This is a genomic window from Shewanella sp. Iso12, assembly GCF_012030025.1.
In the GTDB taxonomy this organism is placed as follows: Bacteria; Pseudomonadota; Gammaproteobacteria; order Enterobacterales; family Shewanellaceae; genus Shewanella; species Shewanella algae.
Genome location: NZ_JAAUHW010000003.1, coordinates 1 through 230,686, shown reverse-complemented (window position 1 = coordinate 230,686; position 230,686 = coordinate 1). Strand labels below are relative to the sequence as shown.

The window sequence follows — 230,686 nt, the reverse complement described above, 5'->3', positions numbered from 1 at the left end:
GGCCTGACCAGGAGTAACGCCACCAATGTATTGGTGGGGACGATGCCAATTGTAATAACACATCAGGTATTCACTGATGCTGGCCTCAACCATCGATGGATAACCTGTTTGCGGGTACCTATTCTGATTTCAGACTCCGGAAGAGTCTTTCCATTGGTGCTTTATCCCAGCAATTTCCCCGACGACTCATACTTTGAGTAATGCGATAGCGCCATAGGAGTTGCCGGAAGGCCCGACTGCTTCATCAACCCAAACCGCGACTGTGTAAACTCTGATTGTACTCGGGCCGGTTGGTAATCTTGTGCTTGGCTTTACCCATAATGTCGAACAGTCTGAATTGAAAAGTCTTATCATCGTCGGCTGAAATGGTTCAAAACAATTTAGGCAACAACGCCTAGAAAGAGTGCAGCAGTACTGACGCCTGCCAACGTCTATATTGGGGCGTTGATATCGGGTTGGGTAATACCCAACGAGCTTCGTTGTCGCTCTTGTAGAGAGCGATTTCCTGTTTTTCAAGAAATCTTTCCAGGCGAGAAGGGAGAATACGACAACAGATAATGTCGCACCCGGCCAAGCGTTCGATGCGCAGTTCTCTTAGTGGAACAGGAAAACCGGCATCCATCAGCCAGTAAAGAGTCTGATGGTAAATTTCATACTTATTTTGTTTCAAAAACGCGATGCCCCAGCCTGGCTCGGCTGTCAGTGCTAACTCTCTGTATGTTCTGAAATCCATAAGCAGTCCCCCAAGAGATCTTGGTTGCACTGTATAGGGACATGAAAACAAGGTCGTTAAGAAACATCCTTGTTGTCATCGGAATTTTCTGATCAGGCTTACCTAAACATAAAAAAGGCCGCAGATGCGGCCTTAAACATAGATTTATGGCGGCGGAATACCGCCTGACCAATGAGCGGATTCACTCTTTAAACAATAAAATATCCATTAACAACCAAACAGCAGCGATGAGGTAGAGTTATCGCAGTCGCCCTCTCCCTTCGACGACTCATCGTCATCGACATCACGACTCCCCAAGAACTCGCCGTGTTTGAACATCTGGATATAGTAGGGTTTACCCATGATGTAAGACACGGTATCACCATGTTCTTTCCCGTCCTGATAACGGGCGACCTTTTTCAATAAGCCGTCTTCGGTGAAATAGTAAAAGCTGCCTTGTTCCTGCCCCTTGGCGTCATACTGCTCCCGCCCCAGTTCATAACCCGCGGCAGAGTGGGCCAGCCAAGTGCCGACTTTTTTGCCGTGATGGTACTCTCCTTGCCAGAGGGACACTTGGGTTTCATAGGGCTCCTGGTACTGCCACTGGCCATGCCGTTTGTCCTGACTATAATTTCCTTTGGCTTGCAACTCGCCTTTTTCATTATAGGTCTGGTATTCGCCTTCAAGCTGCCCGTGCCGGTAATGTGCCAGTTGCAACAATTGACCATCATGCACCTGGATTTTTTTCACCTCACCATGCAGACGCCCTTGGCTGTCATACGCTTCAGTGCTGCGATTACCGGCATCCAGGTAGGTCCAGGTACCCACCTTTTTGTCATTGGCGTATTCGCCTTGCTCCAACAGCTTGCCGCTAACCAGTTTCTTCTCATAGGCACCATGGAGCTTACCTTCCTTGTAGTAACTGGTTTCTATATAGGGCTCATCGTCCCAAATCCCTTGATAACTTTGTAGAGTCAGCCCCTCGCGCTTACCTTTCAGTTTCTCCTCGCGTTCAATGACAACCCCACTGGCATCAAACTTCTGAAACAGAGTCCACACCCGGGTCATATCCTGCTGCATTCTTGAGCTAAGCTTGCCCTCTTTAAAGTATTGCCTGTCAAGGATCTGCTTGTCTTTGACAAAACGGGCGCTGAATTCCATGGTCTTGCTGCCGTCAACGGCAAATTTTTGCTCAAAGACCAAGCGGCCTTGATTGTCAAAGCGCTCTAAATGCTGCAGCTGCGAGCTATTGGCATAAAAGGTTTGCTGCTCGCCCACCTTCTTGCCCTGCTGATAGTGTTCAACTCGAGTCAGTTGCCCCTGTGCATCATAGTGACGGCTTTCCCCATGTTCTCGATTCTGCTGGTAACTGCCTTCCCAACTGAGTTGCCCATTCTTGTGCCAACGTTTGGCCGGCCCCTGCCGCTGACCATCCACATAGACAGATTCGGCCTCTTTGGCGCCTGTATCCCAGTATTCATAGGCTTTACCCTGCTGGCCTTTAGGGCCAAAGGTATCAATGTAAGACAGCTCGCCATTGCGGTGATAACGTTTGCGCTCACCGGTCAGTTTACCCGCCAGATACAGGCTGCGCTCACGCAATTGCCCCCCGGGGTAGTACTCCAGTTGCTCCCCTTCCGGCAACCCATTGACCAGCGAGTGTTGCGCCTGCAGACTGCCATCCTGGTAATAGTGGCTGTCTTTACCAACGCGTTTGTCGCCCAATTGCTCATAGACTTCCTCTAACTGACCGTTACTGTAGAAGTTTTTCTGAGTGCCCCGCTGCTTACCATCAACAAAACTGGCCTCCATGGTCAGGATGCCGTCTTCATCATAGAAGCGGATTGGGCCTTCCATCTCGCTGTTACTGTTATAGTTGCCGTCGGAAGACAGCTTGCCGTTATTGTGAAAGAACCGGTAACTACCTAGGGCATTTTGGAAAATACCCGGCTTGGCAAAGCTGCCCTTGAATCTGGGGGTATCCGAGCCGACATAATAGATGGTGGTTTGCCAACCGTGTTGATCCTGAGTTTGAGGATCTTTGACATAAAAACTGGCCTGTTGCTCACTGTCGACCACTTGCCAATCATCATTCAGCCACACTGTCTCGGCGCTTGCCATCCAGCTCATCAGGCAACAAAGTAATATCAATACACGCATTTTCTTGTCCTTAAGGCAGTGGCGGAAAACTGTTGACCCAACGAATATCCAGGGGTTCGCCCTGATATTCGAGTTTGCTGATACGCTCCACTCTATCGGCAACCCTTAGGTATTTGTCTTCCATAACGGCTTCGCTCAGGGACGCATGGTCTGTATTGAGATAGTGAGCGTGTATATCCAGCAAAGGCAGTTGTACTCCGTCGGCACTATAGAGATGGTACTGCTGAAGGAACTGCCGCGTGGATTGCTGCAGATCCAGCTCACCGAATACTTCGAGAGGCACCAGCCAGGCACGCTCACTCGGGGTATAATCAATTGGCTGCCATACCGGGCGTCCATCACAATGCAGATGACTGGGTATTTCCAGGCCATAGAAATAACGGCGAAGACCATCTTCTGTACTCAGTTGGTACTGGAGTTGCGCAGGCTTCCATTTGTCATACTTCGCTTTCCACACCAAGGATGACGGCCCTTGTTTAAAATCGCCTTCTATCTGCAGTTGGCAGACACTGGCCCAGTCCTGTGGCAGGGTCAACTTGGCACCTTGCGGCGTATCGGCCTGGGTCGAGAAACTCATAGGGTCAAAATCGGCAGAGTCTTCGCCGGTGTCATTGTAAAGGTAATTCTTATCCATTGGAGGCAGGGTGTAATCGGCAGCAAAGGCCTCGCGGCTTACCCAGCTAACCTCACGGCTGAAGCTCGATTGTTGCTGCTTCTTCACAGCAAAGAAGGTCACCTCTGATGGCTGGTTGGTCAACTTCACCCTAAACCCATTCTCGCCGCTAAATAGTATGCTGCGATCCAAACTATTGAGCCATTTGGGGCCGATTTCTGGCGTCTGGTAACGGTATTCACCTTCAAGCCCATCAAAAAATGGCAACAAATAGCCATCTGTGCCGCTGAAATGCAGCTGATATTCATCTGGCTGCTGCGCTATCGGTGTAATGGTGACAATACCGCCGTCAAACGCCAGTTGCTGCTCTTGTCCCGACTGCCATTGGCCGGAAATCGATACCAGTTCGAGTGGCATGAAATCTGCCATGGCGCTGAAGGAGGATATTTTTTCAAACTGGTTTCGCTGGTTCCAGCCCAGAGGTGCAATGGCGGTACTGGTGACTAGCTTGTCATTTTGCTGATAGGGGCCAAATTGGCCTAAAACGGCAAACTCCATTTCAATAGGTTTATCTTCGACATCCAATGCCTTGAAGTCTCGATAGGTGATCTCTCCCAGAACTTCTTTTTCATGCTCGGCGAGCAATAACTCCAATTGGAGATGTTTAGATTCGACGCGATATGCTCCTTTGCCGTATTGGAATAAGGCTTCGGCGCTGATCTCCTGCCCGTCAACAGGTTTTGGCGGCGCGGTCACTATCGGAATCCAGTTATCCAGAGAATCGGGGGCAATTCGATTGCTCAGATCACCTACTTGATCGAGCAGATCTTTACGCTCCATGACAAGCAACATATGGTTGCTGCCTTGTCGGCCCCTGAGCTCGACTTTAGTTTCAAGCACCAACACCATTTTCTGCAACCAGCCGCTATCGCGGGCCAGGCGCATATGCCCATACAGGCGGCTCTCATCGCTTTCGGCCGTCAACTCAGTGTCTACGGTTTCGGGAGTCACTTTGGTGACCAGTAATTCGGCTTGCTGGCCGTTGAACCCCTCAAGTGTCAGCTTACTACCCTCTTTGGCAGGGAGCTCCCGCAACACGCCGGGAGCATCCATTCCCGGGGCCAAAAGTTTGATTAGCTCAGGACCAGAGCGTGCCAATATTTTTTGCCAGGTTTCATCGTCCTTGGCCTTAAACGCCAGCAGTTTTCCTGAGTCTTTATCCAGAGTGACTTCAAAGCCTTTGGAAAACATCTTCTGCAGCTCGGGGTTGTCATCGGTAGCGCCAAAGCTACTGAAAGGCCGGCCGCCGCCTGACATAGCCATATATTTGGGTACCAGCTCCATCTTTAGCGCCGGCGAGGTCTCAATTACCTCATAACGCATCAGGGAGTTGCTGTCCTGAGTAAATTGACGTCCACCTATATCTATAGTGGCTTTGGCCTGTACCCAGTAATCAACTTGATTGCCTTTTTTGGGGTCAAATTCAACATGGGAATTGGGGGTGCATGCGGACAAAAGCCATAACAGACCGAAGAGGGAAAGATACTGCTTCATTTCATTCCTTGAAGAAGAACACTTGAAAATTAGCGCCACATTATGCCAGAACCTGAGTCACAATTCTGCTGCCATCCACGCAGGCTTTAACCATTTCGCCAGGAAGGTTCACAAAAAATAAGGAACCTACCTACAGCCAAGTACTAAGAAAAAATGCACAATCCCAATGTTTCTTTTAATGCTATTCAGGAAACCAATTTCAAACCAGAGTTACTGTACTCGCGGTTAGCTGCAACCAGCAGTTCCTGCATCAGGTTGCAGCCTTTTTTCAAGATCATATCCCCACCCAAAAACAAGTTGAAAGTCACGTATAACACCGAAATATCAGACAGAGATAACAGAACAACCAGACAGAGACTACAGCTCGATCAGACTTGAATTACATGGCGCCAAAAAACAAATTTGATACATTTCAACAACTTTAAAATTACCTGATGTAGATTATTTTTGGAGAACTAAGTGTCTAATTTGAATCTGCGAAATAAATTGCTGCTGCTTACCTTATTGCCATTATTGATAGGTTCCATCGTCTTGATGTATGCATCCTGGAAGGCGGAATCGAATGCACTGGAAAGCGAAATCACCCATTTCAGAAAAAAATTACTTGAGGAACGTCATCAAGAGTTAGTGCATGTGACCGAAATAGCCAAAGAGATTGTCAGCTTTCAGCGCAGTCAGGGCGGAGACTATAAGGCGGCCTTGCGGGATGTTCGCTTTGGCAGCGCAGGTTATTTCTTTGTCTACGATAGCAAAGGGATAAACCTATTCCATGCTCAACAGCCATTCCAAGAAGGTACAGATCAGATAGGGATGACAGATCCCAAAGGCACTAAGATAATAGCAGGTTTACTTAATGCAGCCCAGAATAGTGACGGTACCCTCATTTATTACTATCAGAAGCCCGGTACCAATGAGCTGGTGGAAAAGATAGGTTATGCCGCCATGATTCCTGGTACCGACTGGATCATAGGCACCGGCGCCTATGTGGATGATATCGAAGCCTCAGTGGCCGAATATCAGCAGACGGCGTTGCAAGATATGGAAGAACGGCTTTGGTTGACCCTGATGATGGTCATAGCCATCACCTTAGTCACTTCTATACTCATCCTATTTGCGGCCCAACGTACTATTGCTCCTATCCGCAACATGTTGGATAACCTCAACGATATCGCTCAGGGGGAAGGGGATTTAACCAAGCGTTTGCAGGTGCACGGTGAAGATGAGATTGCTCAGCTGGGGCAGGCATTCAACCGATTTGTCGACAAGTTGCAACACATCATCCGTGATGTGACTGCCGCCACCCACGAGGTGCAGGATGCCTCTGGTTCTATTCATGCCCAGACTCAGGCGATAGCGGCGCAGTTGGCCAACCACAACAATGAGACAGATCAGGTGGTGACCGCCATTACCGAGATGTCTTCCACCGCCCAGGAAGTGGCGATGAACACTACCCAGGTGGCGGAGGCGACTCATGTGGCTACCGACGAAGTGGCCAAGGCCCAGGAGTGCGTCGATACCTCGCTGACTGAGATCTCGACCCTGATGGCGGAAATCAACAGCGCCGCCAACCATATTCAGTCGCTCAGTGAGCAATCACAGCGGATCAACAGCGTGCTGTCTGTCATCGGCGGCATTGCCGAGCAGACCAACCTGTTGGCACTCAACGCGGCCATTGAAGCGGCCCGCGCCGGTGAGCAGGGAAGAGGTTTTGCCGTAGTGGCCGATGAAGTGCGCAGTCTGGCGAGTCGTACCCAGGCCAGCACTTTGGAGATCAACGAGATGCTCAGCGAGCTGCATCGTCTAGTGAGTCAGGCGGTGAGTGCCATGGAAGAGAGTCAGCAGAGTTGCCACCGCAGTGTCGAGTCGTCCAAGCTTATCTCCGAAAGCCTGGGAGCCGTCACCAGCTCTGTCACCTCCATCAATGATATGAGTACCCAAATCGCCACCGCCGCCACAGAGCAGAGTTCGGTGACTGAGGAGATTAACCGGAATATCTACGCCATTCAGGAGATAGTCGCCGAGCTGCTGCATTCCAGCGAAGATGCGGCCAGGGTCAGTCAGACTGTGTCCCACAGTGGTGATAACCTCGGCAAGTTGGTCAACCAGTTCCGGGTTTAATCATTCAATATGAAGAAGACAGAAACAGCGTCATTTGGCGCTGTTTCTGTCTCAACTTTTATATCTACGAGCTTATAGCAATCTTTAGCTCAAAATAGCCTTCTGAGTGCAAGTTTAATTGTCAAAGACGTAATCAAGCAATCAATAACCAATTTAAATATTTTGATTTATTCACAGTTAAAAGCGATCGGCATTCATCACCTTGACCCAGGCCTTGACGAAGTCCCGAACAAACTTTTCGCCGTTGTCATCCTGGGCATAGACTTCCGCATAAGAACGTAGAATCGAGTTGGAGCCAAGCACCAAGTCCACCCGGGTTGCGGTCCACTTAACCGCGCCGCTGTGACGCTCAACAATCTCGTAGAGGTTTTCGGCAACCGGTCGCCACTGATAGCGCATGTCGGTGAGATTGACAAAGAAGTCATTGGATAAAACACCGACCCTATCGGTAAACACGCCCTGTAATGCCCCCTCGAAGTTGGCACCCAGCACCCGCATACCACCTATGAGCACTGTCATTTCAGGGGCCGTGAGCCCCATAAGTTGGCTGCGATCCAGCAAGAGTTGCTCGGGAGTCACCCGATAATCGGCCTGCAGATAATTTCTGAAGCCATCATGCAAAGGCTCAAGCACGGCGAACGATTCCACATCCGTCATATCTTGGGTTGCATCCCCGCGCCCCGGCAGGAATGGCACCTCGATATTGACCCCGGCATCCCTCGCGGCCTTCTCAACTGCGGCGCTGCCCGCAAGCACTATCAGATCAGCCAGGCTAATTGCTTTGCCGCAACCTGACTGGATAGCCTCCAACACCTTGAGTACTTTTTGCAGCCGCTGCGGCTCATTGCCATGCCAGTCGCAGCATGGCTGCAGACGGATACGCGCGCCGTTGGCGCCACCACGGTAGTCAGAGCCGCGGAAGGTACGGGCGCTGTCCCAGGCGGTAGCCACCAACTCGGCCACACTCAGCCCGGAGGCCAGGATCTCTGTCTTGAGGTCGGCGACATCCTTGGCTGTCAGGCTGTAGTCGACTTTAGGGATGGGGTCTTGCCAGATAAGCTCTTCTGTCGGCACATCCGGCCCAAGATAGCGGCTTCTTGGCCCCAGGTCTCTGTGGGTCAGCTTGAACCAAGCCCTGGCAAACACCTCGCTGAAATACTGCTGGTCCTGGGCAAAACGCTCGGCAATCTTACGATATTCGGGGTCGACCTTCAGCGCCATATCGGCATCTGTCATTATGGGATTGTGGCGTATGGATGGGTCTTCCACATCCACAGGCTTGTCTTGCTCTTTGATGTCCACAGGTTCCCACTGCCAGGCACCGGCAGGACTCTTTTTCAGCTCCCACTCGTGCTGCAACAGCATCTTGAAGAAACCGTTATCCCACTGGGTAGGATGGGTTGTCCAAGCGCCTTCAATACCGCTGACCACAGTATCGCGGCCAATGCCCCGGCTCTTGTGGTTTAGCCAACCCAGTCCCTGCTCTTCCAAGCCGGCCGCTTCCGGCTCCGGGCTGAGATTTTCGGCGCGGCCATTGCCGTGACACTTACCCACAGTGTGGCCACCTGCGGTCAGCGCCACGGTTTCTTCATCATTCATTGCCATGCGTTTGAAAGTTTCCCGCATGTCCTTGGCCGTCTTCAGCGGATCCGGATTGCCATCAACCCCTTCAGGGTTGACGTAAATAAGCCCCATCATCACGGCTGCCAATGGGTTTTCCAACTCGCGCTCCCCGGAATAGCGGCTGTTGGGGCTATCACTGGTGGCCAGCCACTCCTCCTCCGAGCCCCAATAGGTATCCTTTTCCGGATGCCAGATATCTTCCCGTCCAGCGGCAAAGCCGAAAGTTTTCAGCCCCATGGTTTCATAAGCGACTGTACCGGCGAGAATGATCAGGTCTGCCCAGGAAATCTTGTTACCGTACTTCTTCTTGATAGGCCATAGCAGACGCCGAGCCTTGTCTGTGTTGACGTTATCCGGCCAACTATTGAGAGGGGCGAAACGCTGATTGCCGGTACCTGCACCGCCGCGGCCATCTTCAATGCGGTAAGAACCGGCCGCATGCCAGGCCATGCGCACCATCATGGCGCCATAGTGGCCCCAATCTGCCGGCCACCAGTCCTGGCTTGTGGTCATCAGTGCCCTAAGATCGGCTTTCAGGCCGGCATAGTCCAATTTGGCAAACGCTTCGGCATAGTTGAAATCGGGATCCATGGGATTGGTCTTGCTGTCGTGCTGGCTGAGGATGTCGAGCTTGAGCGACTTGGGCCACCACTTCATGATGTCTTGCTCTATGGATGTGTTGGCGCCGTGCATTACTGGACATTTGCCCAAGGGCTTACTTCCGGTCATAGGTGTTATCTCCATATTGGTACAAGCATTACAGTAGACTTACTCTCACATCATACGCTGACTAATTTTTATACTCGAACAAGGAGTATATATCTAATCCGTTAAGCATTTCTTAACCATATAATTTGTATGGTTTACCCGGCACATCCTCGGCCGAAAACAAAAAAACCCGCCAGAAGGCGGGTTTTGCAAAATAGTTCGCTGACTGCGTTATACGTCCATACAAGCCTTGAGCTTGTTCATGGCGTTTTTCTCCAACTGACGGATCCGCTCGGCAGACACCTGATAGGTATCGGCCAGCTCCTGCAGTGTGGTCTTTTCATCGTCCAACCAACGGGCCCGCAGAATGTGCTGACTGCGTTCATCCAAGGTCTTGATCGCCGACAACAGCTTGTTCTGGGCATTGGATTCCCAGTTGTCATTTTCTACCTGGGCCGCCAAGTCGGAAGAGTGGTCTTCCAGATAAAGCGCCGGGGCAAAGTCATGATCATCATCGTGATCATTGGTCAGGTCGAAGGCCGGATCCTGCGCCGCCATTCGCGACTCCATCTCGGTCACATCCTGTTTGGATACGCCAAGATTTTCGGCCACCATGGTGACCTCTTCATCGCTGAACCAACCCAGACGTTTCTTGGCCTTACGCAAGTTGAAGAACAACTTACGCTGCGCCTTGGTGGTGGCGACTTTGACTATGCGCCAGTTCTTCAGCACATATTCATGAATTTCTGCCTTGATCCAGTGCACGGCGAAAGACACCAAACGTACACCCACATCAGGGTCGAAACGCTTGACTGCCTTCATCAGGCCTATGTTGCCTTCCTGGATCAGGTCTGCCTGTGGCAGACCATAACCCGCATAGCCGCGGGCAATGTGCACCACAAAACGTAAGTGCGACATAATCAGTTGCTTAGCCGCCTGCAGATCACCGGTTTCCTGCAAACGCTTCGCCAGCTCATACTCCTGCTCGGCGTCCAGCATGGTCATGCTGTTTACCGAATGGATATAGGCCTCGAGACTGCTGCTCCCCTGGGGAACCATCAGTGCCATTGATTGCGTTTGATCAGTCATTCACGCTCCTGTTTCTTACTGCTTTGATGCTCATTTCGGGTCGAAAAAAACGCTGATGAGCCGATGCACTATCGGTCAATTGACATATATTGTCAACGCCGTATCCAACACCCGGGGTTATTTTTACCCCGAAGATAAGACAATGCAAGTGAAGGTAAGTTCATTTTTACATCAGTGAGGCTCTATGGCTCGCAGGTGTTGGCGCACCGACAGGAAAGACCCCAACCAACCCAAAAATGACGCCAGTGCCATCATCTGCAGCAGCTCGACAAAGGTCAGAGACTGCATCTCGAGTTGGCTGCCATACAGGCCCAAAAGCGAGGCCAACGCCCCATCCAGGTACCAGACCAAGAGGTTGATTATCACCCAGGCGAGTATACCGCCGATAACACCATACCAGATGCCGGTATAGAGAAATGGCCGCTGAATAAAGGCTTCCGTGGCCCCGACCAGCTTCATGACCTCAATTTCACTGCGCCGATTCATGATAGCCAGGCGAATCGTGTTACCTATGACCAGCACCACAGCCAGGATCAGCAGTGCCGCCAACGCCAGCACGGTACGTTCCAACAAGCGCACCAGAGCCTGTAAGCGCTCCAGCCACTCGATATCCAGACGGCCAAAGCTCACCTCAGGCTCACGCTCCAGCTTGGTCAAAAGCTCTCTGGCGCCTGTTGGGCTGGAATACTTTTCGGTGGGGATCACGCTGATCACCGCCGGCAAAGGGTTGCTTTCCAGATAGGAGAGCGCCTCGCCGAAACCTGACAGCTGTTGGAACTCCGCCAGTGCCTCGTCACGATTGATATAGTCGACCTCGTCTATTTCCGGGTAGACCTTTATCCGCGCCAGCAGGCTCTGAATACTCTGCTCTGAGCGGTTCCCCTCAATAAACAAGGAGATCTGTGCCGCGCTGCTCCAGGATTGGGTAATGGTCTCGGCATTTTTTACCAGCACCTGCAAGGCGGCCGGCAAACTCAGGCTGACACCCAGCACAGCCATGGTCATCAACGATGAGATAGGGTTGCGCCACAACTCACCCATGCTGGCCATGGCATGCTGTATATGGCGGATAAAGAACATCACTATCCGGCCGGAAAGTGGGAGTTTACTGCGGGTCAATGAAGGCTGGGCAGACATAGCTTATTCCTTAGCGCTCATGGGGCTGGTCCCCAGTTCTTCACCACCTATCATCCGCCCCTGCTTCAGGGTCAGGGTGCGGTATTTCATTCTGGCGATAAGACCGAGATCATGGGTGGCAATCAGCACACTGGTGCCCGCATCGTTGAAGGTTTCAAACAGCCTGAGAATATCCATGGATAGCTTGGGGTCCAGGTTACCGGTCGGTTCATCGGCCAGCAATAGAGGGGGTTTGTTGACTATCGCCCTGGCAATGCCTACCCGCTGCTGCTCACCGCCCGAAAGCATGATGGGATTATGGCGCTCTTTACCATAGAGCCCCACCATATCCAGAGCACCGGCTACCCGCTTGCGGATCTCCCCCAAGGTAAAGCCTTCGATAACCAAGGGCAGCGCCACATTGTCAAACACGCTTCGGTCCATCAACAGATGGTGGCTTTGGAAAATCATCCCGATATCGCGGCGCAGGTAAGGCACATGGCCGCGCTTGATACCGGCGATATCATGGCCGTTGATCCATACCCGGCCGGCGCTGGCGCGCTCAATAACTGTGATCAATTTGAGCAAGGTACTCTTACCGGCCCCGGAATGCCCGGTAAGAAAGGCCATTTCGCCCCGCTGAAGATGAAAACTCACATCAGACAGTGCCTTTTGGCCCCCGGCGTAAATTTTGCTGACCTGCTCAAATCGAATCATATATCAGTTATCCGCCTTCTCCTGACTGAACAGGGCTTCGATAAAGTCTTTGGCATTGAAGGTACGCAGATCGTCTATCTGCTCTCCCACGCCTATGTAACGAATAGGAATACCAAATTTATCGGCAATGGCAAAGATAACTCCGCCTTTGGCGGTACCATCCAGCTTGCTGATACTGATGCCGGTAACTCCGACGGCTTCCTGGAACAACTGCGCCTGACTGATGGCATTCTGGCCCGTGCTGGCATCCAGGGTCAGCATCACTTCATGGGGAGCGTCCGGATCCAGTTTCTTCATCACCCGAACCACTTTCTTCAGCTCTTCCATCAGATGGCTCTTGTTCTGCAAACGACCTGCGGTATCGGCAATCAACACATCGACATTTCTGGCCTTGGCGGCCTGCAGGGCATCAAACAGCACAGAGGCGCTATCGGCACCTGTATGCTGGGCAATCACAGGAATATCGTTGCGCTGGCCCCAAACCTGCAGCTGCTCAACCGCAGCGGCGCGGAAGGTATCACCGGCTGCCAGCATGACAGACTTGCCTTCGCGCTGATACTGTTTGGCCAACTTGCCTATGGTAGTGGTCTTGCCAACGCCGTTGACACCCACCATTAATATAACGAAAGGCCCGGCGGCATTGTCCGGAACCAGAGGCACACTCACAGGCTCCAGTGTCGCCAGCATCTCCTGCTGCAGCAATTCATATAAGGCTTCGGCGTCCTTGAGCTGCTTGCGTGAAGCATGATCTGTCAGGCTGGAGATCAACCGACTGGTGGTTTCCACCCCAACGTCGGCAATAAGCAGTTGCTCTTCCAGCTCTTCAAACAGGTCATCATCAATCTTTTTACCGCGAAACAGCCCGATAAAACCGCTACCGATATTTTCGCTGGTGCGCATCAGCCCCCGCTTGAGGCGGGCAAAGAAGCCCTCTTTAGCAGGTTTTGCCTGTGGCTCAGGTTGAGCTTCTTCGGCAGCCTGTTCGGCCTGGTTTTTTTCAGCGGCCAGACGCTCGGCTTCGGCCTGTTCTGCCTGCGCTTTTTCGGCCGCCAGACGTTCGGCTTCGGCCTGTTCTGCCTGCGCCTTTTCGGCCGCCAGACGCTCGGCTTCTGCCTGTTCTGCCTGCGCCTTTTCAGCAGCAATGCGCTCGGCTTCGGCCTGTTCTGCCTGCGCTTTTTCAGCAGCCAGACGTTCGGCTTCGGCCTGTTCAGCCTGCGCCTTTTCAGCAGCAATACGCTCGGCTTCGGCCTGTTCAGCCTGTGCCTTTTCAGCAGCCAGACGCTCAGCTTCGGCCTGCTCCGCCTGCGCCTTTTCAGCAGCAATACGCTCGGCTTCTGCCTGTTCTGCCTGCGCTTTTTCAGCAGCAATACGCTCAGCTTCGGCCTGCTCTACCTGTGCCTTTTCAGCAGCAATACGCTCAGCTTCTGCCTGTTCTGCCTGCGCTTTTTCAGCAGCAATACGCTCGGCTTCGGCCTGTTCAGCCTGTGCCTTTTCAGTCGCCAGACGATCAGCTTCGGCTTGTTCGGCCTGCGCCTTTTCAGCAGCTAAACGTTCAGTCTCGGCCGCGGCTTCTGCGGCTTGTTGTTCGGCGAGTTTGGCCGCCTGCTCGGCTTCGTCATTACTTTTGTCTTTACGAAACCAGGAAAAAAAACCTTTCTTTGCCATCAGTGCTACCAGTGCTCAACATCGTGGGGGATCTTCAGGAGCCGGGCTCCCGCTTGAGGTCGCAACTATTTCCCTGGAGCAGCGGGGCCTGTTATGGGCATTCCCGAGCGATAAAGGGCTTTAGCTTCATCTCACCTTTTCGGCTGAGTTTGTTATAAAATAGCGACGCTTTTAAGGTGGCATAGTCTACCACTTTCTTTCTTCAGGCAAAATCACGGGGGCAAGATGGCCAAAAATAGACCGGGCAGCGGTCAGGTTCGTATTATCGCAGGCCAATGGCGCTCGAGAAAATTACCCATCCAGGATCTGGAAGGCCTGAGGCCAACCACAGACAGAGTGCGGGAAACTCTTTTTAACTGGCTGGCAGGTGAACTCAGTGGCAGCTCGGTGTTGGACTGTTTCGGTGGCAGTGGCGCACTTGCCTTGGAAGCCCTGTCCCGCTATGCCGCTTTTGCCAGAGTCTATGAGCTGCAAAAAACCGCCGCTCAGCAACTGCAGCAGAATCTGCAAACCCTAAAATGCGACAGTGCCGAGGTCATCAACGGCGATGTATTGGCCGGTTTGGCGCGCCCTGCCGATCGCCGTTTCGATATCGTGTTTATCGATCCCCCTTTTCGCAAGGGACTGGCCGAGCAAACCCTAACCCTGCTGGCCCGGCATCAATGGCTCAACCCAGGCGCCCTTATCTATCTCGAAGTGGAATCAGAATTGCAGCAGTTGCCGATACCGGCTGACTGGGAGGCATTGAAAGAGAAGCAGGCCGGCCAGGTCAGCTACCGCCTGTATCGCTTCCCGGGAGGAATAGAGTCATGAAAGCCGTATTAGTGTTGGGAAAACTGGCGACCCTATTGGCTTGGGTGTTGATGTTTTTCAACCTGTTCAGCCCGTTTGAAGGCAATATCGGCGTGATACTCACCATACTTCTCGGGGTAACCGCCATGATGCATGGGCTGCAGGTGCTGATATTTCACACGATATTTTGTCAGTTGTTGCCGCTCAAGGCTAAAGACTATCTCAACGCCTTTCTATTCGGGGTGTTTGCCTTGCTGGATTACCGCCAACGAGCGCTGAGTCAACTGGCTGCAGAAACCTCGGCAAACACTCAGGATTGAGGCGGCAAAGGCGCCTCTTTACCCTTGGCCAATATTTCCAGAATTTGCTGCAAATGCTGGCTCAGGGCTTCAGCCTCGGCTGTCGCAAACCTTTGCTTAAGGGAAGCATCGAGTTGAGTCGCCAGCTCAGCCTTCACAGCAGAGAGAGCCGGTTGGTTCTCTTCAACCTGTAACTTGGCAACACTGAGAGCCAACAACTTGAGCTCAGGCAACAACTCTATTTGCTTAAATGGTGCCAATAAACCTGGGTCGTCATCACTGAGTCGTTGATCCAGAGTCACCAGCAGTTGGTCGACCCGCGCTAAAGTCTGCTCTCCACGCTGATACAGAGGGGTTATGGCAACATCATTGGCAAAGTCAGTGAGTTGATAGAGGGTCACGCTCAGCGTCAGCACAACTAACAACAGCGGCAGTGACAACCCGAACACCAGACCGACCCAAAAGTTATTGATACCGGATAAAAAGGCTCGCATTGCTCCTCCGCTGTCAGCAACAAGGCCATCTATGGATGGCCCGGGATCACAGGAATTTGATTGCCAAGGGGTACTTGTATTCCACCCCCTCACTGGCCTTGACCGCTGCGACTATGGTCACCACCACATCGAAAATCGCCAGTACAGCCACCAGCACCAAACCTATGCCAACAAAGATCAGGATCAGGCTGATGATGGTGTAAATGATCATACTGATTTTGAAGTTCAGGCAATTACGGCCGCAAACATCGACAAATTCAAACTCTTCCCGTTTCATCAACCAAACGATCAACGGCCCCAAGATAGTGCCGAAAGGGATCAGGTAACCGGCAAAACTCGCCAGGTGCACCAACATTCCCATGTCTCTTTCCTGTTTTTCCATGTTGTTTCCTAACTTTTTCAGTTCAAAGCCAAACTATCCGGGCCATAGAGGCGCATCTGCCAGTCTTCTATGCTGCCCCGCTCCAGTCGGCGCTGCAAGCTGCCAACCCAGCTGGCCGCCAAACCTTCACAACTGAGCAGCCTGTCATAGGCGGCCGCATCAAATTCGGGGCGAAAATACAGCTTCATCGCCTCGGCAACACTGATATCGGTACGCCTTTGTTTCAGTATCAGGGCATCCTGACAGCTTATGATGCCAGGCTTCAGCACCCGATAGAACCAACCTGACATACCCGTTTGCTGCATGGCAAGGGCAAAGTCCCGCTGGCCATATTGGTGATTGAGCTTAAAACAGGGGGAACGTGGTTGGGTGACCTGCAGCTCGACTTCGCCAAAGCTGAGGATATCGCCGATATGAATATCCGCCTCGGTCAGGCCAACACTGCTGATGTTTTCTCCCATGGCAGGTGCATCCTGCCCCGAAGTTATCAGTCCCATGCGCCGGTAGTGGCCATAGTGCTCGCGAGGGAAATGATGCAGTACCCTATCCGGGCCGCCATGATGTTTTGGATCCGCCTGGGCATCACCCGCAACCCTGTCGCCGAAAACCTCCAGCGTCTCCATCCGAGACTTGTTATCTATCCCGCTTGCCAGCTTGTCCCTGAATGTCAGCTCATCACCGGCATACAGCCCAGAAATCTTGTCAATCAAACACTTGGTCACGTTACGTCTCCCTTCGGGTGCCAAAGCCCGATCATACTCCAAGCTTACGGGACAGATCACGGACATTTCCATACAAAGCGGCGCTATTGTATGGCCGTGACGCCGAGGACAATACCAGGGATTTCTTATGTATTCAGGAGAAGTAATATGAAAGCATTCAGATTCAGCGCCCTGGCCCTTGTTGGGGCTGCAGTAAGCAGTGCCGCCTTGGCGGACAACACTGACGTTTATATCCGTAATGGCCAGATTTACAGCCATGAAAACAGTTTCTTTGTCTCTGCCGGTGCCTATCAGGGCAGCGAACTCTATCAAGGCGTCGATTCCAAGCTGCGTCCCTTCGGTAACCTGGGTTATAACGGCAAGGACTTCAACGCCTCACTGGCCAATATCAACTACCGTTTCTTCGGCAATGATAAAGATCTGTTCAACCTGAGTGTGTACCTGGGTAGTCCGGGTATTGCCTTGAAAGACTCAGACGCGGCAGCGCTTGGCGGCATCCATGAACGTAAACTGAGTGGCGATCTGGGTATCAACCTGGATACCCAACTGGGATTCGGTACTCTGTCCACCTCGGTACAACATGACCTAACCAACAGATACAACGGCTTTATCGGCCAGGTCCGTTACGCCGTACCACTGAACCTGGGCTGGGGCAGTGTCGTTCCCTACGCCGGCGTCAGCTACCTGAGCAGTGACTTTACCCAGTACTACTTCGGAGTCAGCAAGGCTGAAGCCAATAAGCAGCATAAGGCCTACCAACCGGGCAAAGCCTTCACCTACAACGCAGGTTACAAGCTGATTGTGCCTCTGGGGGAACATCTCGAACTCAGCCAAAGCAGCAACTACAGCTACCTGGATTCCGCCATTGCCGACTCGCCGATTGTTGATGGCAAACAGCAGTGGAACGCCAACCTGGCACTGACTTATTACTTCTGAATCTGAGGTCCTTGGATGAAATCGCTTAAAAACCTCTTGCTTGCCGCAGGCTTAGCCATAGTGGTCAGTGGCTGTGCTACCCCTTATGACACCCAGAAATCCTTCTGGACCTTTGGCAAAGGCTTTGAGACAACCCAAATTGCCTCAAATGCCTGGCAAATAAGTTTTGTCGGCAATAACAACACTGACAGGGCCCTGGCCCGCAAATACATTCTGCGCAAAGCGGCAGAGTTGAGCCAGCAAGGGGGATTTGCCTTCTTCACCCTGGACAGCGAACAAACCAACAGGGATGCGGTGAATACTTTTGGTGTGGGTCGCAATGACAATAGCTGGCTCTGGGGCTCCAACTCGATTGAGAGGGAAACCTCAGTGATAGTGGAAGTCACCGGCCTGAACCAGAAGTCGGAAAATCCAGGCACCCGGGTTTATGAAGTCAGCTATATTCTCAGTAATGTCAGCGTTAAAGACTGAATGGTCACTGGTAAAGGGGTGACTGAGTCCCCCTTTATGCCAATCAAATTGTCACTTATGTAATCGGGGTGCTAATTTTGCTTTATCTTGATCCACAAGCTTATCGGCAGGAAATGGCAAACACTCGCATAACACTCGTAGAAGACGACAATAAGATCAGTGACCTTCTGACCAATTACCTCAGGAACCAACATTTCGATGTAGAGCGGATAGACGATGGCAACTGTGCCTGCCAGCAAATACTCGAGCGTCAACCTGAGCTGGTGATCCTGGATCTTATGTTGCCGGGAAACGATGGCTTGAGTATCTGCCGTGAAATCCGGGCCCAATACCAAGGCAAGATACTGATCCTCACCGCCAGTGAAGATGACATGGATCAAGTGGCAGCTCTGGAGATGGGCGCCGATGACTTTGTCAATAAACCTATTCAGCCCAGGGTACTGCTGGCCAGGATCCGCATGTTACTGAGACGGCAGGAAAGCGCGGTCACAGAGAGCAACCGTGAACGTCAGTTTGGTGAACTCTATCTGGACAATGCCCGCAAGTTCTGCGCCGTCAGTCAGGCAGAGGTCAACCTCACCGCTGCCGAATTCGACCTGTTGTGGCTGCTGAGCTCACACCCGGATGAAATACTGTCGCGGGAGTTTCTGGTCAAAGAAACCCGCGGCATAGAGTACGACGGAATAGACCGCAGCATAGATAACAAGGTAGTGATTTTGCGTAAAAAATTAGGCGACAACCCCAGCTTGCCACGCAAGATAATCACAGTAAGGGGCAAGGGTTATCTATTTGTGCCGGATAGGTGGTAATGAAGCGCCTGTTTATCTTCTCCTATCTGGTGCTGGTGTTTCTGTTTTTCACCTCCATCATTTTTGTCTTTCAGTTGGACTTCTTTTCCTCCGATGAGTGGGAAAGCGACTATCTGGACCGCACCAATATGTCACTGAGCCAGCTGTTGTCTGAAATCTCGGCCGCCAAGGGTGTTGCCAGTGCCGAGGCCTCACTTGAGCAGGTGCTAGGCAACGTGCACAAACAGCTGAGGGTCATCTCTTTGGACTCGGCCGAGCTGTCGGCTGAAGAAAAACAGATCCTGAGAGACAACCGGCATTACGTCAAAGACATGGAAGAGGATATCTCCTATATCATGTTCCAGGGTTCAGATAAGGTGTATGCCATCAGCCGTGATGAGTCCGCTCCTTTCTGGCAGGAATACTATTTCAAAGAATCCGTTGCCCTCTGGGTGCTGTTTCCCGTGTTGGCTTTTATCAACTTTGTACTGCTCTACCTGTTGGCCCGGCGTCTGCGCCGCTTGGAAAGGGTTCACAGTGCCTTTGCCAATGGAGATTTCAAAGTACGGGCCAAGACAGGTGTTTGGCACAAGGTGGGACACCTGAACCAGTCATTCAATCAAATGGCTGACAAGATAGCCAAACTCATCGACAGCAACAAACAACTCACCAATGCCGTTGCCCATGAAGTGCGTACACCTATATTCAGGATCCGTTGCAATCTGGACATGCTGGACGATTCCGGCGTGCGCCCGGAGCAAATGCCTTATCTGGAAGGCATACATCAGGACCTGGATGAACTCGGCACCATGGTGGACGAGTTGCTGCAATACGCCAGAATGGAGCGACGTCAGGCGCCATTACAATTGAGCTGCCAATCATTGGATACCGCGCTGCAGGAGTTGATTGCCCACCTGCAGTTTGAAACCGATATCGCCCTTGAACTCACCAAGGTAGAACCACTGGAGGCCATGGTAGATCTGCGCCTCTGGCATAGAGCTGTCAGCAATATCATCCGCAACGGCTACCGCTATGCCAGCCAAAGCGTCAGCATAAGGCTCAGCGGCGACACTGACAGGATCTGGCTGCATATTTCCAACGATGGCCCAGGGATCCAGGATGAAGATAAACAGCGCATTTTTGATCCCTTCGTTCGCATAGACAAATCACGGGATCGCGGCAGCGGCGGTCACGGCCTGGGATTGGCCATCAGTGCCCAGATCATTCGCCAGCACTGTGGGGACATTAGCGTCAGCGACACAGCAAGCGGTGGCCCGAGTTTCGATATCTGGTTACCCAGACCGGCAACAAGCTGCCAAAGCAGCTAAAAAAAGCCCCGTTAAGAAACGGGGCACCAGCAAACCAGTTGGGAATCAGCGGGCGAATCACAGCGCCATAAAGAAGACTCGCTGCACATATTGGGGCTTAGGAAGGTGTGAACAAGTTCCATGTGTGCTCTGCGTCGGCTTACGGGCCTGGATGCAAGGCGTGGTTCGCAGCAAATGGCCAAGTCCTTTGCAAGAAGCACAACATAGCAGATAGGTCTGTAAGCCACGCCCTTCGGGGCTTACACAGCCACCGGCTTTCTGCGTTATCCGACTTTGACAGGCCCCGGCATGTCTTCAGTCAGATGCCTTGAACGCCAATTGCTGTGTAAGCCAGAGTGCCAAGAGGACTTATTCGCACCTTCCTGATGTGACGCATTCATGACACAGAGGCGACAGCGGGATGACAATCGCCTCGAACCTTGGGCAACAGGATTAAAAAAGCCCTGCTTCAAGAGCAGGGCAAGCCAGTTAGCACATAAATAAACAAGAAGGGAGAAACCCGAAGAGCCCTTGAGCTCTAACCAAAGATCGCCAGCAAGATTAAGCCCACTTGATGACGGCGGCATGACACTGATGCGGGATTTTTATGACAAGCTCAATCCTGCTGTGCTTGCAGGTACTGACGCAAGGCGTCTCCCGGAATCGAGGTTTCCGAGGCAACCGCGAAAGCCGCCCACTGAGCGGCTTCCTTCATGGCCTGTTCCACTGCCATTCCCGATACCAAACCATGGATAAGCCCGGCGGCAAAGGCATCACCGGCCCCCGTGGTATCCACCACTTTCGCCGGAACCGCCGCTATCAGCGTCTCACCACTCTCCTGGTATAACACCGCGCCCTGCTCGCCTTGAGTCACAATAAAGTATTTAAGTGCATCACCGGCTATCTGACGCCCAAACTGCCAGGGGCTGAGCTCGCTGCGCCCTTGCATATCGGTTATCGAAGACAGCAATACATGGCAGGGTCTTGGCCTGTCATCTTTGGCCAATTGTGCCACCACCAGAGTGTGTTCCAGCGCGGTTCGCGCCCAACTGACCGCCCCTTCGGCAGAGGAGTTGATATAGAGCGCATCCCACTGCGACCACTTGGGCGGCGCCGGCAATTCAAATATCGGCCGCTGCGGCCGGATAATGGTGCGCTCGCCATCCGGGGTCATCACCAACAACATTTCACAGGTATTGCCTGCTCGCCGCTGCACCCTGCGACAATCCAGCCCTTGGGTACTGGCTTCGGCCAGCAGCCAATCGCCCATCTCGTCTCGCCCAACCTGACTGACCAGAGCCACATTATGGCCGGCCCATTCCAGCCCTATGCCAGTGTTGGCGCCACCACCACCCAAGCGTTGGCCACCATCCTGATAATGGAATCTGCCTCCGGTACGCAAGGGTTTATCCAGCAATAAGATTCGGTCACAGTTAAGGTTGGCAACGAGCAAAATCTTGGCCATAGAAATAGTCCACAGAAACGAATGACCCCATCTTACCCCAGGGCAAACACTAAATGCAGCGCAGCCAACAACAAAGGCCACAAGAGGTGATATTGCCAAACGGCTAAAAACACCGTTTTAACTCAGCAAAAATTGCCGTTTAAGCGAGTTTTTATTTACATTTATTCAAAGTTAAAACAGACTATTAAACATCCAGACTTTGGTGAAATTTTCTTTCCAAGACAACAAAATAAACTCACTTTACCCGAGCGCTACAGACTCCTATATTCGCGGAAAATTTCACCATTCAGACTTTTTAAACTGATCTCCGTTTAAAAGGTCGTTTTTCTATTTGGAGTCTGAGTTGTCCCAACCTCACGCCACCGCTCACAACAACAGTGCCTGGGTACCTGTTGCGGGTTTGACCCTGTTTGCTCTGGCTTCCGGCTATCACATGAGTCTGCTGCCGCTGGCATTGGACGGTTTTGGCTTAGCGACAGATCTGGCGGCTTGGCTGGCGAGTATTTTCTATTTCGGCCTGTTGCTCGGGGCAACTTGTATTTCACCTGTCGTGGCACGCCTGGGACACAGAGGTGCCTTCATCCTGTTTCTATTGCTACTGGCAGCGACAGTGGCTGGCATGCCCCTGGTGGTTAATGGTCAGTTTTGGCTGGCGGCGCGCTTTATTGCCGGGATTGCCGTGGCCGGCATCTTCGTAGTGGTGGAGTCCTGGTTGTTGATAGCCGACACCGCCAAGCAGAGAGCCAAGCGTTTGGGCTTCTATACAGGCTCACTCTATGGCGGTAACGCCCTGGGACAACTAGGTGTGGGACAGTTGGGTGTCGATGGTGCCATGCCGCATATTTTGGTGGCTATAGTACTGGTGTTGGCTGTATTGCCGCCACTGCTGGCAAAGCGCTGCCAGCCACAAAAAATACAGCATCAGAAGATTAGCTTCAAAGAAGTCAGGCATGTCAGTCGCCCTGCCATCATGGGCTGTCTGGTTGCAGGTTTGGTATTGGGCCCCATCTATGGCCTGATGCCTGTGTTTCTCAGCGAGCAGACAGGTGACCACCAGCTGACGGGCAAACTGATGGCCATAGTGATCCTCGGAGCCATGTTGGTGCAACCCCTGGTCAGTTGGTTGTCTCCCAGATTCAGCAAGACTCTCTTGATGGCGTTTTTCTGTTTGTTGGGCGCCGCCGGGGTTGTGGGTATTTTGCTGAGTCACAGCACTTTGGTGATGGGCTTCAACCTGTTGCTGCTGGGGGCTGCCGCCTTCGCCCTCTACCCTATCGCTATTACGCTGGCCTGTGACAGCCTCGACAGCAGCAAGATAGTGGCGGCAACCGAACTTATGCTGCTCAGCTACTCTGTGGGTTCAGTTATCGGGCCTCTGGTGGCCAACGGCTTCCAGCAACAGCAGGGTCTGCCCATGTATCTGGGCTTGTGTCTGACCACAACTTGTATCTATATGCTGTTGTCCAGTGTGCGACCAACCCGTGGCCGGATGCCGGCACTGCGTCCCTGAGCCGCTGCTGAGGCTCAGGAGCTTTGGCCGGACTCAGGCACTCAACTCGGCCTTGGGCGGCCAGACAAGATACATGCCCTCACTGGCCGGTGAACTGAAACTGAAACCAAATTTGAGGTACAGTTGCGGCACATCGGCCATCAAGGTGATATAGGCCCCCTCGAAGGCGTGAGCTTTCAGATAGTCCATCACCTTTTGCATCAACAAACGCCCCAAACCTTGTCCCTGCCAGCGGGGATCGACAGCCACATCCACCACTTCAAAATTAATTGCGCCGTCCCCCACCACTCTGGCCATGGCGATACACTCACCCTCGAAAACAAGTTGCACACCATAGAGGCTGTTGGGCAGCGCCTTTTCGACACCGGCTCTCGGCCTAGGGCTCAGTCCGGTAATCTGCCGCAAACGGATAAAGTCCTCCACAGCGGCGGTTTGCTCCAGAACTTCAACTTGCTGTTTCATTTGGATAACCACTCCTTTGCCAACAGGGCATATTGATACTCACAGCCCCAGCGTCCCTTAAAGAAAATATTGTCGATAAAATGCCCTTCGCGGCGAAAGCCCACGGCCTCAAGCAAGCGCCAGGCAGGGCGATTCTCCGTGTCGGTAATTGCAATCACCCTGTGCCTGCCAAGCTCACGAAACAGGTAATCCAGCACGGCGGATACCGCTTCCCTGGCGATACCCTGCCCCTGGCAGAGTGGATCCAGGCTGAATCCCAACTCCACTTGCTGCTCATCAATGAAGTGCAAGGCCAGATCGCCGGCCAGAGTGCCGTCGGTAAGCTCAATAGCCAGTTGATACCAATGACCGCTCAGCGCCCAAGCTTTTGGAATGGCTTCATACAAGGTCTTGGCTTGTTCGAGACTGAAGGTGTCCCAGCTTTGATAACGAGCCACCTGCGGCTCCTGCCGATAACGGCTGAAGGCGGCAAGATCTGACGCTCTTAAGCGGCGCAGTGTCAGGTTGGTGCTTGTAATTGGCTCCATTCGCTATCCAGCCCTTTGCTTTTCACCAAAACAACAGAACTCCTGTACAGCCGGTAGCGCTTCACGACCATCGGCCAGCCCTAAATGATACACAGCCTCTACCTTGTTGATGTCGCGCTCCAGCCTCGACAAGTCCAGCGCCATCTTGGGCTGGATCACCATGGCACTCCCTTCAGCAACCGCCTGTTGTAATTGCTGTTGTGCCTGGTTATACACCTGATGGCGCCTCAGCAAAGCCTCGGCAACCCTGGGGTAACGCCGATAGGCCTTTTGTGCCAACCATTTAAACTTAAAGGCTGACTTACTGTAATCCGCGGCCTGGGTCAGGATAACCAGCTGTTTTTGATAGCCGTCGGCTCTGGCTTGCTGCAGCGGGATAGGAGCCGCAATGCCACCATCAAGATAAGGCACCCCATTGATGGCGACGGGTTTGGAGATAAAAGGCAGGCTGCTTGAGGCAATCAGTATCTGCAACAGCTCGTCGTGGCCACCAAAATCACTCATGCCAAAGAAGTCGGTTTCACCGGAAAGGCAGTTGAAAGCACCTATTTTGAATTCGGCTCCCGAGGACAGGAAGGTCTCAAAATCGAACGGCAGCAACTCGTGAGCCATACGTCTATAGGTGAAGTCAGTATTGACATAATTGCCCGTCTTCAGCAGATGCCTCATGCCCATGTAGCGCTTATCTGCAAGATAACGCTGCTGAATTAACAGGTTACGCCCTTTCTGTCTGGAAAGGTACGAAGCCGGGTAGATGGCTCCAGCGGAAACCCCTACCTGATAATCAAACATGACTCCGGCTTCCAGGAAAGCATCCAGCACCCCGGCGGTATAAATGGCGCGCAGGCCGCCGCCCTCCAGCACCAAAGCCGTGCCTTGCAGTTGCCTAAACTCTGTGACCATTATGATTCCCCCCAATACAGCCAATAGCGCAGCATAGCCAAGCATGGCCCACAGGGGAAGCCACTCTTTAAATACCCATACTTTAGCAGTAAGAAATTTGCCTTGAATTACTTAAGCTTATGCTGATTTTTCATTAAGAAATCCGACAAAAACATTCAAATTGATTGCCAGCTCATCCTTGGCAAACCCTGGTGGCATAGGGCTTGCCTCTGCTTGGCCGGGTCCAAATGCCACCGATATCAGTCGAGTCGACACCATTAGGCAACTGATTAAAAAGTAACTTATCTGCAGTGGCAGGAAGCCACGCAGTATCGCCTGACAGGAGTTAAAGGAATGGATGCTAGCAATCAAGGAGAAATCTGCTTACTGCCGCAGTTGGCCAACAAGCACAAACTCAAGCTCTATCGCTGCTGTCTGGAAGAATTTCGACAGTTGGGCTATTGGGACCAATATGTGCAACAGGTGCAGGATGAAATGCACAGGCTACAGGCCTTGGCGGAAGAGTAAACTGCATTGCACCCGGTAATAGAGTGACACAAGTCAAATTTAAGTTGAATTTTTCCCCGGAACAGGCTGCAATAGCGACGCAAAATTTCACCTTGGGCGGTTTAGCCACTCAAAGATGCAAAGCCAACTTCAATTTGGCCAAGGATGCCGAAATACTTAAGGGAAAAAGATGAAACGCTTTGTTTTTTATTTTATTTTTGGTTATGCCTGTTACCTGAGTTGGGTAAAACTCAGCGGCAATGAACCGCAGCAGCTGACCGACATTCACCAAGACACCATAAGCAACAGCATCCGCGAAGCGGCTCAAACCGCCCCGCGCTATGCCAGTAAGCCTGTAGAGATGGACGCCGGCTTCCACTGCGATGGACGCCAGTATTGCAGCCAGATGACCTCCAGAGCCGAAGCCGAGTACTTCAACCGTTACTGCCCCAACACCAAGATGGATGGCGACAATGATGGCCGCCCCTGTGAAAACGACAGCCGCTGGTAAAGCAATAATCCGTCTTGGCCTGTAGCCATTTCCCCAACTGGCAATGACAATCCTGAGTCAAGCGGCAACCAGTGGACCATCTTCTGCAAAACAGGCACTCAGGGTTGCTATGGCTTCGCGGATCTTTGGCGCCTGCGCCTCTCGTCCCGCAGTCAGAGCGTAAACGCTGTACTGCGGCAGTTGCCAGTCAGGCAATAGAGGCAACAAAGTGCCCTGCTGCAAAAACTGCCGTACTTCAGGCTCCGGCAAGGCCGCATAACCCAAACCATCCAAGGTAAAGCGGATCAGACTCTGCATATTGTTGACCGCCAGACGCCCTGGCGCCAAAGACAGCTGCTCACCACTGACGGTATGACTCAACATACTGTCCTGCACCATACTCCCCTTATGGCACAGACGCTCCCAGTTCTGCAATTCACCGGGATGCATGGGCATTGAGTTCCCTCGCCGACACAGAAAGTCCGGTGCTACGCACAAGAGCATCTGCCAATCGGCCAGATGATGAGCCACCAGCGCCGAATCGGCCAAAGGCCCGATACAAATGGCCAGATCTATGCCACTACCCACCAGATCCACAGTCTCATCCTGCAGCTGCAGCGACAATTGAATGCCGGGATGCGCTTCCAACAGACGCCTTAGCGGCTCACTGAGAAGACCGCCACCAAAGCCCACAGGGGCGGCTATGCGCAACTCACCGGCCGGACCGTCCTTCAAACGACTCAACTGCAGCTCTGTCTCATCGGCAAGAGCAATCATCTGTACACAGCTCTGGTAAAAGAGCTTACCTGCCTCGGTCGGTGTCAACGCCCTGGTGCTACGATTAAGTAGCCCAAGCCCAAGTTGCTGCTCCAGCTTGAAGATCTGCTGGCTAACGGCAGATGTACTCATGCATAACTGCCTGGCGGCGGCATTCATAGTGCCTTTCTCAACTGTGGTGGCAAATACCAGCATCGCCTTGACCATCTGCCTATTCATCTTTAAGCCCCATCACAACAGCAAAAACATCTCAGTTACGGCGGTCGCCATAAAGCATTCCTTAACTGTGTTTCCAGAAAAATGCGCTTGAGAGGATTGTATCATCGGCGTAAATTCTCGCCATTGAAAATCATTCTCATTTACCAAATTTGCATTTATGCATTCAGGAGTTTAAAGCCGATGTCTTTGTGTCGAATCAGCCCTCTGGCCAGCGCCATTGCCGCACTCTTCCTCATACCTGCAGCACAGGCCGATGAAGCGCCCCAAGACATGGAAGTCATAGTGGTTACCGCCTCCGGCTACGAGCAACAACTCAAGGATGCTCCCGCCTCTATCAGCGTACTTACCCGAGAACAGCTGGATAGCCGTTTCTATCGCGATATTACCGATGCCATGTTGGATGTTCCCGGTGTCGTGGTTACCGGTGGCAGCGATCGCCGTGACATTAGCCTGAGGGGCATGGGAAGCCAATACACACTGATCCTGGTGGACGGCATGCGCCAGTCATCCCGGGAGACTCGCACCAATAGCGATGGCCCGGGAGTCGAAGGCGCCTGGACTCCGCCACTATCGGCAATAGACAGAATCGAAGTGGTGCGCGGCCCCATGTCATCCCTGTATGGTTCTGACGCCATAGGCGGGGTGATCAATATCATCACCCGCAAGGTTCCGGAAAACTGGCAGGGAGAACTCAGACTGGACAGCACAGTTCAGGAACACAGCGAATCCGGCAATATCTATCAGGGTAACTTCTTTGTCAGCGGTGCCCTGATCCCTAACTGGCTGGGGTTACAACTTTATGGCCAGTACACCAAGCGTGAAGAAGACCAGATAACCGGCGGTTACCGCGGTCGAGATGCCAACAATCTCAGTGCCCGTTTCTCGCTGACCCCGAGTGACGACCACGACATCATTTTGGAAGTCAGCAATGCCGTTCAGGAGTTGGACAGCACCCTGGGCAAAACCGTCGCCCCGCTCGCTCCCGGTGAATCCTGCGGTCGTTACGGCTGCCCGGCGTCCTCCACCACCGAATATGAGAGCCGCAAATACTCCTTGGCACACACGGGCCGCTGGGAAATAGGCACGAGTAATACCTGGGTCAAATATGAAGAGTTCGAAAACAAAAGCCGAGAGATGACCATCAAGAACACTGATGCCCAGACCAGTCTGGTCACCGGCTTTGGTGATAGTCATACCACCACCTTTGGGGCCGCCTTCAACTACCAGGATCTCAGCGACAAGACAGGTAACCAGATAGGTGATCGTAGTGACATCAGCAGACGCCAATGGTCGGTATTTGCCGAAAACGAATGGCGCATGAGCGACACCTTTGCCCTGACGGCCGGTTTACGCATGGATGATGACGAAAACTTTGGCGAGCACTTCAGCCCCCGTATCTACGGAGTCTGGGATCTGACCGACAGCACAACGCTCAAAGGTGGTGTTTCCACCGGCTTCAGGGCCCCAAGCCTGAGACAAACTGTGCCGGATTGGGGCCAGGTCAGCCGCGGTGGCAATATGTATGGTAACCCGGATCTCAAACCCGAGACTTCAATCAACTACGAACTGGGGCTGCACACAGGCTTCGGCGACAATATCACCACGGCCCTGACCGTCTTCTATAACGAGTTTGAAGACAAGATCACCCGGGTACCCTGCCCCGAGAGTCAGTGTACCGACGGTCCGAACCAGTTTGGCTCCGATCCCACCACTTACGTGAATGTGGATGAAGCGGTAACTCAAGGGTTCGAGCTGGATTTCAACTATGACATCAATGATGACATCCAGCTTTCGGCCAACTACACCTATACGGACTCAGAGCAAAAGACAGGGCGCTATCAGGGCAGCCCATTGAATCAATTGCCCAAGCACCTGCTGCAAACCTCCCTGAACTGGCAAATCAACGACAGCTGGGGCAGTTGGGCCAGAGTGCACTACCGGGGTGAAGAGAGCCAACCCACCACGGGCCCCTCTTCGTCGACTCTAGTGGCCCCCTCTTACACTCTGGTGGATATAGGTGCCAACCTGCAGCTGATGGAAAACCTCAAACTCAGCGCCGGTATCTATAATCTACTGGACAAAGAGATTACCCAGGAAGAATACGGCTATATCGAAGACGGCCGCCGCTATTGGCTGGGGATGACCTGGAGTTTCTAACGAGGAAGCCTTATGCCGTTTTTATAAGCCAGAACAGTTCAGGGATATACTGGCGCCGTTCAACTCTCTCACTCCAAAGACCGCGCACCGCCGCGGTCTTTTAATAGCTGTTGCAAAAAACGCCATGACAGCGTTTACTGTGTCCGCGCCAAATTCCCAAGGTTAAGGAAAACAATGAAACTGATATTGATCATTATCGCGTTTGTGGCCTTCTTTATCGCCCTGAAAAAGTGGCAACGAGCCCAGGCGGTAAAAAGCGGCGACCCGGATGCCATGGCCAACGAAGGTCTGAGACTGATTGGCAGAAATAGAGTCGATGAAGGCATAGCACTGCTGGAGCAGGCCGCCAATAAAGCTCATCCCGCCGCTGCCCAAATGCTCTATGAGTTCTATACCCGTCCCGAGCTGGAGATGGTGCCCAACGATGCCGACAAGGCGATGCATTGGGCCGCCAAGGCCTCGTCATTGGACAATGAATTTGCCAAGCTCCATGACCTGATGTTGGAGCTGCGCCAACACCCTGCTTTTGGCGACAATATTCAGCTGCTGGAGCAAAACTTACTCCCCAGAGCCGAAGCCGGTGATACTGAGAGCCAGAGCCAACTGGGACGGGTCTATTCCCGTAACCCGATACTCGATAAGGACGGCAGCAAGGCGATGAAATGGCTCGAGTTGGCCGCCTCCAAGGATGATCCCGAAGCCTGCTTTCATCTGGGGATATTGCTGCAGGAGCCCAGGCAAGGGGAAGCCGATTTGCAGCAGGCCAGATTCTGGCTCACCAAGGCACACCAGCTGGGTGAAGCGGCCAGCGCCGGTCATCTGGCGGAAATGATGTTGCAAGGCCTAGGTGGCCCGGTGGATAAACGCCAGGCCGAGCAGCTGTTGATAGAGCAGGCCCAGGACAGCAGTTACTTTCAGTTGATGCTGGGACAGCGCTACCTGCGCGGTGACCAATTACCTCAAGATCTGCACAAGGCCAGAGAGTGGTTGGAAAAAGCCGCGGCCGATGAAGATGATAGCGTGGCAGATCCAGTGTTGGCCGGCTTCCTGCTCGACCACTCCCGCGACAGTCATGATCATCTGCGTGCCAAGGCAATACTCGAACCCCTGGCACAGGCTTGGGATCTTAGTGCCCATTTTCAACTCGGTAAACTCTATGAACAAGGGCTGGGCGTCAATCGCCAGTTACCGCTGGCACTGATGCATTTCGAGTTTGCCGCTATGGGCGAGGAAGCCGAGTATATCGCGGCCAAAGAGTCACTGGCGGCGCGTCTGAGCCAATCGGAAAAACAGCAGGCCGAAGCACTCAAGCAGGAATATCTGGCGCTACACCCCATAGACAGCCTGGCCCAGGCCAGATTGGATCTCCTCAAAGGCCAGGCTCTGCTGTATGCGAATGAGCGAGAATACAAGGAACTGCAACAAGCGCTGCCCTGGCTGGAGAAGGCCGCCTTCGGCGGAGAAACCTTGGCCTATGAAGAGCTGTATGAAACTTACCTCGAGCTGGATCAAAGGGTAGACGCCGCCGTATGGCTGCAGCTGGAACTGGAAGAACATAACCAGTTCGGTTTGTTGGGTGATCAGGTACTGCAGCAACAGGAACTGTTGCAAAGCTTTACCGAGGCCGAAACCGCCTGGTATGAGCAGCGTCTCGAAGAGGTTCGGGCGCAGTTGCCGCAAAACAACCCCGAGGCCGCCTGAGCTGTGTTAAACCTTTGAAGACAGACCCAGGCCAAGGCCTGGGTCTGTCTTTTCTGAGATGATTGCCAGAACCGCTAATCCAGCGGTTCAGCCTTTATTCTTGATGGTCCAGTAGGCGGCGTTGACACCATCTTCACGAAATTCGATATCCACCGGGTACTCACGCTCACAACCCTCGACTATCCAGCGTTCATGCCAGTAGCGCTCACCGACTTTGCCTTTGGGCATCGCCAGCACAAAGGCAAAAAACTGCTCCGGCACCTCGCAGCCGCGACGAGCCACTTCGGCAGCCACTCCCGGCATGGCATCCCTGAGCAGGGTTTCATTGGCTAAAGTGCCTTGCTGAACTATCTCCTCAGAGAAGTATTCCCCTTCGGCCGCGGCTACCGGCAGTGACACCAGCAAGCCACACAAGATCCCAATCCATTTCATCTGTTTTCCTCCCTGATAGTTTCTGTATCAATATTAGCCCGTCATCCCGCCACAGGCTCAACCAGCCTAGTCGAAGATTGCCATGCTTTAGGTCACCGGAGTGTGAACAAAGCTATAGTTTGATACAAAACAATACCTTAACCTGGATATTGTGCAAACTTTAAGCTAAACCCTAAATCAGCTAACGAGAACTATCGGTCAGTGCCGAAAACCTTAAAACTGCTTCTATTTATATGGTGGTACTTGGGAGCACCCATTTTCTAGATAAATGACAGGTGAATGAAATGGATTTTATTGAACGAATTCAAGCTCTATCAAAGCGCATCCCCCAAATATCCGCCAGCCTTCAAACCGAAGAAGCAACTAAAAACGCACTAATAATGCCTTTCCTAAGCTCTGTATTGGGGTACGACGTATTCAACCCAGATGAAGTACTCCCTGAGTACACTGCCGATACTCCAACGAAAAAAGGAGAAAAAGTCGACTATGCGCTGATGAAAGACGGAGAGGTATTGATGTTGATTGAGTGCAAGAAATATAACGAAAAGCTATCAATAAAACATGCTAGCCAATTATTCCGCTATTTTTCAGTCACCAAGGCAAGAATTGCCATATTGACCAACGGTGTTCAATACCTCTTTTTTACTGATCTGGACGCTCCCAACAAGATGGATGAAAAGCCTTTTTTGGTATTGGATCTGGAGAATATTGATGAACACATAGTGCCGGAAGTTAAAAAGTTGACAAAATCGACATTTGACATGGAATCTATCGTCAATGCCGCAGGAGAACTTAAATATCTAAGTGACATAAAGAGAATTATCAGTGATCAGTTCAAAAATCCTGAAGAAGAGTTTGTACGCTTTTTTGCCAGCAGGGTTTATGACGGCATGTTAACTCCAAAGGTAAAACAACAGTTTACTGAGATCACGGCCAAAGCTCTCAAACAATTTATGAAGGACGGTATTAATGAAAGACTTAAGTCTGCAATGGGAGATAGAGCGACCGATGACGTTGAGGAAGTCTCAGGCTCAGATGGCGAAATCGAAAATAAGCCAAGGATAATTACGACCGAAGAAGAGGTTGAAGGCTACAATGTCATCAAGGCGATTCTTAGACAAAAAGTCGATGTTAGTAGAATCACCGGACGAGATACGCAAAGCTATTTCGGAGTTCTACTGGACAACAATAATCGCAAGCCTATTTGCAGACTGCACTTTAATACCAAACAGAAATATCTCGGATTAATGGATCATGAGAAGAATGAAACTCGTCATCCGTTAGACTCAGTAGACGATATATTCCTGCATAGTGAAGCCTTACTGCAAACAATCACCTTCTACGAGTAAAGCAAAAGATAGAACGGCGAGCCACTTCATTAAGTGAGTTCGCCGTTATTCTTATTATCCCCGACTTGCCAGACGTCAGAGGCTTGGCTAGACTGCCGCGCTAGCGACGATTCAGTTGGCAATATCTCTATTCTATAAACCGGGCGATGTAATGAAAGCAAAGCAGTATCAGGGCTTTACCCTAATTGAACTTGTAGTGGTGATTATTATCCTCGGGATCCTGGCTGTGGTGGCCGCGCCCAAGTTCCTCAATCTGCGCGACGACGCCACGGAGCAGGTGTTCAGGGGCCAGTATGCCGCCTTTGAATCTGCGGTAAAACTCTATCACAGTGGCTATCTGGCCAAGGGGTATCAGGGCGCCATCGACAATCTGGCCAGCTTTGGTGATGGCAGTGTTGATTCCAGTGCCAACGGCTGGCCCTATGCCACCGCAGGCAAAGACACTCACATTTTCAACGCCTGCGAACAGTTGTGGCATGGCCTCACTGATACCGACCTCAGCATCGCCTATGTAGAAGATGCCAATCTGCCTACAACCACTGTCGACGTGGCCTATACCTATAAGCAAACGCCCAATACCTGCATCTACCGCTCAGTGTATTTTATCCAGCAAAATGAACCGACACTGATCATGGAGTATCAGCCGGATACGGGTGAGGTCTCGGTTCGCAAAACCTTCTGGAGTCAGCCTTAGAGCCTGGCAGCTTCTCCCGGACTCTGGTCGAAGTAACGCTTGAACTCCCGGCTGAATTGGGCCGGGCTCTCATAGCCCACTTCCAGTGCCGCTTCCTTCACCTTGAGGCGCTGTCTTTGCAGTAGCTCTTTGGCCTTATTGAGGCGGATCTTCTTCAAGTACTGAATGGGCGATGAGGCCGTGACCTCCTTGAAACAGCGATGAAATGCCGAGGGGCTCATGTTGACCAACTCAGCCAGCTGCTCTACCTCCACACTTTCACGATAGTTCTGATGCAGATATTTGAGCGCCTTCTCTACCCGGGATAAACGGGTATGACTGAGCGCCAGCGCATATAAAGGCGCTGCATTGTCGGAAGCCAACACCCGAAACAGCAACTCCTGCACCATGGCCTTACCCAAGACCTCGGCTTCCAACGGCGACTGCAGAGCCAGCAGCAAACGCTCGACACAGCAGAGCATGTCTTCGCTGTTGGCGGCAACAAAGAAGCCGCTCTGACGGGCATCATCGAGATCCTTGGGCACCTTGTGGTGTTGATCCATCATGCGGATCAACTGGTTAAGTTGCTGCAGATCTATATCCACCATGAGTACCAATACCGGTTCTTCCTCGGAAGCAAAGGTTTCACACTCCACCGGCATAGGCACTGTCATCACCAAGGTGTTCTGCGGATCATAGTCATAGATCTTATCTTCGAGATAGACACGTTTACGCCCCTGGCCGACTATCATGATCCCTTGGGAATAACACATGGGGCCACGGCTGCCATAGGCCGAACTGCGAAACAGATGCACCCCTGGCAGGCTGGTGCTGTTCACCCCTTCATGCACCGCCAGGGCCGCCATTAAGGCTGCAATATCACTCATAACACTCTCCAATCATCAGGGTTTGGATACTAGCACCATTACAGAAAAAAGCATCAAAATAGCCATATTCAAGCACCAATTAACCAAACTAGGCAGGAATAGGCATAAATGCTCCAGCAATGTGTATTTCAATCCAAGCTGAGGGGACTAAGATGGCAACCATAGTTTTTCGGCTGTAGAAGAGAGAAATATCATGCTCAATTTCGACTATCGCAACCCTACCCACATAGTATTTGGTAAAGACAGACTGGCAGAACTGGATCAACTGGTACCGGCCAATGCCAGAGTGCTGGTGACTTACGGCGGTGGCAGTGTCAAACGCTTCGGCACCCTGGACAAGGTCATAACCGCGCTGGGCGACCGCGTTGTGTTTGAGTTCGGTGGCATTGAGGCTAACCCCAAATACGACACCCTGGCCAGGGCTGCCGAGCTGGCGCGGCGCGAATCCATCGACTTTCTGTTGGCCGTCGGTGGCGGTTCAGTGATGGACGGCACCAAGTTTATTGCCCTGGCGGCAAAATTCGATGGCGACAGCAGCAGCTTGCTGCATCACGGTTTCAACCCGGTTCCTGTGACAGAGGTACTGCCCGTCGGTACGGTAGCGACACTGCCGGCTACAGGCTCAGAAATGAATGCTTTTGCCGTGGTCAGCCATCAGGGTGGCAAGTTCCCCGTGACTCATCCGCAGAGCTTCCCGGTATTCTCCGTGCTGGATCCCAGCCTGACTTTCAGTTTGCCGAAGATCCAGGTCGCCAACGGCGTAGTCGACTCTTTCGTACACGTGGTCGAGCAATACGTCACCTTCCCCGTGGATGCCAGAGTTCAGGACAGAATGGCCGAAGGCATACTGAAGACCCTGATTGAAGTGGGCCCTGTCACCGTGGCCGAGCCGGAGAACTATGATGCCCGCGCCAACCTGGTGTGGAGTGCCACCTCGGCGCTCAACGGCATGATAGGCAGCGGCGTACCGGCAGACTGGACCACTCATATGATAGGCCACGAACTGACTGCCATGTTCGGCATAGATCATGCGCAAACGCTGGCCGTAGTCTTACCCTCTGTATGGCGGGTGCGTAAGGAACAGAAACGCGCCAAACTGCTGCAATATGCCGAGCGGGTTTGGGATATCACTTCGGGTGATGAAGACAGCCGTATCGAGCAAGCTATTGCAGCCACTCAGGCCTTCTTTGAACAGGTTGGCCTCAAGACTCGTCTGCGCGACTATGATGTGCCGCAAGAACGTATCGCAGATGTCGTTGCCGCACTGGAAGCTCACGGCATGACCGCCTTGTCTGAAACCGGCGATCTTGGTCTGGACAGCAGCCGTGAAATCCTTGAGCTGGCCTGGTAATGGTTTAGAAGTAGTGCTCATAAGCACTACTTCTACTTCTCCACTCAATAACAAACTGTTTGGGCAACCATATCTTCATTTGAGCCTGTCCATACGGTTTCACATCGATATCCAGTCATCGTACTCAATGCTGATAAATAATGTGATGCATCTGAAATAGAAACATTAGCCGTAAAACTCATAGAACCATCATCTGATATTGTCGCATTTGAAAAATTGGAAACTACAGTATGAGTATCTCCAACTACTTTAATAAGAGCTACTGGTGAACCAGTCTGATCCACTAGAACGACTATTGGATTGTCATCACTGTCATCAAACAGAGTTTTGTATGCTTCACTAAAGGCCTCAGTAAAAGTTTTGGTGCCATCCGCTATATTTTTAAAGTCTTGGCTAAATGAGCCTCCATTATTGTTAACAGCAGGTTCTTGAGTATTTCTTCCATTTCTCTTTGTTCTTTTTGTAGAAAAAGTACTCGTCATAGCTGCACTTTTAAAAGCATTACGAAATGAAGAAAAAAAGCTTGTCAACTGCGAATTACTCATTGGTAACTCACAGTTTACACAAATAAATTCAAAATTATGGTGTACCTGTTTTAAAGGCGTAGATCCAGATAAAACAACTTCTGATTTAAAATTAATTAAGTTATTACTTTCAGAATAAAGTTCAGTTTCGAGTGTTTCATATTGGAATCCACGTTGATTACATAAGTCCATATAGCTTGGGTCCGGCGAATCCACGCAGACTCTCATTAACTCTTCAAAAGAAATCTCATCTCCCAATCCCAAACTTTTTGTTTCAAAAGATGAAAATACACTACATAGTACAATGATAAAAATAACACTCTTGAACATGACAATCTCCATATAGTCAAAGTAACATCCCACAATATGCACAATTGTGAACCAATTGTAAACACGTCTTTAAAGCGTTATCTCTGACACAATAATGATGGAGCCAGTACCCTTTTCATCTTTTAACCGCTTTCAAGCTGTAGACCAAGGGAATGGCTTTGCCTTGATGATATAACCTGAAACGCCCCGGCGTATCCTCCTGCAAGCCCTCGAAACAGTCATAGGGACTGAAGTCATACTCGCGAAAAGCCCGCAACTGCAAACCATTGGCCAACAAGGCGCTGATGACATCACTCAGGGAGTGTGACCAACAAACCGTGGTATGCTGTGCTTCCTGAGCATTCTCGGTATAGCTGCCCTCCAACTCCACATCGGCCTTACCTGTGTGGAAGTAGTCATAACCGTCAAACAATGCCTGCAATGGATGGAACTCGGCCAGGTAGAGTTCACCGCCCGGCTTAAGGCAAGCGCTCACAGTTTCTGCCCAGCGATGTAGATCCGGCAACCAAACCAGCGCGCCATAAGAGACATACACGAGATCGAATTGGCGCTGCAACAAAGCCGGCGCCTGATAGAGGTCGCCACAAACAAACTCGGCGTCGATAGCGGCTTGTTCCGCCAGTTGGCGGGCGCTGGTAATGGCCTCGTCAGACAAGTCCAGGCCGGCGACACTGGCGGCCCCTTCCCTGGCCCAGGAGAGAGTATCCAAGCCAAAGTGACACTGGAGATGCAGCAAGGACTTGCCCTTGACCGATAGTTCCGCCAGCTCTATTTCCCGCAACGAACTGCGACCACTGAGAAAACCCTTAACGTCATAAAACTCTGACTGCAGATGTAACCTGGTACGCTCATTCCAGGCCTGCTGATTCAGCCTTTGGTACTCTGCTTCTGCCTTGCTTGTCATCAAAAGCTCCCTGTCTATTCAATCGTCAACATGGCGGATGCTACAACTTAACCCTTTGATAGATCAAATTAGATTCATACCCGCAGCTAGCTATTGCTTAGGCTTAAACACCGCCTTTAATCTGGGATGCGCCCGCCCACGAATAATACAAGCCACAGGATGCGGAAGACCTAAATCGGCAAAGGCCCGCAAGCAGTCCTGATTGTCAAAGTCGCGCCCGACAATTGCCCCGCCTGGGGCAATTTTGGGATACCAGAGCCGTAATATCTGAGTCACGAACTCTGTGTTGGAACAACGATAGTCATATAGGTCGTAAAATACGAAGTCCTGACTGGCATTGGCAAAATGCCCTGCCAGCTGTAAGGCATCACCCTTGACTAAGGTTAAACCCGAGTAACGGCGACAAATCCTTCTCGCCTTTCTCTCGTTCTCGGCGTTGTTTGCATAGGCAGAGTTTCCGGGCTGATTCTGCCAAAGATCTATTCCTGTCAGTTGTAAACCGGGGTTAACCGATAGCATAGCCGCCGTGGAACGACCGCTCTTGACTCCCAGCTCAACACCTCTCTGCCATCCTTGCTGGTTGAGCCAATGTCCTAAAGATCGACGCCAGAATTTTCTTTGTATCGTGGTGCTCAAGCAATAGTTGCGCATCTTCCGCCTCCAAATGAACCATAGGAAAGAAGCGAACTCTAATTGGACAAATGTCTACGAATTGTCAGAGGGATTAAGGAAAGTGAGGGTGTTGTTAATTGAAGATAATCCGGATACTGCCGCCTTGATCGCCGAACAACTGCCGCAGCTGGACTGGGACTTTGCCAGAAACGGTAACCAAGGGCTGCAATTGGCGCTTTCGCATCCCTATCAATTAATTCTGCTGGACCTGAATCTGCCAGGGCTAGATGGCATCAGCCTTTGCCAACAGCTGAGAAACCAAGGGATCGACTGTCCGGTAATCATGCTGACAGCCAGAGATACCCGTGAAGATATTCATACCGGGCTGATAACAGGTGCCGACGACTATCTGGTTAAACCCTTTGATACCCAAGAACTATGGCTGAGAATGCAAGCCGTTGTGCGCCGCACCTCAGGAGAAGGTTTCGCCTCAAGGCTGAGCTATAAGGAAATCTCCCTGGATCTCAAGCGCCGTGAAGTGTGGCGGGAAGGGGCGCAAATCAGTCTCAGCCCAGCCAGCTTTACCCTGTTAACCTGCCTAATGCGTCGCCCCAATCAAGTCATCAGCAAAGAAGAGCTGGAGTCGGCTCTCTGGCAGGACGGACTCCCGGATGAGGACATCTTGCGAAAGCACATCTATCTGCTGCGACAAAAACTGGACAAACCCTTTGCTACACCAAGGATCCAGACCATAGCCAAGATAGGGTACAAGTTGCAGTGACAACTTTTTCCATCGCCCACAAGATCAATCGCAGCTTTCTCAGAGGAGCCGCGCTCCTGATGTTGTTTTACTTTCTGGTAGTGGAGACAGGGGCCAGAGTGCTGGAAAATCGCTTGCACAGTCGCTATTTAACATTGATCGCCCCCAATGTGTTGGCACTCTATGACTCAGGTAACCTGGGAACCTTATCGGGCCAGTTTGGTGAGTTATTGACCCTGTACGAGCAACTTCCAGGCGAACTGGCACAAGAGTTCGGTTCACCTATCCCAGGTTTACACAACCTGCACCTCTCCGATGGCCGCGAATACAACTTGTTGGTATTGAACCATAAAGGCAAAAAACTGTACCTGTTGCAAAGGGTCGACCTGCTTGAACTCGAGGGCTGGGATGCCTTCATGGTAGATGCGATTTTGGTGTTTACCGCCCTTGGATTGTTTGCCCTGGCGAGTATCTATATCAGTCATCAAGCCTCAGCGATTGCAGCGCCGTTCAGCCGGCTCACCAAAAAACTGAAAAACGAGCCGGAAAACCTCGATCCTGTAAGTATTGAGGACGATACCAGTGAATTTATTGAACTGCAGCACGCGCTGAACAAAAGCCATAACGAACTCAGCCAAGCCCTTGCCCGGGAACGCGCGTTTACTCATTACATCAGCCACGAATTTCGTTCACCTCTGACTGTGCTCAAACTTTCACTCCACAATCTCGCCCCGGAGCGAGCCCAAACTCGGGAAAGGATCCGTCGCGCCGTCACCCAAATGGAGTCGCTGGCAGAAGTGTTATTGCTGCTGGCCCGGCGCAAAAAAACTGCTGAAGCCGAGTGGATGAAGTTGGATCAAGCCTTTATTGAAGCTCTGTTGCAACCTTTGACCCCACTACGTCAGGCGACAGACTGCGAGTTGGTAATGACAATAACGCCATTCAGGCTGCAGGCGCATCCGCAACTGGTGACTTCGCTGATCAGCAATTTGCTGCAAAACGCCTTTCAACACAGTGTTCAGGGCCAAGTCAGCCTGAAAGCCAATGCGCAATCTATCAGTGTTGGCAACTATGTTGCCGAGCCCCAAAGCCCTCATGATGGATACGGGGTGGGATTGGTGTTGGTAAGGGACATCTGCCGCCGTTACCATTGGGGGTTCCAAATATCTTCTTCACCACTGGGCTACTGTGCAACCGTCACTTTTCCCGCTGAAACGACTTTAGACAACTGAACCGGCTGCGACAATTCAGCGACACTTGGCTCTCTATTCTCCCGGTATTGACCATAGACCGGAGACCTGTATGCAATCACCCAGTGCGACACCAGCAAGCCTTATACTTCCAGGGCTGCTGTTTTTGGGACATCTGCTGTTGTTGAAAGCCGAGATGAATCAGGCGTTATTTATTCAGATTAACCAATTGGGACAAGCTTTTTCCGAAGAAGCGCTGGCACTTCTAACCGACTGGGGTAACGGCACCACGGCCGGTTCTCTCTGGCTCTTACTGCTGATGCGCCGTCCTCAATGGCTGACGGCGACCCTGCTTGCCTCGGTAACTTGTGCCTTGGTGATAAGCTTGCTGAAACACTATTTCAATGTAGGCCGACCGGCCATGTCAGTAGATGAGGCATATATAGTTGGAGAAGTACGTTTAAGGCATAGTTTGCCATCCGGACACACGGCGACTGTATTCCTTTTAGCCGGTTTGGCCTGGCAACTCTTCACTGACAGGTTTTGGGCCTGCTGCCTACTGGGACTGGCTATCTTGGTGGGTTTGTCCCGAATTGCTGTTGGCGCACACTGGCCGCAGGATGTCGCGCTGGGGGCATTGCTGGGCTGGCTGATAGCCATTATGGTCTGTCGGCTACAGCACAAACTTATACTGCCGCCTTCCTGGCAGTTACCCCTGCTGACACTACTGACTATCAGCGTGTTGACTGCGGCTGTTAAGCATCCTTGTGATTTCCCGGAGCAGTATTGGTTGCACTGGCAACGCGCCTTGCTGCTGGGAGGTGCGCTGTTGGCCAACACCTGGCTGTTGATCACCCACTCTCGCTTCGGGCAAAACCACTCAGGGCCCTGCTCGAGTGTCCGGCGGACACCCGAATAGCCAAATCGGTCACTTTTTAAGGAAAGAGGACACTACTGCGGACACTTGCTGGAAGGTAGTTGCAAAAATAGCAAACATAAACAATGCATTATGTTTTGGCATGTTTTCTGCTTTAGCTAGCTGAGTAGCGAAACAGTCGTCGACTGGCGTTGTGGAACTCGTCGGCCGCGGCTCTTCGTCACTATCTTCCTGATGGGCCATCGCTGATGAGCCATCACCCCCTCCTTGGGGACCCTCTTCCCGACCGCAGGAAGCGCCCGCTGTAATGGCCTGGCCATTGGCGCTCCTGCTCCTTTTTCTTTTTTAAGGTCACTCACCCCGGCATAGCCGCTGACTTCGCAATCAAACTCAGTTTGGCGCGCTTGCTCAGCTTTTTTACCGCCATTTCCCGCCGCAAGGCATCACCGTGGCTGCCAATCTCTTCACGATAAACGAGTTGCAAAGGCCCGCGACCACGCAGATATTTGGCGGCTTTGGGGCCGCCACTCTGATGCTCCTGCAGGCGCCGGGTCACATCCTTGGTGATCCCTGTATACAGTTCGCCCCCGGCGCAACGCAGGATATACAGCTGCCAGTTATCACCACTCATTCCAGTCCCAACAGGCCGAGAAAGAAGGCATATTCCAGCGCGGTATCTTCAAATTGCCGGAAACGTCCGCTCTTGCCGCCATGGCCGGCTTCCATATCCGTCTGTAATAACAGCAGATTGTCGTCCGTCTTGTAGTCCCTGAGTTTGGCCACCCACTTGGCTGGCTCAAAATACTGTACCTGGGAGTCGTGCAGCCCTGTAGTCACCAACAGATGCGGGTAGGCCTGATGGCGAATGTTGTCATAGGGCGAGTAACTCAGCATATAGTCAAAGTAGGGCTTGTCATTGGGGTTGCCCCACTCATCATATTCATTGGTCGTCAGCGGAATCGACTCATCGAGCATGGTGGTGACTATATCCACAAAGGGCACATGGGCGGCCACCGCCAGGTAAAGACCCGGAGCCTGATTGACCACGGCGCCCATCAATAAACCACCGGCACTACCACCGGCGGCAACCACTTTGCCGGGTGCGGCATAACCCAGATCCAAAAGTGCCCGGGTAGTGTCTTCAAAGTCATTGAAACTGTTTCGTTTATTAAACAGCCTGCCATCATCATACCAAGGCCTGCCGAGCATCTCTCCGCCCCGGACATGGGCAATAGCATAGACCACGCCACGATCCAGCAGGCTGAGAATAGAGGCATCGAAGTCCGGCTCTATGATATGGCCGTAGGCACCATAACCGTACTGATACAGCGGGTTGCTGCCGTCTTTACGGAACTTGTCCTTGCGATACACCAGAGTCACGGGCACCTGGGCACCATCACGGGCCGGGATCAGCAAGCGCTCGGCCTGATAGTTGCCGGGCTCGAAGTCCCCCAATACTTTTTCCTGCTTGAGCAGTTTGCGCTCGCCCGGCTTATCCAGTTGATAGCTGTAAATACTCTCGGGGGTAGTCGGGCTCGAGTAATATAACCTCAGTTCGCGACTGTGCTGGCTGGGATTGATATCCAGACCAACCACATAGGCCGGGTCATCAAAGGCCAATTCATAGCCCCGGCTGAGATCGGTATGGGGATAGACCTTGATATGGCTCAGCCCCTGGCTGCGGCTCTGTACTATCAGATAATCGTCCAGCAATAACAGGTCTTCGAGGCGCACCTCGGGATCATGGGCCAGTACCTGCTGCCACTTGCGCTTGTCGCCGGCATCGGCAGCCGTGGTTTTCATCAGCCTGAAATTGGTCGCCTGCCAGTTGCTGAGGATGAAGAATTCATCTCCACGCTTGGCGATGCTGTATTCGTGGCCCTCTTCACGCGGCAGAAACGCCCGGAATTCGCCGAGCGGGGCGTTGGCATCGAGCAGGGAAACTTCACTGGTCGTGGTGCTCTCGTGGTGCAATACAATCAGGGATTCATCCAGACTCTTGCCGAGGGAGATATAGAAGGTATCGTCCTGCTCTTCATAAACCAGCAGATCCTCGCCCTGGGGGCTTCCCAGCTTGTGCCGGAAAACCTGGTATCCCAGCAGGGTCTGTGGGTCTTTGGCGATATAGAACACATAACGGTTGTCATTGCTCCAGACCACCCGGCCATCGATGCCAGTCAGCTTGTCGGCAAGCAGTTCACCGGTGGCAAGATCTTTAAAATAGACGCTGTAAATACGGCGGCTGAGGGTATCCTCGGCGAAGGCCAGTATCTGCTCATCCGGGCTGACAGACACTCCGCCCAGAGCATAAAACTCCTGCCCCTCGGCGCGCCGGTTAACATCTAGCAGCAACTGCTCTTCACCATTGAGCTCACGGCTTCTGGCGATCACCGGATACTCCAGCCCGGCCTCGAAACGGCGATAATACCAATGGTTATGCCAGCGATATGGCACGCTGCTTTCATCCTGCTCCAGCCTGGAGGTCAGCTCTTTAAACAGTTTCTGTTTCAGTGGTTCCCAAGGCTTAAGACGCGCGGCGGTATAGGCGTTTTCCCGCTCCAGATAGTCGATAACGTCCGGGGCCTTGCGCTCATCGTCACGCAGCCAATAATAGTCGTCTGTCCTGGTCACACCGTGAAGGCTCATGGTATGGGGACGTTTTTCGGCAACCGGTGCCACCAGCTTATTTTCTGAATTCATTCCACTGCATCCGCACAGCCACAAGGCTGTGCCTAAAACCAACATCAGGGATCCTGCTCGACTCATCACTCTTCCTTAGCGTTAATATCAGCGGCCTACTCCCTCGACTACAGGCCGCCTGCATATAGTGACGCCGACCGGCGCCAACGGCAAGCCCTGCCGCCCGAGTCCGGATCTCTAAGGCTCCCCTTCACCCGCAGAAAATGTGACCCTGTCCGCTTGTCATTTGTATGTAACAGGCGCATGCTGGTGCCGCCTGCCACATACAAGTGACAGGTCAATTCTCAGGGCGGGGTGAAATTCCCCACCGGCGGTAAATCATGTCAGCGACATGAAAGCCCGCGAGCGCTCGCCAGATTCTGGCGGGGTCAGCAGATCTGGTGTCATCACGACCTAGCGTGACTATTCCAGAGCCGACGGTGTTGCCATTTAGATGGCTCAGTCCGGATGAAAGAGAATCAGATTGCCGCGAGGCGATCCGCTTAGTGACACGTCTCTGCCAGCGGCAGAGAGGCCCACTATTCCTTTCTTTGCCCTGATTCTGGAAAACCCAAGCCGTAATTTAAGGATTTTTACCATGAATCAGTCATTATTAGCGCCTTTTGGCACCCCGATTGAAAGAGTCGAAACCGCCCTCGAAGCATTGCGTCAAGGCCGCGGTGTTTTGGTGGTCGACGATGAAGACAGAGAAAACGAAGGCGATCTTATCTTCGCCGCCGAGAGCCTGACCAACGCCCAGATGGCGATGCTGATCCGCGAATGCAGCGGCATTGTCTGTCTCTGCCTTACCGACGAGAAAATCAAGGCGCTGCAGTTGCCGCCCATGGTGGAAAACAACTCCAGCCAGTTCGGCACCGCCTTTACCGTGAGCATTGAGGCCAAAGTCGGAGTCACTACAGGCGTTTCCGCTGCCGACCGGGTGACGACTATCAAGACCGCCATTGCAGACAACGCCAAACCGGAAGACCTGGCCCGCCCAGGACACGTCTATCCACTGCGGGCTCAGCCCGGTGGTGTGATGACCCGCCGCGGTCACACCGAGGGCACTGTGGACTTGATGCAACTGGCTGGCCTAAAACCCGCCGGAGTGCTGTGCGAAGTAACCAATCCGGATGGCACCATGGCCAGACTGCCACAAATCATTGCCTTTGGTGACAAACACGACCTGCCAGTTCTTTCCATCGAGGATATTGTCAGCTATCGCGAATCTCTGCTGGCCAACGCTGGCTAATAAACAAGCGTTCTTTAACTATTTGATCAAAAGCGGCTTTATAGCCGCTTTTGTTTTAAACAAACAGGTAAACTTTGTTGCAACAAGGCTCACATTAACCCTCCACTTTTTAAGGTTTATTTTCGTGACCTAGATTAGAAATCCTTGAACAACGGGTCGCCCCCTGATAGGCAATATGTTACTTATCAAGCCTTATGGCCTGTATTCGAGTAGATTGCAGGCAGGTCTTTGCCAGTAGAATTTCAAGGAGAGCCATAGGTGTTAAGCCAACTGAGCCTAAAGCGCAAATTACTCTTGTTTGCCTTAGTGCCTGTTTTGGTTCTTAGTATACTGGGTTGCGTGCGCCTGTTTGAACTGCTGCACAACTACCGTTTGGCCAGCCAAAGTTATCATGCTGTTGAGGTGGGTCGGCGCCTGGCCGATCTCATCTATGAGCTACAGCAGGAAAGAGGCCTCAGCGCCGCCTATATCGCCTGTAATGGTGAATGCTTTGCCGACAGTCTGCAGGTGCAGCAGCAGCGGGTATCGGCACAGATAACTGCCCTGCAAAACTCTCCCCATCTGTTACAGCTTTCCAGACAACTCTCTCCTGCGGCCCAACATCTATTGCAAACCAAACTGGAGGCTCTGCGACTCGGCAAGCAGGCGCTGGAAAACAACCGGCGCGAACTCTTGAGCCGTGATGAGAGCGCCTCGCTGAATTTCTATTCCGATTTCAACTACGAACTCTTGCTGGGCATTGCCAATCTGCAATCCCTGTCGAGCAATGTGCAGCAGGCCAGAGCCTATGCCGACCTGGCCGCACTGTTGCGGATTCAGGAGTTGGCGGTGCGTGAGCGCGGCCTGATCAACGGCATGTTGCTGAAGCGTCAGTTCGACACCGACAGTTATGAGCGGCTGTTGGCCTTGATAACAGAGCAGGATCAGAGCATAGATCTATTCCGCGCCAGCGCCATTGTGGAACACAAACAACGCCTGGAGGCTATGCTGCAGGACAGCAAGAGTCAGGCATTGAACAATGTCAGGGAGCAGTTGCGTCAGCAAGATGCCATCACGCGTCAGGCGCATAAGTTTGCCTCTTTGCTGGGGTATGGTGGCCTGCTGCATGAGTTCAAAAACTTCCTGCTGCGTGGCGATGGCCAATACCAACAAGGCTTTAACGCCAAGCTGGAATCACTGGAGCAGATCCTCGAAAAATTGAAATCGAGCAAGGCTCTGAGTGCCAATCAGCAACAGGCCATTGCCCAGATAAGGGACAAGCTCAACGAATATCGCCACAAGATGCAGCTGATAGCGGCCATGCAAAGCCGGGGCGCCAAGGTGGAAGAGATAGACCCCCTGGTGCAGATTTCCGACGATGAGATGCTCGATGCCCTGAAGGCCCTGAGCCAACCCAAGCCCCCGGTTACTCCCGAAGTCTGGTGGCAGTTGGCCAGCGAAAGGATCCGCCAGATGGATGCCATAGCCGACAGTGTTTCCGATGATATTCTCAATCTTTCCAACGCCCAACGCGGTCAGTCACTGCGCCTTATCGCCCTCTATCTGCTGTCGGCCGCCATCACTATCGGCCTGCTGTTGTTTCTTGGCCGGGCCCTGAGTCACAATCTGCTCAGACGTATCTATGCCATCGCCAACAACATGCGCTTGATGACCAAAGATCCCAATCTGGATCTGGATATCAAGGTCGAGGGCAAGGATGAATTGGCCGACATGGCCAAGGCTCTGGGACAAATGCTCAGTGAAAGGCAAAAATCCTATCAACAGCTGAAACAGGCCGCCGCAGTATTCGACTATTCCGGCGAGGGGATTGTCATCACAGATGCCGATAACCGTATTGAACTGGTCAACCCGGCATTCAGCCGCATTACCGGTTACAGCCTGGAAGAGGTCAAGGGCAAGAATCCTTCAATACTCAACTCCTATCGCCACGACAAGACTTTCTTCAGCCAGATGTGGGACAGCCTGCTGACCAATAACAAATGGGAAGGCGAGATCTGGAACAGACGTAAAGACGGTGAGATCTATCCTGAGTTTTTGGCTATCACCCTGGTGCGTGACGATAACAACAACATACTCAAACACATAGGTTTGTTTGTCGATATCAGCCACCGTAAAAAATACGAGCAGGACATCTGGTATCAGGCCCATTTCGATATTTTGACCAAGTTGCCCAATCGCAAGATGTTCAGCGAGAGGCTGCACCACGAGCTGTTGCAAGCCCATATTCATGGTCACAAACTGGCGATTCTGCTGATCGATCTCGACAGGTTCAAATATATCAATGATGTACTGGGCCACAAACGCGGCGATCTCTTGTTGCAACAGGTGGCGAGAAGGCTGGAGTCACTACCGGATGAACAAAAGTTTGTTGCCCGCATAGGGGGTGATGAATTTGCCGTGATCTTGCCGCACTACAAGAACGATGCTGCGCTGACAGCCGTGGCCGACAGGGTTAAAGCCCTGTTCGGCAGCAGCTTCGATATCGATGGTCAGGACACCCTGATCTCGGTCAGCTTTGGTATAGGTGTCTATCCCGAAGACGGCGATGACATAGATGCCCTGACCCGCAACACGGAAACCGCCATGTACAGCGCCAAGGACAATGGCCGTGACAACTACCAGTATTTCACCCCCAGCATGAACGCCAGCATGCTGGAGCGTTTGCAACTGGAGCAACGTCTCAGAAGCGCCGTGCTGCATCAGGAATTTTGTCTGCATTATCAACCCATAGTCTCTATGGAAACCGGCCAAATCACCTCAGTCGAGGCGCTGCTACGCTGGAATGACCCTGAATACGGCTGGGTTTCACCGGAGAAGTTCATTCCCATTGCGGAGAATAATGGCCTGATAGAGCCGATAGGCGAATGGGTTCTGGAACAAGCACTGAAAGACCTCAGCCACTGGCATGCCGAAGGAATAAAACTGGATATGGCGATCAACGTCTCCAGCCGCCAGTGCATCAACATCAGTGGGGTAAGCTTCGACACCTTGCTGGCCGAAGCCATCAAGCGTCACGGCATAGCGCCCGAGAGACTGCATATAGAGATCACCGAATCCATGCTGCTGGACGACAGCCCCCATTGTCTGGAGGTGCTCAACAGCATTCGCCAACTCGGCGTGGCAATCCACATGGATGACTTCGGAACCGGCTTCTCTTCCTTGAGCTATCTGCGCAAGTTCCCTATCTCTGTGATTAAAATCGACAAGAGCTTTGTCGATAACGCCTTGGTGAATGAGGCTGATGCCAGCCTGGTGCGAGCGATAGTCATGATGGGCAAGAGCCTGGACTTGCAACTGGTGGCCGAGGGCATAGAGACCCGCGCGCAATGGATCTTGCTCAAGTCCATGGGCTGTGATTTTGGTCAGGGCTATCTGCTTTCAAGACCTCTACCTGCCAAGAGCCTGACCCCGATCCTCATCCAGGGAGAGTCCTTTATCCGTCAGCTTCTGGCATAAAAAAAGCAGCCTTAAGGCTGCTCTCTTTTAAAACCAGGTGGCTTTAGGCCATCTGTGCATTCATCACAGTCTCGCCACCTTCGCTCGCCAGTTGCATCAGATCCTTGTCCACCAGGAACAGCGCCTTGCCATCCTCGCCCACCAGGCGGATCTTGTCGACAATCGACTTGAACAGCTTCTCTTCTTCGTGCTGCTCGGCCACATACCACTGCAGGAAGTTGAAAGTGGAATAGTCTTGAGTCGTGAAGGCGGTATGAGCCAAGGCATTGATCTTGCTGGTGATCAGCTGCTCGTGCTCGTAAGTGTACTCGAACAGGGACAACAGGGATTCAAAATTGGCCTTGGGAGCTTCAATGGCGCCCAGCAGAGGCATGCCGCCGGTTTCACTGACATAGGTGAACAGACGACGCATATGCTGCATCTCTTCATCGGCGTGATCCCGCAGGAACTTGGCCGCACCTTCAAAGCCTTTGTCTTCACACCAGGCGCTCATCTGCAGATACAGGTTAGAGGAGAAAAACTCCATATTGATCTGCTCGTTCAACTTATCAATCATGGCTTGTGCCAACATATCCTTGCCTCTCGTTTCTGGTATCTGTTTCATGGGCGCTATTGTTATCAAGGGGCACAACAAATGCAAGAATCTTTACCTAACGCAATGATTTATAATGAAAACACTTTTCATTTAACTTGAATTATCATTTGTTATTTGCCGCAATCCGCTGACTGTAAAAGGAAAAGCCTGCGCCCAGGGCACGAAAACTGGCATGCAGATCATAGTCATCCACTTTCAGCGTGGCATAATAGCCAACCAGGTTCAGTAATAGCTCAAATAAGGTTGCTCTATGTCCAAGCCGCAAGACGTCTGTGCCCATCCAGGGCTGATGCACCCGGATCTCGCTCTGCCCCTGCTACTCGAGCAGGTCACCCCGTTGGAAGATACCGAAACCGTGCAACTGTCGGATTCTCTGGGACGGGTACTGGCAGAAGACTTGGCCAGCAGCATAGACCTGCCGCCGTTCGATAACTCGGCGATGGACGGCTACGCCTATCGTTATGCCGACTTACCCGAGAAGGCCAGCCTGAAATTACTGGGCAGTTCCTTTGCAGGCCATCCCTTTGAAGGCCAGTATCAGCCAGGCGGCTGTGTCCGCATCATGACTGGCGCTCCTGTGCCTGCGGGTTTCGACACAGTGCAAATGCAGGAGAAAACCGAGGCCAATGGCGAGCTGATCACCATAGAACCTTGCAAGCAGGCCGGAGACAACGTGCGTGGCCGCGGCGAAGAGCTGCTGGCCGGCACCAAGGTCCTCAGGGCCGGCACTCTGATAGGTGCCGCCGAAATGGGGGTGATGGCCACCATAGGTATCAGCAGCCTTAGAGTGATCCGCAAGGTCAAAATCGCTTTCTTCTCCACCGGTGATGAATTGCGCCCCGTGGGTTCAGAACTGGCTCCCGGCCAGATCTACGACTCCAACCGCTACTCGATTCAGGGCCTGCTCAGCCGTGCCGGTGTTGAGTGGCAGGATCTCGGCGTTATTGCAGATGATCCTGAGGCTATCCGTCAGGCATTTCGCAACGCCTCGGCCAGCGCCGATATGGTGATCACCTCAGGGGGGGTCTCGGTCGGAGAGGCCGACTTCACCAAGCAGATCCTCGATGAGGAAGGCAAAATAAGCTTCTGGAAGCTGGCGATCAAGCCGGGCAAACCCTTTGCCCTCGGCCATATAGGCAAGGCGGTGTTCTGTGGTCTGCCGGGCAACCCGGTTTCATCCATGGTGACCTTCTACAAGCTGGTGTGGCCTTTGCTGCATAAACTGCAGGGGCTGCCACAACCAACCCCACTACTACTGGATGCCAAATTGACCGCCCCCATACGTAAACAGCCCGGACGGGTGGAATACCAGCGCGGTATTCTGAGCCGCAACCAGGACGGGGAACTGGAAGTGGCGGTAACCGGCTCACAGGGTTCGGGCATGCTGACCTCCATGAGCCTGGCCAACTGTTTTATTATTCTGGAGCAGATGCAGGGCGACACCCCGGCAGGCACCAGAGTCACAGTAGAACCCTTTAACAGCGTGCTGTGCTGAGGCCGATATGAGCGACGAGATACTCACAGATGCCGAGATGCTGCGCTACAGTCGGCAGATCTCCATCAAGGCGATGGACATTGAAGGCCAGGAGAAGCTCAAACAGGCCAAAGTGCTGATGATAGGTGCCGGTGGCCTAGGCTGTGCTGCCGGTCAGTATCTGACGGTTGCCGGGGTCGGCAAGTTGACCCTGGTGGACTTCGATACTGTCGAACTGTCCAACCTGCAGCGCCAGGTACTGCACCAGGACGGCAATATAGGCCAGCCCAAAGTGGAATCGGCCAAAGAAAGCCTGAGTGCACTCAATCCCCATGTGCAGATAGAAACCATCAATGGGGTGTTGGATGATCCCGAATTGGATCAACTGGTTGCCGAGCACCATCTGGTGCTGGACTGCACCGACAATGTTGCGGTGCGCGAACAGCTCAATCGCAGCTGTTTTCGGCATAAGGTGCCCTTGGTGTCCGCTGCCGCCATCCGTATGGAAGGGGTGATCTCCGTCTTCGGTTATCAGCAACAGATGCCTTGCTATCACTGTTTCAGCAGCCTGTTCGGCGAGCAGCAACTCAGCTGTGTCGAGTCGGGTATTCTGGCGCCGGTCGTCGGTATGATGGGCTGCCTGCAAGCGGTGGAAGCCATCAAGGTGATAAGTGGTATTGGTAAGCCGCTCTATGGTCGTTTGCTGATGGTCGATGCCATGACCATGGAGTTTCGCGAGATGAAGCTGCCGCAGATCCCCAACTGCCCCGTCTGCGGTTGAGGCTGCAATAACAAGAGGCTGCCTGGGCAGCCTCTTTGATTTTCAGCATTTTTTACTTGGCGTTAAGCCAGTCAGACTCAGGCAATACCCTGTCGACAATCCGGATCTCGGCAATATCACCGCGGAACAGATCGGCCACCTCACCGTCCCAACTGGAGGCGCCTACCATCCATTCGCCGCCGGGAATACTCACCAGCCCATGCTGCTCGGCTTCGGCGGTACGCATTACCCTGGAGTTGTCCACATACATGGTGGCGTATTGGCCGTCGTTGACTATGGCCACGTGATACCAATAATCCCTGTCCACTTCCCATGACCAGTTGCTGGGCCCCACGCGATTGCTGGAGGTGGAGATCCACTGGAACTCCTTGAGACTGGAGGCGGTCAACGCCAGCGAAGGATCGCCGCCGCCACAATCCAGCTTATGGTGTTCACACACCTGGCTCTGGCTGGGTTTATGGGCAAAGACGGCGCCCCAGGCATTTTCCGATGCCTGCCACTCTGGTGCCAGACGCACTATCATCTCTATGGTGTACTGCGGCAGAACACCCGCCTGGCCATCGGCAGAAACCAGCGTCGGTGCCTGGCTGGAGAGGTAATAGCCGCCCTGGGTGTTGCCGCCCTTGAAACGAGCCGCCCCAGTGGCGTGGCCGAAGCCAGGAGCTTCACCGAGCAGTTCAAACAATTGCTCCTGAGTGCCACTGCTGCCTGCCTTGGCCTTGAGGCTCAAGGTATTGCCGCGCCCGGAAAGATCCATAAACTGCACCTTGGTCGGATCTGTACTGGTTAACTTATGCTCGGCATCGAATGTCCAGTAGGCGAGTGTTCCTTCAAGCTTACCCGGGCCTTCGGTTTCCACTTCCTGATTCAGCTTGGCAAAACGCTTTTCAAAGTCCAGGGGCTGTTCAAACTCCCAGCGTTGCAACACATCCTGCGGCTGCCTCTCTGCCTCCGGGATGGCCGCAACCCAAGGTGAGAATGAACGAAACTGCAACCGCTTATTGGCTTCATCGAAACTCACCAGTTGCAGCATACCGTTGCCACCCCAGAATCCCGATTGATAGTCCACCAAGATCATGACCACATCGCGGCCATAGCGGTTCTTGGCCACCATCTTGGCCTCACCATGGTGATGGCCGTTAAAGGTGAGGAAGATCTGGTCGTTGTCTTTGATCAACTTGTCCCACAGCATGGCACCATTGTCGGTAAATATGGCGCTATTGCCATCATCGGCCACATTCAACAGCTGATGGGTGGTGAGTATGGTCGGTGTTTCCGGGTGGGCATCCAATACCGACTGTGCCCAGGCTATGCTGGCTGCCGAGGTACGCCAGTCGAGCGCCAGCAACAGATACTCGCGCTCACCGCCCTTGAAGAGGTGATAACTGTTGAAGCCGGTGGCATCTGTCCCCTGGAAACTGGCAAAGTTGTTTTGCTGCAAAGACGCCGGGAAATGCTTGAGGAAAGGCTCTGCCGCCAAGGTCCTGTCGCTGTCGAAGTTGCTATTGATATCGACCCCGGACTGACGGTAAGCCAGCACATCATGGTTGCCCGCCAATATGCTGTATGGGGTGGCTGGATTAGCCTCCAGAATACTCATGGCCGCGCGGGCATTGAGCCATTCCTGCTCAGAGTCAGGCAGGTCGACCACATCCCCCTGATGCGCCGTGAAGACGATATTTTGTTGCTTATAGTTATCGGCAATCCACTGAGTTTGAGCGTTGTAGCGCTCGGGATTATAGCGGGAGTACTTTTGGGTATCGGGCATGACCACCAGAGTGTAACTCTCGGCTGCGGCTTGAGTGCCATTGTCGTTGTCTGAGTTACACCCCGTCAGGCCAAGCACTGCACCCAGAACCAGTGCTCCAATTGAGTGTCGCATGATATCTCTCCAGTTCAGGCTAGTAAGAAAGTCTGGATTTAAACAAGGACAGATGAAGCAAAATAAGCACTTTTATTTCAAAATCATTAAGTTACAAATCATTATCAAAACACACAGACGGCCAACATAAGTCTCGGTCACAACAAGCGCTTGATGGTTGGAAGATGTCGCACAGGGTTTTGGGCGATAGCGCCTTGTTGAGCTTGGTGTTTTTCTATATCGTGTGGCGCTTTAATCTCGCCTGAAATCTGCAAAAAGGAAATTTCCCGCTATGGACAACAGCCTGCGACGCAACTACGGCACCGATAAGGGCCAAATCAGTGCCGGCAAATACAACCTGGTCATCGGCCTGACCCTGATCTGGGGTTTTGTGGTCAACTATCTGATGGTGCTGAATATCGACCCCGAAATCATCGCCACTATTCCAATCTGGTTGTTCTTTATCGGCTACTTTGGCTGCTGTATGGCGGGTATCTATCTGTTCCAGTCATCGGACAAGCCTGCGGTCAGCTTTCTCGGTTACAACCTGGTTGTTGTTCCCTTCGGTCTGATAATTAACCTGGTCGTCAGCGGCTATGACCCGACGCTGGTGTTGGAGGCGCTGCGGATAACGACTATCGTGACTCTGGCAATGATGATACTGGGTACCCTGTTTCCCGCCTTCTTTGCCCGCATAGCCGGCGCCCTGACCATAGCCCTGCTATTGGTGATCATTGTCGAACTGGTGGAGCTGTTTATCTTCAAGACCCATCACGGCATTCTCGACTGGATAGTGGTATTGATCTTCTGTGGCTACATTGGCTATGACTGGGGCCAGGCCAACGCCAAGGAAAAGACGGTCGACAACGCCATCGACAGCGCCGCGGCGCTTTATATGGATATCATCAACCTATTCCTGCGGATCCTGAGCATTCTGGGAAGAAGGAATTAACCCATGCGTTTACTCTTGCTGTTGCTGCTCCCCATGGCTTGTTACTCTCTGAGCGCTGCCGAGTGCAGCTCTCAGGCTCTGGCCAAGGCCAGGAGTGATTTCCAGCAAGGTTATGCCAAAGGTGAGTATCAACAGGCAACGGCAGCGCTCGCTGCCTTTCATCAAGAATGTGGCTATGAGTTGTTCCCCCAAATCAAAGGTGCAACCGAGCCGGCCATCGAAGATGTTCGCCGCTACTACTGGCTGATAAGCGATCTCTTGCTGGGTCTGTCCCGCAGTGGTCAACTCAACGAGTGCATAGCTCTGGCCGAATATGAAGAGCTCAATTGGGGCAACCACTTTTATCGCCTCGGGGGTGAATCCGTGTTGGCGGCCCTGCAATACAACGCCGCCAACTGTAAGAGCAACAGAGAGCAAAAGCTCGGCAGTTTCAGTCAACAAACTTGCCCAATCGCAGGTGCTGCGGATGCGCTGGCTATTCCCTCAAGCTGGCTGATGGGCCAGGCCTGCTTACGGCTGTTTCCGGGGCAAGCGGAAACCGAGTTTGACGCCGGCGATCAGATACCGCCCTATGTCGAACTGATAACCGCCACTGAACACCACAAACTGGCCTTTGCCGACGGCAAGCTTGGCAGTGGCGATTTTTGCGGCTTCTCTACTCTGGCTCTGGGCCGCGATAAGCAACTACGCATTTCGGGAAGTGGCGGATTCTGCTGGCAAGGCAGTGCTGTTTTTATGCTCGACTCTGTCTACCGCTTGCAGCAAGATAAACTAACCATCACAGACGAACTCTTCGTGCCGGTGCACTGAACCATGACAATCAAAGGAAGGATGCCGATGATAGATCACCTCAGCAGCTATGCCACAGATTACCCCAGGACACGCGACTTCTATCTCGAAACACTAAGCGCCTTGGGTTACCCCTTGGTGATGGAACTGGTGGCCGAGTGGAACAGCGAGTTTCCCAGCCAGCGTATGTGCGCCTTCGGACCGGACAACAAACCCGTGTTTTGGATCATTGAAACCAAGACGCCCCATACGCCGCGGCATATTGCCTTCACTGCCGCCGACCGCGATGCCGTCAGCCGGTTTTATCAGCTGGCACTTGAACATGGCGGTCAGTGCAATGGTCAGCCTGGGCTGAGGCCTCATTACCACGCACACTACTTCGGTGCCTTTGTGTTGGATCCCGATGGCAACAATGTCGAAGCCGTATGCCATCAACCCCAGTAGGTATTTGAAATGAAGAAATTACTCTTATGCCTCTCCCTGTGTTTGTTGGCTCTGCCTGCGATAGTTTTCGTCTCAAGGACGGAAAACTGCTGTATTGCGGCATGAGCCGCATAAAGCTACTTGAACTTGCTCGCTCCCCCATGGATAAATACACCCAGACACTTGGTGTCGACAGCGGCAAAGCCACCGCCGGTAAGACAGTAGAAGTATGGAGTTACCGATTGCAAGGCAGCATAGGGGCTAACAGTCACTCTGAGTAATGATCAGGTGCAGAATATCGTATCCGAGCAACAGGATCGCCTCTGAGCTCATAACAGGTTTTCACAGGAGGTTCCCGCCATGACGGGATTGGAAACAGGAATACAACGACTGGTGGATGAGTTTATTGCAGCCGGTCGTCCCAACGCGCGTCTGCAGCCACTGAATGAACGACGTCAGGGCTATGAAGCCAGTGTGGTGCTGGCGGGCCCCGCCGCCGAGGTTTGCACCCAGGAGCTGGATCTGGAAGGCATTCGCCTGCGACGTTACCTGCCTGACACCCCGGGGCCTTGGCCCACGCTTATCTACTTCCATGGCGGCTGCTTTGTGGCCGGAAGCTTTGTGACTCACGAGCAGCAGCTCAGCTATCTGGCCTGTCATGGCAAAGCCCAGGTTATTGCCGTCGACTACCGCTTGGCACCGGAACACTGCTATCCGGCAGCACACAACGATGCGCTCAAGGCCACCCAAGCTATACTGGCCCAGGCGGCGCAGCTACAGCTGGATCCGGATAGCGTCACCCTGGGCGGCGACAGTGCCGGCGGTCATCTGGCGCTGGTCACCTGCCTGCGCCTGAAACAACTGGGCTGGCAGCCGAAACGGCAGTTGCTTATCTACCCCATGTTGGATGCCACCGCTGCCATGGCGAGCTACCGCAGCAACGGCGACGACTTTATTATCACCCGCGATGCCTTGCTCAGCGGTTTTGAAGCCTATCAGCAAGGTTCTGGTGTCGACGCCAACCATCCTGAAATCAGCCCCCTGTATCGGGAGGATTTTCAGGGCTTGTGTCAGACTCACATTATTACCGCCGAATTTGATCCGCTGCGGGATGAGGGAGAAGCCCTGTATCGCAAGCTGGTAGCCGCCGGTGTCGATGCTCGAGCCTGCCGCTTTCAGGGCGTGATCCATGGTTTCTTCCAATTGGCCGATATCAGCTCGGCCGCGCGCGAGTGTCTGGCCCAACTGGCGGCCATTCTGCGTCGAGACAGTGAAGAAGCGGCATGACAAGCAGCTTGGATGTGACTCAGTGGCAAGCGCTGGCTGACGGCTACCCCCAAGTAAAATCCATCAGCCGTCCTTTCGATGGAGGTGCGCTTTCCTGCCTGATAAGCCGGCATCAGGTGCCGGCTCTGCTTGACCTGCTACGCCGCTATTTACAACGACATGGCATGGAGATAGAACAGCTGGGAGAAGGCCTGCCTGACTATCTAGTGCTGGCGCAGCAGTTGCAGTGTCAGGGCGATAACTTCGAGACCGAGTTTCAGGCACCGATAAAGCTCTATCTGCAACTGACCGCCGACTTTGGTGGTTACCTTCTGTGTCTGCAATCTGATCACAGCGAGCTTCTGGCACAAGTCCAGCAGCTGGCACCGACTCCGCCCATGCCTTGGGAGAGCTTTCCCGAACTGGATCCCGATACCCTGGGTGGCCTCCAGGGCTCTCTGGCCTTTTGGCAAGACTACCTCTGGGGACCATATTGGCAGTGGCTTAGGCGCAGCGGCATTCCCAAACTGGGTGATGGCGAGCTGGCGCTGCGCTGGGAAGAATACAGTCACTGGCACAACGGCGAGCCGGAACTGGCTGCGGAGCAAATATAATGAAACTGGAGCTGGCAAATACCGCAGACATCACACTCACTGAGCCTGAGTGGGCCTTACTCTTGCTGGCCGACCCAAGCCGCGAAGCCGTGCAGGCTTACCTGAGAGACTGTCTGCTGCTCAGAGCCCTGGATACTGAAGACCGTCTGCTTGGGCTGGCACTGCTGCAACTAACGCCGGCGTCCACACAGATTCAGGCTGAGGTAAAAAACCTCGCCGTTCATCCGGATCACCAAGGCCAGGGAATAGGTAAATGGCTATTGCAACAGTGTCAGACGCTGAGCCGGGAAAAGGGACTGGATAGCCTTTGGATAGCCACGGGCAACTCCAGCCTGGCGCAGCTTGGCCTCTATCAGAAGTGCGGTTTTCGTATCAAAGGTATTGTTCCGGACTTCTTTGCCGCTTACCCTGAGCCGATAGTGGAAAACGGTATTCTCTGTCTGGATCTGCTGCTGTTGGCTTGTCCACTGGCAGAGACCTAACCTAAGAAAAAACATCCAGTGGAATTATTCCAGGGACAACCATTTACAAGGAGAGTTGCCATGGCCTTCAGTGACCGGGAAAAACAGCAGATGTGCGATCTCAAGGGGGTAGGAGCCACAGTCGTTGGTCGACTCGAGCAGCTGGGATTCAGTCAGCTGTCGCAGCTGGCCGATGAATCCGCTAGCGATGTCACCCGCGCCATAGCCCAGTTGATGGGCTCGAGCTGCTGGCACAATAGTCCCCAGGCCCGCGCAGCTATCAGTGCCATCATAGAGTTGGCCCAACAACAGCGTGATCTCTGACCATGAAGAAACGTTATGGCTTTATCCTGCTGCTACTGCTGATCTTTGCCGGTGCCCTGATCCCGGAAAACCCACAGGTGCCGGTTAACCAGGCCAGCGCCAAAGACTGGCATAAAGACAGTTTCTGGTATTACCCCTGGGGCACCTCAGGGGTACACAAGGGCATAGACATCTTCGCCGCCCGCGGCACTCAAGTGCAGGCCCCGACGCCCATGCTGCGCCTCTATCAAGGGGAGTGGCGTCTCGGCGGCAAGGTGGTGCTGGCCTTGGGGCCAGGCTGGAAGTTGCATTATTTCGCCCATCTGGACAGCCTGGAGCCGAACGGTTTTTATCTACCTCAGGGCAGCAAACTGGGCACTGTCGGCGACTCGGGCAATGCCAAAGGCAAGCCGCCCCATCTGCACTACAGCATAGTCAGCCTCATGCCCATGCCTTGGTTGATAGATGATGCGCCCCAGGGATACAAGAAGGCGTTTTATCTCAATCCTGTGACTTATCTGGCGCCCCGCTGAGTGCCTGCTGCCTGAGCCATTCGAGAAACACCCTGACTCTGTGGCTCTCCTCCCGGCCGGAGGTCGGCAGCAGCCGATAACTGAGCCCAGGCAACACCTTGCCCGGCAAGCAAGGTTTCAACCAACCCCGCTCCACCAAAGAGGCCACCAGCACAGAACTGGCAAGTGCCAGGCCTTCACCGGCCAGAGCTGCCTGCATGAGGTGATCCTCCTGGGTAAACTCCAGCAATCTGGCACCTTTGAACTCGTGATAGGTCTGTTGCCATTGCTGCCAATCGAGCCCGTCGAGAGCCGGGTTCTGCCAGCGGGTCTGCAACAGCGTCACCTGAGGTTGCTTGCTCTTGAGATAACCGGGACTGGCGTAAATGCCGAACGTCTCACTGAACAACACCTCTTCGCCTTCTGCCGCTTTGCCATAGCGTATACAGAGATCTGTCTCACCCAGAGGGTCGCTAGGCTGCAGCCCCTCATCGCTGCTGACCGACACCCGAATATCGGGGAAACGCTGCTGAAAGTCCGGCAATCGCTGCGCCAGCCATAGGGCGGCAAAACCATGGGTGGTGGAAACTCTCAGCTGATTTGGTGTCACTCCCAAACGTTCAATCCCCTGGGCTATGCCGAGCAAGGCCTGGCGGCAGGATTCTGCCAACTCGGCTCCGGCCGGTGTCAGTGATACCGCCCGGGTCTGGCGGATAAACAGTCGGGTGTCCAGCTGAGTCTCGAGATTTCTTATCTGATGGGAAACCGCGGTCGGAGTCAGGCTCAACTCCTCCGCAGCCAGCTTGAAGCTCAGATGCCTGGCGGCGGCTTCGAACACTCTCAAGTTATTCAGTGTGGGTAAATGGGCAAACATTGCGATCAAATAAGTGAATTTTACTCATCTATAAGTGAGAAATGAACCTTTGTCAACTCGAGCGGTATTCCAGATAGTTATGCCCAGAGCAAACAAACGGAGAAAGTGATGAAAACTCTTTTAAGAATCGATGCCAGCGCGAGAAGAACCGACAATGACAAACCCAGCTATAATTCGATTTCCAAGTCGTTGGCGCAGCTATTCTGCGATCACTGGCAAGCCCAAAATAACCTATCAGAATTCATCTATCGAGATCTGGGTGACCAAGCACCACCGGCCATCACCCAAGATTGGATTGCCGCCGTATTCACCCCGGAGGCACACCAAAGTACAGAGCAGCAACGGCTGCTGGCACTGTCGGACTGCCTTATCGACGAGCTGCAGCGGGCCGATATCATTCTGATCTCAACGCCCATGTACAACTATGGCATGCCGGCGGCACTCAAGGCCTGGTTTGATCAGGTCATACGCATCAACCGCACATTCAGCTTCGACTTAAAGCGCGGCGATTTTCCGCTGCGGCCGATACTCAGCGGCAAAAAACTGGTTTTGGTTTACTCCTGCGGCGAGTTTGGCTTTGGCGAAGAGGGGATCCGCGCCGGAATGAATCACCTGGGTCCCCATATCAAGACCCTGAGCCACTATCTGGGGGTGGAGCAGTTTTATGAAGTGCGCAGCGAATATCAGGAGTTTGCCGACGAGCGCCATCAGGCTTCCGTCGCAGCAGCCGGAGCCTCGCTGACAGAGTTGGCCCAAATGCTCTAGCCATTCATAAGTGTAAATAACCTTTCATCGACCGGCGAAGATGCTAGGCTCTCCCGTCTTGAAAGCCCACCTCTATTGCAAGGGCAAAAGATGATTTGGAGGGAGAATTGAAGATGCCGCGGATACTTAACCCTATGATTGGCTTGCTGGCCCTGTTGGCAAGCGGCATGGCACTGGCCAAGGACGCACAACCGCTGCAACTCGAGCTGCGTTATTGCCAGTGTGCAGCTCCTTTGGAAACACAGGAACTCAGCCGGGAGTTCCTGGCCAAATCACGGTCACTGACAGTGACCCTGTTGCCTGATGAAGATGCTGGCAGGGTCACAGATAAGGAGTTCAGCTTGAGTTACCAACTCCAGGCGATAGAGAGCGGTGTCTGGCAGCTTAACTATACCGCCGACTTTCATCACAACAGCAGCCACTACAGCAGTCAGAGTCAAGTCAGGCTGCCACAGGACAAGTGGCTAAAGCTGTTCGGTAATCAGAGCCAGGAAGGCACAAGCATCAGGCATTTTAACCTGCTTGGCAGAATCGTGGCCGCTCAGTAACTGCGGCCACTTTACCGCCAAGTTCTCTACACTTGAAGCCGGTTGTTGATATCAGTTCTTGGTCACTACCCAGAGCGCATGCAGCAGCCCGGGGAACCAGAAGAACAGACAAAGAATGATATTGATCAGCAGGTCTTTACCGGCACCCGCTTTGAGAAATACCGCCACCGGCGGCAGTAAAATAGCGATGATGACGAGCAAGAGTTTGTTGGTATCCATGGTATGACTCCTGGCGAGGAATTAAAGGGGCAACCCATTTAACTTGGCAGCATGACGCCCGGCTTGCAACCTTTTTTACCTTTGCCTCGAAGCCAGCCGACGTTTCGACCACGCCGGAATTCATTTGCGCTTGGGCCAGTCCAAAGTCCAAGGTTCCGCTAACGCTTGCATCTGACTCAACACTCCCGGCCGCAGAAAGGCGTCGCCCTGAGATGGCAAGCTCAGGTATCTAAGGGTTTGCCCGCGCCATTCAAACTCCAGCGCATAGGCATGCAGGTAACCACGGTCGGCATCAACAGCGCTGCCACCATAGAGAGTATCCCCCAGAATAGGCACCCCCAGACTGGAAAGTGCCACCCTCAACTGATGGGTCTTGCCGCTGTGGGGTTTGAGCAGATACAGGCGCAGCCCTTCGGCAACCGACCAGGAAAAGAACTGGGTAACGGCCGGGTTGTCGGTGGAACGCAGCAGCTTATACTGACTGCGGCGGGACTTGGCCATATCACCTATGATCCAACCCTGCTTTTTGCCCGGTTTGCCCTTGGCCAATGCCAAATAATATTTCTGCACCTTGTGTTCACTGAACATACGGGTAAATTCAGCTGCCGCCTCGGATGAACGGGCCAGCAGCAATAGGCCGGAGGTCAAGGTATCGAGTCTATGCACGGGATAGAGCTTGCAGCCCAGCTCCTGCTCGGCACTGGCCACCAAACCTGCCTCACCGTGCTGGCTGTGAAAATGAACCCCAGGACGCTTGTCCAGCAGGATAAAGTCGGGCTCTGTGGCTATCACTGAATACATGGGTTAAACCTGAAATGTCACTCTGACTCTGAGACCTGGATGGTTATCTTCCAGCGAAATACTGGCGTTGTGTCGCGATAGAATCGCCTTGACCATGGAAAGCCCCAAGCCGGTACCCTGCTGATGGCGGCTGGGATCCAGCCGCACCAAGCGCTCAAAGACCCGCTCACGCTCCGCCTCCGGGATCCCGGGACCATTGTCGCTGATGATGACCTGGTTGGCTTGCTGCGAGATGGTGATACAGGCCCCCTCGCCCGCATAGCGAATGGCGTTGTCGACCAGGTTGAACAGCGCCTGGAACAAGAGGTGTTTGTCACCTGTGATATGGCAGTCCTCACTGGTTTCCAGCTTGAGCTGCTGGCCTTCTGCCTCGGCCAGCACGTCGGCCATATCCAGCAGATCGGTGCACATCTGCTGCAAGCTGAAACTTTCCAGCTCCAGTTTTTGCTGCCCTTCTTCAATGCGGGTCAGCGACAGCATGGCGTTGAAGGTCGCCAGGCAGTGATCCAGCTTTTCAATAAGAATCGCACTGCGCTCCGGGATCTCTTCCGCCGGATATTGCGGCAACTGCTCCAGTCCTATCCGCAGGTGCGACAAAGGCGTGCGCAGGTCATGGGCAATATTGTCTGTCACCCCGCGCACTGCCGTCAGGTTGTGCTCCAGGGTATCCAGCACCCGGTTGAACTGGCGCGCCAGCATGTCGAATTCATCACTGTTGCGACTCACCGGCAGGCGGGTGTTGTAATAACCTCGCTCTATGCGTTCACTCAAGCGGTTGTATTGCACCAAACGCCTGAGAAGCGCCTTGGAGAACAGGTATCCCATGGCCAAGGTCAATACCACGGTCAGCATCACGGCGGTAGCCGCTGCGCTGAGAAACTTCTCGATCAGCGTCGCCAGGTGGTCGGTACGGGTAGCGATCAGCACAGGGCCATAGCGGGTCATCACCACGCCGCCTGTGAGAATATGCAGCTTATCCGGGCCACCGGTGAGAATGGGGAAATCGCGGGTTCTGGGTAGCAGCGGCATATTGTCGGGCATGAAGGTCAGCGCCCCCACCATATCCGGGCTACCCTGCCAGGCTATAAGTGCGGTTTGCGGATCGGCGGCGCGAATTTGTGCCGCAAAACTGCGCTGATCCACACTCAAGGCCAGCTGTTGATAGCGCTGCGCCTCCGACGCCAGGTGTTTCTCAACCTGAGACTGCTGCTCTGTCACCAGCTGTTGATAGAGGGCAAACAGCAAGGCGCCGATGATCAGAGTCACCAGCACAGAGAAGAAGATTGTGATACGCCATACGCTGCTCTGGTAAGGCTTAATGGCTTTGGCGGAGACGATAACCAGCCCCTCTTATGGTTTCAATCAGCTCGCCGTGACCCAGCTCTTCAAACTTGCGTCTCAACTTGGCGATATGCACATCAATAACATTGGTTCTGGGATCAAAGTGGTAGTCCCATACGGCTTCAAACAGCAGGGTGCGGCTGATCACCTGGTTGGCATGTTCCATCAGGTACTTGAGCAGCTGGAACTCCTTGGGCTGCAACATCAGTTCAGTGCCGTCCAGAGTCACTTTACGGGTCAGCAGCTCCATCTCCAGCAGACCCACCTTGAGATCTGTCTTGGCCGGCTGTGACTGGCCGCGCAGCATCAGCTTCTCGGCCCGCACCAGCAGCTCGGAGAAGGCAAACGGCTTGGTCATATAGTCATCGCCGCCGGCGCGCAGTCCCTTGACCCTCTCGTCGACATGGCTGAGCGCCGAGAGGATCAGTACTGGGGTCTGATTGCCGGTGGCCCGGAGCGCCGCCAGCACCTTGAGGCCGTCGAGCCCGGGTAACATGCGATCCAGAATTACCAAGTCATACTGACTACTGGTCGCCAACAGCAAACCCTGATGACCATCGGCAGCAGTTTCAATATTGTGTCCCTGCTCCAGAAAGCCTTTGACGATATAGTCCTGTGTGGTTGCGTCATCTTCGACCAGTAGTATCTTCATTGTCAGTCCCATTTCAGTAGAGGCAATGGCCGCTGTTTTTCGATATCAAACGCCAGCTTATGCTTGCCTCGTTCATCCATTACTTTCAGCTCCAGGTAGGCAATCCCCAGATCTTTATCCAGTTGGGCTTCCAGCAGATGAGCATTGCTGTTTTGCATTGCCATTTCCACCAGTTGGGAAAAGCTGAGCTGCTTCTTGACCAGGAGTTTGACCACAGCCAACTCGGCCATATCGTCTGCCTCGAGGCGTTCGACTTTGCGCTTGAGTACCTCGCCGTTGCTGGCGAGTATATCCAGCTCTGTGGTAGTACGATCATCCGGGTTTATCAGGTCAATTTCATAGACCAAGACCCCATTTTCCACATCGGTTTCAAACTCGACGATCACCCCGGGAAACTGGGACTCAATGCGCTGCATCAGCTCTATGGGTTGAATGCGTTCATTATCATTCAACAATTCCAGCAGCGAGGGAGCCGCGACTGCCACCGAAGAAAACAGTACCAGCCCCGCCAATAAACGTCTCATTTTGCCTCCATCCGAGCGCTGGCACTGAAGGCCAGCCACTCATACAAGCCATGGTTCATTTTGCAGTTTCACCAACTAGAGTGATACTTTCAATTTCAACTTCCTTGCCGTTCCACTCCTTGTCGACCTCACCGGTCAGTTTCACCAGAGTGCTTTCTTTCACATCGGCATTGATATTCCGCCAAAGGTCATGGTCGATTTCGACTTTAACCTCTCCGGAATCATCACGGAACAGGTAAGTTTCGTCGCCCAGGCTCTTCACCAGATAACCTGTCAGCTCCACCTGGGTGTCATCGTTGGCCTGCTCGACCTGAGACGCTGTACTAACCCGATTTTCGGCTCCTGGACCGGTATAAGCAGCCAGAGCAGCGGCACTGCAGAATGAGGATAATACCAATAAATAAGTTAACTTTTGCATCTTGTTTCACTCCTGTGGTTGTTTCAATGGCTGCAGTATAGATTTCCGCGCTTGAAGCCAGGATGGAAGCAAGATTAAGTTTTGATCATCTAGTTAACAACAGGCACAAAAACGCAGCCTTTGTCAGCGCTCGAGGATATGAATTTGTTCGGATTTGAGCGCGACTTCTGTCTGCATACCGGCAACCAGCTCCAACTTGCGCGCCAGATGTAACGGCACTTCGGCGCTGAGAGTCTGATCCACGCCTTCGATTGCCGCCAGCAGGCGCACAGATTCACCCATTACCAGCAGGGATTCGAGCCTGACATTGAGTTTATTGAAGCTGCGGCACAGGCGGCCACGGCTGATGGAGTTAAATCTGACGCCTTGATTGGGCACCACCCAGCGCACCTTGTCTCCCGGATTCAGGCGCGCGTCATAGTCACAGGCAATCAGTTGCTCGCCAAACTTGAGCCAGGTGAGTTGCCGCTCCAGCTCCAGGGCCACCACTTCGGAATCAAACAGGTTTCTCAGGCCCATCTGCCGGGCAACCGCCTCGTTGCGGGGTTTAGCCAACACTTCATGGGGCACACCCTGCTGCAGCAACTGCCCTTGACTGATAAGCACCATGCGGTCGGCCAGCAACAAGGCTTCGTTGAGGTCATGGGTCACCATGATCACCGGAATATGCAACTGCGACTTGAGCCGCGCCAGCTCCAGATACAGGCGCTCACGGGTCTCGCGATCGACCGCGGAAAAAGGTTCATCCAGCAGCAATACCGAAGGCTCACGCGCCAACGCTCTGGCCAGCGCCACCCTCTGTCTCTGGCCACCGGACAACTGCTCCGGCAAACGATCCGGCAAACCGTGCAGATTGACCCGCTCCAGCCAATCCAACGCCCTGGCCCGGCGTTCGGCCTTGGGCAGATGATCCAGCCCTGCGATTACATTGTCGACCGCACTCAGGTTGGGAAACAGGCCAAAATGTTGCGGCACAAACCCCAGATGGCGTTGCTGCGGGCTCAGGTTCACCGTCTCGGAAAACCAGGGTTTATCACCATAGCATATGCTGCCGGATTGCGGCTTATTGAGACCGGCAATCATCCTCAGCAGCGTAGTCTTGCCGCCACCGGAGGGCCCCACCACAGCCAGGACTTCACCGGCACGGCAAACAAAGTCGGCCTGCAGTGGAATCCCCTTGGTTTGATGGACGCTGACATGCAGATCTGTCGGGGTCATTTCAATCTCCCGAGCCGCCGCGACAGCCCTGTGGTCAATGCCAATGTGGTGATGGCAAATAGCAAGAGTACCAGCGACATAGTACCAGCAGAGGCAAAGTCAAACGCCTGGACACTGTCGTAGATGGCGATGGAAATCGTCTTGGTCTCTCCCGCGATGGAGCCCCCCATCATCAAGACGACACCAAACTCGCCGAGCACATGGGAGAAACACAACACCAGGGCCGTCAAAATCCCCGGCCACACCAAGGGCAACTCCACCTTGAACAGCTGTTTGGTGCGACTCATGCCACAACAGGCGCAGGCATCGCGCACATCCTGAGGAATAGCTTCAAAGGCTCTTTGAATAGGCTGCACCGCAAAGGGAATATTGACCAGTACCGAGGCGACCACCAGGCCGGAGAAATGAAATACCAGCTGCACTCCCAGGGTTTGCTGCAGCCATTGGCCAAGCCAGCTTTCACTGCCAAGCCCTACCAAGAGGTAATAGCCTATAACCGTGGGCGGCAACACCAGGGGCACCATGATCAGCGCCTCTACCCAGGACTTACCGTGAAACTCACAATAGGCCAGCAAGCGGCTCAACAAGATGGCAAGCGGCAAGAGCACCAAGACACTGATGGCAGCCAGTTTGACCGAGAGCCACAGCGACTGCCAATCCATTCAGCCTCCCTCGGGCAAGGCAAAGCCATAGGCGCTGAACACTTGTCGCGCTTCCTGCCCCTGCAGATAGTCATAAAAGGCTTTGGCATCGTCGCTGGCTTTCTCAAGCAGTACCATGCGCTGGGTCAGCGGGGCATGGGAGTCTACCGGCAACGCCAGATAGTGACCCCTCGCCTGAAACTGCGGCGCCACTGCCAGCGACAGGGCAACTATGCCGCCCTGAGTCGAACCACTCAAGGCAAACTGCGCCGCCTGGGAAACGTTTTCGCCATAGATGAGGTTGGCCTGCAACTCCTGCCACAGGCCCTTTTGCTTGAGCAGCGCACGGGCGCGTTCGCCATAGGGAGCATGATCCGGGTTGGCGATGGCAAAGCGCTTGATCTGCCCGGCGGCCAGAGCTTGTTGCAGCCCCTGTAACTCTTGATCCAATTTCAGCGGTGAATTCTTGGGAGCCACCAGCGCCAAGCGCCCGTAAGCGTAGACCACCCCCTTGTCACGGGTGATGCCGGCGTCAGCCAGCGCGTCAACATAACGCTCGTCGGCCGAGAGAAACAGCTCGAACGGCGCACCATGTTTTATCTGCGCCACAAAGTTACCGGACGAGCCGTAGGAGATCTTGAGTTGGCGTCCTGTCTGTTGCTGATAACGCTCGGCAATATCATCCAGGGCAAACTTGATATTGGCCGCCGCAGCCACATGAACGCTTTGCGCCGCCGCAGCCGGCAGACACAGACCAAGCAGCGCCAGTGCGGTCAGCACGGCCTTGGTCGTCGAATTCAGCAATCGCTCCAATAGCACCATCACACGCTCCGGTTACTTTTCCCAGGCCTTGGCGGCCTGCTCGTCGGCATCGCGGGCCTCAACCCAGTGTTGGCCACTCTCACCGGCTTCCAGTTTCCAGAATGGCGCCTTGGTCTTGAGGAAATCGATGAGAAACTCACAAGCCGCAAACGCCGCCTTGCGGTGGGCACTGCTGACACCGATAAATACTATCTGTTCGCCCAAATGCATAGTGCCAACCCGGTGAATTATGGTCAGCTGATTCAGCGGCCAACGCTCACGGGCTTGAGTGGCAATTTGCCCCAAAACGGCTTCTGTCATCCCGGGATAGTGTTCCAGCGTCAGGTCGGTAACCGCGCTGCCATCGTTGAAGTCGCGCACCTTGCCGACAAAGGTCACCACGGCGCCGTCGCTGTTGTCGGCGGCGATGCGGGCATATTCGGCCGGGACATCGAAGTCGGCGGTTTGTACCAAAATACGATCGCTTTGCATCTCAACCTCCGGTTACCGGTGGGAAGAAGGCCACCTCGTCACCCGCTTTGATCTCTGTATGCCAGGGACTGAGGGTTTGGTTGACGGCCACCAGCAGTTTGTCGGACGCCATCACTCTGGCCCACTTGTCGTCTGTGGCCGCCAATTGGGCACGCAGCGCCTCGGCCGTCAAACCCGGCTGGCTCTCAACTTCAATGGCAGCCGTTCCCAATAATTCGCGTACTTGAGCAAAAAACAGCACTTTAATCATATCGTTACACCTTAAAATGACCGGATTTACCGCCGCGTTTTTCCAGCAGTCTTACCTGGGTAATCACCATATCCTTCTGCACCGCTTTACACATATCGTAAATAGTCAGTGCCGCAACCGAGGCCGCCGTCAGGGCTTCCATTTCAACCCCGGTTTTGCCAGCCAGCTTACACAGGCTGGTGATCCTGACCCGGTTTTGCTCCGGCTCGGCCTGTAGATCCACCTCGACCTTGGTCAGCATCAAGGGGTGGCACAAAGGGATCAGCTCTGAGGTTTTCTTCGCTGCCATAATGCCGGCGATTCTGGCGGTGGCGAACACATCGCCCTTATGGTGGCTGCCACTCATGATCATCTGCAGCGTCTCGGCAGACATCTCAATATAGGCCTCGGCACGGGCTTCGCGCTCGGTGATCGACTTTTCGGTCACATCCACCATATGGGCGTTGCCATCGGCATTGATATGGGTAAAGGCATTAGTCATCTATAGCAACCTTTTTCAAATGGGATACGAAGTTACAGGGCCGGTGCCGGGCATCCGGCTGCTCTTTGAGGATCTTGTTCCAGGCCGTACGGCATGCGCCGGTGGAAGCGGGCAGACAAAACAGCGCCGTTTGATTGGCGATATTCAAAGGCTCAAAATGGGTATGACTGCAATGTCCCATGTCAGTTCCTGCTGCTGAATGCTACCGAGATGGCGATGATAGTATCTGACGCCCAAACGAGCGGCCACCCTCAACCGCCGATAGAGGCCAGGTGTTGGGTCACACCGGTAATACCTTGGTGCAGATAGTGAGTCTCTTTCTTCTGCTGCAACTGCTGATGCAAACGGGCAATCAACTCATCCTGCTGTTCAGGACTCTGAAGCAGATCCCGAAGATCGACACCATGTTCGGTGAACAGACACAGGTGCAGCTTACCCTTGGCAGAAACCCGCAACCTGTTGCAGCTGGCGCAGAAGTTTTTGGCATAAGGCATGATGAGCCCGATACGGCCACGATAATCAGGATGGCTGAAGTTTTGCGCCGGGCCATCTTCGGCCGCGGGCTGATCATACTGCCAACCTTCGGCCTCGAGTCTGGCCTTGATATCGGCTCCGGCCAGGTGATGCGCCTTGAAATAGTCGTGACCCAACCCGGTTTCCATCAGCTCGATGAAACGCAGATCTATGGGGGTATGTTTGATCCAATGCAGGAAACGCGGCAGATCCTTGTCGTTGAGATCCTTGAGCAGCACGGCGTTGATCTTGACCCGCTCAAAGCCGGCTTCCAGCGCCGCATCGATACCGCGCATGACCTCATCGAACTTGTTCTCGCCGGTGATCTGATAAAACATCCTGGGGTCCAGGCTGTCCACAGACACGTTAATCCGCCTCAGCCCGGCGTCGTACCACTCTTTGGCGTGCTTCTCGAGCCTATAACCATTGGTGGTAGTGGCGATAGTGTGAATTTCGCTGTTATCGGCAACTGCACGGATGATATCGGTAAAGTCTTTGCGCAGCGTAGGCTCGCCACCTGTGATCCGCACTTTGCGGGTACCTACTTTGGCGAAGGCGGCAACCAGATTCTCAATCTCGCTGAGCGTCAGAAAAGAGGGCTTGCCCTCCGGGCGATAACCATCCGGTAGGCAATAACTGCATTTGAAGTTACAGACGTCAGTGACTGACATCCGCAAATAGTGAAATCTTCGACCAAAATTGTCTTGTAACTGGGACATGATCACCTTTCCAAGTCAGGGAGGTGAGGGCATTTCTTTGCTCACCCCGGTGGCAAAATTGCCACGGCTAAAGGACCATATCTTCACTGACGTAGGACCAAAAGCTCGGAGAACCGTCTGCGCCAATTATAGGACGAAAAGGGGGGCGAACCATACCCCTAAAAATGTATTTCCCGACTTGGCTCAAATCTGCGTGGACTTTTTGTGACAGGTCTCACTCAGAAATTTCATCGAATCCCTGTGCCGCTTTCCGATCAAATACTGTGCCCTGGATGGATTTTCAGGTAAGGTTGGAGCTGGATAAAAATAAAACACCCGTTTACATCGGGGGACTTTGAAGGATAGAGGTGACATGATGGAACGCGAATCAATGGAATTCGATGTTGTTATCGTCGGTGCAGGCCCCGCCGGACTGGCTACGGCTTGCCGTTTGATGCAGATCTCCAAAGACAGCGGCAAAGAGATCAGTGTCTGTGTGGTCGAAAAAGGCTCTGAAGTTGGCGCGCATATTCTCTCCGGCGCCGTCTTTGAACCCAGCGTATTGGAAGAACTCTTCGGTGACTGGAAAGAGTTGGGAGCGCCCCTGCATACCCAGGTTACAGAAGATGAAATCTATCTGCTCAAGTCGGCCGAAGATGCCAAACATCTGCCCAACAGTCTGGTACCCAAGACCATGCACAACCATGGCAACTATATTATCAGCGTCGGTAATCTCTGCCGCTGGATGGCCGAGCAAGCCGAAGGCCTGGGAGTGGAGATATTCCCCGGTTTCGCCGCCAGCGAGCTGTTGTTCAATGAAGATGGCAGCGTCAAGGGAATACTGATTGGCGACATGGGCATAGGCGCCGATGGCCAGCCCAAAGACAGCTACATGCCGGGCATGGAGCTACACGCCAAATATACTGTGTTTGCCGAAGGCTGCCGCGGCCATCTGGGCAAGCAACTGATAGAAAAATTCCACCTGGATAACGGCAAGACACCACAGCACTACGGCATAGGCTTCAAAGAGATTTGGAAGATCCCTGCCGAGCAACACCAACAAGGTAAAGTGGTTCACAGTGGCGGCTGGCCGCTGTTGGAAGGCGCCAGCGGTGGTGGTTTCCTCTACCACATGGAAGACAACCAGGTTGCCGTGGGGCTGATCATCGACCTCAACTACAAGAACCCGCATCTGAGCCCCTTCGATGAATTTCAGCGTTACAAGACCCACCCTGTCATCGCCAAGACCTTAAGCGGCGGCGAGCGTTTGAGCTATGGTGCCCGCGCCATCACCAAGGGGGGTCTCAACTCTCTGCCCAAGATGAGCTTCCCAGGCGGTCTGGTAATAGGTTGTGATGCCGGGACACTCAACTTCGCCAAGATCAAGGGTACCCACACCGCCATCAAGAGCGGTATGCTGGCGGCCGAGACTCTGGCCGAAGGCCTTATCGCCGGGGTTGAAGGCGGAAAAGATCTCGACTGCTTCCAGGAACGGCTGGAACAGAGCTGGCTCTTTGATGAGCTTTACCGCTCGCGTAACTTCGGCCCGGCCATGCACAAGTTCGGCACTTTCCTGGGTGGAGCCTTTAACTATATCGATCAAAACTGGTTTGGCGGCAAGTTCCCTGTGACCCTGAGAGATGAGCATCCCGACTATGCCCAGATGGGTGAAGCCAGCGCCTACAGCAAGATTGACTACCCCAAGCCGGATGGCAAGCTTAGCTTCGACAAGCTCTCTTCAGTGTATCTTTCCAATACCTTCCACGAGGAAGATCAGCCCTGCCATCTGCGTTTGAAAGATGCCAACATCCCTATTGCGGTCAACCTGGTGAAATACGATGAACCGGCGCAGCGTTACTGCCCTGCGGGTGTCTATGAGGTGGTTGAAGACGAGGGGCAACCCAAGTTTGTGATCAACAGCCAGAACTGCATTCACTGCAAGACCTGTGACATCAAGGACCCCAGCCAGAACATTACCTGGGTGACGCCCGAAGGAGGCGGTGGTCCCAACTATCCCAACATGTAATTGATTAACCTAAACCACAAAAACGCGTCTTTATAGGGCGCGTTTTTTTATTTACCGAACGCAACATTAGGCTCTATTGAAGCAAGGGCAATTTTTAGTCATAATCCCGGTTCTACAATAAGATCCAGCCCCATAAAACAGCTGGCATGCCTATACTCTACAAAGACTTAAGGGAAAGTCCCTGCCACTGTGTTAGCTCGCGGCCGTAACCAACGCCGGCTAATTAATGCTGTTGTCCACATTAATAAGGATATGGATAGGCGATCGCTATGAAACTCATGCTTACCATCAAACAAAAGATTTTACTGACGGTGACTCTGGCCGTGCTGATGTCGACTATTTTAGTTGGTGTGCTCAGCCAGCGCAGTGCCCGTGAAGTTGTCGAACAACGTATGCTCGGTTCCGAGCTGCCCAGCTTGATGCTGCAGATCCGCAATAAGTTGGATCTGGAGATCAGTACACTGATGAACGGTGCCGAGCAACTTGCCCACAGTCAGATGCTCAAACACTGGTTGGAACAGGGGCGTCCCGAAGCCGAAGTCCCCTTGGTCATCTCACAACTCAAGGACATGACCCGTCAGTATCATTTGGCGCAAGCCTCCTACGCCGACCGCGAGACGGCGGCCTATTACACCCAGGACGGTTTCCTGCGGATCCTCAATCAACAGCAGGACGGCTGGTTCTTCAACTACAGAGACAGTCGCCAGGAACGCATGTTGAATGTGTTCACCGAAGCCAACGGCGAGGTCAAACTCTTCATTAACTATCAACAGCCCAACGGTCGCGGCCTGGTGGGGCTGGCCAAGTCGCTCGACGATATGGTGCGCCTGCTCAACTCCTTCAAGATTGAGCAGAGCGGCTATGTGTACCTCACCGACAATCAGGGCAAGATCCAACTGCATCCGGACAAGAGTCTGACAGGCAAACGTAACTTGCAGGATCTCTACCCAGGCAATGTCAGCAAACTGTTGAATAAGAGCGACTTCCAGTTGCTCGAAACCGAAGTCAATGGTACCGATATGCTGGTTGCCAGCAGCTATATTCCGTCAATGGATTGGTATCTGGTAGCTCAGGTTCCTCAAGGGGAAATCTTTGCCCTGTTGCAAGAGGCCGCCTACCAGATTCTGTTATGGACAGCATTGATTGCCGCCGGCTTCATCTTCCTGGCTGTGATAGTGGCCGGCTCTGTTAGCCGCCCCATCAGCAAGGTGGCGGAAATGTTCCGCGACATAGGCGAAGGCGAAGGCGACTTGCGCCAACGTCTGCCGGTCGAGGGTGAAGATGAAATAGCCCAACTGGCCAAGGGCTTCAACAGCTTTATCTCCAAGATCCAGGACTCTGTGGTCGAAGTGGCCTCCACCAGCGAACAGTTGGGGTTATCGGCCAAGGACGTCTCGGCACAGGCCCAGCAGACCATGAGCGACAGCCAGGATCAGAAAGACCGCACCATGATGGTGGTGACCGCCATCAACGAAATGGGGGCAACCGTTAACGAGATTGCCGCCAATGCGGCCCAGGCGGCGGTAACAGCCAAAGATGCCGACAGCGAATCGGCCACTGGCCAACAGGTGGTGACCCGCGCCCGGGATACCATTAACCAGCTGTCGCAGGATGTGGCTCAGGTCGGCGAAGTAATCGAGTCTCTGGCGACCCATACCAAATCCATCGGCGGCATTCTGGATGTGATCCGTGCCATCTCGGAGCAAACCAACCTACTGGCACTAAATGCCGCCATCGAAGCGGCTCGGGCCGGTGAAGCCGGCCGTGGTTTTGCGGTCGTGGCCGATGAAGTCCGAAACCTGGCTTCCCGCACCGCGGCCTCAACCGATGAAGTGCAGGTAATGATAGATAAGTTGCAGGCCGAAGCCGCCAGAGCCGTCAGTGCCATGGAGCTGAGCCGTAATCGCTCCCGTGAAGGCGTTCAGGCCGTCGATGAAGCCAGCCAGGCGCTCAGCGGTATTTCAGGACAAATTGCCCAGATAAGCGATATGAATATCCAAGTGGCGGCGGCCACAGAGGAGCAATCCACTGTAGTGGAGGATATCAATCGTAACGTCAGTGAGATCAATGAGATAACCCAGCGAACAGCCGAGACCGCCGAAGCCGCCGCCGCGGCCAGTGACGCACTCAATAATCTGGCCCATAGGCTGGATACCTTAGTCGCCCGCTTCAAGGTTTAACCTCAGGTTCCCCAACGGCAGCCTTGCAACTGCCGTTGGGAATACTGAACCTCATTCCCGCAAAGCCTTGAGTACACATGCAACTTCTGAATCTTGCTGCTGATTGGTATAACATAGCCGCAACTATCTTTCGGCTAATAAAAGAGTATTCATGGAACCACAGATAGAATGGGCGCTGTCACATATCGCTTGGCTGATGTTTATTCTGGCAGGACTCTTCTTTGTCTTGCAGCTTTGGCGTTGGCAGCAGCTACTGAAACATATACGGGTTCAGTATCCTGAACTGGCTCATACAGATGAAAATGATTCACCAAATATAGCGATAAGAGTCAAACAGTCGCTGGAGTCTGGCACTCTGGCCAACAGCCAGGATCCTGTGATTATTCGTTATCAGAAACAACAGAGCAGCCTTAGACTGATCATGGCTATTCTGTTGACCATAGGCTTTGTAATGGCCATATTGGAGTGAGCTAAAACCCGTTAAGCCCAGCGCTATTCAAGACAGACTATAGATGAATATAAGTTATCTATGGCCTGTGTTTACCAACCCAAAGTTCTGCTAGTGTTCCAAGGTTATTGTTTGGGCCAGGGAAAACTCACCTCAGGCTGCTCGCCATAGCAGGTGGGGCGTCTTGGGCAAACTGCACCTCTGGAGCAGATCAATCTGGCATCACCGGCGATACCACGCTCGACCCAATTAATATTGAGTATCCGCGCTACTGTCAGCAGTTGCTGTTTTATCTTTCTGGGAATGGCACCTTCTCCGCCCTGCTCGACACAAGCCTGTTTAAGATCTTGCGCCAATGACAAGGCATCCTCCCCTTGAGCCTCAATGGCAGGATTGAGATCTATTCCGGCACAGAGCACATGATGATTACCGGCCAAGTCTTCTACCTTGACCGATTCACAGCAATAGATCCTGGGTTGTTGCTCCACATCCAGAATGGATATCTGCGCCGAACTGCCCTCCTTGGGCTCGGTGATCATCCGAAATACCGCCCAGTGCTGACAAGGGTCGGCCACCGCCCGCATATTCCCCCAGGGTAGCGGAATACCGTTGCCCCGATACACAGCTTTTAGCTTGCCCGGAGCATAGGCATCGAAATAATGCCAGTGAGGATAAGGTGAAACCACTGTCATACGCCGCATCGCTACCGAGGGAGAAACCCCCGCCAGCCGGTGAGCATCTATCTCGTAGCCGTATCTGTCCAGCAGTTGCCTGAATGCTACTTTGGGGCAGAGCAAGGCCCCGGCAAAGAAACTGGCCTCAAAGCCACGCCAGGCCTGGAGAATATCCTGGGCATTGAGAGACGAACTCTGGATCTGGGGATCGGTTTCACTGAAACCACTGCGGCCCACGGTCAACACATTGCTCAGCCCATCGCGATTGTGCAGCACACAGTGACCTATATGCACCGCCAAATCGTACTTGAGCCTGGTTGGTTGAGACTTAAGGATCTCGTTGAGAAATAGCGTTCCCGGCGGCTCCATGTAGGAAGTCACCAACTCCCCGGCACTGATCCCCTGGGCATCCGTCAGCAGTTTTGCCGGCCGGGCGAACCATTGGATCTTCAGTCCCTGCGCCGCGGCGAGATCCAGCATCTCTTCTACCGACAAGGGTAGACGCTTCTTACCCACCTCTTCGGCTGCCCGCTCCAGATCGGGGAAATGGTTTTGATGGTGTTCCTGATGGGCGCGGATCAACAGGTGGGCAAACTGGCGGCCGCTGATCCCCGTTTGTGACAGCATCTCGGGAATGGCTATCTGCAAAATATCATTGGAAAACAGGAAGCCCGGCTCCAGCGGCATACCACTGACACCACCGCGCCGCCCTTTGTCCGGGGTGATAGCCTGCTCCTCCGGCGCATCGTCCAGAAACCAACTCACCTCTTTCTGAAAAACTGCGGCTATGACCGCCAGCATACCAGCGCTGGGAACACGCTTGCCCCTTTCGATCATCGACAGGTATGACACAGACGGCGCCGACTCAGGATCGACCCTGACACAGCGTGCCGACAAGTCTTCCATAGTTAAGTGATTGCGCTTTCTGAGGTTTCTTATTTTAGTACCCAGAAAATGTGACTTACGGATCAGGCTTTGGTCTTGGCGCATTTTGTAAAATTCACACTGTAAAATTTTTATTGTGAAATTGTAATCAAAAAAACGCTAGCCTACAAATTAAGCAATTCACAGGAATTGTCCGGCCATGAGGCGACAGTGCCATCAGGTCAAGGAAAGCAAAACACGAGGGCGAGACGATGAACATCTCCACTATGCAGCAAAAAATCAATCAAGAGCACAACCCTTTCATCGCCGAAGCCGTCTTTGCCGTGGAAGCACTCGGTGAACGCCATATCGCCGACAAGATGGCCAATGCCAAGCAACTGCTTGACCGGCTGTTCCCACTGGCAAACGGCTCACATGCCGAGGTGGTTTGCTATGTGGTTTACTATCAGCATCTCTTGGCCTGCTTTGCCGATGGCAGCCAGTGTGGCCTCAAACAGCCACAACAGTTTGTCGCCCTGAGCGGCCACCGCAGCGAGCCAGAAGCCATACTGCTCAAGGATGATTGCGGCTGTCACCTGGAGCTGAGTTTTGATCGTCAGGGCTGCATCGGCAGCCGCGACTGCGCCGCCATTGAAGACATTCAGCTGGAACGCTGTCTCATCGATGGCCGCTGCCAGGACAACAGCCTCAAGCGTGAGTGGATTAGCCTGTTGCACAATGATGGCGGTCAGCCACGCAGCAACAAGAGTTGCAAACGCTTTACCACCAAAGATGGCCATGAATATCAGTTGTCTTCACGGGTCTAATCGCAACAGAGCGTCATAGGCACTTGGCCTTATTAGGCACAGCAAAAGGCACAGCAAACTTCTGCCAGAAGTGACATAGACTCAGGATCGGGGAACTGGCTTCCCTGATCCTGTTGTCTTAGTCAGAGATTCAGTAGAACTTACGCTGGACATTAAGTTAATTTTAGTTTTCCTAGCATTTTGCCTCACTTATACTAACGCTCCCGGAATCTTGCTATCTCTTGTCCATGAGCCAACTGCAGAAAAAGTGGCTGTTTTGCCTGCTTGCCATCGCCTGCCTACACCCCGCAATCTCCTCACCTCTGGCACTCTTAGTGGGATTTGTGCTGGCTAATCTCGGCTGGTTGCCATCGGACTGGGATCTGGGGAAACTGACCAAAAAACTGCTGGCCATCTCCATTGTCGGTCTGGGTTTTGGCATTCCGCTGCAACAGGCGATCGACGCCTCTGTGGGCAACTTGCCGTTAATCCTGGGATCAATATTGCTGACCCTGCTGGCGGGCACGGCGTTGACTCGGGTTTTGGGGTTGGATAGACGAGTCGGTCACTTGATTGCCAGTGGCACCGCCATCTGTGGTGGCAGCGCCATCGCCGCGGTGGCACCGGCTATCAATGCCCGCAACGAACAAACCGCCATTGCACTGGCCTGCGTCTTTGTACTTAACTCGGTTGCCCTGTTCGTTTTTCCCGTGATAGGTCATCTGCTGCAGCTGAGCCAACATGACTTCGGGGTTTGGAGCGCCATCGCCATTCACGACACCTCGTCCGTGGTGGGCGCCGCATCCGCCTACGGTGAGGAAGCACTTAAGACGGCGACCACCATCAAACTGGCACGCGCCTTGTGGATAGTGCCTCTGGCGGCAATCAGCGCCTTGTTGTTCGGAGGCAAGGGTAAACTCAATATTCCCGGGTTTATTCTGTTTTACTGCCTGGCTATTGCCATCACCAGTGTGTTGCCTCAGGGTCAATTTATCTATCAGGAACTATTTGAGCTGGCGAAGCGTACCCTCGTGGTGTGTTTGTTCCTGATTGGCTGTGGTATCACCTTCAGGAAACTACAGCAGAGTGGTAGTAAGCCCTTACTTCTTGGGGTGATTCTCTGGCTGTTTATCGGCAGCTCGTCTCTTGGCTATATTCTCTGGCAGGGTTGAAAACAGGTAACAAAAGCCTGCGAAGGCGCTGAGTTCAATCAGAGCCCGCAACAAGCCTTGGGTCTGGGTCGATGCCAGTACCACCAGTAAGAGAAACAGCAGGATATAGCCAGGCTTCACCGCCACCTCCACAGTTAAATAATGCAGCTATTATTGGTGTCTGTGGAACCTAGGTGCCAATATCGATTCTCAATAATAAAGAACCCAAAGCACTAAGAAAAAATTTTTTATACCTTTTTATATGCATTAACTGGCAGGAAACCCACTCTCTGTGACGGGGATAGCCTGGTAGCAAGGAGGAAAGTTGCCGGGGAAAATGCCTAATCCTACTTGCTCAGCCGCCGCAGGATTAGCTTCAAGAAACGCGTGTAAAGTCGCTTCAAAACGACAGATGCCAACCGCGTCTTAGGCCGCCTGTGAAGTATCGGCGCTAGCAACGGGTTGAATAAAGTCTTCCATAAACCAGGCACAGAAGGTATGGCGGCCATCAACATCCGCCTTGGCGTAAATTGCCGATGCCTGCTGCCGCACCGTCTTCTCCTTGGTGCTGCGAACACTGGCAATCTCTTTGAAACTCAAGCCCTTCAACAGTAATAAAGCCACTTCCTGCTCACTGCGGGTCAGCGACCAGAGCTCAAATTGTTGCTGTACCGCCTGGGTGTATTCCTGGCGGGCGGCTTGCATTCGACTGGAGATATTGCAGATCCTGGCATCGGCATTGGCCAACTTTGACTTGAGTAACTGCATCTCGCGGCTGCGGCGGATCAGATCAACACTGATATACAGGGCACCACAGGCGGAAAGCGCCACCAAAATGCTCTCCTGCACTATGTGATAAGTCGGCACACCAAGTTGCATATCTGACAACACATCCAGCAGATTCAGCGTCATGATCACACTGAGCAGCACTATCATCACCAGATCCTTCATTGACGCAACTCCCGATTAATAAGCTTCAAAAACATGCAGTTAACTTATGGTACATATGTCCCATAAGTGCAAATATGATACAGGTCGCCGAAGACAACAGGCCAAATCAGTGCCAGGCTGGCGGCTGGTATTTCCCCAAGAGACACTCCCATGAAAATCCGCCCCCTCTATCTGGGTTGTAGCCTGCTGTTAATGGTGTTTCAGCTGAGAGCGGCCCCGGAAACAGACAGAGACGCCCTTTTGTCCCTGAGTCAAAACAGGCTGCACACATCTTCGGCACAATTGGCTCCAATATATCACAGCTCGGACTGGCTGACAGGCTTGCCAAGCATCAGTTTGAGCCATCTTGGCAGCCTGGAAAGCCACAACAGCTATGAGCAGGAGCTCTCGCTCAACCTGCCTTTTCAGTCACCGGCCATGCAGCGCCAGAATGCCAAACTCAAGCCCATTAACGAACGCATGCTGGAATTGCAGAGCCAACTGCAGCGCCTCTATCTCTCTGGCCTGTTGCGTCAGTATTGGTGGCAACAGGCACAAGCCGAACAGGAGCTGGCGCAACTGCGCCACAAGCAACAAGTTCTGCAGCAACTGCTGCAGCGGCAACAGGCCCTGAGCCGAAGTGGTGAAATGCCGGCAACTGCGGTACTGCTGCTAAAACGTGAACTGCTGGAGCTGTCGCTCACTAAACTCCCACTGGAGCAACAACAACAACAAGCCAATGAGGCACTCATACGCCTGACCGGGCTGCAACAGCTGCCGTCACTGGATGAAAGTGACACCCCACTGCCGGATGATGCCGGAGCCGGGCATCCCATGTGGCAATTGCTGGCGCTGCAGCAGCAACGTCAGCAGCTCACCACAAACGCCCAACTCGAAGGAGATGACACTCCTTGGCTGGTGTCTGTCACGGCCAAGAACACTGCCACCCAAGGGCTGGATGAACAGTCTCTGGGTCTGGCACTGGAGATCCCCTTACCTGTTGGCAACGGCCTGAGCCAGCAACAGCTTGGCGAGTTGCAGCAACAAAGGCTGCAACTGGAGCAACAGCAACAACAGCAGTTACTGCAGAGCCAACTGCTGTTGCAGCAACTCAAACGTCGTCAAGCCCAGCTACAACAAGAGCAGCAAGGGCTGGAGCAAGCCGTGCAGCTGAGCAAACAGCTCAGTGAAACCCTGCTGACCACGGCCGAACAAGGCCCAGCCCAGTATGAGTCCTGGCTGCGGCGCCATCTTGAGGCCCTGGATACCCAAGCCAGGCTGTCGCTCAACCGGCTGGCACAAGCCCAGCTGCATTCCCAACAACTGCAAGCGCTCGGAGTTACCCTATGACCCCTAAAACCCTGGTTGGCACACTGGTGTCGACACTGTTCTTCTCCCCGCTGTGGGCGCAGGAAATCTCGGTTGCGGACCTAGGTAAGCTGACACTCAGCTTCACCTCAGTGAACCAAGTACAACAGATAGAGGCCGCCCCTGTACCGGCAATATTGGCGGCCCAGCCCGGCAGCAGCTTCTATCTCACGGCACCGGAAACCATCCAACAGCGACGCTGGTTGGTGGCCGAAGGAGAATGGGTCGATGAAGGCCAAGCACTGGTACAGCTTAAGGGCGCCGAAATTGCCCACTTTCAGCTGCAATTTGCCGCCGCCGAAGCGGCATTCAAGCTCGCCAAGCAGCGCTATGATCGCAACCAAAAGCTGCGGGCCAACGGCGCCATAGGTGCCGAAACCTGGTCGCAGATAAGCCGGCAGTATTTCGACACTTTGCTGCAATATGAACACTTGCAGCATTTCAGTGAATTGCTTAAGCCGGGGGAGAGTCCTGAGACTCTGATATTGCACGCGCCCATGGCCGGCCTGCTGCAATACGGCGATAGCAGTGAACCGCTGATGAGCGGCGCCCCACTGCTGGGGATACTGCCCGCCGACGAACTCAGGCTTAAGCTGCGTTTACCCCTGGCCCAGAAAGACAGTGTCAGTGCCGTGATGGCCGGAGAGTGCCAACTGCAGATAAGTCGCAAGGACCAGCTGGCCAAACAGGGCTTTGTCGATGCCTGGAGCCAGGCCGTTCCCCCAAGCTGCGGCCTGCAACCCGGGCAGCAATTACAGGTTATTCCGCTGCAGGCCATCAATGCCTTGGTGGTGCCCAAACAGAGTCTCTATTCCTGGGGCACTGGCAGCCAAGTGCTGAGTCACAGCCAAAACAAGCTGCGGCCAACCGACGTGCAAGTGATAGGTGCCAGCGCCGACAGCTACTTCCTGGCGCCCAATGAGACACTGGTCGGTGCCGAGGTGCTGAGCGACTCAGTGGCGGCCGTCAAAGGCATACTCCTGGGTTTGGGGGGCGAATAGCATGCTCAGTGCCATTATCCGTTTCTCCCTTACTCAAAGGCTGTTTACCCTGATAACAGCGCTGCTGCTCTGCGGTGCCGGCGCCTATTCCTGGTTGGGGCTGCCGCTGGACGCCTTTCCGGATATCTCGCCGACCCAGGTGAAAATCATCCTCAAGGCTCCCGGCATGACAGCCGAAGAGATAGAGGCCCAGGTGACAGTACCGGTTGAGACTGAGCTACTGGGGATCCCCAAGCAGGCGATACTGCGTTCCACCAGCAAGTATGCAATTACCGACATCACCCTGGACTTCAACGAAGGCACAGATATTTACTGGGCCAGACAGCAAGTGAGCGAACGCTTGGCGGCGGTATGGGACAAGTTGCCCGCCGATCTGGAAGGCGGCGTTGCCCCCATGAGCACCCCGCTCAGTGAAATCTTTATGTTTTCGCTGGAGAATCCCTCGCTGTCGCTGCTGGAGCGCCGTCAGTTGCTGGAATGGGAAGTCAGGCCGCTGCTGCGTACCGTGCCCGGAGTCGCCGATGTCAACATTCTCGGCGGTTTTGCCAAGACACTGCAGATCACCCCGGATCCAGTCGCCCTGGCTCAGGCCGGTATCAGCCAGGAAGAGTTGATAGCCCGTATCGAGAGCAACAACAGCAACACGGGTGTCGGACGCATCACGCTAGGGACAGATAACCTGACGGTCCGCACCGAAGGGCGCATCGACTCACTGGAAGCCCTGCAACAACTGGTGATTGCCACCAATCAGGGCGGCAGCTATCGCCTGCAAGACCTCGCCCGGGTCGAAATAGGCCATCTCAGCCGCTACGGCTCCGTGACCCGTAATGGTGAAGAAACCACAGAGGCCTTGATCGTCGGCCTCAAGGATGCCAATACCGATCAGGTCATTAAACAGGTACGGGAAAAGCTGGCCCAGATAGAAAAGACCCTGCCTCCCGGCAGCCAGCTGAATGTGTTCTACGACAGGGCCAACCTGATAGGCACAGCCATAGGCACCATTTCAGATGCCCTGTTTGAAGCCGTGGTGTTGGTTATTCTGTTACTGGCGCTGTTTCTCGGCAACTTGCGGGCTGCGCTGGTGGTATCACTGTCGCTGCCACTGGCGGCACTGGCCACCTTTATGCTGATGCGCTACTTCAATCTGTCGGCCAACCTGATGAGCCTCGGCGGCTTGGTGATCGCCATCGGTATGTTGGTGGACTCCTCCGTGGTGGTGGTGGAGAACATGGTCAACCAGATTGCCGGCGGCAAACGCCTGCCCAGGCTGCACCTCATCTACCGTGCCACCAAAGATGTGGCCGTGCCTGTGGTGTCCGGCACCCTGATAGTGATCATAGTCTTCTCACCGCTGCTGACCCTCAGTGGCCTCGAAGGCAAACTGTTCACCCCAGTGGCTATCACCATAGTGTTTGCCATGCTGTCGGCACTGGCACTGTCGCTAACGGTGATCCCTGTGCTGGCCTCCTATCTGGTCAATGAAAAAGCGGCCTACGAGCCCAAGGCTATTGGCTGGCTCAAGGCGCGCTACCTGCTCAGTCTGCAGTGGGTGTTCCAGCACGGTAAGGCTTTTTGCGCCACGGCACTGGTGGCACTGGTACTGAGCCTGGGGCTGTTTACTCAGGTGGGTAAAACCTTTATGCCGACCCTGGATGAGGGTGACATTATTCTGCAGTTGGAGAAGTCCCCGTCGATTTCGCTGCAGGCCTCGCTGGCACTGGATACTCAGATAGAGCAGCACCTGCTGGCCACTGTACCCGAGATACGCCAACTGGTCGCCCGCACCGGCGCCGATGAGCTGGGGCTGGATCCCATGGGGCTGAATGAGACAGATGTCTTCATGGAACTTAAACCCGTGGAGGAGTGGCGCTTTGCCAGCAAGGAGGCGCTTATCGATGCCATACGCACCGAAGTGCTCAAGTTTCCGGGGATCAATTTCAACTTCACCCAACCTATCCAGATGCGGGTCTCCGAGATGCTTACCGGCAGCATAGGCGATGTGGCGATTAAAATTTTCGGTGAAGATCTTGAGACGCTTTCAAGATTGGCCAGCGAGACAGCACACCTGACCAGCGCCACTCGCGGCAGTCAGGATGTCAAAACCGCCATGACCGAAGGCAGCCCCTTTATCAACCTCCGTCTCAAGGAGGGTTTGGCCCGCAGTTACAACATGAGTGCCGATGAGTTTGGCCGATATCTCAAGAGCCAACTGGAAGGCTTGGCCATAACCGAGATAATCCAGGGCAAGAAGCGAACTCCCGTGCTGATAGCCCAGGCAGCAGATGGTATCAACAGCCTGCCGCAACTGGAGCAAAGGCTATTGGTAATGCCGGATGCCAGCCTCAGGCCCCTTGGTGAACTGGCGCAAATAAGCTATCGCGAAGGGCCGATACTGATTGAGCGCGAGCAAGGCAACCGTTTTGCCGTGGTCACCACCAATGTCAGCGGCCGCGATATCGTCGGCTTTGTTGAAGAACTACAGGGCAAACTGGCGGCTGAGCTGTCTCTGCCCAGCGGTTACAGCCTGAATTTCGGCGGCGAATTCGAGAACCAGCAACGGGCGACCCGTAATCTGCTGTTGGTGGTGCCCGTGGCGCTGATGCTGATCAACCTGATCCTGTTCACCACCTTCGGCAATATCTCCAAAGCCTTGCTGATCCTGGCCAACGTCCCCTTTGCCATGATGGGCGGTATCTTCAGCCTGTTTATCTCGGGCGAATACCTGTCGGTGCCGGCCTCAGTGGGCTTTATCGCCCTGCTGGGGGTAGCCGTGCTCAACGGCGTGGTGATGGTCAGCTACTATGAACAGTCGCGGCATCTGTTTGCCAGCCTCAGTGAGCGGGTCGAACAGGGGGCCGCCCGCCGACTGCGGCCGATTCTGATGACGGCCACCACCGCCATGTTCGGCCTGATCCCGCTGGCCTTTGCCACCGGGCCCGGCGCCGAAATTCAAAGACCGCTGGCAATCGTGGTCATAGGCGGGCTGATCACCTCCACTATCACCACCCTCTATCTGTTGCCACTGCTGTATCAAACCCTGGAGAAACGCCAATGAAACAACTCTTGGTGCTGATAGTGCAGCACAATCTAAAAGACGATGTGGTCGACACCCTGATGTCGCTGGACTACCTATCAGGCTTCAGCCTGATCAATATCTGTGGCTTCAGCCGCGAGCACAGCCACTTCAATCTCAAGGAACAGGTGGAAGGTTATCGGGAATTCTACAAGTTTGAGGTGATGCACCCGCAAGAGTCACAGCAGATGCTGCTGCAAACCCTGGCGGAGGTCTGCCGCCACAACCCCTGCCGCTATTGGATAGTACCGATAGCGACAGACGGCGTGCTGGGTCAGGACTGACGGGGTTTGAGCCAATACTGGCCGGCGATGGCCAACAGGCAATAGCCGAGGAAGAACCAAAAGCCCGACTCCAGGCTGGCGTGGGTGTGAACCAAATCCCCCATGCCGGCCGAGGCGTTGCCGGCCATATAAGTGATGATAAGCGCCACCACAAATACGTCGGCCATGGACCATTTGGCAATGGCCGCGGTAATACTGTCGATGATCTGCCGCACCTTACTGGGCAGCGGCGCCTGAGCCAGCAGCATCAGCCCCAGCTTGCAGGCCGGCACTATCACGGAAAACAGCATCACCAGCGCCGCCACCAGGGTATTGCCGTGTTGATGCAGTTCGGTCACTGTGCCCCAGATACTGCGGGTCTTGTTGAACACCTCCATTTCACCCTGAAGATTGTTCAGCCCCAGCATACCGCTAATCATCGCCAGCATTCCCCTGGCACTGTCGCGTCCGGAACCATCACTGACGGCTTCGGCAATCATGTCCAACCCGGCTTCGGTCAGCTCGGCCTTTTCCACCGTGCCGCTGACACTCAAAATAGGTTGAGTCACCCCGGGGATCAGCAAGGCCAGCGACAATAACAGGGTCATGATAGGTAAAATTCGGCGCATCGGGGTCACTCCACAAACTCAACAAAAAGGCCCACCACTCGGTGGGCCCATCAGTTTACCCAGTTTACCGCTAGATCAATAGAAGGGCTTGGGGTCGACATCCAATGAGCTGGGCGATACACCTCTGTCTATGTTGAGATCAGACTTTTGCAGATCCACCATGGTCACATCGGTATATCGCTTAAACTTCAATGAATAGAAGCACTTGACTATGGGGTGCAACACATCTCTGTCTTTGGATTCCCAGACTATGCCCACTCGGCCATCGGACAGTTGCACCAATGAACCGACCGGATAGACACCGATACAACGGATGAATTCGTACACCAGGCTCTCATCCAAATGAAAGGGCGTCAGGCTGAGCAGAATCTTAAAGGCGGCTGCCGGGCTCATCGCCTCTTTATAGCAGCGGGTGGCGGTAAGGGCATCATAGATATCCACGATACAGCTCATACGCCCATGCAGCGGCAATGCATCTCCTTTCAGGCCCCTTGGGTAACCACGGCCGTCGAGTTTTTCATGGTGCATCAGACACACATCCTTGCTCACTTGAGACAAGCCTTTGGCCTGTTCCATGATCTCGATGGCATAGGCCTGATGCAGCTTCATGTGCTCAAACTCTTCCGGCGTCAGCTTGCCCGGCTTGTGCAGTATCTTGTTATCCACCTTGATCTTGCCGATGTCGTGGAGAATACCGCCGATGGCCAGCTGTCTGAGCATCTCGCGATCTAGCTTGAGATACTTACCGAAGGTGATCAGCAGGAAGGCAACATTGACCGAATGTTCCAGCAGGTAGGCATCTTTGGATCTCAACGCAGAAACGCACTTCATCGCATCCGAGTCGAGCATCACCGACTCGATCATATTGTCTGCCAGTGCCGCAAACGGCTCGACTTCTATCGCCTTGCCTTCGAAGGTTTCACTGAGGACTTTGCGCACCAAGCCCTTGGCTTCTGTCAGTAGCTGTTTGGCCTGACCTATTGCCAATTGATGGTTCACCGAGGTTTTACGGGGATGGTGATTGAAGGCGGGGCGTTGTTTTTTCAGGCCACAGTTGTCGCTGGAACGCTCCACATCAACCCAGACAAAGCGGATGCCGCTGTTGCTGAGTTTAGTGATTGCCTGGCGGCTCCTGATCTGGCCGGCATTGGCGACGGCCAGTTGGCCGTTGTTCTCAATGGCCGAGACATACATGCCTATCCCCAATTGAGTGACGGGCAACTTCAAAAGGGCTGCTGTCGATACCACATCGGTCATTCTTTCACTCCGGCAAATGCTTTTGGCCTCAATCCGAAAAACGTTTGCCAGGGGTTAACGACTCTCCAACAAATGTCACTCGGCTTTGCCTTATTCTAGAAGCCAAAGCCGGAAATGCCTATGCATCCTAGGGGGTAAAATTTGTCTTTATGATGCCAATCTCATTCAGATATTGGGCCAAGACATTGAAAGCCTTCACTCAACCAGCGGCGATACTGGCAGTTGTAACAGGAGCGAGTGACATCATCTATCTGTTCATCTTCGTCATCTTCGGCAAAACAAACACACTGGCCCGCCACTTCTCGGGCGGCCTGCAGATTGCTGCTGCCACCGAGAAACAGGCGTTTGCCCTGCTTTAGTTCAAACCATTGCTGCATTCAGAACTCCTTCAGCTGCTGTTTACCGGCATTGTGCCACTCGGCGCCACGTTTGCTGACCAGGAGGGCAAACTTATGCTCGGCCCACACCGCTTTGACCTTGCCGCTGAGCCAGACAGTGTCGGTTTCGGGCAACCACTCACCATCTGTGGTCAATACGCCATCCAGCTCAGAGCGATTTAGTATGTCGGCAACGCTGAAGGGCGCCGCTTCATCTGTCTGGCCAAATTTCAGCTGGCCTTTCACACGGCCATCATTCCCTGTGAGCCTGAGCCCAAGGCCCGCCAGCGCGCCGATAACACCCTGCCCTGTACCGCCGTGCTCGCTGAGACTGATACCCAAGTGTTCGGCCAAACCGTAGGCTTGCTCCTTGGTTTTGACCTCTTGCTTGGCCTCACGGCCAAAAGCCATCAGCGCTTCCTGGCCGCTGAAATCGGCCAGAGACAAGAGCGCCAACCCAGGGTCGGCGGCGTTGGCTGATTCCCTGAGAAGATGAGCTATGGCCACCTCACGTATCGCCTCCAAGGTAAGCTCGCCACGATAACCAAAGCACATGGCACTATTGTGGGAAGTGTAAGGAATATCCGGATGCACATAGAGCTGATGCCGGGTCACCAGGGAGGTTTGCCCGCCTTGTTGGGTCAACAATTCAGCAATCTCGGAAGCGATCTCGCCGGTGCCTTTGGTGCCAATATCATCGGTATCGTCTATACAAATCAGCCAATCTTTCATCAATAAACCTTAATCAATCTGTCTGGGTATCTTTGTGGAGGAGATCGTGAGCCTTGAGGCGTCTCAAAACAGGGGGCACCAGCAGGGCCCCGACTATGGCAAAGGCTCCACCTTGTAAACACTTGAGACCAAAGCGCACCAAGGCCACCTGTTCACTCATGCCCACCAGCAAATCCTCTACCAGCCCTTTAGCGGCCCAGGCGATACAGCCCACCAATGCCAGGGCGATGAAACGCCAGCGCAAGTTGAAAGCATTGGCCAGCAGCAAAAGCGCCAGGTCCATGGACACAGCCGGAACCACAAATTTGAGCAGAATAAGCGGGCCGCCTTTGCCCACACCCAAGGTCATGGCAACCACTCCGGCCAAGGCGCCGCAAGCTGTCATGGCGCCCATGCGTCCGACAATGCCGTAACAGGTGAGATAGAAAAAGCTCATCAGCAACATAGAATGTCCCGACAAGCCGAGTTTCAGCCTGAGCATACTCTTGACTGCCACCAATAAGGTGGCACAAAAGCCGATAAAGAGCGCATCCTGCAATTGAAATCCTTTGATTTTATTTGTTGCCATGTTCGCTCCGGTTGTCCTGCCAATGGGTCGGCTTGGAAGTGTGGCCAAAGTGGCGACTCTTGGCGGCAAGCGCCATCTGTTTGGCCAATTTAAGCAGTTGGATCAAGAGGGGAAATAACACACAGTAGGCCAGTTCAGGCCAGTTGCGGGGGTTGAGCAGTTGCTTGGGCGCAATTCGGGCACCACGCAGCCGCTGCAGTTGGTAGATCTCGGCGATCTCCTGGGTCATAAAGGGCAGCAGACCTATAGAAGCGGCCACCACGAAGGCCCATTTAGCCGGCATGACCAGGCATAACACCTCACCGATCCGCTCCGGGCGCACGGTAACCGATAGCCACCATCCCGGCAGCAGCGCCAGGGTGATACGGGCCACCGCCAAGGTACCTTGTCCCAGCTGCTCGCCGCCATGCATCAGTGCATACAGCCCCAAAGTAAAACCGAGTTGCAGCAGAACAAAACGGATTACCCCGCCTATGGCACCGCGCTGCAGCATGCCATGAACCACCAAGATCAGATTAATGGCCGCCAGCCAGGGAAGCTGCGCCTGAGGCAAGAGAAAGGCTGCCGATGACAGAGTCACTACCAAGAACAAGGCCGTGGCACTGCCCCACAAACCTAAATCCAGCCCCTTGGGAGAAGCACGGCCGTGGCGCCGTCCTTTAGCCCACACAGGCAACCTCCTCTGGGGCAAACTCGATTTCCAGTTGGCCTTGTTGCAACTGCCACAGCTGACTACAAGGTAAGCCCGGCAGGGGTCTGTGGCTGGCAATCACTATGCTGCCGCCCTGTTCCCGCAGATAGTTGAGTATCTGCCAAATCTGCCCCAGATGCTTGCCATCCAACCCCGCCAAGGGGTCGTCCAATAGCATCAAGCTGGGGGTTAAACAAGCGATAGAGGCCAGGGCAATCAAGTGCTGCTGCCCATAGGAAAGCGTGTGGGGCGAGCTTTGGGCAAGATGCAGCAAATCGAGCTGCTCAAGCAGGCTCTCGGCCCGGGACAGCGGCAGGTCGAAGCGGCGCAGGCTGAACTGCATCTCCTCTATGACTGTGGCTTCAAACAACTGACGGTTGGGGCGCTGCATCAACAGGCCCAGCATGGGGCCATAAACACCTGGCTTGGGCTTACGGCCAAAGACCCGCAGTGGCATTGATGCCACCGCGGGTTGAATACCGGCTATCGCCTTCAGCAGGCTGCTCTTGCCCGAGCCGTTGTTACCCACCAGAGTAACCAGCTCTCCAGCGCCCAAAGACAGGCCCTGCTGACACACAAACAGGGGCGAATGCCCCTGATAACGAAATTCAAATGAAGTGGCACTGACCAGTTCCCGACTTCGGTCCGGCTCCAGGCGTTTCAAATGGCTGGCGGATTCGACCCGGTAACTGCCGGGTAACAGGCGCCCTTGGTCCAGGTACCAGAAATGTTCAACAACTGAGGCAAAAGCCTGGGGATTATGCTCCACCAGTACCACAGCCATACCTTCCGCCAGCAGGTTACGGATTACTGCCAGCAGTTCATCGACACCGGCGTCATCCAACTGCGCCCAAGGTTCATCCAACAGCAGTACCGCCGGCTCACTCACCAACTGGGCAGCGATCATCAGGCGATATTTCTGTCCGAGAGACAGCTTGCTGACTTGAGTTTCCAGCGAGACAAACAACCCCACCCGGCGCAATGCATGCTGCACTCTGGAGATCATCTGGCCGCTTGGCACACCGAGGTTTTCCAAGGCAAAGGCCACTTCGGCCCCGACTGTCTGGCGCAGTATCTGCACCTGGGGATCTTGCATCACCAGGCCCACCAACAACCCCTGACGGCGGAAAATGCCGCCTTCACAGGGACGCCGTTGCAGCCCGGCAAGCAAAGCCAGCAGACTGGATTTACCCGAACCCGTGGGACCACTGATGCAGTGGCAGGAGCCGGATTCTATTTTTAGATCCAGATCCCTCAATATCAAGGGCTGCAAACAGCCATGATTGAAATTGATCCCTTCGAGTTCGAGTAAGCGCATTATCAGATCTGCCAGTTAATCCCAACAAAGACTTGTCTACCTGCCTGAGGCAGAGAATCGCTCTGATAGTAGTTCTCGTCCAGCAGGTTGGTGGCTCGTAAATAGAGCTCTAGCTTATCTTTAAGCAAAGGCTGTACCAGATTGATGTCTACCAGGGTGTAATCATCCAGTGATTTCTCCTGCCACACCTTCTGACCGCCAATCTTCTCCTGCTCGTAGTAGTTCTGATCCATGATGCGTTCCACATTCAGGTGGATTCGGGTCTCGGTAGGCAGCTTGTAACCCAGTTGGAAGCGCAGCTGGTGCTTGGGACGATAGTCCAGACCATCAAAACCTGTGCTGCTGTCTCTGTCTTCGGCATGCAGATAGCTGTAACTCAGGCTCAGATCCAGATTCTCTATGCTGTTATTGGACAGCACAGTATCCAAACCCTGGAAGCGATAGTTGCCCATGTTCTGATACATGCCGCTGGCATCTTTGGCAATGTAATCATCGGCATCTGTGTGATAGAGATAGAGTTGCAGCTCGGTATTCATACCCAGGCCTTGCTCAAGTCCCAACTCAACATGCTTGGAGATTTCCGTCTCCAGTTCCTGATTGCCTGAAGACAGGGAGTACAGGTTGCGCATGGATGGGAAACGCACCTTCCGAGCCACACTCAGGCTCAGGCGGGTATCGTCAGCCGCTTGCCAGAAACCTGAGGCCAGCGCCGAGTAATCGTTCTCGTTGCCTTCGGTCTTGTCCATATCGTGGTAAGCGCCGCCCAGAGTAAAGCCCCAATCGCCTTCCGACTGGAACTGATACTCGGCCGCCGCAGTATAAACCCAGGCCGAATCATCGAAAGACTCACCGCTGCCACCACCTGAGCCATTACCGCCACCGGAACCAGTACCACCACCTGAGCCGTTACCGCCGCCTGAACCAGTACCACCGCCTGAGCCGTTACCGCCGCCTGAACCAGTACCACCGCCTGAGCCGTTACCGCCGCCTGAGCCCTTGGCTGCTGCAACCTTGCTGCTGCCGGACTTGGAGGAACCTAAGCTTTCGGCTACCGCTTCCCAGCTCTGCTTTTCAGCAATCACAGAGGTGGTCAGGATACCCGCGGTGTCGAAGTCGGTGATCAGCTGCAGGTTTGCCCCCTGTACTTTGGAGCGGCCGTCCTGAGCCTGGGTCAGCTCAGCGTAGCTGTTGTCACCGTACACAGTTTCATAGGTGTCGCTCTGGTTGTGATAACCAAAACCCCGGAAAGTGAAAGTATCATTGAACTTATGTGCCAGACCCAGCTGGAAAGTCTGTGAATCATAGTCATCGACACGCTCAAACTTCACCCGGCCGCTGCCGCTGCCATCTCTTGGTGGCTTGCCCCACTCGCCTGAACGCAGCGCCATATTGGCAATGAGTTGAGTATTGTCACTGAGCCAATAGCTGCCTTGGGCGTACAGATTGGTCAGCTCTTTATCTGCGTTGTTGCGCTGATATTTGTCTTGGTACTCAGTGACTTGATAGTCAGAAGACATGGGGAAACCATCAGTGTGCTGATAACCGGCACTGATGAGTCCCTGCCAGTTGTCGCCCGAGCCGGCGGCACTGATATCACCCTTGAAGGTATCGTCCTTGGACAATTCCAGGTTGCCGGATACTGCCGGGGCGCTGTCGCCACGCTTGGTGATGATGTTGATAACACCTCCGGCGCCGCCTGGGCCATAGAGTACTGAAGTTGGGCCAACGGAGACTTCGACTCTGGAAATCTGGCTGGTTGGGATCACGCTGGGATCAAACTGACCATCATCGGCACTGTTGGCCGGTACACCGTTGACCAACAGGGTCACATGGCGGGTTTTGAAACCACGGATATCCACCCTTGGCGTACCCTCGCCGCCGTAACGTACGTAAACACCGGGAACATTTTTCAGCACTTCATCCAGGCTTTGGGCACCCAAGGCCTTGATTTCATCTTCGGAAATGCTCCAACTTGTAGTGGCAACTTCAGTGGCGTTGGCACGCTCACCGTGCACCACTATGACGTCCATTGCATTGTTGACCAGTGGATCGCGTTCGATAGAGGCCGCATTGGCCTGCATGGCACAGCCCAACGCCAGTGCGAGGGCAGAGAGTTTTACCGGGATATGGGACATAAGGCTCTTCTGTCATTTCTGATTGGGATTATCCGGGCTATTCTGGCGCCGCCCAAAAAAGCTACAAGCTCAGTGACGGTAAAAACCAATACAGATCGACAAATTAATACAAAGGGAGTAGATAACAGAGTCTGTCGCGGACAGATTGTCCCATCAAGACAATTTGCCGAGCAAAAATGTCCACTCGTGTCACATTAACCTAAGCTGATTAATGGGATCATGCTACACGTCACACAGGCCAGTTCGACGGCTTGACACTCAAGGTGTGGAACTTTAGTTTGTGTTAAAGATACTGTTAGCCGGACGCTTTCTGCTTCCGGATCCCTTTGTTCGGATGTTCGGAGCTCCCCTTGTCTGCACTTACCCTGCCTCAGGCCATTTCGTCACTCAAAGACAAGCTGTGTCAACTGGCCAAGCTGACGCCAGCAGAGCCTATTGTCCAATTGGCCGCCGAGGTACAGGCAATTCCACTGATCTCCTGGCTGGCTTCCCAACCCAGCTATCCCAGAATTTATTGGCAAGGAAGAGACAGACTCGAGGAGGTTGCCGCCATCGGCTGCTGTCTGGATTTCCGCTTCGAGGATGAAGTCACAGACGAGGCCCTGGCCGAAATTTATGAAAAGCAGCGCGCCTACTCCAGTAATCAGGAGATCCGCTACTACGGCGGCGTCGCCTTCGACCGCGAAATCGCCTCCTGGCCCGAGTTTGGCCGCGCCAGATTCCTGTTACCCAGAATAGAGCTGAGACGCAGTTCAGATCATTTCCGCCTCTTGGTTAACCTGAATCTGGGCCAGGCTGACAGGCAAGCGGAAATAGCCCAGGCACAAGCCGCGCTGGATGCCTTGGTTCCGGCCCGCCCCATGACGCCACCGACCAAGACAGAACAGCTGTCACGCAATGACAGGCCCGACTATCCACGCTGGAAGACACTGGTGGAACAGGTGACAGCCCCCAGATTCAACCAGGACACGCCCAAAGTAGTGCTGTCGCGCCTGACTCAACTGCAAGTGAAAGACACGCCGGATCCCTGGCAGGTGTTGGCCAGTTGGCAAGGGCGCAACCCCAACAGTTTTCAATTCGGCTTCGAATTCAGCCCTGAGCGCAGCTTTATCTCCTGTTCGCCCGAGCGTCTCTATCGCCGCCATCAGCAAGAGCTGTATACCGAGGCACTGGCGGGCACCACCATTCGTGGCCTGAGCCCGGAAGAGGATGAACTACTGGCGCAGCAGCTATTGGATGACAGCAAAAACAGCCATGAAAATCAGCTGGTCAGGGAGCATATTGTCAAGGCACTGACTCCGCTGAGCCGCTATGTTGGTGCCGATGAGACACCGACCATCTTCAAACTCAACCATATTCAGCATCTGCACAGATCGATTCGCGCCGAGCTACGGCACGGGGTAAAAGATTTTCAACTGCTGCAGGCCTTGCACCCGACACCGGCCGTCGGCGGCCTGCCACGGGAATCGGCCATCAGTTTTCTGCGCCAACGGGAAGGTTATATGCGCGGCTGGTATGCCGGGGCCTGCGGTTATCTGAATAAATATGAGAGTGAATTTGCGGTAGCCATCCGCTGCGCCCTGCTGGAACCCGGCTGCATCAATCTGTTTGCCGGCGCCGGCATAGTCGCAGGCTCAGACCCGGAAGCCGAATGGCAGGAGCTGGAAAACAAGCTCGCCACCATAATGTCGATTTTGCTGGATTTCTAGGGTGATGGCTGTTCCTGTATCCTCAGTTGCAGCTGCTCCAGGCTCTGCTGTTTAATCTCCGCCAATTCCCCGGAACGCTCCAACTGCTCAAAGCCTTGGTCGAACGAGGCCTTCAGCTCGAGCCCTTTGGGATTATTGGCGAAGGCAAAATAAACATCTGCCCGTAGCACATCCTCAATAAGCACCAATCTTCTGGGCTGTTCCAACTGTGGCAACAGCGGCAAGATGTCCGGCTTATAGTCAAGTACTGCATCGATTTTGCCTTCATTCACCTTGCGCAGCATTTCCAGCAGGCTACTGTTTTCCTGATAGTGCATGGGTACCTTGGTCAAGGTAAAAAAGCGATAGGCGATCAGGGCCTGAACCCTGCGATGGGTCAGTGAGTCCATTCCTTGCCAAACACTGGCCAACTCAGGGGTCACCGCGGCATCTATCACCTCGGTTTCCACCTTTTTGGCACTGTAAATCCCCTTGGAGATATCCCCCAGATAGAGCCCCAACACCATGTCCACCTGTTCACGCTCCAGCATGTAGAGGGAACGGGGAAAGGGCACAAACTGGATTTCCAGTTGCCATTCCGGCTCGGGAAAGACCCTTCGCAACAGCTCAAAATAATAGCCTTCGCCATTGGTTTCGGTATAACCGCCCCAACTGGCGGTAGCTATCTGGATCTTGGTCGGTTCGGCAATGGCCGGCCAAACAAAAGTCAGCAAGGCCAGCAGCAGGCAGCAGATTCGATTCATTTTACTCTCCTGTCTTCCTTTTCAGTGTAGAGTAGCTTGAGATGGACTGGACATTTTTTACGCTTCCCCCTTGTCAGCCGGATTATGGGCACTATAATGTGCGCCCTTTCGGTCGAACCGAAGATGCGGGTTCCCTCACCCCGCCCAGCCAACTAAAAAGGTCACAATATGTTAATGTTAACCGGCGCGCAGCTCAAACGCGCACTGATCCTCTTGGTCAGTTTTCACATCCTTATTATCAGTGCCAGTAACTATCTGGTACAGCTCCCGTTTCAGCTATTCGGCTTCCACACAACCTGGGGTGCCTTCAGCTTTCCTTTCGTCTATCTGGCAACCGATCTGACGGTACGGATATTCGGCCAGGCCGCCGCCCGGCAGATCATCTTCAAGGCCATGCTGCCGGCATTGCTGATCTCCTATGCCATGGGCGTACTGTTTCATCAGGGTGATTTTCAGGGGCTGAGCGCCCTGTCGGACTTCAATACCTTTGTATTCCGTATCGCCTTTGCCAGTTTCGCCGCCTATCTGGTGGGCCAGTTGATGGATATCGCAGTGTTTGCCAGAATTCGCCGCCAGTGTGCCTGGTGGGTCGCACCGGCAGCCTCAACCCTGGTGGGCAACCTGGTGGATACTCTGGTGTTCTTCAGTATCGCCTTCTTCGCCTCCAGCGACCCCTTCATGGCCGCCAACTGGCCGGAAATCGCCGCCGTGGATTACGGCTTCAAGCTGTTGGTCAGTCTGGGGCTGTTCCTGCCGGCCTATGGCGTGCTGCTGCGGGTACTTCAGGATAAGATCTTACAGACGGAAAACCAGCAGCAATTCTCCTGATGCATTCAACTGGCCAGACCTGTTATAATTTTGGCCAGTTTTTATCCCGCAACCTGTGACATTTTGCGGTCCGTTGAGAGAATAATGATGTACTCCATTGAAATCAAAGCTATTACTGAAATAGATCAGCAACAGATCGATGAGATCATGGCCTTGAGTGCCCAGATCCCCGAGTTTGATTCCGGCTACCAAAAGCAGGAGTTCGAGCGTCGGCTGACAGGCAATGCCTGTTTGTTGTTGTTGGCCTTTGTGGAAGGTGAGCTGGCGGGATTCAAGCTGGGTTATGCTCTGGATGAGCAGTGTTTTTACAGTTGGCTGGGCGGTGTATTACCCGATTATCGCAGTCTGGGGCTGGCACGTAGCATGCTTGAGGCTCAGGAACTCTGGGCCACCCAGGCCGGCTACAAGCAGATCCAGGTCAAGACCCGCAACCAGTTCCGCTCTATGTTGAACATGCTGATCAGCCATCAGTATCAGGTAGTGGACTTCCGCGCCGAGCCCGGACATATTGCCGACAACCGTCTCTATCTTGAAAAGAGCATGTACTAAGGAAATCTTGCAAAGGACTAGGGCCATTTGCTGCGAACCACGCCTTGCATCCAGGCTTGTTCGCACCTTACCTAAAAAAAGAGTACGCCAACCGGCGTACTCACAAAGACTGCAGGGAAGCAGTTCTTAAAACGCCTTGCTGATACCTATTACCAATCTGTCATCGAAGATCTCTGTCTGGGTACCATAAACCTTGTGGTCTGATTCAACTGTACTGCCGTGGTAGCGCAGATCCAGGTTGAAACCATAGAACTCCTTACTTACCCCCAAGTTCCAGTGTCCCCATCCCTCAGCACCATTGCCGTTCAGGTCCTGATAACCGACAGAACCGGAAACCTTGATACCGTTCTCGAAACTGTAACTGGGGTGCAGGGCATAGTTGACCCCGTGCCAACCATCGACACCGAACCAGTCATCCACAGTCGGCGTCACTTCCAGTTGCAGATGGGCCCGACCGAAAGACTTGCCGAGTTTCAGCCACAGCTCTGTGTAGTTGGAGTAGGATGCGCCCGGATAGAGATAAGAGAACAGCATGACATCATAAGTGAAACCTGAGTCGCCCAACTCACCGCTCTTGCCGATGAAAGGCGCAGTGACTATCTCAAGGTTGGGGTCGGCAAACTTGATGTTGGAAGCAAATACCCCGGCGTACCAACCGGCGTCATGGTTCCAGCTGAATGTGCCCTGAACTACAGGCACATCGCCATCCAGGGTTTCCGATTCGCCACGGAACACATAGTCAGAGGCAAAGGTCAGATTGCCGGCAAAACTGCCACCGGCGAAACGGGGAGCTTCGTCTGCCAGAGCCATAGAACTGCTGCACAGCAGCAAACCTGATAAAAACAGCTTATGAGTTGGGTTCATCTTTATCCACCAGAGCATGATTATTGTTAGCCCGGATAGTAAGAAGAAGTTGTGAACAGGGTTATCTAGATGAATGAACCATGGAGGAATGAATGTGAACAATTATGAATGACTGCGGCAACGCCGCAGTCATAGCGGCTTATTCGAAGCCTTCGGGGCGCTTCACATACTCGGGGATCTCCAGCAGCATGTTACCCCAGTAACCGAACAAAGCCTGATAGATAAAGTCAATAAATATTATGTATTTACGAGGTAAGTAGGCCCGTTTTGGATAAGACAGCAACAGGGTGTTATGTTCCATGGGAAAGTCTTCCAGCACGGCGACCAACTCCCCCTTTTGCAAGGCTTCATCGGCGATCATGGGAGGCAGACAAGTGATCCCCAAACCAGCAATGGCCGCTTCCCGGGCCAAGGTAATATTGTTGACCTTGAGCTGGACCTCCGGAGTGATCACCTGCCATTCCTTACCATCGAAAATCTTCCAGCAACCATCATTGATGAGCTGGATGCCCCCCTGTTCTATGCCCTTGTGATGCCAAAGATCATCCGGGGTCTGCGGAGTACCGTGGCGTTTAAGGTATTCCGGACTGGCCATCAGGGTGGTGCTGGTCTTCACCAGTTGGTAATGCTGCAGGCGTGAATCTTCGATACCACACAGGTGGAACAGTATGTCTATTCCTTCTTCAACCATGTCCACCTTGCGATTAGTCAGCTCAGCTTCTATGGTGATATCCGGGTAGGCCTCAAGAAAGCGGGCAAATACCGGGCCGAGAAATAGCTGCCCCATCTCGATCGGGCAGACTACCCTTAGGTTACCCTTGACCCGCTGCTGGTTGGCACTGAGCTGCGCCTCGGCATTTTCCAGGTCTACCAGTATCTTGGTGATCTTGTTGTAATACTCGGCACCGGCCTCGGTTAACCTCAATGCCCGGGTGGTTCTGAACAGTAGCTGAACACCGGTCGCCTTCTCCAATTCGGCAACTTTACGACTGACGGTGGTCTTGGTAAGCCCCAACGCCTTGGCCGCGCCGGTAAAACTACCCTGCTCAACAACTTGAGCAAATATTTGTACCCTGTTTAGATCCATTTATTGTTGCACCTGTGGGACAGTGGGTTTATTTCTATGTGACTAATCAAATTATAGTGACAGTAGTAGAATACTCGCCTCGCGGTGGAGGATCCAGCATGACGCAGAGAAATTTATGCAGTTTTGCCTTGGTTCGCTCAACCATAAAACGCTTGCTGTTGTTGGGAAAGAACTCTCTGCCTCCAGGGCAAAAACAGAATCTCTCCCAAACGGGCAAAAACGGGATTTGGATACATAAGTTGTTGAATTCATAAATCTCACAACTAAATGTAAATAAATGGCAATAGTGTCGTTTATTGATTAAAAAATTTTCATTCATTTACACTTTTCGCTTATCCTGTAGCTTGTTGATACAGAATGCTTGTGCGATAAATATGGGTTCGAAAATTTTGCTGGCTAACTGCGCCAGGAAGCCTGTCGTACAAGACATTTTTCCTTCCCGGCAAGCAGATACTGATTAGGAGTTATCATGCGGCATGTATTAAAAGTTGCCTCAGTTGTAAGTATGGCGTTATGGATGACGGCCTGTGGGTCGGAAGCTGAAAAAGCCAAAAGCAATCAGGCGGCCCCCGCTATGGAAGTCAGTGTCCTCGAAGTCAAGTCGGCTCCGCAGGCACTGCAAGTGCAACTGCCTGGGCGCAGCGTAGCTTTCCTTGAAGCCGAAGTTCGGCCTCAGGTCAACGGCATCATTCTGAAGCGCAGCTTTACCGAAGGTGGAGATGTGAAGCAGGGTGAGTCACTGTATCAGATTGACCCTTCTACTTATAAGGCGTCTTTGCAGAGTGCCAGAGCCGATCTGGCCCGCGCCGAAGCGGCTCTGGCGTCTGCCAAGGCAACTCAGGCCCGTTACCAGGAACTGGTCAAGACCAAGTACATAAGTAAAGAAGAGTACGACAAGGCAGATGCTTCCTATAAAGAAGCGCTGGCGGCGGTGGAAGTGGCCAAGGCGGCCATCAATACTGCAACCATTAACGTCAACTATACCGAAGTACAGGCGCCTATCTCCGGCCGTATCGGTAAGTCCAGCGTTACTGCCGGTGCTCTGGTGACCGCCAACCAGGCTCAACCTCTGGCGACTATCCAGCAATTGGATCCCATCAATGTGGATATCGTTCAGTCCAGCACCCAGATGCTGCGTCTCAAGAGCATGTTGAAAGCCGGCAAACTGCAGGCTTCCGATGATGCTGAAGTGACTCTGCTGCTGGAAGATGGCTCGACTTATGATCATAAGGGTCGCTTACAGTTTGCCGAGGTCAGTGTCGATCAGAGCACAGGTTCTGTGACTCTGAGAGCCGAGTTCCCGAACCCGGATCACACCCTGCTGCCAGGTATGTATGTTCGCGCCATTCTCAACACAGGTGTCGATCCTCAAGCAATTCTGGTACCGCAAAAGGCTATCAGCCGTAATCCAAAGGGTGAAGCTGTGGCCATGTTGGTTGGCGCCGAAAACAAGGTGGAAGCTCGGGTTATCAAGACTGCCGATGTCATCAATCACCAGTGGCGGGTTACCGATGGCCTCAGGCCTGGTGACAAACTGATTGTCGAAGGGCTGCAGAAAATCCGTCCCGGCATGCCAGTGACGGCCAAACCCATGACAGCAAACCAGTAATAACAGGGCGGAAGTTATGGCACGTTTCTTTATCGATCGCCCCATCTTCGCATGGGTGATCGCGATTATTATCATGCTGGCAGGTGTCCTGGCTATTAAGGCCCTGCCGGTTTCCCAGTACCCGGATATTGCGCCGCCAACCATTGTGGTTGCTGCCAACTATCCAGGTGCGTCGGCCAAAACTGTTGAAGACTCTGTGACCCAGGTGATTGAACAGCGCATGACAGGTCTAGACCACCTGCGCTATATCAAGTCCACCAGTGACAGCTTCGGTAACGCCGAAATCACTCTGACCTTTAACGCCGAAGCGGATCCCGACATCGCCCAGGTTCAGGTTCAGAACAAACTGCAGGCCGCCATGGCCCTGCTGCCTCAGGAAGTAACGGCTCAAGGTGTCCGGGTTAACAAATCCAGCTCCGGCTTCCTGATGGTAGTCGCCTTTATTTCTGAAGACGGCTCCATGACCAAGGCCGACCTCGCCGATTACGTAGGTTCCAACGTTCAGGACCCCATGAGTCGTGTGCCCGGTGTGGGTGAAACCACCCTGTTCGGTGCCCAGTACTCAATGCGTATCTGGGTCGACCCACTGAAGCTGACCAACTACAACCTGACGACTCTGGACGTGATCGCCGCGATCAGAGAACAGAACGCCCAGGTTTCTGCCGGTCAGCTGGGGGGTGCCCCTGCGGTTCAAGGCCAGGAGTTGAATGCGACTATTTCGGCCCAGAGCCGTTTGCAGACGCCTGAGGAATTCCGCAACATCATCCTCAAGTCCAACGCCTCGGGCGCCAACGTCTATCTGGGCGATGTTGCCAAGGTTGAGCTGGGTTCCGAGAGTTACGCCATTGAGTCACTCTATAACGGTCGCCCCGCTACAGGTCTGGCAATCAAGCTGGCTACCGGTGCCAACGCGCTGGATACTGCCGAAGCTGTTCGCGCCAAAGTCGAAGAGATGCGTCCCTTCTTCCCGGCTGGCATGCAGGTGGTGTATCCCTATGACACAACCCCCTTCGTGAAGAACTCTATCGAAGGTGTGGTTCATACTCTGCTGGAAGCCGTGGTACTGGTGTTCGTCATCATGTATCTGTTCCTGCAAAACTTCCGCGCCACCTTGATCCCAACGATCGCCGTGCCTGTGGTTTTGCTGGGTACCTTCGCCATCCTGTCCTTCACCGGATTCTCGATCAACACCCTGACCATGTTCGCCATGGTACTGGCTATCGGTCTCTTGGTGGATGACGCCATTGTGGTGGTGGAGAACGTTGAACGGGTAATGTCGGAAGAGGGCCTCAGTCCCAAAGAAGCGACCAGGAAGTCCATGGGCCAGATCACCGGCGCACTGGTGGGTATCGGTCTGACACTGTCAGCTGTGTTTGTACCTATGGCCTTCATGTCGGGTTCTACCGGGGTTATTTACCGTCAGTTCTCCATCACTATCGTATCGGCGATGGCCTTGTCGGTATTGGTGGCAATCGTACTGACTCCGGCGCTCTGTGCCACTATGCTCAAACCGCTGAAGAAAGGGCATACCCACGCCGAAACCGGTTTCTTCGGTTGGTTTAACCGTAACTTCGAGCGCATGACGGGTAAGTACGAAGGTACTGTTGCCGGCATCATCAAACGTTCGGTACGTATGAGTGCCATCTATCTGGCGCTGGTTGTGGCCGTAGGCTGGATCTTTATCCGCATGCCAACCGCCTTCTTGCCGGACGAAGATCAGGGCATTCTGTTTACCCAGGCGATTCTGCCAACCAACGCCACCCAGGAAAGTACCCTGAAGGTATTGGAGAAGGTTTCGGATCAATTCCTGGCAGACGAAAACGTCAAATCAGTTCTGAGTGTGGCAGGCTTCAGTTTCGCCGGTCAGGGTCAGAACATGGGTATCGCCTTCGTTGGACTGAAAGACTGGTCTGAGCGTACTGCTCCAGGCAGTGATGTTCAGGCGGTTGCCGGCCGCGCCATGGCGGTGTTCAGCCAGATGAAAGAAGCCTTTGTGTTTGCCTTCGTACCACCTGCGGTAATTGAGCTGGGTACGGCCAACGGTTTTGACCTCTTCCTGCAGGATAAGAATGGTCAAGGACACGAAAAGCTGGTTCAGGCCCGTAACCAACTGCTGGGCATGGCGGCTCAGAATCCCAACCTGGTGGGTGTACGCCCCAACGGTCAGGAAGATGCGCCCATGTATCAGCTACACATAGATCATGCCAAGCTACGGGCGCTGAGTGTCAACATAGGTGATGTCAACAACGTGCTTTCTGCCGCTTGGGGTGGCTCCTATGTCAATGACTTCATCGACCGTGGTCGGGTGAAGAAGGTTTATGTTCAAGCCGATGCCAAGTATCGGATGCAACCTGAAGATCTGGACTCCTGGTATGTGCGTAACACCCAGGGAGACATGGTGCCCTTCTCAGCCTTTGCCACCGGCAGCTGGGAGTATGGTTCACCACGCCTGGAACGCTTCAACGGCCTGCCGGCGATGAACATCCAGGGTGCGACGATTCCAGGCTTCAGTACCGGTGAAGCGATGAACATCATGGAAGGCATGGTTGACCAACTGCCTCCAGGCTTTGGTATCGAATGGAACGGCCTCTCCTATGAGGAACGTCTGTCAGGCAACCAGGCTCCTGCGCTCTACGCGCTGTCGATTCTGGTGGTATTCCTGGTACTGGCGGCCCTGTATGAAAGCTGGTCTGTGCCTTTCGCGGTAATTCTGGTGGTGCCTCTGGGTATTATCGGTGCCCTGATCGCCATGAATGGCCGCGGCCTGCCAAACGACGTGTTCTTCCAGGTGGGTCTATTGACTACTGTGGGTCTGGCGACCAAGAACGCCATTCTGATCGTGGAATTCGCCAAGGAATACTATGAGCAGGGTGCCAAGCTGATTGACGCGACACTGCACGCAGTGCGGGTACGTCTGCGGCCAATTCTGATGACCTCGCTGGCATTCGGCCTCGGGGTTGTGCCACTGGCCGTCAGTACCGGCGTGGGTTCAGGCAGTCAAAACGCCATAGGTACCGGGGTACTGGGCGGTATGATCAGCTCGACCTTCCTGGGTATCTTCTTTATCCCACTCTTCTTCGTGGTGGTAGAGCGCATGTTCAGTAAGCGTGAGCGCGAAGAACGCAAACAGCGAAAACAGGCCGAGTAATTCGCCTGTCACCTCAAAGCCCGGCTTATTTGCCGGGCTTTTTGTTGCCTGCAGCAGGCGACTTCTCCATTGAGCTTCAATCACTTAACACCTGCATACCTCACATCCGGCCTCTGGGCTTGCCATGCCGCCCAAAATGTAAAATTGGAGGGAAACAAAGGGTTAAAGAAGCTGGTCAAGCGCGCCAATAAAGCTTAGGATCTGCACAGAAAACAGCACTTTTTGGAGTAATTCACCTTATGGGTATCAGAGCCATAGTCGTCGACACCGCCGGCACTACGACAGATCTTAACTTTATTCAGGATGTGCTTTTCCCCTATTCGGCCAAGGCATTGCCGGAATTTTTGGAACGCTATCAAGATAATATCCTGGTAGAAAACTGTATCAGCGACACCAAAGAGATGGCGCTGGAGCCGGATGCCGATCTGCCGCGGGTAATAGAAATACTCCAGCAGTGGGTTGCCGAAGACCGCAAGGCCACGCCGCTGAAAACGCTGCAGGGCCTGATCTGGAAACAGGGCTATGCCAAGAACGAGTTCACCGGTCATATCTATCCTGACTTCATTGAAGCCATCAAGGAATACAAGGCTCAGGGACTCAGGATATACAGCTTCTCTTCCGGCTCAGTGGAAGCCCAGAAGTTACTGTTCAGCCACAGTGACGGCGGCGATCTGACCGAGTTGTTCAACGGTCATTTTGATACCCGCACCGGCGGCAAGCTGGATAAGCAAGCCTACTGCAACATCATTAACACCATAAGTTTGAGCCCCAAGCAGATACTGTTTGTCTCCGACATGGTGGACGAACTCAAGGCCGCTGCCGCTGCCGGGCTGATCACCTGCCAAATGGTACGAGAGGCCGGACAACGCACAGGCGATTTCCGGCAGGTGAAGAGTTTCGCCGAGCTGAAGATTGACTGATAACAAGCAGAGTTAGCCGCTAAATCAAGGGGAGCCAATGGCTCCCCTTATTGTTTACAACACCTATTTCTTATCCCGGAAAATCAACGCCTGTACGGAATGTTGTTCCCCTCTTGAGACAGAGAGCCGCTGTTGTTATCCTGAGCCAACAAAAATAAAACGGTCGTTTAAATATGGAAGATTTTACTCAGCGTTACCCACAACACTCACAAATCCCGGTGGCCTGGGGCGAAATGGATGCCCTGCAACACATCAACAATGTGGTCTATTTCCGCTACTTTGAGACCGCCAGAATCGACTTCTTCAACCGCCATTTTCCCTTGGGTGAGATGTACAAACAGGGAATGGGGCCGGTAATAAGCGAAAACCAGGCCAGGTACAAGCGCCCGGTCACCTACCCGGATACCCTGTTGATAGGGATCAGAATAAGCGACATAGGTGAAGACAGGTTTACCATGCATTACGAGGCGTACAGTAAGGCGCAGCGAGCCATTACCACTACAGGCAGCTCTGTCGCCGTGATGTACGATTTCAAGAAAGGCACCAAGGCCAAACTACCGCAGGAACTGCTGACGATTCTCAGGCAACACAGCCAGGAAGCTTAAGCCAAGGCTAAGTCAGGGCTCGAGAGCAGGCTGGCGCCGGCCCTGCCGCAGTTTGCGCCTGTGCTGCTGTACCAAACGCAGTGCTCGGTACAGATCTTCTGTCGACAGCTCCAGGTAACGGCCGCCGTAAAACCACAGTGGACCGTACAACTGTCGGCAATGGGTTATGCTGATGGGTAACACCAGGTCATTGTTCAGCAGCAATTTCAGTTTCATGCCCTGATGCAAACGGCAGGCGGAGATCAAACCAACCCCGCCGCGGCTGATATCTTTGATATTTCCAAGCCCCAGCTTGCCGGGGCGCCACCAGTGCCAGTGTCCCAGTTGCACCGTCATGCCATCACAGTCGAGCAGGAAGTCGGCGTCATTGCCCAGCCTCAGGCTGATACGCAAATGCTCGCGTCGCTGCGCCTCGTCACTGCTATTGTCCGTCATTACTGGTACCTGTCCCTTGGCTGATTAAAGCGGGCCGCCTCATTGGCCTCAAAGAGTGCCTTTCCGCCTGCCAGGCTCTGGATCTGCTCGGAAGCTTCCTTGGTGAGGATCAGTATCTCCACTCTGCGATTGGCCGGGTTAAAGGGCTCATTATCGATAAAGGGCACCCGGTCGGCCATGCCGTTAACCTGAAGAATCTGCCCCTGACGTACGCCACCAAACTCTATGGTTTGTCTGGCAATCAGCGCCCTTTCACTGGACAACTCCCAATTGGTATAGCTGCGACCGACATAAGGCAGCGAGTCGGTATGGCCAGAGATGATCAGTTGGTTTTTCACCTGTTGTAAAACAGGCGCCAAGGCTAACAACAGATCTTCAAAATAGGGCCGCATCTGCGCCTGGCCCACTTTGAACATAGATTGTTCATTGTTGTCGTGAATGCGGATCCTTATTCCCTGAGGCACTGCGTCCAACTGTACGTTTTTACCCATACCCGCCTGGTCGACGACCCGCTGGATCTGCCGCGCCAACACTTCCAGTTGCACCTGAGTGGCAAACTCGCCTGGGATAATGGCATTCAGTTTGGGCCCCATACCGGCCTTGGGCTGCCACTTGCCTTCTGGTACATGGGTGCGCAGCGCAGGGCCACGCATCTCATCACCACTGGCCGGGGTAGGAACCACAGGTTGCTGCACACTGGGTTGCCCTTGCAGATCGATGAGCGAGGGGATGTTACGCAGATCGAAAGGGTTGATATCGCCGGAGGGATACAACTCACCATTCAAGTACTTAACCACGGTTTCCCGCTCTTTTTGATCCGCCACCTGCATGATCCACAGCACCAAAAACAACGCCATCATTGCCAGGGTAAAATCGGCAAAGGCGACCTTCCAGGCGCCACCATGAGCACCGTGTTGTTTGCCCGCCCGAGCACGACGGACAATGATAGTTTCCTGTCTTGGTGCCATTAACTTCTCTGTTCTGTCAGTATCTGTTCCAATTCCACAAAGCTGGGACGGCTCTCGGTCTGGATCTGTTTGCGGCCGGCATCTATCGCCTGTATCGGCGGTTTGCCCTTGGCGAACGTCGTCAGCATGGCGGCAATACACTTGAGCTGGCTGATCTGCCGATCCACTTGATGTTCCAGCGCCTTTGACAACGGCTCGAGCAAGCAATAACAGGCGAAAATCCCAATAAAGGTGCCCACCAAAGCAGCCGCTACCTTGACCCCGATCAGGCTGATGGGGCCATCAATGTTGGACATGGTAATGATGATCCCCATCACAGCCGCCAGAATACCGAATCCCGGCATGGCTTCGGCGATTCGTCCCAGTGCCAGCGAGGGGCGCAGGCTGTCTTCTTCGATTCTGTGGATCTCTTCCTCGAGTATCATTTCCAGGTCGTGGGGAGAGATTTTACCTATCGACTGCAGGCGCAGGTTATCAACCAAAAACTGCAGCAACTGAGGGTGTTCAAGCACCACCGGATACATCAAAAACAACGAACTCTCGTCCGGATTTTCGATATGGGCATCCAGCACCTTCATCCCCTGGGATTGGATCTGCGCCATCAGCATGTTCATCAGGCCAAACAGCTGAGGGTAGAGTTCCGGCTCAGGAGTATCCTGTCTGGCGATCTGGCGCAACTGCTGCCACAGCTCCACCAGTACAGCGCGGGGGTTGGCAATCAGCAAAGAGCCGATGCCGGCACCGAGGATGATCAGGATTTCTGCCGGTTGCCACAAGGCCAGCAGATTGCCGCCGGCCCAGGCATAGCCGCCGAAGACACACACCAAAATCACCATTAAACCAACAAACTTACTCATTATCAGGTTTCCAAATCAGAGTTGAGCCTGCCGATAAATCGCCTGTAACTGGCGCACGGCAACCTTGTGTAATTGACATATCCGGGTTTCGGTTAACCCCAGGGTGGCTGCAATCTCTCTGAGATTGAGTTCATGCTGATAATAAAGCGACAGAATTACCTGTTCTCTGTTGCTCAGTTGCTTGATTGCCGCAATTAACAGCTGATTGCGTTCAAAATCGACAATTTCCTTGTCCTGACCGCCCAGTGACAACCCCTCTCCCAGCATCTCATCCAAACTGGTCATGGATTCTGCCAGGGTTGCATGCAGGTAATCCCGGTACTCTTCCTGGGTCAGGCCCATTCTTGCAGTGACTTCACTGTCTTTCGGGTAACGGCCCAACTCCCGGGTCAACTGCCTGACCACATCGTTGAATGAGTGTGCCTGCTGGCGCACCGAGCGTGGCCGCCAATCCAGGCGCCGCAGTTCATCGAGAATGGCGCCACGGATCCTCTGGCCGGCAAAGGAGATAAAGCCGGCATCATATTCACCCGGATAGCGCCGGGCAGCCTCCAGCAGGGCCATCAGAGCTATCTGCTCCATGTCCTCCAGGCCGATAAGCGGGCCACAATGACTCTTGAGGGAACAAACTGTGCGTTTTACCAAGGGCAGATATTGATGTAACAACGCCTGCTCGGATTGCCGCTCATTGCCATACGCCTGATAACCCAAATCATAGGCTGTCATCTCACTGTCCAAGGTGCCTCCTTTACTGGATGACCATACGGGTGAACAGGACTTCTTCAATATCCAGAGTAAATTGATCTTTGGTCAGCACCTTGATCAGGGATTCTCTGGCCTCCAGTTGCAGCGTTTCCAGATTCTGCGGTTGATTCAGCACGTTGAAAGACTTGCTGCTGAACATTCGCATCATGGTGTTGCGAATAAGTGGATCGGCCGCCTTGATCTCCTGAGCCGCATTGTCACTGCGGGACTTGAGCGCCAGCTCGAGCAACAGGTAATGGGGATATTCATCACCCGGTACCGAAATAATCATCTTATCCAGCGGGTAAAAACTGGCCTGTGGTTGCACTTCTTCTTCCGCCGATAACCATTTCCCCAACCATGCGGGCGGCTGATGGCCGATGAAAAAACCGCCTCCAGTGGCCAGAATAAGTAACGCAACTATGAGTAAATTTCGTTTCATATCAATCTTTCATCTCTATCATCAGGCCAGTAGGTTCAGTTGCCTATCGCGTCTGCGATCGGCTTCTGTGTCACCTTTGGTTTCGTCCACCCGGGATGAAGCGATCGCGCCGGCATACCCTTCTCTGGCATCCTGCTCAGGTTGGTGTCGCTCGCTGTCGGTGGCTACATCCAGGGAAATATTGCCTTTGTGTTCCATGGCCAGTTCACTGCGCAGGCGTTCTAGGCCGCTGAGCAGAGCATCGCGCACATGGTTGTTGGCCGCATGCATCTGAATATGCAGCCGGTCACCGTCGAGGCGAATGTTCAGTTCTATCCGTCCAAGCTCGGGCGGGGTTAACTGCAGCTCGGCGGTTTGAATACGTTGATCTATCTGAAAACGCAGTTGATCTCTGAGTGGCAGCAACAGCTCTCTGGCATGCTGTACCTGAGTTCCCTGAGCGCTCAGAGGCAAGGGGCCCCACTGGCTCACGCCCGGGCGCTCGCTTGTCAATGCGGCAACCTCCGGCTGCAGACCAAGCTCAGCCACAGGCTTGCTGGAAGGATCAGCATGCCAGGCCGCCAGCTGCGCCGCGGCATTAACCGTTAGCTGTTGCGACGGCATGGCGGTCTGCGCCATGGTGCCAACGGGCAGAAAAGGTGTGCCTTTAGCCTCAGTTGCCGCACTCGAAACTTGAGAAGCCGCTTGAGGGAAGGCGGCGGCCAATTGCAGGCTTTGTCCCCGCATATCACCCGCACCTCTGCCCTCACCATTGAGCGGGTTCGCTGCCACAGGTTGGCTGATGCCTGCCAGTGACAGATTGGTTTGCTGCGTGCCCACAATGCCCTGCGCCGTGATGCCGGCCAAAGGTGGCACTGTATTTTCATCATGACCTTGGCCCTGCAATTGCGCCAAGGGTGCTCCTGGCGGAGTGGTCACTTGGATTGCAGTTGGCTGCATCAAAGGCGGCAAGAGTTCCTGCGCCACCACAGTATTGGCCGGCATCTCGCCTGCCGACTCTGTCCCTGATTCCCTATCCTCTACTGTGCTGCTTTGCCCTTGAGTAGTCTTTACCTGAGAGCCCTTCTCTTGAGCACCCTGCGCTTTGGCATTCATACCGGAAGCTGTGGAGTTGGCCGGCTGAGTCGCGGCCTGAGAAAGAGACTGTTCTTCCTGCCGATAAGAGTCCTTTCTGCCACTGCTGTCCGGGTGAGCGGACAAGGGCACTTTTTTCGCCGGCGTTTCAGCCAGCGCCGGGATCAGCGCAATACTCAATACAGGTCTCCTTTACTCATGTTTCCCTCTTGAAACTCGGGTTGGCTGAGTTGGGTCAGTTGATAGGCGGACATGCCCTCTTGTTGTGCCAGCAGTTGCTGCATCTGCCGCTGTAGCGATTCGCTCTTGGTTTGCAGCTGTTGCATCACTTGCGAGTGACAAAGCTCCAACTGTTTGCGCGCCTGTAACTCAGCCTGAGAACGGGGCTTTCCCTGCTGCCTGAGCAACTGGATCATCTGCCGGTTGACCCGGCATACTCCCTGCCAGTCTTCGGCCGCTGCCTGCTGTTGCAGGCGTTGTCCCAAGGCTTGCCAGCGGACTATCACAGACTCACTCAAGTTGGGCCCAACCTTCCCTAATCTGTTGAATAACCTGCACCACAGGTTGCAGTGCCTCTGGGTTATTTTCGACACTGGCGCTAACCAGTTGACGGCTGCAATAGTCATAGAGACGGTTGAGGTTGGTTGCTACTTCGCCGCCGTTTTCAATGTCCAACAACACATCAAGCCCATGGATCACATTCAAACACTTGTTGATACTCTGGCCCTTGGCCTCAAACGCCTTGCGTTCCATATGCCCCGAGGCTCTGGCTAGTTCATCCAGCAAGCCATCCAGCAACATACGCACCATCTCATGGGGGTTGGCCGCCGCGGCCCGGGCATCCAAGCTGGCCTGACGGTAGCCGCTGAAAGGATCCTGCTCATAAAACATCGAATAATTCCTCAGTAAAACAATCCACTGGCGCTGTTCAACTCATTGATGGTGGTTTCCATCGCGGTGAACTGCTTCAGATAGATCTGATAACGCTGTTCCATCATACGGTTATGGCGTTCCATATTGTCTTCGACCCGGTCCAACTGGCGTTTCAGGTTGTTCTTCTTCATATCCATATAGCCATCGAAACGGGTATAAGGTTTAGTGATCTCCTGAACCTTATCGACCATGCCGCCCTTGGCTCCGAAGAGATCACTGATCGCCTGCGGTTGGGTCTTCAGGGCGTTTTCCAGCTTTTTCTCATCCAGCTTTAGCTCACCATTACGGGTCAGTTCGATACCGGCGTCGGCCAGAGTCAAACCATTGGGAGCAGCCTGGAAACTCAGCTCACGCAGCCTTTGTTGCAGGGTTCTCAGGCTGGTATCACCCTTGAGGATCCCCAGCTGACTCTCATCTATCTTGCTGCTCTTGCTATCCTTGTCGTCCTTGTCTTTCGAGTCATCCAGGGCATCAACCCCCAGGCCTCGAGTCAATTGACTTATCTGCCGCAGCAGTTCATTGACTGTATCCACATAGGCTTTAACTGCCTCTTTGCCGGCTTCTTGATCCGCCTTGATACTGATATTGCTGCTGTCACCGGCTTCATGAACCTTACGCAGTTCGATATCCACCCCGTCCACAACCTGAGTCAGCATGTTGCTGGCCGAGGTGATACTCATGCCATTGAGCGTAGCCTTGGCATCCTGAGCGGCCTGAGTCTCGACCATGCCCCAGTCAGCACCATCCAGACTGATACTAATACTGTTGGCCTTGCCGGTTTCCTTCGAGGTCAGCATCAACTGCACCTGGCCGCCGGTGCGTACCAGGCTAGCCTGCACGCCCGGGTTGTTGGGATGCTGATTGATCATATCCCGCAGCTCACTGACAGAAACGCTGCCACCGCTGTTAACCATGGCCAGATCCACACTCATGCTCTTGCCACCCATGCTGATCTGAATAACCCCGGATGCCGGCAGAGTGGCATCTTCCGATGCAAAGGGCTTGACCAGTTGGTGTGCCTGAGCCAACTGCTCTACCGACAGCTGAAAATTCCCCTGCGGCGCCTTGGCCGAGCTGCTGACATAGATGTTTTCATCTGTGACCTCGGCGATATTGCCCTTGAAGGCATCGGTCCCAAGGGTTGTCAGTTTGCTGTTAAGACGATCGAGCCCCTTATCCAGCAAGGTGTAGGCATCCAACTGTTTCTGGTAGCCCGTCTTGCTGCTTTGATAGAGATTGTCTTTACCGGCCCTCTCGGCACTGATCAGCTGCTGCGCGAATTGGGCACCACTCATTCCGGAAATCATTTTCAACTCCTCATAGACACAGACTCGTGTCCTTGGAATATTCGGGGATAGCAAGAGGTATGCCATTCAAACGGCAAAGCTAACCCTTTGTAAAATTTGAAAGTTATTTAAGAGTGACTACTGTAGCTTGGTACAGTCTCTTCCTCGGAAGGCCTCAAACAGGAATCAGCTCTTCCGCCGTTTCTTTGTCGAGCTTAAAAAAAAGCGCCATCTTGACTGACGGCGCTTGGAACAAAATTTTTGCTTAGCCCAGCAGACCCATAACCAGACCAGTGTTCTGGTTGGCACGGGACAGTACGTTGGTACCGGCTTGAACCAGCAGTTGGTTCTTGGTCATGGCAGCTGATTCGTTGGCGAAGTCAGCGTCCATGATGCGACCGGCAGCAGCCTTGGTGTTTTCGGTCACGTTGGCCAGGTTAGAGGCAGTGTGGCCCAGACGGTTGATGTTGGCACCCAGAGTAGAACGGTTGGTACCGATTTCATTGATGTAAGTGTTGATGGTATCCAGATCGGCAATATCCAGAGCTGTTTCATCAGGTTGAGCACCCAGAGTCACTGTCATGGTTTCAGCCTTGCTGGCACCAATCTGCATGGCAACACCTGTACCCAGTTTGGTGAAAAGTTTTTCACCGGCATATTCAGTGTTGGTCTTGATACGGGTAGCTTCTGCTGTCAGTGCATCAAATTCAGATTTCAGAGCAGCTTTGTCATCGGCAGAGTTCACACCGTTGGCGTGTTGGGTTGCCAGCTCTTTCATACGGTTGGCGATAGAGCTCAGTTCACTCAGGGCACCGTCGGCTGTTTGCAGCATAGAGACGCCGTCAGAGATGTTACGGCTGGCAGTGCTCATACCAACAACGTTGGCGTTCAGACGGTTGGCAATTTGCAGGCCAGCGGCGTCATCATCGGCACCATTGATGCGCATACCAGTAGACAGGCGCTCCATGGCGGTAGACAGCAGGCTGTTGTTTTTGTTTACGGAGTTCTGGGCAACCAGAGAGGCATAGTTAGTATGTACAGACAACATGGTTTGTTTCTCCCGAAGAGTGTATTTGTGTCATTAACAACAAAGCGACCCGAAAAAACCAAACTGAAAGCCTGATTGAAAAAAACTTTAAAAAGACCAAATTATTTGAGCAGATCCTCGGCGTGACCTCGGCCGATGTTGGCCTGGGCCAGCAGTGCCTCCAGTTGCGAGCCGAAGCAAGCATCCACAGGCGGCAGAGAAATTTCCCCCAGTTGCTGCAACAAATTGCTGGTGACTTGCTGTTTCTGTGCCTGCCAATCCTGACGCCAGTGTTCTATCCGCCGCGCAGTACGCTCAAGCTTGGCCCGGGTCTGACACAACATCTCCGGGCTGTCGAAACGCCATTCTCTGGGATCGCGCCAGTCCAGCAGTTCTTCCAGCCTGATATTGTGCATCTCACCGGCCGGCAGGCGCATACCTTGGCCACTGAGACTGAGATTACCCTGCAGCTGTTGCCACAGTTGGTCATCGCATTCAAACACAGCCTGTTGGTTTTCGACATTGAGTGAGATACCCAAAGGCGCCAGCTGCTCGTTGATTAACTGTGCCAAACGGCTCGGGTCGGTATTGGCCGGCAGTTGCAACGACAGGCTCTGTGGCCCATCGGCACCCGGCAGCAGCAGTTGCAGGCTTTCTTCCCTGTGTTTGGGCTCCAGCAGGGAAACCGCCTTAAGTCGAAAGCGCCGCCGCAAGGCTCTGCGTCTGGGATAGATGATGTTGAACATGGGATCCCACAAGGGGTACTGCAGATAACTGGGCTGCAACTGCTGCAACTGCTTTTGCAGCGACAACAGTCGCTCAAACTGCTCGGCAGAAGGCTTGATAAGCAGCAAGGGCCGCATCCTCTCAAGAACCCGCAGCACCTCTTCAAAACCTGCATCCACCAGCTGCATGGCACTGATGTTATGTTGCAGCCGGGTGGCCCGCTCCCAGCGCTCGAACGCCACTTGCCGATAAGGCAGCAGCTCGCGCCAACTCTCCTGAGTACTGTTGACCACTGTCATATCGAGCAGGGGGGCACTCTGGCTGATGGGTCTTATCTGCCCGGCCAGTTGCAGGGCATCGGTAACCGAATGGATCATGGCACCCTATGACAGTCTTGGAACAAGTTAGGCGTCTCCCCAATCCTGATTAAAGCTGGTTGAACAGCGTCAGTTGGCTGATTTTGACAAAACTCTGCTGCGACACCCGCAAGGCCGTCAGCTTCATCTGAAACTCTGAGGTTGCCGCCGGATAGTCCAGCGCCTCGGTTTCGCCTATCACTTCCTTGGTGAACAGTGCCATCTCCTGATGACTGCTCTTGCCAAGACTCAAGCGGTTCTGTTTGCCACCTATGTCTGTAATCGCCGCGCCTATACTGGAGAGAGTCTCATCCAGAGACTGCATCATGGCGCCTGCCACGGCCTCAAAATCGGCATCACCGGGAGCCTTGGCCGGATCCCGCAGCACTTCGACATACTCGGCGGCTTGATTGAGCAGATCCTGGCTACCGTTACCGAACCAGAACTCCTGCGCCGTGACGTTGGCATCGACCCAGGAGTCGGCAGCTATCTGCACCTGACGATGCTGGGCATCCCCTTGAAACTGATAGCGACCACTGCTGTCCTGTGCTACCGCCGGAGTACGGCTAAGGTTGCCGGAAAACAGATAGTTGCCGTCGGCATCCCTGGCGTTGAGGATATCGACACAGGTGTCCATCAGGGCCGATAGTTCATCGGCATAACCCTGTTGGTCGGCGGCCGACAGTTGACCACTGTTGGCGGAAATGACAATTTCCCGCATCCGGCTCTGCGCCTGCACCAGGCTATCGAGATAAGTTTCCACCCGCCCGAGACTGGTCGACAGGCTGTCGATATTGCTTATGTACTGTGAAGTCTTGGCCAGGTCCCGCTCGCAGTTGAGCACTTTTACCTTGCCTATGGGGTCATCGGAAGGACGCAGCAAGGCCTTGCCACTGGACAGCTGTTGATCCAGTTGCCCCAGTTGACTCAGTGTCTGTTGCATTGAGTGCAAGTTGGCACTGTACATATTAAACATGGCTACCCGCATTCAGGACTCCTTAAATACTGTCCAGCAGGGACTGGAACAGCCTATCGGCCGTGGCTATCACCCTGGCATTGGCCTGGTATGACTGTTGATAAACGATCAGGTTGACCCCTTCCTCGTCCAAATTGATGCCACTGGTGCTGGCCCATTGGCTCTGTGCTTCTTTCTGTAGTGCCAGCGCTGTCTTGCTCTCTTGCTGCGCTTGCCGGGAAATACTGCCCAGCTCACCCACCTTACTGGCATAGGCATTGCCCAGGGTGGCTCGACTGCCCATGGAGGCGAAGTCCAGCTCCTGATTGGCCAAGGCCACAAAGGCCTTGAGATTGCTATTATCCCCCGGAGTGCCATCCAGGCCGAACGCCAGATCGCCGGAGTTCAGGCCCTGATTGAGCCGCAGACTGCCCGCCGGGTTGGAAGCATCCAAGTGCCAAATGGCTTGAGTCGCCTTATTGCCAGCCAGATCTGTGCCTTTAGCCTGAATGTCATTCATCTGTTGTGCCAACTGGGTTGCCAGTTCATCCAGGAAAGCCCGACTCTGTTTCAGGTTGGTATCCCGGTAGTTGAGCAGAGCCCCCAGCTGACCACCCGTCTCCTGTAACTTAAACTGAGACTGGCCAAAACTGAGCTCTAAATTGATTTGCTTGGGATTTGCCGGATCTGTCACGCCCTTGAGTGTTGCCGGAACAATACCACTCAGCAGCGGCTGCCCCTGAGAGAGCGAGATATTGGCCAGGCCCTTGTCATCCATCACTACCCGGATATCCATGAGTGAAGATAATTCAGCTATTGCGGCATCCCGGTTATCCAATAGCGAGGCCGAAGGCACCTTGGCAGCCCCGTCGGCGGCGATATCTTCATTCAAGCGAGCTATCTTCTCCAGCAGAGTATTGATCTCTTTGATGCTGGCCTGGGTCTGGCCGACGATTTGTTGCTCTTGACTGTCCAGCCCTGAGGCTATCGAGTTGAAACGCTGCGCCACGCCGTTGGCTTCATTGAGCACCGCCTGTCTGAGCGCCGGGTCATTGGGCTTTTCCATGGCCGCATTCATGGCGGCAAACAGATGATCCAAGCCGGTAGAAAGGTTGTTGCTGTCGGCGGCCATCAGCTGTTCCAGCTGGCCGGCATAGCTCTGTTTAACACCGGCGAAGCCCACATCACTGCCGGTACGCCACAGTTGCATCACCTGATACTGATCCGAAATCCGCCGCACCCCATCAACACTGACGCCATTACCGGCGCCATAGGCGCCGCCACCGACTGAGCTGAGCAACACCTGCTGGCGGGAATAGCCAGGCACCATAGCGTTGCTGGTGTTGTTGGACATGACTTGTAAGGCCGCCATGCTGGCATTCAGCCCGGACATGGCGTTATTGAGCAGATTCATTCAGTCTCCTTGTGAACTGGCGGAACCAGGAGTGCAGGTTGCATTGCCATGGTCGTCTTCTCAGAAGAAGCGACCGGTTCGGCACTAAACTGAAGTTTTGCCCCTAATTGTCGACTCATAACATCCGCAAGCCCGGTCGATTGCATCTGCGACAACCTCAGTGCCAGTTCGGAATCATACCAATCCCGATACAGGCCATCGTTGCTGGATGACAGCAGATTCTCTTCATCGGCAATGGCATCGCTGGCGGTACGCATCTGTTTCAGCACAGTCTGCAAAAACATGGCTTCAAACTGCTGGCTGACCTGTTTCAGGGCGCCCTTTTCGCCATGCGCCTTAATCAGCTCGCCCGAATCGAGCCGCCCCAGCAGCCCCGGAGTTTGGGTTACTTTCATCAGATCACCACCAGATCAGCTTCCAGGGCACCGGCTTCTTCCAGTGCCTGCAAGATAGCCATCAGATCCATGGGAGAGGCTCCCATGCTGTTGACGGCACGTACGATATCATTCAAAGAGCTACCCTCTGGCCAGACAAACATACGTCCGTCTTCCTGTTGAATATCCACATCCGAGTCATTGGTCACCACGGTTTGACCGGCGGCATCGCCAAAAATCCCCGGATTGGGCTGGCTCACCTGCTGCTTCTCTGTAATGGTCACTGTCAGGTTGCCGTGGCTGACGGCGGCCTTGCGCACCACCACATCACCGCCCATCACCACAGTCCCTGTGCGGGCGTTGAACACCACCTTGGGAGGAATGCGGCCGGGCTCGACCATGATGTCTTCCAGCATAGACATAAACATTACCCGCTCCCGCTCGGATTGCGGCGCCCTGACGCTCACCCGTGCATGGCTCTCGGCCTTGGCGACATCCGGGCCAAACACGGCGTTGATCGCCTTCTCAATATTGCGGGCACTGCGAAAGCCAGCCTGCTTGAGGTTGAGTATCACCTGCGGATTACTGGCAAAAGAGCTGGGAATGACAGCCTCGAGCAAGGCGCCCCCAGGAATACTGCCGACGGTAGGCACATTGATGGTCATGGAGGTGCCGTTGCGGCCCTGGGCCGACACGCCGCCCACTACCAGATTCCCTTGGGCGACGGCATAGATTTCACCGTCGACCGCCCGCAAAGGCGTCATCAACAGAGTGCCGCCCCTGAGGCTCTTGGCATCCCCTATGGAGGAGACGGTCACATCCAGAGTCTGCCCCGGACTTGCCAGCGCCGCCACATTGGCAACCACGGCCACGGCGGCAACGTTTTTCAGCTTGGGATCCATGCTGCCATCAATCTGCACCCCAAACTGTTTCAGCATGTTCACCACCGACTGGCCGGTAAACTTCACCTGGTTCTTGTCACCTGTACCGTCGAGACCCACCACCAGGCCATAGCCCACCAGTTGGTTTTCGCGGATCCCCTGCACATCTACCATATCCAGCAGATGGCGACTCTTCTCGGCCAACACCTGGCCCGGCATGGTAAGCCCCAGCAACAGCAGAGCTAAAAGCAGTCTTGTCATCTTCATTCCTGTTACATAGGGAACCAGGGGCTGTTGAAGTAGCGAGCCGCCCAGCCCATGGCATTGCTGTCGGCAATGGCGCCCTGGCCACCGTAGATAATGCGGGCATCGGCAATCCGCTGCGATGAGATGGTGTTCTGGTTGTCTATGTCATCGGAGCGGATAAGCCCGATAAGACGCAGATACTCATCCCCCTGACTGAGGCGAAGCCATTTCTCACCGCGGATCAGCAGCACGCCGTTGGGCATCACCTTGGCCACCGTCACTGTAATGGCGCCGGAAAGCTGGTTCTGCTGAGTCGTGGCGCCGCTGCCATTGAAGCCACGGCCAAACTTGCCCTCACCATTGGCGCTGAAACTACTGTCATCCACCCCGCCCTGAACGCCAAAGTTCAGATCCTGAGACTTATTGGTCTGGGTATTGGCCTTCTTGCTGGAATAGGTCTTCTCATCCAGGGAGACTGTGAGTATGTCTCCCTCGCGAAAGGCCCGCTTGTCCTTGAACAGGGTCAGCATAAAACCGGGGCGATACAGGCTGCCGTCTTTGGCTTCCGGCAAGGAGTAGTCCACCTCAGGCGGCGCCCATTCTTTGTTGCCCGGCTGCTGTTCTGCGTCAGGGAAGTGGGAGATACAGCCGCTGAGCGACAGCATCAGCAGCGCCAACAAGAGTCTCATGATCTTCATACCGATTGGTTCAGGAACTTGAGCATATCGTCAGTGGCTGAGACCACCTTGGCGTTCATCTCATAGGCTCTCTGGGTCGAGATCATCTCTACCATCTCTTCGACCACATTGACGTTGGCCCCTTCGAGCGCACCCTGGCGCAAACTGCCCAACGCTTCCTCGCCGGGAACTCCTTCTATCGGCACACCGGAAGACGCGGTTTCGTGGTACAGGTTATTGCCTCGGGACTCGAGCCCGGCCGGGTTGGCAAAGTGCGCCAGGGTGATCTGTCCCAGCTCCATCGCCTCTGCCTGACCCGCCACTTTGGCACTCACCACACCGTTTTCGGCTATAGTGATCCCGGTGGCGGTTTCGGGGATCTGGATGTTGGGCACCAAGGGCAGCCCTTGGGAGGTCACCATAATGCCGTCGCTGTTACGATAAAACTGGCCGTCACGGCTGTATGCCACTTCGCCATTGGCTTCTTCAATCTGGAAAAACCCCTGGCCCTCAATAGCGATGTCCAGTTGCTGATTGGTAGTGAGTATGTCGCCTGTGGTGAACACCTTCTGGGTGCTGGCCACTCGGGCGCCCGTGCCCAATTGCAGCCCTGATGGCAACTCATTGAGCTCGTCTACTTGGCCGCCTGGTTGGCGCTGTACCTGATAGAAGAGATCGTTGAAACCGACTCTATCGCGCTTGAAACCTGTGGTATTAACGTTGGCCAGGTTGTTGGCGATGGTCGTCATCTTCACATCCTGAGCAGTCAATCCTGTCTTACTCACCCATAATGCCGATTGCATTTAGACTCTCCTCAATATTAGGCGTCACGCAGCAGGCGATTACCCGCCTCAGCCAACTTCTCTGCGCTTTTCATTAACTTAATTTGCACTTCAAACTGACGTCCCAGATCCATGGAGGCTAGCAACTCACCAACGGCATCGACATTGCTACTCTCCAGCGCGCCGGAAGCCAGCCGTACTTGCTCGGACACCTGGGCCTCGCCGTTGTTGGCATACAGCAAACCATCGGCGCCCTTGTGCAGCTGACTCTGGGCAGCGTTCACCAGCTTGAGCTGGGCAACCTCTTCAATCAGCCCACCCTGCTCGGCCACTATCGACAGACGGCCGTCTTCACTGACAATCAGCTCGCGATACTGAGGCAGCACCAAAGGCCCATTGGCGCCCATCAAGGGGAACCCCGCCACTGTCAGTTCACCATTGGCACCTTCGCTGATGGCGCCGTTACGGGTATAGGCTTCGCCCTGAGGTGTTTGCACTGTGAAATAGCCATCGCCCTTAATCGCCATATCGAGCCGGCGCCCAGTGCTGACTATCTCTCCATGGCGGCTGTTGAAACCGACATTCTGGGTCTGCGGCAAGATCCGCGAAGCAAAGCTTCCCTGAGTCTCAGGCACAGGAACCGCAGCAACCCGCTCCAGATCGGCACGAAAGCCCTGGGTATCGGCATTGGCCAGGTTGTTGGCCCGAATTGCCTGGGACTGCAGAATGCGGCTGGCACCCTGGGCCGCGGTATAAATCATCTTATCCATGAGTCATCCGTCAGATGGCGTTCAGCAGCGCCTGCTGCATGGTCGAGTTGGTGTCCAGTACCTTGGCATTGGACTGATAGTTACGCTGCGCCGTCATCAGGCTGACCATCTCGGCCGTGGTATCCACGTTGGAACCCTCAAGATAGGCGCCCTTCAGGCTGCCCAGAGTACCGCTACCAGGTGCGCCGACTGTGGCCTGCCCAGCTGAGGCAGAGGCCTGCCAGGCGTTGTTGCTCACCGGCGTCAAACCATTGGGATTGTTGAAATCTGCCAGCACCACCTGACCTTGCAGCAACTCCTGACCATTGGTGTAGGTGCCAAAGAGCATCCCGCTGTCATCCAGGCGTATCTTGTTGAATTCACCGGCGGCATAACCATCCTGGCTCAGGCTGGAGTTGTTATAGTCATTGGCATATTGAGTGAACCCTTCATAGTTCACCGCCAGGCTGACATCCTCGGCACCGGCCTTGGCGGGCAGAGTCAGGCTCAGCTTGTCGCCGCCGCTCAGGCTGCCCTTCTTGTCAAACTGCAGGCTGTGGCCGTCTTTGGGTTCGAGAACGGCCGAGTCCAGCACGAAGTAGACTTTCCATTCATTGTCGCCTGTCTTGGCGTAGTACTGGGTCAGGGATCTCTGGTTGCCGAGTGAGTCGAACACACTGACAGTACCCGAGGAGTGATAACTCGCCGGGTCTGTGGGCGAAAATGGCGTCGTTGCAGGATCTATGGCTTCCATACGCGCATCCAGGTTGGACACCTGATTGACCAGAGTCGACGCCTTGGCCGGCAGAGAACCTGTCTTGATCTGCAAGTCACCCATGGTGCCTGTTTGCAGCACGCCATCGGCCGTGGCCGGATAGCCCTGCAGACGGTTGCCGACAGGATCTGTGATAAAGCCCAGAGCATCCTGGCCGAAGATCCCGGCGCGGGCATAAAGATTGGAGCCATCGGTGCCACGCAACATAAAGAAGCCACTGCCCTGAATCCCCATATCCAGCTCACGGCCTGTGTAGGTCAGCGTGCCCTCACGGGAGAAGTTCTGGCTGGTATTCATCACATTGACACCGGCACCCATGCCACTGTTGTAGATGGCGGCAAACTCGCTGCGACCACCACGGAAGCCCCAGGTAGAGGCGTTGGCAATGTTGTTACTTATGGTGTTGAGGTCCTGACTGGTGGCCTGCAATCCACTTAGCGCAATATTGAAAGACATCTTGTCTCCTGTTATGAAACTTCGGAAATATCCAGCACAGACACTGTGCCCAAACCATTGGCCAGCTCAGCCATCATCATGCCCTTGGCACTGACGAAATGAACCTTGCTGATTTCGCCGGCGAGAAATGACTGAGCCTTCAATGCTTTTTCACCGTCGCTGGCCTGAACTTTCAATTGGTATTCCCCCAGAGGAAGCCCCAGTCCTTCGGGATCTATCTGAAAACTGACATCGCCTGCCGCCTGACTGCCGAGCTCCAGGGTTTTGACGACTTCCCCGTTTTTATCGCTGATCTCCACAGTCACCGCCGAGGCGCTGTGCTCCAGATAGACTTTGCCGTCTATCACATGTTCGGCCGCGGTAAAGCTGTCCGCCGGCACCATGGCCTGCTTACCGATAAGGGAAGCCGATTGCACCAGCCCGAGGTTTTCCATCATGGTCATCTGGTTTTTCTGGTTCTGGCGCATCGCCTCCAGACTCTCCACCTGGGAGAACTGCGCCAACTGGCCCAGATACTCACTGGCATCCAGGGGGTTGGTAGGGTCCTGATTCTTGATCTGGGCTATCATCAACGACATGAACTCGTTCTTCAGCGAAGCGGGATCATTGCCGTTGGCACGGATGGCATCTGTCTTCTGGCCATCTTCGCGGGTATTGACGTTCTGTACCTGTTGCATCCTCTATTCCCTTATTTTCCCAGAGCCAGGAGTCCCTGCTGCATGGAGCGGGCGCGGTTCATCACTTCGACACTGGTTTCAAAAGCGCGGCTGGCGGCCATCATGTCGGCCATCTCTTCCACTGTGTTGACATTGGAATAGGTCACATAGCCATCGGCATTGGCCAGCGGGTGGCCGGGTTCATAACGGGTTTCCAACGGTGCATCGGACTGCACCAGGGCCTTGATCTGCACCTTGGCACTGACGCTGTTGTTTTGTTGCTGATAGAGGGTGGAAAATACCGGTTTTATCGCCCGGTAGGCGCTATCACTGGACTCGGCAGCCACACCTGCGTTGGCCAGGTTACTGGCGATAGCGTTCAGTCTCAGGGTCTGCACCGTCATGCCACTGCCGGCAACCTGATATATCTCTGCAAATGACACGATTACTTCCCTTCGATAGCGGCCTTCAGGCCTTGGATTTTCATGTTGAGAAAGGTCAGGCTGGTCTGAAAGTCCATGGCATTTTGTGAAAAACGCGCCTGCTCCTGCCCCAGTTCAACCGTGCTGTTATCGGCACTGGACTGATAAGGTACCCGATACCCCACTGTGTACTGCCCTCCAAAAGGGATGCCGGCATCCAGCTGCGCCATCAGAGCACCAAAGTCCAGATCTCTGGCCTGGTAGCCGGGTGTTTCGGCGTTGGCCAGGTTTCCGGCCAGCACCTTGCTGCGCTCAACCCTGAAATCCAATAATTGAGGATGCAGACCCAATGCCGCATCGAGCTTGATAGCCATGGTTTCTCCTAGTAAGGTATCCATAGGTTTTCGCTCCTTGTAACAAATACCATGCCAATAGTTTTTACCCTTAAAATACAATGACTAAAAAGCCAACCGCCAATAATTGCGGAACCCTGATTTCCCCTTTTGCCTTGCTGCTTTCGCTGTTGTTTCCGCTGCTTCCGTTGCCGGCGGCCGCCTCGGCCAACCAGGTCGAGCAAGCGGCCAGACAATATCTGCAGCAGCAATTGCAGCAGTTTGCTGCGGCGCAACAGATGAAACCGCTTCAAAGCAAGATTCGAATGACACTGCCATCTGGGGTCAAGCGCCTGGCCGACTGCCCGCAAAAGCCGGACATCAACCTGGCCAACCCTTCGGCGCCGCTCTGGGGACGGGTATCTTTGGAGGTGCGTTGTCCGGCGGCCGACTGGCGTTTCTTTCTACGGGCCAGGGTCGAAGCCAAGGCCCAATTGCCTGTGCTGACACAAACCCTGCACAGAGGCAGCATCATCGACGCGCGGAACATAGAGTGGCGCTGGCTGGAGTTGCAGGCCAGTGACAGAGACATTGTCAGCAGCCAACGCGAGCTCATAGGCAAACAGGTGGCGCGCAGGATCCGCGCAGGTGAAGCCATCTTGCTGCGACAGCTGAGCCAGAGTGATTGGGTGCGTGCCGGTGAACAGGTGATCATCCAGGTCAGCCAGGAGGGTTTTGAAGCTCAAATGCCGGGTACCGCGCTGGAAAGTGCCTCCCGGGGAGAAGTGATTAGGGTGCGAAACTTAAGCTCGCAGAAGGTCATCAAGGCCTACCCGATAGCGCAGGGCATAGTTACACCACAAAAGTAATTACATCACAAAAATAATTTTATTTTTTACGGATCCGGTCGCCTTTACTCACTAGAGCACATTATTTCGGGGGTTCAATGGAAATCACTCAGCGTCTGCATGCGGTTGTCAGCGACAGCGGCGTCACCGCAGCGAATCGGCGTCAACGCCAGGAAACCACGGTATCCGCAGCCCAGCAGGATAAGGTAAGCCCTGAGTATCACTGGCTGAATCAGGCCCAGACTCAACTGGCTCAGGAGAGCGAGGTAGATCAACTTAAGGTGGCCAGCTTGCGTCAGGCACTGCAACAGGGCAATTTTGAACTGGATGTCGAGGCCATGGCCAAAGCGATGCTGCAGCAGCACGGGAAACAGGACAAGTAAGCCATCCATGAGCAATAAACGCGAAGCAGTGCAAAGTCTGGTCGCCGGGATCCGCCAGGACATACTGGACTACCGGGAGTTAAAGAAGCTGCTGCAACAGCAGCGCCAGTTGATGCTGCGCCATGACAATCAAGGGCTTATCCAGCATAACCAGCAGCAGGATCAGTTAGTTGCCAAGTTACAGCACAATTCGCTGCAGCGCGCCGCACATCTGGCACAAATAGGTGTCAGCAATGATCATCAGGGCATACGCCAACTGCAGAGTAAACTGCCCGAGCAGGCAGCTCACAAACTGGAACAACTGTGGCAGCAACTGCTGCAACAGGCCAGAGAGAGCCAGAGACTCAACGAGCTCAACGGCCAACTGCTGGTGCGCCAACAGGAGATCATCCGCGGCATTCTGGGGCTGGGAAATGCCGATGAGTACCCACAGAACCTCGCCTCACCTCAGTTTCCCTGAAGCCTTAAGCCGCGCCGTACTGCTGCCCGCCAACTCATCAAGCTGAAACTGCTCCTGCTGCTCCAGCCGTCGTCGCTGTCGCTGTTGCTGCTGCCCGTCAAACCAATTCACCCGCTGATAACGCCCCAACTGCTGCAGCCATAAGCCCTGCAGCCTTTGTTGTTCATTGCCGAGCAACTGCTGCTGAGTATTGAGACTCTGCTTCAATGGTTGCAGCCTTTGCAGCAAGGCCTGACTGTTGCAAAGCCCCACTATTGAGCCCTGACGAAACTGGCTGTAATGGGACTCCAGTAACGCCACCTGCTGCTGTTGCCCCTGTACCTGGGCCTGACGTTGCTGCAGCGCCTGTTTTTGCTCCGCCAACTCGCTGAGCTTACGCTGCTCAAGATGGCTCAGGCGTTGCAACAGTTTCATGACTCACCTCGCAGTGCGCGGGTCAGCGATTGCAGTTGCTGTTGGCTGCCCGAAAGGTCAACTGCCTCGTCTGTGGTTTGGGTCAGGTAGTCGGCAATCCTCGGGTAATGGCTCACGGCGGCATCCAACTCGGGATCCTGCCCCGGTTGATAACCGCCCAACGGCAAGAGCTCACGTACTTCCTGATAACGCGCCAACATACGCCGAACCAGTGCCATCTCCTGCTGTTGTTCCTTGGGGGCAATCTGCAGCGCCAAACGACTGATAGAGGCCCCCAAATCCAGTGCCGGGAAATGCCCGGCCTCAGCCAAGCGGCGGCTCAGGAAGAAGTGGCCATCCAGTATCGCCTTGGCCGCATCGGCGATGGGATCCTGCGTATCTTCCCCTTCGGTCAGCACAGTGTAAAACGCCGTCAGGGTTCCCAGTGGATGGGTGCCGTTGCCCGCCATCTCCACCAATGAAGGCAGTTGGGCGAAGGCCGAAGGCGGATAGCCTTTGGTGGCCGGCGGTTCCCCCAAACTCAGGGCTATCTCCCGCTGTGCCTGGGCGTAACGTGTCAGTGAATCAACCAGCAGCAACACCCTATGGCCCTCGTCGCGAAAGCCACAGGCTATCTGGTGACACAGGCGCATGGCTCTGAGGCGCATCAAGGGGGAAGTGTCTGCCGGAGCGGCAACCACCACGGCGCGGCGGCGCCCCTCTTCACCCAAGGCCTGCTCGATAAACTCGCGCACCTCTCGGCCGCGCTCGCCAATGAGCCCTACCACCACGCGGTCGGCCTCGGTGAAGCGGGTCATCATCCCCAGCAGTACACTCTTGCCCACCCCGGGACCGGCAAACAAGCCTACCCTTTGACCACAGCCAACCGGCAGCAAGCCGTTGACGGCTCTGACCCCCACATCGAGAATACGGGTAATGGGTTGCCGGGCAAGAGGATTGGGCACCTGAGTGACCGGGCGACAAAACTGCACACCACTCAGCGGCCCGAGCTGATCCAGCGGCTGGCCAAGGCCATCGAGTACCCGGCCGAGCAGGCCGGCACCCAGAGGGATCTTATGGGTCTCTGTCTGGGGAATGACCCGGGCGCCAGGGCTCAGCCCCTGGGTGTCTGTGATAGGCATCAGGCAGAGGATCCCCTGATGGAACCCCACCACCTCGGCCTCGACATAGGCGCCATCGCGCCGCTCCACCATGGCGCGATCGCCAATACCCAGGTTGCAGCCGACCGCCTCCAGCAACAGGCCACTCACGCGGGTCAGGCGTCCGTATATCTGGGCTACCGGTACCCGGGGCCAGTTTCCGGCCAGGACATTAGTCTTCATTGCTGGCGACTGTGGCCTCGGCTTCTGGAATCAAGTCGTCGTTCAAATGAGCTTCAACCTGATCCATACAGTTGTTGAGGCGGGTTTCCATGGAAGCATCGGCATCGCACTGATCGCAAACCACCCGGCAACTGCCCTGGCTCAGGCTGTCGTCGGCCACCAGGTGCCAGTCGGCCACCTTGTCGGCCGCTAGATGCTGTAGCTGTTTGATGGTTGAGGGTTCCAGGTGGATCTTGATATCGCTGGCATCCTTGGGCAGTGCCTGCAGGGTTTCTTCAACCAGAGCAATGATCTGCAGCGGCTGCAGCGACAACTCGCAGCGGATCACCTGCTGTGCCACCCTTCTGACCAGGTCGACAATCAACTGCTGTTGCGCCTGGATCTGCTCGGCGTGGCTCTCGGTGAGCAGCTGCTGCAATGCCGTCATGGGCGTCAATAGCTGATTCAACTGCTCATCTATCTGTGCCAATCCCTGGCTGCGCCCCTGCTCCAGCCCATCCCGCAGCCCGGATTCCTGGCCCGCTTGGCGCCCCTCGGTTTCGCCCTGAGTCTTGCCGGCTTCAAAGCCCTGTTCCCAGCCTTCCTGATAGCCCTGCTCCAACGCTTGCTGGAAGTCTTGCCAGTTGCCTTGTTCAGGACTCTCCCCTTCCAGGGGAGCAAATTGATAACGGCGCACCTGAGATGCACCTATGCGCCAAAGGCGACTATCTGCACCCATTATTCAACCACCTGTTCTTCAAACAGTTGCAGCTCGATTTCGCCGTTCTGCATCATCTCTTTGGCCGTTTCCATAATGTTGCGTCGCGCCTCATTGGCCATGCTCAGCGGCACAGCGCCCAAGGCCTCGGCCTGGGTCTCAATGGCGGAAGACATCCGCTTGGGCAGGGCGTTGAGCAGAGTGCGTTTCAGTTCGCCATCAATACCCTTGAGTGCCAGTGCCAGCGACTCGGCTTCGACCGCCCCGAGGATTTCCTGCAGGGTTTCCGGCTTTTGACGGCCCAGGATGATAAAGTCGAACATGTTTTCGGTAACATCATTGGCCAGATGCTTGTCCTGCAAGCGTATCATCTGCATCAGATGTTCACGGTCACCATCGAAGCGGTTGAGAATGTCGGCCACCTGACGCACGCCGGACACCTGGGTATGACTCTTCTCCATCGCCATCACCATGCAGCGCTCCACCAGTTGCCGCAGCTCTTCCACCACATCCCGGTCCAGCTCGCCGAGGCGGGCTATGCGTACCAGCACTTCGTCCTGGTTGTCTCCCGGCAGATGTTGTAATACCTGAGCGGCAATTTCCGGTGGCAAGAGTCCCAACATGATGGCCTGCAGCTGCACATGTTCGTGTTGCAGCTCCCGCGCCAACAGCTTGGCATCGACCCACTCCAGCCGCTTCACCAACATCTTGACCTCATCGCCATAGATGCTGTCGATAAGGCCCTTGGCGACTCTGTCACCCAGTGCCAAATCCAGGGTTTTCTGGAGATAGGCTCTCGATGCCCGGGCGATACCGGCCTGCTCTTTGTAGCGGTTGAAGAAGCGATCCAGTACAGATTCCGCTTCCTGCTGGGTCACCGAAGACAGGCGCGCCATCTTGTAACTCAGTTGTTCCACATCCTGGCGGTCGAGGTGCGCCATGACCTGAGAGGCACCTTCCTCACCCATACACAAGAGCAACATGGCCGCCTGCTCAAGATTGTCCAGAGTCGTTTGTTCAGTCACGATTTTTGTCCTTCATCCAATGGCTGATCACTTCGGCGACTCTGGCGGGTTCTTCCGTTGCCAGCAGTCCCAGGTGCTGCATTTTCACCGTCAGTGGCGAGCCGGGCGGTGGCAGATTCGACTGCGGCAAGGCCTTGCTGTCCTCTGCCTGCAATGCCAGCTGAGGCGGCTCAATGGCTTGTGTCAGGGGCTCGGCTTCCAGCGCCATTTCAGCGGCTTTGTCACCGGCCTTGTTGCCAGAGTGTCTTGAACCTGAATCACCGCGGGTCAGGTGCTGAACCAGGGGGCGCAACACGAACAGAATAAGCAGTAAGGCCAGTAGAGTGCCTATGCCATATTTCAGGTATTCATGCAGATACTCGTTCTGCCACCAGGGCAAAGCTTCTATCACGGGCTTTTCCGGCACCACGAAGTCAAAACTGTTGATATTGATCTGATCGCCACGAGCCTCGGAAAAACCTATGGCGTCTTTAACCATGTCGCTTATCTGCTGCAACTGCTGCGGTTGCCAGCCTTCTTTGCCTGCCGCCTGTTGGTTCAACAAGATGGCTACCGACAGCCCTTCCAGCTGCATCTGTTGGAATTTGGTGTGCCGCACCGAGCGTCCAACTTCGTATGATCGGGTTTCCTGTTGCCGCAGACTGCTTTCCTGATTGTCCTCTTTCTTGCCCTTCTTGCCGGACACAGGCTTGTTGCTCAGAGCACCGGGGATCCCCAAGGCCAGGTTGCCGTTGGTTTGGTCTTTGTTGAGCGTTTCCTGAGTCATCACAGGATTGGGATCCACAGACTCGCGGGTTTCCTCTATCTGGTTAAAGTTCACCCTGGCGACCAGCTGCACCTGATAATTGTCCCGCCCCAGAATCGGATTCAACATGGATTCGGCGCGGGCGATCAGGTTGTTTTCCAGCTCATGGGTATACTTGAGCTGCTTGCTGCGGGATTGGCTGATGTCCTGGCCGGAGGCCATATCGGCATTCAGGTAGTTGCCGGCCTGGTCGACTATCTGCACCTGTGCCGGGGTCATGCCGGTAATGCTGCCGGAAACCAGGTTGGCAATAGCGCTGACCTGTGACTCATCCAAACGCGCCCCGGAATAGAGTTCCAACAACACAGAAGCGGTCGGCTTTTCCGGCTCGGCACGGATGAACAGGGTTCGCTTGGGAATCGCCAGATGCACTCTGGCATAACGTACGGCTTCGAGCGCCATTATGGTGCGCGCCAGTTCCCCTTCCAAACCATGAAGATAGCGAGCATGCTCCATAAACTGGCTGGTACCTATGGGCGCCTTGGCCAGGTTTTCCAGTCCTTCCGGCAGTTGGGCTTGTACTCCTTTGGCCGCCAGCAGGAGCCGCGCCGAACTCAACTTGTTTTCCGCCACCAGGATCTGTCCCGAATTGGCTTCCAGGCGATAGTCAATGCCTTCACCCTCAAGCACTTCAATGATCTGGCTGCTGTCGACCTTTTCCTTGAGGCCGTACAAGGGCCGATATCCCTGGCTGCCACTCCAGAGGAACAACACCAGCACACAGGCCACTGCCGAGGCCAGTATAGCCAGCAACAGCATTTGGTTGACATGGGATAGCTTCCCCTTGATCGCTTCCAGCATGGGCTTCTGTCCGGCGGCAGACGGTTTTGCCGGTAGAGCTAAACTCGTTGACATCTATTGTCCTTAAATGGGCATTTTCATAACATCATCAAAGGCTTGAACAAGGCGATTACGCACCTGCATCAAGGCCGAAAACGACAGACTGGCCTTTTGAGACGCCACCATGGCGCCCACCAGATCATCGCTCCTGCCGCTGTCGACCGCTTGGGTCAGCATTGATGATGTCAGCTGATCTTGATTGATCTCCTGCAGCTTCTGCTTCATCAGGCTGCCAAAGGAGACGACTTGGGGAGTGTGACCATCGATGGAAGGCATGATTGCGCCCTGGGCAATCTCCTTGTGGATGGCCAGTGTTTGCTGGATATTGTTAAAACCGGCGGAAATACTATTGTTGCTCATTGCTGCCATTCTCTGTTGTCAGCCATTCAGGCGGCCTTGGCCTTGGCTAAAAGGCTGTCGATATCTATGCCCGCATCCCGCATCTGTACCAGCTTGTAGCGCAGTGCCCTGGTGGTCATTCCCAAAGCATCGGCACTGCGACTGCGGTGACCGCCAAAACGCTTCAAAATCTCAATCACATATTGGAACTCTGCATGTTTCTTGGAGGCTTTAAGCCCATTGGAAGGTTCCGGAATGGAATTTACACTTGCAATATTTTCCGGCAGCCTGATGCCTAAATCGACAACCTGTAAAATAGTGCCATGACGCATAACCAATGCCCGCTGAATGACATTTTCCAGCTCTCTGACATTACCAGGCCAGTTATAATTAATTAGCGCATTTTTAGCCGCATCGCTTAAATAACATTCTTGACCATTGGTCAAATAGCCATAAAGCTGAATAAAATGTTCCGCAAGCGGAATAATATCTTCCGCCCTTTCCCTAAGGGGTTTTAATTCCAGTGTCAACACATCCAAACGATAATAAAGATCTTCCCGGAATCGGCCTTGAGATACAGCTTCTTTTAAATTTTTGTTGGTAGCTGCAATAACGCGTATGTTCAAAGGAATGATTTTATGACCGCCGACTCTTTCGACTTCTCTCTCCTGCAATACCCGCAAGAGTTTTGCCTGCAAAGATAAAGGCAGTTCCGCTATTTCATCCAACAACAGAGTGCCACCTTCTGCCAACTCGAATTTGCCCGGTTGATCTGCGCTGGCCCCGGTAAAGGCACCTTTAACATGGCCAAATAGTACCGACTCGAGTATCTGCTCAGGAATGGCGGCGCAGTTCACCGCCACGAAGGGCTGCTCTCTGCGACTGGAATGGCGATGAATGAAATGTGCCAGCGGCTCTTTGCCGGTACCACTCTCGCCGGTGAGCAAAACTGTGGTATCCGCCTTGGCGGTTCTGTGGGCTAGCATCAACAGCTGCCGACTCAGGGGAGAAGCCACCACCAATTCGCTGTCTTCCTGCTCCATCTGTCGCAGGCGAAACAGCAGCTTGATCAGTTGGCTTTCATCCAGGGGCAGCAGCAGGTAGTCCTGAGCCCCGGCCTGCATGGCCTTGACCGCCAGCTCAGTCTGCTCAGGTTGCAGCAACGCCACCAAATTGTGGGCCCGCTGTCGATGCAGACGTCCGGCTACCTGCTCGGGGCTGCAGGCAGAAACATCGACCAGCGCCAGCCAGCTGCTGATCCCTTCAATGATATTAAACCCTTCCTGTTCCATGAGCTGAGCTGTCTGAGTACTGACCAGCCCCTTGCAGCCAACCACGCTGTAGTTTTTCAAGACTCTATCCTCATACCGCTTTGACCAGTCGAATCCGTACTCTACGATTCACTTCGGACTGTTCCTTGGAATAGGGCTGACGATTGCCATGATGTCTGGCTTCTATCATCTGCCGTTTCACCCCCAGCTCCACCAGAGCCGCCACCACGTTTTCCACTCTGTCTTTGCTCAATACCAGATCCGCCAGCCTGGAGCTGCCGTCGTCTGCGTGACCATCGATCAGGATTTTTTTGATGTTGCGATCCACTGCCACATAACGGGCCACGGCTTGAATATCGGCCTGCATGGACGAATCCATTCCAGCGATTCCTGAGGGGTAAAAAATAGATAAATCATGAACATAGTCATAATCTTGTGGGAGCAGTTGTTGGCGGCACTGGCGCAAGGGTTGTAACTGGCTTCGGGCACTGAGGGTATCGACCTCAAGCAGGAATCCATCACTTTGTCCAAGTTCAAATGTCCAGCGCCATCCCTGCTCCAGCCCCTTGATAAAGACGCCCAGTTCCCCGCTTCTCAGGCTGGCCTTTCCTGTTTGCCATTGCATCTGCCGGCTCTGCACCTTGCCCGGAAATCCCTCGCCCCATGCCGGATAGCCAACGCTGGCGTTTACGCTGTGGGCTTGATTGAGCCAGGAGGAGATCAGGGACAAGTTGGAATGTTGCCCTGGCAGTAGTTCCAGCTGCAGTAAGCCGGCTCCGGCAACAGCAACGCTGAGCCGGCAACCAAAGGGGCTGCTACTCAGTTGCCAGGCATCATCGTCCGCGGCCACTCTGTAGGTCACCGTCTGCGTGATGGGTTCTGCGAAACTGATAGCGCTGAACAGTAAGAAACACAGGGCTAGAGTCAAAGGCTTCAACACAGTAAATTCCAGTTAGTGAAGGATAAATAGATGGAATAATTACAATGTAAATTCCTTTGTTATTACCCTTAATTTCAGCGATGAATTCGAATTGAAATAAATATACTCCAAGCACCTAAAACCCAGAGGTAGGCGCTATTTTAATCGCTATTAATATAGCCAATTCGATTAACCTTAAAACAGTTAAAAATCTCTTAGAATATTAAACAATCACTTTTCTATCGAGAAAATTGACGGCGAAAATAGCTCATACAAATGTATCCTGTCAAATTACAAAGCGCTTTTTTTGATTAACATCAATGTGTCAATTTTTTGTCTTAGAACCATTTTTTGACACTGAATAAATACACACTTTTCAGCTTGTATGATGCCCAGACTTTGATAATATTCTGCCCCCTACGTCTAATATGTCATTGGTTATTTTTTATCAAAAAATTAACTTATTTTGTAGCTGTATTGTTGCGAACGGCGACTGCGCGGTAATGGTTTAATGAAAATAACTGCACGGTAATAATGGAATGAAGATAACTGCACGGGCAGAGCTAATAAAATCAGATCAGACTCATGATTGTAGGCCGATTGCTCTAATTCGAGAAAAATTAGCCCGTAGTCGTTTATTCGGACAGTTGGATAACTGTAATCAAGGATTATTACAAGCGCTAAATCAAATACTCAAACCATTGACAAGACAGGGACTTCCGGCATTGATTCGTACCGAATTAACGCCCGGTGAAACTCTGCTGAAAAGTTGTAATAAACATCATTGGTTTGCCTTTAAATATCAACGCAAGCTATTGGGTTTATTGCGAATTGATCGCTGTACCCTCGAACAGCTGGCCAGCAGCTACTATGGCGGTCAATCCGGCAAGCTGTACTCGCCGCTGGGAGCGCCGACTCAGTCGGAATTTCGCTTGGGGCTCAAACTGATGCAGGCGGTGCTGGAAAGCATGCCCTTTGATCCCATCAAGCCGGACGAACTGCAGATAGAACTGTCCGGTGCCGAGACTGAATACAGGGTCGCGGCCCTTTGGTCGATGAGCTTTCCGAACAGCCATTACACCAGTCCTATGTTGTTTGCCATGACAGACGAACTGCTGGGACGTATCGGTCAGGCTGCCCCCCAATATCAACAAGCCGACAATCTCGAACAGGCACTGGAACAACAGCTGACCCAGATCCCGGTCAAGCTCAAGCTGGAGCTGGGCTGGCAACCCATGCCGGTACAGGCTCTGGCCGAACTGCAGCCCGGGGAAATCATTCCACTGAATCTGCATCAACGCTGCCCGATTTCACTGGGAGGGCTGACCTTGTTCTACGGCTCGGTACACAGCCACCAAGGCAAGTTGGTCGCTCGCCTGAATCAAGATGCTTTCCAACAAAATGAGGATGATCAAAGTGGATGGACAAACATCGCTGAGTGATGATTTTTTACTCGACAATGAACTGCTCGAAGAGCCGTTGACCTCGGTACAGGTAAAGCCCTCCCGGGATATGAGCTTCTTCAAGCAGTTGCCTGTGCAGGTCACTCTGGAACTGGCCAGTACTGAGATGACACTCGGCGAACTGACCCATATGGGACAGGGGGATGTTATTGCCCTGGATCGCATGGTGGGTGAGCCTTTGGATATCCGGGTCAATGGCGCCCTGCTCGGACGCGGCGAAGTGGTTGAAGTCAATGGTCGTTACGGTGTGCGGCTGCTGGAGGTCGTTGCCAGTGGCGCAACCTTGGTCAAAGAATAGCGGCCTATTCCTGCTCATTTTATTGCTGCTGTCACTGCTGGCCCTTCCTGTGTCTGCCGCCGATGGCATGACACTCTTCACCCTGGACGACGGTCAACAGGCACAAAAGGTCAACATCAAGCTGGAAATTCTGGCGATGATGACAGTGATGAGTCTGTTACCCGCCATGCTGCTGATGATGACCAGTTTCACCCGTATCATCATAGTACTGGTAATTTTGCGTCAGGCGTTGGGTTTGCAACAGAGCCCGCCCAACAAAGTATTGATAGGTATCGCCCTGGTACTCAGCATGTTTATCATGCAACCCGTGGGCAAGGAGATCTATCAAAAGGCCTACCTTCCCTATGATCAGGGGCAGATAGAGCTGCCTCAGGCGATTGCGATTGCCGAACAGCCGCTGAGGCATTTTATGCTGGCGCAAACCCGGGAAACCGACCTGGAGCAGATGCTGAAAATCGCCCAGGAACCCTTGACCCTGACCCAGGAGCAGATCCCCTTCTTTGTGATCCTGCCGGCCTATGTGCTGTCGGAGCTGAAAACCGCCTTTCAGATTGGTTTCCTGCTGTATCTGCCCTTTTTGGTGATAGATCTCGTGGTGGCCAGCGTGTTGATGTCCATGGGGATGATGATGCTGTCGCCGCTGATTATCTCCTTGCCATTCAAGTTGTTAATCTTCGTATTGGCCGATGGCTGGTCTATGACTGTCAGCACCCTGACGGCCAGCTTCGGATAGCGCCATGGAGCTGAGTGAACTGACAAGCTTCTTCTCCGATGCCATCTACCTTGCGGTATTGATGGTATTGGTGTTGATCAGCCCGGGCCTGTTGCTGGGTCTGTTGATCGCCATCTTTCAGGCCGCCACTCAGGTCAATGAGCAGACCCTGAGCTTTCTGCCCAAGTTGGTACTGACTCTGCTAATGGTGCTGTTCGCCGGCCAGTGGCTGGTGCAGAAGCTGCTCGATCTGTTCAACCAGCTGTTCCTCTCGATCCCCCATGTGATTGGCTAAAATGCTGAGCCTGACGACAGACTATCTGCAGCAACTGCTCGGCTCTTTCTGGTGGCCTTTCAGTCGTCTTCTGGGGGCTTTTCTGGTGATGCCTTTCCTCGGCCATATCCATGTCCCCGTATTGATTAGAGTATTGTTGGCACTGCTGCTGGCGGCGCTGATCATTCCGATACTACCGGCGGTTCCCGTCCTCGACGCACTCTCATTCAGGGCAGTGTTGCTGGCGCTGGAGCAACTGCTGCTGGGCATGATGCTGGGACTGTTTCTCAGCATCATGCTGCATATCCTCAGCCTGCTGAGTACCATTTTGTCGATGCAGATGGGGCTCTCCATGGCGCTGGCCAACGACCCCGGCAGCAGCAGTAGCCAACCTCTGCTGGGGCAGATGCTGGTAATGTACGGCACCCTGCTGTTTCTGGCGTTGGACGGGCACTTGGTTGCCATCGGCATCATAGTGGACAGCTTCCGCCTCTGGCCCATAGGCAACGGCTTGTTCGACCTGCCCTTGATGCAGCTGATCGGCCAGTTTGGCTGGATGTTTGCCGCCGCCTTGATGCTGGCGCTGCCGGCGGTGATGGCGATGTTGGTGGTCAACCTGACATTTGGGGTGCTCAGCCGCTCGGCGCCCTCTTTGAATATCTTTGCCCTGGGTTTTCCCATGACCATGATCATGGGGCTTGTCTGTGTCCTGCTGTCGTTCTCGACCCTGCCGGACAGGTACAGCGACTTTTGCCTCGACGCCCTGTTTGCCATGCATCAGTTTTTGGGAGGGAGCCAATGAGTCAATCCTCCTCCCAGGATAAGACTGAAAAGGCCAGCAGTCACAAGCTGCGCAAGGCCAGAGAGAAAGGCCAAACCCCGCGCTCGAAGGATCTCGGCGCCTGTGTGCTGATGATTGCCGGTTCCCTGCTGCTGAGCAACAGCGGCGATTGGCTGGCGCAGCAGCTGATGCAACAGACTGAGCTGCATATGCTGGTCAGCCGCGAAAACCTGGATACCCCGGGAATGATGCAGAGTCACCTGGCCGCTGCGCTGCTGGGGATACTCGAGCTGCTGGGACCGCTGTTTCTGATGATACTGCTGCTGGCCGCTATTGTGGGCGGCTTGCCAGGCGGCCATGTCTTCAACCTAGGCAATGCGGGCTTCAAGTGGAGCCGTATCGCCCCCTTGAGCGGCCTCAAGCGCATGTGTGGCACTCGCTCCCTGGTGGAACTGGGGAAATCTTGCCTGAAAGTCAGCTTGCTTATCGGGATCATGCTGCTGTTTTTAAAGCATGATTTTGATCACTTGCTCTACCTGAGTCAGCAGGATCTGCTGCAGGGTGCCAGCACAGGGCTGCAACTGCTAAGTGACTACATCCTCTATCTGGGACTGGGAATGCTGGTGATCGCCCTGGTCGATGTGCCCTACCAACTCTGGCAGCACTACAAAGAGCTGAGGATGAGTAAGCAGGAGGTCAAGGATGAACATAAACAGATGGAGGGTAAGCCGGAAATCAAGGCCAGAATACGCCAACTGCAACAACAGTTTGCCCGTTCCCGCGCTTCGGTCGCCGTACCTCAGGCCGATGTATTGATGGTCAACCCCAGCCACTATGCCGTGGCACTCAAGTATGACCCGGCCAGGGCCGAGGCCCCCTTCGTTCTCTGTAAGGGCCGCGATGAAGTCGCCCTCTATATGCAACAGATTGCCAAGCAGCACGGCGTCGAAATCCTCAGGATCCCGCCGTTGACCCGCGCCATCTTCCACTCGACGGCAGTGGAGCAACAGATCCCCGCGGCGCTGTTCAAGGCTGTGGCCCATGTACTCAATTACGTCTTGCAGATCCAGGCGGCCCGGGCCGGACGCAAACCCATGCCGGCACCGCTGCCGGAATTTCATATTCCACCCCACTTGCGACATGACTAAAGGATAACCCAATGAACTGGCTGCGATTACTTACCGCCAATAAGTCCCATGCCATGGTGCCATTGCTGCTGCTGACCCTGATGGCGATGATCATTCTGCCGCTGCCGCCTTGGCTGCTGGATGTGATGTTCACCTTCAACATAGTACTGGCCATCATGGTGTTGCTGGTGAGTGTGTCGATTCGGCGGCCGCTGGACTTTTCCATTTTCCCAACCCTCTTATTGCTGGCGACCCTGCTGCGACTCACGCTGAATGTGGCATCGACCCGGGTGGTGCTGATCCGCGGCCATGAAGGCGGCGATGCCGCCGGTAAGGTGATCCAGGCGTTCGGTGAAGTGGTGATCGGCGGCAACTATGTGGTTGGCGCCGTGGTGTTCCTGATCCTGATGATCATCAACTTTGTGGTGATCACCAAGGGGGGAGAGCGGATCTCCGAAGTATCGGCCCGCTTTACCCTGGATGCACTTCCCGGCAAGCAGATGGCGATAGATGCCGATCTCAATGCCGGTTTGCTGACCCAGGATCAGGCGCGGGAACGGCGTAAAGAAGTCGCCGCGGAAGCCGACTTTTACGGCTCTATGGACGGTGCTTCCAAGTTTGTTCGCGGCGATGCCATTGCCGGCTTGTTGATCCTGGCAATCAACATCATAGGCGGTATCTGTATCGGCATCTTTATGCATGATCTCAGCGGCACAGAGGCGTTCAAGACCTATGCACTCTTGACCATAGGTGACGGCCTGGTGGCGCAGATCCCATCGCTGCTGCTGGCAACCGCCGCGGCGATTGTGGTCACCCGGGTTTCAGATGCCGAAGAGATGCCGGCCCAGTTCAACGAACAACTGCTGGCCAATCCCAAAACCCTGGCGACCGCAGCGTTGGTGATGTTGATCATGGGTCTGGTACCCGGCATGCCCACTTGGGTATTCCTCAGTGCCGCGTTGTTGCTGGGGTTTGTCGCCTACAAACAGTACCGCACCAAGCCGACAATCATGCCACCGCCACAGGCCAAACAGGCCGGCGAAGCCTTGAGCGAACCTCAAGCGCCCAGCTGGGACAGCCTGCCCTATGTCGATGCGATAGAGGTCAAGCTGGGTTATCGCCTGGTGTCTCTGGTGGAAAAAGAGCGCGGCGCCGAACTGATGAAACGCCTGACCGGAATTCGCCGCACTCTGTCGGAACAGGCGGGCTATCTGCTGCCGGAAGTCAGGGTCAGGGATAACCTGGCGCTGAGCCCCACTCATTACCAAATCAGCATAATGGGCACCTTGGTGGCCACGGCTGAACTGGACCCAGAGCGACTGCTGGCGATTCGCAGCAGCAATGTTTTTGGTGAGCTGGACGGCATCATCACCCGGGATCCTGCCTATAACATGGAGGCGGTCTGGATAGAGCAGGAAAAGAAAGCCAATGCGCTGAACCTGGGCTATTCCGTCGTGGACAACGCCACAGTGATCGCCACCCATGTCGCCAAGTTGCTGCGGGAGCGAATGGCCGAGCTATTGCAGCACGATGATGTGATTTCACTCAATGAACGACTGGCGCGCCAGGCCCCCAAGCTGGCAGAGTCTCTGAGCCAGGCGCTGTCGCCGATTCAGCAGCTCAAGGTGTACCGGCTACTGCTCAGGGAACAGGTTTCTTTGCGGGATATATTGACCATAGGCACCACACTGCTGGATTGCAGTGAAAACAGCAAAGATCCCGTGCTGTTGGCGGCAGATGTTCGCTGCGCGCTAAGGCAGGCGATAGTACAGGCCATCTGTGGAGATGTGCCTCAGCTCAAGGTGATGACCCTGACCCCAGAGCTTGAGCGACAACTGATGAGTGCCCTGAGCACCGCCCAGCAGCAAGGCAGCGTGTCACTGGATGGTTTCCCTGTGGATCCACAGTTGCTGGCGCAGCTGCAGCAAAAAATGCCCCAGCTGTTGGCCGAGGCCAAGGCCGCCGGACATCACCCTATCCTACTGGTGCCGCCTCAGTTGCGCCCGCTGCTGGGCCGTTATGCTCTGGCATTTTCAAGAGGTCTTAATGTGTTGTCTTACAATGAGATTTCTGAAAACAAAGACATTATGGTCGCCGGTCAGTTGGGATAAACGGGCATTATTGGCATGGAGTAAATCGTTGTAATTCACCTTAAACTTATACTAAAGTCCTACGAGAAATGATTGCGGGAAGATTAAGGTAATGCGAAGACTTACCAGCTTAATAATATTGCTGTGCTGCTGTCTGCCGGTTTGGGCGGCGCAAAAATTACCGGCCAGGGCCGAGCTGCAACAGCTGGCCTCGGCCAGCGCCATGCTAGTGGATCTGGAAACCGGCGAGGTCCTCTATGAGGACAACCCACAGCAGGTACAGCCCATAGCCTCGATAACCAAGTTGATGACGGCGCTGGTGACACTGGATGCCAAGTTGCCGCTCAACGAGCGGATTGCCGTGGATGTCAGTCAGGCCGATATCATGCAAAACGTGGTGTCCCGTATCCGTATCGGCAGTGAGTTGAAACGCAAAGAAGCACTGGCGCTGGCGTTGATGTCTTCGGAAAATCGCGCCGCCGCGACCCTGGCACATCACTACCCCGGCGGCTACCAGGCCTTTATCAAAGCGATGAATGCCAAGGCGGCAGAACTGGGGATGACTGACAGCCGCTTTGTCGAACCCACAGGGCTGTCGGAGCAGAATGTCTCCAGCGCCAGAGACCTGGTCAAACTGCTGCGTGAAGCCAGGAAATACCCTCTGATCGGCGAACTGAGTTCGGCCCCCAACCGTAGCGTCATGTTTCGTAAGCCAAGATATAACCTGGCGTTTTACAACACCAATCGCCTGGTGAACAAGAAAAACTGGCAGATCCACCTCACCAAGACGGGTTATACCGATGACGCCGGCCACTGTCTGGTTATGCTGACCAAAATGGCCAAGCGCGAAGTCGCCTTTGTGGTACTGGATGCCTTCGGCAAGCTGACCCATTTGGCCGATGCCGGCCGCCTGAAGAAGTGGCTGGAAACCGGCAAAGTCAGTCCGGTTCCCCAAGAAGCACTGGACTATAAACAGCAAAAGCAAACAGAACGTCACGCCTTGGCCGCCACCCGTTAATATTCGGCAAACAGCGGTGACTCAGCGCAGGTTTTCACGCTTGCGTAGCCGCATCCACAACAACTTTTGTTATCATCCCGCCTCGTTTAAAGGCCTTTGGCCTTCGCAGTTACTGAGTCAGGAAGATGCAGTCATTTAAAAAGCACACCCTTATCCCGCTGGATCCCCGGGATCCTCTCTCCATCAGCCTGGCACTGGCGCAATACCGGCAACAACTGCAGCAAGGTACTATTCTGCGCCAGGGCATGTTCGATATCGAATTTGTCGCAGTGACCGACAGCGGCAACCGCCGCCTGCAAATCGATGACCTGCAAGATTCAGCACTGCGCAGCCTGCTGCAGGAAGCCCTGAGCCTGGGGCCGGATGGCGAAGTATTCACGCTGCCGCCACTCATCAGCGATGAGTGTGACCTCTATCTCTCTGAACCCTTGCTGTTCGCCATTGCCATGCAACACTCTCGCCTGGCACCCGAACTGCTGGCCACCGCCGAGGTCATGATAGACTTCGCCCGCAGGCACAATGATCTGCAGCGCATGTGGCTGGACGACAGCCGCATTTTCGGTGTCGAGGCCCTGTTTCTGCTGGCCCGGCGCATGCCCGAACTGGCCTGGCTATTGGCACGCTTTCTGATCCCCACCTGGGACAATGTCTACAGCAATGGCTATGAGCAATATATGGCACGGCTGCTCGAACTCAATGGCTGGAGCCCGGATATGCTGCGGGCCTTTGTCTGGTGCGACAGCGACCACTTGCGCCAGGGCTTCTTCTACAGCGACGAAACCGGCATTCAGAGTCATCAGCCTCTGGCCGACTTCCTCAAGCAAAATCCACAGCAATATCCTCTATTCAAACAGCTGTTGAGCGAGCGTTTACTCAATAGCCCGAAACTGCTCGCCGCCGAAGACCGCCCACTCGGCAGAGTCGATGCCGTGCTGCATTTCTTTGTCAGCATGTACCCGATTGAGTTTGCCTGGTTTGAAGTTGAACAGAGCGAGGGGCTGGATACCCTGCTTGAAAGCCAGTTTATCCGCGCCAGTCTCGAAGAGGAGATAAGCGACCTGCGCGCCGCCATAGAGAGCCAGGCCAGTGGCGCGCTGGCCTGTTACAGATGCGGCATAACCGGGAGCGCCGAAACCGACGCAGATGAACAAGACGACAGCTATCAGGATGAGGACGATGAGCGGCCGGGCAGACTGCTGCGTCTGTTAAAGCCATTGGTACTGGCGCAACCCCAAGGCGCGGCACTGTGGCAATATCTGCATGATGGCAGCCAATCCCAGGCACTGGCGGCTCAGCAACCAATAGCATTAATTCCCGCTTGTAAGGCAAAAGCCCTGGGGCTCTATCACTACATAGTCGACTACTGCGTTACGGCAGAATCCAATCGGCATGTTGCCGAAGAGCTGAGCAGTATTCTCAGCGATAGCCGTTATGAACTGCTCTATGGTGATCAAGAAGATGTCGAAGCCTTTGCCGATATCTTGCCATCAAAGAGTTTGCAGCAAAGGCAACAGCAGTATTTACGCCTGCTGGATATCTGGTTCGCCTGGCTTGGCAAACCCGAACAGGAAGAGATCCGCGAAAACCTGGTCGACGATGAAGGGCTGCTCGATGATGTCCAATATCTGCAGCGCTACGGCAACCTTAGTGACACCAGTGAGCAGGCGCTGCTCGAGGCGCAACTGGCTAAACTGTTGCAGCAATGGAACGACAAGCGCCAGGTCTACAACCGTCCCTTGTTGAACAAGACCCTGGCCTTGTTCCGGCAACACCGGCAGCTTGCCAACCCGGATAACTGGCCGCTGAGCCAGATGGAGCTCGGCCACTATGTGTTGCTGGCCTTCCTTTGGCAACAGGACTGTCTGGCCGGGTGCCATGACGCCACCAGCCGGGCGCTGAGCGAGAGATTAAACGCTAATAGCCCATGGGAACTGCTTGCCGGGCAAGTGCTCAAACAGGCCGCAGACGATGCCAAGCCGCTCAAGGCGTTTATCTGTCGACCGGAACCCTCTCTTTGTGAGCTTGAGGCGCTGCAACTGGCACAAGACCAGCTCTATCGAAGAGGGCGTGATGATGTTGGTCGCCAATTGACCCTGGAACCCATCAGCGACTTCCAGCCCAAATACCTATTGTTCGACAAACAAGACGGTTTTCGCCGCGGTGCCATGCTGTGCTATTTCCTGCTGGCCTCGCAGCACGCTTTCACTCACTCCTCGACTCAATCAAATGAGCCGCAAGCGCCGGCTCTCATACTGGCCCGGCGCCTGTGGCAATGGCTGCTGGAACTGGCGCCACTCAAGCTCTTGCATTATGCCGCCATGCCTTACAGTGACGATAATTTCGACCCTGAGTTTGACTCTGATACCGAGCGCCAGGGCTTTGTCGGTAGCATGCAATCACTCGGCGTCAGTGAAGCCCTGCTGACAGTGTTTGACTTCCAACTGTCGCTGAGCAATGCCGATGGCGACAACACCCTGCGCACGGTAACGCAGCTGAGCCCATTGACCCAGGCCTCATCGAGCCAGGCAGATCCACTGCTGCAGGCACTGAGACGACTGCCGGATAGAGAGAAGCTCAATGCCTTCGAACTGCTGGAGCTGCAATTTCCCGGGCAAGGCTTTATCCAACACCCTGAGCTGCAACGGGAGTTGTCACTCTGCCTCGAGTATTTTATTCGCGACAACCTCAAGAGTTGGCAGCGGGTACTGGCTCAAGACTTTGATGGCCGCTGTCAGTTGCTGGAGCGGGGCATAAAGCAGCCTGTGGTTGCCGCGCCGCAACTTGTGGTTTGCGAGCAGGCCCAAGATGACAGATATGACTGGCTCAACGTCAGCCTGCTTCGGCGTCAGGGTGAAGAGTTGCAGGCATTATTGCTGACCCAAGCGATACCGCCGGAGGGCATGCCCCAAGGTGTTCCGGGCGAGGTGCTGTTGTTTGACGAGAGTGTCAGCGCCGAGGAGATCTTGGCGGCATTCAAGGCCCTGTACTCGGTCGATGCCAGGGTCGCCTTGGTCAAAGCTCGACTGCAAGCATACCTGAGTGGTGAACTGCCGCTGGTAGCCATGCAAACCTGCCTGCAACGCTTGTTCGTCCTTGATGAGCTGAGTATCTACTCATCCTTCGAGCGTTATGACCTCAAGCAGTGCCTGTGGCTGCTACCCACCCCAACCCGGCAGCGACTGTTGCAGCTCCTGCTTGGCTACCAATTGGGGTTTGAACTGTTCGATAAGCAGCTATTGCGGGCCTTTATGGCCGACAAGGTGCGCCGCGGCGACTGGCCAGCGGCGCGATACATAGACAGGAGATACCAGGACAGCGATGAGCTGCAGGAAGCCGCGCTGAGCTGGCTGCTGCAAACTCTGGAGCCGCTGCGGCTTGAGCCGATGAAACTGCTACGTTTTTGCCTCGGCAAGGGGGAATATGAGGCTCCCTGTGACTGGCTAGTCGCTCAACTGAGAAACGGCACGCTGACGCCCCTTATTACTCAGTTGACTGTCAATGAGAAAATCGAGCTGATCGATTGCCTGGAAGGCGACTATCCCGACGCGGCCGAGTTGCTCTCGGCGCTGGCCAACGATGGCTCCCGCCGGGTAAGAGACGCCATGGCAGAGCTTGCCTAAGCGCCGCCGATTTGGGTAAGGCAAGGGGTTTGGCGGGCTACATAGGCTATGGACCACATAGACGCCAGGCAGCATGGGCACGCCTTTTAGGCTGTCTATGCTGCCCGCTTCAGCGCACCAGCCAGTCCAGAAATTGCCACAACAAGACATTCATCTCCTGAGTCTCGGCCTGGCGCAGTACATCAGGTGACTGCACCCAAGGACGGGGCTGACCAAACTCGGCGGCACTGTGACTGATAAGCGCCTCTATCGCCTCGGCGTCAAATTCCAGATGGCACTGAAAGCCGTACACTCTGGCACCATATTCCACTATCTGCCTCGGACATACCTCACTGAATGCCAACACCTTGCTATCGGCCGTCAGCCCAGGCATATCATGGTGCCAATGCCCCAGTGTGACACTGTCGCCGAAGCTTTCCAGGCCTGGATGCGCCCTGCCGGCCGCGGTCAAGGTCACGGGAAAGAAGCCTATCTCAACCTCTGGGCTGGGTTCGAAAGAAGCCCCGAGCGCCTCGCCAATCAGCTGCGCTCCCAAACAGATACCCAACACAGCCACCTGCCCGGCAATGGCTCGGGCTATCAAGGCCTGTTCCGCCCGGGCATCAAAATAGTGGCACTCGGCAATGCCGGTTGCCGGTGACTGTGGGCCTCCGAGCACAACCAATAAACCTACGCCTTGGAGGCTCTGCGGCAAGGATTCACCAAGCCAGAGGCGGGTATAGCTGGCTTCATAGCCGCGCGCGCGACACCAGTTCGCCAAAACCCCCGGCCCTTCGAAAGACTCATGTTGAATAAAATGTACCCTCACCTGTCGCTCCCGCGTTTGTTGTTCAGTTGACCGTCATGTTAGCCTTGACCGCAGACCGATAGATATCGACACAAAGACAGATAACATTGCCAAACCGCCAAGCTATTTCCCCAACAGATGCCCTAGCTTCAGAAGCACGGTTCGATGCCAACGGGCTGATAGCGGCTTATCCCGATGCCCGGGTGCTCAGCAAAGTGCTGTGGATGCCCAGAGGGCATGTCGATAGCTGGCACAGCCACAACTGGCATCAGTTGGTGTTTCCGGCAAGCGGCCTGTTACAGACTCAGGTCAGGGATACCCGCTTTATACTGCCCCATAACGGCGCCCTGTTTATTCCGGCAACCCAGGAACATGAGTCCAGAGTCCTGGTGGATACCCAGTTCATCGGTCTCTACCTGGATCCCGCATATAGCCAGGGCTTTCCCACTCAGGCCAAACCCTTGGCAGTATCTCCCTTTCTAAGGGAATTGCTGCTGCATCTGACACAAGCACCCAGCCCGCAAGCCTCAGACGCAAGGTTGAGGTTATTGGCGGTTCTCAAGGATGAGGTGATCCAGGCGGCGCCCTATCGTTTGGGGTTACTGCTGCCAAAAGACAAACGTCTGCTGCGGATTTTTGATGAACAAGTTGCCAGACCGGCATTGGAAATGACTCTGGCCCAATGGGCCGAGCGGGTGGGCGCATCCGAGCGCACTCTTTCCCGGCTGTTTGCCCGGGAGCTGGGTTGCAGCTATCCACTCTGGCGCCAGCACCTACGTTTACTGAGTTCGCTGACGCAGTTGGAGCAAGGTGAAACAGTGCAACAGGTGGCATTTCAGGCGGGCTATCAGTCCGATTCTGCCTTTATCTGTGCCTTCAAAGGTCTCTTTGATCAGACACCTCACCAATACCGTAGCCAGAATAGGCCAACGTAGAAGACGCTGGCTTAATCTGTACTTGGAAAACGCCGACTCACTCCCGCAGCAAAGGCAGCAGACGCTGGCTGATCTCATCCGGGCTATCAGTCCGATTCTGCCTTTATCTGTGCCTTCAAAGGTCTCTTTGACCAGACACCTCACCAATACCGTAGCCAGAATAGGCCAACGTAGAAGACGCTGGCTTAATCTGTACTTGGAAAACGCCGACTCACTCCCGCAGCAAAGGCTGCAGACGCTGACGGATCTCATCTGGAATAGGTCGACTCTGCTCACAGCTGTAGTCGTAGTGCACCAGGGTGGTCTTGGCTTCGGCGGTTAGCAGCTCTCCCTGCCAACTCTGCTGCAATACTTCGAACGAGCTGTTGCCTATGCGGCTGACTGAGGTCAATACTCTGACTGTCTTACCGTAATAGGTGGGCGCCTTAAAGGCGATGGTGAATCCGGCCACAATCAGGTTCCAGTTAGCCAGATCCAGACCTGGGTTGAAGATTTCGAACACAGGCTCTCTGGCGGCTTCAAACCACACGGGCAGCACAGTGTTATTGATATGGCCCAGGCCATCGGTTTCATTGAATCTGGGTTGAATATCCAGGCTTAACGCTTCCATAGGGTATCCTATTGTTATTATTGTTGATTAAAACTCGCACTTGTCTTTGCCGGCCTTCAGCTTACCTTGAGGGTCAAACTGTTTGCCGCAAATTTTCTTGCCGTCCCGATACAGGGTTTCATAGCGGCCATCGTGATAGATGCCTATGACCACGCCATCGAAACGGGCACCATTGAAGTTGTAAACCTGTTCACCATTGATCATCCGGTTGTATACAGAGATCCTCGGCTCCTCCTTATGGAGCTTGCCATTGATGTAACGGCGTTCAACCATCTTGTTGGCCGCCGTCAGCTCCTGGCTCTTGAGCAGCCGTCCCTCACGGTCATAGCAGATATATTCCTGTTCATAACCGTAGCTGAGGCGTCTGAAGCAAGCATCCTGACCATCTTCATAGAAGCTGTGTTGCCAACCGCACAGGTTATTGCTGGTTGCTGCGCCGTCATAATCGCAATAGAAGTTGATCTCCTGCAACTGGCCGTTGCGGTGAAAACGATAGCCATCGCCTATGGATATCCCTTTTTCTACGGTCCGAAAAGAGGAGATCCCATGGGGGCTGAAGCTGGCCTGCATTCCCTGACCCAGCCCTTGACTGAAGTTTTGCAGGCGCTCCAGTTGCCCCTGTTTATCGAAGCGATACCAGCGGCCTTCGGCGCGAGCATCACGATACTGCTGCACCTCCAGCAGTTGCCCCTGCTCACTGTATCGCAGAACCTTTCCCTGAAGGATCTCATACCAACGACCTTCTTTATCTTGGTACGCCTGATAATCATACAAACTGCTCAGTTGACCATTTTCATGGAAATACAGCTGCTGACCATCTTGCTTACCCTGCTTGAACTGCGACAGCTTTTTCAGCTGGCCACTGGCATAGAAGTAACGGCTCTGGCCATCAAGCTGATCGGCAAGATAATTTTCTTCCAGCAGCAGTTTACCGCTGCTATCCAGTCGCTGCCGCAGTCCCTGTTTCTTACCTTGATGGTAATGGGTCCGCAGCTCAGATTCGCCATCCATCTCAACCCAGAGTCCATCTTTCAAGCCATGGTCATAAGTCACCCTGTTGCCATCTTCAATCCAGGGGCCATGGCGTTTGTTGTCAAAGTACGCACCTTTGAGCCAGATTTTTGTGGGTGTGGGTTCGGCGTCACTGCCAAAATCGGCCAGAAGCTCCTCGTATTCACCATGCAATAAGCCATCTTTGTAGTTCGCAAACCCCAGCGACAAGGTTTCGTCATAGTCGGATTCCAGCTTCCACAGGCCCTGTTGCTTGCCGTCGACGTACTGCCCCCGCCAAAAACGACCATCGAAGTCAGCCTCTATCCACTCGCCCTGCTGCAAGCCATTTTTATAGTCACCGGCGGCATTGATACGGCCATTACGTGGGCTATAGCTGGCCCAACTACCATGCAACTTACCGCCCTGGTAATAGGCGCTCAGTGTCACGCCGCCCCAGGTGCCACCGGAAGGAGTAAACCCCAGCAGCGGGCCACTGCGACCGGCCTCCCCCTCGATATCATCGCGCTGGTAAGCCACTTCGGTCACCATAAATCCTTCAGCTTCACCAATACCAAAGCTGAGCCGCTCCAAGCTGGCTGTCAGGAAGAATGCTGTCTGTCCCTCTTTGATACTGACGGAATACTTGAGCCGATAGGAGTACGCCTGTTCGGCGCGCTTCACCGCCCGCCCCTCTTCATCCCGGTAACCCAAGAGTTGCCCGTCACTCTCCAGTGTGCCTTGCAGCAAGGCCCTGATGTTGGCGTCATCAGTGGCGTCAATATCGTAAGTCATCAAATATTGTTGCGGCGGCCAGCGCTTCAACTGTTTACGCACTTCGGCCACTGTGAAGTGTTTGAGGGAAGGAGCCAGCCGGTCCAGCCTGGGCTGCAGGCGCTGCAGCCACTGCCAATTGCTGTAGTCCCGACCATATCCCCTGATGGAAAGTTCTGAGCCGGTCTTTAGCATCACCAGCACTTCGCGCTGCCCATCACCATCGAGATCCTGATAAAAGACGGCGACCACCTGAGTTGCTGACGGGAAGCTATCCAGCGTTTTACTACCCTTGTCATCCTGAACCTGGGCCAATACCTGCTCGGCATCACGGTAGAAAGACAACTGCTCGCCGTCACCGCCGGGCAGTGTCAAAGGGCCGTGAGCCAATTCAGAGGCTGAAGAAAGCGGGGAAAAAATAAGGAGAAATAAGCCTGTGAGCAAGCCCGGTTGGAATAGTCGTTCCATATACTGCTTCCTTGAGAAATGACCTTGGCAACCCGGCCAAGATTGGGGGCCAATACTACAACAGCCGGTATTAAATCTAAAGGAATCATGCTATTAAAAAAGGCTGCTCAGGCAGCCTTTTTCAGAATTAACCACCATACATGGCGTTAATTTCGCGGGAATATTTGTGATAGATCATCTTGCGTCTGAGCTTTAGAGTCGGGGTAATCAAACCCGCCTCCATAGAGAAGGCTTCCGGCAGCAGGGTAAACTTTTTGATCTGTTCAAAACCCGCCAGCTCCTGTTGCAGGTGTTTGAGCCTTTCTTCAAAATGCTCCACCACATGGCTGTGACGTATCAGTTCCAGCGGGGATTCATAACTAAGTCCCTTTTGTTTGGCCCAGGCTTCCAGGGCTTCAAAGGCCGGAACGATTAGCGCAGTCACATAGTTACGGGCATCGGCAACCACCGCCACCTGTTCGATAAAGGGACAGCAACCCACCTTGCCTTCAACCCGCTGCGGCGCAATGTACTTGCCGTTGGAGGTCTTCATCAGCTCTTTGATCCTGTCGGTGATAAACAGATTGCCCTGTTCATCCAGGTAGCCGGCATCACCAGTCCTGAGCCAGCCATCTTCGAAGGCCTCGGCTGTGTCCTCGGGACGGTTGAAGTAACCGCGCATCACGGTATCACCGCGAACCAAAATCTCATTCTCGGCCCCGAGACGAACTTCCACCTCAGGCATACAGCGGCCATTGGAACCTGTAACCCTGTTGTCCAATGTATTGCAGGTAACGGTTGCCGTGGTTTCTGTCATACCGTAACCACAGAGTACCGGCAGGTTAATGGCCGCAAAGAACGCACTCACTTTGGCATCCAAAGCCGCGCCGCCACAGGGCATCAGCTGCAGGCGACCACCGAGAGCGGCTCTGAGTTTACCGTAAACCAACTTGTCGGCCAGATGCCATTGCAACGACAACCAGGCACTGGGTTTGGCCCGGCCCTGCATCACCTCAAACTGGCGCTCGCCCACTGACAATGCCCAGGCAAATAACTGGCGGCGACCATTTCCGGCTCGGGCAACTTTGTCCTGCACCGCGCTGTATACCTTTTCCAGGAATCTGGGCACCACACACAGGGTGTGAGGACGCACGGCGGCGATGGCTTCCTTGACTCTTTGAGTGTCGGCAAGGTAAACGTTACGGCCACCACGACTGAGCACATAGAAGCTCCAACCCCGCTCGTAAACATGGCTCAGGGGCAGGAAAACCAGTGACACCTGGTCACTGCTGAAGGGGATCTTCTGTTGATGCTGGCGCATGGCCGAGGCGAAGTTACGCTGATCCAGCATCACCCCCTTGGGATCGCCGGTCGTACCAGAGGTATAGATAAGAGTCAGCAGATCGTCCAGCGTGGCGCTCTGTTCCCTGGAGGCCAGCTCAGTGCGCGCTTCTTCGGGCACTGTCTGCTCTAGCAGGGTGTCCAGGTGTTGATGATGAGGCTGCTTGAGGGTGACTTGCTTGTCAAACACCACCACGCAATTCAGTGTCGGGCACAAGGACTCCAACTCACAAGCCAGTTCATACTGAGCTTTGTTGTCCACAAACAATAGCTTGGCACCGGCATCATTGATGATATAAGCAGCTTGCTCCAGGGTGGAGGTAGGGTAAACCGGCACCACAACACCTCGGGCGCGGATCACACCGACATCGACACAGGTCCATTGCGGGCAGTTGCGAGACAAGATCACGGCGCGATCCTGAACCTCAAAGCCATTGGCAATCAGAGTTCCGGCAATGGCAGCACTGATACGGTTAAATTCATTCCAGCTGACCTTGTCCCAAGGCGCAGCCATTTCGAAGCCTTCCAGGGCGATATGCTCTGCGCGCGCTTTAAGCTGCTGACGCAAGAGATGGGTGATTCTGTACTGCTCTAGAGACATAACTCGGTTTACCTTTTTAGCTTACAGCTGTTCCGCTTTTGAGATTCTACCCCAAGGCTCAGGCAAACATAAGAGCTTTTGCTCTAATTCCGTACAGTATCACGCTCCACTCATAGAGATCAGACCAGTTGTTATATCAGGGTTCCAGTACTTCTGTACGCCATAATCTATTGCGGCCAAGATGAAACAACGTCCTTGGCAAAGAGCAGCCTGACCCGCGCTAAGACTCACAGTCCAATCTTGGCGAAATGCAATAATCGCCCGGCCGGCTGTTTCATACTTGTTCCCTGTTATTCTTTGGTTCGGGGCCAATGTTTGACTATCAACTGTTGCAGCCCCTGTTGCGACAACCCCAATTGCTGCGCCGTTGCCAACAAGTCTTCAAGCTGCGGCATTATCATGGCCTCGGCCGACAAATTCTGATGGGCCCGGCGCTGAGCTACCCGGGTTGCCTGGCCGCGTCGCCGCTCCAGCCATCCCTGCTCCACCAACTGTTTCACCGCCCTGGAAACTGTCATGGGGTTTACAGCCAGATGCTCAGCCATCTGCCGCACCGAGGGCAATACGGTTTCCTCGGGCAGTTGGCCGCCGACAATCAGATGGATAATCTGCTCGCTCAATTGACGGTAGATGGGTTCGCCGCTGCCGGGGTTGACATGCAATAGTTCTAACATTAGCCTTGAAACACTGTATTAATACATTGATACACCAATAAAACTAACACACTCCGGCAGGAATGCCAAAAAGGAACACAAGCATGAAGCAAAGGAACTTTGGCCGGCACCACAGGCTTGCCGTAACCAGCATGCTGCTGTTGGCACTGGGGCTTTGTTGGACGCCGCTGAGTCAGGCACAGACTGCTTCCGAAAGCACGGGCTGTTATGTCGATGGTCTGTCTGAACGTCTGCGTTGCGGCACGATTCTAGTCGCGGAGGATCCGAAAAAGCCCGAAGGCCGCCAGTTGGCAATCCTCTATGCCGTCTTGCCGGCAATCAAGAATACCGCCCCCAATGAAGCCGTACTGGCCATCGCCGGCGGGCCGGGACAGTCGGCCATCGAAAATGCCGCTACCTTCGACCTGATCTTAAGCAAAGTCCGTCAAAACCGGGACATATTGCTGATAGATCAGCGCGGTACCGGCCAGTCTAACGCCCTTGAGTGTGCGGCGTTGGATCTGGAACAAACCCTGGCCTATAACGACGAAGCACTCGATGTCGAACAGGAAACCCGTAACTGCCTGAGTAAGTTGGATGCCGACATCAGCCAATACGGCAGCGAGCAGGCATTGCACGACTTCGAAGCGGTTCGCCAACATCTGGGTTATCAGAAACTGCACCTTTATGGCATCTCCTACGGCAGCCGCATGGCTCAGCTCTATATGCGCCACTATCCCGAGGCACTCAAGACAGTGACCCTGGATGGCGTCGTGCCTATGCAGCAGAGTGTGCTGGCCATAGGTGCCGCCATTGGCCGGGCCCAGGATCTGCTGCTGAGCGATTGTGAGCAGGACGCTTTGTGCGCTCAAACCTACCCACAGCTGCGTCAGGAACTGAACCAGTTGGCCGAGCGCCTGGGGCAACATGCGGTGATGAAGAAGGTGCCTCATCCGGTAACCGGTGATATCGCCATGCTGACCCTGACCCGTAGCAAGCTGCTTGGCAGCCTGAGAATGGCGCTCTACAGCCCCTCGGTCAGAGCTCTGCTGCCCTACGCCATCCACCGGGCGGCAATGGAGGAATACCAACCTCTGCTGGGGCTGATGGCTCTCAGTGTCGATAGCACAGGTATCGCCATGGGCATGCACGCCGCCGTGGTTTGCGGTGAAGACTGGCCCAGATTGACCGCCGCCGAGCGCCAACAGGCCGAGGCCAGCGTCATAGGCAAAGAGATGCTCAGCAGCCTGGACAGAAGCTGCCCTATCTGGAATGTCCCGGCCGCGGCGGCCACCTTTGCCGAGCCGATAGCCAGCGATATCCCCACCCTGCTGCTTTCCGGAGCCAAGGACCCCGCCACGCCGCCTTCCTGGGGTGAGCTGGCCATGGCCCAGTTGAGCAACGCCAGACACTTGATCTCCCCCTATGCCACCCATGGTGTTGCCGCCCAGTCCTGCGCCAATGAGCTGATCGCCGAGCTGGTCAAGGGCACGGCGCCGGACAAGTTGGATGGCGAGTGTCTCAACAAAGATGTGCGTCGCAGTTTCTATCTCAACGCCAGCACAGTGGAAGCCATTCCAGGAGGAACAAAATGATCAAGGTGACCAATCTGAGTAAGCGCATCGGCAAGGTTCAAGCCCTGGATGGCCTGAGTTTCAGCGCCGAAGATGGCATGATTACCGGCCTGCTCGGCCCCAATGGCGCCGGCAAGACTACCTGCCTGCGCACTGTGTTTGGCCTGCTGAAACCGGACGAAGGCATAGCCGAAGTCGACGGTATAGATGTCGGCCGCAATCCGCTGGCGGCCAAGCAGCAACTTGGGCTGTTTCCGGATCCCTTCGGCCTCTATGAACGCCTGAGCCCGAGGGAATATATTCGTTTCTTCGCCGAACTCAGCGGCATGCCGAGTAAGGCCGCCAAGCAGGCGACTGCCGATGTGCTCGGCAAACTCAAAATGGACGATATTGCCGACCGCCACTGCAAGGGCTTTTCCCAGGGGCAGCGGATGAAGACGGCACTGGCTCAGGCCATAGTGCATCAACCGACCAATATTATTCTCGACGAACCCACCCGCGGGCTGGATGTGATGAGCACCCGGGTACTGCGGGAGCTGCTGTTGGATCTCAAACGCCAGGGCCACTGTGTGTTGTTCTCCAGCCATGTGATGCAAGAGGTCGCCGCTCTCTGTGACAAGGTGATAGTCATGACCCAGGGACGTGTGGTGGCCGTTGGCAGCCCGGCCGATCTATGCCGTCAAACCGGTAAGGAGTCACTGGAAGATGCCTTTATACAACTGATAGGCACGGATGAGGGGATAGCCGCATGATGAGTCGACTCTTGACACTGGTTCGCAAAGAACTGCTGGATGCCGCCCGCGACAAGCGTTCTGTAATGGCCGGTCTCTACTATGCCATAGGCACGCCGCTGATCATGTGCGGTCTGTTTGTGGTGCTGATTGGTCAGCTCTCCAGCCCGGATGACCTGCAAATTCGCATAGACAACGCCGAACAGGCGCCGGATCTGGTGCGCTATCTCGGCCAGAAGGGGATCAATCAGGACAGCGGCGAGCAGGCAGGCGCTCTGATACTGCAGATAAGCGAGCAATATCGGGCGCAGATGGCCAAGGGCGAAAGGGCCGAGGTGATCCTGATAGCCGACAACTCGGATGAAAAGCTGCAGAAATCGATTCGCCGTCTGGAGCGGGCGCTGCAGGGTTATTCCTCCGAAATGGGCAGCCTGCGCCTACTGGCCCGCGGTATAGACCCCAGGATAATGCAGCCGATTAAGGTGCAACTGCAGGATCAGGCCACGCCCGACTCCAAGGGCGGAATGATCCTCGGAATCGCCATCTTCACCATGATCTACTCGGTATTTATTTCCGGGATGAATCTGGCGATAGATACCAGTGCCGGCGAACGTGAACGCAACTCCTTGGCGCTGCTGCTGAGTCACCCTGTCACCCCGAGGCAATTGGTGATCTCCAAGCTGCTGGCGGTGACAGTGTTTGCCATGTTGGGCTTGATCCTGATTTTGCTGATCTCCAAGTTTGCCTATCCCATGGTGCCCTGGCAGGAACTCGGCTTCAGCATCAGTATCAGCGCCGAGTTTATTGCCCTGATGCTGTTGATAGGCTTGCCGGTCGCCCTGCTGGCCGCCAGCATGCAGCTGTTTGTGTCCTTCCTGGCCAAGACCTTCAAGGAAGCCCAGTCCTATCTGACCATAGTGCTGTTCGTGCCCTTGGCCCTGGCAATGACCGCCAGTTACGACATAGCGCCGGACACCTTGCAGTGGTTACCGGTTTCGGGGCAGCAACAGGCGCTGATGGCCTTTATCAAGGGTAAGGAGTTGCCGCTGCTGCAGCTGTTGGTATCCAGCTTGCTGACGCTGGCCATAGCCGCCGCCCTGGTGCTGGGGCTGGAGCGCTCCCTCAAGAGCGAAAAGGTGGTGTTCGGCCTCTGATCCAAACCCCAAGTCCGCAAAAGAAAAGGCAAGCCGAGATTCAATGTTGGCTTGCCTTTCGATTGCCGAAACCCCGAAACCCGCCCCCCGAAACCCAAGGGTATCGGCAGGATAAAAACCGGGTTGGCTTATTTCGCCTTGGGACGAAACGGCTTGATCACTGCCTCATCGCATTCGAGGAAGGGGCCTTCCATCAAATCGATGCAGTAAGGAATCGCCGGGAATACCGCATCCAGGCACTCACGAATCGACTTGGGCTTACCCGGCAAGTTGACTATCAGGGTGTCGTCTCTCAGCCCGGCGGTTTGTCGTGACAGAATCGCTGTCGGAACAAACTTGAGCGACTCGGCGCGCATCAGCTCGCCAAAGCCAGGCATCATACGGTCGCACACGGCTTCGGTCGCCTCGGGCGTAACATCGCGCTTGGCCGGCCCTGTGCCCCCTGTGGTCACCACCAGACAACAGCCGTCTTCATCGGCCATCCGCTTGAGGGTGGCTTCAATCACCTCCCTCTCGTCCGGGATCACTTCATAAACACTTTCCCACTCACTGGTGAGATAAGCATTGAGAGTCTCTATGATCGCCTTACCGGAAATGTCTTCATAGACTCCGGCGCTGGCACGGTCACTGACGGTTACTATCCCGATTTTGGCTTTGGCCATGCTGTTCCCCTTGGCAAAAATGCTTGTGTTGCAGTGGCGCCTAACATACCACAATTAGGCTTTCCTGCCCCCATCAGCGGGAGCATTTTGTCGTCTCGGTGGCGGGAGTCTCAAGAGGCTTGGTTTTCAAGCGGTGCAAGGCGCTCAACGCCAACAGATACAGGGTCGCCACCACAAACGCCAGCACAGTTCCCCAGGCAATGCCGAGCAGCGGATAGAGCCAGCTCACCGCAATCACATAACACATGAGCGACCCCAGTCCTCTGGGATAATGCTTGATAATGGTTTGCGCCTGCGGCGCACCATAGGCCAGATGAATGATCAACAAAAACGGATAAAGCGTAATGGGGAAAGCGGCCAGAATACCGGCCTGAGCCGGCGTCAACAGTTTGGCCGCTGCCGTGACCAACAGCACTATCATGGCGGCCGCCGCAGCCCTAAGCAGCAATACCAGTGGGCTGAGGCGAACGGGCTTGGCTACTGTGGCATCCGGTATTTTGGCAAGCACCAAACCCACAAGCACTATCGCCAGCAGCAGTGCCAGGCTTCCGCCGAGGAGATTGAGATTCAACAGACTCAGAAGATAGCCACTGAGGCCAAATGCCAGCAATCCCAGCCCTGACCCCAGCAGTGCCACCAAAGGCAGTGGCCGCTCACCGCCGAGACGAATACCCAGGGCATAACCACAAATCAGCAGCAACGAGGCGATAAAACCGGACAAGGCCGCGATGGCACTGGCGGCGGCAAAGGGCTCACCCAATTCAATGCCGATAAAAAACAACGCGATAGCCGTACCCAGTGGATAGCCGGACAAAATACCCGCCACTCTGGGGCTGACCCGCTCAGCTACCAGCGACAGGCCCACCACGGCTATGATAGCGGTCGCTATTTTGGCGAGCAACAGGCTATCCATCTCCCTTCTCCCGACACTAGAGCAGGCGCCTGGCCTGCCAATATTTTTGCTTCCAGTAGCTGTTATCCAGCGATGAGATCATCACCCCCTGACTGGTAGAGGCGTGCATAAACTCATTGTTACCTATGTAGATCCCCACATGGCGGCTACTCCAGCCAGTCTTGAAGAACAGGAGATCGCCAACCTTGAGCTGACTTTTCTTGACCGCAAACCCCAGCTTGCGCTGTTCATCCACTGTGCGCGGCAGCATGATTTCGGTCAAACGCCGGTAAGTCAGGCTGACAAAGCCCGAACAGTCGACACCTCGCTTGCTCATGCCTCCCAAACGATAGGGAACCCCATGCCATTCTCGCTGCATCGTCAGCAGCCGCTGCTGTGACAGGGGCGCTTGCTCAGAGCGCTTGGCTTCGGACTCGTTGCCGTCTTGGGGCTTAGCCACAGTAGCCGGAGCGGAAACAGGATCGGGACGACCGGAACAGCCACTCAGGGCGCCCAACAACAGGAATGTCGCCAATATCTGCCACAGCTGCATGCTCGTTCCAACTCAGATGCCATTGAAGAACCCCTAATGTGCAATAAGCCGCCGCTATTTGCAAAAATCGGGTAAATGCCCGAGTCTAACTGAAGCGGGTTATCGCAAAGGAGGCTATATGGGTGACAGGCAAATACCGCCGTTTTACGCCGGCTCGAGGGAATATTCCAGTAAGGATGGCCGACAACAGATCCAGAAGCTGGAACCGCGTTTCGATGATGTCGGCGGCATTCCGGTTGCCAGGGCCATTCCCCAGAAAGCCAGGCGCCTGATAGGTCCTTGGTGCTTTCTCGACCATATTGGCCCGGCATCTTCAGGCCCCTTGATGGATGTAGGTCCCCATCCGCACATAGGTTTACAAACCTTCACCTGGATGCTGGCCGGCGAAATACTGCACCGCGACAGCTTGGGAAGTCAGCAACTTATCCGCCCTGGACAAGTCAACCTGATGACCGCTGGCCACGGCATTGCCCATACCGAAGAAGCGCAGCCGGGGCATGCTGAGTTACATGCGGCCCAGCTCTGGATTGCCCTTCCCGAGGCCCACAAAGATACCCAGCCCAGATTCGATCACTATGCCGACTTGCCTCGTTGGACCGAAGCCGGGGTCGACTTCACCCTGCTGATAGGTCAGTGGTTACAGCGCAAGTCTCCGGCAGTACATTTCTCTCCCATCATAGGTTTGGATCTCTTGAGCCATGATTCCGCCTTATTGAATCTGCCTTTGGATCCCAGTTTCGAGTATGGCCTGATGCCGCTCGAAGGCGGCATGCAAGTTGATGGTGAACCCTTTGCCCAAGACACTTTGACCTATCTTGGATTGAATCGCACCGAGGTTAGTCTGGAATTGGCGCCCGAAAGTCGGATTTTGCTGCTTGGCGGTGCGCCACTGGGAGAAGCCATCACCATCTGGTGGAATTTTGTTGGTCACAGCAAGGCTGAAATTGCCGCGGCTCAAGCGCAATGGCTGGCCGAAGATCCCCGCTTCGCAGCCGTGCCCGGCTACCGGGGTAAACGCCTGTTACCCCCGGCGATCCCCTGGTAATCAATCTTTTGGCTCAAGGATGGGCACACTATGAAACTTGAATTCACACCTCAGTACCAATTGTCGGCCTCAATGGCCACGGCCGCAGACACAGCTTTTATCCAAAAAGTCTTCAACTCCTGCCGCAGTTATTTTCTGCATCTGGGCCTACCCGAGGAGATGGCTCAGGTGCTGTTGTTACAACAGTTTCAGCTGCAACAAGCCTGGTTCCAGAATCACTATCCCAACGCCATTACCCAAATACTCCGGGTACAAGAGCAAGCGGCAGGAATACTCACCCTAAACACGGGTACTGAAGCACTGCATATTCTGGATATGGCTTTGTTACCTGAGTATCGGGGACAAGGCCTGGGCAGCGAATTGCTGAACGCCATTCAATCTCTGGCCCAGCTAAAGCAACTGGCGGTATCCCTGATGGTCGCCAGGGACAATCCGCAAGCGAAAAAACTGTACTTGAACAAAGGCTTTGTTACCCAGGATGTTACCGAGACTCACGAATTGATGCGCTGGCACTGCCACTAAGTACCAGCTGCTGGCCTGCAAAGATACAACTTACCTCCCTCCGCAATTCTCTGCCAACCACCCAACCAAAGTTAAAATCAAGTAACCAACTTGTTATTTTCAGACTTGTGTACCAGTGTTTATGGAGACCTGTCACTGCCTCGCAGCGACACCTCTAGGTAAATGGACATCATCAAGAGGGCTTACTCAAGCCAAGCCTTCATTTTCAAGGAGTGAATATCATGGCAGACAACTTTATCGGCGAAATTCGTATGGTGGGCTTCAACTATGCTCCGCCAGGTTGGGCACTGTGCGCCGGACAGACAATGAGCATTGCCAGTAATACGGCTTTATTCTCTTTATTGGGCACTATGTATGGCGGTGATGGAGTAAGCACCTTCAAGCTGCCGGATCTTCGCGGCCGGGTACCCGTCAGCTTTGGCCAGAGTCCAGGCACCAGTTTATACAACCAAGGGCAGATGCTTGGAGCCGAGGATACCAATCTGACAACAGCCCAGTTGCCCGCCCATAGCCACGCCATTGACTCAATCAATGCCAGTGTCAGCCCACTGGCATCCACCGGCAGCGGCACCACTGATGAGCCAGGCCCCGATACAGTACCGGCCAAGATTGCCAGCGGTCTCAATGCTCTGGAAGCATACAGCACCACGGCGGACACCAGTATGAAACCGTCACCAGTCAGCTTGGATGGCAACACAAACACAACAGGCAACAGTGACACTGTCGACTTGCGCCAGCCGTTAACCGTGGTGAACTTCATCATTGCCTTACAAGGCATTTACCCTCCCAGAACATAAAGCATCACAATCAACGGCAGTTGGAAGTGTGCTTTCCTGCTGCCGTTAAATTGCTCAAGCTAACACCGGACTATTCAGGGCTGCCAAAACCATGAACTCTTTAATACGGATATTAAGCCTGGTGACATTGTTGCTGTTGCCATTTGTACAAGCAAAGAGCGTCACAGAACCAGGGACAAAGGCTGAGCTCATCTTGGTCGATGCCACAATCTCTCAATATCAAACCTTGCTGGAACAGGCATCTACCACGGCCCTCACCTCTAGACCCATTACCGAACTGACCGAACTCAACGCCTTGATAGCCCAAGACAAGAAGTACTCGGGTTTACACTTGATCACTCACGGTAAAAGCGGCGAAATACTGTTGGCAGGCCACAAGTTGGCGCCGCGGGAACTGGCCACCCAGTTGGATCAACTGCTACTACCGGGTGCCCCCCTCTATCTGTACGCCTGCAACTTGGCTCAGGATCCAAAGGGCCAAGCCTTTGTCGATAATCTGGCCTCGATTTTAGCCCGGCCCGTATTGGCCTCAACCAACGCCACAGGCAACAAGCGTCTTGGCGGTGATTGGCAACTCGAATACTCCACCGCCTCGACCATGGCTGCCAGGACATTGTTTTCCGGTGAAGTGAGAGGGTTTAATACGCTATTGTCCAACACAGCTTACGAATTCTCCGACGGTGATGCGGTTACCCTCACCAATGCCGCCTCTGCACTCGCCAATGACAGCACCTTTACCCTGGAAATGTGGGCCAATTTTTCCAGCACCTCAGGCATCATCAATCTGATGGATATTACCGGCTCACTCGATGCCGGTGGTTTTATCATATATAACAATACAATGACGGTTGATCTGAGCGGCGACTTCAGCTCTTTGACCCAAAGTAATCCAATCACTATTTCAACCAATGTCTGGTATCACTTTGCTTTTGTCTTCAACAACGGCCTGTGGGATTTTTATCTGGATGGCCAAGCCACAGGTATTGGTGTTGCCGACATGGGTGGCAACAACACAGTGCCGGATTATCAAGCGGCAAACGTCAACAACCTGGTCGCCGGTCTTCAAAATCATGGTTCGGTAAACAACTTTACCGGCAAAATAGATGACATCCGCCTTTGGAGCACGGCGCGGACTCAAACCGAAATTCAAAATAACCGCCAGCTCGAGCTGGCGGGCAATGAAACCGGCTTGATTGGCTACTGGAAACTCAACGAAACCAGCGGCACAGTTGTCAATGACAGCCAAACTAACGGAGCATTGCTTAACGGTAGCAGCAGCGGTGTTACATTGGGTGTCACTGGAGCCTTCAGCGGTAATCAAAGCCCAACAGATATCTCGCTTTCCAACAACTCAGTCAGCCAAAGCGGCGGCAGCAATGCTGTGGTGGGCACCCTGACAACCACGGATGCCGATGTTGGTGACAGTTTCAGTTATGCCTTGATTGCCGGGAATGGTGACACCAACAATGGCAGCTTCAATCTCAGTGGTGATTCCCTCAGAGCCAACAATGCCTCCACCTTGGTTGGCGGCAGTTACAGCATCCGGGTGCAGACGACAGATTCAGGCAATGCCACATTTGAAAAAGCCTTTAGTATCACAGTCGTGGATGACCTTGCTCCGGAAGTGACCGGCATGACTATCGATGGCTCACCCGCAGATACCGCAACCAGCATCAGTTACACAGTTAGTTTCAATGAGTTGGCCAATAATATCTCGACCGACGACTTTAACCTGACCAACACTGGTTCTGCCGCAGGCAATATTGCGTCGGTATCCGCCAGCTCAGGCACCAGCGTTACTGTCACTATCAACAATATCAGCGGTAACGGTTCGCTGCGCCTGGATCTGAAAGCAGCAACCAACATCAGCGATGCTCAGGCCAACAGTGGGCCGGCAGCCTACACCTCTGGCGATGTTCATACTGTTGCCGTCCCTACTGTTCCCGGTGCCCCCATCATAGGCACGGCATCTGCCTTGGATGGTCAAGCCGTGGTCAACTTCTCGGCGCCGGCAAGTGATGGTGGTTCTGCAATTACCTCATACCAAGTGACTTCATCTCCAGACGGGATCACCGCCAGTGGCGCCAACTCGCCGATAGGGGTTGCAGGCCTGACCAACGGCACGAGTTATACCTTTACTGTGCAGGCCATCAATGCCGTGGGTACAAGCTCGCCATCCGCACCATCCAACTCGGTAGTCCCAAAGGCAAACCAGACCATCAGCTTCAACAACCCGGGGGCGCAGGACTTTGGCACCACGCCAACCCTTGCGGCCACCGCCAGCTCAGGACTGACGCCTGTGTTCAGCTCCACGACCACTGGGGTCTGTACCATCACGGCCTCCGGCACCTTAACCTTTGTCACCACGGGTAATTGCAGTATCGATGCTGATCAGCCCGGAGACAGCAGCTACAATGCGGCGCCAACCGTGACCCAGAGCTTTACGGTCAATGCCGTGGTGCCCGGAGCGCCCACGTCCGTCAACGCCGTTGCCTCTGATGCCAGCGCCACAGTCAGTTTCAGCGCCCCGGCAAGTACCGGCGGCGCGGCGATCAGCAGTTATACCGTCACCTCAACCCCGGGCGGCCTCACCACCAGCGGCGCCGGCTCGCCATTGACAGTTAGCGGCCTGAGCAACGGCACCGACTATAGCTTTACTGTCAGCGCCAGCAACACAGCAGGCACGGGCCCGGCCTCGAGCCCCTCCAATACTGTGACCCCCAAGGCAAACCAGACCATCAGCTTCAACAACCCGGGGGCGCAGAGTTTTGGCAGCGCGCCCACACTCACAGCCACCGCCAGCTCAGGGCTAACACCTGTGTTCAGCTCCAACAGCACTGGCGTCTGTACCATCACGGCCTCCGGCACCTTAACCTTTGTCACTACAGGCATTTGCAGTATTGATGCCGACCAAGCCGGGGATAGCAGCTACAATGCGGCGCCAACCGTGACCCAGAGCTTTACGGTCAATGCCGTGGTGCCCGGCGCGCCCACATCGGTCAACGCCGTTGCCTCTGACGCCAGCGCCACAGTCAGTTTCAGCGCCCCGGCAAGTACCGGCGGCGCGGCGATCAGCAGTTACACCGTCACCTCAAGCCCGGGTGGTTTCACCGCCAGCGGCGCCGGTTCGCCACTGACAGTTAGCGGCCTGAGCAACGGCACCGACTATAGCTTTACTGTCAGCGCCAGCAACACAGCGGGTACGGGCCCGGCCTCAAGCCCCTCCAATACTGTGACCCCCAAGGCAAACCAGAGCATCAGCTTCAGCAACCCGGGGGCGCAGGACTTTGGCACCACGCCAACCCTTACCGCCACCGCCAGCTCAGGACTGACGCCTGTGTTCAGCTCAGGCAGCACTGGCGTCTGTACCATCACAACTACCGGCACTCTCAGCTTTATCAGTGCGGGCAGTTGCAGCATTAACGCCGACCAAGCCGGGGACAGCGACTACAATGCGGCGCCAACCGTGACCCAGAGCTTTACGGTCAATGCCGTGGTGCCCGGTGTGCCCACATCGGTCAATGCCGTTGCCTCTGATGCCAGCGCCACGGTCAGCTTCAGCGCCCCGGCAAGTACCGGCGGCGCGGCGATCAGCAGCTACACTGTCACCTCAAGCCCGGGCGGCCTCACCGCCAGCGGCACCGGATCGCCGCTGACAGTTAGCGGCCTGAGCAACGGCACCGGCTACAGCTTTACCGTCAGCGCCAGCAACATAGCAGGCACAGGCCCGGCCTCAAGCCCCTCCAATACTGTAACCCCGGAGCCGGATAACAAGGCCCCCAGTATTTCAGGTACTCCAGCCGGCAGCGTAGATCAGGATAGCTATTACAGCTTTATCCCCACGGCCACAGATCCGGATCAAGACCCTCTGACGTTTAGCATCAGCAACAAACCAGCTTGGGCCAGTTTCAACACGGCAAGCGGCGAGCTTAGCGGTACTCCACTGCGGGAGCATGTAGGCGTTAGTGACAACATCATTATCCGAGTCTCGGATGGTGCGCTCAGTACAGATTTGGCGCCATTTAGTGTGGAAGTAAAGGCTGTCAATCAAGCGCCACAGGCCAACCACGACCGGATAACCCAGGCCTTCAGCCAGGAAAATATCTATTTGCTCGATGTACTGGCCAACGACAGTGACCCAGATGACGATCCACTGACGATTGTGGATATCAGCACCAGCCTGGGCACTACTACTGTACTGGGAGATAAGCTGCAACTGACAGTGCCGGAAAACTTCAATGGTCAGGTGCGACTCAGCTACAGCATCACGGACGGAGAGTTTTATGACAGTGCCAAGGTGAGCTTCAGCATAGAAGGCAGTAATCCAGAAGCCCCCGTCATCAATATCCCGGCCGATGTCACAGCCAACGCCACAGGTCTGTTTACCCGGGTAAACTTGGGTCGGGTCGGCGCCATCGACAGCGATGACAACCCCATTCCGGTATCCTTGTTGAACGGCTTCCCGTTTTTTGCTCCCGGCCAACATTTGGCTTACTGGAAAACCACAGATGGTAAGGGGGTAAGTGCCACAGCTTCGCAGTTGGTTACCGTGTACCCCAGGATTAACCTGGGAGCCTCAAAAACTGTCGCCAACTTCACTCGGGTGCAGGTGCCGGTTTTGCTCAACGGCTCGGCCCCCGAGTATCCGATGGAAATCCGCTACAGTGTCAGCGGCGATGCGATTGCAGGTCAAGATCATGACCTTGCAAGCGGAAGCCTGCTCTTGAGTCAGGAAATGTCCACCAGCCTGGAGTTCAATGTTTTTGCCGACTTGAGCGCCGGGCAACAAAAATCGCTGACAATCACTCTGGACGATGGCCAAAACCCCGGACACAACGCCGCAACTGAAATACGCATCAGTAACAATAATCTGGCGCCCAACCTCAGCTTGAGCGCCAGTCAACAGGGTGAAATGCGCTCCAGTGTCAGCAGCTCGGATGGCTTGGTAACGGTAACGGCAGAAGTCGCTGACCCCAACCCGGCAGACAACATCAGCCTCAGTTGGTCCAGCGAGCCAGCGATGACAAACCTCTCGACCTCTGCAAACGAGTTCACCTTTGACCCCGCAACGCTGGCTCCAGGGATTGTGACGCTGACATTGAACGCCATGGACGATGGTTCCCCCCAACTGGGAAGCAGCAAGAGTCTCAAGCTATTGCTGCTGGCACAGCTACCGGCTCTTGGGGAAACAGACGCCAACGACAACCGTTTACCGGATAGTGCCGAAGGCTATGGCGATCCGGACGGCAACGGTATTCCGGCCTATCTGCAAGGCGATCACCCTTGTAATGTGATCCCCGAACAGCTCAGCCGCCCCAATAGCTACCTGGCCGAGGCGCAACCCGGTATCTGCTCCCGTAAGGGGCTGCTAAGTCTACAGCGGCTGGATAAGGGTATTGAGCTGGAAGATGGCTCAATGTTGCCAGATGACAGTGAAGGGAAAATTGTCGGAGGTTTATTCGACTTCGAACTCGAGGGCAGTGAGTATGGCGGCAATGTCAGCATAGTGATCCCGCAAGTTCAGGCGATACCGGCACAAGCTCAATACCGTAAATACGTCGCTTCCGGCTGGCAGGAGTTTGTAACAGATGCCAACAACCAGATATTTAGCAGCGCGGGAGAACCCGGATATTGTCCACCAATGGGTGATGCCAGCTGGCAGAGTGGCCTTACTGAAGGTCATTGGTGTGTGCAACTGCTTATTCAGGATGGTGGCCCCAACGACGGTGACGGCCAAGCCAATGGCACCATAGTCGACCCGGGCGGCGTTGCCGTGAAGCTGTCAGCCAACCAAGCCCCCATAGCCCAGGCTGACAGCTTTAGTTTGCCATGGAATCAGCAACATCTGCTGGACGTACTGGCCAACGATAATGATGCCGATAACGACAGCCTCTATCTGGTGCAGGCCAGTGTCTCTATCGGTGAGATCAGTGTCAGTGACGACAAGCTCAGCCTGATGTACACGCCGCCGGAAGACTTTATCGGCAACGCGCAGCTGAGTTATACCGTCAGCGATGGCATGGGCGGTACGGCAATGAGCCATGCAGAGCTGGTTGTCTTCTACAACAGGGCACCAGTGGTGAATGACAGCAGCGCCGGCACGGACGACAGGACGGCGATAGAGCTGGATGTATTGAGCACTGCCAGTGACCCGGATGGCGACAGCCTGACGCTGGAAAGCGCTGTGGCTCAATCCGGTAGCGTCAGCATCACAACATCACAGACGCTGAGCTATCAACCTAAGACCGGCTTTGCGGGCACAGATATCATCAGCTTTAGTGTCAGTGATGGCAACGGCGCCTCGGCAACCGCTCAGGTAGTAGTGACGGTCACGGCCTATCAAGAGGTTGTGGTGGAAAACCGCTCTTCCGGCGGGGCGGTCGCCCCCTGGGCCTTGGCACTAATGCTGTTGATGGCAGGATTCAGGCACTTAAGCCTGCGTTTGGCAAGCCTGCCGCTGTTGCTACTACTGGCAATTGGGGTCAGTTTCAATGCCCAGGCACGCTGGTCTGTGAACCTCAACTTGGGTTACAGCCATGCCCGCCTCTCGGAGTCGGATATCAACCAGGCCTTACCGACAGAGGTCAAACTGACGGAGTTGGACAAAGATGATTTCGCCTGGTCTGTGGCGCTGAACTACCAGGCTAATGATGCCTGGGCGCTGCAGTTTGGCTATCTTGATTTGGGCGAAACCTCACTCATGCTGGCCGGCAGCACACTCGACCCACAGGCCTTGCAGCAATCACTTGCCAACCTTGGGCCGCAACTGGCCTCCGGGGTAACTGCCGGAGCCGAATACCGCTTTTGGCGATACCACGACTGGTCTTTCAGCCTCAACGGCGGGATATTTATCTGGGAGAGCGACTTCAGCAGCCAGTGGCTACAGCAAGAGTTGCGTTATGACGACTCCGGCGTCGACTTCTACTGGGGTCTGGGTGGCCAATATCAACTCTCCGAACAGTGGGCGATCAGAGCCGATTACCGTCGTTATATGTTGGACAGAAATCAGGTAGACGGTGTCTTTATCGGTCTGGAGTTCTTTTTCTGAGCTTGGATTAGCTTAAGCGATCCGCCAGGATGTAAGAAGACCGCCTGATGGTGGTCTTCTTATCGGTAGGCTTACCAGATCTTGACTCTGTCCTCTGGCGCCAGATAGAGAGCATCTGTGGGTTTGACATCGAAGGCGCGGTACCAGGCATCCAGATTGCGCACAGTCAGGGCCCGGTAGTTGCCGGGAGCATGACCATCGGTGGCAATACGTTGGCGCATGGCCTGATCTCGCATCTTGGTTGCCCAAGTTTGGGCATAACCGATAAAGAAACGTTGATCACCGCTAAAACCGGCAATAACAGGTGCTTCTTTGCCCTTGAGTGACGCCCGGTAAGCATCGTAAGCGGCAGCCAATCCGGCTACATCAGCGATATTCTCCCCCAGAGTCAGTTTGCCGTTGACATGCAAGTCGGGGAAAGGCGCATATTTGTCGAACTGCTTGGCCAGGGCATCCCCTTGGGCGGCGAAATGCTCAAAGTCCGCCTGAGTCCACCAATTGCGCATAGCGCCGCTGGAATCGAAAGCCGCACCATTATTATCAAAGCTGTGGCTGATCTCATGGCCGATGACCGCCCCTATGGCACCATAGTTATAGGCATCGTCGGCCGTGGCATCAAAAAACGGCGGTTGCAGTATCCCGGCCGGGAAGTTGAGCGCATTTTGCACCGGCAGGTTTACCGCATTGACTATCTGGGCGTTCATCCACCATTCCCCTTTATCTTGGGGCTTGCCTATTTTGGCCAATTGATGAGCGTATTCGGCCTGTTCACCGGCCACGGCATTGGCATAAGCACTCTGCCCCACCTGATAATGGCTGTAATCACGCCAGTTATCCGGATAGCCCACACTCACCACCAGAGTATCAACCTTGGCCAGGGCTTCCTGTTTGGTGGCCGGTGCCAGCCAATCAATCGCCTCAACCCGGCCATGGAAGGCATCGACTATGTTATCCACTAACTCGCTGACCTTGGCCTTGGCCGACGCCGGGAAATAACGGCTCACATAGGCGCGACCAACAGCATCTCCCAGATAATTATCCAACGCCTCCAAGGCGCGCTTATCGCGGCTACGTTGCATAGGCGTGCCTGACAAGGTCGTGCCATAGAAGGCAAAGTGCGCCTGATCCAGCGCCGAAGGCAAGACATCTGTGTGGCTATTGATCTGGTGGAACAGCAACCAATCTTGCCAACTCGCCAGCGGCTCGGAAGCTACCAAGGCCGAGAGTGCGCGGATGGCGGGGCCATGATAAGCGGCAAAGCGTGGCTGCTGGCCAAGTTGCGCGGCCTCAAAGAATGCCTGCCAGTCGATACCCGGGGCCTTGGTGTCAAAGTCAGCCCGGCTCCAAACTGCGGATGATTTGGCAAAGTCTTCACTGTCTTCACGGCTGACGTGGGCGGCGGCTATTTTCAGCTCCAGCGCGAATATTCGCTCGGCCCGTTCACCGGCATTGTCTATGCCGGCGGTTTGCAACAAGGTCTCGACATAGTGGCGATAAGCCTGCCGCAGTTGCTGCATCTTGGGATCGCCCGACAGATAGTATTCCCGCTCCGGCAATCCCAGCCCGCCCTGCAACAGATAGGGCAATACCTCTCCCGGAGTCGCCAGCCCTTGGGTGACAAATACCCCCAGCAGATTCTCAGTGTGATAGTCGGTGGCATTGAGCGGGTCAACATCGGCCCGTAAACTGGCTCCCAAGGCCGCCGATAGCGCCTGTTTGGTTTTCAGGGCTGCTATCTGCTTTTGGTAATTCGCCAATGGCTGCAGGCCAGCTTTTTCGATGGCATCAGTATTGGTATAGGCCAGATAAAAATCGGCAATTCGCGCTTCATCACTACCGACAGCATGGGGCTTGGCCACCAGCTCAGCAATCAATTCGGCCTTGTGCTGCTCGGTCGATTCAAAAGCCACCAGAAAAGACCCAGTGGAGGCTCGGTCGGCAGGTATCTTGGTATCCCGCATCCATTGACCATTGGCGTAATTGTAGAAGTCATCTCCTGGTTTAATACTGGTATCCATGGCCGCCAGACTGATGCCTATATTGGCCTCTCCCTGACTGGAAGCCACAGACGGCACCTTGGTTGAAGCTGTATCTTGAGACTGGCAAGCGGCCAGGCCGCCGAGCAGGGCCGCGGCGGTAAACAGCGCGATGGCATTGGGCTTGAACATGCAAATTTCCTTGATCTTATTTATGGGGTTTCAGGCGTTTGATCTTCGAGTCTATCTCATTTCACCGCTTGGCGGCCAAGCAGAAAACTGTCACAAGATATGAGGCAGATTGCCCCCTGCGCACCCCTTAACCTCAAAAGCGTCTGAGGTAATTCCCACCCAAAAGGCGATAGGCAAAGGCGGATTTCTGGCTTATTGTGGAGAAGCTGTTCAGTATAGTGTGGTCAAGTAAAACTGGCTTAAGCGGTGGGAGAGGAACAAAGTATCATGCTGGTTGTCTTGACCATCCAATGAAACACCTTTCTGGACATAAACGTGTTAGATTTTTAACTTTATTCGGTGAGTTTCGGATTAAATTTTCTATGGCTTAACACCTACGTACCGGGCCGATTGTGGCGCCCAGCGTAACAAATCGGTCCCGTTGACGCATTTGTTAGACTGACACAGAAGCATAAGCAGCTTGTAGCTCGCGTTCAGCACCTTCTACCGTCAATGGGCCAGCAGACCTTTCCTCAAGGATGCCTTTTATATGCTCCCAACACTGATCTACGTTTGTTAAATCTGTGTCGGTAAAAGTGACGGTTGTTATGCCGTATTTTTCAAAATAAGCGTTGCGTTTATCTGCTTCTTTACTCCACTTCGCCGAAAGCTCTTCGTTGAGTGTCTTTTGAGTTTTTTTAGTACTCCCTGCAATCGACATATGCGAAGATGCGGGGCTTATTTCAAAACCAAGCATTCTCATGGTGTATGGGTTAAGTACTGAAAAATCCAAACGATAAAGGTGTTTGACCTCTTTACCCACGTACCGAAGCTCTGGAATTAACAAAGGCACAGACTCTGGGGCGTCGCTTTCCCTGATGTAGTCCAAATATCGCGTTGAAATCGCTTGCTCATACTCCGAATTAGAGACACGAGCCAATACCGTTTGGTAAAAGGTCAGGAACGCCTGAATATCTGGAAATATCACAGGTTCTTCACTTTCTGGTGCTATCAAGCCAGTCTCCAAAACATGTTCGACGGTCCAGTATGCATAATTTTCACGTCGCATCTGGCTCTTATCATTTGTCCATTCGCCAAAACGATGTGTCGGTGAGATCAAAAGCCCCCAGACCAGCTTCCCCGAACCAAACCAGACTTGCCAAAGGTTTTGGTCGGGTTTTGCTCTCACTCGTGCTTCAAAATTACGGTAGAAATTCCTCTCTAAAAATCGATGAATGTAGTCATGGAGAAGCTCGTCCTGAAGCATCTCTGGAATTATTTCTTCTGTTCGCTTGCGATCCCCGAAATGGCGACGACGGGCGATATCCGCTTTTTTCTCAATCACTTGTTGTGTAAGCCCATTAAGCCACCGTGCGATAAAGTCTTCTGGAGAGTGAAATTGCATCCGCACACTGTCTACAAAGGTGTTGTTATTTCTACCAATGTGAGCGTGCATTTGATGAACAGTCGATTTGCGACCAACGATCTGGGAAAAGCGAACCAACGCTTCCTCGCGCATATACTCAAGTCGTAAAGAAAGCTCTTCTTCTTTCCTTTGAATGTCTTTAGTTAGTGTCATCATATTCTCATTGATTAAACTTCGTCTAACGTCGCTGTAAGTAATTTTTGGCTAAAATGTGAAGCGAGGCGAAACCGAGCCAAATGTTACGAATCCGACTTGAGGCAAAAACCACTTAGATCTTTTACTCTAATTCATTCTCTTTGGACAACCTTTATTTGGGCAAAGCGAACTAGGCGAATTTTTGGTAAAAACTTTAACTGCTCTGGGCAAGAAACTGAGCTACGCCTCTTCTTTATCAACAAGTCCCCAGAGTTCAGCAAGATCAACATCATCACTGGCAGGACGGCTTTCTTTGCTTTCGATGTAATCTACCTGCATTACAATCGGTAAATCGAAAGCAGTGCCAGTTACAACACATGCTCCTTTAGATAGGTTCGGTATCAAACTTTTAGACATTCGATCTAGCGTGCTAATCGTGTTGTCTATCAGGAACAAGTCCTTATCATTGACAAGCCTATGGATAAAAAAGTTATGAAGTTGAGACATTATCGTAGGTGAAATGTCTGCTGGTCTTTGACTTGATAGTGTCAGATACATCCCAAACTTGCGTCCCTCTTTGATGATCTCTTCGAACATCTCCAGTCTGTAATCTTTCCAGATCTCGTGCTCACGATTTGATTGTTGCGACAAGATGTTATGTGCTTCATCAATGATGAAGTGCAACGTATTTTTAGGGGGCGTATCGACGTTATCTCTGTGTTCTTGATAAAACATCTTCGCTAGCAGCAAAGGCACAATTTTCTTAGTTGCTTGATTACATCCTCTCAACGAAACAACATTCAGTAGCTTGAACTCATCATTTACATTTTCTTTGACAATAAATATTTTTCGTAGATCATTCACAGCACTTTCAACTCTCTTCAAAAGAGGTTGAATGTGCTCAAACTGAATATTCCCATATGATAAATCTCTAAGTAACTGAAGGTTAATACGCACGACCAGCTCATCTATAGGGTCAATGTTAGCTAGGTCTAATGCATTTAAGATTGGTCTCAGGTTGGCGGTAAACCCCTCATTAGAATCAAAATACTCCCAATTTAGCACCGATTTACATGCAAATTTCGAGTTTTTATCAAACCAAAAAATGTTACTTAGCTTATCAGTTAGAGGGGTGTTTGAAAGGTGCTCTGCGATAACCTTAAGATGAACTAAAGAATCTCTACTTTGCGCTGGAGTTACAAAACATAGGTAAAACGTGCCTATGAGGTAGTCCTTTAAACTTTCACCTTTCTTTATGTCTTTTTTTCTTCGTTCAATAATACGGTTGATGAATGGTGTCTGAGTATTGGAAGTTGCTTGAAATAGCAGAGCTAATATCTCAGTGTTCCAAATCTGGTCACTTGCTAGCGGTAACTTTTCACCTTCCTTTTTCCCCGTGCTTAGGTTGAATGACTTTTTGTTCTCAGGGGTCTTGATTAATTGGTTACCATTGTATTCACCGTTAAAGTCAATCAAGAGAAACTGACTTTTGCCTATCAGCTTCTCTTCAAAATTAGAAAATAACTCCGCATATAGCCTAGTGAGCGTGTTAGATTTACCGCTCCCCGTATTGCCAAAAATACCAATGTGACTATTAAAAATCCTATTCCATGGAAGTGATACGGGTAGTTCCTCTTTCAGCATTTTTCCAATATTGAATGTTCCATCTGTTCCCTGACTAAAAATGCTGACTACTTGGTGCTCGTTGAGTAAGTATGCTTTGTCTTTGATCATCGGCATTAGTTTAATGCCGTCTTTAAACTTACTCTGCTCAAAGTAACCGATGGGCTTGGCTTCTACTTTGCGGATATATTGAATTTTTTTGTCTTCTAGTTCAAATCGGTTTTCATCCAGATACTCACCCTCAACAATACACACAATGAGACAAAAGCCGCGCTTAACGCCAATGTATTCACGTATAGAAACACCCTTGTACTTCTTTCCATCATGAAACATAGTTTCCAAACTTGACTCATCAAAGATGCGCAGAGTGACTTGAGTACCACGAACCGCAATGACTTCACCAACGTTGATGCTCATTTAGTCGTCACCTCTAAGCAAGTCAGCATTGAATACCGCTTCGTTGAATTTAGTGAAGTTTAAGTTCTCACCGTCGAACTTTATTAGTGTGACGTTCCTATAACCACCAAAGTAGCCATACATAGTTTCATGCTCTTTGTCATTAAAGCAACAAACGAATACTTGTAGTTTGTGGTTAGACAGTGAACGTTTAATCAAGTTACGAATGTGCTCGTCAGCGAACGAAAAAGCAAAACTAACTAAAATCGAATTTTTCTCTTCCAAATGATAACTGAGCAAGCGAAGCATTTGGTAATAATGCTCTTCGAAAACAGTTTCATGAAACTTCCATTTAGTTGGATTGACGATAGGGAGTTTATCGTAAGAATTCCAAAACGCAGTTAGGATGCCTTCATTAACTTCCACTTTAAGGTCGAGTATATCTTGTGTTGTTTTGGTTTTATCATTCAGAATTTCACTTAGCTGATTAAGGCTGTCGCGAGCTTCTTCTGGAATTACCACGGCAGTATCGAGGAAATTGTACTCTACCTTGATAGTATCCTTTAACTTACGCCAATAAGCAGATCCATGCAGATTGATAAAGTTGATTTGCGGTATATCAGATGAGTTTCGTCCGAATACCCCTGATTGACAGAGGTAGTTATTGAAATTGCGTGCTGATAGGGTTCTTTCGAGAAAGCCACTTGCCCCGTCATTGATGTTGAATTCAAGATTCCCTTTCTTAATCATCTTGTCTGCTACTAATGGGACACAGCCATCGTAGTTAGTAGTGAAAAGGTTACAACGTCTTTGAAAGTCACTCTTCTGCTGCAATAGCCTTACGATAGAGTCAATGAAAATCTCATAATTTTCGATAGTCTCATTTCTTAGCTCATTTTTTTTACAGACCTCACACTGATCGTCGTTCGTACATTCTTCAGCATGAGGAATATAGATATCACTAAGCTGAAACTTACATACAGGTTCGATAATGTTTTCGTAGTAGTACATAAACAGCAAAGCGTGATGACTTTTATACTGTTCCCCTCGTTGATCTAGCTTAGTTGCGAGCGTTTCAATCGTTTCGTTATTATCTTCATTATCAGAGTCTTTGAGGGGCAACCATAGAGTCGGAAATAGGCCACTTGAAGCTCCTGCACCGATAAGAAAGTTGAGTTTGTGTTGGTAGATTTCGTTTAAAGGTATAGTTGCCATTTAGACTCGTTACTGAATTGATAAACGTATTGTTTCATAGTAAATGTATTAGATAAATTCAGTCAAAGAGCAGTGTGTAAAAACGGTGCTTTAGCACACAATGGGGCATAAACGTGTTAGAAGAGGCTGTGTATCGATGAGTCGATAAATGAAGGCCAGAGAACGATGCTCTGGCCTCTCAGTTTTTCTACAGTACGAACGTGTGTAGGTGGGTTTTCTACATTAACCCCTCATAGTAACAAACTCTTCCGCGCCCGTTGGATGGATAGCGACTACGGCATCGAAGTCAGCCTTGGTGGCGCCCATCTTGATGGCAACGCCAAAGCCCTGAAGGATTTCATCCATGCCAAAGCCGATACCATGGATCCCGACGACTTTTTCATCGGCGCCGGCACAAACCAGCTTCATCTTACAAGCCTGACGGTGCGCAGTAACTGCAGTGTACATGGAGGTAAAGGAGGAAGTGTAGACCTTAACCTGATCCTCACCGAAGCGCTCTTTGGCCTCAGGCTCTGTCAGCCCCATGGTGCCAATTGGCGGGTGGCTGAAGACCACAGTCGGGATGCAGTCATAGTCCATCTTGGCATCCGGCATGGCGCCAAAGAGACGCTCTGACAGCAAGCGACCCGCCTTGACGGCAACCGGTGTCAGCTCTACTCCGCCAGCCATGATGTCACCGACACAGTAAACCCCTTTGGCGCTGGTGTTTTGCTGGGCATCGGTTATCACATATCCCTTGGGATCCAACTGCACATCGGTATTTTCAAGGCCGATATTGCCTGTGGCTGGTGCCCGACCTATGGCCCAGATCAGGCAGTCCACTGTGTACTCTTCAGCGTTTTCCAGCACCAGAGTCAGGCTACCATCGGCATTTTTACGCACTTCCTTGGGAATACTCTGGGTATGCAGCGAAGGCCCTTCACTGGCCATGGACTCCATCAGTGTTTCATAGAGCATGGGGTCAAAGTTACGCAGTGGCGCATGTTTGCGTACAAACAGATGGGTTTCACTGCCCAGGGCATGCAATACACCGGCAATTTCCACCGCGATATAACCGGCACCCACGACAGCTACCCGCTTGGGCTGTTCACGCAGGGCAAAGAAACCGTCCGAGTCTATGCCATGTTCTGCCCCGGGAATGTCGGGAATGCTGGGCGCGCCACCGGTCGCGATCAGAATATGCTCGGCACTGTAGTGTTCACCGTCGACCTCAATGGTGTGGTTATCAACAAAGCGGCCATAGCCGTTAACCACAGTGACCTTGTTGTTGGCCAGACCGCGTTCATAGGAGCCATGGATCCGTTCGATATAGGCTTCACGACTGGCCACCAAAGTGTTCCAGTCAAACTGGTTGACGCTGACATCAAAACCATAATCTTTGGCATAGAGATGCATGGCTTCGGCCACTTGGGCGCCATACCACATGACCTTCTTGGGCACACAGCCGACGTTGACGCAGGTACCACCCAGGTGTTTGGCTTCAATCAGCAACACCTTGGCGCCACGCATGGCGGCCCTGTTGGCTGACGCAATACCACCGCTGCCCGCACCCAGGCAGATATAGTCAAAATGTTGTGCCATGTTTATCTCCGTCGATTGATACAGATTATCTCGCCCAACAGGGCGACCTCCCGCTTGGCGGGATACTTTTAAGCCATTGTAGGGGGATTCAGATCAAGTGACCAGACCAGAGTCTGCCGGTAAAAATTTCAGTGATACAAGGTGCAACGCGAATAATCCTGGGTCTCAGGCCCTGAACCCGAGCACTTGAGGCAACGAAACTGCTGTTGATGCTCGCCGAGTTCAGCCTGCAAAAATCTGGCCGTGTGGGAATCTTTCTGCCTGAGGCGCCGCTCCAGCTCTGTCATTCGCTTATCCAACCAGCGACAACTGGGATCATCGGCGACTTGGCGGCGAGGCTTGGATGCCTTCTTTTTTCGGGATTTCGTTGGTTTACTGTCGCGCGAGGCCTTGGGCAAGGGTGCAGACTCATATTCAAGTGCGGCTTCAAACTGCTGTGGAATGGCAATAGGATTGCCCTCGCTGTCGAGCACTAACCCCAGAGGGAGCGAACCAGACTCTTTGTCCGGGTTGCTGAGTTGCTTATCTATTGAGGGCTCTGAACTCGACACTGGATTCAGGTCTGAGCTTGATTCGGCCTGGGATTCAGCCAATGGGGCGACTCCCAACCAAAGGAGCAGGCAGCAAAGCCCGCCGATTCTGTAGGTTAACATTCCCTGTACTCCCGCATCGATCCTTCGACGCTGTTTGTCTTCACATCAGAGTCTAGAAGCTGCGGTGAATGTTAGCCAGTTTAAAACTGCCACTCCAGATGCAAGCCGGCATAAGACTGATCCAGGTCACCATGCCAATCCTCCTCTTGCGCCTGCTGCTTGATATCATCCTCCGCTATGCTGTGACTCAAATGCAAGGAAGCCACCAAAGAAGAGGTTAATGAGTAGCATGCCTCTACACCAAACTGCAGATGATTGGGGCCATCATGGGTCTGGCTGGCATAGCCAAAGTCGAATCCCTGGGTCACATAGGGGGTAAGAGTCAGTTGCTCGTTCACTTGCCAATGGCTGTGCAGGCTCAACTCAACAAAATAACCAGAGGCTTCAGTAGCATAGGTATAGTTAATCGATGGTGTCAGCCAGCTCAGCCCCTGATAGGCGAGATAGGCGTACACCTCATTGTCATGGGCGCGCTCATCCCCGTAAAACTCCAGTCGCTGCATGCCGACACCGGCTTCCACTGATTCGAGTGGGTTGAAACAGTATTCCACCCCGGCATTGAGCTCGGCGTAGTTCACACTGTCGGCTCGGCCAAACAACACGAAGGCCCCCAGGCCATCACGGCTATGGTGAATGCCACTCCAGGCAATCCCGCCCGCAGACAAGTTGTCACGCCCCTCGGAAATATAGCGGCTGTCCCACCCCAGCATGAGTTGGGTTTCGGCGGCCTCATCGGCCAATAATGGATTGCAGCACAGGAGTGTCAGCAACAAGAGCGGATAGCGCATAAAACGTACCAAACTTACAAAGTAAAGTTTATTTTATTCCACCACCCCATTATGTAAATGATAACGAATCGTGTTTTAGATCCAGTTATCATTTATGATTTTTTTGTGCATTGACGGTAGGCTCTCTTCCTCGGCAGCAGTGACTCGTGACCCACGGGTATTTCACTGCCGAGTTTGGCGGCTATGTTTCACTGCTATGTTTCACATCTATGCCACAGCCATGGCACCAATCGCTTTTATCACCTTGATAAATCACAGCGGAACCCTTATCTATTAGCCACGCCCCTGAATATTCGCCGCCATGGCGGCAAGACCAGGCATCCAATGCAGGCCCTATGGCCCACGCCCAAAGAGAGGACAGACAATGACCAATCCGCTGCTGACAGCACAGGAGCTGCCGCCCTTTTCCAGTATCAAGGCCGAGCACATTCAACCGGCGGTCGAACAGGCCATAGCCAAATGCCGCGATAAGATAGAAGCCGTGCTGGCCGCCGGAGGCCCCTACACTTGGGAAAACCTGGTGGCCCCTCTGGAGCAGGTGGACGATGAGTTGAGCCAGATCTGGTCGCCGATTTCCCATATGAATTCTGTACTCAGCAATGAAGAGTGGCGCGCCGCGCACGATGCCTGCCTGCCATTGTTGTCTGAGTACAGCACCTTTGTCGGCCAACATCAGGGCCTGTATCAGGCCTATAAAGAGCTCAAGGCATCGGCGGAATTTGCCCTGCTCAGCCAGACACAACAGACTGTGATAGAACATAGCCTGAGAGACTTCGAACTGTCGGGAATAGGCCTCAATGATGAACAAAAAGCTCGCTATGGAGAGATTGTAAAGCGCCTGTCCGAACTCAGCAGCACCTATTCCAACCAACTGCTGGATGCCACACATGCCTGGAGCAAACTGGTTACCGATGAAGCCGAATTGGCCGGTCTGCCAGAGTCTGCCATTGCCGCCGCCAAGGCGATGGCCGAGGCCAAAGAGCAGCAAGGTTGGCTATTCACCCTGGATTTTCCATCCTATCTGCCGGTCATGACCTACAGCGACAACCGCAGTCTGCGTGAAGAGTGCTACCGCGCCTTTGTTACCCGCGCTTCGGATCAAGGCCCCAATGCCGGTGAGTTCGACAATGGCCCGCTGATGGACGAGATCCTGAGCCTACGCCATGAGTTGGCACAGTTACTGGGCTTTGATACCTATGCCGATAAGTCCCTGGCCACCAAGATGGCGCAATCGCCCGAGCAGGTTATCGCCTTCCTCAATGAGCTGGCACTGCGCTCCAAATCTCAGGCCAAGGCCGAGCTGGCCGAACTCAAGGAGTTTGCCAAGGAGCATTATGGTGTAACCGAGTTGGCGGCCTGGGATCTGGGTTACTACGGCGAAAAGCTCAAGCAACACAAGTATGAGATATCTCAGGAAGAGCTACGTCCCTTCTTCCCCGAAGACAAGGTGCTCAGCGGCCTGTTCTACACCATCAAACGCTTGTTCGGTATGGATGTCAAAGAGCAACAGGATTTCGACAAGTGGCATAAAGACGTGCGCTTTTTCCACATCCTGGATGCCGAGGGCGAACACAGAGGCAGCTTCTATCTGGACCTCTATGCCCGTGAAGGCAAGCGGGGCGGCGCCTGGATGAATGATTGCCGAACCCGGCGGATGACGGCCACAGGCCTGCAAAAGCCGGTAGCCTACCTCACCTGTAACTTCAATCGCCCTGTGGGTGACAAGCCGGCGCTGTTTACCCATGACGAAGTCACTACCCTGTTCCACGAATTTGGTCATGGTATTCACCATATGCTGACCCGCATCGATGTCGGTGGGGTTTCCGGCATCAATGGCGTACCTTGGGATGCCGTGGAGCTGCCAAGCCAGTTTATGGAGAACTGGTGTTGGGCCGAAGAGGCGCTGGCGGAGATCTCCGGCCATTATCAGACCGGGGAGCCGCTGCCCAAGGCGATGCTGGACAAGATGCTGGCCGCCAAGAACTTCCAGTCCGGTATGATGATGCTGCGGCAACTGGAGTTTTCTCTGTTCGACTTCCGCCTGCATCAGGAGTTTGATCCGGCCAAGGGCGCCCATATTCAGCAGATGTTGGATGAGGTTCGACGCCAGGTGGCCGTGGTCACACCGCCTGAATTCAACCGCTTCCAGAACGGTTTCGCCCATATCTTTGCCGGAGGTTATGCCGCCGGCTACTACAGCTACAAGTGGGCTGAGGTGTTGTCTGCCGATGCCTTCTCCCGTTTCGAGGAGGAAGGTGTTTTCAACGAGAGCACAGGACGCGACTTCCTGCACAACATACTTGAGATGGGCGGCAGTGAAGAGCCTATGGTGCTATTTACTCGCTTCCGTGGCCGCGAGCCCAGCATAGACGCACTGCTGCGTCACTCAGGGATCCAAGCCTGAGGCAGAAGCAATTGATTAGGCGCCTGCGGGCGCCTTTTTTGTGAGCCAGTTCTCGCTTGCCGTCTGGTATGACCTTTGATAGCCTTTAATGCCTCTCAACTCTTGGACCCTTTGATGAACCTCTACTTTCGCCTGTTTTGGCTGCTGCTCTGGCGAGTGCGCCGGGCAAACGATATCGGTTTTCTCGGCACCAGCCGCATCCGTTATCGGGCTTTACCGAGTGACTGTGACATCAACCTACACCTGACCAACTCCCGCTACCCGGCATTTATGGATCTGGCCCGCACTTATATGATGGCCGAAATGGGCTTGCTGAAGCGCTTTCTAAAACTGAAATGGATGCCAATAGTCAATGCCGCCGAGTTCACTTATGTAAGGGATATCAGGCCATTACAGCAGTTTGAAATTGCCTCTCGCGTGGTTGGCTGGGATGAAAAGTATTTCTACATAGAGCAGCGTTTCCTGTCGGACAGAGGCCTGCATGCCATAGTGCATGTCAGAGGTTTGTTCGTCTGCAAACGCAAGCCGGTACCCACGGAAAACCTGTTGACGGAAGCCGGGTTCGATGAGACCACGCCCGAGTTACCGGCAGAGATCATCAAGTGGAAGTCGTTCCTGGATCTCAAAAAGGCCCGCAACAGCTGAATTCTTGCTCAGGGGATGGGCCTGAGCCCGCTGCTGGCCTCCTCCTGAGCCAGAGTCACTTCATCCTGCACCAACATCCAGGAACCCCGCAATTGCGCCTGCAGCCAGTAGCGCCCCAAATGCTGGTAGTCCAGTAAGTTAAAACTGCGCTGCAGGTAACCAAGACAAGGGATTAAGGCACAATCGGCCAAAGTGAACCCATCTCCGCAAAGCCAATGATGCTCAACCAGGCGTAAGTCCAACGCCCGCAGGCAAAGTCTGAGACGGTTTTCAATTTGACGCTGCACCAGAGGAAGTTGCTGCTCTTCCGGTAAGCTATATTGCTGCTCCAGCTGATAGAGACTGTTGTTGAGGTCGTTATCGGCAATTCTGTCATAGAGACGCACTTGCAGATTGAGGTCGGGCTCCTTGGGCAACAGCCGGGTGCCGGCGTCCATTTTATTGTCCAGATACTCTATGATAATGCTGGATTCAGGCAACAGGCTGCCGTCCTGACACACCAAGAGTGGCAGCTTACCGGATGGATAGAAATGCAGATAGTGTTGGCGCTCCAATGGATCCTGCAGATCCGTTACCCGGGGAAAGAAGTTTGCCTGCTTTTCATAAAGTGCCAGCAGCACCTTTTGCGAATAACGCGACAATGGATGGTAGTAAAGCTCCATAGACAGGGATCCCCATGGTTACCAACTTTAACTTTAGTTGCTGGCTACCGCTTAGGGAAGGCGTGAACAGGTACCATGAGTGCCGCGAGGCATTATCCCCCCTCTGTTTGACCCAACTTCTGCTTGAGAAAGTCCAACATGACCCGGACTCTGGGTGGCATCCCCTCACGGTAAGGGTGAATGGCATAGATACCGCCCTCACGCAGATGATAATCCGGTAACAGACGTTCCAGTGCTCCCGAGTCCAATTGCCTTTGCAACAGATGATCCGGCAAGGTGGCTATGCCAAGCCCCTGAGCAGCCAAAGCCGCGATGGCATTGGTACTGTTGCAGCTGATAAAGGGAGTAACCCGAATACGAAACTGCTCGCCCTGACTATTGTGCAAAGTACAGCTGCGAGGCAAATGACTCGATGCATGCATCAGCCATTGGTGATGATGCAGGTTATCCGGATGCAGCGGCTTGCCATGGCGACTAATATACTCGGGCGAAGCCACCAGATACTCTTCGAAGTCGCCCAATTTTATCGCTTTGAATTCAGAGTCTTCCGGCCAGCCGGCCTGAATGGCGATATCTATCTTATGCTCCAGCAGATTGAGCTTATTGTCCTCAAGCAACAGTGTCAGCCGGATATGGGGGAAGCGCTGGTGAAACTCCCCCATCAAGGGCAGCAGTGACAGCTCACCTATCCCTACCGGCACCGTGATCCGCAAACTGCCATGTAGCTGTTGATCACTGGGGCGAGTCACGGCTTCGGCTTGCTTAGCCAGCTGCAACAACTCGGCACAATAGTGATAGAACTGCTGACCGTCTTCACTCAAGCCTATCTTGCGCGTGGTTCTGTGCAATAAACGGCTGCCAAGACGCTGTTCCAGTTTCTTCAAATGTTGACTCACCATGGAGCGGCTGATCCCCAACACTTCTGCGGCCGCCGTTAACGATCCCTGTTCCACTACAGTGGCGAATACCAACATACGATAGAGTTGTGCCGCATCCATCTCTCACCTTTGTTTAATTTCAATAACCAAAGTGATAAGTAAAGCACTCATTATCAATTTTTGCCACGGGGATACACTGATGCCATAAACCTACTGGAGTAAAAAACATGATCCTTATCTTAGGTGCATCTGGCCAATTGGGCCGTCTGGTCAGCCAAGCCTTATTGGCAAAAGTTCCTGCCAAACAGTTGAGATTGGCAAGTCGCCACCCCGAACAATTGAACGAGTTTGCTGATGTAGAGAAGGCCTTTGCCGATTACAGTGACCCGGCTTCACTCTCGAAAGCCATGCAGGGCGTCAAACGCCTGTTATTGATCTCGGGTGATACACCCAATGATCAGAGACTGCAGCAGCACATGAATGTGCTCAGCGCCGCCAAGGCCGCCGCTGTAGAACAATTGGTTTATACCAGTTTCCAATTGGCGACCCTGGACTCGGCATTCGACTTTGCCCGCACCCATGCGGCAACAGAAGCTGCAATAGTTCACTCTGGTGTGCCTTACACCTTGGTACGTAACGGTCCCTATGCCGAATTGCAGTTGGCCGGGTTGGAGCACACTCTGGCAACAGAAACCATGCTCAATGCCGGTGAAAATGGTTTGTTTGCCCCTGTGTGGAAGGCCGATCTGGCAGAGGCCATCGCCGGCATTCTCTCATCGGAATCGCCTGTAAGCAGCCATCTTGGGCAAACCTATACCCTGACAGGCCCGGAACTGTTGAACCAGGCCCAGGTGGCACAATACCTGTCGCAGGTGAGTGGCAAAAACATTCGGCTGCAAAACATTTCAGTCGCAGAGCTGGAGCAGATTTTCCTCGGGATCGGCCTCCCCGGTTTTATGGCCAAGGCGTTTGCCAACAACTCCAAGGCGATAGCCGATGGTGAATATCAGCAGCAAAGCGCAGATCTGGAACGTCTGCTGGGGCGCCCAGGGCGTTCACTTAAGGCCCTGTTTGAACAGAGCCTCACTCAATCCTGATACCCGATATCACGTGCCACAGTTCCTCCCTTTGCCTGGGAGGGGCTGTGATGGTTAATCATCATTGATCACTCCCATCTTTATCCCGATTGGTATTACACTGGTGCAGCAGTAATTGAATCAAAAGGGAAAGCACATGAGCAAGCCGGAAGATTTTGCCACCATCTATGCCAGAGCCTGCGAGCGCAAAGGCGGCGCCGAGCGACTGGAGAGCCTGTTACCCAGAGTCTGTTCCACGGAAGAATTGCTGGAATATACAGATGCCGAGTTGCTTTCAGCACTCAGCAAACAGGTATTTCAGAGCGGCTTTGTCTGGAAGGTAGTGGAACACAAATGGCCGGCCTATGAAGAGGCCTTCTTTGGCTTTGAACCCATGAAAGTGTTGATGCTCTCCCCTGAGCAGTTGCAGGCCAGAGGTGAGGACAGTCGCCTCATTCGCCACCAGAAAAAGACCCAGGCCATTTATGATAACGCGCTCATGGTGCAGGATATTGCCAGAGAACACGGCAGCCTGGCCCGATATATCGCCCTCTGGCCGGTGGAGGAGATCACCTCACTGTGGCAGGAACTCAAACGCCGTGGTGCACGCTTGGGTGGCAATACCGGCCCCTATTTTCTGCGTGGCATAGGTAAAGACAGCTTCCTGTTGACCGCTGATGTTCAAAACTATCTCAAGAGTCACAAACTGGTGGACGCAGGCTTCAGCTCAAAGAGCGGCCTGGCCCAGGTACAAGCTGTATTCAATCATTGGCAGCAGAGCAGCGGTAGGAGCATGGCCGCCATCAGCCGTATCTTGGCTTGTAGCACCGGGGACAATCGTATCTGAGGCCTGAGATAAATTTGTCTTGAATATAGACAAAAAATAGTTGCAATCGAAAATGAGAACCATTATCATTTGTTCTGCGTTCCAAAACTCATCCTTAACTGAGAGTCAGTTAACCGCTAGTCGACTGAGATTTGCTTGAAGTTATGGTGTTCCTGAGTTTGCAAAGCACGACATTGCTCACACACTCTTTTAGGCCGGGCTAATTACCCGGCCCTTTTTTGGCTGATTTTTATTGTCAAAGCTTTATGCTCCTCCTCTCCGCCAACTATTTTCATCCCTCGCCGCTGTTTTTAAATTTTGATGCCCCTCCCTACAAACCAATATTGAGGGAATCAGGCACTAAGGAAGGTGCAGCCATCTGGATTTAGCCCAAAAAACTACCGATGACTACCGGCCTGCACCTTAGATTTAAACTAATTTAAAATTAATAAGTTAGGTAGATTTTTGGGTCGGACATCCAAGAAAGGAGGAATAGCACTGGAAAATTTTATCGCCAAAAGTCAAAAAATAGTTGCAAACATAAATGAGAACGATTATCGTTAACTTGCGTTCCAAAACTCATCCTTAGCTTTAGGCCCGCAGTACCCGCTGAGAGTTATGGTGTTCCTGAGTTTGCAAAGCACGACATTGCTCACACACTCTTTGTGGCCGGGTTAATTACCCGGCTCTTTTTTTGTTTTTTCACGCCAAGCCAAGAGCCTACCCGAACAGCAAACCATCATAGGGGCCTGACTGATCCTCTTTGGCCATATGGTAAATACTGACAGTAAACAGCGTCCCCTTACCTACAGTCGAACTAACCTCTATGGTGCCGCCTATGCGTTTGATAATACCGTAGCTCAGCGACAAGCCTAGCCCGGTACCATCCTTACGGGTGGTATAGAAGGGATCGAATATCCGACTCAACTGCTCTTGCGGGATCCCAGAACCTTCATCTTCAATCTCTATCTTGATCCCCACAGGTTCGTCCTGTTCCACCCAGTCATAGGTGCGGATCCAGATCCGCCCCTTGCCATCCATAGCATGAGCAGCGTTGACCACCAGATTGATCAGCACCTGCAGCAGTTGCGGACGATTTACCTGCACCGGATAACTGGCGTTCAGCTCAGGCAACAACACCACTTCCTGCTTACCCAGTGAGTGACGTACCAACAGCTGCATCTCTTCGATAATAGGTGTGATTTGATGCATCTCCAGCGGCGCATTGAACTCGCCGGGACGGCTGTACTGCAGCAAGCTGCGGATAATAGTGCTGATACGCCCCACCTGCTGGATGATGAGATCTATCTCCTCTTCGACCAGCTCGGCGTTATCCCCAAGCTCCACCCGCAGCAGTTCCATATTGCCGAGGATTACGGCGGTAGGATTGTTGATCTCGTGGGCAATCCCAGCGGTCAACTCCCCAAGGGCTGTCAGCTTTTCATTGGTCACCAACTGCTGACGGGTTTCGTTCAGTAATTGCACGTTGCGCTGCAGCTCTTCGGTTTTTTCCTGCAGGCTACGGGTACGTTCCTCGACCTTCATCTCCAGTTGCTCGGCCGCCGCTTGAATTTGCGCATTGCGGCGCTGCAATAAATCGAGCATGCGGTCGAACTGCTCGGCCAGGTTGGCCAGCTCATTGTCTCTGTCCAGTCCCAGCTCGCCGATACGCAGATTGCGCCCGGACTGCACCGCCTTAACCACTTGGTGAATACGCTCTATCGGCTGCAACAAACTGTAGGCGCCGCGATAAACCAAGAGCCCGGAAACCAGCAACACCAACATCAAAATGGTGCCCAACTCTATGATATTAAGCAGATAGTTGTGGATAAAAGGCGACTCGGAAAACCCGGAATAGATCATGCCTATCCGCTGGCCTCGAATATCGGTCAGCGGCGCATAGGCCGAGATAAACCAGTCGTTGTAAACAAAGGCTCTATCGACCCAGAGTTGGCCCTTGACCAACACCTGCTGACGCACCTCCTCGGACACCAGAGTGCCCAATGCCCGGCCACGATTTTCATCCTCTTTGGGGAAGAAATGCAGAGGCACATTGGTGCTGATGCGGATATTGTCGAGGAAGATGGTCACAGTGCCTATGGAACGCTCAGGCAGTGTGCCCTTGTCATAGACCAGATCGCGAATATGGTCGACGATGCGAGTATTGCGATTAAACAGGATCCCGCCATCCAGATACCAGCCGACCTTGCCGTTTTCATCGGCTACCGGCAGCAGGCTGCGGCTGAGCATGCCCCGCTCTTCCACTTCTCTGTCGGGATTTTGTGCCCTTAAGGTCATTTTCACCGGGATCTTGGCACGCTCGGCCAACTCGGGATCGATTCGTGCCAACCGCGAGGAGGAGAGCACCATCAGCCCTGAATAGGCGCTTTGCCCCTGAACCAAGGGCAGCATCTGCCGCAAGTCAGGATCGGCCGCAGCATCGGCAATTCTGACCAAACGCAGAAAATCGAGATCCAACGCCTTGCGCTGTTGATCCAGAAAAGCATTGAGATCTTTCTGCTTCTGCTGTTCACCTTCGAGTATCGAACGAAAATGGGTCTGGAAATCGAAGGACTGCATCACATGTTCGAGCTGCTTTTCCTGACGCTCCTGCACCGCAGCCAGCGTGTTGTTGGCCACTGTCAGGTCGGCCTTGACCTTCATAAACAGCTGTTTGCCTGTGTAGCTGATGTTCCAGTATATGGTGATAAACACCAAGCTCACCAACGTCAGCAAGATAGGCAACAGAGTCAGGATCAGAATGCGATAACGCACCTTTGCCTGCAGCTGCTGCCAGCTCAGGCCAAAGAGCCGTTTGAACAGTGACAAGCTCAGACCTCCGACTCGCAGTCAAACCACTCTTTATATTTACGATCCAGTGTTTTGCGAGACACTCCCAGCACCCGGGCTGCCGCCGACTTATTGCCGCCGTGGGAGTCAACCACGGCCGTGACATGGTCTTTTTCCACATCCTTGAGCGCCCAGTCGTGGGGATAGCCAGGCTGGGCATTCAGCTCGGCCTTGGGCTGTTCTTTCCAGTATTCCGCCGGTGGTTTACCCAGCAGAATGCAGCGCTCTATCATGTTACGCAATTCGCGGATATTCCCAGGCCACTGATGTTGCTGCAGTTTGAGCAGGTCCTCATGGCTCCAGACCACCTCTTTCACCCCGAGCTCTGCAGCCAACTGGCGGGTAAAGTGATGGGTCAATTCCACCACATCATCCGGTCTTTCCCGTAATGGCGGGATCACTATGTCGAGCACATTGAGACGGTAGAAGAGGTCGCGGCGGAAATGCCCGGCTTCCACTTCATCGGCCAGCTTACGGTTGGTTGCCGCTATCACCCGGACATCAATATTAACTTCTTTTTCACTGCCAACCGGACGAATCGCCTTTTGCTCCAACACCCGCAGCAAGGCCGTCTGCATTTTCAGCGGCATCTCCCCGATCTCATCGAGGAAGATGGTGCCTCCGGAGGCAAAGCTGAATAGACCTTCGCGATTGCCTTTGGCACCGGTAAAAGAGCCAGCGGTATGACCAAAGAGTTCACTCTCCAGCAGCTCGGGAGCGATGGCGCCGCAGTTAACAGGCACAAACGGGCCCTGACGACCACTGAGCAGGTGAAGTTGCCTGGCCACCAGCTCCTTACCCGTGCCGGACTCACCTTCGATAAGCACCACCGCATTGGTCGGTGCCACCCGCTCTATCACCCGCTTGACCTCCATCATGGCATCACTGTTGCCTATGATGGTGGAGGAATAGCCACTGGACACTTCCCGGCGCAGCATCAGATTTTCCCGCTTCAGCAAGCGCCGCTCGATGCAGCGGTCGACCGCCTTCATCATCTGCTCCAGATGGAAAGGCTTCATGATGAAGTCGGAAGCGCCGGCCCTGAGTGCCTGAATCGCCACTTCCATATCGGCATAGCCCGTCATAAAGATGATGTCGGAGCGCCGCTCCTGATCATCCAGCGCCTCACGCCACTCAATACCTGAGCGGCCGGGCAGACGTATATCCACAATCAGCAGATCGAAGTGACAACGGCTGCGCAGTTGTTCGGCTTCTTCTATGCTGGCAGCGGTTTCTACCAGGGCAAATTTCTTTGCCAGCGCTTTGTTGAGGAAACTGCGCATACCGGGCTCGTCGTCGACGATCAACACGGACACGGCAGAAGGCATTGGCTTAGACTTAAGTGGCTTTTCTATCTGGCTCATATTGTCGGCTTCAGGACATTTTGACTCAATTGAAATAGATTCTATCATTGATACGGTAAAAATTGGTCACTATGAACCAGAGAAAAAGCCGGTTGGGACAATTTGTCTGATACTTATTTACCAAGCTTGGGATCCAGTTCACATATTGGATCCCTCAATATCGGTTTATAGCAAACATTCGTTTTTGGCACCTAAATTGCTTTAATGGGTGCGAGTACAAGGCCGTGGCCCGCAGGCTTATGGGTTAGGCCCACTTATTAAAATCACGCCAAGGAGCAATAATGTTGAACTTGAAACAACTGCTGGGTCTTGCCATTGCGGCAGGCCTGATGATCTCTGCCCCGGCTTCCGCTCAGGAAACCATCAAGCTGGCCACTACCACCAGTACTGAAAACTCAGGTCTGCTGGGTTACCTGCTGCCAAAATTTGAATCTGAATCAGGCTATAAGGTACAAGTGATTGCCACAGGTACAGGTAAGGCTCTGAAACTGGGTTCTCAGGGTGATGTGGATCTGGTGATGACTCACGCTCCTGGCGCAGAAGCCAAGTTCGTCGCCGACGGTTTCGGTGTTGAGCCTCGCGGCATCATGGAAAACGACTTTGTTATCCTTGGCCCCAAGAACGACCCTGCCAAGGCCCGTGACAGCAAAAATGCCGAAGAAGCCTTCGCCAAAATCGCCAAGTCAGGCATCCCTTTCGTATCCCGTGGTGATGACTCAGGTACTCACAAGAAAGAGCTGATCATCTGGAAAGCCGCCAACGTGACTCCAGACTTCAAAGGTTACACCTCTGTAGGTCAAGGTATGGGCAAAACCCTGCTGATGGCCAACGAACTGCAAGGTTACACTCTGTCTGACCGTGGTACTTTCGTGGCTTACAAAGCCAAACTGGACCTGGGTATCGACTTCGACGGCGGTGCCACTCTGGCCAACCCTTACCAGGTTATCCTGATCAACCCTGCCAAATACCCTGATCTGAATCACAAAGGTGCACGTGCCTTCAGTGATTGGTTGATTAGCAAAGAAGCACAAAGCATGATCAACAGCTATAAAGTTCAAGGCGAACAACTGTTCAAGGCAACTTACGGCAAATGAGTGAAGGCTGGTTAGCCCTTATACAGCAGGCCCTAGGCCTGCTGTTTTCCAGAGACCCCGAAGTCTGGTCTATTATCTCCGTCTCTTTCTCGGTATCTTTCGCGGCGCTGCTGATCACCTTGCTACCGTCCATGATACTGGGGTTCGCCCTGGCGTTTGTGCAATTCCCCGGCCGCTGGCTGGTAACCAATCTGGTGCAAACCCTGCAATCCATTCCCACTGTGGTGGTAGGCCTGTTGGCCTATTTACTGCTGACCCGTAACGGTGCTCTGGGTGATCTTCGCTGGCTCTTTACCCAGAAGGGGATGATCCTCGGGCAGATGATGATCTGCGCCCCGGTACTGATAGCCATGAGCCATGCCGCCTTCACCAGTGTCGACCGCCGCGCCTGGGAAACCAGCCGAACTCTGGGCGCCAGTTGGACCTCGGCCATCTGGGTGGTTTGCCGCGAGCTGAGAGTACCTCTGTTACTGGCGATTATCGCCGCGTTTTCCCGTATCATTACTGAAGTCGGCTGTTCCATGATGGTTGGTGGCAACATAGCCCATGTCACCCGTAACATTCCCACCGCGATTTCACTGGAAACCAGTAAAGGCGACTTTGCCCAGGCGATAGCCCTTGGCTTGGTGCTGCTGGTGCTGGCACTGATACTGAATTTTGCTCTGGGTACTCTGCGTGGCAGGGCCAATCCCAGAAGCCATTAGGACGCTTGATGATAAAGCTGATAGCCCAAGATCTAGAGATGCGTTTTAGTGAACGCCTGTTATTTCGCACCCGGCAACTGGAGTTTTGCCAGGGCGAGGTCATCTATCTGCAAGGTGACAATGGCTGCGGCAAAACCACTCTGATGAAGCTGCTGGCCGGTTTACTCAAACCCAGTGCCGGTACCATCTATACCCAAGGATTTCCGCCTGCGCCCTGGTGGCGACGCGATACCTTGCTCGGCAAGGCTATTTACCTGCATCAACACCCGTACCTGTTTGAAGGCAATGTCAGCTACAATCTGCAACTGGCGCAGAAATACAGCAGCCTGGATAAGGCCGAACAGCACACTAGGATGCAAAGCGCGATAGAACATGCCCAGTTGGGGAAGCTGCTCAAGACCAACGCCTCAACTCTGTCCGGCGGTGAACGGCAACGGCTGGCACTGGCCAGAGCCTGGCTGTTGAAACCCAAGTTACTCATGCTCGATGAACCCATATCCAATATGGACCGGGCATCGCAGCAAACCGTTTTTGCTATGATTGCCGAATTAAAGCAACAAGGCACAGGACTGCTTATCAGTAGCCACCAGCACTCAGAACTAACGGCACTTTGTCATCAACATTGGCATATCGAATCACAACAACTGACAACCTCAGCCAATTTGACTCTGGCCACGGAAGAACTGCAGGAGAACAACTATGTCGCAGCGCATTGATGCGGTGATACTCGCCGGAGGCATGGCCAGGCGTATGGGCGGAGAAGACAAAGGCCTGGTGGACCTGCTGGGGCGCCCCATGATTGCCCATGTTATCGACAGGGTAAAACCTCAGGTGAATCAGATCCTGATCAACGCCAACCGCAATCAAACACGTTATGCTGAGTTCGGTTTTCCTGTCATTGCCGACCTGGAACAGGGTTATCCCGGGCCGTTGGCGGGAATGATCAGCGCCCTGGATAAGACAGATGCCGATCTGCTGTTGGTGGTGCCCTGCGACTGCCCTTTGCTGCCCAAAGACCTGGTCGAGCGTATGGCGCAAAAGCTGCAGGCGTCAGAGGCGGATCTCGCCGTGGCATCCGACGGTGAGCGGGAGCAGCCGGTGGTTATGCTGCTCAAACCAACGGTGAGGGATTCGATGCAGGCCTTTCTCGATTCTGGCAGGCGCCGTATCGATCTCTGGTACAGTGAACACCCGGTAGTGGTTGAATCATTCGCCGATCAACCCAGCGCCTTTATTAACGTCAATACCAACGAACAAAAACAACAACTCGCGGCGGAAATATCCCAAGCTTAAGAGGTTTTTATGAGCACTGTCTTTACCAATCCCCTGTCCATTCCCGTGTTGGGCTTCTGTGCCTACAGCGGCACAGGCAAGACCACACTGTTGAAGCAGTTGATCCCTGAGCTGAATCGTCGTGGTTTGAGACTGGCAGTGATCAAACACGCCCATCACAACTTTGATATTGATGAGCCGGGCAAAGATAGCTATGAAATGCGCAAGGCCGGCGCCAGACAGATGTTGGTGGCCTCCCATGTGCGTTGGGCCTTGATGACGGAAGATCCGCTGGACAGAGATCCGGACCTGCTGCATCTACTCGGCCAGTTGGAACAGGACAAGGCCGATCTGGTGTTGGTGGAAGGCTTCAAAAAACTGGCGCTGCCCAAAATTGAATTACACCGAGCCGCCCATGGCAAACCCTTTATCCATACCGAGGATCCCAATATCCTCGCAATCGCCTGCTGTGATGAAACCAAGCTGCCGGGAGAGATCCGCCGCCTGGATCTCAACAATGTGGCGCAAATTGCTGATTTTGTGCAGCAGTATGTTCGCGATTATCGCCCCGAATCCAAGCCCTCTGCAGCAAGAGCCCTGCCCTTAAGCGCCTGTGAGCTCGGCAGTGAACAGAATCTGTCGGTACGTCAGGGCATCGACCATATTCTGGAGCAAGTCAAACCCGTCACAGAGACGGAACTGTTGACGCTCGATGAAACCGACAATCGTATTCTGGCCCAGGATGCCATATCACCGGTGAACGTACCGCAGCAGACCAACTCGGCAATGGATGGTTACGCCTTCGCGTTTCAAGATAACATGTCACAATCCTTTGAACTGAAAGGAGAAGTGCTGGCCGGTCATCAATATTCTGGCCAGCTGCAGCCGGGTGAAGCGGTACGAATTATGACGGGTGCGCCGGTTCCTCTGGGTGCAGATACCATTCAACCCAGAGAGCTTGCCACCGAAACCGATGGCAAGGTCAGCTTCAGTGGCAAGATTTACCGCGGCCAGCACGTTCGTCTGGCGGGTGAAGATATAGCCCAAGGTGCCGTTGCCCTCGGCAGTGGTACTCGTTTGGGCGCTGCCGAGCAAGGCCTGCTGGCTTCGCTGGGACTGTTTGAGATGCCCCTCAAGCGCCGCCCCAGAATTGCCGTATTCTCCACCGGCGATGAAGTCAGCCAACCCGGCACAGAGCTCAAGGCCAACTGCATCTACGACTCCAACCGCTATACCATCAAGGCAATGGCCAAGCGCCTGGGCTGTGAAGTGCTGGACTTGGGTATCATCGAAGACTCGGAAGCGGTTCTGAGCCAAACATTGAGCCAGGCGGCGACTCAGGCCGATGTGATCATCAGCTCGGGCGGGGTGTCTGTCGGTAATGCCGATTATATCAAGACAGTGCTGGCCAAGCTGGGGGAAATCAACTTCTGGCGCATCAATATGCGCCCGGGACGCCCATTGGCGTTCGGTAAGATAGACCAAACATTGTTCTTCGGCTTGCCCGGCAATCCTGTGGCCGTGATGGTCTCTTTCCTGATGTTTGTTCAACCGGCATTGCGTAAACTGGCCGGCGAACCAAGCTGGCAGCCAAGACTATTGCCGGCGATTGCCGATGAAGCCATGCGCAGCCGCAGCGGCCGCACCGAATTCAGCCGCGGCATCATGACCCTGGGAGATGACGGCCAATTGCACGTACGCACGACCGGTGCCCAGGGCTCAGGCATGCTCAGCTCCATGGTCAAGGCCAACTGTTTGGTGATTATCGGCGAGGCAGATGAACGCATAGAGGCGGGTGAAATCGTCTATGTACACCCGTTTGCAGACCTGCTCTGAGCCTGCCCTTGAACAGCCTGAGTGACGGCTTTGGCCGCAAAATAGAATATCTGCGCCTCTCCATTACCGACAGGTGTGATTTTCGCTGCATCTATTGCATGAGTGAAGATCCCTGTTTTCTGGAGCGGGAACAGGTATTGAGCCTGGAGGAGCAGGCCTTTATCGGCCGCGCCTTTACCGAGCTTGGTGTCAGCAAGATACGCCTCACCGGCGGCGAACCCTTGGTACGCAGCGATTGTGACCGCTTGGTGGCGCAGCTGGCGGCACTACCCGGGCTCAAGGATCTTTCCATGACTAGCAACGGCTCCAGGCTGGCTAAGCTGGCTCCAGCGCTGAAAGCTGCCGGCTTGAACCGCCTCAATATCAGCCTGGATACCCTAAAGAGCGAACTCTTCACCACCCTGACCCGCAACGGCAAGCTAGAGCGGGTGCTCAAGGGCATAGATGCTGCCAAGGCGGCCGGCTTTGACAGGATCAAGATCAACGCCGTGATCCTCAAGGGACGCAACGAAAACGAAATTATCGATCTGCTGGAATATTGCCGTCAAAAGCAGCTGGACATCGCCTTTATCGAAGAGATGCCTCTGGGTGTGATGGAAGAGCGTTCTCTGCCAAGGCACATGAGCAGCAGTGATGTCAGGGAAATTATCAATCAACGCTGGCCACTGAGTTTGTCATCCAAGCGTACCGGTGGCCCGGCACGTTACTACAGCATGGCCGACAGCCCTATCCATATAGGTTTTATTTCACCCCACAGCCATAACTTTTGCCATGAGTGCAACCGGGTCAGAGTCACGGCCGAAGGCCGCTTGCTGCTGTGCCTGGGGAATGAACACTCGCTGGATCTGAAGCAGATCATCCGCAGCCATCCTGGTGATATAGACGTATTGAAGCAGGCTATCTTCGAGGCGATTCAGCGAAAGCCCAAAGAGCATCACTTCGACGATCCCAATCAGGTGCAGATCCTGAGGTTTATGAACAGCACAGGTGGCTGATACTTGCCACCGTGCTACACTGGCGATTCGACCTCAACCAAACATTCTTGCCCATGGCACTGACCCGCAAACAGTGGAATAACATCATTATTCTGGCCTCCATTCTGATGGTGTCGGTACTGACCTTGCTGGATAAACGCATGAACTCGGTGCCCGATACCCGCGAGCTGTTTGACAGCAATACTGAACTGCAGCAGCTGCAACTGGGCGGGATCTGGCTGGCACAGGCCGCCAATGGCCAATGGCAGTGTGATCCCAAGGTGCTCAATTGTGCCGACTGGAGTCAAGCCTGGCTCAGTATTCGGGTATCACCATTGGCAAGTAAACCAGAACTCACCCAAGATGAGCGGCCACGAGAGTTGCTGCTGAAAGTCAGCGGCGCTGCCGAGCCACAACTTTGGCTGTTCTATCCCCATCAGGGACTGCTTAAATCTGCCGCCGGGAACTGGTATCTTATTCCCCCCAGCCTCAGAAGTGGTGTTGTACCTCTGCTGAGTGTATCCACAAGCTGATAGAGCAGAGAGCCTTATGCCAGAATTGCCGGAAGTGGAAGTGACCCGCCTCGGGGTTGCGCCGTATCTTGTTGATCAGACCGTCAGTAACCTTATCGTTCGTAATCCTTCGCTGCGTTGGCCGGTACCCGAAACGGCCCGCAATATCATAGGACAGACCATCAGAGCCGTGCGCCGCCGCGCCAAATACCTGCTGCTGGATACAGATGCCGGTACCTGCATAGTGCATCTTGGGATGTCCGGCAGCCTGCGGATTTTGCCCCGTAGCACACCGGCGGAGAAACACGATCATATAGATCTGGAATTGGAAAACGGTCGGGTGCTGAGGTTCAACGATCCACGCAGATTCGGTGCCTGGCTCTGGTGCGAGTTGCCGGAAACGGCTCATCCGCTGCTGGCCAAACTGGGGCCCGAACCTTTAACGGATGCCTTCAATGTCGAGCAACTGCAAGCGGCGCTCAAGGGCAAGAAGAAGGCGATAAAACTCTGTCTGATGGACAATGCCATTGTGGTGGGTGTCGGTAATATCTATGCCAACGAAGCCCTGTTTGCCGCAGGGATCCACCCGCAGGCCGAGGCCGGTAAAGTGGATAAAGAGCGGCTGACAGTGCTGGTCGCCGAGATAAAGCTGATCCTGGCCCAGGCAATCAAGCAGGGGGGCACCACACTGAAAGACTTCACCAATGCCGAAGGTAAACCGGGTTACTTTGCCCAGAAGCTGCATGTCTATGGCCGCGGTGGGGAAACCTGTACCCAATGCGGCCATATGTTATCCGAAATACGCCTGGGACAGCGCACCACAGTGTTTTGCAGCCTGTGCCAGACACGCTGAAGCACAATCACTCCCGCATCCACTGTCCCGGGTGCGGCGTGTGGTAACTGACCATGGTCTTGGGGGCCTGACACTCGGGCAAACTCGCCGAAGCCCCAAGTAAATACCACTCCTCTCTGTGGGCCGTGCCCATGTTCTGGCCCTTGCTCATATCAAAGCAATCAAGCGTTATCCCTCCGGGAACCAGAAGATAGCGTTGTTTACCTTGTTGCAGCCACTGCCAGGCCCTGCGCTCCTGCTCGGCAGTGGAAGCCAGATAACTGAAGTGGGTAATACTCATGGGAGAAAACAGAATAAACTGCTCCTTAAAGCGGATCAGCCCAAGCTCGGCATCTTCACCTATAACCTCGGCCGTGTGCTGCATCAAGGCCTTGGGAGTACGTATTTCGTCGAGCAACAGATAGCCCCAGCTACTGACCAAGGCCCAACCAAGAATAGTCACCACGCCGGAGCGGAGCAGCGAAGGCTGTTTCCTTAACCACCAGAGCAAAATAAGCCAGGAGGAACCGAGCACCATAAACAGATAACCGATACCTGTGAGATCATCGGTATAATCAGCCAGTCTCTCGAGCAATTTGGGATGGTGCAGCAATGCCAGCACGCCCAGAGTCAGCAACAAGCCCCCCAACAACCACAGCAAGGCGGAAACCAGGCGCTCAAACCATAGACACAACTGTGCTCCCTGCAGTGCTGCGGCAATGGCCAGCGCGGCCATCGGCAGTGCCGGCAAAATATAGACATTACGCTTACCTGGGCTGATGCTGAAAAACACCACCACCAGCAAGACCCATAACAGCAAAACGGCAATGCCGGGGTCAGCCTTGATAGCCGCCCAGAGTCGCTTTCCGTAAGCCAATGCCAATAGGAGCAGCGGAAACCAGAGCCAGGGAATAACACTGAAAACAAAGAAATACCAGGGCTTGATATGATGCCAGGCGTTGACGTAACGCTCACCCGTCTGCTTAAACAGAATATTGTTCATATATGCCAGGTGTTCCGGGCTGGCAGATGCTTGAACCGTCAGCACCATGGGAACCAACCAGAGCGCAATTACGGCCAGCATAACAACCGGCCCCAATACTATTCGCCAGCGCCAACTCTCTCGCCACAAGCCCTTTTGCCAACTGTACCCCCCCAACGGCAACAACAGCAGCAAGGGCAGAAAACCAACCCCCTTGGTGATAACTCCCAGCCCCATAAAGCCCCAGGCGGCAAAATACCAGCCCCAACTGGGTCCCTTGAGGAAATGGCGCAGCAAGCCATAACACCCTAAAGTTATCCAGCACATCACCATGGCATCTATCTGGGCATTCTTGGCCTGCATCAAAAACTGCGGTACCAACATCAGTAGCAGAGCGGCGTTGCGCCCGGTGCGAACATTCCACAGCCTTGCGCCCAGATCGTAGACCAGCATCACGGTCAGCAAACCACACAGGGCATTGGGCAGTAAGAAAGCCAGCTTGAGGTCTCCAATCAAGGCGTAACAAAGTGCTATGGCCCACATGAAAACCGGCGGTTTGTCCGGATAGAATTCGCCACCACGGCTGGGAAACAACCACTGACCGCTGCTGACCATTTCTCTGGCGACTTCGACAAATCTAGGCTCGTCGGCAGGCCAGGGAGAGCGGAATCCTATTCCCAACAACATAATAAACAGAGTCAGCCAGAACAGTGCCCAAAACACTTTTGTGTAATCATCACTGTCAAAGTAGCTACGCAACCAATTCATCAAAGCCCCTGTTTATCTGTAACCAAATCATCCACCTGACGGCTCAGACGATTACGGTAAAGGTAAGTTCCTATGGCGCTGGAAAGCAGCAATAACACCAGGCTGATACCGAGTTGATACTGATCAGACAAGCCCAAGCCGGCTCCCGCATAGGCAAAGATCAGCATCTGCGGCAGGTAGCCGATGAAACTGCCGATTAAGAAACCGCCTGCAGGCACCCGGGTTGCCCCGGCGAAGAGATTGGTCAACAGGTTGCTGCCAACAGGTAACAGCCTGATCATTAAAACTTTAAGCCAGGTGCGATGAATGATCAGCCGTTCAAAACGTTGCAGCCGCGACCCAAAGCGCTTCTGTAGAAACTCGCGCACCGTCAAACGGGCACAATAAAAGCTGAGGAGACAACCCGCCAAGGCGGCAAAGGTAGAAAACAGGGCGCCCACAGCACCACCAAGCGCGAAGCCGAAAACAAATGCGATGATCTGCCTCGGGCCGCCCACAGCAGTAAACAGAGCGCCGACAGCAAACAGTAACGCCACTCCGGCAGGCCCTTGGCGGTGAATAAAGTTAGCGACCCAGTTACTGTCGGTGAGATGCTCAAACCAGCCGGCCTGAACGGCCAACATCAGCCCAAGCAAGACGGATATCAACAACAGCGTCTTTAGCAGGCGCTTCAGTTTAGTCCCGGCGGCTGTATTCAATGCTGTCTATCTCGGCAATTTTGGCCCGGCGAATCAACCACATCACCCCGAGGATATCGACGATTCCCACCCAGAGTCGATTCCAGGCGGTATATTTGGAAATACCGGCTTGTCTGTCTCTGTGATTAACCACAGAAATCCGCACATCACCGCCCATACGTCGGATAAGCGCCGGAATATACCTATGCATATGGTTGAAATAGGGGAGTTTCAGAAAACTGGCTCGCGGAAAGAGCTTAAGACCACAGCCGGTATCCGGAACGCCATCGTGCAATAAGGCATCGCGTACCCTGTTGGCAAAACGGGATTGAAAGCGTTTCCAAGCCGTATCTTTACGGTGCTTTCGATAACCAGCGATGCAAAAATCAGCACTGTTCATTTCCGGGATCAGCCGGATCATGGCGGGAATGTCGGCAGGATCATTTTGACCATCGGCATCCAGGGTCACTATATATTCCCCTTTGGCCTCGCGCACACCTGTGCAGATAGCCGTGCTCTGGCCTGTACTGCGTTTATGGCGAATAACTCTGGCATCACAGCTGTTTTGCTTTGCAGTTTTCAACACTTCGTCGGCAGTACTATCGCTGCTGCCATCATCTACAACCAGAATTTCAAAAGGGGTTGTCGTTGCCAAGGCCTGACAGATCTCATTAATGAGAGGGCCTATATTGCCGGCTTCGTCTTTGGCGGGTATTACGACTGAAATCAAAAATAAGCTCCCGGGTTCCAAACTTGGAACTGATTAAAAAACAACCTACACATGAAGTAGGTCTGGATGCAATATAGCTATAGTTTCTTAAGGCCAAATTACGTCAATGCCGTTTTTCACGCAATCATTCTGTTTAAACTTGGTAACATTTTCATTACAAGCATAAAAAAGCCGGCTAGGCCGGCTAAACTTGGTAACATCATTGTCTCGGGGATTAAAAAAGCCGGCTATACCGGCTTAGTTAAGTAGTTGTCACTCAGAACCTGTACTCATAACTACCAAACAAACTGGCATCGTTATCGTTATAAGTTTCAAACTCTGAACGGGAAGCTGTGCCACCAAAAGTCATCATCCCCTTCAGCAAGGGCATACGATAGCTGAGTTCCAACATCAGGAGGTCTTCCTTCGGTGGTTGAGGTGCCCACCCGTGCGAAGGTGACTTACCGTCTTTGTTGAGCTGAGCATAGCGCAGGTAGGCGTTAATACCATGGCTGTCGGCAAATTGGCCCACCAAGCCGAGAACGTAGACCTTAGCATCGCTGTCATAGGTAGAACCCAAGGAACGTTTGTAATAACGGGAACCACTCAAATAAGTGCTGTGCTCATAGAAACAGTTGAACACATTGGGATCTCCACCACAGGCAACCAGAGTATCCGTATACTCAAAGAACAGCTTATATTGCTGCTGCGCCAGGTTGAAGCGGGTATCGGCACCCACCAGCACGGCGCAGTCGGCAATCTGCCATGGCGCCGAACCGCTGGAGTCTTCACAGGTGCGCTCCAGATAGAGACCAAAAGGCACATTAAACAGGGTATCGGCATAACGAACGTCGAAACCTGCCATCTGGTTACCTATCTTGGTATTCATTGAAGGGTCGCAGTTCGGGTCACCATCTGCACACTCGGTTCCACCGGAAATAGCATCCCAGAATGAACCAAATCCACAATCCTGTCCCTCTCCACAGAATTGTGTGGTCCAGGAAAGGCCTATTTCCAACTGTTTGAAGGGCCTGACACTGCCGCGCATGTTCCACAGCAGGGTGTCCTCAACGGCTCTGTCGTCATTCATCCAACTGACACCTGCGGTCAGGGTCCAGGGACCAATCCAGGATAGCCAAGGGGTTTCAAAACCGGCAGCATTATTACGACTGAGCATGACTGACGGCATAGGGCGAGCATTGTTTGACTTGTGCAAAGCCGAATCAAACCCAGGGCCCCACCACTGCTGCACGGCACCCGCAGTCATTATCCAGTTGCCCAGCACCAGCGCCATGTAGGAGTCATCCAAACGGGCACTCTCATCATCCTGGGCGTCATAGGCGCCGGTTCCCGCAGCCTTGAAGGCAAAACGTTCTCCGACATATTCATATGAGGCGCTCAGTTGGCCCTTTTCACGGTAGTCAGAGCCAAAATGTTGAAACCGGGCGGCATCCGAGGCTGCCGTCGCCTTGATGACAGCGTTGCCACGATTTTCTATCGCCTGACGATAGTAAAAATTCACTCTGGAAAAAGCATCTGTCAGCGCAGGTGTGAGGGTTGCCGGCTCAACCTTGGCCAAATCGGCACCGATACCGGCCCACATCAAGGGGTAAGTATTAACGGGAACCGTGATCACCCCGGCATCAGCCAGCGCCTGAATATCGGCTCTCAAATAAATGTCTGAACTATCGACCCAAGGTGCCGCATGGCTCGCAGCGCTCATACCCAGGCCTGCGGCCAGCATCAGGCTCTTGTACAAAAGACTTCTCATTAACTTTAACTTCCTTGCTTTTTGACTCGGGCAACCAAAGCCTTGGCAACATCCGGATGAACAAACTGGCTGACATCGCCGCCATGCAGCGCGACCTCTTTAACCAGGGTAGATGAAATAAACGAGTTTTCTTCCGCCGGAGTCAAAAAGACACTCTCCAGTTCTGGGTGGAGCCGACGATTCATATTGGCTAATTGAAACTCATATTCGAAATCAGAAACCGCGCGCAGCCCACGAACCAGTACATTGGCGCCTTGTTTTTTGGCAAAATCGACCAGTAGCCCGGTAAAACCAACCACCTCCACATTATCCAGGTGCGCAGTCACCTCATTTAGCATGGCGACCCTTTCTTCCAAAGTGAAGCAAGGCTGCTTGGATGGACTGGCTGCCACGCCTATCACCAAGTGAGAAAACAGTGCCGCGGCACGTTGAATAAGATCCGCATGACCATTGGTAACGGGATCAAAAGTTCCGGGATAGATGGCGCGTGTGAGCATAAGGATACCGACGTAATATTACTCGAATACAGAGGCCAGATCCTAACCGCTCGCACTGCGTTTGTGAATACGTATTAGGCGCCCACATAACGGCTTACGGCTCAAGCTAACCCCTGTCAATCCTCTACGACCTGAGATCTACCCAACTTTTGTGCTTGGTAAAGTCCTTGTGGCCTTCTCTTTTGTAGAGAGTGGCTTGCCATTGGCGTTCAACGCATCTAACTGAAGGCGTGCCGGGGCCTGTCGAAGTCGGATAACACAGAGAACCGGTTGCTGTGTAAGCCAGAGTGCCACGAGGACTTGTTCGCACCTTCCCTAAGGCTTCCAAACACTGAAACCCTTTATGACTACATAAAATTGAGAGTGGTGTAACGAGCGAAATACTGAAATATAAGCCACTGAACCTATGACTTATTATTCATGAAAGTGCGAATAAGTCCTCGATGCTTCCTACTTGTACTACATCAAATAATGCCGAAATCCACTATAGATATAGTTAATCTGGAATAGCATTCGGCTATGGAGAATAATAAAAAATATTTCACCATGACAGAAAGCATTGAAACCCAATTACAGTATTTACACCCTTAAAAACAAGGTAAAAACCAAACCCCAAAAGACAACAAACAGTAAACATTAAGAGCAAAAAAACAACATCGTTATCTTATTAAAAACACCAAGACTTTATTCTAGATATAAATTTTGAATTAGTTGTCTTGGCTAACTAAAATGCCGTCTTCAGCAATATGTTTGGGTCAGGTCTGATGAGTAAGTTAAGAGTAGCACTTCTGGTTGATGAGTATTTTGGTGGAGCCAAAACAAAGTTTGGGGGATATGGTTTTCTTGCCCGTCATTTGATTGCCAAATATCTGCCCGGCGATGATATTGATGTCGAAGTGCTGCTAAAAAAAGACTGTGGTAAAGTCAGGCTCATTCCCAAATGCCATATGATAGACGGTATCAAAGTCTATAAATTGGCCGCCAGGGCTTTCGATTTTATTAACTATTTGTTCTTGAAAAAAAAGCAATATGATGTCTTCCTGTCTATTGAAATGACGACTCACTCATATCGTATATTCAGCAAGGCCCCTGGTAAAAACAAGAAGTTGCTGTTTTGGATTCAGGATCCACGTCCCACTTATGAATGGGATGAAATAAATACCGTCAAGCTGTTTCCAGAACCCTGCTATTGGGATCAACAAGTCTATGATTTTGTACATCAATACGCTAAGACGGGCAATATTCGTTTTATCAGTCAGGCCAGATGTTTAGACCAAAAAGCCAAAGACTTGTATCGCCTGCCGGCAGATACCGAGATTCAGTATCTGCCCAACCCTATTGAAATAGATGAAAATTTCGACCCGGATTATCATCAAAAACAAGACAATATTTTGTTCCTTGGCCGAATAGAATCAGTAAAACGCGGTTGGTTGTTTGCCGAAATTGCCCGAGCCATGCCGCAGTACCAATTCTACATGTTGGGGCAGGCACATAGACAGGCCGATGAGAACAACGCCGTGATGGCCAAGTATCAAGACATACCCAACCTGCACTTTGTCGGTCACGTTGAAGGCGAGCGTAAAAATCAGCTGTTGAAAGATGCCAAGCTGCTGGTCAATACCTCTATTCATGAAGCCTTGCCCGTGTCATTTCTCGAGGCCTTGTCATACGGAACCTTATTGGTCAGTTGTCAAAACCCGGATGAATTGACCAGTCGCTTCGGCATTTATACCGGCAAAGTTTTGGGGGATGGCTTCGACAAATTGCCGCTGTTCATCGAAGGGATTGAGCAGTTGCTGCAGAGTGAAGCCAAACGCCAGACTCTGGCCAAGGAAGCCATTGCCTACATCAAAAAAGTGCACCATCTGGACAAGTTCAAGCAAGATATGTCCAAAGAGATACGGGCACTTAAGTCCCAAAGCCGGCAAGTGCAAAGTCCGCATGCAACTGGCTCAGCCTGGCCTCGCACAGTACAATAAGGTTTTTATCCTATTGGGGCAGAGATGAAACGACTCATAGTCGACCTTGACGGCACCCTCACTCAAGGTGACAGCAAGGATTACAGCGCGGTGTCACCGCGCTTGGATGTGATAGCCAAATTGCGTGAATATCAGGCGCAGGGGTTTGACATTGTTATCTCCACCGCTCGCAATATGCGCACCTTTGAGGGGAATGTTGGCAAGATCAATATTCATACCCTGCCGGTGATCACCGCTTGGCTCGATAAGCACCAGGTTCCCTACGATGAAATTCTGGTGGGTAAGCCTTGGTGTGGTCATGAGGGTTTCTATATTGATGACCGGGCGATAAGACCATCAGAATTTGCCAAGTTGAGCCGGGAGCAGATAGAAGAGTTACTGGCGGACGACAAAGCATAGGGCCAAGCATGTATCTGATAACTTCTGCAGCACTCGTGGCATCTGAACTCCAGTCTGAATTCGGGCCACTGCCGCCCTGTTTTTTACCGGTAGGCAATAAACGGCTGTTTCACCATCAACTGGCCCTGCTTCCCGAGGGAGCGAGAGTGGTGATGACACTGCCAGAGGGTTTTATTCCAGGACCCTATGATACCCAGACATTGGCAGAAAAGCAGGTAGAACTCCTGTACCTGCCGACTCACTTGAGTCTGGGGGAGTCGATAGTCTATGCCCTCAATCTGCTGGAATTTGCCACAACCGAGCCCTTGTATGTGCTGCATGGAGACACCTTGTTCGATGCCCTGCCACAGACCCCGGATCTGCTCGGCCTGAGTCAAGTTGAAGACAACTATGATTGGGCCGAATTCAATCCGGATACCGGTATGCTCAATAAACACCATAGTGATCAGCCACCATCCAGTGAATTGATCGCCAATGGTTTTTTCAGTTTTTCTGCACCAAGAGCCCTGATCCGCCATATCACCCAATGCAAGTGGGACTTTATCGCCGGACTCAACGGCTATATTGCCGAAAAAGGCCTCACCCCCGAGCGCTTCGAGCATTGGTATGACTTCGGCCACAGTCATACTTACTATCAGTCCAAGAGCCGAATGACCACCCAGAGAGCCTTCAATGAGATGTCGATTCAGGGACAGGTGGTCAGTAAATACAGCCACAAAAAGCGTAAACTGGCTGCCGAGGCCAACTGGTACACTGAACTACCAGGGCCGCTGCGCAGTTATATCCCACAATTACTCGGCACCCAGGAAACCACAGAATCCTTTGGCTACAGCATAGAATATCTGCATCTGACGGCGCTCAACGAGCTGTATGTCTTCAGCCAACTGCCGGCTTTTGCCTGGCGTAAAATACTCAGAGCCTGCAGCCAGTTTATCAAGGATGCAGCCAGTCAAAAGGCGCAACCCAAGCCGACCCTGGATGGCTTGTTTATGGCCAAGACCCGCTCACGCCTCAAGGAGTTTGCCAAGCAAACGCCGCTGGATCTCCACCAGCCCATCGTTTTTAACGGCCAACTCAGGCCCAGCATCTATCAACTGGCCGAAGCGACTCAGGCGCAACTTCCTGGTGACAGTGGTCAACTCAATGTGCTGCACGGTGATTTTTGCTTCAGTAATATTCTCTACGACTTTCGCACCTGTAATATCAAGGTGATAGATCCTCGCGGCATAGACGGCGACGAGCAGCAAACTATATATGGCAACAGCCTCTACGACATCGCCAAACTGGCCCATTCTGTGATGGGACTGTACGACTCCATTATCGCCGGCTACTTTCGGGCGCAGCTCGACGGTCAAGCGCTCAACTTCGATATTGCGGTGACAGAGAGACGGGAACAGATCATGGCCGACTTCACCCAACTGATGGCCAGTGAATTCGGTGTCAGCGAAAGCCAACTCTACGCCATGCAGATCCAGCTATTTCTGTCCATGCTGCCACTGCACAATGACAGACCCGACAGACAATTGGGCTTTATCGGCAATGCCTATCGCCTGTATGATCGCCTGCAAAGCTGCACAGGAGCCCAATTATGATAGTCATCCCTATGGCCGGACTCAGTTCCCGTTTCTTCAAAGCCGGCTACCAGGAACCCAAGTATATGCTTCCGGCCCATGGCAAGCCTCTATTTGACCATGCGCTGCTAAGTTTCAGCCGCTATTTTGCGACCATGCCGTTTCTATTTATCGTGCGCGATGTCTATAACACTCCGGAGTTTGTTGAAAAGCGCTGCCGGCAACTGGGGATCAAGGATTACCGTATCGTCTCGCTCACGGAAGCGACTCGAGGACAGGCCGAAACCGTCTATTTGGGGTTAACGGATGTCGACCCGCAAACCCCGCTGACCATCTTCAATATCGATACTTTCCGCCCGGGCTTTAGCTTTCCTGCCATCACAGAGCATTGCGACGGCTATCTTGAAGTGTTCAAGGGTGAAGGCAGTAACTGGTCATACGCCAAACCTGCCGCTGTAGATTCGACGCTCGTCGTTGAAACGGCAGAAAAAAGGCCGATTTCCGATCTGTGCAGTACAGGTCTGTACTACTTTCGCCATGCCGCCGATTTTTGCGCAGCCTATACCCAGGAGGCCGCCAAGCCAGCCAGCGAGTGGCAAAAGCAGGAGTTGTATATAGCACCTTTATACAACTACCTGATAAGTCAGGGTAAGCAGATCCATTACCATCTGATTGAACGCGATGAAGTGATTTTTTGTGGTGTTCCTGAAGAATATCTATCCCTGCTGGCACAAGCCGATTAGCCAGGCTCCTTTCGACTACAATTCAGACGCTTAATTATGGCAATCAATTTCAGCGAAATCACAGTGGTAGTGCAAGGCCCGGTTCAAAGCTACCAGGAAAGGGCCCAGGAAACAGGCATTACCCATAAGTGTTTGCAAAGCATCAGAGAGTACCTGCCCGGAGCCAAGATTATTCTCTCCACCTGGGAGGGGCAAGATTGCAGTGGGCTGGAGCCGGATCTGCTGCTGCTCAATCAGGACCCGGGTGGCAACATAGTGGCCTATGATGCCGCCGGCAAACCGCAAAAACTCAACTTCAACCGCCAAATTGTCTCCTCCGCCGAAGGGCTTAAACGGGTAGAAACCCGCTATGCCGTCAAACTGCGCTCGGACAATTTCCTGACCGGCAAGGGTTTTGTGGCAGCCCAGGGCAAGTATCCCGTCCGCAAGGCCGCCGACAGCTATTTCCAGGAAAGAGTCGTAGTCAATACCAGCTACTTTCGGCGTTATGCCGAAGGGCAGAGAGTCGTCAGGCACCCGAGTGACTTTTTCCACTTTGGGCTCAAGGAAGATCTGTTGAAGATATGGGACCTGCCACTGTTTGCCGATCTCGAATACGACCCTTCGAGAAGCGGTCAGGCGCAATATCATGGCGCCCCTTTGACCTGCCCCCATGCAGAGCAGATTTATTGTGATATCTGGCTGAGACGCCTGGATCCAGCATGGCCCAAGCTGGAGCACAGGCACCATTTTGATGCCGCTATGGATGAGCAGTGGGATAGATTTATGGCTTCCAATCTGCTGGTGCTGGAGCCTGAGCAGATTGGGCTTGGTCTGATAAAGCGCTTTATCCCCAAGAGCAAGCGCCCCAACGAGATGAGTCATCTCGACTGGCAACTGCTCTACCAGCACTATTGTGACCCTAAGTTTCCGGCTTCCAAACTGGCCCTGTTCAGTACTCTGGGATGGCGACGCATGCTGAAAATGCCTTTCAGCTACCTCAAGTTCAGACTCGGTTAACGGGTTCCGGCAAATAGCCCTTGCACGCCAGAGAGCAGGCCGGGTTCGTTCGTACAATCCTAAATAAAAAGGGCCGAATCAGCCCTTTTTTAATCTTTGTTACTCTGAGTCCGGCCCGTTGAGTAATGCCAGATATTGCTCAGCAACCCGCTTGGCACCCACCTGCTGCAGTATCTCGGCCGTAGCACAGTCCGGATAATCATTCAGCGCCGCATCCATGGCCTTGGCCAGCGCAGCAGGTTCCCTACGGGGTACCAGATAACGGCTAAACTCCCCGGTTAAGATCTCTTTCGGGCCATGACGACAATCGCTGCTCACCACAGGGGTTCCCACTGCCAGTGATTCAATCAATACCGTTGGCAGGCCTTCATAGTCGGAACTGAGCACCAACAGACGGGCATTTTTGATCCAGGGGTAGGGGTTGGTCTGGAATCCCGGGATGATCACCCTGTCGCTGACCCCAAACTTATGCGCCGCCTTGAGTGCCTTCTTCTTGTTGTTACACAACAATACCAATGGCATAGGGTTTTTCATCTGCTTCATGGCAGCAAAGAGCACATCGTGGCGTTTCTGCCGGGCAAAACGGCCGACATGGATCATATAATCCCCTGTCGGCATATCTGCTGGCACTTGTTGTGACAAGGCCTGGATCTTGTCCAGCTCAAACGGATTGTAAATAGTCTGCACCGAAGCGGGCTTGATCCGGCCCACTTGCGTTATCTCCCCGGCGATCCCTTTGGAAACCGTCACCAATTTCTGGCCATTGAGCGCCTTCTTGGCCTTGAGCATACTCAGGTAGGCAAATGGCCCCAACTTGCGCTGCCTTTGCAACTCCTCTTCAATCGAGTTGTGCACTATGCAGTAGAGTGGCGCCACACAGGCGCGAGTCATCAACAGGTTGGTCTTGTCCAGATTGGAGAGAAACAACTCGAATGTGCCATATTGCTGCTGTAGTTGTGCAATCCAGCTCTGCACTCTGGCAACCGATGATTTCAGGCGCCAGAAACTGTCGATATTGCGCTCTTTGGCATCGAAACAGAAATGCACCGCCAGGGCGGCGGGCACTTCGTGGTGACAGTCATTATGCAGCACCAGCAGATGAGGCTCGTGTCCCATCTGCTTCAAGCTTGTGGCCAGCGTCAGCATTACTTTTTCGGCGCCGCCACCGGCGAGACTGTCTATGGCAATGGCGATTCTTCTGCCTGTCATGCTTGATTCTCCAGCAACGCCTTAAGCGCATCTATAGTGAGCTGTAGCCCGTTCATGTCCGGTTCTGCGGCCATGGCTTGTTGCAGCTTCTGGTCCATATCCGGCGACAACAGCGTCTGTACTGCCGAACTCATCTGTTCGGCCTCGGCCTGCAGCACCAACCCTTTGTCTGAACAGACACGAATTCGCGCAGGCTGATCTTTGGACACGGCAACGGCCAGGGTATTTTTACGCAGTGCTATGGCCTGCAGTAGGGTATCACCGCCACTGAGAACCGCCGCGCGCGAGGCCACCAGCAAATTAATAAAGTCGGCATTGGCCAACGAGGAAATAGCTATAACTCCGGGAGCCTGCGGTAAATCCTTGGGATAATTGGGGCCAAACACCATCACCACAGGGATCCCCGAGGCTTGGTAACAAGCCTCGGCGGCGGCAAAGAAGTAATCGGCTGCCAGCTTGTCATTGAGTTTATGGCCGCCGGAACCGGCGTTGAACAGCAAAAATTCGCCCTCATTCAAGCCATACTGTTGCAGCAAAGTCTGCTGCCGCGCTTCATCCGGCGGGGTAAATACAGGGCCGATACACACAGGTTCCGGCTTACCAATGAGCTTTAGCTTGATACTTTCCCAGGCGCTGATAGGGCCGATAACAAACTCAGGCTGTACGACCAAGTGGCTGTCTGTGACCCTGGCGCGACCTATTTTCATACCCCGGCTGCGCTTGCGCTTGTGCTGGCTGAAGAAGATCACCTTGGCACCCAAGTTGTGGGCATGGCTCAGTTGTGACTTACGGCCTGAGGCGTCAAACAGCACCACATCGGGAGCAAACTCATCCATGATGCCGTTGACCGCCTTGACCTCCTTGGTGGGCGTCCGGGCCAGCAAATCTGCCGGATAGGGACAGGTCTTGGCGTAGGGAGCTTCCCGGCTGAGAACAAAGCGAATATCCGCCTGTGGCCAAACCCGCTTCACTTCATCGGCGATGATCAAGGAGCGCATATACTCACCCATGCCTTCGGCAGAAGACACGGGCACAAACAAAAACTTTACTGCGGATTGGGCTGTCATAGGCTTATTCATAGACTGATACTTCAAAGACGAAAGTCGGCGACCACGCGATCGAACATGCTGCACACCTGCTCCACAGAGATCAACTCCATCAGATGTTCACCTTTGGCTCGTGTGCCCCAAGGAACCTGATGGCCCGGGAACTGCTGCGCTATCGCTTGCTCATAGGCACTCACCACATATTCCTTCCAAGTGTATGGCCCGGTGCGCCCCGGATTGGAATGAGCATAGAGACCGATAACCGGCGTCGCTTGGGTCACCGCCATATGCGCCGGACCAGTATCCGGAGCCAACACCAGGCTGGCCCGCTCCAGAATAGCCAGCAACTGCACCAGAGATGTTTTGCCAATCAAGTTAGTTGGCTGCTGCTGACACTGGGCACTGATGTCCTCAGCCAGCTGTTTTTCCAATGCACTTGGGCCACCGCAGAGCAACACCTTGAACCCGCGTTCAAACGCATGGTTGGCCACGGCGGCATACCGCTCTGGCAACCAGTTGCGTTCGGCCTTACTCGCCGCCGGGCAGATGATAAAAGTCTTATCATCATCAGCGACCCACTGACGAGCAAACGCCTTGTCCTCTTCCGGCAGCGGGATATGCCAGCTGGGGCTCAAATCTGTTACTCCCAATTTGGCGGCAAAACCCATAAAACCTTCCAGCACGTGTGGCGTCGCCAGCGGAGCCACCTGTTCATTGGTCACCAGCCACTGTCCTTCTTTGGCTCTGGCCCGGTCAAAACCTATGCGCACCTTAGCGGGGATCATCAATGAGGCTATGGTAGCCCGCAGCGCCACCTGCATGTGCAACAGCACATCGAAGCGACGTCCCTTGAGCGCCCGCCGCAGATTGAGATAACTCTTCCAGCCTTGGCCTTTGTCGAACACCACAAACTCAACTCCGGGCAGGTGCTTGAGCAACTGATATTCTATCTTGCCTATCACCCAGGTGATGGCCAGTTGCGGGTACTGGCGCTGAATCGCCTGCACCATGGCTACTGCGTGACAAACATCGCCAATCGCCGACAGGCGCAGCAAACAGAGAGATTGAATTTTCGCGGGGTCAAGGCTCATGGACTGAATCGGCTTCTTGGGTGCAAACCCCAGATCTTAATGTAGAATAGACCCAGGTTCCACGCTTATAACGAACAAATAGCCGATGCAGATTAAAAACACCGCCAAGGGTTGCCTGGCGCTGAGCCTTGCCGCCCCACAAGCCCTGGATGAAACCTGGTTTGACGAATCTTTTTGGCGGCAACAGCAAGCGATTGTCGGCTCATCCAAGGGGCGTTACACCACCTGGTTTGTTGAGCATGAGAAACAGCAATGGGTATTGCGCCACTATTGGCGCGGTGGCTTGATGGAAAAGTTCAGCAAAGACGCCTACCTGTTCACAGGCCTCACCAAGACCCGCGCCATGGCAGAACTGGCGCTGCTGGAGCAACTCTTTGAAGAAGGTTTACCTGTGCCCGAACCCATTGCCGCCAAAGTGGAACGCTTCGGGCTCTGGTACCGGGCCGACATTCTGATCCGCCGCATTCATGGTGCCGAGGATCTGGTGGCTCTGCTGCAAAAACAGGCCATGTCCCGCCCACAGTGGCAACAACTCGGCGCCTTGATCGGCCGTTTTCATCAGCGCGGTGTCTACCATGCCGATCTCAACGCCAAAAACATTCTCAGCAGCAACCAGGGCTTTTATCTGATTGATTTTGACCGAGGTGAGCTGCGAACCCCAGCCGATGGCTGGCAACAAGCCAATCTCAGTCGGCTGCTGCGCTCCTTCAACAAGGAAAAACGCAAACAGCCCGAGCTGCAATTTACTGAAGAGAACTGGCAGTGGCTGCTGGAAGGCTACCGCGGCTCAGCAAGTGCCTGACAACAAGGCCTGAGCCAACTGCAACTGCTTCTGCAGTGCTCCTCTGTTGCTGCTAACCACTTCCAAGCCGGCTTGGGCGGCGCGGCGTCTCGCATCGCTATCCTGTAACAGTGCCGTTATGCCACTCGCCAGCGAGGAAGCATCTTCAACCAATTGCAAGGCTCCGGCATCTTGCAGCAGACGGGTTATCTCGGCAAAGTCCCAATGATTGGGGCCGACAAATACCGGCAAGCCCAAGGCTGCCGGCTCCAGCGGATTATGCCCGCCATTGGTGATCAGGGTACCGCCGACAAAGGCCAGATCGCCGCAGGCATATAACCCCAGCAGCTCCCCCATGGTATCCCCCAGCAGCACCTGAGTCTCGGCAGCTAGCTCGTGGCCGCTGCTGCGCCGCACATAGGCAAGCCCGGCCTGCTTGATTGCCGTGGCGGCATTATCGAACTGCTCCGGGTGTCTCGGTACCATGATCAATAAAGCCTCAGGCCACAGCGCCAACAAGCGTTTATGGCACTCCAGCATGGCGGCAAATTCCCCAGGATGAACACTGCCGGCAACCCATACCGGGGACGAGGCGCGTCCCCACAACTGCCTTTCGCCTCTGGCCTTGGTTATCTTCTGCTGATCCAGTTGCAGGTCGAACTTGAGGCTACCGCAAACACTCAGCTTGTCGCCGGCAACCCCGAGAGCGATAAAGCGTTCGGCCTCGGCTTGGGTCTGCACGGCTACCTTATCCAGTAGCTGCAACATGGGCAGGCTAAGCCCGGCCCACTTCTGGTATTTGGCGGCCGACTTGGCCGACAACCTGGCATTGGCCAGCATGATGCCGGCGCCCTGTTTTTTGGCTTGATGCAGTAAGTTGGGCCAGAGTTCAGTTTCCATCACAATCAGGTTGGCAGGCTGGAGCCTGTTCAGAAAACGCCGCACACACCAGGGAAGATCGAACGGCAGGTAACAATGCTGCACTGTGTCACCAAACGCCTTATTCACCTCGCGGGAACCTGTGGGGCTGGTGGTCGTTACCGTGACAGATAAGTCCGGGTTGGCTTGCATCAGTGCCTTGATCAGCGGCACTGCTGCCAGGGTTTCCCCCATGGAAACAGTATGGATCAACAGGTCTGTCGGTTTGGCCTTGAACAAGCCGAATCGCTCGCCCCACCTGCCGCGGTAATCCGGGCTTTTCAAGGCCCTAAATGCCAGGTAGAGCAGCAACAGTGGCGACAACAGATACAGCAAAAGTGAGTAACGACTAAGGTTCATTGGCGGGATAATTGAGTTTTGCCTGATGGATTGTCACAATGCTAGCATAATACCCGAAGCAGCATAACCAAGAGCCATTCGCCGGATTGCGGATGATGCCGCAACCATTTAGGACTCAGATGAAAACCCGCGATAAAATCATCCAGGCCAGTCTGGAACTCTTCAACGAACACGGCGAACGCTCCATCACCACCAATCATATCGCGGCCCATCTGGGAATAAGCCCGGGCAATCTCTATTACCACTTCCGCAACAAGGAAGACATTATTCGCTGCATCTTCGCCCAGTATGAAAATCATCTGGAACTGGGGTTTCAACCCTATGAAGACAGGCAAGTCGATGTCGAGTTGTTGATTGGCTATTTCGATGCCATGTTCTATACCCTGTGGCAATTTCGCTTTATGTACGCCAACCTGGCCGACATCCTCAGTCGCGATGAGGCCTTGAAAAAGCGCTATCTGGAAGCCCAGCAAAAGGTGCTGACCCGCTCTAGCCATGTGCTGCAGCTACTATGCCAGGATGGCTTTCTACAGCTGGAGCAAGACAAGATCTCCAGCCTGGCCGATACCATCAAGATGATAGTCAGTTTCTGGATCAGCTATCAGCTGACCCAATCCAGCATAGCCAATATTACCAAGTCTTCACTCTATGAAGGCCTGCTCAGGGTGCTGATGATCTTCAAGGCCTATGCCACTCCCAGTTCCACCTCGACCTTCGAGCGCCTGGAGCAGCACTACCAAACTTTGGCTCACCAGCAAGACTAGCGCTGCAGCCTTGGGCATCTGTCATTCAGGTGCCTTTCTCCTCTCTACTTCCTTAGTTTTTCTCATCTGAAACAAGCACTAGCCCTAATCTGATTTATCCCTGTCAGCTCAACTTAAAAAAGAGTGTTGAGCCATTGGCTTTAGGGTTAAAATGCCACCACTCCAATAAACAGAATAATCCAATCAAGGAGACTTAAGGTGGCATCTACCTCATTCTACGATCAGATCAACCAACAGCTTGCCGACGTCAAGGCCGAAGGCCTGTACAAGAGCGAGCGTGTAATAGTTTCTCCGCAGCAACCGGCCATTCGCGTCAACGAAGCAGAAGTTATCAACTTCTGCGCCAACAACTACCTGGGCCTGGCCAATCACCCTGAATTGATCAAGGCGGCGCAGGCCGGGTTGGCAGACCATGGCTTCGGCATGGCCTCGGTACGTTTTATTTGCGGAACCCAGGACATTCACAAGCAGCTGGAAGCCAATCTGTCCGAGTTTCTCGGCATGGAAGATACCATCCTCTACTCCTCCTGCTTCGATGCCAACGCTGGCCTGTTTGAAACCTTACTGGGCCCGGAAGATGCCATAGTGTCGGATGCCCTGAACCACGCTTCTATCATTGACGGTGTCCGCCTGTGTAAGGCCAAGCGTTTCCGCTACGCCAACAATGATATGACCGACCTGGAAACCCAACTGATCGCCGCCCGCGATGCCGGTGCCCGCCATATCTTGATAGCGACAGATGGGGTGTTTTCCATGGATGGGGTTATTGCCAACCTCAAGGGTATCTGTGATCTCGCCGACCAATACGGCGCTATGGTCATGGTCGATGACTCCCACGCCGTTGGCTTTATCGGCCAGAACGGCCGCGGCACCCACGAATATTGCGATGTGATGGGGCGTATCGACATCATCACAGGCACCCTGGGTAAGGCGCTGGGTGGCGCTTCCGGCGGCTTCACCGCGGCCCGCAAAGAAGTTGTCGATTGGTTACGTCAGCGTTCACGCCCTTACCTATTCTCCAACTCACTGGCGCCTTCCATCGTCAGCGCTTCGATTCGGGTGCTGGAGATGCTCAAAGAGGGCCAGGAACTGCGCGAAGCGGTATGGGAAAACAGCCGTTATTTCCGTGAAAAAATGGCTGCAGCCGGATTCACCCTGGCCGGTGCCGATCACGCCATAGTGCCGGTCATGCTGGGTGATGCCAAGTTGGCCAGTGACTTCGCCAACCGCCTGCTGCAGGAAAACATCTATGTCATCGGCTTCTCCTTCCCGGTAGTACCCAAGGGACAGGCCCGTATCCGTACCCAGATGTCGGCGGCTCACAGCCGTGAACAGCTGGACAAGGCCATCGAAGCCTTCACCCGAATCGGTAAGGAGATGGGTATCATCTGATACCTATCCCATGGAGTAACATGATGAAAGCACTGAGTAAACTCAAGCCTGAACAAGGCATCTGGATGGTAGACGCGCCCAAACCTGAAATGGGCCATAACGATCTGCTGATCAAGATTCGCAAGACCGCCATTTGTGGTACCGATGTGCATATCTACAACTGGGATGAGTGGTCACAAAAGACCATCCCGGTTCCTATGGTTGTCGGCCATGAATATGTCGGCGAAGTGGTAGATATGGGTCAGGAAGTTCGTGGCTTTAATATTGGTGACCGAGTGTCAGGCGAAGGTCATATCACCTGTGGTCACTGCCGTAATTGCCGTGGTGGCCGCACTCATTTGTGCCGTAACACTGTGGGTGTTGGGGTTAACCGCGAAGGCGCCTTCGCCGAATATCTGGTGATCCCGGCCTTCAACGCCTTCAAGATCCCCGATGATATCAGCGACGATCTGGCCGCTATCTTCGACCCCTTTGGCAACGCGGTACACACTGCGCTGTCGTTTGATCTCGTCGGTGAAGATGTGCTGATCACCGGAGCCGGCCCCATAGGCATTATGGCCGCCGCGGTTTGTCGCCATATCGGTGCCCGCCACGTAGTTGTCACAGATGTCAACGAATACCGTCTGGAACTGGCGCGCAAGCTGGGAGCGACCCGAGCCGTCAATGTGGCCAAGGAAAAACTCGAAGATGTGATGAGTGAGCTCGGCATGACAGAGGGCTTCGATGTCGGCCTGGAAATGTCCGGTGTGCCATCGGCCTTCCACTCCATGTTGGATACCATGAACCACGGTGGCAAAATTGCCATGTTGGGGATCCCGGGTGGCGATATGGCCATAGACTGGAGCAAGGTCATCTTCAAGGGGTTGGTGATAAAGGGCATCTATGGCCGGGAAATGTTTGAAACCTGGTACAAGATGGCCAGTTTGATCCAGTCCGGATTGGATATTGCACCTATTATCACCCACCATTACAAGGTGGATGACTTCCAGCAGGGCTTCGATGCCATGCGTTCGGGTCAATCCGGCAAGGTCATTCTCAGCTGGGATTGATCATCAAACAGGGCGCTGTACTCATGCAGCGCCCTGATGCACACTGTTAACAAGCATCACCTCTTTTACAGGCAAAGTATGTCCAGTTACCAACACCTTTCTGTCGTTCAACTCCAGCAAATGATGGCCGAAGATGCCGAGTTGCAGATAGTCGATATTCGCGATCCTGCCAGTTTTGAGACGGCCCATATTCCAGGAGCCGTCCGCCTCGGCAATGATAATCTGGCCGACTATCTCAGGGACGCCGATATGGATAAGCCCTTGGTCGTCTGCTGTTATCATGGCATCAGCAGCCAAAGTGCCGCGGAATATCTGCAACATCAAGGATTCGATGAGGTCTACAGCCTGGATGGCGGTTTCGCTGCCTGGCCGAGGGACTGAGGCATGGAAATCGGCCGCCTCCCCAATGAACGTGCTGCCCAGGCGCTGGTAGACTACCTCAAGGGTGAAGGGATCCCCTGTCGCATCACACATCTGGAGCAGGGGGTGGCCATCCATGTTATCGAGGACACAGACCAAGCCAAGGGGCGCAAAGCATTTCTCGACTTTGTCCAAGATCCGTTAAACCCCAAGTACTTGCAGGCCTCTTGGGATCATGGCGACAACCGAATCCGCTTTGACTATGGCGCGCCATCGCTGCAACTGCTGAGCCAATTTATTACCGGCGCCGGACCGCTGACGCTGATCATTCTACTGGCCTGCATAGCTATCTTCGCAGCCATGAACCTGGGCTACGGCAATCAGGTATTCGAAGCCCTGGCCTTCTTCGGCGCCACTTCGGATGCCGGTTTCAGCCAATTCTGGCGCCTGTTTACCCCGAGCCTGCTGCACTTCTCGGCGCTGCATATCACCTTTAACCTACTCTGGTGGTGGGTCTTGGGTGGCAAAATAGAAAACCGTATCGGTCTTGCTCCTTTACTGACTCTGCTGTTGGTCGCCGGCACTTTGCCCAATATAGTGCAGTTCTATCTCAGTGGTCCCAACTTCGGCGGTCTTTCCGGGGTTGTGTATGGCCTGGTGGGTTATACCTGGGTCAGCGGCCGCATGAGCCCAGAGAAAGGCATAGGTCTGCCACCGGCCTTGATGGGTTTTATGCTGTTGTGGCTGGTACTTGGCTTTATGGATGTGTTTGGCCTTTCGATAGCCAACGGCGCGCATCTGGGTGGACTCTTGGTCGGGCTGGCCCAAGGCTGGCTCGACAACCGCGGGAAAAGATAATCCTATGTGGCTCAGGTTTGTACACGCCAAAGTTACTCTGCACAGCCGGCAACACTAAAAAGAGGGAGCTCAGGCTCCCTCTTGAATAGGTTCAAAGTAACTTGGACAGGGCTTAGGCCAGCTCCAACACCTTGGCCACCAGCTTTTCAATGCCACTATTGGCCTCGGCAATGGAACCTGCCAGCATGTAAGCCGGGGTGCTGACTATCTTGCGCTCACTGTCGACCACAATTTCATCTACCTTGGCATTTTGATGTTCACCACCCATGGCTACAAAGGCCGCTGCGGTTTCGGCGTCCGTCCCTATGGTGCCTCTGGCCCCTTCATCATAGAGGCTCGGGATCATCACAGGCGCGATACAGATAAAACCCACCACCTTGTCTGCACTGATAAAACGACTGATAAATTCACGTACCGGAGCGGCAATCTCACTATTGCTGCCATTTACGGCAAAGTTACAGAGGTTTTTAGCGGCCCCGAAGCCTCCGGGAATGATCAGGCCGTCGAAGTCAGCCACATTCAGTTCAGAAGTCGCCTTGATATCACCCCTGGCAATTCGAGCAGCCTCCACCAACACATTGCGCTGCTCAGTCTCCACGACTTCACCCTTGAGATGATTGACCACATGCATTTGAGGAATATCAGGGGCAAAACACTGGTAAGCCGCGCCCGAACGAGACAGGGACAGCAGGGTCAACACCGCCTCATGGATTTCACTGCCATCGAAGACACCGCAACCACTGAGAAGAACTGCGATTTTTTTCATTAAAAATTCCCTCTTATGTCATTTGGGTTTAACAAACCAGTTACAAACTGGTTGATCTGATTAAAAATCATGCTAACTTAATTCATCGTCTCTGCTAAGAGGCGATTTTTACCGCTACCAAGGTGCGAATCTGGAAAAGGAATTTAAAAAATCCACAACCGATAAGATTTAGTAAAACTTTTACCTGACTCACAAAAAAACAAATAACAAATAAATATCAACAAGTTATAAAAACAACTTTATGTTGTTCTCTACCGCCTTTCTCTATGTTGATTTTTTCACTCACAGACTTATCCACAGGCTGTGGGTGATTTTGTCATGGCCGAAAATGCCTTGATATGGCATGCTTAGCAGCACTTAAGACAGCTTAGATTGAAACAAAACTATGCCAACAATAGCAGAAAACCCCCTCGTCCTTGTGGATGGTTCTTCCTACCTCTATCGGGCCTACTATGCACCACCTCACCTGACCAACTCCAAGGGTGAAGCTACCGGGGCTGTTTACGGCGTAGTCAATATGTTGCGCAGCTTGCTGGGCAAATACAAGCCACAACAGATGGCGGTTGTTTTTGATGCCAAGGGTCCCACGTTTCGTAACGAGATGTACGCCGAGTATAAGGCCCACAGGCCACCAATGCCTGATGATCTGCGAAGTCAGATAGCCCCCCTGCATGCCATCATAGAGGCTCTTGGCCTGCCACTCCTTTGTATTCCCGGGGTGGAAGCCGATGACGTGATAGGCACTCTTGCCTCCAGGGCCAGTAAGGAAGGCCGTGCTATTCTGATCAGCACAGGCGATAAGGATATGGCGCAACTGGTGGATGACAATGTCACCCTGATCAACACAATGACAGACACCATAATGGGACCGGAAGAGGTCACCAGTAAATTTGGCGTCGGCCCCGAGCTTATCATCGACCTGTTGGCCCTGATGGGCGACAAGGCCGATAACATCCCGGGATTGCCTGGTGTGGGTGAGAAAACCGCGTTGGCCATGCTGACAGGGGCCGGTGGTGTCGCCAAGCTACTGCAGCAACCGGATTGTGTCACGGAACTTGGCTTCCGTGGTGCCAAGACCATGGCCAAGAAAATCACCGACAATGCCGAGATGCTGCAACTATCCTACGATCTGGCAACTATCAAAACAGATTGCGAGCTGGATCTGGATTGGCATCAACTCAATATTACCGAGCCCAATAAAGACCAACTGACACAGCTTTACGGCGAGATGGAGTTCAAGCGTTGGTTGGCAGAAGTTCTGGACAACAAGATGCCGCACCCCAAGGCGGCCAACACAACAGCGCCAGAGACTCAGGAGGAAACCCCATCTCAAGTCACCATAGAGACAGAATACGAAACCATACTGACAGAAGCCGCACTGGAAAAATGGCTGAAAAAGCTGGCCGATGCCGAACTGATGGCGGTAGATACTGAAACCACCAGCCTCAACTATATGGACGCCAAACTGGTGGGTTTGTCCTTTGCCGTCAAGGCTGGAGAAGCCGCCTATCTGCCACTGGGACACGATTACTTGGATGCCCCCGAGCAGCTGCCTAGAGAAGGGGTATTGGCCAAACTCAAGCCTATTCTCGAAGATCCCGAGATAAAGAAAGTCGGTCAAAATCTAAAATATGACATCAGTATTCTGGCCAATGCCGGTATCAAACTGGCCGGTGTCGCCTTCGATACCATGCTCGAATCCTATGTATTCAATTCTGTAGCATCCAGACACGACATGGATGGCCTGGCGCTCAAGTATCTGGGGCACAAATGTGTCAGCTTCGAAGATATTGCCGGTAAAGGCGCCAAACAGCTGACATTCAACCAGATCCCTTTGGAAACAGCGGCGCCTTACGCCGCCGAAGATGCCGATATCACACTCAGGCTACACCAACACCTGTGGCCAAGGCTTGAGCGGGTGCAAGAGTTAGCCAACGTTTTCACCGAACTTGAGTTGCCGCTTATTCAGGTGCTCTCACAGATGGAGCGCGACGGAGTGTTGCTCGACAGTATGCAACTGTCGCAGCAGAGTGATGAGCTGGCACAAAAGATAGATGCGCTGGAGCAAAAAGCCTATGAGATAGCCGGAGAGAAGTTCAATCTGGGTTCTCCCAAACAGCTGCAGGCACTATTCTTTGAAAAGCTGGGTTATCCGGTGATCAAGAAAACGCCGAAAGGCGCGCCATCCACCGCCGAGGAGGTATTGATAGAGTTGGCGCTGGATTATCCATTGCCAAAGATCATTCTCGAGCATCGCAGCCTGACCAAGCTCAAGAGCACTTATACAGATAAGTTACCGCTGATGATCAATGGCAAAACCGGCCGGGTGCATACCAGCTATCATCAAGCCAACGCTGCCACCGGCCGCTTGTCGTCCAGCGACCCTAACCTGCAGAATATTCCTATCCGCACCGAAGAGGGGCGCAGAATTCGTCAGGCCTTTATCGCACCTTCAGGGCGCAAGATTCTGGCCGCCGACTACTCACAGATTGAGCTCAGGATCATGGCTCACCTGTCCCAGGATGCCGGCCTGCTGGCGGCATTCGCCGAGGGTAAAGATATTCACAGAGCAACGGCGGCTGAAGTCTTTGATGTGGCTTTTGAAACTGTCACTCCAGAGCAGCGCCGACGGGCCAAGGCGGTTAACTTCGGTCTTATCTATGGCATGTCCGCCTTTGGCTTGGCACGCCAACTGGATATTCCCCGCACTGAAGCACAAAGCTATATGGATACCTACTTCAAGCGTTATCCCGGCGTGCTCAAGTATATGGAAGAGACCAGGGCACTCGCTGCCGAGCAAGGTTATGTCTCCACACTCTTTGGTCGGCGCCTGTATCTGCCGGAAATCCGTGATCGCAATGCCATGCGGCGTCAAGCCGCAGAACGGGCTGCAATCAACGCTCCTATGCAGGGAACAGCAGCCGACATCATCAAGAAGGCGATGATCAAAGTTGCCGACTGGATAGCCTCTGATACCAAGGGGGAAATCACCATGATCATGCAGGTTCACGATGAATTGGTGTTTGAAGTCAATGAAGCGAAAGCCGAAGAGCTACAACACCAGATCTGCAAACTCATGGCTGAAGCCGCTACCCTGGATGTACCTTTGCTGGCCGAAGCCGGCTTGGGTGACAGCTGGGATCAGGCTCACTGATAATCTATCTATTCCATCAAGAGCCATCCTTCGGGATGGCTTTTTTGTGTTTTGAACACAAGGCTATGATTATCCGCATTTGCTCCCGTCATTAGCTACCCTACCTGAACTAAAAACAACAATTTTTGGCAAAAAATCGACAAAACAACGCTAAAAGCCTGCATTTTAAGCTCATTTTGTAATTTAAAGATCAAAAGGCGCTTTTCTAGCCAACGATTCTTGTGATCGACTGCACATTATTGTCGTCTTTTTGAAAAAACAGTTTTCCCATGAGAGATAAATACAGTATTATTCTCGGCGTAGGGTACAGAGGTTAAGATGTTCTATCTTTCAGACCTTTATTTCACTTTTAGTGATCAGCCAAATTCTGGCGCCCCAGCAATCATTTGCTGGGGCTTTTTTTCGTCTGCAATATTTTTTAGAGTAATTACTTTAAAACTGATTCAGTTCGCGTTATGCTACCGCCATTGAGAGCCATCGAAGTCCAAGTTTGATGGTACTTGAGTCTTGTTGAAATTTTAGCTTCTCCCCAAAAGAGCTAATTTAACCGGTGACTGAGTCGCCGGTTTTTTTTGTCCTGAATTCTCCCGGCACACACAGCAGATACAAAAACGGCAGCCTATATGGCTGCCGTTTGCATAGTTTGAGTCCATCACTCTTGTTCGTTCTCTTCTTGCTCCAACCAAGCTGGATGGCACCACTCATCCAGAATCGCCAGAACCTTAGGTTTCCCGGTTCCCTTAAGTGATGAGAAAGGCTCGACTCTGACCCAATCACCAAAGTCAGCCAGCGCTTTACGTACCTCATTGACCGTCTTCATCTTGGCACTCTGTGGCAGCTTATCAGCCTTGGTCAGCAGTGCCAGCACAGGGATCTCACTGGCAACAGCCCATTCAATCATCTGCAAGTCCAAGTCTTTCAACGGATGGCGAATATCCATCAGCACCACCACACCACTCAGGCAGGCACGCTTTTGTAAATACTCACCCAGCGACTCTTGCCATTTGAGCTTCATGGCCAGTGGTACCTGAGCAAAACCATAGCCGGGTAAATCCACCAAACGGCGCTGCTCATCGAGCTCAAACACGTTGATCAGTTGAGTACGACCTGGGGTTTTACTGGTTCTTGCAAGGTTTTTCTGCTCGGTCAAAGCATTCAAAGCGCTTGATTTACCGGCATTTGAGCGACCGGCAAAGGCGATTTCCACGCCGGTGTCGCCCGGTAAGTGCTTGTCCAAATGGGCAATATCAGGCGCACTGATAAGGAATTTTGTCTTGCGAAAATCGATACGAGTTGCTGTCACTTCTGACTCCGGAATTTTGCTGGGTGATAGCATAAATATTGAAGACTTGCTTACTTTTCCACGTTTTCGTGTAAAATATTAGCCCGATCACATTATTTGTATTTTACCACGCTTGCGGGTCACCCTAGTAAGCTCAGGACAATAATTTAACGAAAGAAGTTGGAACGCCATGAAAAAGTTAGCCCTTGCGCTGTCTGTAGTCGCCGCCATATCTTCACCTGCGATTGCTGAAGGTAATGCTGAAGCGGGAAAAACCAAAGCCATTGTCTGCTCTGCCTGCCATGGCCTTGATGGCAACAGCATGATCGACATGTATCCCAAGTTGGCTGGTCAGCACACAACCTATCTGCAAAAACAGCTGCGGGAGTTTCGTAGTGCAGCCCAAACCGGTGGCAAAGATGGCCGTATGGATCCTATCATGGGCGGCATGGCGGTAGCCTTGAGCGATCAGGATATTGCCGATGTTGCAGCTTATTTTGCCAGCCAAACATTGCAGGTTGCTGAAGTTAAGGATGTTCCTGATGCCGGCGAGAAGCTGTTCAAGGGTGGTGATATGTCTCGTGGCATAGCCGCTTGTTCCGCTTGTCACGGTCCTGAAGGCAAAGGCAGCGAACTGGCCGGTTTCCCGGCAGTTGCTGGGCAGCACGCCAACTACATCAAGATCCAGCTGAATAAGTTCCGTGATCAGAGCCGTCATAACGACTTAAACGGAATGATGCAGGACACAGCTAAAAAGCTGAATGATGCAGACATTGAAGCGCTGGCCAAGTACATCTCCAGCCTGAAGTAATTTTTGCTGTAGCTTGGAAAGGGGTGACGTTTCACCCTTTTCTTAAGCCATAAAGTTTACGTTTACGTAAACTGAAAATATTAATGCTTGACACAGATCACAGATTTAGGTTTAATGTGCCCGTACCGAGATAAACCCATCTGTTTGTATAAAAACTTTACCAACAACATTCAGGTTTCGGTATAATTTACATTCAAGATATAAGAATAAAGCAATCCAATAACAATAAGACTACTAAGACCACTCGCAAATAATAATAACGAGTCGAGATTTCAGTTTGAAATCCAGGTCAATAAAAGTAAGGAACCGGCGATTTTGCCAAACCGCTTTTTAGCATTGTCCTTACGAATTAACAGGGGAACTTGCTCCAACAGGAAGATGTTTGCAGGACTCAAACATTGGCACAGGAAGCAACGCGCTTTGGATGCACTGGCTGGAAGCTTGTTATCACTGGAAGGTACTTAGTAGACAAGGATGGTCTGTTAGGCGTCACAGAAGACGACTGGATAATGATGAGCCAATTTGGCCATCGCTATTTGCAGGAAACCCAAGAAAGTGTCTGGAAGACCGATAACGAGAAAAGCTGCAGGGAAAGCTGTCAAAAAAAGAAGGATATCGACCGGGAAAGTCGCATAGCAAGTAAGGAAACTTGAAATCAGAATAGGGTGTTAGTTAGCACCATCATAAGGCGGCAGCCATACTGCCGCCTTTTTTTATGGCATAATTTATTAACCACCGTTGAGCAGATATTAATTAGTCCATGCGTCGTTGCCCACTGTGTCATAACGATCATGCTGAACTCAGCTTTCAGGATAAGAAACGAGGTTTTTATCTCTGTCCCGAATGTCGGCTGTTGTTTGCAGATTCCAGCAGTTATTTGTTACCCGATGCCGAGAAACAGCGTTACGGCAGAGCCCGCCAAGCAGGAAAGCAAAAGCAGTTGGCACGCTTTATCCACCCCTTGTTGGAACAACTTCAATCTTTGCAACCCACGCCGCTATTTGGTCTCAACTTCGGCCGGGTGCTAAGCGAAGAAGGACTGCAGCAGATCAGCAACGCCGGTCACCATTTACAACAATTCGATCCCTTTTTTGCGGCAGACCACCAGCTACTACACCACCAATATGACTTTATCTGTTGTTTTCGGGTGTTCGAACACTTCAGAACCCCTGCAAAAGAGTGGAGCTTAATCGAAACGCTGCTGAAACCAGGGGGTTGGCTGGCCATATCCACTCCGCTGCTGACATCTTTGACGGCGTTTGCCAAATGGCATTACAAGAACAATCCGACTCATGTCAGCTTCTACCAGCAGCAGACTTTTGCTTACTTGGCATCTCTGGGTAAATTTAAGCTAATATTTGCAGCGCAGGACTTCATCTTGATGCAAAAAACATCAGGATCTGCTATAACACGCGACCTTGATGCAGAACCGCCGCTTGTAGACTGAACCCGGCACGGTTCGGACGCAACCAACTACTTTTTATCGAGAGAATTATGTCCCGTAGTAAAAAGACCCGTAAAGTCGGCGAGAACAACCCCAAACTAGCCCCCAGAACCAAGAAATCTGAGCGCGCTCCGGCCCGTAAGAAGCAGGATTCAGGCAATAAGGCGGGCAGTCGCCAAAACCCTGCTGCTCCAAAGGGGCAAAAGCGGGCTGGCTCTGACAAACAGGATATCCGCCTTGGCAGTAAAAAGCCTGTCGCTCTGGATATAGTCAAAGAAAAGGTTGCACAGCCCAAACAACCCAAACTGACCGATGAACAGTTGCTGCTGCAACTGGAGGAAGATCCGCGCCTGAATAAGCTGCTGGATCAGCTGGAAGAAGGACGGGAACTGGCCGCCGATGACCAGCAATGGCTGGAGCGGCAATTGGCCAAGATAGAGAAATTGATGGAAAAACTTGGCATTACCGATTTGGATCAGGCCGATGAAGCCCCAAGCAAGGGTCATAGCGATGACGAATTGCTGGAGAAATTCGAATCCGGTGCTGAGCTTCTGAAACAATACCAAGACAACTAACGGAGGCCGGGATGCAGTTTATCCTTATCACCTTAGCCATGTTGATCATCATAGGCCTCAGCGCCTATGCCACAGTGTTGCTGCTGCGTCTGAGGAAACAAACTCAAGCCAGAGAACAAGCGATGGCTGAGCAAAAGGCGGTTATGGAAGCTAAACAGGCATCCCTGCTTGCCGATATTCGCTATATTGCTGCCGCAATGACAGAAGAGCGTTGTGAGTTGTCTGAAGGAGTGGTCAGAATCGTTAAACTGTTCGATCTGCTGTCGCTGACAGAAAGAGTCAGTGGTGATTACCCGGATGTGTTTATGCATTTTGAGCGCATCAAGGATCATCCAATTCTGGAGGCCAGGGCTCAGTTGCCCAAGCAAGAACGGATGCGGCTCGACCTGGCCAGAATGAAGTCTGAAGCCGAGCTGGAACAAGGCATATTGGCCGATGCCAAGAAACTCTCCGAGTTTCAGCTAAAGCCAACCCACTAAGGTTTCAACTGCCGGCTTGCTTCTCAGCAGTCGGCAGCGCTTTCTACACTAACGCTCTTCAAACCTTCTGCCCATATGGCCTTCTTGGCCCAAACATGTCAGTTTAATAGATAGAGGGTTAATAACCCTCTATCTATTCAGCCGAGTAGCTATCGCACCCGCTGAATCCCTTCCCCGGCGTGAGTCGGTGCACAAAACCTCAATAAGACAACAGACATCGAAAGCGTTTTCATGGATATTCCCTAACGTCCAGTTGTGTACATGTAATTTTTACAACCTGGATCAAGGTTATTTGAGCTATAACCCTGCATACTTCGCTCATTGCTAATTTACTGTCGGAGGACACGCCTTGAAGCAGCCCACTCATATCAGCTGGGATCAATCAATGATCGAGAAATATAACTACAGCGGTCCCCGTTATACTTCCTACCCAACGGCGCTGGAGTTTGACGACTCATTCACCGAAGGCGATCTATTGTCGGCCATAGCCGGCAGCAAAAGCGACAAACTGTCTCTGTATATCCATATCCCTTTCTGCGCCAAGCTGTGCTACTACTGCGGCTGTAACAAGGTAATCACCCGGCATCAGCACAAAGCCGATCAGTACATAGAGTACCTGGCAGCCGAGATCGTCAAGCGGGCGCCTCTGTTCAAGCACTACACTGTGACTCAGATGCACTGGGGCGGTGGCACACCGACTTTCCTTAACCCAGAGCAAATCATCAAGTTATCGTCACTATTGAAGAGTCACTTCAACTTTGCCGAACAGGGTGAATACTCTATCGAAGTCGACCCTAGAGAAATCGAACTGTCTATGCTGGATGCCCTCAAAGAGGCAGGGTTCAACCGTATATCCATTGGGGTGCAGGACTTCAATAAAGAGGTTCAGGTAGCAGTTAACCGTGAACAGGATGAAGACTTCATTTTTGCGCTGATCAAAAAGGCCAAAGAGATGGGCTTTGTCTCTACCAATGTCGATTTGATTTACGGCTTGCCTCATCAAACACCGGAAACCTTTGCCGAAACCATTCAGCGAATTCTGGATCTGTCTCCAGACCGTCTGTCTGTATTCAACTATGCTCACCTGCCGGCCCGCTTCGCGGCCCAGCGAAAAATCAAAGATGAGCACCTGCCCAGCCCACAACAGAAGCTGGACATGCTGCATCAGACTATTGAGACCCTGACCGGCGCCGGCTATCAATACATAGGCATGGATCACTTCGCCAAACCCGATGATGAGCTGGCCAAGCTGCAAAGAGAAGGCCGATTGCACCGTAACTTCCAGGGCTATACCACCCAGGAAGAGTGTGACCTCCTTGGACTAGGGGTGTCATCCATCAGTCAGATTGGTGACTGTTATGCGCAGAACCAGAAAGATATTCGCCCTTACTATGAAGCCATAGATGAGCAGGGCCACGCTCTGTGGAAAGGCTGTAAACTCAATCGTGATGATGAAATCCGTCGCGCGGTGATCAAGCAGCTTATCTGTCACTTTGAGCTTGATATGGTCAAGATGGAGCAACAACTGGGGATCCAGTTTGAAGAGTACTTCGCCGAAGATCTCAAGCTGCTGCAAACCTTTATCGACGATAAACTGGTTAACATTGAAAACCGTCAGATCAGCATCAGCCCAACCGGGCGCCTGTTGATCCGTAATATCTGTATCTGTTTCGATGTCTACTTCCGAGAAAAGGCACGTCAGCAACAGTTCTCCCGGGTAATTTAACCCTGAGTAGAATAAAAAAGCCGATGAATCATCCATCGGCTTTTTTGTGTCTTAACCAAACTTTTATGCTTTAGCGGCGTAAAGTTCCCGGCGCTCGCTGTCTGAGAGGAAGGCCATCTCCACGCCATTACGCTGCAGCTTGGCCAACTCAGCGTCGGTGAAGCCCATCTCCTGCTTAACCACACGATATTCATGCTTGATATCTATGGCACTGACGCCTGGATCATCGGTATTCAAGCCAACCAGCACACCGGCTTCCATAAAGGTTCGCAGCGGATGCTCTTGATAACTGCTCACAGTGGAAGTATGTAGATTACTGGTGGGACATGACTCGATACCTATCTTGTGTTCCACCAGATACTCCATCAATTTGGGATCATGAATAGCATTGACCCCATGGCCTATGCGAGTCGCCCCCAACTCCTTGATGGCTTGCCACATGCTTTGGGCACCGGCGGCTTCTCCGGCGTGAGCCGTTATCTGAAGCCCAGCATCGCGTACCCGTTTGAAATGCTCATTAAACAACTCACCGGGGAAACCCAATTCATCACCGGCCAAATCAACCGCGACCAGAGACTCCCTGTGCGCGAGCAAGCCATCCAACTCCTGAGTACAAGCCTGCTGGCCAAATGAGCGAGACAGAATACCTATCAGTTTTATCTTAACCTGATAGTCCTTGAACCCGGCTTTTACACCATCAACAACGGCTTCCACCACGCCTTCTATCGGCAGCTTGTGATTCATTGCCATGTAGTAAGGGCTGAACCTTAATTCGGCATAGTCCAACCCGGACAATGCCGCATCGGCGACATTTTCATAGGCCACCCGCTTTACCGCATCCAAATCGGCCAGCACGGCAACCATCCAGTCCAGCTTTTTCAAGAAAGCCACCAGGCTGGATTCTTTACCCTGGATCTGTACATAAGGTGCCAAGGCCTCAAGCGAGGCCGCCGGCAAGGCAATGCCATGTTGGTGACCCAGTTCCCATATGGTCTCAACCCTGACATTACCGTCCAGATGGCGATGTAAATCGACCAACGGAATTGAAGTATCAATCATAAAAATAACCCCTGTATGAACTACCCCGCCAATTTAGTTATTTTTTGGTCTGGGGACGCTTAAGTGTAACACGCCTTTTGTTAACACCTCTTAGTCTGCAGACAGGCTTTGTTACCAAAAGGTGAGCTCGAATGGCTGGGGCTGCCACCAAGCTTGAGGCATAATCCGTTCTCAAGGATAAAAAAGGAACAAAATCAAATGAAAAAACTCCTGCTACCCCTATTGCTCACCGGACTCTTGGGCGCCTGCCAACACCCTACTCATGAAGCCAACACGCCAGAAATAGGCAAGCAACTATCCCAAGCCGATAGCCAACTCCAGCAGCTAATAGCCGATGCCTGGCAGCAAAGGCTGGCAGAAAGCCCACAGATGGCCTTCCAGTTTGGCGATGACTCGGCCGCGGGTAAGTTAGCAGACTTGTCAGCTGAAGCTCTGGCGGCCGATGCTGCGGCCAATTCAGCACTTTTGCAACGGCTAAAGGCCATACCCAGAGAACAGCTGAGCAAAGAAGCCGCCATCAATACCAGTATTCTCGAATACCAATTGCAGGAGAGCGTGGATAGCTTCAGGTTCAAGGCCCATTACCTGCCGATTACCTCAGAGAGTGGCTTTCACGCTTACATTGCTTCTATGGCCTCCGGGCCATTCAAGACAGAAGCCGATTACCGTCATTACCTGCAGAAGCTGCGATCTCTGCCGCGCTATTTCCAGCAACAGATACACTGGATGCGCCAAGGGCTTGCCGAGGGCATCACTCAGCCGCAATCTGTGCTGAGAGGGTTTGAACAGAGTATTCAGGCCTATATGGTACCAGTGCAGCAAAGCAGCTATTTCAAGCCGTTTGAGACGTTTCCAGAACACTTTTCTGCCAATCTTAAACAGGAACTGAGCCATGCCGGGTACGTCAGTGTCGAGCAGCATGTGTTACCGAGTTATCAAGCCTTCTACGACTTTATGACCGAGGAATATATCCCTGGCGCCCGTCAGAGCATTGCCGCATCAGCTCTGCCCAATGGTCGGGCCTTTTATGAAAACAGGGTCAAGTACTACACCACTCTGGATATGACGCCTGAGCAAGTCCATCAACTGGGGCTGAGTGAAGTAAAACGGATCCGCGCCGAGATGGAACAGATCATCAAACAAACCGGTTTTAAAGGCAGCTTTGCCGAGTTTCTGCATTTTATGCGCACCGACAAACGCTTTTATGTGAGCACGCCGGAGCAACTGCTCAAAGAGGCCTCCTATATTGCCAAAAAAGCCGACGCCATGTTGCCACGCTATTTTGGCAAGCTGCCACGCAAACCCTATGGCGTAGCCCCTGTACCGGCAGAAATTGCCCCCAAATATACAACCGGGCGCTATTCCGGCTCCAACTCGGAGACTGTGGCGGGTTTTTATTGGGTGAACACATATGCTTTGGATAAGCGCCCTCTCTATGAGTTGGAAGCACTCACCCTGCATGAAGCTGTTCCGGGTCACCACCTGCAGATTTCCCTCAATCAGGAGTTGGAGCAACTGCCCGATTTTCGCCGCTACAGCTATATCTCGGCCTTTGGCGAGGGATGGGGACTATACAGTGAATATTTGGGGCTGGAAGGGGGTTTTTATCAGGATCCCTACAGCAACTTTGGACGCCTGACTTACGAGATGTGGCGCGCCGCTCGCTTGGTAGTCGATACAGGTATGCACACCCAAGGCTGGAGCCGTCAGCAGGCAATAGACTTTATGGCCGGTAATACGGCTCTGTCGCTGCACAATGTCACCACAGAGATAGACAGATATATCTCCTGGCCTGGGCAGGCGCTGGCCTACAAGATTGGCGAGCTGACTATCAAACGTCTGCGAAAGCAAGCAGAAGACGCCCTGGGGGAAAAGTTCGATATCCGCCAATTCCACGATGCAGTTTTGGCACAGGGCTCTGTGCCCATGTCTGTGCTGGAACAACAGATAGCCGATTTTATCGCCTCACAGCAATGAAGCCCTGTTTCTGATACACTCGGCCAGTGCCTTTGAGCACTGGCTTTTTTAGATCAGGAAATATTGGATGGTAACGACCCAGGCCCGCAACGCAGAACCCGCTTCAACCCAGTCTCAATTGGAGACTTTCTGGCAAGGTGTCACCCATGCCAAGCTGGCAGTGGGATTCGGTAAAGAGCTGGCCTACGGTTATATTTGCCACCCAAAGGCGAAACAGGCCGTCGTCATCAGCAATGGCCGGGTTGAGAGTTATCTCAAGTATCGGGAGCTGATCCATGACTTCTATCAGCAAGGTTTTAGTGTCTACGCCTTGGATCATATTGGGCAAGGGCTATCCAGCAGGCTAACCGCCAATCCTCACCAAGGGCACATAGATAAGTTTCAGGACTATGTTGATCACTTGCACTGTTTCGTTGAGCAAGTAGTAGTTTCAAACCAATATGAACAGTATTTTCTGGTAGGCCACTCCATGGGAGGAGCGATAGGAACTCTGTATTTGCAGCAATATCCCCAGAGATTTACTGCCGCGGCCTTCTCTGCCCCCATGTATGGGATCCGTTTGCCAATGCCGCGCAACTTCGTACGTTGGTTGGCGGGGAAACTCAATAGTTATGGCCCGCATACCGAGCCCAACTACGTGTTATCTGGCCATGATTATCGTCCACTCGAGTTTAAAGATAATCAATTGACCCACAGCGAAAGCCGGTATCAGGCCTTACTGGATTTATGCCGGCAACGTCCGGAGATCCAACTGGGCTCGCCCACCAATCAGTGGTTGATAGAAGCATTGGATGCTTGCGAGAAGACCATCACCGCAGCCAGAGAGTCCAAGGTCCCGATCCTCATTCTACAAGCTGAGCAGGACACTATCGTCGATAACCAGGCGCAAATCGCTGCAATTGGCCCAGAGGTAATACTGGAAAAGATCATGGGAGCCAGACATGAACTCTTTATTGAAATCGATGCAATACGTGAGCAGGTGCTGAGTATTATTTTCAACTTCCTGGCGCAGCACACAGTAACTCATGCTTCGGCGCATGCAACAGAGTCGCGAACTCAGTCTCAGACAAAGGCTGACTGAACAAATATCCCTGGAAGCAGTCACAGCCGAGCTGGTTCAAAAAGGCTCTTTGCTGTGCCGTTTCAACCCCTTCGGCAACCACTTTCAGCTCCAGGCTGTGGGCCATTTCGACTATGGCCCTGACTATAGCATCCGCACTACGCCCCGAGCCTATCTTCTGCACAAAAGAGGCATCTATCTTTAGTCTGGATAGAGGCAGGTTCTGTAAATAACTCAACGAACTGTAACCTGTGCCAAAGTCATCTATTGCCACAGATATCCCTGCCTTCTTCAACAGATCGATTCGGGTATTCATGATGCACAAGTTGGTCAACAGGGCGTACTCAGTCAACTCCAGCTCCAATGCATCCGTAGCAATCCCCTGGGCCTTCAACAAGGCGATCAGGCGCTCCACAAACTCAGGCTGGTTAAACTGCCTGGCACTGAGGTTAATGGCAATTTTGGGCACCTTTATACCTTTGGCCTGCTGCTCACGAATGAAGCGACAAACTTCAAGAATGACCCAATGGCCAATCTCACTGATAAGGCCGCTGCCTTCCGCAATGGGAATGAAGTCCGCCGGCGAAATATTCCCCTGTTGCGGATGTTGCCAGCGTAATAACGCCTCTGCCCCTGTCAATTGCCCCTGGGAATCGACTATTGGCTGATAAACCAAAGAGAGTTGTTGCCGCTCGATGGCATAGCGCAACTCATTCTGGATCAGCAGATTCTGGTGAGCCTTAACCTCCATCTCGGAGTTGTAGATCATGCAGTTATCTCTTCCGCCTTCCTTGGCCTGGAACATAGCCATATCGGCTCGCTTCAAAAGCTCCTCGGCATCAATATCATCCTGCTCATCGAACAGGCAGACACCAATGCTGGCAGACACATGCAGCTGCTTGTCACTGATATTAAAGGGTCTGGCAACCAACTGCCTGATCTCACTGGCCAACGCCAAGGCCCGCCTTGCCGCTGTGGTTTTGTCTTGGGTCAGGTCTTTTGCCAGGATAACGAACTCATCTCCCCCTAACCTGGCAACCAAAGTATTGGCAGTAAAATAGCCCGAGAAACGAGCGGCCAGCTGTATCAACAGTCGATCTCCCAAGTGATGTCCTAGAGTGTCATTAATGGTTTTGAAATTATCCAAGTCGATAAGAAACAGCGCTGCACACTGCAAGCTGTTGTGACAGTGCTTTTGCTGCTCATACAAGGCATCCATCAAGGCGCGACGGTTAGCCAAGTTAGTCAATGCATCATGATTGGCTAAATGGGCCAGAGCTTGCTGATTACGTACATCATCCGACACATCAGCATGGGTACCGATAATCCGGCAAGGGCGCCCCTGCTCATCCCATTCAACCAACATTCCCCTGTCCAGCACCCAGATATAGTGCCCCTCTTTATGGCGCAGACGGTGAACACTCTCAAACGCCTCGGTTTCACCATTGAGGTAGGCCTGTAGAGACGACAGCACCGCCTCTCTATCATCGGGATGAAGTCGACTTTCCCAAGTAGAATAAAGCCCTTCAAGCTCATGAGGGCCATAACCTATCATCTCTTTCCAGCGGTCCGACAGAAAAACTTCGCCGCTGGCGATGTTCCAATCCCAGATCCCATTGCGGGTTCCTTCCACCGCAAATAACCAGCGTTGTTCATTGTCTCTCAATTGTTTCAGGGTTCGCTGCAACTTCTGTTGACTCTGATGTAAATAATCCTGCAGCACCCGTATTTCGCTGAAAAGCCACGGACTATCTATATGAAAAGAACTGCTCTCACCTTTCCGGGCCTGCCAAACCAGGCTTCTTAAAGGGCGGATCAGCATAAAGTGCAACACCAGCATAAAGCCCAAAACGAACAAGGCTCCCAAGCCCCAAACCCGCATAAAACGTACATTGAGAGCATCTGTCACCTTAGCCATTGCCGGTGACAAATCATATTCCAGGTAGATTAGCTCGACCTTTTCACCAAAGCCCACGGGTGCTTCTGCTGCAATAGGGTAATAGGCTTGTATCGATAGTCGATCCGGATTGGCAAATATCAAGGGTTTACCTGAGTTGACCACTTGCCGCTGCAGTTCCATAGAATAGCCATCGATAACCTGCAAAGCCCGGCTGTCGCGCCAGACTACATGATTGGCGTGGCGAATAAGGCTGGTGTCATCAAGCAGGATATACACCATTATATTGAAGTCGGTTGCCGCCAGAGATATTTCTTCAGCCACGCTATCCAGGTTGTGGTTACCTACAGCCTTCTCAACAAGATGCTGCATCCTGAACAGCTCTTTCTTGAGCTGTTCTATCTGAACCGAAGCAGCCTCAGACTCCAGTGACTGACGCTCATAGAAATACTCCCCGGCAACAAGACAGAGATAAATAAAAAATACACAAAAAGGAACAACATAGGCCATGGCAGGCCTTGGCATCTTCACAAATGAAATCCTTGATGCTCATGACAAGAAGGCACACATAACGCTTAATGCTAACGGCAAATTAACTTACAGGCAAAGAGTCTAACTTCAAAATTGTTTTCGTGCTCAAAGACGCTGTCTGGTAATGCAGGTAGGAAGCTTAAATAACCAAGGAATGCTAAGGGCAAACAATCCAAAGCGGCTTTCGCCTGAATAAGGGGTAGTAGATATCACGAGCAGGATGAATGGGGTGGGGCTAAGCAAAATCCATAGGTTCCAAACCCAAAGAAGCCACGAGTACCTTTATTGAGGATACCGGTTGGGTTAAATCTCTGTGCTCCAGAGACTGGATGAATCTGACCAAACAAACGGGTCGAGCCATTCTCAATATCTCCACAGCACCATCTCACATGGGGGCGAAAGACATCTGCTCATCAAGCACAGCTTGATAGATGGCTGTAGCGCGAAGCAGCTTGGCTGCGAGCTGAGGGGCCCGCACTGCGTAAGCAGCTTTGGGCTGCATGTTAAGTCATGCTCGCTGGAAGCGAGACAAACAAAAAAGCCCTAGCTAAATGCTAGGGCTTTTTTGTTACTGTTTTGTCTCCACTTTTTTTAAAAAGTGAAAATAAAATTGGGCGTCTGGCGATGGCCAGCTTCGAGCAAGCTCTCCGCGTTCGTCTGT

214 protein-coding genes, 3 pseudogenes and 2 riboswitches (1 of these 219 cut by a window edge) are annotated in these 230,686 nt (G+C 53.4%); of the genes and pseudogenes, 101 read left to right on the top strand and 116 right to left on the bottom strand.

Annotation, left to right across the window (positions count from 1 at the left end):
- The 4 genes and pseudogenes from HCX89_RS07755 to HCX89_RS07740 all read right to left on the bottom strand — a co-directional run.
- Positions 1 to 241: pseudogene (locus tag HCX89_RS07755) on the bottom strand (integrase core domain-containing protein); its annotated part reaches 36 nt to the left of the window's first position; the annotation flags it as partial.
- A 153-nt stretch (positions 242 to 394) separates the two neighbouring features.
- Complete coding sequence (locus tag HCX89_RS07750; RefSeq protein ID WP_167715592.1) at positions 395 to 733, bottom strand: hypothetical protein; 339 nt, start codon at positions 731 to 733, stop codon at positions 395 to 397.
- Positions 734 to 940: 207 nt separating this feature from the next.
- Entirely contained in the window at positions 941 to 2,872 is a 1,932-nt protein-coding gene (locus tag HCX89_RS07745) for a toxin-antitoxin system YwqK family antitoxin (RefSeq protein ID WP_167715589.1), read from the bottom strand.
- Between the two features lie 10 nt (positions 2,873 to 2,882).
- Entirely contained in the window at positions 2,883 to 5,039 is a 2,157-nt protein-coding gene (locus HCX89_RS07740; RefSeq protein WP_167715587.1) for a hypothetical protein, read from the bottom strand.
- 459 nt (positions 5,040 to 5,498) lie between these two features.
- Between HCX89_RS07740 and HCX89_RS07735 the strand changes: the two genes are divergently transcribed.
- Entirely contained in the window at positions 5,499 to 7,157 is a 1,659-nt protein-coding gene (locus tag HCX89_RS07735; RefSeq protein WP_167715585.1) for a methyl-accepting chemotaxis protein, read from the top strand.
- 177 nt (positions 7,158 to 7,334) lie between these two features.
- Here the strand turns inward: HCX89_RS07735 and katG are convergent, their stop codons facing one another.
- The 5 genes from katG to ftsY form a co-directional block, all read right to left on the bottom strand.
- Complete coding sequence (katG, locus tag HCX89_RS07730) at positions 7,335 to 9,509, bottom strand: catalase/peroxidase HPI (RefSeq protein WP_167715583.1); 2,175 nt, start codon at positions 9,507 to 9,509, stop codon at positions 7,335 to 7,337.
- 210 nt (positions 9,510 to 9,719) lie between these two features.
- Positions 9,720 to 10,577 carry an RNA polymerase sigma factor RpoH gene (gene rpoH / locus HCX89_RS07725; RefSeq protein ID WP_028780766.1) on the bottom strand — a complete coding sequence of 286 codons (858 nt, stop codon included), beginning with the start codon at positions 10,575 to 10,577 and terminating at the stop codon, positions 9,720 to 9,722.
- Positions 10,578 to 10,748: 171 nt separating this feature from the next.
- Positions 10,749 to 11,714 (bottom strand): permease-like cell division protein FtsX, encoded by a 966-nt coding sequence (gene ftsX / locus HCX89_RS07720; RefSeq protein ID WP_167715581.1) that lies wholly within the window; start codon positions 11,712 to 11,714, stop codon positions 10,749 to 10,751.
- Positions 11,715 to 11,717: 3 nt separating this feature from the next.
- Complete coding sequence (ftsE, locus tag HCX89_RS07715; protein WP_025012145.1) at positions 11,718 to 12,410, bottom strand: cell division ATP-binding protein FtsE; 693 nt, start codon at positions 12,408 to 12,410, stop codon at positions 11,718 to 11,720.
- 3 nt (positions 12,411 to 12,413) lie between these two features.
- The gene (gene ftsY / locus HCX89_RS07710) at positions 12,414 to 14,075 is read right to left on the bottom strand and encodes a signal recognition particle-docking protein FtsY (RefSeq protein ID WP_167715579.1); all 1,662 of its coding nucleotides are present in this window, start codon (positions 14,073 to 14,075) and stop codon (positions 12,414 to 12,416) included.
- A 225-nt stretch (positions 14,076 to 14,300) separates the two neighbouring features.
- Here ftsY and rsmD point away from each other — a divergent pair, with 225 nt between their 5' ends.
- Together rsmD and HCX89_RS07700 are read left to right on the top strand one after the other, a co-directional pair.
- Entirely contained in the window at positions 14,301 to 14,888 is a 588-nt protein-coding gene (gene rsmD, locus HCX89_RS07705; RefSeq protein WP_025009234.1) for a 16S rRNA (guanine(966)-N(2))-methyltransferase RsmD, read from the top strand.
- Entirely contained in the window at positions 14,885 to 15,187 is a 303-nt protein-coding gene (locus HCX89_RS07700) for a DUF1145 domain-containing protein (RefSeq protein ID WP_044735467.1), read from the top strand. The genes rsmD and HCX89_RS07700 overlap by 4 nt, the downstream gene beginning before the upstream one ends.
- On the opposite strand, the gene HCX89_RS07695 is transcribed toward HCX89_RS07700, so the two are convergent.
- From HCX89_RS07695 to HCX89_RS07685, 3 genes are read right to left on the bottom strand one after another with little or no spacing between them, the layout of a single operon-like run.
- On the bottom strand, positions 15,178 to 15,660 hold the full coding sequence (locus tag HCX89_RS07695) for a hypothetical protein (protein WP_107110857.1): 483 nt from the start codon (positions 15,658 to 15,660) through the stop codon (positions 15,178 to 15,180). The two genes, HCX89_RS07700 and HCX89_RS07695, sit on opposite strands and share 10 nt — an antisense overlap.
- A gap of 46 nt (positions 15,661 to 15,706) precedes the next feature.
- Positions 15,707 to 16,042, bottom strand: coding sequence for a DUF4870 domain-containing protein (locus tag HCX89_RS07690; protein WP_037436274.1), 336 nt, complete (start codon positions 16,040 to 16,042; stop codon positions 15,707 to 15,709).
- Between the two features lie 17 nt (positions 16,043 to 16,059).
- Positions 16,060 to 16,764: an MOSC domain-containing protein gene (locus HCX89_RS07685; RefSeq protein WP_044735469.1), complete on the bottom strand. Its 705-nt coding sequence runs from the start codon at positions 16,762 to 16,764 to the stop codon at positions 16,060 to 16,062.
- Between the two features lie 147 nt (positions 16,765 to 16,911).
- On the opposite strand from HCX89_RS07685, the gene HCX89_RS07680 reads away from it, so the two are divergent.
- The 4 genes from HCX89_RS07680 (at position 16,912) to HCX89_RS07665 (ending at position 20,287) form a co-directional block, all read left to right on the top strand.
- Entirely contained in the window at positions 16,912 to 17,700 is a 789-nt protein-coding gene (locus HCX89_RS07680; RefSeq protein WP_167715577.1) for a MipA/OmpV family protein, read from the top strand.
- A gap of 15 nt (positions 17,701 to 17,715) precedes the next feature.
- Positions 17,716 to 18,171 carry a hypothetical protein gene (locus HCX89_RS07675; RefSeq protein ID WP_167715575.1) on the top strand — a complete coding sequence of 152 codons (456 nt, stop codon included), beginning with the start codon at positions 17,716 to 17,718 and terminating at the stop codon, positions 18,169 to 18,171.
- 113 nt (positions 18,172 to 18,284) lie between these two features.
- Positions 18,285 to 18,980, top strand: coding sequence for a response regulator (locus HCX89_RS07670; protein ID WP_025888873.1), 696 nt, complete (start codon positions 18,285 to 18,287; stop codon positions 18,978 to 18,980).
- Entirely contained in the window at positions 18,980 to 20,287 is a 1,308-nt protein-coding gene (locus HCX89_RS07665; RefSeq protein WP_167715573.1) for an ATP-binding protein, read from the top strand. Before HCX89_RS07670 ends, HCX89_RS07665 begins: the two co-directional genes overlap by 1 nt.
- Positions 20,288 to 20,882: 595 nt before the next feature.
- On the opposite strand, the gene HCX89_RS07660 is transcribed toward HCX89_RS07665, so the two are convergent.
- Entirely contained in the window at positions 20,883 to 21,731 is an 849-nt protein-coding gene (locus HCX89_RS07660; RefSeq protein WP_025009229.1) for a PfkB family carbohydrate kinase, read from the bottom strand.
- 343 nt (positions 21,732 to 22,074) lie between these two features.
- Between HCX89_RS07660 and HCX89_RS07655 the strand changes: the two genes are divergently transcribed.
- Entirely contained in the window at positions 22,075 to 23,241 is a 1,167-nt protein-coding gene (locus HCX89_RS07655) for an MFS transporter (protein ID WP_025009228.1), read from the top strand.
- A 33-nt stretch (positions 23,242 to 23,274) separates the two neighbouring features.
- Here the strand turns inward: HCX89_RS07655 and HCX89_RS07650 are convergent, their stop codons facing one another.
- The 3 genes from HCX89_RS07650 to HCX89_RS07640 are packed head-to-tail and all read right to left on the bottom strand — an operon-like array spanning position 23,275 to position 25,112.
- A complete protein-coding gene (locus HCX89_RS07650) occupies positions 23,275 to 23,703 on the bottom strand; it encodes a GNAT family N-acetyltransferase (RefSeq protein WP_025009227.1) in 429 nt (142 codons plus the stop codon).
- On the bottom strand, positions 23,700 to 24,230 hold the full coding sequence (locus HCX89_RS07645; RefSeq protein WP_167715571.1) for a GNAT family N-acetyltransferase: 531 nt from the start codon (positions 24,228 to 24,230) through the stop codon (positions 23,700 to 23,702). Before HCX89_RS07645 ends, HCX89_RS07650 begins: the two co-directional genes overlap by 4 nt.
- A gap of 3 nt (positions 24,231 to 24,233) precedes the next feature.
- On the bottom strand, positions 24,234 to 25,112 hold the full coding sequence (locus HCX89_RS07640) for a patatin family protein (RefSeq protein ID WP_096142234.1): 879 nt from the start codon (positions 25,110 to 25,112) through the stop codon (positions 24,234 to 24,236).
- A gap of 354 nt (positions 25,113 to 25,466) precedes the next feature.
- Here HCX89_RS07640 and HCX89_RS07635 point away from each other — a divergent pair, with 354 nt between their 5' ends.
- Positions 25,467 to 25,640, top strand: a complete 174-nt coding sequence (locus HCX89_RS07635) for a hypothetical protein (protein ID WP_156018539.1) — start codon at positions 25,467 to 25,469, stop codon at positions 25,638 to 25,640.
- Between the two features lie 352 nt (positions 25,641 to 25,992).
- Positions 25,993 to 26,130, top strand: a pseudogene (locus tag HCX89_RS07630) (excalibur calcium-binding domain-containing protein); the annotation flags it as partial.
- Positions 26,131 to 26,187: 57 nt separating this feature from the next.
- Here the strand turns inward: HCX89_RS07630 and HCX89_RS07625 are convergent.
- The gene (locus HCX89_RS07625; protein WP_025889234.1) at positions 26,188 to 27,105 is read right to left on the bottom strand and encodes a LysR family transcriptional regulator; all 918 of its coding nucleotides are present in this window, start codon (positions 27,103 to 27,105) and stop codon (positions 26,188 to 26,190) included.
- A 180-nt stretch (positions 27,106 to 27,285) separates the two neighbouring features.
- Between HCX89_RS07625 and HCX89_RS07620 the strand changes: the two genes are divergently transcribed.
- Together HCX89_RS07620 and HCX89_RS07615 are read left to right on the top strand one after the other, a co-directional pair.
- A complete protein-coding gene (locus tag HCX89_RS07620; protein WP_167715569.1) occupies positions 27,286 to 29,262 on the top strand; it encodes a ligand-gated channel protein in 1,977 nt (658 codons plus the stop codon).
- A gap of 174 nt (positions 29,263 to 29,436) precedes the next feature.
- A complete protein-coding gene (locus HCX89_RS07615; protein ID WP_167715566.1) occupies positions 29,437 to 30,963 on the top strand; it encodes a tetratricopeptide repeat protein in 1,527 nt (508 codons plus the stop codon).
- 87 nt (positions 30,964 to 31,050) lie between these two features.
- Here HCX89_RS07615 and HCX89_RS07610 read toward each other — a convergent pair whose 3' ends face one another.
- Positions 31,051 to 31,395 carry a hypothetical protein gene (locus tag HCX89_RS07610; RefSeq protein ID WP_025009220.1) on the bottom strand — a complete coding sequence of 115 codons (345 nt, stop codon included), beginning with the start codon at positions 31,393 to 31,395 and terminating at the stop codon, positions 31,051 to 31,053.
- A gap of 284 nt (positions 31,396 to 31,679) precedes the next feature.
- Here HCX89_RS07610 and HCX89_RS07605 point away from each other — a divergent pair, with 284 nt between their 5' ends.
- Together HCX89_RS07605 and HCX89_RS22975 are read left to right on the top strand one after the other, a co-directional pair.
- Entirely contained in the window at positions 31,680 to 32,744 is a 1,065-nt protein-coding gene (locus tag HCX89_RS07605; protein ID WP_025009219.1) for a type I restriction endonuclease, read from the top strand.
- 151 nt (positions 32,745 to 32,895) lie between these two features.
- Positions 32,896 to 33,438, top strand: a complete 543-nt coding sequence (locus tag HCX89_RS22975; RefSeq protein WP_044735477.1) for a type II secretion system protein — start codon at positions 32,896 to 32,898, stop codon at positions 33,436 to 33,438.
- Here the strand turns inward: HCX89_RS22975 and HCX89_RS07595 are convergent.
- Entirely contained in the window at positions 33,435 to 34,304 is an 870-nt protein-coding gene (locus tag HCX89_RS07595; RefSeq protein WP_167715564.1) for an AraC family transcriptional regulator, read from the bottom strand. The two genes, HCX89_RS22975 and HCX89_RS07595, sit on opposite strands and share 4 nt — an antisense overlap.
- A 193-nt stretch (positions 34,305 to 34,497) precedes the next feature.
- Between HCX89_RS07595 and HCX89_RS07590 the strand changes: the two genes are divergently transcribed.
- A complete protein-coding gene (locus HCX89_RS07590; RefSeq protein ID WP_025009216.1) occupies positions 34,498 to 35,655 on the top strand; it encodes an iron-containing alcohol dehydrogenase in 1,158 nt (385 codons plus the stop codon).
- A 44-nt stretch (positions 35,656 to 35,699) separates the two neighbouring features.
- Here HCX89_RS07590 and HCX89_RS07585 read toward each other — a convergent pair whose 3' ends face one another.
- From HCX89_RS07585 to HCX89_RS07575, 3 genes are all read right to left on the bottom strand, one after another.
- Positions 35,700 to 36,509 carry a hypothetical protein gene (locus tag HCX89_RS07585; protein ID WP_167715562.1) on the bottom strand — a complete coding sequence of 270 codons (810 nt, stop codon included), beginning with the start codon at positions 36,507 to 36,509 and terminating at the stop codon, positions 35,700 to 35,702.
- Positions 36,510 to 36,624: 115 nt separating this feature from the next.
- Positions 36,625 to 37,413, bottom strand: coding sequence for a bifunctional 2-polyprenyl-6-hydroxyphenol methylase/3-demethylubiquinol 3-O-methyltransferase UbiG (locus HCX89_RS07580; RefSeq protein WP_167715560.1), 789 nt, complete (start codon positions 37,411 to 37,413; stop codon positions 36,625 to 36,627).
- Between the two features lie 90 nt (positions 37,414 to 37,503).
- Positions 37,504 to 38,064, bottom strand: a complete 561-nt coding sequence (locus tag HCX89_RS07575; RefSeq protein ID WP_167715558.1) for a class I SAM-dependent methyltransferase — start codon at positions 38,062 to 38,064, stop codon at positions 37,504 to 37,506.
- Between the two features lie 88 nt (positions 38,065 to 38,152).
- Between HCX89_RS07575 and HCX89_RS07570 the strand changes: the two genes are divergently transcribed.
- From HCX89_RS07570 to HCX89_RS07560, 3 genes are all read left to right on the top strand, one after another.
- A complete protein-coding gene (locus HCX89_RS07570; RefSeq protein WP_167715556.1) occupies positions 38,153 to 38,806 on the top strand; it encodes a response regulator transcription factor in 654 nt (217 codons plus the stop codon).
- Positions 38,803 to 40,017: a HAMP domain-containing sensor histidine kinase gene (locus HCX89_RS07565; protein ID WP_145839447.1), complete on the top strand. Its 1,215-nt coding sequence runs from the start codon at positions 38,803 to 38,805 to the stop codon at positions 40,015 to 40,017. Before HCX89_RS07570 ends, HCX89_RS07565 begins: the two co-directional genes overlap by 4 nt.
- Before the next feature lie 70 nt (positions 40,018 to 40,087).
- On the top strand, positions 40,088 to 40,894 hold the full coding sequence (locus HCX89_RS07560; protein ID WP_145839449.1) for a phosphatase PAP2 family protein: 807 nt from the start codon (positions 40,088 to 40,090) through the stop codon (positions 40,892 to 40,894).
- A gap of 313 nt (positions 40,895 to 41,207) precedes the next feature.
- Here the strand turns inward: HCX89_RS07560 and HCX89_RS07555 are convergent, their stop codons facing one another.
- Positions 41,208 to 41,483 (bottom strand): GIY-YIG nuclease family protein, encoded by a 276-nt coding sequence (locus tag HCX89_RS07555; RefSeq protein ID WP_025889227.1) that lies wholly within the window; start codon positions 41,481 to 41,483, stop codon positions 41,208 to 41,210.
- Positions 41,480 to 43,552 (bottom strand): S9 family peptidase, encoded by a 2,073-nt coding sequence (locus tag HCX89_RS07550; protein ID WP_167715553.1) that lies wholly within the window; start codon positions 43,550 to 43,552, stop codon positions 41,480 to 41,482. The genes HCX89_RS07555 and HCX89_RS07550 overlap by 4 nt, the downstream gene beginning before the upstream one ends.
- A gap of 276 nt (positions 43,553 to 43,828) precedes the next feature.
- Positions 43,829 to 44,015, top strand: a riboswitch (FMN riboswitch).
- Between the two features lie 114 nt (positions 44,016 to 44,129).
- Here HCX89_RS07550 and ribB point away from each other — a divergent pair.
- Positions 44,130 to 44,783, top strand: coding sequence for a 3,4-dihydroxy-2-butanone-4-phosphate synthase (gene ribB / locus HCX89_RS07545; protein WP_025009206.1), 654 nt, complete (start codon positions 44,130 to 44,132; stop codon positions 44,781 to 44,783).
- A gap of 258 nt (positions 44,784 to 45,041) precedes the next feature.
- Positions 45,042 to 48,239 carry an EAL domain-containing protein gene (locus HCX89_RS07540; protein ID WP_217351524.1) on the top strand — a complete coding sequence of 1,066 codons (3,198 nt, stop codon included), beginning with the start codon at positions 45,042 to 45,044 and terminating at the stop codon, positions 48,237 to 48,239.
- Between the two features lie 43 nt (positions 48,240 to 48,282).
- On the opposite strand, the gene ftnA is transcribed toward HCX89_RS07540, so the two are convergent.
- The gene (ftnA, locus tag HCX89_RS07535) at positions 48,283 to 48,810 is read right to left on the bottom strand and encodes a non-heme ferritin (RefSeq protein ID WP_028780740.1); all 528 of its coding nucleotides are present in this window, start codon (positions 48,808 to 48,810) and stop codon (positions 48,283 to 48,285) included.
- 274 nt (positions 48,811 to 49,084) lie between these two features.
- Here ftnA and moeA point away from each other — a divergent pair, with 274 nt between their 5' ends.
- A complete protein-coding gene (gene moeA / locus HCX89_RS07530; protein WP_109247477.1) occupies positions 49,085 to 50,329 on the top strand; it encodes a molybdopterin molybdotransferase MoeA in 1,245 nt (414 codons plus the stop codon).
- A gap of 7 nt (positions 50,330 to 50,336) precedes the next feature.
- The gene (gene moeB, locus HCX89_RS07525; RefSeq protein WP_044735484.1) at positions 50,337 to 51,089 is read left to right on the top strand and encodes a molybdopterin-synthase adenylyltransferase MoeB; all 753 of its coding nucleotides are present in this window, start codon (positions 50,337 to 50,339) and stop codon (positions 51,087 to 51,089) included.
- A 52-nt stretch (positions 51,090 to 51,141) separates the two neighbouring features.
- Here moeB and HCX89_RS07520 read toward each other — a convergent pair whose 3' ends face one another.
- Positions 51,142 to 52,971 (bottom strand): LamG-like jellyroll fold domain-containing protein, encoded by a 1,830-nt coding sequence (locus tag HCX89_RS07520; protein WP_167715549.1) that lies wholly within the window; start codon positions 52,969 to 52,971, stop codon positions 51,142 to 51,144.
- A 271-nt stretch (positions 52,972 to 53,242) separates the two neighbouring features.
- On the opposite strand from HCX89_RS07520, the gene HCX89_RS07515 reads away from it, so the two are divergent.
- From HCX89_RS07515 to HCX89_RS07475, 9 genes are all read left to right on the top strand, one after another.
- On the top strand, positions 53,243 to 53,902 hold the full coding sequence (locus tag HCX89_RS07515) for a Bax inhibitor-1 family protein (RefSeq protein WP_025009202.1): 660 nt from the start codon (positions 53,243 to 53,245) through the stop codon (positions 53,900 to 53,902).
- 3 nt (positions 53,903 to 53,905) lie between these two features.
- A complete protein-coding gene (locus HCX89_RS07510; RefSeq protein WP_167715547.1) occupies positions 53,906 to 54,712 on the top strand; it encodes a hypothetical protein in 807 nt (268 codons plus the stop codon).
- A 27-nt stretch (positions 54,713 to 54,739) separates the two neighbouring features.
- A complete protein-coding gene (locus HCX89_RS07505) occupies positions 54,740 to 55,135 on the top strand; it encodes a VOC family protein (RefSeq protein WP_101059588.1) in 396 nt (131 codons plus the stop codon).
- Between the two features lie 26 nt (positions 55,136 to 55,161).
- Positions 55,162 to 55,395 carry a hypothetical protein gene (locus tag HCX89_RS07500; RefSeq protein WP_025009199.1) on the top strand — a complete coding sequence of 78 codons (234 nt, stop codon included), beginning with the start codon at positions 55,162 to 55,164 and terminating at the stop codon, positions 55,393 to 55,395.
- Positions 55,396 to 55,474: 79 nt separating this feature from the next.
- A complete protein-coding gene (locus HCX89_RS07495) occupies positions 55,475 to 56,401 on the top strand; it encodes an alpha/beta hydrolase (protein WP_167715544.1) in 927 nt (308 codons plus the stop codon).
- Complete coding sequence (locus HCX89_RS07490) at positions 56,398 to 56,994, top strand: hypothetical protein (RefSeq protein ID WP_167715542.1); 597 nt, start codon at positions 56,398 to 56,400, stop codon at positions 56,992 to 56,994. The genes HCX89_RS07495 and HCX89_RS07490 overlap by 4 nt, the downstream gene beginning before the upstream one ends.
- Positions 56,994 to 57,476: an N-acetyltransferase gene (locus HCX89_RS07485; protein ID WP_167715540.1), complete on the top strand. Its 483-nt coding sequence runs from the start codon at positions 56,994 to 56,996 to the stop codon at positions 57,474 to 57,476. Before HCX89_RS07490 ends, HCX89_RS07485 begins: the two co-directional genes overlap by 1 nt.
- A gap of 60 nt (positions 57,477 to 57,536) precedes the next feature.
- Positions 57,537 to 57,779 carry a hypothetical protein gene (locus HCX89_RS07480; RefSeq protein ID WP_025889214.1) on the top strand — a complete coding sequence of 81 codons (243 nt, stop codon included), beginning with the start codon at positions 57,537 to 57,539 and terminating at the stop codon, positions 57,777 to 57,779.
- Positions 57,780 to 57,781: 2 nt separating this feature from the next.
- A complete protein-coding gene (locus HCX89_RS07475) occupies positions 57,782 to 58,291 on the top strand; it encodes a M23 family metallopeptidase (RefSeq protein ID WP_107110842.1) in 510 nt (169 codons plus the stop codon).
- On the opposite strand, the gene HCX89_RS07470 is transcribed toward HCX89_RS07475, so the two are convergent.
- Positions 58,260 to 59,144 carry a LysR substrate-binding domain-containing protein gene (locus HCX89_RS07470; protein ID WP_167715538.1) on the bottom strand — a complete coding sequence of 295 codons (885 nt, stop codon included), beginning with the start codon at positions 59,142 to 59,144 and terminating at the stop codon, positions 58,260 to 58,262. The two genes, HCX89_RS07475 and HCX89_RS07470, sit on opposite strands and share 32 nt — an antisense overlap.
- A gap of 108 nt (positions 59,145 to 59,252) precedes the next feature.
- Between HCX89_RS07470 and HCX89_RS07465 the strand changes: the two genes are divergently transcribed.
- Together HCX89_RS07465 and HCX89_RS07460 are read left to right on the top strand one after the other, a co-directional pair.
- Entirely contained in the window at positions 59,253 to 59,909 is a 657-nt protein-coding gene (locus HCX89_RS07465) for an FMN-dependent NADH-azoreductase (protein WP_071237341.1), read from the top strand.
- Between the two features lie 113 nt (positions 59,910 to 60,022).
- Positions 60,023 to 60,457 (top strand): hypothetical protein, encoded by a 435-nt coding sequence (locus HCX89_RS07460; RefSeq protein ID WP_147289679.1) that lies wholly within the window; start codon positions 60,023 to 60,025, stop codon positions 60,455 to 60,457.
- 51 nt (positions 60,458 to 60,508) lie between these two features.
- On the opposite strand, the gene HCX89_RS07455 is transcribed toward HCX89_RS07460, so the two are convergent.
- From HCX89_RS07455 to moaA (HCX89_RS07390), 14 genes and pseudogenes are all read right to left on the bottom strand, one after another.
- Entirely contained in the window at positions 60,509 to 60,676 is a 168-nt protein-coding gene (locus HCX89_RS07455; RefSeq protein ID WP_025009192.1) for a YqaE/Pmp3 family membrane protein, read from the bottom strand.
- Positions 60,677 to 60,796: 120 nt separating this feature from the next.
- Entirely contained in the window at positions 60,797 to 61,477 is a 681-nt protein-coding gene (locus HCX89_RS07450; protein ID WP_115389470.1) for a TIGR01621 family pseudouridine synthase, read from the bottom strand.
- A gap of 3 nt (positions 61,478 to 61,480) precedes the next feature.
- Positions 61,481 to 62,743, bottom strand: a complete 1,263-nt coding sequence (locus tag HCX89_RS07445; RefSeq protein WP_025889207.1) for a HAMP domain-containing sensor histidine kinase — start codon at positions 62,741 to 62,743, stop codon at positions 61,481 to 61,483.
- A gap of 49 nt (positions 62,744 to 62,792) precedes the next feature.
- A complete protein-coding gene (locus tag HCX89_RS07440) occupies positions 62,793 to 63,470 on the bottom strand; it encodes a response regulator transcription factor (RefSeq protein ID WP_025009189.1) in 678 nt (225 codons plus the stop codon).
- Positions 63,471 to 63,472: 2 nt separating this feature from the next.
- Positions 63,473 to 63,994, bottom strand: a complete 522-nt coding sequence (locus tag HCX89_RS07435; RefSeq protein ID WP_025009188.1) for a PepSY domain-containing protein — start codon at positions 63,992 to 63,994, stop codon at positions 63,473 to 63,475.
- Positions 63,995 to 64,049: 55 nt separating this feature from the next.
- Positions 64,050 to 64,412 (bottom strand): YgiW/YdeI family stress tolerance OB fold protein, encoded by a 363-nt coding sequence (locus tag HCX89_RS07430; RefSeq protein ID WP_144131323.1) that lies wholly within the window; start codon positions 64,410 to 64,412, stop codon positions 64,050 to 64,052.
- Positions 64,413 to 64,535: 123 nt separating this feature from the next.
- Positions 64,536 to 65,630 (bottom strand): ABC transporter ATP-binding protein, encoded by a 1,095-nt coding sequence (locus HCX89_RS07425; RefSeq protein WP_167715536.1) that lies wholly within the window; start codon positions 65,628 to 65,630, stop codon positions 64,536 to 64,538.
- Positions 65,627 to 66,292, bottom strand: coding sequence for a molybdate ABC transporter permease subunit (gene modB, locus HCX89_RS07420; protein ID WP_144190812.1), 666 nt, complete (start codon positions 66,290 to 66,292; stop codon positions 65,627 to 65,629). The genes HCX89_RS07425 and modB overlap by 4 nt, the downstream gene beginning before the upstream one ends.
- Positions 66,293 to 67,093, bottom strand: coding sequence for a molybdate ABC transporter substrate-binding protein (modA, locus tag HCX89_RS07415; protein WP_144168202.1), 801 nt, complete (start codon positions 67,091 to 67,093; stop codon positions 66,293 to 66,295).
- A gap of 12 nt (positions 67,094 to 67,105) precedes the next feature.
- A complete protein-coding gene (moaE, locus tag HCX89_RS07410; RefSeq protein WP_025889201.1) occupies positions 67,106 to 67,564 on the bottom strand; it encodes a molybdopterin synthase catalytic subunit MoaE in 459 nt (152 codons plus the stop codon).
- A 1-nt stretch (position 67,565) separates the two neighbouring features.
- Complete coding sequence (gene moaD, locus HCX89_RS07405) at positions 67,566 to 67,814, bottom strand: molybdopterin synthase sulfur carrier subunit (RefSeq protein ID WP_025889200.1); 249 nt, start codon at positions 67,812 to 67,814, stop codon at positions 67,566 to 67,568.
- 4 nt (positions 67,815 to 67,818) lie between these two features.
- Positions 67,819 to 68,295: a cyclic pyranopterin monophosphate synthase MoaC gene (gene moaC, locus HCX89_RS07400; RefSeq protein WP_025889198.1), complete on the bottom strand. Its 477-nt coding sequence runs from the start codon at positions 68,293 to 68,295 to the stop codon at positions 67,819 to 67,821.
- Positions 68,288 to 68,437, bottom strand: a pseudogene (locus tag HCX89_RS07395) (molybdenum cofactor biosynthesis protein); the annotation flags it as partial. The pseudogene HCX89_RS07395 and the gene moaC, both read right to left, overlap by 8 nt.
- Before the next feature lie 109 nt (positions 68,438 to 68,546).
- Positions 68,547 to 69,527, bottom strand: a complete 981-nt coding sequence (gene moaA, locus HCX89_RS07390; RefSeq protein WP_028780719.1) for a GTP 3',8-cyclase MoaA — start codon at positions 69,525 to 69,527, stop codon at positions 68,547 to 68,549.
- Positions 69,515 to 69,650, bottom strand: a riboswitch (molybdenum cofactor riboswitch). It overlaps the preceding gene by 13 nt.
- Before the next feature lie 232 nt (positions 69,651 to 69,882).
- Here moaA (HCX89_RS07390) and HCX89_RS07385 point away from each other — a divergent pair.
- The 3 genes from HCX89_RS07385 to HCX89_RS07375 all read left to right on the top strand — a co-directional run bounded on the left by HCX89_RS07385 (position 69,883) and on the right by HCX89_RS07375 (position 74,181).
- A complete protein-coding gene (locus tag HCX89_RS07385) occupies positions 69,883 to 71,532 on the top strand; it encodes an electron transfer flavoprotein-ubiquinone oxidoreductase (protein WP_093981786.1) in 1,650 nt (549 codons plus the stop codon).
- A gap of 269 nt (positions 71,533 to 71,801) precedes the next feature.
- Complete coding sequence (locus HCX89_RS07380) at positions 71,802 to 73,712, top strand: methyl-accepting chemotaxis protein (protein WP_107352557.1); 1,911 nt, start codon at positions 71,802 to 71,804, stop codon at positions 73,710 to 73,712.
- Between the two features lie 151 nt (positions 73,713 to 73,863).
- The gene (locus HCX89_RS07375; protein ID WP_025009179.1) at positions 73,864 to 74,181 is read left to right on the top strand and encodes a hypothetical protein; all 318 of its coding nucleotides are present in this window, start codon (positions 73,864 to 73,866) and stop codon (positions 74,179 to 74,181) included.
- A 104-nt stretch (positions 74,182 to 74,285) separates the two neighbouring features.
- Here HCX89_RS07375 and HCX89_RS07370 read toward each other — a convergent pair whose 3' ends face one another.
- Positions 74,286 to 75,824, bottom strand: a complete 1,539-nt coding sequence (locus HCX89_RS07370) for a DUF3612 domain-containing protein (RefSeq protein ID WP_044735505.1) — start codon at positions 75,822 to 75,824, stop codon at positions 74,286 to 74,288.
- A gap of 146 nt (positions 75,825 to 75,970) precedes the next feature.
- Here HCX89_RS07370 and HCX89_RS07365 point away from each other — a divergent pair, with 146 nt between their 5' ends.
- Together HCX89_RS07365 and HCX89_RS07360 are read left to right on the top strand one after the other, a co-directional pair.
- Positions 75,971 to 76,525, top strand: a complete 555-nt coding sequence (locus HCX89_RS07365) for a hypothetical protein (RefSeq protein WP_025009178.1) — start codon at positions 75,971 to 75,973, stop codon at positions 76,523 to 76,525.
- A 227-nt stretch (positions 76,526 to 76,752) separates the two neighbouring features.
- Entirely contained in the window at positions 76,753 to 77,676 is a 924-nt protein-coding gene (locus HCX89_RS07360) for a YeiH family protein (protein ID WP_101059576.1), read from the top strand.
- A gap of 405 nt (positions 77,677 to 78,081) precedes the next feature.
- Here HCX89_RS07360 and HCX89_RS07355 read toward each other — a convergent pair whose 3' ends face one another.
- Positions 78,082 to 78,606, bottom strand: coding sequence for a LuxR C-terminal-related transcriptional regulator (locus tag HCX89_RS07355; RefSeq protein WP_025009176.1), 525 nt, complete (start codon positions 78,604 to 78,606; stop codon positions 78,082 to 78,084).
- 150 nt (positions 78,607 to 78,756) lie between these two features.
- Here HCX89_RS07355 and HCX89_RS07350 point away from each other — a divergent pair, with 150 nt between their 5' ends.
- The 4 genes from HCX89_RS07350 to HCX89_RS07335 are packed head-to-tail and all read left to right on the top strand — an operon-like array spanning position 78,757 to position 84,311.
- Entirely contained in the window at positions 78,757 to 79,935 is a 1,179-nt protein-coding gene (locus HCX89_RS07350) for a TolC family protein (RefSeq protein WP_167715534.1), read from the top strand.
- Positions 79,932 to 80,954, top strand: a complete 1,023-nt coding sequence (locus HCX89_RS07345; protein WP_167715532.1) for a hypothetical protein — start codon at positions 79,932 to 79,934, stop codon at positions 80,952 to 80,954. Before HCX89_RS07350 ends, HCX89_RS07345 begins: the two co-directional genes overlap by 4 nt.
- A gap of 1 nt (position 80,955) precedes the next feature.
- The gene (locus tag HCX89_RS07340; protein ID WP_167715530.1) at positions 80,956 to 84,009 is read left to right on the top strand and encodes an efflux RND transporter permease subunit; all 3,054 of its coding nucleotides are present in this window, start codon (positions 80,956 to 80,958) and stop codon (positions 84,007 to 84,009) included.
- Positions 84,006 to 84,311, top strand: a complete 306-nt coding sequence (locus tag HCX89_RS07335; protein WP_044735510.1) for a DUF3240 family protein — start codon at positions 84,006 to 84,008, stop codon at positions 84,309 to 84,311. Before HCX89_RS07340 ends, HCX89_RS07335 begins: the two co-directional genes overlap by 4 nt.
- On the opposite strand, the gene HCX89_RS07330 is transcribed toward HCX89_RS07335, so the two are convergent.
- From HCX89_RS07330 to HCX89_RS07295, 8 genes are all read right to left on the bottom strand, one after another.
- Entirely contained in the window at positions 84,302 to 84,919 is a 618-nt protein-coding gene (locus HCX89_RS07330; protein WP_129980269.1) for a paraquat-inducible protein A, read from the bottom strand. The genes HCX89_RS07335 and HCX89_RS07330 overlap by 10 nt on opposite strands.
- A 75-nt stretch (positions 84,920 to 84,994) precedes the next feature.
- The gene (locus tag HCX89_RS07325) at positions 84,995 to 86,176 is read right to left on the bottom strand and encodes an HD-GYP domain-containing protein (protein WP_025009172.1); all 1,182 of its coding nucleotides are present in this window, start codon (positions 86,174 to 86,176) and stop codon (positions 84,995 to 84,997) included.
- Positions 86,177 to 86,337: 161 nt separating this feature from the next.
- Positions 86,338 to 86,553, bottom strand: coding sequence for a hypothetical protein (locus tag HCX89_RS07320; protein ID WP_025009171.1), 216 nt, complete (start codon positions 86,551 to 86,553; stop codon positions 86,338 to 86,340).
- Positions 86,554 to 87,285 (bottom strand): DNA-binding protein, encoded by a 732-nt coding sequence (locus HCX89_RS07315; RefSeq protein WP_167715528.1) that lies wholly within the window; start codon positions 87,283 to 87,285, stop codon positions 86,554 to 86,556. It lies immediately after the preceding gene.
- Positions 87,286 to 87,298: 13 nt separating this feature from the next.
- Positions 87,299 to 87,853 carry a hypothetical protein gene (locus HCX89_RS07310; RefSeq protein WP_037436264.1) on the bottom strand — a complete coding sequence of 185 codons (555 nt, stop codon included), beginning with the start codon at positions 87,851 to 87,853 and terminating at the stop codon, positions 87,299 to 87,301.
- Complete coding sequence (locus tag HCX89_RS07305) at positions 87,840 to 88,523, bottom strand: energy-coupling factor transporter transmembrane component T (RefSeq protein WP_028780709.1); 684 nt, start codon at positions 88,521 to 88,523, stop codon at positions 87,840 to 87,842. Before HCX89_RS07305 ends, HCX89_RS07310 begins: the two co-directional genes overlap by 14 nt.
- Positions 88,513 to 89,862, bottom strand: coding sequence for an ATP-binding cassette domain-containing protein (locus tag HCX89_RS07300; protein WP_167715527.1), 1,350 nt, complete (start codon positions 89,860 to 89,862; stop codon positions 88,513 to 88,515). The genes HCX89_RS07305 and HCX89_RS07300 overlap by 11 nt, the downstream gene beginning before the upstream one ends.
- Positions 89,863 to 89,864: 2 nt before the next feature.
- Positions 89,865 to 91,997 (bottom strand): TonB-dependent siderophore receptor, encoded by a 2,133-nt coding sequence (locus HCX89_RS07295; protein WP_167715525.1) that lies wholly within the window; start codon positions 91,995 to 91,997, stop codon positions 89,865 to 89,867.
- Between the two features lie 350 nt (positions 91,998 to 92,347).
- On the opposite strand from HCX89_RS07295, the gene HCX89_RS07290 reads away from it, so the two are divergent.
- Complete coding sequence (locus HCX89_RS07290; protein WP_025009164.1) at positions 92,348 to 93,706, top strand: isochorismate synthase MenF; 1,359 nt, start codon at positions 92,348 to 92,350, stop codon at positions 93,704 to 93,706.
- Here HCX89_RS07290 and HCX89_RS07285 read toward each other — a convergent pair.
- Positions 93,703 to 94,449 (bottom strand): ABC transporter substrate-binding protein, encoded by a 747-nt coding sequence (locus HCX89_RS07285; protein ID WP_044735518.1) that lies wholly within the window; start codon positions 94,447 to 94,449, stop codon positions 93,703 to 93,705. The two genes, HCX89_RS07290 and HCX89_RS07285, sit on opposite strands and share 4 nt — an antisense overlap.
- Positions 94,450 to 94,617: 168 nt before the next feature.
- On the opposite strand from HCX89_RS07285, the gene HCX89_RS07280 reads away from it, so the two are divergent.
- Both HCX89_RS07280 and HCX89_RS07275 read left to right on the top strand, forming a co-directional pair.
- The gene (locus tag HCX89_RS07280; RefSeq protein WP_044735519.1) at positions 94,618 to 95,277 is read left to right on the top strand and encodes a 7-cyano-7-deazaguanine/7-aminomethyl-7-deazaguanine transporter; all 660 of its coding nucleotides are present in this window, start codon (positions 94,618 to 94,620) and stop codon (positions 95,275 to 95,277) included.
- A gap of 87 nt (positions 95,278 to 95,364) precedes the next feature.
- Entirely contained in the window at positions 95,365 to 95,826 is a 462-nt protein-coding gene (locus tag HCX89_RS07275) for a GNAT family N-acetyltransferase (RefSeq protein ID WP_167715723.1), read from the top strand.
- A gap of 126 nt (positions 95,827 to 95,952) precedes the next feature.
- On the opposite strand, the gene HCX89_RS07270 is transcribed toward HCX89_RS07275, so the two are convergent.
- Together HCX89_RS07270 and HCX89_RS07265 are read right to left on the bottom strand one after the other, a co-directional pair.
- Complete coding sequence (locus HCX89_RS07270) at positions 95,953 to 96,690, bottom strand: TorF family putative porin (protein WP_028780704.1); 738 nt, start codon at positions 96,688 to 96,690, stop codon at positions 95,953 to 95,955.
- 139 nt (positions 96,691 to 96,829) lie between these two features.
- Positions 96,830 to 97,777, bottom strand: coding sequence for a LysR family transcriptional regulator (locus HCX89_RS07265; RefSeq protein ID WP_025009160.1), 948 nt, complete (start codon positions 97,775 to 97,777; stop codon positions 96,830 to 96,832).
- A 469-nt stretch (positions 97,778 to 98,246) separates the two neighbouring features.
- On the opposite strand from HCX89_RS07265, the gene HCX89_RS07260 reads away from it, so the two are divergent.
- From HCX89_RS07260 to HCX89_RS07245, 4 genes are all read left to right on the top strand, one after another.
- Positions 98,247 to 99,386 (top strand): efflux RND transporter periplasmic adaptor subunit, encoded by a 1,140-nt coding sequence (locus tag HCX89_RS07260; RefSeq protein WP_044735522.1) that lies wholly within the window; start codon positions 98,247 to 98,249, stop codon positions 99,384 to 99,386.
- A gap of 16 nt (positions 99,387 to 99,402) precedes the next feature.
- Positions 99,403 to 102,534, top strand: coding sequence for an efflux RND transporter permease subunit (locus HCX89_RS07255; RefSeq protein WP_167715523.1), 3,132 nt, complete (start codon positions 99,403 to 99,405; stop codon positions 102,532 to 102,534).
- 239 nt (positions 102,535 to 102,773) lie between these two features.
- On the top strand, positions 102,774 to 103,454 hold the full coding sequence (gene mtnC / locus HCX89_RS07250; RefSeq protein ID WP_025888419.1) for an acireductone synthase: 681 nt from the start codon (positions 102,774 to 102,776) through the stop codon (positions 103,452 to 103,454).
- A 173-nt stretch (positions 103,455 to 103,627) separates the two neighbouring features.
- On the top strand, positions 103,628 to 104,059 hold the full coding sequence (locus HCX89_RS07245) for a thioesterase family protein (RefSeq protein ID WP_025888420.1): 432 nt from the start codon (positions 103,628 to 103,630) through the stop codon (positions 104,057 to 104,059).
- A gap of 12 nt (positions 104,060 to 104,071) precedes the next feature.
- On the opposite strand, the gene HCX89_RS07240 is transcribed toward HCX89_RS07245, so the two are convergent.
- The 22 genes from HCX89_RS07240 to HCX89_RS07135 form a co-directional block, all read right to left on the bottom strand.
- Positions 104,072 to 104,494, bottom strand: a complete 423-nt coding sequence (locus HCX89_RS07240) for a hypothetical protein (RefSeq protein ID WP_025888421.1) — start codon at positions 104,492 to 104,494, stop codon at positions 104,072 to 104,074.
- Positions 104,494 to 105,462, bottom strand: a complete 969-nt coding sequence (locus HCX89_RS07235; protein WP_025009155.1) for a flagellar motor protein MotB — start codon at positions 105,460 to 105,462, stop codon at positions 104,494 to 104,496. Before HCX89_RS07235 ends, HCX89_RS07240 begins: the two co-directional genes overlap by 1 nt.
- Entirely contained in the window at positions 105,462 to 106,319 is an 858-nt protein-coding gene (gene motA, locus HCX89_RS07230; protein ID WP_025009154.1) for a flagellar motor stator protein MotA, read from the bottom strand. Before motA ends, HCX89_RS07235 begins: the two co-directional genes overlap by 1 nt.
- A 15-nt stretch (positions 106,320 to 106,334) precedes the next feature.
- On the bottom strand, positions 106,335 to 107,045 hold the full coding sequence (locus tag HCX89_RS07225; RefSeq protein ID WP_167715521.1) for an RNA polymerase sigma factor FliA: 711 nt from the start codon (positions 107,043 to 107,045) through the stop codon (positions 106,335 to 106,337).
- A gap of 22 nt (positions 107,046 to 107,067) precedes the next feature.
- Positions 107,068 to 107,505, bottom strand: a complete 438-nt coding sequence (fliL, locus tag HCX89_RS07220; RefSeq protein WP_037474831.1) for a flagellar basal body-associated protein FliL — start codon at positions 107,503 to 107,505, stop codon at positions 107,068 to 107,070.
- Between the two features lie 21 nt (positions 107,506 to 107,526).
- Complete coding sequence (locus HCX89_RS07215) at positions 107,527 to 108,759, bottom strand: flagellar hook-length control protein FliK (protein WP_167715519.1); 1,233 nt, start codon at positions 108,757 to 108,759, stop codon at positions 107,527 to 107,529.
- Positions 108,756 to 109,097 (bottom strand): hypothetical protein, encoded by a 342-nt coding sequence (locus HCX89_RS07210; RefSeq protein ID WP_167715517.1) that lies wholly within the window; start codon positions 109,095 to 109,097, stop codon positions 108,756 to 108,758. The genes HCX89_RS07215 and HCX89_RS07210 overlap by 4 nt, the downstream gene beginning before the upstream one ends.
- A complete protein-coding gene (gene fliS, locus HCX89_RS07205; protein WP_025009148.1) occupies positions 109,090 to 109,470 on the bottom strand; it encodes a flagellar export chaperone FliS in 381 nt (126 codons plus the stop codon). The genes HCX89_RS07210 and fliS overlap by 8 nt, the downstream gene beginning before the upstream one ends.
- Positions 109,471 to 109,481: 11 nt before the next feature.
- Entirely contained in the window at positions 109,482 to 110,819 is a 1,338-nt protein-coding gene (gene fliD / locus HCX89_RS07200; RefSeq protein ID WP_071237320.1) for a flagellar filament capping protein FliD, read from the bottom strand.
- 244 nt (positions 110,820 to 111,063) lie between these two features.
- Entirely contained in the window at positions 111,064 to 111,846 is a 783-nt protein-coding gene (locus tag HCX89_RS07195; protein WP_028780425.1) for a flagellin, read from the bottom strand.
- 101 nt (positions 111,847 to 111,947) lie between these two features.
- Entirely contained in the window at positions 111,948 to 112,928 is a 981-nt protein-coding gene (locus HCX89_RS07190) for a hypothetical protein (protein ID WP_167715515.1), read from the bottom strand.
- 49 nt (positions 112,929 to 112,977) lie between these two features.
- Positions 112,978 to 113,895: a flagellar hook-associated protein FlgL gene (gene flgL / locus HCX89_RS07185; RefSeq protein ID WP_167715513.1), complete on the bottom strand. Its 918-nt coding sequence runs from the start codon at positions 113,893 to 113,895 to the stop codon at positions 112,978 to 112,980.
- A 10-nt stretch (positions 113,896 to 113,905) separates the two neighbouring features.
- Positions 113,906 to 115,276, bottom strand: coding sequence for a flagellar hook-associated protein FlgK (gene flgK, locus HCX89_RS07180; protein ID WP_096142182.1), 1,371 nt, complete (start codon positions 115,274 to 115,276; stop codon positions 113,906 to 113,908).
- On the bottom strand, positions 115,273 to 115,671 hold the full coding sequence (locus HCX89_RS07175) for a rod-binding protein (RefSeq protein WP_025009142.1): 399 nt from the start codon (positions 115,669 to 115,671) through the stop codon (positions 115,273 to 115,275). The genes flgK and HCX89_RS07175 overlap by 4 nt, the downstream gene beginning before the upstream one ends.
- Complete coding sequence (locus tag HCX89_RS07170) at positions 115,671 to 116,792, bottom strand: flagellar basal body P-ring protein FlgI (protein ID WP_025009141.1); 1,122 nt, start codon at positions 116,790 to 116,792, stop codon at positions 115,671 to 115,673. The genes HCX89_RS07175 and HCX89_RS07170 overlap by 1 nt, the downstream gene beginning before the upstream one ends.
- A gap of 11 nt (positions 116,793 to 116,803) precedes the next feature.
- Entirely contained in the window at positions 116,804 to 117,466 is a 663-nt protein-coding gene (flgH, locus tag HCX89_RS07165; protein WP_025009140.1) for a flagellar basal body L-ring protein FlgH, read from the bottom strand.
- 5 nt (positions 117,467 to 117,471) lie between these two features.
- Positions 117,472 to 118,257 carry a flagellar basal-body rod protein FlgG gene (gene flgG / locus HCX89_RS07160; protein ID WP_025009139.1) on the bottom strand — a complete coding sequence of 262 codons (786 nt, stop codon included), beginning with the start codon at positions 118,255 to 118,257 and terminating at the stop codon, positions 117,472 to 117,474.
- Positions 118,258 to 118,274: 17 nt separating this feature from the next.
- Positions 118,275 to 119,006, bottom strand: coding sequence for a flagellar basal body rod protein FlgF (locus HCX89_RS07155; protein WP_167715511.1), 732 nt, complete (start codon positions 119,004 to 119,006; stop codon positions 118,275 to 118,277).
- A 10-nt stretch (positions 119,007 to 119,016) separates the two neighbouring features.
- Complete coding sequence (gene flgE, locus HCX89_RS07150) at positions 119,017 to 120,216, bottom strand: flagellar hook protein FlgE (protein WP_025888437.1); 1,200 nt, start codon at positions 120,214 to 120,216, stop codon at positions 119,017 to 119,019.
- Positions 120,217 to 120,227: 11 nt separating this feature from the next.
- Positions 120,228 to 120,893, bottom strand: coding sequence for a FlgD immunoglobulin-like domain containing protein (locus HCX89_RS07145; RefSeq protein ID WP_167715509.1), 666 nt, complete (start codon positions 120,891 to 120,893; stop codon positions 120,228 to 120,230).
- An 11-nt stretch (positions 120,894 to 120,904) separates the two neighbouring features.
- The gene (gene flgC, locus HCX89_RS07140; RefSeq protein ID WP_025888439.1) at positions 120,905 to 121,315 is read right to left on the bottom strand and encodes a flagellar basal body rod protein FlgC; all 411 of its coding nucleotides are present in this window, start codon (positions 121,313 to 121,315) and stop codon (positions 120,905 to 120,907) included.
- Between the two features lie 2 nt (positions 121,316 to 121,317).
- Positions 121,318 to 121,668, bottom strand: coding sequence for a flagellar basal body rod protein FlgB (locus tag HCX89_RS07135; protein WP_025009135.1), 351 nt, complete (start codon positions 121,666 to 121,668; stop codon positions 121,318 to 121,320).
- A gap of 80 nt (positions 121,669 to 121,748) precedes the next feature.
- Between HCX89_RS07135 and flgA the strand changes: the two genes are divergently transcribed.
- The 3 genes from flgA to flgN all read left to right on the top strand — a co-directional run bounded on the left by flgA (position 121,749) and on the right by flgN (position 123,317).
- Complete coding sequence (flgA, locus tag HCX89_RS07130) at positions 121,749 to 122,495, top strand: flagellar basal body P-ring formation chaperone FlgA (protein WP_167715507.1); 747 nt, start codon at positions 121,749 to 121,751, stop codon at positions 122,493 to 122,495.
- A gap of 77 nt (positions 122,496 to 122,572) precedes the next feature.
- Positions 122,573 to 122,857, top strand: a complete 285-nt coding sequence (flgM, locus tag HCX89_RS07125) for a flagellar biosynthesis anti-sigma factor FlgM (protein WP_025009133.1) — start codon at positions 122,573 to 122,575, stop codon at positions 122,855 to 122,857.
- Between the two features lie 7 nt (positions 122,858 to 122,864).
- Positions 122,865 to 123,317, top strand: coding sequence for a flagellar export chaperone FlgN (flgN, locus tag HCX89_RS07120; protein ID WP_045283788.1), 453 nt, complete (start codon positions 122,865 to 122,867; stop codon positions 123,315 to 123,317).
- Here flgN and HCX89_RS07115 read toward each other — a convergent pair.
- The 8 genes from HCX89_RS07115 to HCX89_RS07080 form a co-directional block, all read right to left on the bottom strand.
- Positions 123,300 to 123,731: a hypothetical protein gene (locus HCX89_RS07115; RefSeq protein WP_028780418.1), complete on the bottom strand. Its 432-nt coding sequence runs from the start codon at positions 123,729 to 123,731 to the stop codon at positions 123,300 to 123,302. The two genes, flgN and HCX89_RS07115, sit on opposite strands and share 18 nt — an antisense overlap.
- A complete protein-coding gene (locus HCX89_RS07110) occupies positions 123,728 to 125,053 on the bottom strand; it encodes a FliI/YscN family ATPase (protein WP_167715505.1) in 1,326 nt (441 codons plus the stop codon). Before HCX89_RS07110 ends, HCX89_RS07115 begins: the two co-directional genes overlap by 4 nt.
- Positions 125,043 to 125,771, bottom strand: a complete 729-nt coding sequence (fliH, locus tag HCX89_RS07105; protein WP_167715502.1) for a flagellar assembly protein FliH — start codon at positions 125,769 to 125,771, stop codon at positions 125,043 to 125,045. Before fliH ends, HCX89_RS07110 begins: the two co-directional genes overlap by 11 nt.
- Positions 125,771 to 126,757, bottom strand: coding sequence for a flagellar motor switch protein FliG (locus tag HCX89_RS07100; RefSeq protein ID WP_025009129.1), 987 nt, complete (start codon positions 126,755 to 126,757; stop codon positions 125,771 to 125,773). Before HCX89_RS07100 ends, fliH begins: the two co-directional genes overlap by 1 nt.
- Before the next feature lie 10 nt (positions 126,758 to 126,767).
- Complete coding sequence (gene fliF, locus HCX89_RS07095) at positions 126,768 to 128,435, bottom strand: flagellar basal-body MS-ring/collar protein FliF (RefSeq protein WP_167715500.1); 1,668 nt, start codon at positions 128,433 to 128,435, stop codon at positions 126,768 to 126,770.
- A 9-nt stretch (positions 128,436 to 128,444) separates the two neighbouring features.
- On the bottom strand, positions 128,445 to 128,780 hold the full coding sequence (fliE, locus tag HCX89_RS07090) for a flagellar hook-basal body complex protein FliE (RefSeq protein ID WP_025009127.1): 336 nt from the start codon (positions 128,778 to 128,780) through the stop codon (positions 128,445 to 128,447).
- A 26-nt stretch (positions 128,781 to 128,806) separates the two neighbouring features.
- The gene (locus HCX89_RS07085; RefSeq protein ID WP_044736033.1) at positions 128,807 to 130,051 is read right to left on the bottom strand and encodes a sigma-54 dependent transcriptional regulator; all 1,245 of its coding nucleotides are present in this window, start codon (positions 130,049 to 130,051) and stop codon (positions 128,807 to 128,809) included.
- 70 nt (positions 130,052 to 130,121) lie between these two features.
- Positions 130,122 to 130,970: an OmpA family protein gene (locus HCX89_RS07080; RefSeq protein ID WP_025009125.1), complete on the bottom strand. Its 849-nt coding sequence runs from the start codon at positions 130,968 to 130,970 to the stop codon at positions 130,122 to 130,124.
- 704 nt (positions 130,971 to 131,674) lie between these two features.
- Between HCX89_RS07080 and HCX89_RS07075 the strand changes: the two genes are divergently transcribed.
- The 9 genes from HCX89_RS07075 (at position 131,675) to HCX89_RS07035 (ending at position 142,332) form a co-directional block, all read left to right on the top strand.
- Positions 131,675 to 132,391, top strand: a complete 717-nt coding sequence (locus tag HCX89_RS07075) for a flagellar motor switch protein FliM (protein WP_167715498.1) — start codon at positions 131,675 to 131,677, stop codon at positions 132,389 to 132,391.
- Entirely contained in the window at positions 132,357 to 132,710 is a 354-nt protein-coding gene (fliN, locus tag HCX89_RS07070) for a flagellar motor switch protein FliN (protein WP_028780412.1), read from the top strand. The genes HCX89_RS07075 and fliN overlap by 35 nt, the downstream gene beginning before the upstream one ends.
- The gene (gene fliP / locus HCX89_RS07065) at positions 132,685 to 133,443 is read left to right on the top strand and encodes a flagellar type III secretion system pore protein FliP (protein ID WP_243756926.1); all 759 of its coding nucleotides are present in this window, start codon (positions 132,685 to 132,687) and stop codon (positions 133,441 to 133,443) included. The genes fliN and fliP overlap by 26 nt, the downstream gene beginning before the upstream one ends.
- Positions 133,444 to 133,447: 4 nt before the next feature.
- Positions 133,448 to 133,717 (top strand): flagellar biosynthetic protein FliQ, encoded by a 270-nt coding sequence (locus tag HCX89_RS07060; protein WP_025009122.1) that lies wholly within the window; start codon positions 133,448 to 133,450, stop codon positions 133,715 to 133,717.
- A gap of 1 nt (position 133,718) precedes the next feature.
- On the top strand, positions 133,719 to 134,498 hold the full coding sequence (gene fliR, locus HCX89_RS07055; protein WP_025888462.1) for a flagellar biosynthetic protein FliR: 780 nt from the start codon (positions 133,719 to 133,721) through the stop codon (positions 134,496 to 134,498).
- Entirely contained in the window at positions 134,495 to 135,625 is a 1,131-nt protein-coding gene (flhB, locus tag HCX89_RS07050; RefSeq protein WP_025009120.1) for a flagellar biosynthesis protein FlhB, read from the top strand. Before fliR ends, flhB begins: the two co-directional genes overlap by 4 nt.
- Positions 135,626 to 135,636: 11 nt before the next feature.
- Positions 135,637 to 137,715, top strand: a complete 2,079-nt coding sequence (gene flhA / locus HCX89_RS07045) for a flagellar biosynthesis protein FlhA (protein ID WP_167715492.1) — start codon at positions 135,637 to 135,639, stop codon at positions 137,713 to 137,715.
- 91 nt (positions 137,716 to 137,806) lie between these two features.
- On the top strand, positions 137,807 to 138,712 hold the full coding sequence (gene pbpG, locus HCX89_RS07040; protein WP_167715490.1) for a D-alanyl-D-alanine endopeptidase: 906 nt from the start codon (positions 137,807 to 137,809) through the stop codon (positions 138,710 to 138,712).
- A 125-nt stretch (positions 138,713 to 138,837) separates the two neighbouring features.
- Positions 138,838 to 142,332 carry a hypothetical protein gene (locus tag HCX89_RS07035; protein WP_167715488.1) on the top strand — a complete coding sequence of 1,165 codons (3,495 nt, stop codon included), beginning with the start codon at positions 138,838 to 138,840 and terminating at the stop codon, positions 142,330 to 142,332.
- Positions 142,333 to 142,441: 109 nt separating this feature from the next.
- Here HCX89_RS07035 and HCX89_RS07030 read toward each other — a convergent pair whose 3' ends face one another.
- A complete protein-coding gene (locus HCX89_RS07030) occupies positions 142,442 to 143,140 on the bottom strand; it encodes a glutamine amidotransferase (protein WP_167715486.1) in 699 nt (232 codons plus the stop codon).
- An 86-nt stretch (positions 143,141 to 143,226) separates the two neighbouring features.
- Between HCX89_RS07030 and HCX89_RS07025 the strand changes: the two genes are divergently transcribed.
- Positions 143,227 to 144,054: a helix-turn-helix transcriptional regulator gene (locus HCX89_RS07025; RefSeq protein ID WP_244908474.1), complete on the top strand. Its 828-nt coding sequence runs from the start codon at positions 143,227 to 143,229 to the stop codon at positions 144,052 to 144,054.
- A gap of 211 nt (positions 144,055 to 144,265) precedes the next feature.
- Here the strand turns inward: HCX89_RS07025 and HCX89_RS07020 are convergent, their stop codons facing one another.
- From HCX89_RS07020 to HCX89_RS07005, 4 genes are all read right to left on the bottom strand, one after another.
- Positions 144,266 to 144,664 (bottom strand): thioesterase family protein, encoded by a 399-nt coding sequence (locus HCX89_RS07020; RefSeq protein ID WP_025888469.1) that lies wholly within the window; start codon positions 144,662 to 144,664, stop codon positions 144,266 to 144,268.
- Between the two features lie 27 nt (positions 144,665 to 144,691).
- Entirely contained in the window at positions 144,692 to 146,896 is a 2,205-nt protein-coding gene (locus HCX89_RS07015; RefSeq protein WP_167715484.1) for a toxin-antitoxin system YwqK family antitoxin, read from the bottom strand.
- A gap of 127 nt (positions 146,897 to 147,023) precedes the next feature.
- The gene (locus HCX89_RS07010; RefSeq protein WP_144224111.1) at positions 147,024 to 148,817 is read right to left on the bottom strand and encodes a long-chain fatty acid--CoA ligase; all 1,794 of its coding nucleotides are present in this window, start codon (positions 148,815 to 148,817) and stop codon (positions 147,024 to 147,026) included.
- A gap of 290 nt (positions 148,818 to 149,107) precedes the next feature.
- Positions 149,108 to 149,491 (bottom strand): GntR family transcriptional regulator, encoded by a 384-nt coding sequence (locus HCX89_RS07005; protein WP_144224113.1) that lies wholly within the window; start codon positions 149,489 to 149,491, stop codon positions 149,108 to 149,110.
- A gap of 131 nt (positions 149,492 to 149,622) precedes the next feature.
- Between HCX89_RS07005 and HCX89_RS07000 the strand changes: the two genes are divergently transcribed.
- Genes HCX89_RS07000 through HCX89_RS06990 form a run of 3 tightly spaced genes read left to right on the top strand, consistent with a single transcriptional unit; the run spans position 149,623 to position 152,929 of the window.
- Positions 149,623 to 151,065 carry an alpha/beta hydrolase gene (locus HCX89_RS07000; protein WP_254428368.1) on the top strand — a complete coding sequence of 481 codons (1,443 nt, stop codon included), beginning with the start codon at positions 149,623 to 149,625 and terminating at the stop codon, positions 151,063 to 151,065.
- Positions 151,062 to 151,796 (top strand): ATP-binding cassette domain-containing protein, encoded by a 735-nt coding sequence (locus HCX89_RS06995; protein WP_028780402.1) that lies wholly within the window; start codon positions 151,062 to 151,064, stop codon positions 151,794 to 151,796. Before HCX89_RS07000 ends, HCX89_RS06995 begins: the two co-directional genes overlap by 4 nt.
- Positions 151,796 to 152,929, top strand: coding sequence for an ABC transporter permease (locus tag HCX89_RS06990; RefSeq protein ID WP_044736035.1), 1,134 nt, complete (start codon positions 151,796 to 151,798; stop codon positions 152,927 to 152,929). The genes HCX89_RS06995 and HCX89_RS06990 overlap by 1 nt, the downstream gene beginning before the upstream one ends.
- A gap of 128 nt (positions 152,930 to 153,057) precedes the next feature.
- Here the strand turns inward: HCX89_RS06990 and mog are convergent, their stop codons facing one another.
- The 3 genes from mog to HCX89_RS06975 all read right to left on the bottom strand — a co-directional run bounded on the left by mog (position 153,058) and on the right by HCX89_RS06975 (position 155,036).
- Positions 153,058 to 153,591: a molybdopterin adenylyltransferase gene (gene mog / locus HCX89_RS06985; protein WP_025890134.1), complete on the bottom strand. Its 534-nt coding sequence runs from the start codon at positions 153,589 to 153,591 to the stop codon at positions 153,058 to 153,060.
- Positions 153,592 to 153,664: 73 nt separating this feature from the next.
- On the bottom strand, positions 153,665 to 154,504 hold the full coding sequence (locus HCX89_RS06980; protein ID WP_174840063.1) for a hypothetical protein: 840 nt from the start codon (positions 154,502 to 154,504) through the stop codon (positions 153,665 to 153,667).
- A gap of 16 nt (positions 154,505 to 154,520) precedes the next feature.
- On the bottom strand, positions 154,521 to 155,036 hold the full coding sequence (locus tag HCX89_RS06975) for an NlpC/P60 family protein (RefSeq protein WP_107005872.1): 516 nt from the start codon (positions 155,034 to 155,036) through the stop codon (positions 154,521 to 154,523).
- A 118-nt stretch (positions 155,037 to 155,154) separates the two neighbouring features.
- Between HCX89_RS06975 and HCX89_RS06970 the strand changes: the two genes are divergently transcribed.
- The 4 genes from HCX89_RS06970 (at position 155,155) to HCX89_RS06955 (ending at position 164,448) form a co-directional block, all read left to right on the top strand.
- Positions 155,155 to 156,081 carry a pirin family protein gene (locus HCX89_RS06970; RefSeq protein WP_107005873.1) on the top strand — a complete coding sequence of 309 codons (927 nt, stop codon included), beginning with the start codon at positions 155,155 to 155,157 and terminating at the stop codon, positions 156,079 to 156,081.
- A gap of 30 nt (positions 156,082 to 156,111) precedes the next feature.
- The gene (locus HCX89_RS06965) at positions 156,112 to 156,603 is read left to right on the top strand and encodes an N-acetyltransferase (protein ID WP_159352650.1); all 492 of its coding nucleotides are present in this window, start codon (positions 156,112 to 156,114) and stop codon (positions 156,601 to 156,603) included.
- Between the two features lie 221 nt (positions 156,604 to 156,824).
- Positions 156,825 to 157,400, top strand: a complete 576-nt coding sequence (locus tag HCX89_RS06960; protein ID WP_167715479.1) for a phage tail protein — start codon at positions 156,825 to 156,827, stop codon at positions 157,398 to 157,400.
- A 91-nt stretch (positions 157,401 to 157,491) separates the two neighbouring features.
- Positions 157,492 to 164,448, top strand: a complete 6,957-nt coding sequence (locus tag HCX89_RS06955) for an Ig-like domain-containing protein (RefSeq protein ID WP_167715477.1) — start codon at positions 157,492 to 157,494, stop codon at positions 164,446 to 164,448.
- Positions 164,449 to 164,519: 71 nt separating this feature from the next.
- Here HCX89_RS06955 and HCX89_RS06950 read toward each other — a convergent pair whose 3' ends face one another.
- From HCX89_RS06950 to HCX89_RS06920, 7 genes are all read right to left on the bottom strand, one after another.
- Positions 164,520 to 166,616, bottom strand: a complete 2,097-nt coding sequence (locus tag HCX89_RS06950; RefSeq protein ID WP_167715475.1) for a M13 family metallopeptidase — start codon at positions 166,614 to 166,616, stop codon at positions 164,520 to 164,522.
- A gap of 433 nt (positions 166,617 to 167,049) precedes the next feature.
- Positions 167,050 to 168,177 (bottom strand): topoisomerase II, encoded by a 1,128-nt coding sequence (locus HCX89_RS06945; RefSeq protein ID WP_174840062.1) that lies wholly within the window; start codon positions 168,175 to 168,177, stop codon positions 167,050 to 167,052.
- Positions 168,178 to 168,396: 219 nt separating this feature from the next.
- Complete coding sequence (locus tag HCX89_RS06940) at positions 168,397 to 170,196, bottom strand: ATP-binding protein (RefSeq protein WP_167715473.1); 1,800 nt, start codon at positions 170,194 to 170,196, stop codon at positions 168,397 to 168,399.
- Positions 170,197 to 171,390, bottom strand: coding sequence for a hypothetical protein (locus HCX89_RS06935; RefSeq protein ID WP_167715472.1), 1,194 nt, complete (start codon positions 171,388 to 171,390; stop codon positions 170,197 to 170,199).
- Positions 171,391 to 171,612: 222 nt separating this feature from the next.
- Complete coding sequence (gene gorA / locus HCX89_RS06930; RefSeq protein ID WP_028780394.1) at positions 171,613 to 172,971, bottom strand: glutathione-disulfide reductase; 1,359 nt, start codon at positions 172,969 to 172,971, stop codon at positions 171,613 to 171,615.
- Between the two features lie 128 nt (positions 172,972 to 173,099).
- Positions 173,100 to 173,624 (bottom strand): hypothetical protein, encoded by a 525-nt coding sequence (locus HCX89_RS06925; RefSeq protein ID WP_167715471.1) that lies wholly within the window; start codon positions 173,622 to 173,624, stop codon positions 173,100 to 173,102.
- A gap of 80 nt (positions 173,625 to 173,704) precedes the next feature.
- A complete protein-coding gene (locus tag HCX89_RS06920; RefSeq protein ID WP_167715470.1) occupies positions 173,705 to 174,412 on the bottom strand; it encodes a hypothetical protein in 708 nt (235 codons plus the stop codon).
- 364 nt (positions 174,413 to 174,776) lie between these two features.
- Here HCX89_RS06920 and prlC point away from each other — a divergent pair, with 364 nt between their 5' ends.
- Positions 174,777 to 176,816 carry an oligopeptidase A gene (prlC, locus tag HCX89_RS06915; protein WP_167715468.1) on the top strand — a complete coding sequence of 680 codons (2,040 nt, stop codon included), beginning with the start codon at positions 174,777 to 174,779 and terminating at the stop codon, positions 176,814 to 176,816.
- A gap of 114 nt (positions 176,817 to 176,930) precedes the next feature.
- Positions 176,931 to 177,461, top strand: a complete 531-nt coding sequence (locus tag HCX89_RS06910) for a thioesterase family protein (RefSeq protein WP_025009092.1) — start codon at positions 176,931 to 176,933, stop codon at positions 177,459 to 177,461.
- 8 nt (positions 177,462 to 177,469) lie between these two features.
- Here HCX89_RS06910 and HCX89_RS06905 read toward each other — a convergent pair whose 3' ends face one another.
- A complete protein-coding gene (locus HCX89_RS06905; protein WP_107005883.1) occupies positions 177,470 to 178,123 on the bottom strand; it encodes a glutathione S-transferase family protein in 654 nt (217 codons plus the stop codon).
- A gap of 92 nt (positions 178,124 to 178,215) precedes the next feature.
- Positions 178,216 to 179,121: a LysR family transcriptional regulator gene (locus HCX89_RS06900; protein ID WP_025009090.1), complete on the bottom strand. Its 906-nt coding sequence runs from the start codon at positions 179,119 to 179,121 to the stop codon at positions 178,216 to 178,218.
- Between the two features lie 107 nt (positions 179,122 to 179,228).
- On the opposite strand from HCX89_RS06900, the gene HCX89_RS06895 reads away from it, so the two are divergent.
- Entirely contained in the window at positions 179,229 to 180,098 is an 870-nt protein-coding gene (locus HCX89_RS06895; protein WP_167715466.1) for an SDR family oxidoreductase, read from the top strand.
- A gap of 136 nt (positions 180,099 to 180,234) precedes the next feature.
- Positions 180,235 to 180,924 carry a DNA-3-methyladenine glycosylase I gene (locus HCX89_RS06890; RefSeq protein ID WP_025889011.1) on the top strand — a complete coding sequence of 230 codons (690 nt, stop codon included), beginning with the start codon at positions 180,235 to 180,237 and terminating at the stop codon, positions 180,922 to 180,924.
- A gap of 699 nt (positions 180,925 to 181,623) precedes the next feature.
- Here HCX89_RS06890 and HCX89_RS06885 read toward each other — a convergent pair.
- Positions 181,624 to 183,732: a cache domain-containing protein gene (locus tag HCX89_RS06885; RefSeq protein WP_028780388.1), complete on the bottom strand. Its 2,109-nt coding sequence runs from the start codon at positions 183,730 to 183,732 to the stop codon at positions 181,624 to 181,626.
- A 2-nt stretch (positions 183,733 to 183,734) separates the two neighbouring features.
- Positions 183,735 to 185,165, bottom strand: coding sequence for a sigma-54 dependent transcriptional regulator (locus HCX89_RS06880; protein WP_081737147.1), 1,431 nt, complete (start codon positions 185,163 to 185,165; stop codon positions 183,735 to 183,737).
- 233 nt (positions 185,166 to 185,398) lie between these two features.
- Between HCX89_RS06880 and HCX89_RS06875 the strand changes: the two genes are divergently transcribed.
- Genes HCX89_RS06875 through mutM form a run of 8 tightly spaced genes read left to right on the top strand, consistent with a single transcriptional unit; the run spans position 185,399 to position 192,362 of the window.
- Complete coding sequence (locus HCX89_RS06875; RefSeq protein WP_025009086.1) at positions 185,399 to 186,211, top strand: substrate-binding domain-containing protein; 813 nt, start codon at positions 185,399 to 185,401, stop codon at positions 186,209 to 186,211.
- The gene (locus HCX89_RS06870; protein ID WP_025009085.1) at positions 186,208 to 186,915 is read left to right on the top strand and encodes an ABC transporter permease; all 708 of its coding nucleotides are present in this window, start codon (positions 186,208 to 186,210) and stop codon (positions 186,913 to 186,915) included. Before HCX89_RS06875 ends, HCX89_RS06870 begins: the two co-directional genes overlap by 4 nt.
- Positions 186,916 to 186,923: 8 nt before the next feature.
- Entirely contained in the window at positions 186,924 to 187,631 is a 708-nt protein-coding gene (locus HCX89_RS06865) for an ATP-binding cassette domain-containing protein (protein ID WP_167715464.1), read from the top strand.
- Complete coding sequence (gene mobA, locus HCX89_RS06860) at positions 187,615 to 188,208, top strand: molybdenum cofactor guanylyltransferase MobA (RefSeq protein WP_025009084.1); 594 nt, start codon at positions 187,615 to 187,617, stop codon at positions 188,206 to 188,208. The genes HCX89_RS06865 and mobA overlap by 17 nt, the downstream gene beginning before the upstream one ends.
- A 9-nt stretch (positions 188,209 to 188,217) precedes the next feature.
- The gene (locus HCX89_RS06855; protein ID WP_167715462.1) at positions 188,218 to 190,023 is read left to right on the top strand and encodes a bifunctional molybdopterin-guanine dinucleotide biosynthesis adaptor protein MobB/molybdopterin molybdotransferase MoeA; all 1,806 of its coding nucleotides are present in this window, start codon (positions 188,218 to 188,220) and stop codon (positions 190,021 to 190,023) included.
- An 8-nt stretch (positions 190,024 to 190,031) separates the two neighbouring features.
- Positions 190,032 to 191,018, top strand: a complete 987-nt coding sequence (gene moaA / locus HCX89_RS06850; RefSeq protein ID WP_167715461.1) for a GTP 3',8-cyclase MoaA — start codon at positions 190,032 to 190,034, stop codon at positions 191,016 to 191,018.
- 53 nt (positions 191,019 to 191,071) lie between these two features.
- Entirely contained in the window at positions 191,072 to 191,530 is a 459-nt protein-coding gene (locus HCX89_RS06845) for a hypothetical protein (RefSeq protein ID WP_025009083.1), read from the top strand.
- A gap of 16 nt (positions 191,531 to 191,546) precedes the next feature.
- A complete protein-coding gene (mutM, locus tag HCX89_RS06840) occupies positions 191,547 to 192,362 on the top strand; it encodes a bifunctional DNA-formamidopyrimidine glycosylase/DNA-(apurinic or apyrimidinic site) lyase (protein WP_025889008.1) in 816 nt (271 codons plus the stop codon).
- 7 nt (positions 192,363 to 192,369) lie between these two features.
- On the opposite strand, the gene HCX89_RS06835 is transcribed toward mutM, so the two are convergent.
- From HCX89_RS06835 to coaD, 5 genes are all read right to left on the bottom strand, one after another.
- Complete coding sequence (locus HCX89_RS06835; RefSeq protein WP_167715459.1) at positions 192,370 to 194,091, bottom strand: glycosyltransferase family 39 protein; 1,722 nt, start codon at positions 194,089 to 194,091, stop codon at positions 192,370 to 192,372.
- Positions 194,091 to 194,765 (bottom strand): TVP38/TMEM64 family protein, encoded by a 675-nt coding sequence (locus tag HCX89_RS06830; protein WP_096142240.1) that lies wholly within the window; start codon positions 194,763 to 194,765, stop codon positions 194,091 to 194,093. The genes HCX89_RS06835 and HCX89_RS06830 overlap by 1 nt, the downstream gene beginning before the upstream one ends.
- A gap of 1 nt (position 194,766) precedes the next feature.
- Complete coding sequence (locus HCX89_RS06825; protein WP_096142215.1) at positions 194,767 to 195,498, bottom strand: glycosyltransferase family 2 protein; 732 nt, start codon at positions 195,496 to 195,498, stop codon at positions 194,767 to 194,769.
- Between the two features lie 256 nt (positions 195,499 to 195,754).
- Entirely contained in the window at positions 195,755 to 197,248 is a 1,494-nt protein-coding gene (locus HCX89_RS06820) for a capsule assembly Wzi family protein (RefSeq protein ID WP_107352594.1), read from the bottom strand.
- A gap of 5 nt (positions 197,249 to 197,253) precedes the next feature.
- Positions 197,254 to 197,745, bottom strand: coding sequence for a pantetheine-phosphate adenylyltransferase (gene coaD, locus HCX89_RS06815; RefSeq protein WP_054744224.1), 492 nt, complete (start codon positions 197,743 to 197,745; stop codon positions 197,254 to 197,256).
- Positions 197,746 to 198,509: 764 nt separating this feature from the next.
- Here coaD and HCX89_RS06810 point away from each other — a divergent pair.
- The 5 genes from HCX89_RS06810 to HCX89_RS06790 are packed head-to-tail and all read left to right on the top strand — an operon-like array spanning position 198,510 to position 203,436.
- Complete coding sequence (locus tag HCX89_RS06810; protein ID WP_044736041.1) at positions 198,510 to 199,724, top strand: glycosyltransferase family 4 protein; 1,215 nt, start codon at positions 198,510 to 198,512, stop codon at positions 199,722 to 199,724.
- Between the two features lie 24 nt (positions 199,725 to 199,748).
- The gene (locus tag HCX89_RS06805) at positions 199,749 to 200,123 is read left to right on the top strand and encodes an HAD hydrolase family protein (RefSeq protein WP_025888998.1); all 375 of its coding nucleotides are present in this window, start codon (positions 199,749 to 199,751) and stop codon (positions 200,121 to 200,123) included.
- A gap of 8 nt (positions 200,124 to 200,131) precedes the next feature.
- Complete coding sequence (locus HCX89_RS06800; protein WP_044735572.1) at positions 200,132 to 201,715, top strand: phosphotransferase; 1,584 nt, start codon at positions 200,132 to 200,134, stop codon at positions 201,713 to 201,715.
- The gene (locus tag HCX89_RS06795) at positions 201,712 to 202,437 is read left to right on the top strand and encodes a glycosyltransferase family 2 protein (RefSeq protein ID WP_167715457.1); all 726 of its coding nucleotides are present in this window, start codon (positions 201,712 to 201,714) and stop codon (positions 202,435 to 202,437) included. The genes HCX89_RS06800 and HCX89_RS06795 overlap by 4 nt, the downstream gene beginning before the upstream one ends.
- A 36-nt stretch (positions 202,438 to 202,473) precedes the next feature.
- The gene (locus HCX89_RS06790) at positions 202,474 to 203,436 is read left to right on the top strand and encodes a WavE lipopolysaccharide synthesis family protein (RefSeq protein WP_167715455.1); all 963 of its coding nucleotides are present in this window, start codon (positions 202,474 to 202,476) and stop codon (positions 203,434 to 203,436) included.
- Positions 203,437 to 203,535: 99 nt separating this feature from the next.
- Here the strand turns inward: HCX89_RS06790 and HCX89_RS06785 are convergent, their stop codons facing one another.
- Genes HCX89_RS06785 through HCX89_RS06775 form a run of 3 tightly spaced genes read right to left on the bottom strand, consistent with a single transcriptional unit; the run spans position 203,536 to position 206,782 of the window.
- Positions 203,536 to 204,645, bottom strand: coding sequence for a glycosyltransferase (locus tag HCX89_RS06785; protein WP_093981680.1), 1,110 nt, complete (start codon positions 204,643 to 204,645; stop codon positions 203,536 to 203,538).
- A complete protein-coding gene (locus HCX89_RS06780) occupies positions 204,642 to 205,712 on the bottom strand; it encodes a hypothetical protein (RefSeq protein ID WP_167715453.1) in 1,071 nt (356 codons plus the stop codon). Before HCX89_RS06780 ends, HCX89_RS06785 begins: the two co-directional genes overlap by 4 nt.
- Before the next feature lie 23 nt (positions 205,713 to 205,735).
- The gene (locus tag HCX89_RS06775) at positions 205,736 to 206,782 is read right to left on the bottom strand and encodes a glycosyltransferase family 9 protein (protein ID WP_123115410.1); all 1,047 of its coding nucleotides are present in this window, start codon (positions 206,780 to 206,782) and stop codon (positions 205,736 to 205,738) included.
- 85 nt (positions 206,783 to 206,867) lie between these two features.
- Here HCX89_RS06775 and HCX89_RS06770 point away from each other — a divergent pair, with 85 nt between their 5' ends.
- A complete protein-coding gene (locus HCX89_RS06770; protein WP_062793653.1) occupies positions 206,868 to 207,584 on the top strand; it encodes a 3-deoxy-D-manno-octulosonic acid kinase in 717 nt (238 codons plus the stop codon).
- Here HCX89_RS06770 and waaA read toward each other — a convergent pair.
- On the bottom strand, positions 207,570 to 208,841 hold the full coding sequence (waaA, locus tag HCX89_RS06765; RefSeq protein WP_167715452.1) for a lipid IV(A) 3-deoxy-D-manno-octulosonic acid transferase: 1,272 nt from the start codon (positions 208,839 to 208,841) through the stop codon (positions 207,570 to 207,572). The two genes, HCX89_RS06770 and waaA, sit on opposite strands and share 15 nt — an antisense overlap.
- A gap of 119 nt (positions 208,842 to 208,960) precedes the next feature.
- On the opposite strand from waaA, the gene HCX89_RS06760 reads away from it, so the two are divergent.
- The 5 genes from HCX89_RS06760 (at position 208,961) to glpG (ending at position 213,264) form a co-directional block, all read left to right on the top strand.
- Positions 208,961 to 209,605: a TetR/AcrR family transcriptional regulator gene (locus tag HCX89_RS06760; RefSeq protein ID WP_025009072.1), complete on the top strand. Its 645-nt coding sequence runs from the start codon at positions 208,961 to 208,963 to the stop codon at positions 209,603 to 209,605.
- Positions 209,606 to 209,803: 198 nt separating this feature from the next.
- On the top strand, positions 209,804 to 210,997 hold the full coding sequence (locus tag HCX89_RS06755) for a glycine C-acetyltransferase (protein WP_025888991.1): 1,194 nt from the start codon (positions 209,804 to 209,806) through the stop codon (positions 210,995 to 210,997).
- Between the two features lie 23 nt (positions 210,998 to 211,020).
- Positions 211,021 to 212,046, top strand: coding sequence for an L-threonine 3-dehydrogenase (gene tdh / locus HCX89_RS06750; protein WP_044735580.1), 1,026 nt, complete (start codon positions 211,021 to 211,023; stop codon positions 212,044 to 212,046).
- Positions 212,047 to 212,124: 78 nt separating this feature from the next.
- Positions 212,125 to 212,427, top strand: coding sequence for a thiosulfate sulfurtransferase GlpE (gene glpE, locus HCX89_RS06745; RefSeq protein WP_025888989.1), 303 nt, complete (start codon positions 212,125 to 212,127; stop codon positions 212,425 to 212,427).
- Between the two features lie 3 nt (positions 212,428 to 212,430).
- On the top strand, positions 212,431 to 213,264 hold the full coding sequence (gene glpG, locus HCX89_RS06740) for a rhomboid family intramembrane serine protease GlpG (RefSeq protein ID WP_167715450.1): 834 nt from the start codon (positions 212,431 to 212,433) through the stop codon (positions 213,262 to 213,264).
- Positions 213,265 to 213,376: 112 nt separating this feature from the next.
- On the opposite strand, the gene elbB is transcribed toward glpG, so the two are convergent.
- Positions 213,377 to 214,030 (bottom strand): isoprenoid biosynthesis glyoxalase ElbB, encoded by a 654-nt coding sequence (gene elbB / locus HCX89_RS06735; protein WP_167715448.1) that lies wholly within the window; start codon positions 214,028 to 214,030, stop codon positions 213,377 to 213,379.
- A 385-nt stretch (positions 214,031 to 214,415) separates the two neighbouring features.
- Here elbB and polA point away from each other — a divergent pair, with 385 nt between their 5' ends.
- Positions 214,416 to 217,184 carry a DNA polymerase I gene (polA, locus tag HCX89_RS06730; protein ID WP_167715446.1) on the top strand — a complete coding sequence of 923 codons (2,769 nt, stop codon included), beginning with the start codon at positions 214,416 to 214,418 and terminating at the stop codon, positions 217,182 to 217,184.
- A 652-nt stretch (positions 217,185 to 217,836) separates the two neighbouring features.
- On the opposite strand, the gene yihA is transcribed toward polA, so the two are convergent.
- The gene (gene yihA, locus HCX89_RS06725; RefSeq protein WP_025009067.1) at positions 217,837 to 218,487 is read right to left on the bottom strand and encodes a ribosome biogenesis GTP-binding protein YihA/YsxC; all 651 of its coding nucleotides are present in this window, start codon (positions 218,485 to 218,487) and stop codon (positions 217,837 to 217,839) included.
- Positions 218,488 to 218,656: 169 nt separating this feature from the next.
- On the opposite strand from yihA, the gene HCX89_RS06720 reads away from it, so the two are divergent.
- The 6 genes from HCX89_RS06720 to hemN all read left to right on the top strand — a co-directional run bounded on the left by HCX89_RS06720 (position 218,657) and on the right by hemN (position 223,501).
- Positions 218,657 to 219,277 carry a cytochrome c gene (locus tag HCX89_RS06720; RefSeq protein ID WP_025009066.1) on the top strand — a complete coding sequence of 207 codons (621 nt, stop codon included), beginning with the start codon at positions 218,657 to 218,659 and terminating at the stop codon, positions 219,275 to 219,277.
- A 398-nt stretch (positions 219,278 to 219,675) separates the two neighbouring features.
- Positions 219,676 to 219,930, top strand: a complete 255-nt coding sequence (locus HCX89_RS06715) for a hypothetical protein (protein WP_025009065.1) — start codon at positions 219,676 to 219,678, stop codon at positions 219,928 to 219,930.
- A 107-nt stretch (positions 219,931 to 220,037) separates the two neighbouring features.
- A complete protein-coding gene (locus tag HCX89_RS06710; RefSeq protein ID WP_025009064.1) occupies positions 220,038 to 220,724 on the top strand; it encodes a methyltransferase domain-containing protein in 687 nt (228 codons plus the stop codon).
- A gap of 47 nt (positions 220,725 to 220,771) precedes the next feature.
- Entirely contained in the window at positions 220,772 to 221,296 is a 525-nt protein-coding gene (gene yihI / locus HCX89_RS06705) for a Der GTPase-activating protein YihI (RefSeq protein ID WP_025009063.1), read from the top strand.
- Positions 221,297 to 221,307: 11 nt separating this feature from the next.
- Entirely contained in the window at positions 221,308 to 221,775 is a 468-nt protein-coding gene (locus HCX89_RS06700) for a DUF2489 domain-containing protein (RefSeq protein ID WP_025009062.1), read from the top strand.
- A gap of 349 nt (positions 221,776 to 222,124) precedes the next feature.
- Positions 222,125 to 223,501 carry an oxygen-independent coproporphyrinogen III oxidase gene (hemN, locus tag HCX89_RS06695; RefSeq protein WP_025009061.1) on the top strand — a complete coding sequence of 459 codons (1,377 nt, stop codon included), beginning with the start codon at positions 222,125 to 222,127 and terminating at the stop codon, positions 223,499 to 223,501.
- A gap of 63 nt (positions 223,502 to 223,564) precedes the next feature.
- Here hemN and add read toward each other — a convergent pair whose 3' ends face one another.
- Positions 223,565 to 224,560: an adenosine deaminase gene (gene add / locus HCX89_RS06690; protein WP_101059516.1), complete on the bottom strand. Its 996-nt coding sequence runs from the start codon at positions 224,558 to 224,560 to the stop codon at positions 223,565 to 223,567.
- Positions 224,561 to 224,758: 198 nt separating this feature from the next.
- Between add and HCX89_RS06685 the strand changes: the two genes are divergently transcribed.
- Entirely contained in the window at positions 224,759 to 226,537 is a 1,779-nt protein-coding gene (locus tag HCX89_RS06685; RefSeq protein WP_101059515.1) for a DUF885 family protein, read from the top strand.
- A 67-nt stretch (positions 226,538 to 226,604) separates the two neighbouring features.
- Positions 226,605 to 227,618, top strand: coding sequence for an alpha/beta fold hydrolase (locus HCX89_RS06680; RefSeq protein WP_101059514.1), 1,014 nt, complete (start codon positions 226,605 to 226,607; stop codon positions 227,616 to 227,618).
- Here HCX89_RS06680 and HCX89_RS06675 read toward each other — a convergent pair.
- Positions 227,533 to 230,019: a bifunctional diguanylate cyclase/phosphodiesterase gene (locus tag HCX89_RS06675; protein WP_254428367.1), complete on the bottom strand. Its 2,487-nt coding sequence runs from the start codon at positions 230,017 to 230,019 to the stop codon at positions 227,533 to 227,535. The two genes, HCX89_RS06680 and HCX89_RS06675, sit on opposite strands and share 86 nt — an antisense overlap.
- Positions 230,020 to 230,686: the final 667 nt, after the last annotated feature.

What these genes read in the sequence shown, in the direction of transcription:
- HCX89_RS07370 (WP_044735505.1), bottom strand. Translation starts at nt 75,824, where the DNA reads ATGCGCCAAGACCAAAGCCTGATCCGTAAGTCACATTTTCTGGGTACT.
- HCX89_RS07695 (WP_107110857.1), bottom strand. Translation starts at nt 15,660, where the DNA reads ATGCGAGCCTTTTTATCCGGTATCAATAACTTTTGGGTCGGTCTGGTG.
- HCX89_RS06785 (WP_093981680.1), bottom strand. Translation starts at nt 204,645, where the DNA reads ATGACAGGCAGAAGAATCGCCATTGCCATAGACAGTCTCGCCGGTGGC.
- moaD (WP_025889200.1), bottom strand. Translation starts at nt 67,814, where the DNA reads ATGATTAAAGTGCTGTTTTTTGCTCAAGTACGCGAATTATTGGGAACG.
- HCX89_RS07430 (WP_144131323.1), bottom strand. Translation starts at nt 64,412, where the DNA reads ATGCAAAAGTTAACTTATTTATTGGTATTATCCTCATTCTGCAGTGCC.
- HCX89_RS06900 (WP_025009090.1), bottom strand. Translation starts at nt 179,121, where the DNA reads ATGGATGCGGCACAACTCTATCGTATGTTGGTATTCGCCACTGTAGTG.
- gorA (WP_028780394.1), bottom strand. Translation starts at nt 172,971, where the DNA reads ATGGCACAACATTTTGACTATATCTGCCTGGGTGCGGGCAGCGGTGGT.
- HCX89_RS06700 (WP_025009062.1), top strand. Translation starts at nt 221,308, where the DNA reads ATGCAGTTTATCCTTATCACCTTAGCCATGTTGATCATCATAGGCCTC.
- prlC (WP_167715468.1), top strand. Translation starts at nt 174,777, where the DNA reads ATGACCAATCCGCTGCTGACAGCACAGGAGCTGCCGCCCTTTTCCAGT.
- motA (WP_025009154.1), bottom strand. Translation starts at nt 106,319, where the DNA reads ATGAGTAAGTTTGTTGGTTTAATGGTGATTTTGGTGTGTGTCTTCGGC.
- HCX89_RS06990 (WP_044736035.1), top strand. Translation starts at nt 151,796, where the DNA reads ATGAGTCGACTCTTGACACTGGTTCGCAAAGAACTGCTGGATGCCGCC.
- HCX89_RS07440 (WP_025009189.1), bottom strand. Translation starts at nt 63,470, where the DNA reads ATGAAGATACTACTGGTCGAAGATGACGCAACCACACAGGACTATATC.
- HCX89_RS06995 (WP_028780402.1), top strand. Translation starts at nt 151,062, where the DNA reads ATGATCAAGGTGACCAATCTGAGTAAGCGCATCGGCAAGGTTCAAGCC.
- HCX89_RS07650 (WP_025009227.1), bottom strand. Translation starts at nt 23,703, where the DNA reads ATGAAACAGCAAGTTGAAGTTCTGGAGCAAACCGCCGCTGTGGAGGAC.
- ribB (WP_025009206.1), top strand. Translation starts at nt 44,130, where the DNA reads ATGAATCAGTCATTATTAGCGCCTTTTGGCACCCCGATTGAAAGAGTC.
- HCX89_RS07325 (WP_025009172.1), bottom strand. Translation starts at nt 86,176, where the DNA reads ATGACCGATGTGGTATCGACAGCAGCCCTTTTGAAGTTGCCCGTCACT.
- fliH (WP_167715502.1), bottom strand. Translation starts at nt 125,771, where the DNA reads ATGGGTGCAGATAGTCGCCTTTGGCGCATAGGTGCATCTCAGGTGCGC.
- ftnA (WP_028780740.1), bottom strand. Translation starts at nt 48,810, where the DNA reads ATGTTGGCACAAGCCATGATTGATAAGTTGAACGAGCAGATCAATATG.
- glpG (WP_167715450.1), top strand. Translation starts at nt 212,431, where the DNA reads ATGGAAATCGGCCGCCTCCCCAATGAACGTGCTGCCCAGGCGCTGGTA.
- fliE (WP_025009127.1), bottom strand. Translation starts at nt 128,780, where the DNA reads ATGAGCAACAATAGTATTTCCGCCGGTTTTAACAATATCCAGCAAACA.
- moeB (WP_044735484.1), top strand. Translation starts at nt 50,337, where the DNA reads ATGAGCGACGAGATACTCACAGATGCCGAGATGCTGCGCTACAGTCGG.
- HCX89_RS07360 (WP_101059576.1), top strand. Translation starts at nt 76,753, where the DNA reads ATGAGCCAACTGCAGAAAAAGTGGCTGTTTTGCCTGCTTGCCATCGCC.
- HCX89_RS07315 (WP_167715528.1), bottom strand. Translation starts at nt 87,285, where the DNA reads ATGAAAGATTGGCTGATTTGTATAGACGATACCGATGATATTGGCACC.
- moeA (WP_109247477.1), top strand. Translation starts at nt 49,085, where the DNA reads ATGTCCAAGCCGCAAGACGTCTGTGCCCATCCAGGGCTGATGCACCCG.
- HCX89_RS06770 (WP_062793653.1), top strand. Translation starts at nt 206,868, where the DNA reads ATGCAGATTAAAAACACCGCCAAGGGTTGCCTGGCGCTGAGCCTTGCC.
- HCX89_RS07510 (WP_167715547.1), top strand. Translation starts at nt 53,906, where the DNA reads ATGCGTTTACTCTTGCTGTTGCTGCTCCCCATGGCTTGTTACTCTCTG.
- HCX89_RS06905 (WP_107005883.1), bottom strand. Translation starts at nt 178,123, where the DNA reads ATGGAGCTTTACTACCATCCATTGTCGCGTTATTCGCAAAAGGTGCTG.
- HCX89_RS07480 (WP_025889214.1), top strand. Translation starts at nt 57,537, where the DNA reads ATGGCCTTCAGTGACCGGGAAAAACAGCAGATGTGCGATCTCAAGGGG.
- HCX89_RS06875 (WP_025009086.1), top strand. Translation starts at nt 185,399, where the DNA reads ATGTTGAACTTGAAACAACTGCTGGGTCTTGCCATTGCGGCAGGCCTG.
- HCX89_RS07335 (WP_044735510.1), top strand. Translation starts at nt 84,006, where the DNA reads ATGAAACAACTCTTGGTGCTGATAGTGCAGCACAATCTAAAAGACGAT.
- HCX89_RS07555 (WP_025889227.1), bottom strand. Translation starts at nt 41,483, where the DNA reads ATGAGTGGTGATAACTGGCAGCTGTATATCCTGCGTTGCGCCGGGGGC.
- moaE (WP_025889201.1), bottom strand. Translation starts at nt 67,564, where the DNA reads ATGCAAAGCGATCGTATTTTGGTACAAACCGCCGACTTCGATGTCCCG.
- HCX89_RS06895 (WP_167715466.1), top strand. Translation starts at nt 179,229, where the DNA reads ATGATCCTTATCTTAGGTGCATCTGGCCAATTGGGCCGTCTGGTCAGC.
- HCX89_RS07470 (WP_167715538.1), bottom strand. Translation starts at nt 59,144, where the DNA reads ATGTTTGCCCATTTACCCACACTGAATAACTTGAGAGTGTTCGAAGCC.
- HCX89_RS06710 (WP_025009064.1), top strand. Translation starts at nt 220,038, where the DNA reads ATGCGTCGTTGCCCACTGTGTCATAACGATCATGCTGAACTCAGCTTT.
- HCX89_RS07365 (WP_025009178.1), top strand. Translation starts at nt 75,971, where the DNA reads ATGAACATCTCCACTATGCAGCAAAAAATCAATCAAGAGCACAACCCT.
- HCX89_RS07110 (WP_167715505.1), bottom strand. Translation starts at nt 125,053, where the DNA reads ATGAAGACTAATGTCCTGGCCGGAAACTGGCCCCGGGTACCGGTAGCC.
- HCX89_RS07620 (WP_167715569.1), top strand. Translation starts at nt 27,286, where the DNA reads ATGTCTTTGTGTCGAATCAGCCCTCTGGCCAGCGCCATTGCCGCACTC.
- HCX89_RS06800 (WP_044735572.1), top strand. Translation starts at nt 200,132, where the DNA reads ATGTATCTGATAACTTCTGCAGCACTCGTGGCATCTGAACTCCAGTCT.
- HCX89_RS07235 (WP_025009155.1), bottom strand. Translation starts at nt 105,462, where the DNA reads ATGGCACCAAGACAGGAAACTATCATTGTCCGTCGTGCTCGGGCGGGC.
- HCX89_RS07595 (WP_167715564.1), bottom strand. Translation starts at nt 34,304, where the DNA reads ATGAGTGATATTGCAGCCTTAATGGCGGCCCTGGCGGTGCATGAAGGG.
- HCX89_RS06965 (WP_159352650.1), top strand. Translation starts at nt 156,112, where the DNA reads ATGAAACTTGAATTCACACCTCAGTACCAATTGTCGGCCTCAATGGCC.
- HCX89_RS06685 (WP_101059515.1), top strand. Translation starts at nt 224,759, where the DNA reads ATGAAAAAACTCCTGCTACCCCTATTGCTCACCGGACTCTTGGGCGCC.
- HCX89_RS07115 (WP_028780418.1), bottom strand. Translation starts at nt 123,731, where the DNA reads ATGAAACTGTTGCAACGCCTGAGCCATCTTGAGCAGCGTAAGCTCAGC.
- HCX89_RS07380 (WP_107352557.1), top strand. Translation starts at nt 71,802, where the DNA reads ATGAAACTCATGCTTACCATCAAACAAAAGATTTTACTGACGGTGACT.
- HCX89_RS06845 (WP_025009083.1), top strand. Translation starts at nt 191,072, where the DNA reads ATGGCACTGACCCGCAAACAGTGGAATAACATCATTATTCTGGCCTCC.
- HCX89_RS07345 (WP_167715532.1), top strand. Translation starts at nt 79,932, where the DNA reads ATGACCCCTAAAACCCTGGTTGGCACACTGGTGTCGACACTGTTCTTC.
- HCX89_RS07000 (WP_254428368.1), top strand. Translation starts at nt 149,623, where the DNA reads ATGCTGCTGTTGGCACTGGGGCTTTGTTGGACGCCGCTGAGTCAGGCA.
- HCX89_RS06810 (WP_044736041.1), top strand. Translation starts at nt 198,510, where the DNA reads ATGAGTAAGTTAAGAGTAGCACTTCTGGTTGATGAGTATTTTGGTGGA.
- HCX89_RS06890 (WP_025889011.1), top strand. Translation starts at nt 180,235, where the DNA reads ATGAGCAAGCCGGAAGATTTTGCCACCATCTATGCCAGAGCCTGCGAG.
- HCX89_RS07385 (WP_093981786.1), top strand. Translation starts at nt 69,883, where the DNA reads ATGGAACGCGAATCAATGGAATTCGATGTTGTTATCGTCGGTGCAGGC.
- HCX89_RS07475 (WP_107110842.1), top strand. Translation starts at nt 57,782, where the DNA reads ATGAAGAAACGTTATGGCTTTATCCTGCTGCTACTGCTGATCTTTGCC.
- moaA (WP_028780719.1), bottom strand. Translation starts at nt 69,527, where the DNA reads ATGTCCCAGTTACAAGACAATTTTGGTCGAAGATTTCACTATTTGCGG.
- HCX89_RS07320 (WP_025009171.1), bottom strand. Translation starts at nt 86,553, where the DNA reads ATGCAGCAATGGTTTGAACTAAAGCAGGGCAAACGCCTGTTTCTCGGT.
- HCX89_RS06945 (WP_174840062.1), bottom strand. Translation starts at nt 168,177, where the DNA reads ATGATGACACTAACTAAAGACATTCAAAGGAAAGAAGAAGAGCTTTCT.
- mtnC (WP_025888419.1), top strand. Translation starts at nt 102,774, where the DNA reads ATGGGTATCAGAGCCATAGTCGTCGACACCGCCGGCACTACGACAGAT.
- HCX89_RS07260 (WP_044735522.1), top strand. Translation starts at nt 98,247, where the DNA reads ATGCGGCATGTATTAAAAGTTGCCTCAGTTGTAAGTATGGCGTTATGG.
- HCX89_RS07635 (WP_156018539.1), top strand. Translation starts at nt 25,467, where the DNA reads ATGGATGCTAGCAATCAAGGAGAAATCTGCTTACTGCCGCAGTTGGCC.
- HCX89_RS06980 (WP_174840063.1), bottom strand. Translation starts at nt 154,504, where the DNA reads ATGGATAGCCTGTTGCTCGCCAAAATAGCGACCGCTATCATAGCCGTG.
- HCX89_RS07175 (WP_025009142.1), bottom strand. Translation starts at nt 115,671, where the DNA reads ATGAAAGTAACCCAAACTCCGGGGCTGCTGGGGCGGCTCGATTCGGGC.
- HCX89_RS06920 (WP_167715470.1), bottom strand. Translation starts at nt 174,412, where the DNA reads ATGCGCTATCCGCTCTTGTTGCTGACACTCCTGTGCTGCAATCCATTA.
- HCX89_RS07285 (WP_044735518.1), bottom strand. Translation starts at nt 94,449, where the DNA reads ATGAATCGAATCTGCTGCCTGCTGCTGGCCTTGCTGACTTTTGTTTGG.
- HCX89_RS22975 (WP_044735477.1), top strand. Translation starts at nt 32,896, where the DNA reads ATGAAAGCAAAGCAGTATCAGGGCTTTACCCTAATTGAACTTGTAGTG.
- HCX89_RS07610 (WP_025009220.1), bottom strand. Translation starts at nt 31,395, where the DNA reads ATGAAATGGATTGGGATCTTGTGTGGCTTGCTGGTGTCACTGCCGGTA.
- flgN (WP_045283788.1), top strand. Translation starts at nt 122,865, where the DNA reads ATGAGCAATAAACGCGAAGCAGTGCAAAGTCTGGTCGCCGGGATCCGC.
- HCX89_RS06720 (WP_025009066.1), top strand. Translation starts at nt 218,657, where the DNA reads ATGAAAAAGTTAGCCCTTGCGCTGTCTGTAGTCGCCGCCATATCTTCA.
- pbpG (WP_167715490.1), top strand. Translation starts at nt 137,807, where the DNA reads ATGCGAAGACTTACCAGCTTAATAATATTGCTGTGCTGCTGTCTGCCG.
- HCX89_RS07425 (WP_167715536.1), bottom strand. Translation starts at nt 65,630, where the DNA reads ATGACCCCGACAGATCTGCATGTCAGCGTCCATCAAACCAAGGGGATT.
- HCX89_RS07295 (WP_167715525.1), bottom strand. Translation starts at nt 91,997, where the DNA reads ATGTCCCATATCCCGGTAAAACTCTCTGCCCTCGCACTGGCGTTGGGC.
- HCX89_RS07450 (WP_115389470.1), bottom strand. Translation starts at nt 61,477, where the DNA reads ATGTATTCAGTGATAGCCACAGAGCCCGACTTTATCCTGCTGGACAAG.
- HCX89_RS07195 (WP_028780425.1), bottom strand. Translation starts at nt 111,846, where the DNA reads ATGTTGTCTGTACATACTAACTATGCCTCTCTGGTTGCCCAGAACTCC.
- HCX89_RS07745 (WP_167715589.1), bottom strand. Translation starts at nt 2,872, where the DNA reads ATGCGTGTATTGATATTACTTTGTTGCCTGATGAGCTGGATGGCAAGC.
- HCX89_RS07060 (WP_025009122.1), top strand. Translation starts at nt 133,448, where the DNA reads ATGGAGCTGAGTGAACTGACAAGCTTCTTCTCCGATGCCATCTACCTT.
- HCX89_RS06925 (WP_167715471.1), bottom strand. Translation starts at nt 173,624, where the DNA reads ATGTTAACCTACAGAATCGGCGGGCTTTGCTGCCTGCTCCTTTGGTTG.
- waaA (WP_167715452.1), bottom strand. Translation starts at nt 208,841, where the DNA reads ATGAACCTTAGTCGTTACTCACTTTTGCTGTATCTGTTGTCGCCACTG.
- HCX89_RS06820 (WP_107352594.1), bottom strand. Translation starts at nt 197,248, where the DNA reads ATGAGAAGTCTTTTGTACAAGAGCCTGATGCTGGCCGCAGGCCTGGGT.
- HCX89_RS07190 (WP_167715515.1), bottom strand. Translation starts at nt 112,928, where the DNA reads ATGATCCATTCGGTTACCGATGCCCTGCAACTGGCCGGGCAGATAAGA.
- HCX89_RS06680 (WP_101059514.1), top strand. Translation starts at nt 226,605, where the DNA reads ATGGTAACGACCCAGGCCCGCAACGCAGAACCCGCTTCAACCCAGTCT.
- elbB (WP_167715448.1), bottom strand. Translation starts at nt 214,030, where the DNA reads ATGAAAAAAATCGCAGTTCTTCTCAGTGGTTGCGGTGTCTTCGATGGC.
- HCX89_RS06790 (WP_167715455.1), top strand. Translation starts at nt 202,474, where the DNA reads ATGGCAATCAATTTCAGCGAAATCACAGTGGTAGTGCAAGGCCCGGTT.
- HCX89_RS07750 (WP_167715592.1), bottom strand. Translation starts at nt 733, where the DNA reads ATGGATTTCAGAACATACAGAGAGTTAGCACTGACAGCCGAGCCAGGC.
- HCX89_RS07500 (WP_025009199.1), top strand. Translation starts at nt 55,162, where the DNA reads ATGCCTCTCCCTGTGTTTGTTGGCTCTGCCTGCGATAGTTTTCGTCTC.
- HCX89_RS07505 (WP_101059588.1), top strand. Translation starts at nt 54,740, where the DNA reads ATGATAGATCACCTCAGCAGCTATGCCACAGATTACCCCAGGACACGC.
- flgA (WP_167715507.1), top strand. Translation starts at nt 121,749, where the DNA reads ATGACTAAAAAGCCAACCGCCAATAATTGCGGAACCCTGATTTCCCCT.
- HCX89_RS07465 (WP_071237341.1), top strand. Translation starts at nt 59,253, where the DNA reads ATGAAAACTCTTTTAAGAATCGATGCCAGCGCGAGAAGAACCGACAAT.
- HCX89_RS07520 (WP_167715549.1), bottom strand. Translation starts at nt 52,971, where the DNA reads ATGCGACACTCAATTGGAGCACTGGTTCTGGGTGCAGTGCTTGGCCTG.
- HCX89_RS07665 (WP_167715573.1), top strand. Translation starts at nt 18,980, where the DNA reads ATGAAGCGCCTGTTTATCTTCTCCTATCTGGTGCTGGTGTTTCTGTTT.
- HCX89_RS07490 (WP_167715542.1), top strand. Translation starts at nt 56,398, where the DNA reads ATGACAAGCAGCTTGGATGTGACTCAGTGGCAAGCGCTGGCTGACGGC.
- flgG (WP_025009139.1), bottom strand. Translation starts at nt 118,257, where the DNA reads ATGCAATCGGCATTATGGGTGAGTAAGACAGGATTGACTGCTCAGGAT.
- HCX89_RS07670 (WP_025888873.1), top strand. Translation starts at nt 18,285, where the DNA reads ATGGCAAACACTCGCATAACACTCGTAGAAGACGACAATAAGATCAGT.
- HCX89_RS06910 (WP_025009092.1), top strand. Translation starts at nt 176,931, where the DNA reads ATGAACCTCTACTTTCGCCTGTTTTGGCTGCTGCTCTGGCGAGTGCGC.
- HCX89_RS07740 (WP_167715587.1), bottom strand. Translation starts at nt 5,039, where the DNA reads ATGAAGCAGTATCTTTCCCTCTTCGGTCTGTTATGGCTTTTGTCCGCA.
- HCX89_RS07310 (WP_037436264.1), bottom strand. Translation starts at nt 87,853, where the DNA reads ATGGCAACAAATAAAATCAAAGGATTTCAATTGCAGGATGCGCTCTTT.
- HCX89_RS07495 (WP_167715544.1), top strand. Translation starts at nt 55,475, where the DNA reads ATGACGGGATTGGAAACAGGAATACAACGACTGGTGGATGAGTTTATT.
- HCX89_RS06780 (WP_167715453.1), bottom strand. Translation starts at nt 205,712, where the DNA reads ATGACAGCCCAATCCGCAGTAAAGTTTTTGTTTGTGCCCGTGTCTTCT.
- HCX89_RS07645 (WP_167715571.1), bottom strand. Translation starts at nt 24,230, where the DNA reads ATGGAGCCAATTACAAGCACCAACCTGACACTGCGCCGCTTAAGAGCG.
- HCX89_RS07255 (WP_167715523.1), top strand. Translation starts at nt 99,403, where the DNA reads ATGGCACGTTTCTTTATCGATCGCCCCATCTTCGCATGGGTGATCGCG.
- HCX89_RS06970 (WP_107005873.1), top strand. Translation starts at nt 155,155, where the DNA reads ATGGGTGACAGGCAAATACCGCCGTTTTACGCCGGCTCGAGGGAATAT.
- HCX89_RS07605 (WP_025009219.1), top strand. Translation starts at nt 31,680, where the DNA reads ATGGATTTTATTGAACGAATTCAAGCTCTATCAAAGCGCATCCCCCAA.
- rsmD (WP_025009234.1), top strand. Translation starts at nt 14,301, where the DNA reads ATGGCCAAAAATAGACCGGGCAGCGGTCAGGTTCGTATTATCGCAGGC.
- mog (WP_025890134.1), bottom strand. Translation starts at nt 153,591, where the DNA reads ATGGCCAAAGCCAAAATCGGGATAGTAACCGTCAGTGACCGTGCCAGC.
- HCX89_RS07155 (WP_167715511.1), bottom strand. Translation starts at nt 119,006, where the DNA reads ATGGATAAGATGATTTATACCGCGGCCCAGGGTGCCAGCCGCATTCTG.
- HCX89_RS07355 (WP_025009176.1), bottom strand. Translation starts at nt 78,606, where the DNA reads ATGAAGGATCTGGTGATGATAGTGCTGCTCAGTGTGATCATGACGCTG.
- HCX89_RS06775 (WP_123115410.1), bottom strand. Translation starts at nt 206,782, where the DNA reads ATGAGCCTTGACCCCGCGAAAATTCAATCTCTCTGTTTGCTGCGCCTG.
- HCX89_RS07580 (WP_167715560.1), bottom strand. Translation starts at nt 37,413, where the DNA reads ATGACAAGCAAGGCAGAAGCAGAGTACCAAAGGCTGAATCAGCAGGCC.
- HCX89_RS07010 (WP_144224111.1), bottom strand. Translation starts at nt 148,817, where the DNA reads ATGTCTCTAGAGCAGTACAGAATCACCCATCTCTTGCGTCAGCAGCTT.
- HCX89_RS07240 (WP_025888421.1), bottom strand. Translation starts at nt 104,494, where the DNA reads ATGACGGACAATAGCAGTGACGAGGCGCAGCGACGCGAGCATTTGCGT.
- mutM (WP_025889008.1), top strand. Translation starts at nt 191,547, where the DNA reads ATGCCAGAATTGCCGGAAGTGGAAGTGACCCGCCTCGGGGTTGCGCCG.
- HCX89_RS07515 (WP_025009202.1), top strand. Translation starts at nt 53,243, where the DNA reads ATGGACAACAGCCTGCGACGCAACTACGGCACCGATAAGGGCCAAATC.
- fliL (WP_037474831.1), bottom strand. Translation starts at nt 107,505, where the DNA reads ATGAAACGAAATTTACTCATAGTTGCGTTACTTATTCTGGCCACTGGA.
- fliR (WP_025888462.1), top strand. Translation starts at nt 133,719, where the DNA reads ATGCTGAGCCTGACGACAGACTATCTGCAGCAACTGCTCGGCTCTTTC.
- HCX89_RS07340 (WP_167715530.1), top strand. Translation starts at nt 80,956, where the DNA reads ATGCTCAGTGCCATTATCCGTTTCTCCCTTACTCAAAGGCTGTTTACC.
- HCX89_RS06855 (WP_167715462.1), top strand. Translation starts at nt 188,218, where the DNA reads ATGAGCACTGTCTTTACCAATCCCCTGTCCATTCCCGTGTTGGGCTTC.
- tdh (WP_044735580.1), top strand. Translation starts at nt 211,021, where the DNA reads ATGAAAGCACTGAGTAAACTCAAGCCTGAACAAGGCATCTGGATGGTA.
- yihI (WP_025009063.1), top strand. Translation starts at nt 220,772, where the DNA reads ATGTCCCGTAGTAAAAAGACCCGTAAAGTCGGCGAGAACAACCCCAAA.
- HCX89_RS07245 (WP_025888420.1), top strand. Translation starts at nt 103,628, where the DNA reads ATGGAAGATTTTACTCAGCGTTACCCACAACACTCACAAATCCCGGTG.
- flhA (WP_167715492.1), top strand. Translation starts at nt 135,637, where the DNA reads ATGAACTGGCTGCGATTACTTACCGCCAATAAGTCCCATGCCATGGTG.
- HCX89_RS07585 (WP_167715562.1), bottom strand. Translation starts at nt 36,509, where the DNA reads ATGTTCAAGAGTGTTATTTTTATCATTGTACTATGTAGTGTATTTTCA.
- fliN (WP_028780412.1), top strand. Translation starts at nt 132,357, where the DNA reads ATGATCAAAGTGGATGGACAAACATCGCTGAGTGATGATTTTTTACTC.
- HCX89_RS07625 (WP_025889234.1), bottom strand. Translation starts at nt 27,105, where the DNA reads ATGAATAGGCAGATGGTCAAGGCGATGCTGGTATTTGCCACCACAGTT.
- HCX89_RS06880 (WP_081737147.1), bottom strand. Translation starts at nt 185,165, where the DNA reads ATGATAGAATCTATTTCAATTGAGTCAAAATGTCCTGAAGCCGACAAT.
- HCX89_RS06795 (WP_167715457.1), top strand. Translation starts at nt 201,712, where the DNA reads ATGATAGTCATCCCTATGGCCGGACTCAGTTCCCGTTTCTTCAAAGCC.
- rpoH (WP_028780766.1), bottom strand. Translation starts at nt 10,577, where the DNA reads ATGACTGATCAAACGCAATCAATGGCACTGATGGTTCCCCAGGGGAGC.
- HCX89_RS07615 (WP_167715566.1), top strand. Translation starts at nt 29,437, where the DNA reads ATGAAACTGATATTGATCATTATCGCGTTTGTGGCCTTCTTTATCGCC.
- fliF (WP_167715500.1), bottom strand. Translation starts at nt 128,435, where the DNA reads ATGTCAACGAGTTTAGCTCTACCGGCAAAACCGTCTGCCGCCGGACAG.
- polA (WP_167715446.1), top strand. Translation starts at nt 214,416, where the DNA reads ATGCCAACAATAGCAGAAAACCCCCTCGTCCTTGTGGATGGTTCTTCC.
- flgL (WP_167715513.1), bottom strand. Translation starts at nt 113,895, where the DNA reads ATGCGGGTAGCCATGTTTAATATGTACAGTGCCAACTTGCACTCAATG.
- HCX89_RS07690 (WP_037436274.1), bottom strand. Translation starts at nt 16,042, where the DNA reads ATGGAAAAACAGGAAAGAGACATGGGAATGTTGGTGCACCTGGCGAGT.
- HCX89_RS07270 (WP_028780704.1), bottom strand. Translation starts at nt 96,690, where the DNA reads ATGAACCCAACTCATAAGCTGTTTTTATCAGGTTTGCTGCTGTGCAGC.
- glpE (WP_025888989.1), top strand. Translation starts at nt 212,125, where the DNA reads ATGTCCAGTTACCAACACCTTTCTGTCGTTCAACTCCAGCAAATGATG.
- HCX89_RS07680 (WP_167715577.1), top strand. Translation starts at nt 16,912, where the DNA reads ATGAAAGCATTCAGATTCAGCGCCCTGGCCCTTGTTGGGGCTGCAGTA.
- HCX89_RS06675 (WP_254428367.1), bottom strand. Translation starts at nt 230,019, where the DNA reads ATGCCAAGGCCTGCCATGGCCTATGTTGTTCCTTTTTGTGTATTTTTT.
- HCX89_RS07020 (WP_025888469.1), bottom strand. Translation starts at nt 144,664, where the DNA reads ATGGAAGCGTTAAGCCTGGATATTCAACCCAGATTCAATGAAACCGAT.
- HCX89_RS07560 (WP_145839449.1), top strand. Translation starts at nt 40,088, where the DNA reads ATGCAATCACCCAGTGCGACACCAGCAAGCCTTATACTTCCAGGGCTG.
- flgK (WP_096142182.1), bottom strand. Translation starts at nt 115,276, where the DNA reads ATGAATCTGCTCAATAACGCCATGTCCGGGCTGAATGCCAGCATGGCG.
- HCX89_RS07435 (WP_025009188.1), bottom strand. Translation starts at nt 63,994, where the DNA reads ATGAGACGTTTATTGGCGGGGCTGGTACTGTTTTCTTCGGTGGCAGTC.
- HCX89_RS07005 (WP_144224113.1), bottom strand. Translation starts at nt 149,491, where the DNA reads ATGTTAGAACTATTGCATGTCAACCCCGGCAGCGGCGAACCCATCTAC.
- HCX89_RS06975 (WP_107005872.1), bottom strand. Translation starts at nt 155,036, where the DNA reads ATGCAGCTGTGGCAGATATTGGCGACATTCCTGTTGTTGGGCGCCCTG.
- modA (WP_144168202.1), bottom strand. Translation starts at nt 67,093, where the DNA reads ATGGTGCTATTGGAGCGATTGCTGAATTCGACGACCAAGGCCGTGCTG.
- HCX89_RS07330 (WP_129980269.1), bottom strand. Translation starts at nt 84,919, where the DNA reads ATGCGCCGAATTTTACCTATCATGACCCTGTTATTGTCGCTGGCCTTG.
- HCX89_RS07300 (WP_167715527.1), bottom strand. Translation starts at nt 89,862, where the DNA reads ATGCGCTTACTCGAACTCGAAGGGATCAATTTCAATCATGGCTGTTTG.
- HCX89_RS07265 (WP_025009160.1), bottom strand. Translation starts at nt 97,777, where the DNA reads ATGGATCTAAACAGGGTACAAATATTTGCTCAAGTTGTTGAGCAGGGT.
- HCX89_RS06960 (WP_167715479.1), top strand. Translation starts at nt 156,825, where the DNA reads ATGGCAGACAACTTTATCGGCGAAATTCGTATGGTGGGCTTCAACTAT.
- HCX89_RS07280 (WP_044735519.1), top strand. Translation starts at nt 94,618, where the DNA reads ATGTTAATGTTAACCGGCGCGCAGCTCAAACGCGCACTGATCCTCTTG.
- HCX89_RS06865 (WP_167715464.1), top strand. Translation starts at nt 186,924, where the DNA reads ATGATAAAGCTGATAGCCCAAGATCTAGAGATGCGTTTTAGTGAACGC.
- HCX89_RS07660 (WP_025009229.1), bottom strand. Translation starts at nt 21,731, where the DNA reads ATGGCCAAGATTTTGCTCGTTGCCAACCTTAACTGTGACCGAATCTTA.
- HCX89_RS07170 (WP_025009141.1), bottom strand. Translation starts at nt 116,792, where the DNA reads ATGACAAGACTGCTTTTAGCTCTGCTGTTGCTGGGGCTTACCATGCCG.
- flgM (WP_025009133.1), top strand. Translation starts at nt 122,573, where the DNA reads ATGGAAATCACTCAGCGTCTGCATGCGGTTGTCAGCGACAGCGGCGTC.
- mobA (WP_025009084.1), top strand. Translation starts at nt 187,615, where the DNA reads ATGTCGCAGCGCATTGATGCGGTGATACTCGCCGGAGGCATGGCCAGG.
- flhB (WP_025009120.1), top strand. Translation starts at nt 134,495, where the DNA reads ATGAGTCAATCCTCCTCCCAGGATAAGACTGAAAAGGCCAGCAGTCAC.
- HCX89_RS06950 (WP_167715475.1), bottom strand. Translation starts at nt 166,616, where the DNA reads ATGTTCAAGCCCAATGCCATCGCGCTGTTTACCGCCGCGGCCCTGCTC.
- HCX89_RS06870 (WP_025009085.1), top strand. Translation starts at nt 186,208, where the DNA reads ATGAGTGAAGGCTGGTTAGCCCTTATACAGCAGGCCCTAGGCCTGCTG.
- HCX89_RS06940 (WP_167715473.1), bottom strand. Translation starts at nt 170,196, where the DNA reads ATGAGCATCAACGTTGGTGAAGTCATTGCGGTTCGTGGTACTCAAGTC.
- HCX89_RS06935 (WP_167715472.1), bottom strand. Translation starts at nt 171,390, where the DNA reads ATGGCAACTATACCTTTAAACGAAATCTACCAACACAAACTCAACTTT.
- fliD (WP_071237320.1), bottom strand. Translation starts at nt 110,819, where the DNA reads ATGATTTCCGGAATGAGTGGTGCCCAATTCGCGCAGCAGCTGATCAGT.
- moaC (WP_025889198.1), bottom strand. Translation starts at nt 68,295, where the DNA reads ATGACTAATGCCTTTACCCATATCAATGCCGATGGCAACGCCCATATG.
- ftsY (WP_167715579.1), bottom strand. Translation starts at nt 14,075, where the DNA reads ATGGCAAAGAAAGGTTTTTTTTCCTGGTTTCGTAAAGACAAAAGTAAT.
- HCX89_RS07350 (WP_167715534.1), top strand. Translation starts at nt 78,757, where the DNA reads ATGAAAATCCGCCCCCTCTATCTGGGTTGTAGCCTGCTGTTAATGGTG.
- HCX89_RS07590 (WP_025009216.1), top strand. Translation starts at nt 34,498, where the DNA reads ATGCTCAATTTCGACTATCGCAACCCTACCCACATAGTATTTGGTAAA.
- HCX89_RS06760 (WP_025009072.1), top strand. Translation starts at nt 208,961, where the DNA reads ATGAAAACCCGCGATAAAATCATCCAGGCCAGTCTGGAACTCTTCAAC.
- coaD (WP_054744224.1), bottom strand. Translation starts at nt 197,745, where the DNA reads ATGCTCACACGCGCCATCTATCCCGGAACTTTTGATCCCGTTACCAAT.
- katG (WP_167715583.1), bottom strand. Translation starts at nt 9,509, where the DNA reads ATGACCGGAAGTAAGCCCTTGGGCAAATGTCCAGTAATGCACGGCGCC.
- HCX89_RS06805 (WP_025888998.1), top strand. Translation starts at nt 199,749, where the DNA reads ATGAAACGACTCATAGTCGACCTTGACGGCACCCTCACTCAAGGTGAC.
- HCX89_RS07375 (WP_025009179.1), top strand. Translation starts at nt 73,864, where the DNA reads ATGGAACCACAGATAGAATGGGCGCTGTCACATATCGCTTGGCTGATG.
- HCX89_RS07035 (WP_167715488.1), top strand. Translation starts at nt 138,838, where the DNA reads ATGCAGTCATTTAAAAAGCACACCCTTATCCCGCTGGATCCCCGGGAT.
- HCX89_RS06955 (WP_167715477.1), top strand. Translation starts at nt 157,492, where the DNA reads ATGAACTCTTTAATACGGATATTAAGCCTGGTGACATTGTTGCTGTTG.
- HCX89_RS07085 (WP_044736033.1), bottom strand. Translation starts at nt 130,051, where the DNA reads ATGGAACAGGAAGGGTTTAATATCATTGAAGGGATCAGCAGCTGGCTG.
- ftsX (WP_167715581.1), bottom strand. Translation starts at nt 11,714, where the DNA reads ATGTCTGCCCAGCCTTCATTGACCCGCAGTAAACTCCCACTTTCCGGC.
- HCX89_RS07225 (WP_167715521.1), bottom strand. Translation starts at nt 107,045, where the DNA reads ATGACAGCCTATGATTTGGGTTATCAGGCGTATGGCAATGAGCGGCAA.
- HCX89_RS07135 (WP_025009135.1), bottom strand. Translation starts at nt 121,668, where the DNA reads ATGGCTATCAAGCTCGATGCGGCATTGGGTCTGCATCCTCAATTATTG.
- HCX89_RS07675 (WP_167715575.1), top strand. Translation starts at nt 17,716, where the DNA reads ATGAAATCGCTTAAAAACCTCTTGCTTGCCGCAGGCTTAGCCATAGTG.
- HCX89_RS07455 (WP_025009192.1), bottom strand. Translation starts at nt 60,676, where the DNA reads ATGGATACCAACAAACTCTTGCTCGTCATCATCGCTATTTTACTGCCG.
- modB (WP_144190812.1), bottom strand. Translation starts at nt 66,292, where the DNA reads ATGGATTGGCAGTCGCTGTGGCTCTCGGTCAAACTGGCTGCCATCAGT.
- flgH (WP_025009140.1), bottom strand. Translation starts at nt 117,466, where the DNA reads ATGAGACTCTTGTTGGCGCTGCTGATGCTGTCGCTCAGCGGCTGTATC.
- HCX89_RS07275 (WP_167715723.1), top strand. Translation starts at nt 95,365, where the DNA reads ATGTACTCCATTGAAATCAAAGCTATTACTGAAATAGATCAGCAACAG.
- HCX89_RS07575 (WP_167715558.1), bottom strand. Translation starts at nt 38,064, where the DNA reads ATGCGCAACTATTGCTTGAGCACCACGATACAAAGAAAATTCTGGCGT.
- HCX89_RS07145 (WP_167715509.1), bottom strand. Translation starts at nt 120,893, where the DNA reads ATGCAACAGGTACAGAACGTCAATACCCGCGAAGATGGCCAGAAGACA.
- HCX89_RS07550 (WP_167715553.1), bottom strand. Translation starts at nt 43,552, where the DNA reads ATGAATTCAGAAAATAAGCTGGTGGCACCGGTTGCCGAAAAACGTCCC.
- HCX89_RS06835 (WP_167715459.1), bottom strand. Translation starts at nt 194,091, where the DNA reads ATGAATTGGTTGCGTAGCTACTTTGACAGTGATGATTACACAAAAGTG.
- HCX89_RS07700 (WP_044735467.1), top strand. Translation starts at nt 14,885, where the DNA reads ATGAAAGCCGTATTAGTGTTGGGAAAACTGGCGACCCTATTGGCTTGG.
- add (WP_101059516.1), bottom strand. Translation starts at nt 224,560, where the DNA reads ATGATTGATACTTCAATTCCGTTGGTCGATTTACATCGCCATCTGGAC.
- flgE (WP_025888437.1), bottom strand. Translation starts at nt 120,216, where the DNA reads ATGTCTTTCAATATTGCGCTAAGTGGATTGCAGGCCACCAGTCAGGAC.
- ftsE (WP_025012145.1), bottom strand. Translation starts at nt 12,410, where the DNA reads ATGATTCGATTTGAGCAGGTCAGCAAAATTTACGCCGGGGGCCAAAAG.
- fliS (WP_025009148.1), bottom strand. Translation starts at nt 109,470, where the DNA reads ATGTTTTATGAGCAGGATCCTTTCAGCGGCTACCGTCAGGCCAGCTTG.
- HCX89_RS07460 (WP_147289679.1), top strand. Translation starts at nt 60,023, where the DNA reads ATGCCGCGGATACTTAACCCTATGATTGGCTTGCTGGCCCTGTTGGCA.
- HCX89_RS07015 (WP_167715484.1), bottom strand. Translation starts at nt 146,896, where the DNA reads ATGGAACGACTATTCCAACCGGGCTTGCTCACAGGCTTATTTCTCCTT.
- HCX89_RS07485 (WP_167715540.1), top strand. Translation starts at nt 56,994, where the DNA reads ATGAAACTGGAGCTGGCAAATACCGCAGACATCACACTCACTGAGCCT.